Below are 200214 nucleotides of genomic sequence, written 5' to 3'. Positions count from 1 at the left end.
CGAGTACAGGGGGACGCCGATGGCCCGGTAGGCGAGCTGGGTCTGCTCGGCGGTGGGCAGACCGTTGAAGTAGAGGAAGTCACCGGGCACTTCGGTGCGCACCGCGCTCACGGTCCGCTGCATCAGGTCGAGGTCGCCGAGGCCGTCCTTGAGGCCGATGATCCCCTCGGTGCGGGCCAGTCCGACGACGGTCTCCGGGGTGAACACGGCGTTGTCGCGCTGGTAGACGATCACCGGGAGCGGGGTCGCGGCGGCCACCTCGCGGTAGTGCCGCAGCAGTCCCTCCTGCCCGGCGACCACCAGGTAGGGCGGCAGGGCGAGCAGTCCGTCGGCCCCGGCCGCCGCGGCGAGCCGGGCATACCGTACGGCGAGCGCGGTGCCGTATCCGGCGCCCGCGACGACCGGCACCCGCCCGGCCGTCTCCGCCACGGCCGCGCGGACGCAGTCCTGGAACTCCTCGGGCGTGAGCGCGTGGAACTCCCCGGTGCCGCAGCACGCGAACACGGCCGCGGCCCCGGCGTCCACGCCTTGGCGTACGTGCGCGCGGTACACACCGAGGTCGACGGATCCGTCCGGGCCGTAGGGGGTGACGGGGAAGAACAGCGGCCCGCTCGGGATGCCGAGTCGATGGGCGAGGTCGGCGGACGACGTCACAGGCTCTCCCTAGAACGACATGCAGAATACTGATCAGAGTTTATATTTCTGAACGCACACCACGCTACCCTTGACGAAGCCAAGACCCAATCCCTAGCTTGTCCACGCATGTGAATACTGTGCACCGATGAGGCCGTTCAAGGAGATCCGAGGATGCCCGCTCCCCGCACCGTCCTGCTCACCGGCGCCGCCGGCGGCCTGGGAACCCTGATGCGGGACCTCCTGCCCGCGTACGGCTACGAGCTGCGCCTGCTCGACCTGCGGCCGATCGAGGGCGAGCCGGACGCGGTGGTCGCCGATCTCGCCGACCGGGACGCGGTGCGCGAGGCCGTGCGCGGTGTCGACGCGATCCTCCATCTCGCGGGCATCTCCCTGGAAGCCCCGTTCGAGAAGATCCTCAAGGCGAACATCGAGGGCACCTACCACCTCTACGAGGCCGCGCGCGCCGAGGGCGTCCCGCGGATCGTCTTCGCCTCCTCCAACCACGCGGTGGGCTACACCCCGCGCCCCCGCGGCCAGGACCCCCTCATCCCCGTCGACACCCCGCACCGCCCGGACACCTTCTACGGCCTGTCCAAGTCCTTCGGCGAGGACCTCGCACAGTTCTACTGGGACAAGCACGGCCTGGAGACCGTGTCGGTCCGCATCGGCTCCTGCTTCCCGGAGCCGACCAGCGTGCGCATGCTCTCCCTGTGGATGAGCCCCGCCGACGGCGCCCGCCTCTTCCACGCGGCCCTGACCGCCGAGGAGGTCGGCCACACCGTGGTCTACGGCTCCTCGGCCAACACCCGCCTGTGGTGGGACCTGAGCAGCGCACGCGCCCTCGGCTACGACCCCCAGGACGACTCCGAGCCCTACGCGGAGAAGCTGATCGCCGACCAGGGCGACCTCGAGGAGGGCGTGGAGGCCCACGCATACCTGGGCGGCCACTTCGTGACGGACCCGCCGATCTGGCCGCACTGATTCAGCCGTCACGAGGGCGGGCGGGCACCGAACGGGCCCGCCCGCATCCCTATCCGGGCACGGCAGCGGCTCATCGGTCGTAGCGCGACAGCGCACGACCGGGGGCGCGGGGAACTGCGCGACCAGCCACAACGGACCCGCAGTCGCCGCACGACCGCACCCTCCACCCCAGCAGGCGCGGTCCCGCCCGAACGGGCACACACGGACAGGATCACCCCCGCAACAGACCTGGTCACCACCACCCACCCGCTGTACAACTTCCTCCAGACGGCCCGAACGGGCACCGCACGACAGGAGGGCGGGTGACCGAATGACCAGTACCGCGGAAGAACGCCAGCGGCACATCGTCCGCACCGCCCGCACCACCGGCGCCGTCGACGTCAACACCCTCGCCGCCCAACTCGGCGTCGCCAAGGAGACCGTGCGGCGAGACCTCCGCGCCCTGGAGGACCACGGCCTGGTCCGCCGTACGCACGGCGGCGCCTACCCCGTGGAGAGCGCCGGTTTCGAGACGACGCTGGCCTTCCGCGCCACCAGCCACGTGCCCGAGAAGCGCCGGGTCGCGGCCGCCGCGGCGGAGCTGGTCGGGGACGCCGAGACGGTCTTCGTCGACGAGGGCTTCACCCCGCAGCTCATCGCCGAGGCCCTGCCCCGGGACCGGCCGCTGACCGTGGTCACCGCCTCCCTGCCGGTCGCCGGCGCCCTGGCCGGGGCCGAGAACACCTCCGTCCTGCTGCTCGGCGGCCGGGTCAGGGCCGGCACCCTGGCCACCGTCGACCACTGGACGACGAAGATGCTGGCCGGGTTCGTCCTGGACCTGGCCTTCATCGGCGCCAACGGCATCTCCCGCGAACACGGCCTCACCACCCCCGACCCCGCGGTCGGCGAGGTCAAGGCGCAGGCCATCCGGGCCGCGCGCCGCACGGTGTTCGCGGGCGTGCACACCAAGTTCGGCGCGGTCAGCTTCTGCCGGTTCGCGGAGATCGGCGCGCTGGAGGCGATCGTGACCAGCCCGCTGCTGCCGTCGGCCGAGGCCCATCGCTACTCCCTGCTGGGCCCACAGGTCATCCGGGTCTGATTTCCGAACTGACTTCCTTATGGGGCCACTTACGACAATCAGTGCCCCTTATATCCCTCTATGTCCAGGAGCGATCCATGCGAACCCCGAGCCGACGACGGCCACCGCGAGCCACGCTCGCCCTGGCCGCCGCAGGGACGCTGCTCGCCCCGCTGCTCTCCGGCTGCTGGGTCGGAGCGGGCGGGACCGGGTCGGGCGGCACCTCCGTCAACGTCCTGATGGTCAACAACTCCCAGATGACGGAACTCCAGAAGCTCGCCCCGCGCTTCACCGAGGAGACCGGCATCAAGGTCAACTTCACCGTCCTGCCCGAGAACGACGTCCGCGACAAGATCAGCCAGGACTTCGCCAACCAGGCCGGCCAGTACGACGTGGCGACCCTGTCGAACTACGAGATCCCCATCTACGCCCGCAACGGCTGGCTGCACGAGATGAACTCGTACGTCGCCAAGGACCCGGCGTACGACGAACAGGACATCCTGAAGCCGATGCGCCAGTCCCTGACCGGCGACGACGGCAAGCTCTACGGCCAGCCCTTCTACGGCGAGTCCTCCTTCCTGATGTACCGCAAGGACGTCTTCGCGAAGAAGGGCCTGACCATGCCGGCCCACCCCACCTGGACCCAGGTGGCCGACCTGGCGGCGAAGGCGGACGGCGCCGAGTCCGGGATGAAGGGCATCTGCCTGCGCGGGCTGCCCGGTTGGGGCGAGGTCATGGCCCCGCTCACCACGGTCGTGAACACCTTCGGCGGCACCTGGTTCGACAAGGACTGGAAGGCCCGGCTGGACTCCCCCGCCTTCGAGAAGGCGACCAAGTTCTACGTCGACCTCGTGCGCGCGCACGGCGAGTCCGGCGCCGCCCAGTCCGGCTTCGCCGAGTGCCTCAACAACATGACCCAGGGCAAGGTCGCCATGTGGTACGACGCCACCAGCGCCGCCGGTCTGCTGGAGGCGGCCGACTCCCCGGTCAGGGGCAAGCTCGGCTACGCCCCCGCCCCCGTCGAGCGGACCGAGTCCTCCGGCTGGCTCTACACCTGGGCCTGGGGCATCCAGAAAGCGTCCCGCAATCCCGACAACGCCTGGAAGTTCGTCTCCTGGGCGTCCGGCAAGCGGTACGAGCAGCTGGTCGGCGACAAGATCGGCTGGTCCAACGTCCCGGCGGGCAAGCGCGCCTCGACGTACACGAACCCGGAGTACCGCAAGTCGGCCGCCTCCTTCCAGGAGATGACCAAGGAGGCCATCGAGCAGGCGCGGCCGAACGACCCGGGGGTGCAGCCGCGTCCCGCGCCCGGCATCCAGTTCGTCGGCATCCCCGAGTTCACCGACCTCGGCACCCGGGTCTCCCAGGAGATCAGCGCGGCCATCGCCGGACGCCAGTCCGTCGAGTCGGCCCTGAGCAAGTCCCAGCAGCTCGCCGAGAAGATCTCCGAGGAGTACGAGGGACGATGACCGCGACAACGACGGCCCCACTGGCCACCGAGAGCGTACGTACCGTGCGGCAGCCCTCGAACCGGCTGCGCGCCTGGGCCACCCGGGCCCCGCTGCTGCCCGCCCTGGTCTTCATGATCGTGGTCACCCAACTGCCGTTCGTGGCCACGGTGGTGATCTCCTTCTTCGACTGGAACTCGCTCTATCCGAAGGCCCGTCACTTCACCGGGGTCGACAACTACAAGGAGGTCCTCACCGACGCGGACCTGCGCCACTCGGTGTGGACGACGGTCCTGCTGACGGTGACGGTGGTCCTGGTCAGCCTGGCCCTCGGGCTCCTCCTGGCGCTGCTCCTGGACAGGCGGTTCCGCGGTCGCGGAGTGGTCCGGACGCTGCTGATCGCCCCGTTCCTGGTCGTACCGGTGGCGGCCGCGCTGCTCTGGAAACATGTGCTCTACAACCCCGAATACGGCTTGTTCAACGGGCTGTTGCACTACGTGGGCGGTCCACAGCCGGACTGGATCTCCAACACCCCGCTGCTCGCGGTGGAGGCCTCCCTCATCTGGCAGTGGACGCCGTTCATGATGCTCATCCTGCTGGCCGGTCTCCAGAGCCGTGACCAGCAGCAGATGGAGGCCGCGCGGGTGGACGGCGCGAGCGACTGGCAGATCTTCCGCTACCTGACGCTCCCGCACCTGCGCCGCTACCTGGAGCTGGGCGCCCTGCTCGGCTCGATCTACATCGTCCAGAACTTCGACGCGGTCTTCACGATCACGTCCGGCGGCCTGGGCACCGCCAACCTGCCGTACACCGTCTACCAGAGCTTCTACCAGGCCCATGAGAACGGCCTCGCCTCGGCGGCCGGCGTCCTGGTCGTCATCGGCTCGATCATCATCGCGACCTTCGCCCTGCGCGTCGTGTCGTCCCTGTTCCGCGAGGAGGTGTCGCGCGCATGAAGGTCCTGCGCCGCAACGGTCTCGGCCTGCTGGCCTGGCTCCTGGGGATCATGTTCTTCCTCCCGATCGCCTGGATGGCCCTGACGTCCTTCCACTCCGAGGCCGACGCGGCCACCAACCCGCCCTCCTTCGGCGCCGCCCTCACCCTCGACGGCTACCGCGACTTCTTCGGCACGGGCGGCGGCGCCAGCCCCTGGCCGGCGCTGGCCAACTCGCTGGTGGCGTCGGTGGCTTCGACCCTGTTCGTCCTGCTCCTTGCGCTCCCGGCGGCGTACGCGCTGTCGATCCGACGGGTGCGGAAGTGGACGGACGTCCTGTTCTTCTTCCTGTCCACCAAGATGCTGCCGGTGGTGGCGGGTCTGCTGCCGATCTACCTGTTCGCGAAGAACACCGGCATGCTCGACAACATCTGGCTGCTGGTCATCCTCTACACGTCGATGAACCTGCCGATCGCGGTCTGGATGATGCAGTCCTTCCTCGCCGAGGTCCCGGTCGCGGTGATCGAGGCGGCGCGGGTGGACGGCGCGAGGCTCCCGACGGTCCTCGCGCGCGTGGTGGCCCCCATCGCCCTGCCGGGCATCGCGGCGACGGCCCTGATCTGCTTCATCTTCAGCTGGAACGAACTGCTGTTCGCGAGGGTGCTCACCGGCGTGGTCGCCGAGACCGCTCCCGTGTTCCTGACCGGCTTCATCACCAGCCAGGGGCTGTTCCTGGCGAAGGTGTGCGCCGCGTCGCTCGTGATCTCCCTGCCGGTGCTCGCCGCGGGGTTCGCCGCCCAGGACAAACTGGTCCAGGGCCTGTCTCTGGGAGCCGTGAAATGAAGGCCGCCGTCATCGAGTCCGTGGGCCGTGCCGTCGTCACCGAGGTCCCGGACCCGACGCCGGGCCCGCGCGAGGTCGTCGTCGAGGTCGCCGCGTGCGGCCTGTGCGGCACCGATCTGCACATCCTCCAGGGCGAGTTCGCCCCCCAGCTGCCGATCGTGCCGGGCCACGAGTTCGCGGGCGAGGTGGTCGGGGTCGGCACCCGGGTCACCGAGCTGGCGGTCGGCGACCGGGTGGCCGTCGACCCGTCCCTGTACTGCCACGAGTGCCGCTACTGCCGTACGGGCCACAACAACCTCTGCGAACGCTGGGCCGCGATCGGCGTGACCACGGGCGGCGGCGCGGCGCAGTTCGCCGTCGCGCCGGTGGCCAACTGCGTACGGCTGCCCGAGCACGTCCGCACCCAGGACGCGGCGCTGGTGGAACCGCTCTCCTGCGCGGTCCGGGGATACGACGTCCTGCGCAGCCGCCTCGGCGCGCATGTGCTGATCTACGGCTCGGGGACGATGGGCCTGATGATGCTGGAGCTGGCCAAGCGGACCGGCGCGGCGAGCGTGGACGTGGTGGACGTGAACCCGGCCCGGCTGGAGACGGCCCGCAAGCTCGGCGTCTCGGAATCCGCGGCGAACCCCGACGAGCTGGACCGTCCGCAGGGCTGGGACCTGGTGATCGACGCGACGGGCAACGCGGCGGCGATCCAGGACGGCCTGGACCGGGTGGCCAAGGCGGGCACCTTCCTCCAGTTCGGGGTGGCCGACTACGCGACCCGGGTGACGATCGACCCGTACCGCGTCTACAACCAGGAGATCACCATCACCGGCTCGATGGCCGTCCTGCACAGCTTCGAGCGGGCGGCGGAGCTGTTCGCGACGGGGGTCCTCGACCCGGAGGTCTTCATCAGCGACCGGCTCCCCCTGGACCGCTATCCGCAGGCGCTGGAGCAGTTCGCGGCGGGGGTGGGCCGGAAGATCGTGGTGGTGCCGTAGGCGGTGAAGCGGGGGGCCGGTGGGGGTGCCGTAGGCCGGTGGGGTGTCGTGGAAGATTAAGGGAACGGTAAAGCGGCGTCGGTCGTTCACCGGGCATGACAGCTATGACCCCGGGCTCGAACATCCCCCTCCCCGTCACCCGTGTGACGGTGGACGTCTCCGCGCCGGTGCGGCTCGACGTGTCGGGCCTGCTGCTCACCGCCGACGGCAAGGTGCGCTCCGACGACGACTTCATCTTCTACAACCAGCCGTCCGGGCCGGGAGTGACCTACCGCTCGGGCGGCGGCACATCCCCCGACGCGATCACCGTCGACACGGCGGCTCTCCCGCCGGGCATCGAGAAGATCGTCGTCACCGCGAGCCCGGACGCGGCAGGGCAGACCTTCCAGGGCATCGAGCCGACGGCCACGATCCGCAACGCGGACGACACCTCCGTCCTGGCCACGTTCACGCCCCCGCAGCTCGGCACCGAGACAGCGCTGGTGGTCGTCGAGATCTACCTGCGCAACGGCGCCTGGAAGGCCAGGGCGGTCGGGCAGGGGTACGCGAACGGGCTGGCGGGCATCGCGACGGACTTCGGCGTGACCGTGGAGGAGCCGCCGCCGGCGCCGGTGGCCCCGCAGCAACCGGTGGCCCCGCCCCAACACGCGGCTCCGCCGCAGCCCGTCGCTCCCCCGCAGCCCGTCGCTCCGCCGCCCGCCCCGACCGTGCAGACCCCGGCCCCCGCCGCTCCCCCGGCCCCGCCCGCCCCCGCTCCGGGGACCGGGAAGATCAACCTCGACAAGGGGCGGGTCAGCCTCCAGAAGAACCAGACCGTGTCCCTGGTCAAGGGCGGCCGTCCGCTGCTCTCCCAGGTCAAGATGGGCCTCGGCTGGGAACCGGCGTTCCGGGGCAAGGACATCGACCTCGACGCGTCGGTCATCGCCTACGGCCCGCAGCGCAACCACATCGACAGCTGCTACTTCGGCAAGCTGTCCATCGTCGGCGGCGCGATCAAGCACTCGGGCGACAACCTCACGGGTGAGGGCAGCGGCGACGACGAGGTGATCGTCGTGGACCTCGGCCGGCTGCCCCAGGAGGTCACCGGCCTCGTCTTCACGGTCAACTCCTTCTCCGGCCAGAAGTTCACCGAGGTCGCCAAGGCGTACTGCCGCCTCATCGACGCCGCGAGCGGAGAGGAACTGGTCCGCTTCGACCTCACCGGCGCGGAGGCGCAGACGGGGGTCATGATGGCGAAGCTGATCCGCCAGTTCTCCGGCGAGTGGGAGATGACGGCGATGGGCGACTTCGTGAAGTCCCGCACGGTGAGGGGGATGGTGAAGCCGGCGGCCCAGGCACTTTGAGGTAGTCGTTCGGCTGCGGGCCGGCGGGGGCTTGTCGCGCAGTTCCCCGCGCCCCTAAAAGCGGTGGGTACAGCTAGGCATGCCTTGACTGCACCCACTCAGGGGCGCGGGGAACTGCGCGACAAGCCACGACGCACCCGCACCCGCCAGACGACGCAGCGAGGCACCCCCTCAGGCCCTACGCCCGCAACCCCTCCATCAGCAGCGTCAGATACCGCCGGATCGACCCCCCACCCCCACCACCCAACTCCGCCGCCCCCGCCACCCCATGGGCCAGCCGGAGCAACTCCACCGGCTCCACATCCCCCCGCACCGAACCCGCCCCCCGCGCCGCCGCCACCAACCGCTCCGCCGCCCCCCGCACATGCGTCCCGCACACCGTCGGCGTGACGCCGCCGTCCGTCGCCGTCATCGCAGATCCCAGCAGCGCGCCCAGCCCCCGCACCTGGATCGTCCCGACGCACAGCTCGTACAGCCACTCCGTCAGCGCCTCCCCCGGCGGCAACCGCTCCGCGAGCTCGTCGGCGCGTCGGGCGAGCCCCTCGACGCGGTCCACGTACGCCGCCTCCAGCAGGGCCCGCCGCGTCGGGAAGTGCCGGTAGAGGGTCCCCGACCCCACTCCCGCCCGCTTGGCGATGTCGTCGAGCGACGCGCCCTCCCCGTGCTCGGCGAAGGCCTCCGCGGCGGCCTTGAGCAGCCGCTCGTAGTTGCGCCGAGCGTCCGCACGCATGGCCCTGGCCTGGGTCATCCAGATACTCCTCGCGAACCGGGGACTCCCTCCGTACGGTATCGAACGGGCCCTGGCGCCGGACCGGGGTGAGCGCGGCGCACCGCCCGCCCTGCGCGCCTGTCAGCCCCCGCCGGGCCCCGGCAGTTCTCCGGAACCGCGGGCCAGGTAGCGCGTCGTCAGCACTCGGTGGCGGGCGGGTCCGGGGTCGCCGTCGACGCGGTCGAACAGCAGGGTCGCGGCCGCACGGCCGATGGCGACCGGGTCCTGGGCGATCACCGAGATGCCGGGGTCGAGCAGGTCGGCGAAGGGCAGGTCGTCGAAGCCGATCAGTGCCACGTCGTGCTGACGTCGCAGGTCCTGGAGGGTCTTGCGGACGCCGACGGTCACGAGGTTCTGGCCGGAGACGAGCGCGGTGGGCGGCCGGGGCAGGGCGAGGAGTTCCCGGGTTGCCTCCTGGGCGGCCTCCACGCCGTGGACCGCGCGCCGTACGAGCGCCGGGTGCAGGACGGAGCCCGTTTCAGCGAGCCCTTCGACGAATCCGGCGTGGCGCTCCTCGGCGGTCCAGATGGTGGGGAGGTCTCCCAGGAAGGCGATGCGCCGGTGTCCCGCCGCGTGCAGCCGCCCGACCGCCGCGCGCACGCCCGCGCGGTTGTCCACCGTCACGGTGTCCACCTCCCGCACGCTCGTGGGCCGGTCCACGCACACGACGGGGGTGCCCGCGCCCCGGGCCGCGTCGAGATCCGTGTCGGTCAGTCCGGTGGGCACCACGATGAGGCCGTCGACCCGGCGCGCGGTGAACGTGCGCACGAGACCGCGCTCCCTGACGGGGTCCTCGTCGGTGGAGCCGGCGAGCACCAGCACACCTCGCTCGGCGGCGGCGTCCTCGACCGCGCGGTGCAGGGCGGCGGAGAACGGGTTGGCGGCGTCCTCGAGGATCAGTCCGAGGGTGTGGGTGCGGCGGTCGGCCCTGCGCAGGCTGCTGGCCGTCATGTCGTGCCGGTAGCCGAGCAGTTCGGCGGCGCGCGTCACCTTCTCCGCCAGGTCCGGAGTGACTCCGGGCTTGCCGTTGACGACCCGGGAGACGGTGGCGATACCGACCCCGGCCATGGTCGCGACGTCACGCATCGTCGCCGACCGCCTGCCGGTGTCGTTCTGCGAGGTTGGCAACGTTTTCACCTCCGGATGCGCGGCTGCTGACAGCGCTGCCCCATCCTCACACGGAACCTATGTGCTGCCCAGAGTCTGGACACCGGGTGAGCCCAGCCGTACCTTGCGGCGAAACGTTTCCAGACATCGGCTGGAAGCTCTCGACGCCGCTCCCCCCGACGGGCGGGCCCGCCCACGGCCTTGGACGAGGCCTGGCGGTGCCCTGCCCCCACCCGCACCTGGCGTGGGCCGGTCCCCCACGGCCGCGCCGCACCCGCCTGCCCGTAAGGAGCACCATGTCCCGATCGCCTCGTACGCGCCGCAGACTGCTCACCGCGCTGGCCGCCCTGTCCGGGCTCGGCCTGATCGTCGCGTCCCCGGCCTCCGCCGCCCCGCTCCACCAGGAGCCCTACCGGCCCCAGTTCCACTTCACCCCGGCCCAGAACTGGATGAACGACCCCAACGGGCTCATCTACTACAAGGGCCGGTACCACCTGTTCTTCCAGTACAACCCGTCGGGCGACACCTGGGGCAACATGTCCTGGGGCCACGCGGTCAGCACCGACCTGGTGCACTGGAAGGAACTCCCGGTCGCCATCCCGCAGGACGCCGACGAGATGGTCTTCTCCGGCAGCGTGGTGCTGGACACGAACAACACCACCGGTTTCGGCACCGCCAAGAACCCCCCGCTGGTCGCCGTGTACACGAGCCTGGTGAAGTCCGACGGCATCCAGCGGCAGTCCCTCGCCTACAGCACCGACGGCGGCACCACCTGGACGAAGTACTCCGGCAATCCGGTCCTCGACCTGGGTTCGACCGAGTTCCGTGATCCGAAGGTGTTCTGGTACGCGCCCACCCGCAGCTGGCTGATGGCGGTGGCCCTCTCCGACCAGCACAGGATCTCGTTCTACAGCTCGGCCGACCTGAAGCACTGGAGCCATCTGAGCGACTTCGGTCCGGCCGGCGCGACCGGCGGGGTGTGGGAGTGCCCCGACCTGTTCCCGCTGCCCGTGGACGGTGACGCGAAGAAGACCAAGTGGGTGCTGGCGGTCAACCTCAACCCCGGTGCCATCGCGGGCGGTTCGGGCGCCCAGTACTTCGTCGGCGACTTCGACGGCACTGAGTTCACCGCCGACGACAGCGGGCCGTACACCGCCCCGGCCGGTACCGCCCTCCAGGACTTCGAGTCCGGTTCGTTCGGGGACTGGACGGCCTCCGGCAGCGCGTTCGGCACCGGGCCGGCGACGGGTGCCCTGGACGGCCAGAGCGCGGTGACCGGCTTCGGCGGCCGGGCGTTCGCCGACAGCTTCCACGGCGGGGACGCCGCCACCGGCACGCTGACCTCGCCCGCGTTCACCGTCACCGGCGACTACGTCAACTTCCGGGTCGGCGGCGGCAAGCACCCCTACCGGCCCGGCTCCGTCCTGGGCGCGCAGACCGTCCCGGCCGGCGAGACACTCGCCGACTTCGAGGGCGGCACCTACTCCAGTCCCATCGGCGACTGGACCACCACCGGCGACGCCTTCGGCACCGGACCGGCCCAGGGCACCCTGTCCGGCCAGCAGCAGGTCTCCGGCTATCTGGGCCACGGTCTCGTCAACAGTTTTCTGGGCGGGGACACCGCCACCGGCACGCTCACCTCACCGGCCTTCACGATCGACAGGAAGTACCTGGACTTCCTCGTCGGCGGCGGCTATCACGGCGTCAGCTCCGGTTCCCCCACGGCGGTCGAGCTCCTCGTCGACGGCCAGGTGGTCCGTTCCGCGACCGGCGCCGACACCGAGGCCCTGGACTGGGCCTCCTGGGACCTGTCCGACCTCCAGGGCAAGCAGGCCCGGATCAGGGTCGTGGACGCCGGCACCGGCGGCTGGGGTCACATCAACCTCGACCAGGTGGTCCTCTCCGACACCCAGGCCCAGCCGCGCTCCGCCGAGACCGGCGTCAACCTGCTCGTGGACGGCAAGGTCGTGCAGAGCGTCACCGGATCCGACTCCGAGAACCTGGACTGGGCCTCCTTCAACACCACCGCCTACAAGGGGAAGAAGGTCCAGATCCAGATCGTCGACGCCAACACGGGCGGCTGGGGACACGTCCTCGCCGACGACTTCACCGTCGCCGCGGCACCCGCCCGGTCCGTCCTCCAGCGTGCCCACTGGCTCGACTACGGCCAGGACTTCTACGCCGCCAACAGCTTCACCGACGCTCCGGACGGCCGGCGCGTCATGATCGCCTGGATGAACAACTGGAACTACGGGCAGGCCATCCCCACCAGCCCGTGGCGCAGCGCCGACACGTTCCCCCGTCAGCTCTCCCTGAAGACCATCGGCGGCAGGATCCAGTTGGTCCAGCAGCCGGTCGGCGAGCTGAAGACGCTGCGCGGGGCCGCCACCGACATCCCGGCCAGGACGGTCGGCAGCGCCGCCGAGCAACTCGGGGTGCGCGGCGGCACCGTGGAACTCGACGCCACGCTCACCCCCGGCACCGCCGAACGCTTCGGTCTCGACGTACGCACCGGCGGCGCCCAGCGCACCCGGATCGGCTACGACACCACCACCGGTGAGGTCTACCTGGACCGCACCGCCTCGGGGGCGACGGACTTCGACCCGGCCTTCGCCGGCATCGAGCGCGCCCCGCTGGCCCTCGGCGGCAGCCCCTTGAAGCTGCATGTCCTCGTCGACAACTCCTCGGTGGAGGTCTACGCCGAGAACGCCTCCGGCGAGCAGGTGGTCCTCACCGACCAGATCTTCCCGGATCCGGCCGGCACCGGCATCGGCGTCTTCGCGGACAACGGCACGGCAACGCTCAGCCGGTTGAAGGTGTGGCAGCTGGCCTCCATCTGGAAGTGACCTGTCGCGTCAGGGGTGTTGCGAGGCGGCGAGAGCACCTGGCAACACCCTTCGGCCTGCTGCATCGGCAGCAGCGCCTCACAACCCCGCGGTCACACGGCGGTCGCCGTCCGCGAACGTCAGATCCGTCGCCTCCAGCGGCGCCTGGGCGAGCAGCGCGGGGCGGGGTCGTGCGGTGGGCGGGTCGGCGCCCTGGCGTTCGCAGGTCAGGGCGGACACCAGGACCGCGTCGTCCACGGCGATCCGCAGGACGCCCGGGTCGGCCGTGGCCAGCGCCCCCGGGGTGTGCAGTCCGTGGCGGATCAGTGAGCCGAGGAGTCCCGCGGTGAACGCGTCGCCCGCGCCGACGGTGTCGACCACCGCCACCTTGCGGCCGGGACGGCTCAGGCTCTCCGCGCCGGCACGGAAGGCGTGGGCGCCGTCCGGTCCGTCGGTGACGACGACCAGCAGCGCGCCCAGGTCCAGCCAGCGCGCGGCGATCTCCTCGATCGGGGTGTCCGGGTACAGCCACTCGACGTCCTCGCGGCTGGCCTTGACGAGGTGGGCGGCGGCGACGCCGCGTTCGACGGCCTGTCTGCCGCGGTCCGGGTCACCGAGGAGAGCGGGGCGCACGTTGGGGTCGTAGCTGATCAGTGTCGTGCCCGTGGCGCGCAGGCGCCGGGCCACGGCGTGGACGTGCTCCTCGGCCGGGGGCGTCCAGGACGCGACCGAGCCGAAGTGCAGGACGGCGGTGTCCCGTGGGGCGAGGGCCGTCTCCGCCTCGGTCCACTGCCAGTCGGCGGTGCGGTCCAGGTAGAAGTCGTAACTCGCCCGCCCCTGCGGGTCCATGGAGACCACGGCGAGGGTGGTGGGCTCGGTGGCCCGCGGGGCGTAGGCCAGGTCGACGCCCTCGGCGGCGGCGTGCGTGCGCAGCAGCCGGCCGAAGGTGTTGTCGGCGAGCCGTGCCATGAGCGCGGTGCGGTGGCCGAGCCGGGCGAGGCCGATGGCGACGTTGAAGGGGCTGCCGCCGGGGCGGGCGCGGTAGTCGCCGGGGGCGTCGAGCTGGACGAGGTCGATGAGCGCCTCGCCGATCACGGTCACGGCCGGGGGCTGTGCGGGGACTTGGGCGGCGTCAGTCATGGCGGGGTCCTCCGGCCGGGATCTCGCCGGAGCCCCGCTCGATCAGCCGGGTCGGCACGGTGACGGTGCGGGTGGGCGACTCGTCGCCGTCGAGACGGTGGAAGAGCATCTCGGCGGCCCTTCTGCCCACTTCCTCGACGTCCTGGGCGATGACGGAGATGCCCGGGTTGAGGATGTCGGCCAGCGGGAAGTCGTCGAAGCCGACCTGGGCGACGGTGTCCTGGAGCCCGAGGGCGCGCAGGGCGCGCAGGGCTCCTATGGTGACCAGGTTCTGGCTGGTGAACAGTGCCGTGGGCGGATCGGGCAGCTCCAGCAGCCGTTTCGTGGCGGCCACGGCGGCCTCCTCGCCGGCCGGGACCTGCTGGACGATCGCCTCGTCGTAGGGCAGGTGCGCGACCTCCAGCGCGTGCCGGTAGCCGTCGAAGCGCTGGGCGGCGGTCGGGATGGTGGGGCGGTCACCGAGGTAGGCGATCCGGCGGTGGCCCGCCTTGATCAGGTGTTCCACGGCGGTGAGGGCGCCCTGGCGGTTGTCGGAGACGACCGCGTCCGCGTCGAGGTGGCCGGCCTCGCGGTCGACGAAGACCATCCGGGTGCCGGTGCGCTGCTCGTTGATCAGGTAGCTCTGGTCCCGGCCGGCCGGGACGATCACCAGTCCGTCGACCCGGCGGTCGACCAGCGCCTGGGCCAACTCCCGTTCCCGGGCCGGGTCCTCGTCCAGGCTGCCGACGAGGACCAGCACTCCGCGGGCCCGGGCCACGTTCTCCACGGTGCGGGTCAGGGCGGCCGAGAAGGGGTTCGCGGCGTCCTCGACGAGCATGCCGATGGTGGCCGTACGACCGTCCCCGCGGCGCAGACTGCTCGCCGTGAGGTTCGGCCGGTAGCCCAGTTGGTCGGCGGCTTCGCGGACCCTGGTGACGATCGCCGGATCGACGGTGGGGACGCCGTTGAACACCCGGGAGACGGTCTTGATGGCGACTCCGGCCAGCGCCGCGACCTCACGCATGGTGGGGCGGCTGCGGGTGGACCGGGCCGGCGCCTCGCCCTGAGTCATCGTTGTCTCCAACCGGATTCGCGTTACCTACTCGTTGCGGACGCATGTCTACCAGCCTCTTGACGCCTCCGTCCATAGAGGCCCAGTATCTCGCCCAGTCAACGTTGTCTCAGCGTCGGCCACGGGACGGCACCGAAAGGGATCACGCCATGAACCTCTCCACCAGCCAGATGTCGAGCCGCCGCAGCCGGCGCAGCCGGGCGGCAGCGATCGGCGTCACGGTGTGCCTCGGCGCCACGCTCGCGGCCTGCGGCTCCTCCGGCTCCAGCTCCTCCGCGTCCGGCTCGGGCGGGGACGGCAAGGTCGGGGTCTCGCTGATCCTGAAGACCCTCAGCAACCCGTACTTCGTGAGCATGGAGAAGGACGCCAAGGCCCAGGCCGGCAAGGACAACGTGAGCCTCACGGTGGCCGCGGGCACCAGCGACGGCGACACCCAGACCCAGATCACCGCCATCGACAACGCGATATCGCGGGGCGACAAGGGCATCCTCATCACCACCAACGGCGACGCCGTGAACGCCGCCCTCGGCCGGGCCAAGCAGGCCGGTCTCTTCGTGATCGCCCTCGACACCGCGCCCAACCCGGCGAGCACCGCGGACATCACCTACGCCACCGACAACGAGCAGGCCGGCAAGCTCATCGGCCAGTACGCGGCGGCCTCCCTGAACGGCAAGCCGGCCGTCATCGCCATGCTCGACCTGTTCAACAACCAGGTCGTCTCCGTCGACATCAACCGCGACCACGGCTTCCTCGAGGGCATGGGGATCGACCCCGGCAGCAAGACCGAGAACGGCAAGGAGGCCAAGTCCGGCACGTACACCGGCGGCAAGGGCGGCACGTACAAGGTCGCCTGTCACCAGCCCACCCAGGGCGCCATCGACGGCGGCCGCACCGCGATGGAGAACTGCCTGTCCGCCAACCCGGACATCAACGTCGTCTACGCGATCAACGAGCCCGCCGGTGAGGGCGCGTACAACGCGCTCAAGGCGGCCGGCAAGGAGAAGCAGGCCGCGATCTTCGCGATCGACGGCAGCTGCTCCGGCCTGAAGAACGTCACCAGCGGCGAGTTCGCGGCCGACGCGGTGCAGTACCCGGGCAAGATGGCCGCCCTCGGCGTCAGCTCGATCGCCAAGCTGGCCCGCGGCGGCAGCAAGCCCTCCGTGACGAACGGCAAGTCCTTCTACGACACCGGTACCGCCCTCGTCGCCGCCAAGCCCCTGGACGGGCTGACCGTGCAGTCCCCCTCCCAGGCCGCCTCCGCCTGCTGGGGCAGCTGACACCCCGCGGGTGCGGCACCGGTGACGGTGCCGCACCGCCCCCGCTCATCAGTCCGTACCAGGGAAAACACCGGAAGGACCCCCTGTGACCACCCACGTGGAGAAAGCCACTCCGGCGCCGGCGGAGGAGTTCCTCAACAGGCCCGCCACCCCCAGCCAGCGCATCCACTCGGTGCTGCACCGTCAGCCGGCCCTCAGCCCGGCGATCGTCCTCGTGCTCGCCGCCATCGTGTTCTCCCTGGTGAACGAGCGCTTCTACGCGTTGCAGAACCTCTCGCTGATCGCCCAGCAGGTGGCCGTCATCGGCTCGCTCGCCGTCGGGCAGACGGTCATCATCCTCACCGCCGGCATCGACCTGTCGATCGGCGCGGTGATGGTGCTCTCCTCGCTGCTGATGTCGAAGCTCGTCGCGGACAACCACTGGCCCGGCGTCTTCGCGCTGCTGGCCGGGGCCGTCGTCGCGATCGCCGCCCAGGCCGTCAACGGCCTGCTGGTGACCAAGGTCAAACTCCCACCGTTCATCGTCACCCTCGGCACCCTCAGCGTCTTCACCGCGATCACCCTGATCTACGCCAAGGGCCAGACGGTCGCCCTGCAACCGGGCAACATCCTGATGTGGACGGCCAACACGGTCTCGCTGGGCCAGCTCAACCTGACCAACGGCGTCCTGCTCATGATCGCCCTGTACGTCGTGATCGGGTACGCCCTGCGGTACACCGCCTGGGGACGCCACCTGTACGCGGTCGGCGACGACAGCGAGGCCGCGCGACTGGCCGGCATCTCCGTCAACCGGGTGCTGCTGAGCGCCTACATGGTCGGCGGCTTCGCGATCGCCGTGGGCGCCTGGATCCTCGTCGGCCGGGTCGGCGGCGGCGACCCCAACAGCGGCCTCAACGCCAACCTCCAGTCGATCACCGCCGTCGTGATCGGCGGCACCAGCCTCTTCGGCGGACGCGGGGTGGTCTTCGGCTCGCTGATCGGCGCGCTGATCGTCCAGGTCTTCGTCAACGGCCTCGCGCTGGCCGGGATCGACCCCAACTACCAAGTCCTCGCAGTCGGCATCCTGGTGATCGCGGCTGTCTCCGTCGACCAGTGGATCCGGAGTGTGAAGTCGTGACGACCGCCACCGCCCCCGTTCTCGAGGCCAAGGGCCTGGTCAAGGTCTTCGGCCGGGTCGTCGGCCTGAACGACGTCGACCTCACCCTGCACGCCGGCGAGGTCCTCGCCGTCATCGGCGACAACGGCGCCGGCAAGTCCACCCTGATCAAGTGCCTGTCCGGAGCGCTCGTCCCGGACCAGGGAACCCTCCTGGTCGACGGGAAGGAGGTCAGCTTCAAGCGGCCCCAGGACGCCCGCGACGCCGGTATCGAGACCGTGTACCAGACCCTCGCCGTCTCGCCCGCCCTGGACATCGCGAGCAACCTCTTCCTCGCCCGCGAGATCCGCCGCAAGGGAATCCTCGGCTCGGTGTTCCGCATGCTCGACACCGGCGAGATGAAGAAGCAGGCCGCCGACCACATCAAGCGGCTCGGCATCGGCACCCTCCAGAACATCAACCAGGCCGTGGAGACGCTCTCCGGAGGACAGCGCCAGTCGGTCGCCGTCGCCCGCACCGCGGCCTTCGGCGGCCGGGTCGTCATCCTCGACGAACCCACCGCCGCGCTCGGCGTCCGCGAGACCGGCCAGGTCCTCCGGCTCGTCCGCGACCTGCGCGACCAGGGGCTCGGCGTCATCCTCATCAGCCACAACATGCCCAACGTGTTCGAGGTCGCCGACCGCATCCACATCCAGCGCCTCGGCGGCTGCGCCGGCGTCATCACCCCGGACGCGTACTCCATGGAGGACGCGGTGGCCATCATGACGGGCGCGAAGAAGCTCGCCCCCGAGGCGAGCTGAAGGGAACGCGACGGGAATGACCGCCGAGTACCGGATCACCGAGAGCCGCCTCGGCGGCGAACCCGCCCTCACCGTCTCCGCGCCGGACGGCTCCGCCCGCGCCGTCGTCGCCCTGCACGGAGCGACACTGCTGAGCTGGCAGGTCGCGCCCGAGGCCGGCGGCGAGCCCAAGGAGCTGACCGACGGCTACCGCGACGAGAAGGAACTCCTGGCCCAGGACGGCGTACGCGCCGGCCTGCTGGCCCCCTTCCCCAACCGCGTGGCCGACGGCCGCTACCGCTACGCCGGTCACGACCACGACCTGCTCCCCGGCACCCACGGCGAACGGCTGATCTACCACGGCTTCGCCCGCGAGGCCCCCTTCGTCCTCACCGAAGCCGACACGACACCCGACGCGGCCCGGCTGCTGCTGCGCACGAGCATCCGGCCGGACAGCCACCCCGGTTATCCCCACGCCCTGGACCTCACCGTCACCTACACCGTCACCGCCCGCGAGGTGGGCATCGAGATCGGTGCGACGAACGTGGGCGGGACGACCGCGCCCTACGCGGCGGGCTGGCACCCCTACTTCACCCTGTCCCGCCCCATCGACGACCTGACCCTGCGGGTGCCCGCCGACACCCTGATCCGTACCGACGCCGCCCTCATCCCACTGCCCGGCGAGGACGCCCGGCTCCCCCTGGACGAGCGCCCCGACATGGACTTCCGCTCACCACGGCGGCTGGGCGACGCGGTCATCGACGCCTGCTACGCGGACCTCACCCCCGGTCCCGACGGCCGCATCGAGACGGTGCTGACCGACCCGGAGACCGGCGAGGAACTGCGGATCTGGCAGCACAGCGGCTATATGCACGTCTTCACCGGCGACACACTGGCCCGCGACCGCCGCGCCTCCATCGCCCTCGAACCCGTCGAGACGACGACCGACGCCTTCAACCGCCCCGAGCACGCCGCCGCCCTCGCCCTCGAACCCGGCCGAACCCGCTCCTTCGCCTTCGGCGTCCGGTACGGCGGCCGGGAGCAGGCGGTGTGAGCCACGGCTTGTGGAAGCCGCACGAGCCGGCACCCAGCAGCACCGCGCGAACCGGCGCCCGCCCAGCGCCGGGTGAGCCGGAGTTCGTCGGGGGTGCGTTCAGGCCGAGGCCCGTATCACCAGCTCCGGCACCAGCCACGCGTCCGGGCCGGTCAGCGGCTCCTCGCCGGCCCGCAGCCGGGCCACCTGCTCGACGGCCAGCCGGCCCAGCCGGCGCTTGTCGAGGTGCAGGGTAGTGAGGGCGGGCTCCACCAGTTCGCTCAGCGCGAGCCCGTCGAAGCCCAGCACGGCGAGATCCTCCGGCACCCGGCGGCCCCGGCGCCGCGCGGCCCGCATCGCGCCGACCGCGATGAGGTCGTTGAAGCCGAACACCGCGGTGACCTGCGGCCGGGCGTCGAGAAGCCGGTCCATGGCCGCCTCGCCGCCCGCCACACTGTGCTGGTCGGACATCACGATCCAGCTGTCGTCGACCGGCAGTCCGTGCCGCCGGACCTCGGCGAGGAAGGCCGCGCGGCGGGCGCCGGGGACGGGCCGGTCGCCGTCGAGCATGCCGATCCGCCGGTGCCCGGCCCGGACCAGATGCGCGATGCCCTGCCGGAGCCCCGCGTCGGCGTCGACCCCGACGGCCGCGAACCGGGTCTGGCGGGGGCCGCGTTCCAGCAAAACGAGGGGCATCCCGCCGAGGTGGCGGGCGAGCACCTCGTCGTCGTTCTTCAGGTAGCCCACCACCGCGTCCACCTGGTGCGCCAGCACCGCGAGCGCCTCGCGCTCCCGGTCCACGTCGGTGCGGGTGTCCCACACCACGACCTGCCAGCCGTGCTCCTCGGCGGCCTCCAGGACCCCGGCCGCGACCTCGGGAAAGAACGGGTTCATCAGATCCGGGATGACCAGCCCCGCGGTGACCGTGCCCTTTTGGACCAAGCCGCGCGCGAACCGGCTCGGCCGGTAGTCCAGCGTCCGCACGGCCTCCAGCACCCGTGCCTTGGTGCCGGGATCTATCTCGCCCTTGTCGTTGACGGCCCGCGAGACGGTCTGCCGGGAGACCCCCGCCAGCTCCGCGACGTCGTGGATGGTGGCCCGGCGCCGGGACCCCTCGGCCGCCCGCCGGCTCGGCTCCCGCTGCTGCTCGGTCCACATACCGTGCACTGTATCCAGCCACCCGAAGGTCGCCCGGCACGGGTCCGCCGTCCCGTCGCTGCCTTCCCGTCGCCGCCGTCAGAACAGCGCGCTGTACCCGTTGAGCGCAGGCTGTCCGCCGAGGTGGGCGTACAGCACCGTGGACTCGGCACCGATCTCCCCGCGCTCGACGAGGTCGATCATTCCGGCCATGGACTTGCCCTCGTAGACCGGGTCGGTGACCATCCCCTCGGTGCGGGCGGCGAGGCGCATCGCGCTGAGGGTGGTCTCGTCGGGGATGCCGTAGACGCCGGCGTGGTAGCGCTCGTCGAGCTCTACGTCCGCCTCCGTCAACTCCTTCTCGACGCCGATGAGTTGCCCGGTGTTGTGGGCGATCCGCGCGATCTGCTCCCGGGTGGCGACGGGCTTCGCGGAGGCGTCGATGCCGAGGACCCGGCGGGGGCGGCCCCCGGCCTGCTCCAGCGCCCGGAACCCGGCGACCATGCCGGCCTGGGTGGAGCCGGTCACCGAGCAGACCACGACCGTGTCGAAGAAGACGCCCAACTCCCTTTCCTGCTCGGCGACCTCGTACGCCCACCCGGCGAACCCGAGACCCCCGAGCGGGTGGTCGGAGGCGCCGGCGGGAATGGCGTACGGCTTCCCGCCAGACTCCTCGACGTCCCGGAGCGCCTGCTCCCAGCTCTCCTTGAACCCGATTCCGAACCCGGCCTTCACCAGCCGTACGTCGGCTCCTGCGAGCCGGCTGATCAGGATGTTGCCGACCTTGTCGTACACCGCGTCCGGCCAGTCCACCCAACTCTCCTGCACGAGCACGCACTTGAGCCCGGCCCGGGCCGCGACGGCGGCCACCTGGCGGGTGTGGTTGGACTGGACGCCGCCGATCGAGACGAGGGTGTCGCAGCCCTGGGCGAGGGCGTCGGCGACCAGGTACTCCAGCTTGCGGGTCTTGTTGCCGCCGTACGCGATCCCGGAGTTGCAGTCCTCCCGCTTGGCCCACAGCGCGGCGCCGCCGAGGTGGGCGGTGAGGCGTTCCAGGGGGTGCACGGGGGACGGTCCGAAGAGCAGGGGGTAACGGTCGTACGAGGCAAGGGACTTGTCGGGCATGTCTCCTCCGGGGTCAGTCGCTGTCGGCGAGTTCGGCCAGCCCTCGCCAGATCTCTGCCGTGACCCGGACCGCCTCGTCCACGTCACCGGCCGCGCAGGCCTCGATCAGCCGGTCGTGCAGGCCTGCCGAGCGGCAGTTGCCGCCCTCGCCGAAGCGGCGGCGCTCCAGGCGGCGGATGAGGGGGGTGTAGCGGGCGGCGGTGGCGGCGGCCGCGCGGTTGCCGCTGACTCGGACGAGGACGTCGTGCAGGTCGTCGTCGGCGTGCAGGGCCTCGTCCACGTCACCGGCGGCGACGGCGGCCGCGAAGCGTGCGTTGGCCGCGCGCATGGTCTCGATGTCGGCGGCGAACAGGCGCGGTACGGCGACCCGGGTGACCAGTTCGTGCATGGCCCCGACCACCGCGGCGGCGTCACGCACCTCGGCGGCGTCGACCCGGGTCACCCGGGTGTAGCTCTGCGGCTTGCTCTCCAGCAGCCCCTCGTCCACCAGCCGCGCGAAGGCCTCCCGCACGGGCGCACGCGAAAGCCCGAGCCGCTCGGCGAACTCCGCGTCCCGCACCACGGCCCCGGGCTCGATCTCCCCGGCCACGATGGCGTCCCGGATGGACGCGTAGGCCTGGTCCCTCAGCAGGGTGCGGGCGAGCGGTCGGATGGCCTTCATGAACTGACATGTTAGATGTCAGTGCACGGCGCGACAAGGCGTGGGCGGGGGCCAGGGCACGGGTGTGGCCCGCACCCCCGTGAAGTGCGGGCCACGCTCGGGGCTCAGGCCGCCCAGGGCCAGTCGGCGTCCTGGGCTGCCTCGAGCAGCGGAACCATCCGGAAGGCCGCGTCCGAGAGGCCTCCGAAGGTGTGGCGGTTGCCGGTGCCGGAGGGGCCGTGGCCCGCCCGGTAGCCGGCGAGGTTCCAGGTGTAGACCGGCACGTCGGCCGGGATTTGCTCGGTCGGGCCGCCGTGACGGTGGTGGGTGTACTGCTCGTCGGTGACGATCAGCACCCGGTCCTGGCCCCGGTAGTGCGCGCGGACCGCCGAGGTGGTGTCGGTGCCGCCCAGGTCGCCGAAGCGGCCGAGGATCTTCAGCACCGACTCGCCCCTGCCGATCGCGAGCCGCCGGTTCGTGCTGCCGAACTCGACGAGGTCCGCGTCCTCGGCGCGCAGCGCGAGGGCCGTGCCGAAGATCGCTGCCGCGTCGGCCCGGTTGAGCTGCGAGCGGTCGGACAGCCGCGCCCACATCGAGCCCGAGCGGTCCACCAGGACCAGGGTCCGGCCGGGCAGCGCGGGCACGTTCGCCAGCGAGTGGCCGAGCGCCTGCTCCAGCGGGTGGGACCAGCGCAGCGAAGGCGCGTGCCGGTACGCGGCGAGGTACCGGAAGGGGAACTGCCGCGACCGTACGACCTCCGCCGGGTCGCTGATCCTCGCCGCCACCTGCGCGGCGACCTCGTCCGAGACTCCCGCCTCGTCGAAGTTCCGGAGGTTCCTGACCAGTGCCATCGCGCCCATGGACGGGATAACGGCCTCCCAGGCCGCCTTGTCCATCGGGCCCTGGAGCCAGCCCGCCAGCGCCTCCCAGGTCATGCCGGCCGCGGCCAGCCGCTCGGCACCGCCCTCGGAGGTGACCACGGCCCGCCGCGCCTCGACCGGCAGCGCCATCAGCTCGCGGTGCGCGGTCAGGACCCGGCTCGACCCGGGCGGTACGGCGGTGTCCGGGTGGTGCCGGCGGTCGAGGGCGTACCGGAACAGCTCGCCCTGCCACGGCTTGTCCGGGTCCGGGACCGCGTGCACGAGGTTGAGGACGTCACCGAAGCGGTAGCCCTTGGATGCGGTGTCGTACTTCAGCAGCGACGTGCCGCCGTACAGACGGCGTACGGCGTCGGCGATGCCCCGCTTGACGGGCTGGGGGAGGTTACGGCCGTGGCGCGAGGTCCAGTACCCGAGGAACTCGCCGGGCTCGTCGGGCCGCTGGAGCACGGAGGCCACGACCTGCCGGTTCGAGGGGCCCTCGGTCATGCCCGCGTCGAGACGCGCCTTGACGTACTCGGCGGCGCCCACGACGGAGGCGGTGCGCAGGTTGCCCTCGCCGCGCAGCCAGCCGAGCAGGCCTGCCGTCCAGGTGGGGTCGGTGACGGCCAGCTCGCGCACGAGGCACGCGAAACGGTCGTCACGGTCCGCGCCGGACTCGTAAAAGGTCTGCTGGGAGACGAAATTGGAGACCGCGAGCAGAAAGAGTTCGGAGCGTGCGTCGCGCTCGTGTCCGCGGCCGCCCTCGTAGGTCCGCAGAATGCGGCCGGTCGAGGTGACCCGCGAGACGGGGTGGGCCCGTGCGGTCTTCCTGTTGAATCGCGCCATGGTGAATTCCCCCGAATTCCTTGCTGTTTCGGAGGGAGACACGGCAGAAGGAGGGTGCCCGAGATCAGGAGTCGGCTGCGGACTTTATTCCGGTGCTCTGTCCGATTGAGCTACACCGACCTGAAGTCGATGACGGGACTCGAACCCGCAACCACCGGATCCCAGGAAGTAACCGCTGCCTGCGCACCGGGCACCCACCTTGAGCCGCGCCTCCCGAGATCAATTCGACGGCGGCGTCGGTTTCTTGGAGAGAGAAGTAGCCGCCGTCTTCGCACCGGGAGGTGCGTTGTCGTGATCTCACTGTAGGAGGCGCGACTCGGGTGGAGCGAGCGAATTAAGCCCAGCCGGTTCAGCCGCGCTTCTGACGCTTCCACGGCCCCGTGATCGCCAGCATGATTCCCGGAGTCTGGATGTTGGCGTACAGCGTCTTTCCGTCGGGTGAGAAGGTCACGCCCGTGAACTCGCTGTACTCGGGCTCCTCTTCAGTGCCGATGTTCAGTTCGTTGCGGGCGATCGGGTAGGTGCGGCCGCTCTCCGTGGCGCCGAACAGGTGCTGGACGCCCTCGCCGTCCTCGGCGATGACGAGGCCGCCGTACGGGGAGACGGTGATGTTGTCGGGGCCGTCGAAGGCGCCGTCCTGGGACGGGTCCGGGTTCACGCCGAGGAGGACCTTCAGGGTCAGGGTGCGGCGCTTGGGGTCGTAGAACCAGACCTGGCCGTCGTGCTGGACGGGGCTCTCCTCACGGGCGTACGAGGAGACGACGTACGCACCGCCGTCGCCCCACCACATGCCCTCGAGCTTGCGGGCGCGAGTGACCTGACCGGTGGTGAACTGCTTGCGCACGGAGATGGTCTTCGCGTCACGGTCGGGGACGTCCACCCAGTCCACGCCGTACACCGTGCCGATCTTCGTGGCGCGGGAGAGGTCGTCGACGAACTGGCCGCCGGAGTCGAAGCACTTGAAGGCCTGCAGGACCCCCGCGTCGTCGGCAAGGGTGCGCAGCTTGCCGCGGCCGTGGTGGAAGCCCGCCGGCGGGGTCCAGCGGAAGAGCAGGCCGTTGGGGCCGGAAGCGTCCTCGGTCAGGTAGGCGTGGCCGCGCTTGGGGTCGATGACGACCGCCTCGTGGGCGTACCGGCCGAACGCCTTGACGGGCTTGGGGTCGCGGTTGGCGCGGCGGTCCTCGGGATCGACCTCGAAGATGTAGCCGTGGTCCTTGGTCATGCCGTTCTGGCCGGCCTTGTCCTCGGTCTCCTCGCCGGTGAGCCAGGTGCCCCAAGGAGTGCTGCCGCCCGCGCAGTTGGTGGAGGTACCGGCGATGCCGACCCACTCGGCGACCTGTCCGTGGCGGACCTCGACGACCGTGCAGCCACCGGAGGCGGCGGGGTCGTAGACGAGGCCCTCTGTGAGCGGCACGGGGTGCGGCCAGTTGGCACGCGGGCCCTTGAGCTCGTGGTTGTTGACCAGGAGGGTCGCCCCGCGGGGACCGCAGAAGGTGGCCGTGCCGTCGTGGTTGGAGGGGGTGAACTCACCCGACTCCAGCTTGGTCCTGCCGCTGTAGGTGATGACCTTGTACGTGAAACCGGCGGGCAGCGCGAGCAGGCCCTGCGGGTCGGCGATCAGCGGACCGTAGCCGACACCGTGGTGGTGGCCCGCGGTCTGCGCGCCCTCGCTCTCGACGTCGGTCGCGGCGAGCGCGTTGGGTGCGGTGGCGAGGGCGCCTACCGTGCCCGCCAGCGCCACACCGGCACCGGTGATCGCGGTTTTCGCGGCAAAGTCCCTGCGGGTGAGCGACATGGTGTCTCCTGAGACGGTGGGTGAACGCCGTGGAGGCTGGGGGACCTCGGTTCGGCGCAACGGTCCCGTCCATGTCTGAACACCGGTTGAACGGCGGGGAGATTCAGTGGACCCGGTTCCATGAATCAACAAAGGGCAGGGAAAGCGCCCCTTTGGGGGCGCGGGGAACTGCGCGAGCAACCCCCACCCGCCCGCACCTGGGCCACCGCCCTAACCACCCTGCTGCGACCGCGCCTTGAACGCGGCCTTGCGGGCCTCCTTCGCCACCTTCTTGTCGGGATGCAACCGCCCCATCGCCTCCAGCACGTCCGCCGTGGCCGGGTGGTCCACCCGCCACGCCGCCGCGAAGAACCCGCCGTGCTGCTGGGCCAGCCCTTCCACCAGCCCTTGCAGTTCCTCGGAGTTGCCCTCCGCGGCCAGCTGCGCGGCGATGGTGTCGACGGTCAGCCAGAACACCATGTCCTGGGAGGGCGCGGGCACGTCCTCGAAGCCGCGCTCGACCAGCCAGACCCGGGCGAGGCCGCCCAGCTCGGGGTCGTCGAGAACCTCCCTCAGCGCGGGCTCCGCGACGGTACCGACGAGGGACAGGGCCTGCTGGCACCGCAGCCGGCGCAGCGGCGCGCCCTGGTCGCCGCCCCGGGCCGCGCCCAGCAACTCCCGTGCTGCCGCGAGGGGTTCACGGCGGGCCAGCCACTGCTCGGTCTCGGCCTGGGCGGCGGACGGCGGAAAGACGGCGGTCCCGTCGAGGAGTGCGTCCGCGCCCTTGTCGGCGAGGTCACCGACGGCCGGTGCCGCGATCCCCGCCTCCAGCAGCCGTGAGCGCAGGCCGTACAGGCCGAGGGGGGTCAGCCGGACCATGCCGTAACGGGAGACGTCGGTCTCGTCGACGACCGCGGCGGGCTCCTCGTCGGCGTCCGCCATCAGCGCCTCGTCCACGGGCCGGTACGCCACCAGGCCGATCGGCTCCAGGATCCGGAACTGGTCGTCGAGCCGCATCATCGCGTCGGAGACCTGCTCCAGGACGTCGTTGGTGGGCTCGCCCATGTCGCTGGGCACGATCATCGAGGCGGCGAGGGCGGGCAGGGGTACGGTGCCGTCGCCCGGTCCGTCCTCGCTGACGGTGAGCAGGTAGAGGTTGCCGAGCACGCCGTCCAGGAACTCCTGCTCGGCCTCCGGGTCCCAGTCCAGGGAGGTGAGGTCGACCTCGCCGCCCTCGTCCAGGGCGTCGACCAGGTCGTCGAGGTCCGGCACGCTCGCGTCGGCCAGCACGGTCTCCAGCGCGGTCAGCCACACCCCGAGCACGTCCTGCGGGGAGCCGGTGAGCAGGGCCAGGTCGGCGCCCGCGGTGACCGTGCCCTCCTCCTCGTCGAGGATCTCCACCAGCCCGGTGTCGAGGGCGACCCGCCAGGCCTCGCTCGCGTATGCCGCCGCGTCGTCCCCGCTCAGTCCGAGTTCCGAGGCCGCCGCGGGCAGCTGTTCCTCGACGAGTCCGCCCCCGGCGTCGACCCTGGTGTCCTGGCCGGCCCAGCGGGCGAGCCGGGCGGCCCGGGTGAGCAGGGGCGTGGACAGGGCGTCCCGCGCCAGCTCCGCTTCGGGATGCAGCCGCACCGGCGGCAGGGGGGAGCTGTCTGACATCGGCTGTTTCTCCTAGGACGCGTCGTGCCACTCAGCCGCTCAGCGTAGACGGATATCCACCCATGCCGCCCGGTTCATGTTCCGGACAGGTTGCGTACATGGCTGAAACCTTGACAACGGGCCTGAGCAGGCAGGAGATTGACGCGCGTAGAAAACCGGCGGACACCTGTTCACTGGAATTCTGCGCGCGGTATTTTCTACGCGCGTCGCAACCGCCCCCACAGGTCGCGGCTCCCACCGCTTCATGTCCACCCTCGTCCCGGCGCCTACGTTCGTCCCCGGAGGGATCCCGTTGCCGAGCAAGAAGTCCGCGCGTCTCGCCGCGCTCACCGTCGCCGCCGCTTCCGCGGCCTCCGCCCTCGCCCTCGTCTCGCCCGCGCACGCGGCCGGCGTGAGCATCCATGACATCCAGGGCGCGACCCGGATATCCCCGTACGCCGGTCAGAAGGTCACCGATGTGGCCGGAATCGTGACCGGGGTACGCACCTACGGCTCGTCCAAGGGGTTCTGGTTCCAGGATCCGAACCCGGACGCCGACCCGGCGACCAGTGAGGGCGTGTTCGTCTTCACCAGCTCGACGCCGAAGGTCGCCGTCGGTGACGCCGTCACCGTCACCGGCACCGTCTCGGAGTACGTCCCGGGCGGCACGTCCTCCGGCAACCAGTCGGTCACCGAGATCACCAAGCCGACGGTCACCGTCGTCTCCAGCGGCAACGCGGTCCCGGCCGCCGTCGTGGTCGACGCGAAGTCGGTGCCCGCCGCTTACGCCCCGGAGGGCGATGCGGCCGCCGCGAACTCGATCAACGGTCTGACGCTTCAGCCCAAGAAGTACGCCCTGGACTACTACGAGTCCCTCGAGGGCATGAACGTCCAGGTCAAGGACGTCCGCGTGGTCGGCGCGACCGACCCGTACACCGAGCTGTGGGTGACGGTGAAGCCGCGCGAGAACGCCACGAAGCGCGGCGGCACGCTGTACGGCTCCTACACCTCCCAGAACACCGGCCGGCTCCAGATCCAGTCGCTGGGCGCGACGGCCGCCTTCCCGGTCGCGAACGTCGGTGACGTCCTCACCGGCAGCACCGCGGGCCCGCTGGACTTCAACCAGTTCGGCGGCTACACGCTGGTCGCCAACGAGATCGGCACGCTGAAGAGCGCCGGTCTCCAGCGCGAGTCGACCCAGAAGCAGAAGAAGGACGAGCTCGCGGTCGCGACGTACAACGTCGAGAACCTCGACCCGTCCGACGCCACCTTCGAGGAGCACGCCTCCGCGATCGTGAACAACCTGAAGTCGCCCGACATCGTGTCCCTGGAGGAGATCCAGGACAACAACGGAGCGACGGACGACGGCACGGTCGCGGCCGACGTCACCGTGAACAAGCTGATCGACGCGATCGTGGCGGCGGGCGGCCCGAAGTACGACTGGCGTTCGATCAGCCCGGTCAACGACCAGGACGGCGGGGAGCCGGGCGGCAACATCCGCCAGGTGTTCCTGTTCAACCCGGAGCGGGTCTCCTTCACGGACCGCGCGGGCGGCGACTCCACGACCGCCGTCGGCGTCACCAAGGTGCACGGCAAGGCGCAGCTGACGGCCTCCCCCGGCCGGATCGACCCCACGAACGACGCCTGGAAGTCCAGCCGCAAGCCGCTGGCCGGCGAGTTCGTCTTCCGGGGCCGCACGGTCTTCGTGATCGCCAACCACCTGAACTCCAAGGGCGGCGACTTCGGTCTGCCCTCGGCGACCCAGCCGGTGCCGCGCAGCTCGGAGGTCCAGCGCCACGCCCAGGCGACCCTGGTCAACGCCTTCGTCAAGAGCATCCTCGACGTGCAGAAGAACGCGGACGTCGTCGCCCTCGGCGACATGAACGACTTCGAGTTCTCCGACACCGCGAAGATCCTGGAGGGTGACGGCGAGCTCTGGTCGGCGATCAAGTCGCTGCCGAAGAGCGAGCGTTACACCTACGACTACCAGGGCAACCAGCAGGTCCTGGACCAGATCCTGGTCAGCCCGTCGATCCGGAAGTCCTGCGACTTCGCGTACGACAGCGTGCACATCAACTCGGAGTTCAACGACCAGATCAGCGACCACGACCCGCAGGTGCTGCGCTTCAGGCCGTAGCTCCCCGGTGAACTTCCGTCGCCTCAGGGCTGGTTGAACACCCCGTCCGGCTGGGCACACCTCTCAGCCGAACACCCCGTTCAGCCAGCCCTGCCACTCGCCCTCGCACTCCTTGATGTCGGAGTCGGGGGCGAAGTCGTGCAGGGAGATGCCGACCGGGTGGCCCCAGTGGTTGCGCCCGAAGATCCGGGTGAGACCGCGGTCGGTGCGCAGCCCGATGAAGTACGCGTTGCGGAAGTCGACCACGGCCTCGAAGGTGTCGGGCCCGTGGACCGTCAGCCGGGTGCCCGGGGCCACGTCCTCGCCGACCCCGAGCGCACGTCCCACGGCGGCGAGGGCGTCCGGCGCCTTGGACGCCTCGGGTCCGTCGAAGGTGGCGAAGGCGGCCGGGCGGGGCGCGAAGTGGGTCAGGTACTCGCGCAGCGTGTGCAGGTAGAAGTCGGTGTGCTTGGCGGCGCCGTCGTACTGGTTGTCCCAGTCGTCGACGAAGATCCCGCTGTGGACGTAGCGCACCCAGGCCCGGCGGCCCTCGTCCCGGGGTTCGATCGTGTAGTCGAGCTGGTTGAGGGTCTGCTGCGAGATGCCGTCCACGTCCTCGACGCGGTTGGTGTAGCGGTGCGGCGGGTCCCAGGCGATGACCTTGGACCCGAAGGGGCCGGTGCCGCCGACACGGGGCTCGGGCGGCTCCATGGGCCACAGATAGCCGTCGGTGCCGGTGGTGACCGCCGCCCAGACCTGCTCGGGGGTGGCGTCGACCTCGAACTCTCGGGCGATCTCGAACTCTTTGGACATGATCTACTCCAACTCGGTCTGCGGAGAAGGGGACTGGGGCTCTTTGAGCGTGGGATGGACGGCCACGACGATCCGGTGATCCCGGCCGCCCTCGGTGTCCGGGGCGTCGTACTTGCGGATCAGGGCGGTGACCCCGGCGGTCAACTCCTGGATGAACGCGGCCCGTTCGGCGGCGGAGGCGAAGCGCACCTCGCCGTCGAGCGCGTAGGTGGCCAGTCGCTGGCGGGCCTTGGCGGCACCCGCGATCAGCCGGCCGACGTCCCGTACCAGCCGGGCACCGAGCGCCAGCAGCCAGCGGGCGGAGAGTTGGTCGCGGAAGCGGTCCGGGTCGGGCTGCACGGCGGCCAGGGCCAGCGGTGAGATCACGTACGAGGCGGCGGTCGCGCGCATCAGCCGTTCGGTGACGTTTCCCTTGCGGCGCTCCCCCGCGAGCTCGACCAGGCCGTGCCGCTCCAGCGCCTTGAGGTGGTAGTTCACCTTCTGCCGGGGCAGGCCGACCTGTCCGGCGAGCATGGCGGCGGAGGCGGGCCCGGCCGCCAGCTCGGCGAGCAGCCGCGCCCGTATGGGGTCCAGGGAGACGGCTGCGGCCTCGGGGTCCTCGATCACGGTGACGTCCAGCATGGGTCCACCCTCCCACCGAAAACTTTTTTTGTCCAGGAGAGAGATATGTTCGGTGAGAGGTCCCCGACGAGCGGACCGACGCCGCTCGCGTGGGGTTCGACCGGCGGTTTCGGGAGACCCGCCGGTTCATGACCGAGCAGGCCGAGAACACCGCGCCGGAGAGCCCCCTGGAACTGCCCCGGCGGTCCTGGGCCGCCGTCACCAGGCGCACCTTCAAGGAACTGCTGGACGACGAACTGGCCGACCGCGCGGCCGCGTTGACCTACTACGGCGTGCTGTCCCTGTTCCCCGCCCTGCTGGTACTGGTGTCCCTGCTGGGGGTGGTGGGCCGGCGTGCGACGGACAAGCTCCTCGACACCATCGGAGGCCTCGCCCCTGGCCCGGCCCGCGACATCCTGCGGGACGCGGTGATCCGGCTCGGCGACAGCGGGGGCACCGGAGGCGTCCTGGCGATCCTCGGACTGCTCGCCGCGCTGTGGTCCGCCTCCGGCTATGTCGCCGCGTTCATCCGGGCGTCCAACGCGGTGTACGACCTCCCGGAGGGCCGCCCGGTGTGGAAGCTGACGCCACTGCGGCTGGCGCTGACCGTGACGCTGATGCTGATGCTGGCGGCGAGCGCGCTGATCGTGGTCTTCACGGGACCGCTCGCCGAACGGGCGGGCCGGGTGGTGGGCTTCGGCGACGCGGCGATCACGGCCTGGGGCATCGCCAAGTGGCCGGTGCTGCTGCTCCTGGTCGTGGGGATGATCGCCCTGCTGTACTGGGCCGCCCCCAACGTCCGCGGCCGCGGCTTCCGTTGGATCTCCCCCGGCAGCGTCCTCGCCACCCTGGCATGGCTCGCCGCGTCCGCCGGTTTCGCGCTCTACGCCGCGTACTTCGGTTCCTACAACAAGACGTACGGCACCCTCGCGGGCGCCATCGTGTTCCTCGTGTGGCTCTGGCTGACCAACCTGGCCATCCTGCTGGGCCTGGAGTTCGACGCGGAACTGGCCCGGGAGCGGGCGATCGCCTCCGGCGAGCACGAGCCGGCGGAGGAGCCCTACGTGGAGCCGCGGGACACCCGGACCTGGCCGGAGAGACTGCGGGCCTCCTGGGCGCGGGAGAAGTGACGGCGCACCCGGCGCCCCTCAGCAGCGGAGCTCCCCGTCAGCGTGTCCGGCTGACGGGGAGCCACAGAGCGACCGACTCCGGAGCAGGGTCAGGTACCGCCGCTCACTTCTTCGGGTACCGCCACGACACCACGGCGACCGCGAGCACGGCCGCGCCGACGATCAGCACCGGACGGGGATGCCTGATCGCCGCGAGGACGACGGGCCGGACCGGTGCGGGCACGCTGTGCTGCGCCCTGCGCTCCAGCTCACGGCCGGTCCGCGTGGCCCCGTCCTGCGTGACCTCACCGGCGCGCAGCGTCCGGTCCTTGGCCTTGTGACCGGCCTCCACGGCACGGTCCTGCGCCTTGTGCCCCGCCTGCACGGCACGGTCCTGCGCCTTGTGCCCCGCCTGCACGGCACGGTCCTGCGCCTTGTGCCCCGCCTGGGTGGCCTTGTCGTGCACGGTGTGCCCGGCCTGCGCGGCGCTGCTGCGCAGCTGCACGGTCAGCGCACCCGCCTTGTCCCTGAGATCCGCGGCCCGGGCCCGGGCGCGGCCTTTCACGTCCATCTTTCCTGCCAACTCCTCCACCGTGTCGCCCAGTTCACTGCGGGTCTGCTCGATCTGGCGCCGCAGCTCGTCGGGCCCCTTGGCCCCTGTCGAGGCCTGGTCGCCGGTCGTCCTGTCCGTCATCGGTGCGCCCTTTCCCTGATCTCCTCGACATCGGCCTTGACACTGTCGAGCGCCGCCTCGGGCGTGGGAGGTGCGGCGCGGCGCAGCTGGGCGCGGCCGGTCGCGGCAAGAACCGCCGCGATCACGAAGAGCACGCCCGTCACGATCAGCGCCGCGGCCCAGACCGGCAGCACCAGCGACAGTGCGGCGGCGCCCGTCCCGGCCAGGGCGAGCAGTCCCGCGTAGGCGAAGGCGCCCGCGGCGCCGAGCAGCCCGCCGCCGCGCCCGGCCCGCCGGCCCTTCGCGGCCAGCTCCTCCTTCGCAAGGGCGACCTCCTGCCGTACCAGCCGGGAGAGCTGTTCGGTGGCCTGTCCGACGAGTTCGCCCACCGAATGGTGGTCGTCGTGCGTCGGCCTGGGGGCCGTGGTTCCGGTCACGGTGCTCCGCCTCCTCTCGGTCGAAACCCCCGGGTACCCGGCCCGGCCCCCGCTACCCCTGCGGTCCGCCGTCCGGGCCGCGCTCCCCCAGCTGGGCGAGCTGGCTCTGGAACCAGTCGAGCCGCGCCTGCAACAGGGCGGCCTCGGCGGCGAGTTCGGGCACCCCGAGCCCCTCGTCGGCGGCGCCCCCGGGCACCCCGCGCCCCTCCCCGGCGACGAGGCCGGCCGCGACCGGTGCCGCCGGGCCGGCGACGACCCGCAGCCCCTCCCCGGCCAGCCGCGCGAACCCGGCGAGCGAGACGGCCGTACGACCGCGCAGACAGGCCGCGCACGAGGGGGCGAGGGCGCGCCAGCCGGGCCGCCCCCAGCCGGCGTCGGCGAGGGCCGCCGCGACCGCGCCGCAGGCGCAGGGGCCGACAGTGGCGGAGCGCACCCGCTGGCGGGCGTAGCGGTAGCCGAGCTCGAAGCGCAGGTAGCGGCCGAGGACCAGGACGTCGAGGAGGACGGCCGTGCGGTGCTCGGCCGTGCACAGCAGCGCCTCGGCGGCCGCGCGGTCGTGCACGCAGTGGAAGCCGCAGTCGCAGCGGCGGTGGGGCGCCCGGTGCCGCAGTCCGTAGACACAGGACGCGTCGGCCAGGACGCCGTACGGCAGCGCGCCGCCGAGCGACACACCGGTGAACCCGGCCCGGGTGCCGTCCTGGGACAGCACCGGGTGGGCGATCTTGTATCCGGTCGGCGGCTCCGCGGGGCGTTCCTCCGGAAGCCGCAGCCTCATCGGGCCGCCGGTACCTCTTCGGGGGCCTTCAGTTCCTCGGTCTCCTCGGGAAGGTCGAGTTCCTCGTCCCGGATCTGCGGCCGCTCCTCGGCGACTCCCGTGGCCAGTGCTTTGCCGAGCTTCATGACGCCTCCCGCACGCAGGGTCCTCTCTCGCCATGGTGACTCATGAGGCGCGAATTGGACATAGGGCCTATGACGGCGGAGTGAAGCACTGCTTACACATATCTCGCAGGAGAATTAAGTGGAGCTTCACTGTCGGCGCGCCGAGACTGTCCCCATGACGACTACGCCACCTCCCTTCGGCCGCGCCCTGTGCGCCATGGTCACCCCCTTCACCGAGGAGGGCGCGCTCGATCTCGACGGCGCCCAGCGCCTGGCCGCGCACCTGGTCTCCCACGGCTGCGACGGACTCGTCCTGTCCGGCACCACGGGCGAGTCCCCGACGACCTCGGACGCGGAGAAGGCGGCGCTGGTGACAGCGGTCCGGGAGGCGGTGGGCGCGGGGGTGCCGGTGGTGACGGGCGTGGGCACCGCCGACACCCGGCACACCGTGGAGCTGGCCCTGGCGGCCGAGGAGGCGGGCGCGGACGGGGTGCTGGTGGTCAGCCCGTACTACAGCAGGCCGCCGCAGGACGCGCTGGAGGCGCACTTCCGGGAGATCGCGGACACCTCGGGACTGCCCCTGATGCTGTACGACATCCCGGGCCGCACCGGCGTCCGCATCGAACCGGAGACCATGATCCGGCTCGCCGAGCACCCCCGGATCGTCGCGGTCAAGGACTGCTCCTACGACCTCCTCGGCACCCAGAAGGTCCTGCACCGCACGGAGCTGGCGTACTACGCGGGCTGCGACGAGCAGATCCTCGCGTTGTACGCGGTGGGCGCGGCGGGGTACGTCAGCACGGTGGCCAACGTCGTCCCGGAGCGGCTGCGGGCGATCATCGACCTGTCGGAGGCGGGCGACACCCCCGTGTCCGCCCGCCTCCAGCAGAGGGCCACCGCGCTGATCGAGGCGATGATGGCGGCGGGCCTGCCCGGCACGGTCACTGCCAAGGCCCTCCTCAACGCGCTCGGTCTGCCCGCGGGCCCGGTCCGCGCCCCGCTGCGGCCCGCCGACCTGGAGACGGCCGACGGGCTGCTTGCGGAGTACGAACGGTTCGTGGCCGCCTGACGGTCCGGTCAGGGCTGGGCGAAGAGCGGCTCCCAGCGTCCGGCGTCGCCGTCGTTGCCCTCGCGGAAGCCGCTCAGCGGGACCTCCCTGTCGCTGCCGAGGGTGACCAGCACGAGCCGCTGGTGGAACTCGTTCTTGTCGTTCTTGCCGATGTCCCAGGCGATGAGCTGCTTGTTGCCCACCCAGGCGAGCAGCTGCTGGCCGCGCACCTCGGTGTGCGCACCGGTCTTGGCGTCGAGGACGAACGAGGAGGTGTGCCACTTCTGACCCGCGAAGGCACCGGCCACGAGCCTGCCGTCCGGCGACTTGCCCGCGTCGACGTACCACTCCAGGTACTTGTCGTCGGCGGGAGTGGGGACCTTGGCGCCCTTCAGGTCCCAGAACTCCTTGCCGATGGCCCCCATGGGGTTGCCGGCCCAGACGTGCCGGCCGTCGTCGGTGAGGGCGAAGTCCTGGCGGCTGTTGAGGAAGCCGGCGCCCCTGGGATCGTCGGAGCTGCTCGCGAGCTTGACCTCGGTCCAGTCGCCCTTCCCTGAGGCCACGTCGAAGAGGTAGAACCCGGTGCGGCCGGACGGCTGGGACTGGTCCCAGCCGTCGGAGCCGTTCACCTTGACCCGCAGGTCGGGGTTGACGGAGTAGGTCGTCGCGACCAGCTTGCGGCCGTCGCGGGAGAAGGCGAGCCCACCGACCCCGTGGTCGACCTCGATCCACCGCTCGACCTTGCCGGTGGTCAGGTCGAGGAGGCCGATCCGGGAGGCGGGCAGCTCCTGCTCGAGGACGGCGGCCGTCCTGCCACCGCGGGCGACCGCCACCCAGGACCAGTCCGCGGCCTTCGCGTACCTGCCGGAGCGCGGGTTCAGCAAGTGGTAGGTGCGCTGGTAGACGGCTGTCTCCGAAGTCTTCTTCACCGTCTCCGGAATGTAGTACCCGGCCAGGGTGGTGCCCCCGGCGGAGATCTCCTCGCGGGGCGGCGACTGGTCGGGGTGGGCCTTCGTCTTCTTCTCCACCACGATCCCACCGCCGCCACCCGAGGGGCGTACGTCGTCCTTGCCGGAGTCCAGCAGCGGAACCGTCACCCCTACGGCGATCACGGCCACCGCGGCCGCGGCGCCGAGCGCGATCCTGCGGCTGCGGCGGCGGCGCCGGACGGCGAGCACCCGGTCGGCGAACCCCGCCGCAGCGGGGGGCTGTTCGGCGGCCTGCTCGCGCAGCGCGTCGCGCACGATGTCGTCGACGTTCACGGACGCACCTCCACGGGCGAGTAGTCACGGGACGCGGACCGCTCGGCGTCGGCGGGCCCGAGGGCGGCCAGTTCGGGTGCGAGCGAGCGCAGCCGGGCCAGCGAACGGTGGGCGGTGGACCGTACGGTGCCGACCGAGCAGCCGAGCAGCCGAGCAGCCGAGCAGCCGGGCCACGTCGGCCTCGGGCAGGTCCTCGAAGTAGCGCAGCACCAGCACGGTCCGCTGACGTGCGGTGAGCCGGGACAGGGCCTGGCGCATCACGAGGCGCAGTTCGGTGGTGGCGGCGGTGTCGGCCGAGGTGTCGCCGGTGGCCGCCGGTTCGGGCGGCTCGGCGACGCTGACCTCCCGGCGGGGCCACTTCAGCCGCCAGCGGCTGACCTGCTGGCGGTACAGGACCTGCCGTACGTAGGCCTCGGGTTCGTCGATCTTCTGCCAGCGTCCGGCCGCCCGGACCAGGGCGTTCTGGAGCAGGTCCTCACCGGCGTGCCGGTCCCCGCCGCACAGCAGCACGGCGGTCTTCAGCAGGGCGGACGACCTGCTGTCCACGAAGTCCCGGAAACTCTCCAGCCCTTCGGCATCCATCGTCACCTTCTCTTCCCCCGGCGGCGCCGGTGCGCGGCCCTCCGCCTCTTGTGACGCGTGCGGGGCGCCCCCGCTATGCCGCACCCATGAAAAAAGTCGCCGTAGAGGCGGAACCTCTACGGCGACCTCGGGGGGAAGTGCTCAGTTGTGGCTGTGCAGGATGTCGTTCAGGCCACCCCAGACCGCGTTGTTCGGGCGGGCCTCCACCGTGCCGGTGACCGAGTTGCGGCGGAAGAGGATGTTCGAGGCGCCGTTCAGCTCGCGCGCCTTGACGATCTGGCCGTCGGGCATGGTGACCCGGGTGCCCGCGGTGACGTAGAGACCGGCCTCGACGACGCACTCGTCGCCGAGCGCGATGCCGACACCCGCCTCGGCGCCGATCAGGCAGCGCTCACCGATGGTGATGCGGACGTTGCCGCCGCCGGAGAGCGTGCCCATGGTGGAGGCGCCGCCGCCGATGTCCGAGCCGTCGCCGACCACGACACCGGCGGAGATACGGCCCTCGACCATCGACGTGCCGAGCGTGCCGGCGTTGAAGTTGACGAAGCCCTCGTGCATCACGGTGGTGCCGGCGGCGAGGTGGGCGCCGAGCCGGACGCGGTCGGCGTCGGCGATGCGGACGCCCTTGGGGGCCACGTAGTCCGTCATGCGCGGGAACTTGTCGACGCTCGTGACGGCGAGGTGCAGGCCCTCGGCGCGGGCGTTCAGGCGCACCTTCTCGACGTCGTCGACGGCGACCGGGCCGAGGGAGGTCCAGGCGACGTTGGGAAGCAGGCCGAAGATGCCGTCCAGGCTCTGGCCGTGCGGCTGGACCAGGCGGTGCGAGAGCAGGTGCAGACGCAGGTAGGCGTCGTGCGTGTCGAGCGGCTTCTCGTCCAGGGAGGCGATGACCGTACGGACCGCGACCACCTCGACGCCACGGCGGGCGTCCGGACCGATCGCCTTGGCGGCGCCTTCGCCGAGCAGTTCCACGGCCCGCTCGGCGGACAGCCGCTCGGTGCCGGAGGGGCCCGGTTCGGCGGTGAGCTCGGGGGCGGGGAACCAGGTGTCGAGAACGGTGCCGTCGGCGGTGACGGTGGCGAGGCCTGCGGCGATGGCGCCGGTGGTACGCGGAGCAGTCGTGTCGGTCATGAGGGAAACCTAACCGCCGGGGGGCGTGCGAGGCGAACCCGCGCGCGGGCCGTCTCAGAGGCCGAGCGGTACGTGGCCAAGGGGCATACCGATGATCCGGTACATGTGCGGGTCCTCCGTCCCCACCGTGGACGACGGTGGTCCGCTCACGCTCCCCCTGGTTCGTCGGTGTGTGTGACAACCCGATCAGGGGATCACGCGCGCCAGCATCTCCCGCGCGTACCCCTCGTCGTACGGCACCCCCGTCAGCAGCACCTGGAGGCAGATCCCGTCGGTCAGCGCGACCAGGGCGCGTGCCGTGACCGGGTCCGTGCGGTGGGCGAGGCGGGCGGCGAGGTCGTCGGCCCACTCGGCGGCGACGGGACGCAGGGCGGGCCGGCGCAGCGCGGCGAGGTAGAGCTCGTACTCCAGCTCGACGCCGGTGCGGTCACCGCCGAGCCACTCGCCGAGGACGCGGGCGAGGTCGGCGGCCAGGTCGCCGCCCGGGCCGTCCCACACCCCGTGCGCGGCGACCGCCTTGGCGAAGCCCTCGCTGGCCTGGCGCAGCGCGGCCACCATGAGCTCGTCGAGGCTCTTGAAGTGGTACGTCGTCGAGCCGAGCGGCACATCGGCCTCGGCGGCGGCACTGCGGTGGCTGAGCCCGGCGAGGCCCTTCTCCCCCACGACCCGGATGGCCGCGTCGATGATCCGCTGCCGGCGCTCGGGGTCGTAACGGCGCGCCATCAGTGCGCCCCGCCCAGGTTCAGCACCACGACCCCGACGATGATCAGTGCGATCCCGGCGGCTTTGGTGACCGTCATGCCCTCCCCGAGGAAGACCATCCCGATGGCGGCGATGGTCGCGGTGCCCGCTCCGGCCCAGATCGCGTAGGCGGTGCCGACCGACACCGTCTTCAGGGTCTGCGCGAGCAGCGCGAAGGAGAGGACGTAGCCGAGCACGGTCAGCAGCGAGGGCCCCAACCGGCTGAATCCTTCGGTGTACTTCATGGCCGTGGTCGCCGCGACCTCGGCTGCGATGGCTCCGACGAGGAGCAGGTATCCCATGCGTACAAGCGTACATAACGACGAAACCGGAAATCCTGAGGTCCGCTGATGCGTGAATGTGGAAATCGGCCGCTTCAAAAGGCTGCTCACGCCCCCTGGTAACCACTAGTGTTCCCTCCGGAACCACACGTGGTTCACCATTCACCTACCGCGCCACCACAGCAGCGGCCGTCGCACACAGCGCCGCGCCGGAGGAACCGCGCATGCCCGAAGACAAGTCCCGGCCGCCTCAGGACCGCCCCTGGGAGAACGGCTGGACGCTGGACACCTCCCGCACACCCGGCACCAGGCGGCTCTATCTCGCCGGTGCGCTGGCGGTGACCACGATCGTCGCCTGTGTGGCGGCGATAGCCGCGACCGACAACGAGGACGACGTCCGGTCGAAATCCGCGCGGGACGCCGGATCCGGCCTGATCTCCTTCTCCACGCAGCCCGCGACCACCCTCCCCCCGGAGGGCGACAGCGACCTGTCGTCGGTGTCCCCGAGTCACGAGGGCCCCCGGCAGCAGGGCACCGGCCCGACCATCGCGGTCACGGCCACCCCGAAGCCGCCCAAGTCCCCGCCGTCCAAGGGGAGTCCGGCGAAGCCGAAGCCCACGGCGGTCTACGGCTCGTTCCGCTCGGTCAACTACCCCGACCGCTACTGGCATGTGGACTCCGACCATGTCGGCCTGGACCAGGTCAGCGGCGAACGGGCCCGCCAGGACGCCACCTTCAAGCAGGTCAAGGGCCTGGCGAACGCCTCGTGCTACTCGTTCGTCACACGCGACGGTGCGTACTTGCGCCACCGGAGCTTCGTGCTGCGGGCCGAACGCAACGACGGCTCGTCCCTGTTCAAGCAGGACGCGACGTTCTGCTCCCGGGACTCGTCCGCCACCCCCGGCGCGAAGATGCTGGAGTCGGTCAACTACCCCGGCTACTTCCTGCGCCACCAGAACTTCGTGGTCCGCCTGCAACGCTTCGAGTACAGCTCCCAGTTCGTGGCGGACGCGTCGTTCCAGCCGGTGGGCGGGCTGGCCTGAGCCGCGCGTGAGCACACGAAAGCGGCGGCACCCGAGGGTGCCGCCGCTTTCGTCACAGCCTGAGAACCTCAGACGTTGAACCCGAGCGCCCTCAGCTGCTCGCGTCCGTCGTCCGTGATCTTGTCCGGGCCCCACGGCGGCATCCACACCCAGTTGATGCGGAGTTCGCTGACGAGGCCGTCCGTGGCGGACTTGGCCTGGTCCTCGATGACGTCCGTCAGCGGACAGGCCGCCGAGGTCAGGGTCATGTCGAGGGTCGCGATGTTCGCGTCGTCGATGTGGATGCCGTAGATCAGGCCGAGGTTGACCACGTCGATGCCCAGCTCGGGGTCGACGACGTCGTACAGCGCCTCGCGGACCTCCTCCTCGGAGGCCGGCTTCATCTCAACTGTCTCGCTCATGCCGTCTTCCTTTCGGCGTCGGCGCCGGCGTCCAGCGCCTGGGCCGTCGCGTCCTTCCACGCCATCCAGCTGAGGAGGGCGCACTTGACCCGGGCCGGGTACTTGGAGACACCGGAGAACGCGACCGCGTCCTCCAGCACCTCCTCCATCGCGTCGTCGGGCTCGATCTTCCCCTTGGACTGCATCAGCTCCAGGAAGGTCTCCTGGATCCGCTGCGCCTCGGCGAGGTCCTTGCCGACCAGCAGATCGTTCAGGACGGAGGCCGAGGCCTGGCTGATCGAGCAGCCCTGTCCCTCGTACGAGACGTCCGCGATCCTTGTGCCGTCGTACTTCACGCGGAGGGTGATCTCGTCGCCGCACGTCGGGTTCACGTGGTGCACCTCGGCGTCGCCGTCCCTCAGACCACGCCCGTGCGGGTGCTTGTAGTGGTCCAGGATGACTTCCTGGTACATCGAGTCCAGCTTCACGGTTTCAGCACGCCCCTCAGCCGAAGAAGTTCCGTACGTGCTCCAGCCCCTCGACCAGTGCGTCGATCTCGGCGGGCGTGGAGTACAGATAGAACGACGCTCGCGTGGTCGCGGGAATTCCGTACCGCAGACAGACCGGCCGCGCGCAGTGGTGGCCGACCCGGACCGCGATGCCCTCCTCGTCGAGGACCTGGCCCACGTCATGGGGGTGGATGTCGCCGAGCGTGAAGGAGATCGCCGCGCCCCGGTCCTCGGCCGTGGTCGGGCCGATGATCCTGAGGTCGGGGACCTCCGTCAGCCGCTTGACCGCGTACTCGGTCAGCGCGTGCTCATGGGCGAGGATCTTGTCCATGCCGATCGACTGGAGGTAGTCGATCGCCGCGCCCAGACCCACCGCCTGCGCGATCGGGGGCGTGCCCGCCTCGAACTTGTGCGGGGCGGGAGCGTAGGTCGACGAGTGCATCGACACGGTCTCGATCATCTCGCCGCCGCCGAGGAACGGGGGCAGGTCCTCGAGGAGTTCCTGCCGTCCCCACAGCACGCCGATGCCGGTCGGGCCGCACATCTTGTGGCCGGTGAAGGCCACGAAGTCGGCCTGGAGCGCCTGGACGTCCAGCGGCATGTGCGGCGCGGCCTGCGAGGCGTCGATGCAGACGAGCGCACCGACCTCCTGCGCGCGGCGGACGATCGCCTCGACCGGGTTGACCGTGCCCAGGATGTTGGAGACCAACACGAAGGAGACGATCTTCGTCTTCTCGGTGATGATCTCGTCGATGTTGGACAGGTCGAGACGGCCGTCGTCGGTCAGCCCGAACCACTTCAGCTTCGCGCCCGTGCGCTGCGCCAGCAGCTGCCACGGCACGATGTTGGAGTGGTGCTCCATCTCGGTGATGACGATCTCGGTCTCGGAGTCCACGCGGTAGGGCTCGTCGGCCCAGCCCAGCATGTTCGCCACGAGGTTGAGCGACTCGGAGGCGTTCTTGGTGAAGATCACCTCGTCGCGGCTCGGCGCGTTGATGAACGCGGCGACCTTGTCGCGCGCGCCCTCGTACAGCGCCGTGGCCTCCTCGGCGAGCACATGCACACCGCGGTGGACGTTGGCGTTGTAGCGCTCGTAGTACTCGCTCAGGGCGTCCAGCACCTGGCGCGGCTTCTGCGAGGTCGCCGCGTTGTCCAGGTACACGAGCTTCCGGTCGTCGTGGACCAGGCGGTCCAGGATCGGGAAGTCCTTGCGGATCGCCTCGGTGTCGAGGAGGCCCGGCAGCTGTGTCACGCGGATACGCCACCCTTCGTGTATGCCTCGTAGCCCTCGTTCTCCAACTTGTCGGCGAGCTCGGCACCGCCGGACTCGACGATCCGGCCGCCGGAGAAGACGTGGACGAAGTCGGGCTTGATGTAGCGCAGGATGCGCGTGTAGTGCGTGATCAGCAGGGTGCCGACCTCGCCGGTCTCGCGGACACGGTTGACGCCCTCGGAGACGACGCGCAGGGCGTCGACGTCGAGGCCGGAGTCGGTCTCGTCGAGGATAGCGATCTTCGGCTTGAGGAGCTCCAGCTGGAGGATCTCGTGGCGCTTCTTCTCACCGCCGGAGAAGCCCTCGTTGACGTTGCGCTCGGCGAAGGAGGAGTCCATGTGAAGGCGCTCCATGGCCTCCTTGACCTCCTTCACCCAGGTGCGCAGCTTGGGGGCCTCGCCGCGGACGGCGGTGGCGGAGGTGCGCAGGAAGTTGGAGACCGAGACGCCGGGGACCTCGACGGGGTACTGCATCGCCAGGAACAGGCCCGCGCGGGCGCGCTCGTCGACCTCCATCTCCAGGACGTCCTCGCCGTCAAGGGTGACGGTGCCGCCGGTGATGGTGTACTTCGGGTGACCGGCGAGGGAGTAGGCGAGGGTCGACTTGCCGGAGCCGTTGGGGCCCATGATGGCGTGCGTCTCGCCCTGCTTCACGGTCAGGTCGACGCCCTTGAGGATCTCCTTCGTGGCGTTGTCGGCCTCGACGGTGACGTGCAGGTCGCGGATTTCAAGCGTTGCCATGGATTGCCTCAGGACTCCTGGTTGAGGGAGACGAGCACGTCGTCCCCTTCGATCTTTACGGGGTATACGGGGACGGGGCGCGTCGCGGGAAGGCCGGACGGCTTGCCGGTGCGGAGGTCGAACGCGGAGCCGTGCAGCCAGCACTCGATCTGGCAGTCCTCCACCTCGCCCTCGGAGAGCGAGACGTTGGCGTGGGAGCAGATGTCGTTGATCGCGAACACCTCCCCCTCGGTCTTCACGAGGGAGACCGGCGTGCCGTCGAGTTCCACCCGCTTCGGGGTGTCCTCCTCCAGCTCGCTCAGCCCGCAGGCGCGTACGAAGGCGGCCATCAGACGGTGGCCTCCAGCTCCTCGTCGATCTTCACGAGGAGGCGCTCTTCGATGTCGTCGACACCGATCTGCTGGACCAGCTCGGCGAAGAAGCCGCGGACCACCAGTCGGCGGGCCTCGTCGGCCGGGATGCCACGGGCCATCAGGTAGAAGAGCTGCTCGTCGTCGAAGCGGCCGGTCGCGCTCGCGTGGCCGGCGCCGACGATCTCGCCGGTCTCGATCTCCAGGTTGGGCACGGAGTCGACCCGGGCGCCGTCGGTGAGGACGAGGTTGCGGTTCATCTCGTAGGTGTCGGTGCCCTCGGCCTTGGCCTCGATGAGCACGTCACCGATCCACACCGCGTGCGCGTCGTCGCCCTGGAGCGCGCCCTTGTAGACGACGTTGGACTTGCAGTGCGGGGTGTTGTGGTCGACGAGGAGGCGGTGCTCCTGGTGCTGGCCCTGGTCGGTGAAGTAGATCCCGAACAGCTCGGCCTCGCCGCCGGGGCCGGCGTAGGAGACCCGCGGGTGCAGACGTACCAGGTCGCCGCCGAAGGTCACCACGACCGACTTGAAGCTCGCGTCCCGCCCGATGAGGGCGTTGTGCTGGGCCACGTGCACGGCCTTGTCGTCCCAGTCCTGGACGGAGACGACGGTGAGCTTGGCGCCGTCGCCCAGGATGTAGTCGACGTTGGCGGCGAGCACGGCGTCACCGGTGTGGTCGATGACGACGACGGCCTCGGCGAAGGCTCCGAGCTCGACGACCTGGTGGCCGAAGCGCACCCCGCCCTCGCCGTGCACGGCGATGCGGATCGGCTCGGTGAGGACCGTCTCCTTGGGGACGGTGACCACGCCGGCCTTCTCGAAGGACGAGTACGCCTGGGCGGCGACGCGGTCCACCGGGGTGCCCGCCCTGCCGATCCGGGCGTCGTCACGGCCGACGGTCTCGACGGTGACGCCCTCGGGGGCCTGCACGTCCACCGTCACGCCTTCGCCGGTGGCGACCGCGGTGCCGTCGTGCAGCCCGCGCAGGCGCTCCAGCGGGGTGAACCGCCACTCCTCCTCGCGGCCGTGCGGGACCGGGAAGTCCTGCACGTCGAAGGACGGGGGCGCGCTCATGCGCGTGGCGACGGTCGACTCGGCGGCCACCGCGATCGAGCCGGCGGTGGTGGACCCCACCGGGATGTTCTGAGCCTCAGCCATGGCTGTCGGTCTGCTCTCTTCCTACGTAAGTGACTGGATGGACGGCGGTCGCTTAGCCGACCGCGCCTTCCATCTGGAGCTCGATCAGCCGGTTGAGTTCCAGCGCGTACTCCATCGGCAGCTCCTTCGCGATGGGCTCGACGAAGCCGCGCACGATCATGGCCATCGCCTCGAACTCGGAGAGACCGCGGCTCATCAGGTAGAAGAGCTGGTCCTCGGAGACCTTGGAGACGGTCGCCTCGTGGCCCATGGACACGTCGTCCTCACGGACGTCCACGTAGGGGTACGTGTCGGAGCGGGAGATGGTGTCGACGAGCAGCGCGTCGCACAGCACGTTCGACTTGGATCCGGCGGCACCCTCGCCGATCTCGACGAGACCGCGGTAGGAGGTGCGGCCGCCACCGCGCGCGACGGACTTCGACACGATGTTGGACGACGTGTTCGGCGCCATGTGGACCATCTTGGAGCCGGCGTCCTGGTGCTGGCCCTCGCCCGCGAAGGCGATGGACAGGGTCTCGCCCTTGGCGTGCTCGCCCATCAGGTAGACGGCCGGGTACTTCATGGTGACCTTGGAGCCGATGTTGCCGTCGATCCACTCCATGGTCGCGCCCTCGTACGCCACGGCGCGCTTGGTGACCAGGTTGTAGACGTTGTTCGACCAGTTCTGGATGGTCGTGTACCGGCAGCGGGCGCCCTTCTTCACGATGATCTCGACGACCGCGGAGTGCAGGGAGTCCGACTTGTAGATCGGCGCCGTACAGCCCTCGACGTAGTGGACGTAGGCGTCCTCGTCGACGATGATCAGCGTCCGCTCGAACTGGCCCATGTTCTCGGTGTTGATCCGGAAGTAGGCCTGGAGCGGGATCTCGACGTGCACGCCCTTCGGCACGTAGATGAAGGAACCACCGGACCACACCGCGGTGTTCAGCGACGCGAACTTGTTGTCGCCGACCGGGATGACGGTGCCGAAGTACTCCTTGAAGAGCTCCGGGTGCTCCTTGAGGGCGGTGTCGGTGTCGAGGAAGATGACGCCCTGCTCCTCCAAGTCCTCGCGGATCTGGTGGTAGACGACCTCGGACTCGTACTGGGCCGCGACACCGGCGACGAGGCGCTGCTTCTCCGCCTCGGGGATGCCGAGCTTGTCGTACGTGTTCTTGATGTCCTCGGGCAGGTCCTCCCAGGACTCCGCCTGCTTCTCCGTGGAGCGCACGAAGTACTTGATGTTGTCGAAGTCGATGCCGGAGAGGTCGGAGCCCCAGTTCGGCATGGGCTTCTTGTCGAACAGGCGCAGACCCTTGAGGCGGAGCTTGGTCATCCACTCCGGCTCGCTCTTCTTCGCGGAGATGTCGCGGACGACGTCTTCGTTGATGCCGCGCTTCGCAGAGGCGCCGGCCGTGTCGGAGTCGGCCCAGCCGTATTCGTACTTACCCAGGCCCTCGAGTTCGGGGTGGGCAGTCTCCGTGGGGAGAGTCATGCGGGGTTCCTCCCGGCCGTGCTTGCAGATGCGATATCGGTGGTGTGATCAGCGTGGGAAATCTTGGGGATGAACGTCGTGCAGACGCCGTCGCCGTGCGCGATGGTCGCCAGTCGCTGGACATGGGTTCCCAGCAGCTGGGAGAAGATCTCGGTCTCCGCCTCACAGAGCTGGGGGAACTTCTCCGCGACATGGGCCACCGGGCAGTGGTGCTGGCAGAGCTGCTCGCCGACCGGTGCGCTCCGCGCCGTAGCAGCGTACCCGTCCGCGCTCAGGGCCTTGGCCAGGGCTTCGGTGCGCTCTTCGGGGGCGGCGGTCTCGACGGCCTTGCGGTACTCCTCGGCCTGCGCGGCGATCCTCGCGCGCGCGAAGGCGACGACCGCCTCGTCCCCGCCGAACCGCTCCTGGATCCAGCGCAGGGCGTCCGCGGCGAGCTTGTCGTAGGACTGGTCGAAGGCGTCCCGGCCGCAGTCGGTGAGCGCGAAGACCTTGGCGGGGCGCCCGCGCGTGCGCGCGCCGTACACCCGCTGCTCCCGGGCCTCCACGACCTCGTCGGCCACGAGCGCGTCCAGGTGACGCCGTACGGCAGCGGGGGTGAGCCCCAGCCGCCCGGCCAGCTCGGTGACGGTCGACGGGCCGTGGTCCAGGATGGATCGCGCGACGCGGTTGCGGGTGGACCGCTCACCGGTCGCGAGCTCCTCCTGAGGGGCCCCCGTGGGGGTCTCCCGAACCTCGCCGACGTTTTTCACAACGCCATTGTTGCGTAATTCCTCAGGACCGGGCAAGCCGCGTCCGGCCCGCCGGACGGTGCCCTGCGTCACTTAGGCATCCCTAACCTGACCTGCGGAAACGATCTTTGATCGATCAAACCGGTGGCGTCCGGCAGTTCTGTCAGGGACACTCCCGAACCATGCCGACACCACCTCCCACCGGCCCACTTGTCACCCGCGACACCCTCGCAGGGCAGCTGCGCGAGCTGGGTGTCAGAAGCGGCGAAACCCTCCTCCTGCACTCCTCCCTGAGCGCCCTCGGCTGGGTCTGCGGCGGCCCCGTCGCGGTGGTCCAGGGACTGCTGGACGTCCTCGGCCCGGACGGCACCCTCGTGGTCCCCACCCAGAGCGGTGACCTCTCGGACCCGGCGGTGTGGAGCAACCCGCCGGTCCCCGAGGACTGGTGGGACACCGTCCGCGCGACCATGCCCGCCTACGACCCCCTCGTGACGCCCTCGCGCGGGGTCGGCGTGATCCCGGAGACCGTGCGCACCTGGCCCGGCGCCCTCAGGAGCGCCCACCCCCAGACCTCGTTCGCGGCGATCGGCCCCCGCGCGCGTGCCGTCCTGGACGGCCACGCCCCCGACTGCCGGCTCGGCGAGCGCAGCCCGCTGGCCCGCCTGGAGGACCTCCACGCGCGCGTGCTGCTCCTCGGCGCCGGCTACGACACCTGCACGAGCTTCCACCTCGCCGAGTACCGCGTCCCGAGCCCGCTGGTGAAGGTCGGCCGCCCCGGACCGTCCGGCTGGGAGGTCGTCACCGAGGTCTCGATCACCTCGGACCGCTTCGACGAACTCGGGTACGACTTCGAGCGGGACACCGGCGTCGTCGTACGGGGAACGGTGGGCGCGGCAGAGGCCCGGCTGTTCCCGGTCACCGACGCGGTGGCCTACGCCGAACGCTGGCTGCCGTTGCACCGCTCACGCGAGGAGTTCTAGGCGGCGCGGGAGACCGGCGGGCGCCCACGAGTCCCCCGACGGTGGAGATCTCGCACCCGGCCGACCGACGCGCGGGCCGCGAACCTAGACTCGGGCCCATGCGAAGTGAGCCCGTGGTCCAGGTCCACGCCCTGGTGAAGCGGTACGGCACGAAGACCGCCGTGGACGGCCTCGATCTGGTGGCCCGGGCGGGCGTGACCGCCGTACTCGGGCCCAACGGGGCGGGCAAGACGACCACCGTCGAGACCTGCGAGGGCTACCGGAAGCCGGACTCCGGCACGGTACGCGTCCTGGGCCTCGACCCGGTGCGACAGGCGCGTGAGCTGCACCCGAGGATCGGCGTGATGCTCCAGTCCGGGGGCGTGTACTCGGGTGCCCGGGCCGACGAGATGCTGCGGCACGTGGCAGGACTGCACGCGCACCCGCTGGACGTGGACGCGCTGATCGAGCGCCTGGGTCTGGACAGCTGCGGCCGGACGACGTACCGCAGGCTGTCCGGCGGCCAGCAGCAGCGCCTCGCGCTCGCGATGGCCGTGGTGGGCCGCCCGGAACTGGTGTTCCTGGACGAGCCGACGGCGGGCCTCGACCCACAGGCCCGCAGGGCCACCTGGGACCTGGTCCGTGACCTGCGGTCGGACGGCGTCTCGGTCATCCTCACCACGCACCACATGGACGAGGCCGAGCAGCTCGCCGACGACGTGGCGATCATCGACGGCGGCCGGGTCATCGCCCAGGGCACGCCCGAGGAGCTGTGCCGCGGCGGCGCCGAGAACACCCTGCGCTTCATGGGCCGTCCCGGCCTCGACGTCGGGTCCCTCCTGAAGGCCCTCCCCGCCGACTGCACGGCGGCGGAGCTGACACCCGGCTCCTACCGGGTCATCGGCAAGGTCGACCCCCAGCTCCTGGCCACGGTCACGTCCTGGTGCGCCCAGCACGGCGTCATGCCGGAGAAGATCTCGGTGGAACGGCACACCCTGGAAGACGTCTTCCTGGAACTGACAGGCAAGGAACTGCGCGCATGACGGCCACCGGCACCTACGCCCCGAAGCCGGGCGCGGCCCCCCTGGGACGCATGATCGCGACCCAGGCGGCGCTGGAGACCAAGATGCTCCTGCGCAACGGTGAGCAACTCCTGCTGACGGTGGTGATCCCGACCCTGGTGCTGGTCCTGTTCAGCTCGGTGGACATCATCGACACGGGCCAGGCCGAGGCGGTGGACTTCCTCGCTCCCGGTGTCCTCGCCCTCGCGGTCATGTCCACGGCCTTCACCGGGCAGGCGATCGCCACGGGCTTCGAGCGCCGGTACGGCGTCCTGAAGCGCCTGGCCAGCTCCCCCCTCCCCCGCTGGGCCCTGATGACGGCGAAGACCGCGTCGGTCCTGGTGACGGAGATCCTGCAAGTGGTGCTGCTCACGGCGATCGCCCTCGCCCTGGGCTGGTCCCCGCACGGCAACCCACTGTCCGTCGCGCTCCTCCTGCTGCTCGGCACGGCGGCCTTCTCGGGCCTCGGCCTCCTGATGGCCGGCACCCTCAAGGCCGAGGCCACCCTGGCCGCCGCCAACCTGGTCTTCCTGCTCCTGCTGGTCAGCGGCGGCGTCATGGTCCCGCTCGACCGGTTCTCCCAGACCACCCAGGACATCCTGAGCCTGCTGCCGATCACAGCCCTCTCGAACGGCCTGCGGGACGTACTGCTGCACGGGGCCGGGGTCCCGTGGGGGGATCTGGGGATCCTTGCGGGGTGGGGGGTCGTGGGGCTGGCGTTGGCCGGGAAGTTCTTCCGCTGGGAGTGACTTTCGCGGGGAACGGGAAGAGTCGCCCAATGTTCGAGTCCGCGGATTCGTCGAGTGTGCGAGCTCTCCAGCCCCTGCTGCACGACGTGGTGATCTGCGTCGCGGCCCCGTCCTTCGTCGCCTCTCCACGGGACGGGCAACTGCGCGGGGTACGCGTGGACGGTTTCTACGGCCATGACCGCAGGCTCCTGCACACCGCATGCCTGCTGGTGGACGGCCGGGAGCCCGAGCCGATAGGACTCCAGCAACTGGGCCCGGACCGGGTGCGTTTCACTTCCGTCCACCGCTATCACGGGGCCCGCACGGACGCCCCGACGGTGATCATCGAGCGGGTGCGCACGGCCGGGCAGGGCGAGACGGTTCTCCTGCGGAACGTCGGCGTCACGACCCGTCGATTACGCGTGGAGCTGGCTGTCGCCACCGACCTCGCGGACATCTCTCTCGTCAAGCGCGGCGACGCGGCGACCGCCGTACGCTCCACCGTCCTGCCGGACGGGCCCGGACTGCAATGGCGGACGGCCACGGCCCGTGCCGAGGTCCGCGCCACGGGCGATGACATGGTGCCGGAGGTCACCGACGGCCCGGAGGGTGGCACGTTCGCCTGGCCCCGAGTGCTGCTCAGACCCGGCGAGACCCGGCGGATCAGGCTCGATGTCCTCGGCGGGACCGTCCCCGCACCGCCCGGTCACCCTGACGCACCCCGCTCCGCGGCGCCCTGGGCCGAACCCGTCGTACGGGGCGACCGCCGCGTGGTGGAGCTGGTGCGCCACGGCCTCGGCGACCTGCGCGCGCTGCGTCTGGCGGACCCCGACCGCATGGACCCCGAGGACCAGTTCATCGCGGCGGGATGCCCCTGGTACCTGACGCTTTTCGGTCGCGATTCCATCTGGTCGGCGCGGATGATGCTGCCCCTGGGCACCGATCTGGCCCGCGGCACGCTGTGGGCGCTGGCCCGGCGTCAGGGCACGGCGCACGACGTGTTCCGGGAGGAGGCGCCGGGCCGCATCCTTCACGAACTGCGCCCGGCCGACGCCGAACACGGCCACGGCCTGCGTCTGCCCTCCCGCTACTACGGCTCGGTCGACGCGACCCCCCTCTTCGTGTCCCTGCTGGTGGATGCCTGGCACTGGGGGCTGCCGGACGCGGAGACGGACGCTCTGCTGCCGTACGCGGAGCGCGCCATGGACTGGGTCGTGGAGACGAGCAACGACGACGAGGACGGCTTCCTGCGCTACTACCCGCGCGCCGGCGGACTCCGGCACCAGTCGTGGAAGGACAGTGAGGACGCGGTGCGGGACTCGGTCGGCCGCCGTATCGAGCCGCCGCTGGCGCTGTGCGAGGTGCAGGGATACGCCTATGAGGCGGCGACCGGGCTGGCCGGGCTGCTGGCGTCCCGCGGCCGCTTCGAGGCGTCCGAGCGGCTGCGCACCTGGGCGGAGTCGCTGCGCAAACGCTTCGCCGACGCGTTCTGGCTGCCGTCCCCGCAGGGGCCGGCCCCCCGCTATGTGGCCATCGCCGTCGGGCGGGGCCGCAAACCGGTCAGCGGCCCGGCGTCCAACATGGGTCAGTTGCTGTCCACCGGCATCCTGGACGCGCAGGGCTGTCAGGACGTGGCGGCCTGGCTGGCCGCGAGCGAGCTGAATTCCGGGTGGGGACTGCGCAGCCGCTCTGCGGAGCTGGGCGGCTACAACCCGATGAGCTACCACGGCGGTTCGGTCTGGACGCATGACACGGCGATAGCGATCCACGGGCTCTGTGCGGCGGGCTGCCACCGGGAGGCCTACGCGCTCGCCGACGGCCTCCTGGACGCGGCGACACATTTCGGCTACCGGATGCCGGAACTCTACGGCGGCGACCACCGCACCCCCGGCTCACCCGCTCCCCTGGCTTACCCGGCCGCCTGCCGCCCGCAGGGCTGGTCGGCCGCGTCCGGCGTGGCGCTCCTCGCCGCACTGCTCGGGCTGCGTCCCGACGCCTCGGAGCAGACACTGCGGATCCGTCCCATGCCGGCGGACCTCATCGGACCGCTGTCCGTGCAGGGCGTACGGCTGGCGGGGGCGGCGCTCAGGATCCGGACGGCACGCTCGGGCGAGGTGGAGGTGACGGGACTTCCCGCGGGTTGGAAGCACCCTACCGAATGACCGCACGGGTGGTGACAAACGACAGGAGGATCATGAGTTTTCCGTCACCGATGGCAGCAGCAGCCGTGATCCGCAAGTTCTCGTTCTATTCAGCGGTCCAGGTGGTCAGCGTAGTCGCGCCCGGACTTTGCACAATCACAGCAGGCCTTGTCGCTCTGATCCACGTACAACACCCACACAACCTGTGGTCCTTTGTCGTGGCTGAGACGGGATCCGTATCCACCCCGCTGGCGATCGTCCTTGGCCTGAATCTACTGGCCATCAGCTTCATCGCCGGTTACGTATTTCGGGGACTTGCTTTCTGGCTCATCGGGCTCATCGAGAAGATTCCAGACTCAGAGACGTTCATAGCACAGTTGAATCAGACGTGCGGGGAACAGGCTATCGATGACTGCCTGCAGGCACACCCTCAGCTCGCCCACTACCTACGGGCTTCAGATGCGAGCGGCCCGAACGCTGGACCAAATTATGGGGGTGGGCACAGGAATCATCACAGACTCATGGCTCTCAACTACTGCAAGGACCGACTACGCGAGAAGTCGCCGGTGCTGGCGGTGGACAACAACGAAGCAGAAATAAACATCCTCACTTCTTGCCTATTTCCGGTACTGTTAGTCTCCGCCGACATTATTTGGATAGGAGATTTCCCTCTCGCTGTGAACGTCCTCGTATCGATCGGCTGCGCAGGAACCTGGGTTGGGCTCGTGCGGTCGACACTTCGACTGCGCACCACCGAGAGCATTTCTGCCGTGATCAACTTGTCCTACACCGCGAGCGCTCAGCAACCGCCACCGCCGCCGATGCCTGTGACCAACTGACGGCGATATTCGTGCACCATCGGCCGTAAGTAGTCCTGCTCCAGGTCGAATCGGCTCATGACATGCCGACGGGCACGTGAGCCCATCTCGTGCGCGAGTTCGGGCCGTTCGAGCAGCAAGGACAGTCGGTCGGCCAACTTGTACGGATTACGCTCAGGCACTAGGAAGCCAACCCGCTCGTCCTGCCCGATCCCCTCTTGCAGGCCACCTATCCCCGAAGCCACGACTGGACGTCCTGCACACATCGCCTCCAGCGGCGCAAGCCCCATCGGCTCAGCGAACAGTGATGGGTAGAGGACGACGGACGCATCTTCATACATTTTTCGGATTTGCTTGAACTCAGCCACCGCGAATTCTACATGATCACGTAGACCGAACTCACAAATAAGCTCCTCCAAGAAGGAGCGAAAATTCGCCGCCTCGCGATGAAAGTCGACCGTGTTCCCGGGATCCGTAAGCACCAGCCGGGGGTTAATGCGCCACTTCCGTTCCGCAATAAGGTGGCGTAGTGCGAGAATGGCGACTTCGGCGCCCTTGTCGGGGATGAGCCGCGCAGGCAGCAACATACGGCCGGGCTGCTGGCGCACCCCTGACATCGGCACATCGGCGTAGGTGCTGGTGTTGACGCCCAGGTATCGGCGCTCCGCTTCAACTCCCAGCCGTACTCTGCATGCGGCAGCCAGGAAGTCGGACACGGCATAGTGACGGTCCCAGCCTCGACAGGCTTCCGCTGCCCGCACATGCTCACCCCCCATTGGCTGCCACAAGCTGTGGTAGGTGTGCAGGAGTCTCAGATTCAGCTCGTCACGGAGTTCTCGGAGCACACGCGCTGGCGCCGCGGAGAAATGGTGGAGATTATGGCCATGCACCAACCGGATGCCACCCACCCCGCGCGCCCTGTCGCCCCGTAGCCACTCCTTGAACCACTCCTTGAGCGGCGGCTCATCGGCCGCCGGGGGCATGTCTGGTGAAAGATCCAACGCCGAGTGGTAGGCGAGACGGATGGCAGGATGACAGGGATCGGAAGGTGACCGAGTGCCGGTGAGGACAGTGACATCGACCCCTCGCGAGGCCAGAAGCATCGAATAGTCCCACAAGTGCGATTCCACACCGCCGACGCATGGAGGAAAGGCCCAATGAACGAGCGCGACGCTCAGCCTTTCCTCACTGAGCTGATCCTTTTCCATCGCTTCCACCACGCTTCCACAAAGTCATGCAGCGAAGCGAAGATGATGCCATGGTGTTACCGGGCAGCGCGTCATGGTGACATGCACTTCAGACACGGACGAAACCGCCGCAACGCGCTCCTGCGCGCCGTCCCAACCACTAGGACATTTCAACAGATGTGAGTAAGTATTCGTAGGGTGGTGGAGTCACTTCGGGGGTGGACATGCGGTCGTGGACAGTCTCTTTATTAGCCGGGTCTGGAGCCTTCGTGGCCGCCTTTCTCTCCGTGGCGGTCAAGGCCGCCGACACCGGGGAGCCGCTTTTATGGGTGCTGGCCGCGGGCGCCGCAGTCGTCATCGGTCTGACGGGTGGGGTAGCGGCTCACGTGGCGGCGCGCAGAACACCGGACGACTCACCGCCCAAGGCAGTCGGCCCGGGGCAGGGCCCGCCCAACAACCTCCCGATGCTCAGCATGTACTTCACGGGCCGCGGCGCTGAGAAGGAACGCATCGTGACCGTCCTGAAGAGGCCCGCCCGGGGGTGGCGGCAGAAGGACGAACGCCCCGTGCCACGGTTGTGCCTGCTCTACGGAGCGACCGGTGCCGGCAAGTCGCAGCTCGCCGTGTCCTATGCCCACGGCGAGCTGAGCCGGCACACCCTCACGTGGTGGCTCAACGCTTCCCGGCCCGACACCCTGCGCACCGAACTCCTGGAATTCGCCCAGTACGTGGGCATCCCGGATCAGGAGAGCAAGAACGTCGTCCTGATGAACCTGTGGAGCCGGCTGCGCGAGCAGCGGGGCTGGTTGCTCGTCTACGACGGATGGCCCACATACGACGACTCGATGCGCAGTCTGTTGCCCTCCGAGGGCGACGGCGAAGTGCTCATCACCACCCAGCAGCACCAGGGCTGGACCGGCCTCCCGTCGACCCCGGTGGAGCTGAGGGCCTTCCCGGAGCAGGAGGGCGTCGAGTTCCTGCGGCGGCGGTTCGGCATCGCTGCCGAGCAGCTGACGGACGAGGACCGCGGGGCCCTGACCGAACTGGGCCACCAGCTGGGCTGGTTGCCGCTGGCCCTGGACCAGGCCGCGGCCTACATCGCGCAGGCTGAGATCACCGTGGCCGAGTACCTGCGTGACCTTCCGGGCGGGGCTTCGGTCGAGGGCACCTTCCGGCTCTCCATCGCCCGGGTCTCGGAGGCCTCGCCCGCCGCCGTGGACCTGCTGCGCCTTTGCGCTTTCCTGGCCTCCGAGGACGTTCAGAGGACGACGCTCACCCAGCACCGGTCCGTCCTGCCCGCCCGCCTGCGCGCCGTCATGGCCGATCCCGTCACCTTCACCCGGGAGGTGCTGCTGCTCGTGGACCACTCCTTGCTGACCCGCAGCGGCGACTGGCGCAAGGGTTCAGCCGCGTACGGCATGCACCCACGGGTGCAGACCCTGATCCACGACGGGCTGAGCCTGGCCGAACGCCTGGAGTGGTCCCAGGCGGCGGTCCGTCTCGTGGAGGCATGCTTCCCGGCGACCCCGGACCTGCTGGCGTCCCGGCTGATGTGCGAACGGCTGATGCCGCACGTCGAGGCGGTCATCGACAAGCTGGCCTGGGGCGACGACGCGGACGGCGGGCTCGGTGCCTCGCAGGACCCCGAGGCGCTGGCCCGTCTGCTGCACCGGGTGGGCACATATCAGGAGCACCGCTGTGACTGGGTGCGGGCCCTCAACTTCTTCGAACAGGAAGCGGAGCTCCGCGAGTTCGGGGACGACCACGAACTCGCCCGCGCGGGCGCCCGGTACGCCGTGGCCCGCCAGCACTACCTGCTGGCGGGCCTGGAGGACGCAGAGCGGGAGTGCCGCCGGGCCCTGGAGCTGTGCGAGGGACACGAGGACGAGGCGTTCCTGCGATTAAGGGCCCAGTGCCAGCGGCAGCTGGGCGGCATCATGCGCGAGTACAACCGCTTCCCGGAGGCCCTGGAAGCCGTACAGACAGCCGTGAAGATCTACGAGGGGCAGACCTGGCGGGAGGAAAGCCTCGACTGGGCCGTCGCCGAGCAAGAGATCGGTCTGGTCCATCGCAACGCGGGCCAGCTCGCCCAGGCGGTCGTCCACTACGTGCGCGCCGAGGAGCGGATCCCCAGCCGCGGGAACCAGGAGCCGCCGGAGTACACGCTCTTCCGCGCCATGCTGCAACGCGACCTCGGCATCGTCGCCCAGGATCGCGGGCAGCTCCAGTCGGCGGAGGAATCGCTGACCACGGCCCTGGAGATGTTCGGGGCACACCGGGGGCCGGAGGACTTCGAGACCGCCCAGGTGGCGAAGTTCCTGGCCGACGTGCTGCGCCGGCGCGGCGAACAGCACCGGGAGGAAGCCCGGCGCACCCTGCAACCCGTGCGTCGACTCGATCTGCTGCGCCGCGCCCGCTCGGAGCTGGCCCGCGCCGACGCGATCCTCGGCCCGGTGGTGGAACTGCACAGCAAGCGCAGTGAGGCCGAGGAGCACAAGTACGCGGCCTGTCTCAACAAGCTGGGCTCGCTCCGGCTCGCGCAGGGGAGGATCTCCGAGGCGCGCCGCACCCTCGAGCAGGCCGAGGAGATCTACCGACGCTCCTACGGCGAGCGGCACTACTACCGCGCGAAGTCGCTGACCCGACTGGGGCCGGTGCTGCGCGCCGAGGGGCGCGGCACGGATGCCGAGCGGGTACTCAGGGATGCGGGAGATATCTTCCGTACCGCGCTCGGCTGCGATCACCCTGTCCTCATGGCCGTGTACGAGCACCTGGCCGCATGCGTCGCGGACCGCGGCGCGCAGGCGGAAGCCGGCCGGCTCAGGGCCGAGGCGGACCGCATCCGCCGGTCGCTGTGATCGATGCCTCAGGAGCCACAGCCCGGAAACCCCCACCCTCGTGAAAGCGTGCACAAGCAACGCGCCTACGATGGACGGCGTGCCAAACGTGACCCGTGCCGACGCCGTGGCGGCGCTCCGCAACCCGCTCGCCTTCATCGCCGCCCGCTGGACCCCGACCCCTCGGACGGTCCAGCGAGCAGCGCTCTCCGCGCTCGTCATGGCGGTGGTCATCGTGGTCACCGGCGGCGCGGTGCGGCTGACCGGGTCGGGGCTCGGGTGTCCGACCTGGCCGAAGTGCACGGACGACTCGCTGACCACGACCAGCGCGATGGGCTTCCACGGTGCCATCGAGTTCGGCAACCGGATGCTCACCTACGTGCTGTGCGCGGCCGTCGGCTGGGCCATCATCGCCGCGCGCTCCGAGAAGCCGTACCGGCGCAGTCTGACCCGGCTGGGCTGGGCGCAGTTCTGGATCGTGATGAGCAACGCGATCCTCGGGGGCATCGTCGTGCTCGTCGGCCTGAACCCGTACACCGTCGCGGCGCACTTCGTCGCTACGACGGCCCTGATCACAGTGGCCGCCGTGATGTGGCAGCGCACCCGGGAGGGCGACACGGCACCCCGCCCGCTGGTCGGCAAGCCGGTGCAGCAGCTGGTCTGGTTCATGGTCGCCGCCGCCGCGCTCCTGATCCTGGTCGGCACGGTCGTCACCGGTGCCGGGCCGCACGCCGGCGACTCCAGCGAGGTCGAGCGGATGCCGCTGGACTGGGAGACCGTGGCCAAGGCGCACGCGGTGCTCGCCTGGATCGTGGTGTCGCTGACGTTCGCCCTGTGGTTCATCCTCAAGGCGGTCGACGCCCCCAGGAACCCCCTGCACCGCACCCGCGACCTCTTCCTGGTCCTCCTCTCCCAGGGCGTCATCGGGTACGTCCAGTACTTCACGGACCTGCCCGAGTTCCTGGTCGGCCTGCACATGCTCGGCTCGGCCCTGGTGTGGATCGCGGTGCTGCGCGTCCTGCTGGCGCTGCGGGAGCGCCCCGAGGGCGAACTGCCCGAGGTCCCGGCTCAGCCGTACGCCGCCACCAGCTCGTCGATCGCCGGGCCCAAGTAGGCCCGGGTCAGCTCGGCCCTGTTCTCGACCGCGGGCCGGGGATCGCCGTAGCGGCGCCCCCGGACGTCCTCGACGACCGGCACCGGCGCCCCGAGCCCGGGCAGCAGCTCCAGGGCCTCCCGCTTCGAGATCAGCCGGCCCTCGCGCAGGGTCACGCGCGCGCGGGCGAAGGTCACCAGGCCCAGGTCCACCCACACGTCCCGGGTCCACAGCGGGGCGTCGTCGACGGCGGGGCGCCAGAAGTCGCGCTGGTCGCGGACCACGAAGTCGGCCAGTTCCCGGTCCGTCACCGGCGGCAGCAGGTCCGCCGGCGGCTTTCCGTGCAGCACCCGCCCGAAGTCGTGCAGCTCCCGGCGGGTCACCGCCGTGACCGGCCGCTTGAACAGCTCCTCGTGCGCCCAGGTGAGATGGCGGCGGCCGGGGTCGGCCGAGGGCGTCAGATACGTGCAGTGCAGCTGCCCGGCCAGCGGCTCGGCCCGCAGCCGCGCGTGCAGCTCGGCCAGCCGCCACACCGTGCGGGGCGGGAGCGCGGGCAGTACGGCGATCAGGTCGAGGTCGCTGCGGCCCTCCTGGTAGTCGCCGCCGGCCAGCGAGCCGTGGGCCCAGACGGCGACGGGGTCGAGCGGGGCGAGGGCGGTGCGGAAGCGGTCCAGTAACGCGTCGGTCTGCAGCATGGGGCCATCCTGTACAGCCCTCGACGCCCCGTACACCCCCGCACGTCACTCCAGCGCGTACACCCTGCGCGCGTTCCCTGCCGCGATCAGTCCCGCCACCCGCTGTGCGTCCGCCAGCGACCAGGAGCCCTCCGCGACCCAGCCGCCCAGCACCCGGGCCAGCGCCTCGCGGAACAGCCGGGCGCCCACCACGTGCAGCTCGGGCAGGCTGTGGGCCCCGCTGGAGAAGACGATCTTGCCGAAGGGGGCCAGCTCCAGGATCTCCGCGAGGACCGTCGCCGCGCGGGCGCCGGTGCGTACCAGCGCGGCGCCGGAGTCGGCGAAGACATGGGGGAAGACCCCGGCGAGATGGGCGGCGTGCCGGTGGTAGGGGTAGCTGTGCAGCAGGACGAGGTCGGTGCCGAGGCCGGCGGTGGCCCGCACGAAGTCGGTGAGCAGGACCGGGTCGGTGCGGTCGATGCGCAGGCCCGGTTCACCGAGTCCGGCGTGCAGTTGGAGGGGCAGCCCGGAGGCGACCGCGATCCACAGCAGATGCCGTAGCAGCACGGGGTCGGAGAGTTCGCCGCCCACCCGGCGGCCCGCCAGCCAGCGGCCCGCGGCACCCCGCACCTCGCCGGGCCCCGGCGGCTCGGGGGCCAGCGCGAGACCGTGCCGTACGCCCGCCACCGAGGTGAAGGCGACCGCGTTCGCGGCGGCGCCGTGCACGGACTCGGCGAGGTTGGCGAGGAAGGACTCGACGGTGCCCGAGGTGTCGGCGACCTGTTCGGCGAGGAGTTCCAGGCGGACGATCTCGCGGGTGTCGGCGGCGGCGGTGGAGGCCAGCTCGATGGGTCCGGTGAGGTCGCCGGGCAGTCCGGTGTCGATCAGATACGTCGTGATGCCGCTGCCGCGCAGCAGCCTGCGGCCCGCTTCCAGGACGCCCAGTTCCCGGCGCCGGGCCAGGTATCGGGCCGGCGGGCAGTGCGGTTCCAGGCCGAGCAGCGGTGGGCACCAGCGCCGTACGGCGAAACCCGTCTGGGTGTCGAACAGCGTGGTCCCCGGTGCGGGCGGGCCCTCGGTGCGGGCCAGCTGGGCCTCGAAGGTACCGAGGCCCAGCTCCGTTCTGAGGACGCCGTGGCAGTACTGGTCCACCAGGGACGGCGTTTCGATCATCCGGACTCCCGTGAACGTGCCGTGTGCGCTGACTACACGTCCTAACGGGTGAACCGCTCACGAGGTGTTGGCCTCACACACCCCGTGCGAAACGCTCCGCGGGTTGAGCCGGTTGAGTCACGGCCGTGGGGGCTGCGTCCGTCGGGGGTTGCGTCTGATCCGCGCGGCCTCGGCGCGTCTTGAGCCGCTCGGCAGCCGCGCGGGGGGTGCTGTCCGTAGGCGACTGCGGGTCGGCTGTGGCTGATCGCGCAGTTCCCCGCGCCCCTAGGGGCGCACTCCGCTGCCGGCGGCGCTCGCCAGCGCGTCGGTGGTGGGCGGTCGCCCTCTCCGGCGCGTGGCCGGCTCGGACGGGGCGCGAAGGGGCCCCTTCGGGTCCCGGGGCCGGGGCGCTCGCGCCCCACGCCGCAGAGTACGGCCGGGGACCTGCCCGGTCGGGGCGCAGCCACAGTGCGACCGCGGGCCCGTCACAGTTGATCGCGCCCAGGCCGCTACGGCCCCGCCCCCCTCGCGGCGCGTTCCGTCAGCCGTTGCTCGCGCCGCCGACCTGGATGCCCGCCATCCGGCTCCACTCGTACGGCCCGGTCCTGACCTTGGCCGCGAACTCGCCGTCGAAGTCCTCGTGGACGGTGATGCCGGCCTTCTCGACGGCCTTCTCGGCAATCTCGTAGGAGGGGGCCACCAGGTCGCCCCAGCCGCCGTCCTCGCCGACGAGGACGATCCGGGTGCCGCGCTCGCCGATGTAGGCCAGCTGGCCCTCGGCGCCGCCGTGCTCCTTGGAGAAGGCGCTGATCTGCCGGGCGAGCCGGGCGACCCTGCGCTCGGCCTTCGCGTCAACCTGCTGCGTGGTGTCTGCCATGACCAGGATGCTACCGATCAGTAGGGAGGGGAGCGACGTGACCCTCGCCTCAGGAACGCCTAGCGCAGGAAGGGGTCCACCGCGACCGCGAGGAACAGGATCGACACATAGGTGATCGACCAGTGGAACAGCCGCATCTCCTTGAGCTTCGCGCCCGTCACCTCGGCCTTGGCGCGGTTCTGGAGACCGTGCGCCTCCCACAGCCAGAAGCCGCCCGCGAGCAGCGCGACCGCCGTGTAGAACCAGCCCGTGTAGCCGAGCGGGGTGAGCAGCAGCGAGACCGCGACCATCACCCAGCTGTAGATGACGATCTGCTTGGCGACGACCTTGTTGGAGGCGACCACCGGCAGCATCGGCACGCCCACGCGCGCGTAGTCCTCACGGACCTTCATGGACAGCGGCCAGTAGTGCGGCGGCGTCCAGAAGAACATGACCAGGAAGAGGACGACCGGCGCCCACGACATGGAGTTGGTGACCGAGGACCAGCCGATCAGCACCGGCAGACAGCCGGCGATGCCGCCCCACACGATGTTCTGGGAGGTACGCCGCTTGAGGATCATCGTGTAGACGACGACGTAGAAGAGCAGCGCTCCGAGCGACAGCCAGGCGGACAGCCAGTTGACGGTCAGACCGAACAGCAGCGTCGAGACGACCGCCAGCGTGATGCCGAAGGCCAGGCACTCGCGCGGCGACACCATGCCGGTCACCAGCGGACGCTGCGAGGTGCGGTCCATCAGCGCGTCGATGTCGCGGTCGATGTACATGTTGAGCGCGTTGGCGCCCCCCGCGGACAGATAGCCGCCGAGGCAGGTCAGCAGGACCAGCTTCAGGTCCGGCACACCCTGCTGCGCCAGGAACATCACCGGAACGGTGGTGATCAGCAGCAGTTCGATGATCCTGGGCTTGGTCAGCGCCACGAATGCCTTGACACGGGCCCCGAACGGCCGGTGGATCGAGCTCTTGCTCTCCCCCAGCACACCGGCTGGACGGGATTCGACGGCCGTCACGCACACCCCTACAGAGACATCCCAGCAAGCCTCGGCCGTGTGAAGTCGCGGTAAAGGCTCGCGCGTACCACGCCACTGTAGACGTTGCCCATACCCCGACATTCGCGGGGGTCGGCTCGTGTCCGAGGTCGCCCCCGGAAGAGCTCGACGTCACTCGGTTGAGCACTCGTACGAGCGGCTGCGTATTCACTTGCCGAACGCGGTACGGCCCGGTCGGGAGGCGGATCCCCGCAGGGCCCGGCAGTCTAAAAAACGCACGTACTTGCGGGGGTAGGCTCGACAAAGACCGGGCGTCCCGTGCACCGGCATTCGACATGCGTGACATGTGGAGAGGAGCCCTGACCCAGGGTGAGCACCAAGCCGACCACCACAGACCTCGAGTGGACCGAGTTGGACCAGCGGGCCGTCGACACCGCCCGCGTCCTGGCCGCCGACGCCGTACAGAAGGTCGGCAACGGCCATCCCGGTACGGCGATGAGCCTGGCCCCGGCCGCCTACACCCTCTTCCAGAAGGTGATGCGGCACGACCCGGCCGACCCCGACTGGGTCGGGCGCGACCGCTTCGTGCTGTCCGCCGGCCATTCGTCCCTGACGCTCTACACCCAGCTCTACCTGGCCGGTTTCGGCCTGGAGCTGGACGACCTGAAGGCCTTCCGCACCTGGGGCTCGAAGACCCCGGGCCACCCGGAGTACGGCCACACCAAGGGCGTCGAGACCACCACCGGTCCGCTCGGCCAGGGTGTCGCCAACGCGGTGGGCATGGCGATGGCCGCCCGCTACGAGCGCGGTCTGTTCGACCCGGAGGCTCCGCAGGGCGAGTCCCCGTTCGACCACTTCGTCTTCGCCATCGCCGGTGACGGCTGCCTCCAGGAGGGCATCTCCGCCGAGGCGTCCTCGATGGCCGGCCACCAGAAGCTCGGCAACCTCGTCCTGCTGTGGGACGACAACCACATCTCGATCGAGGGCGACACCGAGACGGCCGTCTCCGAGGACACCGTCAAGCGCTACGAGGCGTACGGCTGGCACACCCAGCGCGTCGAGCCGCAGGCCAACGGCGACCTGGACCCGGTCGCGATCTTCGAGGCCATCGAGAAGGCCAAGGCGGTCACCGACCGGCCGTCCTTCATCGCGATGCGCTCGATCATCGCCTGGCCCGCCCCGAACGCCCAGAACACCGAGGCCGCGCACGGCTCGGCGCTCGGCGACGACGAGGTGGCCGCCACCAAGCGCGTCCTCGGCTTCGACCCGGAGCAGAGCTTCGAGGTCGCCGACGAGGTCATCGAGCACACCCGCGGGGCGCTGGAGCGCGGCCGTCAGGCGAAGGCCGAGTGGGAGAAGTCCTTCCAGGAGTGGCGGAGCAACAACCCGGAGCGCGCGGCCGAGTTCGACCGCATCGCCGCGGGTGAGCTGCCCAAGGACTGGGAGTCCGCGATCCCGGTGTTCGAGCCCGGCAAGGGCGTCGCCACGCGTGCCGCGTCCGGCAAGGTGCTCCAGGCCCTCGGTGCCGTGGTCCCCGAGCTGTGGGGCGGCTCCGCCGACCTCGCCGGCTCGAACAACACCACGATCGACAAGAACAGTTCGTTCCTCCCGGCGGACAACCCGCTGCCGGAGGCGGACCCTTACGGCCGCACCATCCACTTCGGCATCCGCGAGCACTCCATGGCCGCGGAGATGAACGGCATCGCGCTGCACGGCAACACCCGCGTCTACGGCGGTACGTTCCTCGTCTTCTCCGACTACATGCGCAACGCCGTCCGGCTCTCGGCGCTGATGCACCTGCCGGTGACGTACGTGTGGACGCACGACTCCATCGGTCTCGGCGAGGACGGCCCGACGCACCAGCCGGTCGAGCACCTGGCCTCGCTGCGCGCGATCCCCGGTCTCAACGTGGTGCGCCCCGCGGACGCCAACGAGACGGCGATCGCCTGGCGCGAGATCCTCAGGCGGTACACCAAGGAGTTCGGCAAGGGCGCCCCGCACGGCCTCGCGCTGACCCGTCAGGGCGTGCCGACGTACGAGCCCAACGAGGACGCGGTCAAGGGCGGTTACGTCCTGTTCGAGGCCTCCAACGGCGCTCCCGAGGCCATCCTCATCGCCACCGGTTCCGAGGTGCATGTCGCGGTCGAGGCGCGCGAGCAGCTGGAGGCCTCCGGTGTGCCGACGCGGGTCGTCTCGATGCCGTCCGTCGAGTGGTTCGAGGAGCAGGACCAGGGGTACCGGGACAGCGTCCTGCCCCCGTCCGTGAGGGCCCGTGTCGCGGTCGAGGCCGGTATCGGTCTCACCTGGCACAAGTACGTCGGAGACGCCGGCCGCATCGTTTCCCTGGAGCACTTCGGTGCTTCCGCGGACGGCAAGCTCCTCTTCCAGGAGTTCGGTTTCACTGCGGAGAACGTGGCCGCGAAGGCGCGGGAATCTCTCGCAGCCGCCCAGCGCTGACGCCCGTATACGACACGTAGGAGATGTAATTCCATGACAGACGCACTCAAGCGCCTCTCCGAGGAAGGCGTGGCGATCTGGCTGGACGACCTGTCGCGCAAGCGGATCACGTCCGGCAACCTCGCCGAGCTGATCGACCAGCAGCACGTCGTGGGCGTCACCACCAACCCCTCGATCTTCCAGAAGGCGATCTCCGAGGGCGACGGCTACGACCAGCAGCTGTCCGACCTCGCCGCCCGCAAGGTCACGGTCGAAGAGGCCATCCGCATGATCACCACGGCGGACGTCCGCGACGCCGCCGACATCCTGCGCCCGGTCTTCGACGCCACCGGCGGCCAGGACGGCCGGGTGTCGATCGAGGTCGACCCGCGTCTGGCGCACAACGAGAAGGCGACCGTCGCCGAGGCCAAGCAGCTCGCCTGGCTCGTCGACCGTCCCAACACCCTCATCAAGATCCCGGCCACCCGTGCGGGCATCCCGGCGATCAGTGACGTCATCGGCCTCGGGATCAGCGTCAACGTCACGCTGATCTTCTCCCTGGAGCGCTACCGCGAGGTCATGGAGGCGTTCCTGGTCGGCCTGGAGAAGGCCAAGGAGCGGGGCCTGGACCTGTCGCAGATCCACTCCGTGGCGTCGTTCTTCGTGTCCCGTGTGGACACCGAGATCGACAAGCGCCTCGACGCGCTCGGCACCGACGAGGCCAAGGCCGCCCGCGGCAAGGCCGGTGTCGCCAACGCCCGTCTGGCCTACCAGGCGTACGAGGAGGTCTTCTCGGGCGAGCGCTGGGCGAAGCTGGAGAAGGCCGGCGCGAACAAGCAGCGTCCGCTGTGGGCCTCGACCGGCGTCAAGGACCCGGCCTACAAGGCCACCCTGTACGTTGACGAGCTGGTGGCGCCCAACACGGTGAACACCATGCCGGAGGCGACCCTGTTCGCCACCGAGGAGCAGGGCGAGATCCGCGGCAACGCCATCGCCGGCACGTACGAGCAGGCCCGTGCCGAGCTCGACGCGGTCGAGAAGCTCGGGATCTCGTACGACGAGGTCGTGCAGCTGCTGGAGGACGAGGGCGTCGAGAAGTTCGAGGCGTCCTGGAACGACCTGCTCAAGTCGACCGAGGCGGAGCTCCAGCGCCTCGCACCCTCGGAGGGCTAGATCTTGTCGAGCAGCAATCCGCTGCGTGACCCCGCCGACCGACGGCTCCCGCGTATCGCGGGGCCGTCGGGCCTGGTCATCTTCGGCGTCACGGGCGATTTGTCACGAAAGAAGCTCATGCCCGCCGTGTACGACCTCGCGAACCGGGGCCTGTTGCCGCCGGGCTTCTCGCTGGTCGGCTTCGCCCGGCGGGACTGGGAGCACGAGGACTTCGCCGAGGTCGTCCACGACGCCGTCAAGGAGCACGCCCGCACGCCGTTCCGTGAGGAGGTCTGGCAGCAGCTCATCCAGGGGATGCGCTTCGTCCAGGGCACCTTCGACGACGACGAGTCGTTCGAGCGGCTGCGCGACACCATCGAGGAACTCGACAAGGCACAGGGCACCGGCGGCAACTTCGCCTTCTACCTGTCCGTGCCGCCGTCCGCCTTCCCCGTGGTCATCCAGCAGCTGAAGAAGCACCGGCTGGCGGACCAGTCGAACGGCTCCTGGCGCCGCGCGGTCATCGAGAAGCCCTTCGGCCACGACCTCAAGTCGGCCGAGGACCTCAACACGACCGTCGAGGAGGTCTTCGCCCCGGACCAGGTCTTCCGCATCGACCACTACCTGGGCAAGGAGACCGTCCAGAACATCCTGGCGCTGCGCTTCGCCAACACGATGTTCGAGCCGATCTGGAACCGGTCCTTCGTGGACCACGTGCAGATCACGATGGCCGAGGACATCGGCATCGGCGGCCGGGCCGGCTACTACGACGGCATCGGCGCCGCCCGTGACGTCATCCAGAACCACCTGCTCCAGCTGATGGCGCTGACCGCGATGGAGGAGCCCGCCTCCTTCGACGCGGACGCGCTGGCCGCCGAGAAGACCAAGGTGCTCGGCGCGGTGAAGCTGCCGAAGGACCTGGGCCGGGACACCGTGCGCGGACAGTACGCGGAGGGCTGGCAGGGCGGCGAGAAGGCGGTCGGCTACCTCCAGGAGGAGGGCATCGACCCCCACTCCAAGACCGACACCTACGCGGCCATCAAGGTGGAGATCGACAACCGCCGCTGGGCGGGTGTGCCGTTCTACCTGCGCACCGGCAAGCGGCTCGGGCGCCGGGTCACCGAGATCGCGGTGGTCTTCCAGCGGGCCCCGCACTCCCCCTTCGACACGACGGCCACCGAGGAGCTCGGCTCCAACGCGATCGTCATCCGCGTCCAGCCCGACGAGGGCGTCACCGTCCGCTTCGGCTCCAAGGTGCCGGGCACCTCGATGGAGATCCGGGACGTGTCCATGGACTTCGCCTACGGCGAGTCGTTCACGGAGTCCTCGCCCGAGGCGTACGAGCGACTGATCCTCGACGTGCTGCTCGGCGACTCCAACCTCTTCCCGCGCACGGAGGAGGTCGAGCTGTCCTGGAAGATCCTCGACCCGATCGAGGAGTACTGGGACAAGCACGGCAGGCCCGCCCAGTACCCCTCGGGGACCTGGGGCCCGGTCGAGGCGGACGAAATGCTCGCACGAGAGGGACGGAGCTGGCGCCGGCCATGAAGACAGACCTCACGGACACCACCGCCAGCAAGATCAACAAGGCGCTGGTCAAGGGCCGCCGGGCCATCGGCACGCCGGCCGTCGGCATGGTGCTCACGCTCGTCATCGTGACGGACGAGGAGAACGCCTACGACGCCCTGAAGGCCGCCAACGACGCGTCCCGCGAGCACCCCTCGCGCACGCTCGTGGTCATCAAGCGGGTGTCGCGGAGCCCCCGCGACCGCACCCAGTCCCGCCTCGACGCCGAGGTCCGGGTCGGCGCGGACGCGGGCACCGGCGAGACGGTGGTGCTGCGCCTGTACGGCGAGGTGGCCGACCACGCCCAGTCGGTCGTCCTGCCGCTGCTGCTGCCGGACGCGCCGGTCGTCGTGTGGTGGCCGGTGGACGCACCGCTCGACCCGGCCGGGGACCCGCTGGGCGCGCTCGCCCAGCGCCGGGTCACCGACACCTACTCCTCCGAGCAGCCGGTGCGTGAGCTGACGGCCCGCGCCGGGACCTACAAGCCCGGCGACACCGACCTGTCCTGGACCCGGATCACACCGTGGCGCTCGATGCTGGCGGCGGCCCTGGACCAGGTCAGCGTCGAGGTCAAGGCGGTCGAGGTGGAGGGCGAGGAGTTCAACCCGAGCTGCGAGCTGCTCGCCATGTGGCTCGCCGACCGTCTCGAGGTGCCGGTGCGGCGTTCGCTGTCCTCCGGGCCCGGGCTGACCGCGGTCCGCATGGAGACCAGCAACGGTCCGATCACCCTGGACCGGGCCGACGGCTCCCTGGCCACGCTGTCCATCGACGGCCAGCCCGACCGTGCGGTGGCGCTCAAGCGCCGGGACACGGCCGAGCTGATCGCGGAGGAGCTGCGCAGGCTGGACCCGGACGACACGTACGCGTCCGCCCTTCGGTTCGGGGTGCACCGGCTGAACGTGCCGGACGGGCCCGCGGACACCTCGGACACCGCCGACACCGCGGAAGAGCAGGTCGCACCCGCTGCCGAGGCTTCCCCGGAGGGACCGTCGGCCAAAGGAGAACCGGCCGACGGCGAGGCTCCTGCGCAAGCTCCCGCACCGCAGGCACCGAAGCCGCCGGCGCTGAAGCCGGTCCCCTCCGGCCTCGCCGGGAACGGAAAGGCGGCGAAGTGAGCACCCCGCAACTCGTCGTGCACCACGACAAGGAGCTGATGGCCCAGGCCGCCGCGGCCCGTCTGATCACGAAGATCGTCGACGCGCAGGCCTCCCGGGACTCGGCGTCGGTGGTCCTCACGGGCGGCCGCAACGGCAACGGCCTGCTGGCCGCCCTCGCCGCGGCGCCCGCCCGGGACGCCGTCGACTGGGGCCGGCTCGACCTGTGGTGGGGCGACGAGCGCTTCCTGCCCGAGGGCGACCCGGAGCGCAACGACACGCAGGCCCGGGAGGCCCTGCTGGACGCCGTCCCGCTGGACCCGAAGCGCGTGCACACCATGCCCGCGTCGGACGGCCCGCACGGCGACGACGTCGAGGCCGCGGCCGCGTCCTACGCCGAGGAGCTGGCCCGGGCGGCCGGTCCGGAGAACCACGGCGCGGTGCCGAGCTTCGACGTCCTGATGCTGGGCGTCGGCCCGGACACGCATGTGGCGTCCCTGTTCCCGGAACTGCCCGCGGTGCGGGAGACCGAGCGCACGGTCGTCGGGGTGCACGGCGCCCCGAAGCCCCCGCCGACCCGGGTGACGCTGACCCTGCCCGCGATCCGCGCGGCCCGCGAGGTCTGGCTGCTCGCGGCCGGCGAGGACAAGGCGCAGGCCGCGGCGATCGCCCTGTCCGGCGCGGGCGAGATCCAGGCCCCGGCGGCAGGAGCACGCGGCCGGGCCCGCACGCTGTGGCTGCTGGACTCGGCGGCGGCATCCCAGCTGCCGAGGTCGCTGTACCCACCGGCCACGCCGTAACTCCCGCCCTTCGCCGCCGGGTCTCTCTCAGGAGAGGCTCGGCGGCGTCTGCACTTCGGGGAACTCGTACCCCTCCCACTCCTCCGGCGACCTGCGGATCAGCTGGAGCAGGTTCGAGAACGCCGTGGCGTCGTAGAGCACGCCGCTGTAGTCGGCCGGGATCCGTACCCTGTTGATCACTGCGGTCGGGGTGCCCGGGCCCTTGTGCGGGGTGTCACCAGCGCTCTCGTAGGCCTTCTCGGACGCCTTCACGAAGGCCTCGTACTTCATGTCCCGTACCGCTGTCTCGAAGGTCCGGCCCCCCAGCCCTTCGACCTGCACGGCGAGTTCGAGCAGCCGGTCGTCGGTGAAGCCGTCCTCGGACTCCTCGGGCTGGTTGGCGTACAGCACTTCGTGGTACTCCGCGAACCTGCCCTCCGCGAGAGCCGCCCGCAGGGCGTTGACCGCCTTCTTGGAGCCGCTGCCGCCGAGCTTGCCGTCCAGGAAGGACGCCAGGGTGTACTCGGCCTTCACCTGGCCCCCCATGATCGCGTCCCGCAACTCCGGACCGCCGCCGGTGGTCTCGAACTCCTCGCAGTACGGGCACCGCGGATCCTCGTAGAGGTGCACGGTCACCGGCGCGTGTGCGTTCCCGACGGTGATCGTCGTACCGTCGGCGCCGAGCTTCTCCGGAACCGTCGCAAGACTGCTGTATGTCTCCGTGGGAGCGGCGACCCGCGGACTGCATCCCGCGAGCACCAGCCCCAGTAGGGCCGCCGTGAATGCCACGGCGGCCCGCCCCCCATGCCTCATCCGTACCTCTCGTCTCCCCAGGTTCAGCGTGACCCTAGAGCACGGGCACAGAAAACGCACAACAGTTCTGGTCGGACCGGCTCACTGCCGTCCGCGCAGCTCCCGGTACGCAGCCACCAGCGCCCTGGTCGACGCGTCCAGGTCCGGCACGTCGGCGCCCTCGGTGAGTGCCGGTTCCACCCGCTTGGCCAGGACCTTGCCGAGTTCGACGCCCCACTGGTCGAAGGAGTCGATGTTCCACACCGCGCCCTGGACGAACACCTTGTGCTCGTACAGGGCGATGAGCTGGCCGAGGACCGACGGAGTCAGCTCGCGGGCCAGGATCGTCGTGGTCGGGTGGTTGCCCCGGAACGTCTTGTGCGGCACCACTTCCTCGGGCACGCCCTCCGCCCGCACCTCGTCCGGCGTCCTGCCGAAGGCCAGCGCCTGGGTCTGGGCGAAGAAGTTCGCCATCAACAGGTCGTGCTGCGCCGCGAGTTCGCCGCTGAGCTCATCCACCGGGCGGGCGAAGCCGATGAAGTCCGCCGGGATCAACTTGGTTCCCTGGTGGATGAGCTGGTAGTACGCGTGCTGCCCGTTGGTGCCGGGTGTGCCCCACACCACAGGCCCGGTCTGCCACTCGACGGGCTGCCCGTCCCGGCCCACGTACTTGCCGTTGGACTCCATGTCGAGCTGCTGCAAGTACGCCGTGAACTTGGAGAGATAGTGGCTGTACGGCAGCACCGCGTGCGACTGGGCGTCGTGGAAGTTGCCGTACCAGATGCCCAGCAGCCCAAGGAGCAGCGGGACGTTGGACTCGGCGGGGGCGGTCCTGAAGTGCTCGTCGACGATCCGGAAGCCGTCGAGCATCTCCCGGAAGCGGTCCGGGCCGATGGCGATCATCAGGGAGAGACCGATCGCCGAGTCGTAGGAGTAGCGGCCGCCGACCCAGTCCCAGAACTCGAACATGTTGGCCGTGTCGATGCCGAAGTCCGACACCTTCCCGGCGTTGGTCGACAGCGCCACGAAGTGCTGTGCGACGGCTTCCTGGCCGGCCTTCAGCTCGCCGAGCAGCCAGGAGCGGGCCGAGGTGGCGTTGGTGATCGTCTCGATGGTGGTGAAGGTCTTGGAGGCGATGACGAACAGCGTCTCGGCCGCGTCCAGGTCGCGGGTCGCCTCGTGCAGGTCGGCGCCGTCGACGTTGGACACGAAGCGGACGGTGAGGTCGCGGTCGGTGAAGGCGCGCAGGGCCTCGTAGGCCATGGCGGGGCCGAGGTCGGAGCCGCCGATGCCGATGTTGACGACGTTCCTGATCCGCTTGCCGGTGTGGCCGGTCCACTCCCCGGAGCGGACCCGGTGCGCGAAGTGGCCCATCTTGTCGAGCACGGCGTGCACACGGGGCACGACGTTCTCGCCGTCGACCTCGATCACCGCGTCGCGCGGGGCGCGCAGTGCGGTGTGCAGGACGGCCCGGTCCTCGGTGGTGTTGATCCGCTCGCCGCGGAACATGGCGTCCCGCAGGCCGAACACGTCGGTGGCCGAAGCGAGCTCGCGCAGCAGCCGCAGGGTCTCGTCGGTGACCAGGTGCTTGGAGCAGTCGACGTACAGGTCTCCGACCCGCAGGGTGTACCCGGTGCCGCGCCCGGGATCGGCGGCGAACAGCTCCCTGAGCTGCACCTCGCCGAGCGCCTCGCGGTGCTCGGTCAGCGCGGTCCACTCGGGCGTCCGGTTGAGCCTGGTACGGCCGTCTGCGTTCATGTCCGACTTCAGCCTTCTTTCGTGCCTGTCCCAGCTGTTCCCACCTGGTTGGTCGACGCGGGACGCGAGCCGTGACGGCTGCGGCGCCGACCGCACCCACAGATACGTGCGTACGGAGCGCGGGTATCAGCGAGGCGGCGAAAGCAACGGACAGGCCGGGCTGTGGAACAGCTCAGGCCGTGAAACACCTCCGGCCAGACACCCCTCGGTGTCCGGCCGGCCCTCGACTCCTAGATCTCGCCCCGCAGCTTGGCGAGCGCCTCGGCGAGGATCGCCTCGCCGTCCGCGTCGCTGCGCCGCTCCCGTACGTACGCGAGGTGCGTCTTGTACGGCTCGGTGCGCGGCGGGTCCGGCGGGTTGTCCCGGTCCTGTCCGGCGGGGAAGCCGCAGCGCGGGCAGTCCCAGGTTTCGGGGACCTGCGCGTCGCTGGCGAAGCTGGGCTGCGTCTCATGCCCGTTGGAGCACCAGAAGGAGATGCGCAGCCGGGGCGCGGACTCGCCCCGCTCGGCCTCGCCCATCGGCCCCGCCCCGACCCGGCTACCTCGGATCGCGTTGCCACTTGCCACGGTCGTAACTCCCTGCGTGATGGTGCCGCGAAGCGAGTCGGCGTTGTCGCTTCGTTGCGAGCGCCTCAGTCTACGTAAGGCCCAACGCGCGTCCAGTGGTTGGAGTTACAGCCCCCACACCTAGACGCAAGCCCCATGATAGGCCGCGCTCAGGTGCGCGTACCGAACATGGGGCCTTACGTGCGGAATGTACGTGCTGTGTGTGGCCTGGCCGCTCAGCTGTTCGTCTTCATGAGCAGACCGAGCACGATGATGCAGGCGAACCACAGCAGACCGATCACCACGGTGATGCGGTCGAGGTTGCGCTCGGCGACCGAGGAGCCACCGACGGACGACTGCATGCCGCCACCGAACATGTCGGAGAGGCCGCCGCCCTTCCCCTTGTGCATCAGCACCAGCAGCATCAGCAGCCCGCTGAAGACGATCAGGGCGATCGAGAACCCCAAAACCACGGCTGGACCAACTCTCTCGGATTCGGATGAACGACGGGGGCACGGCCTTCAGGGCCATGCCCCCGCAAGAGTACGACGGATCGCCGCTACGGCCTACTCACTGGTCCCGGAAGCGCACGATCTTGACGAACTCATCGGCGTCCAGGGAGGCACCGCCGACCAGGGCGCCGTCGATGTCGGCCTGCGCCATGATCTCGGCGACGTTGCCGGCCTTGACGGAGCCGCCGTACTGGATGCGGACCTGGTCGGCCAGCTCCTGGGTGTACAGCTCGGCGATCTTGCCGCGGATGGCGGCGCAGACCTCCTGGGCGTCCTCGGCGCCGCAGACCTTGCCGGTGCCGATGGCCCAGACGGGCTCGTAGGCGATGACGACGGACTCGGCCTGCTCGGCCGGGATGTCCTTCAGACCGCCCTCGACCTGGGCGAGGGTGTGGGAGACGTGGTTGCCCGCCTCGCGGACCTCAAGCTCCTCGCCGACGCACAGGATCGGGGTCAGGCCGTGCTTGTAGGCGGCCTTGACCTTGGCGTTGACGATCTCGTCGGTCTCGGCGTGGTACTGACGGCGCTCGGAGTGGCCGATCGCCACGTACGTGCACTTCAGCTTGGCCAGCATCGAGCCCGAGATCTCGCCGGTGTAGGCGCCGGAGTCGTGCGCCGAGAGGTCCTGGGCGCCGTACTTGATCTTGAGCTTGTCGCCGTCCACCAGGGTCTGCACGGAGCGCAGGTCGGTGAAGGGCGGCAGGACGGCGACCTCGACGGCCTCGTAGTCCTTGTCCGCGAGGGCGAAGGCGAGCTTCTGGACGTGCGCGATGGCCTCGAGGTGGTTGAGGTTCATCTTCCAGTTACCCGCCATGATCGGCGTGCGAGTGGTCATGCGGGGTCAGTCCTCCAGTGCGGCGAGGCCGGGGAGCGTCTTGCCCTCGAGGTATTCGAGGGAGGCGCCGCCACCGGTCGAGATGTGTCCGAACGCGTTCTCGTCGAAGCCCAGGATCCGGACGGCCGCGGCGGAGTCGCCACCGCCGACGACCGTGAAGGCCTGGGAGTCGAGGAGGGCCTGGGCGACCGCCTTGGTGCCCTCGGCGAACTCGGGGTGTTCGAAGACGCCCATCGGGCCGTTCCAGAAGACGGTGGCGGCGTCGGTGATCTTCGAGGCGTACAGCTTGCCGGAGGCCGGACCGATGTCCAGGCCCATCCGGTCGGCCGGGATGGCGTCCGCGGCGACGGTGGTGGCGTCGGCCGGGGCCTTGGTCTTCAGGTCCGGGAAGGCGGGGGCGACCACCGCGTCGACCGGCAGGACCAGCTCGACGCCGGTCTTCTCGGCGCGCTCGATGTACTCCAGGACCGCCGGGATCTGGTCCTCCTGGAGGAGGGAGGCGCCGACCTCGTGGCCCTTGGCCTTGAGGAAGGTGAAGGCCATGCCGCCGCCGATGAGGATGCGGTCGGCCTTGCCGAGCAGCTCGTCGATGACGGCGAGCTTGTCGGAGACCTTGGCGCCGCCGAGCACGACCACGTAGGGCCGCTTGACGTCGTCGGTGAGCTTCTTCAGGACGCCGACCTCGGTGGCGATCAGGTAGCCGGCGTAGTGCGGCAGCCGGGCCGGCAGGTCGAAGACCGAGGCGTGCTTGCGGTGCACCGCGCCGAAGCCGTCACCGACGTAGACGTCCGCGAGGGCGGCCAGCTGGTCCGCGAACTCGCCGCGCTCGGTGTCGTCCTTGGAGGTCTCGCCCGCGTTGAAGCGCAGGTTCTCGATCACGGCGACCTGGCCGGGCTCGAGGCCGTTCACGGCGTCGTGGGCCGCGGGGCCGACGGTGTCCTGGGCGAAGGCCACGGGGGCGCCCAGGAGTTCGCCGAGCCGCTCGGCGGCGGGCAGCAGGGAGAAGGCCGGGTCCGGCGCGCCCTTGGGGCGGCCGAGGTGCGAGGCCACGACCACCTTGGCGCCCGCGTCCACGAGGGCCTTGACGGTGGGCAGGACGGCACGGATGCGGCCGTCGTCGGTGATGCGGCCGTCGGCGAGCGGCACGTTGAGGTCGGCGCGGACGAAGACCCGCTTGTTGTCCACGCCTTCGGCGATGAGTTCGTCGATCGTCTTCATGAAGGAACTCCTGGTGAGGGTGCTCTGATCGTACGAGGGCGGTTCTGCACGTGAGTCAGGGCCCGGGCGGCGCGTCCCTGCGCGGCCCGGGCCCTGCTCTCACATCGAAGTGCCTGCTCTGTGGATCAGAGCTGGTTGCCGACGAAGACCGTGAGGTCGACGAGGCGGTTGGAGTAACCCCACTCGTTGTCGTACCAGCCGAGGATCTTCACGGACTTGCCCTCCTGGACCATGGTCAGGGAGGAGTCGAAGGTGCAGGACGACGGGTCGCTGACGATGTCGGAGGACACGATCGGGTCCTCCGTGTACGACAGGTAGCCCTGGAGCTCGCCCTCGGAGGCCTTCTTGAACGCGGCGTTGACCTCGTCCTTGGTGACCTCGCGCTCCAGCTCCACGACCAGGTCGGTGGCGGAACCGGTGGGGACCGGGACGCGCATCGCGATGCCGTCGAGCTTGCCCGCCAGCTGCGGGAGGACCAGCGCGGTGGCCTTGGCGGCACCCGTGGTGGTCGGGATGATGTTCTCCGCGGCGGCGCGGGCGCGGCGCAGGTCGGAGTGCGGGAAGTCCAGGATGCGCTGGTCGTTCGTGTACGCGTGGACCGTCGTCATCAGACCCTTGACGATGCCGAAGTTCTCGTCGAGGACCTTGGCCATCGGCGCCACGCAGTTGGTGGTGCAGGAGGCGTTGGAGATGACGTGGTGGTTGGCCGCGTCGTACTTGTTCTCGTTGACGCCCATCACGATGGTGATGTCCTCGTCCTTGGCCGGAGCCGAGATGAGGACCTTCTTGGCGCCGCCGGCGATGTGCTTCTCGGCGTCGGCCTTCTTCGTGAAGATGCCGGTGGACTCGACGACGATGTCGACGCCCAGCTCGCCCCACGGAATGTCGGCCGGGTTGCGCTCGGACAGCACCTTGATGGTGTGACCGTCGACGGTGATCGTGTCGGCGGTGTGCGACACCTCGGCCTTGAGCCGGCCCAGGATGGTGTCGTACTTCAGCAGGTGCGCGGTGGTCGCGGTGTCACCCAGGTCGTTGACAGCCACGATCTCGATGTCAGCACCCTGCTCCAGCAGCGCGCGGAAGTAGTTACGACCGATGCGGCCAAAGCCGTTGATGCCTACGCGGATCGTCACGAACCGATCTCCTCGTTGGTACGCCGGTTGTGAGACCGGCGAGCTGTATGGGATGTCCCCGACCACCCCCGACCCTACCTCCCTGAGGCTTTCGGGGTGACATCGAGATGCCGCATAAAAGGGCAGGCGGTCCGTACCCGCCAGTAGGGGTACGGACCGCCCCGGATCGAAAGCTCCGATCACCCGAAAGAACTACACCGGGTCACCGTGGGTTCACCCGCCTACCGCCGCGAGGGCCTTGCGGATCAGGGCCGTGCGGTCGGCCGCCGCGGTGACGTGCTCCAGGCCGAAGCCCAGCAGCACGGTGTCGTCCGTGGTGACCGCGCCGTACGTCTTGAACAGCTCTCCGGTCCGGCCCCAGTCCTTGACGACCGCGGGGCTGCCCGCGGGCGGTCCGGGCACGCTCCAGGCGCCGAGCGAGGTCTCGAAGCCCTCGGTCTCGACGGCCTGCCCGCCGACGACCACGGAGGTGTTGTCGAGCAGCACACCGCGACCGCCGGAGCCGGGGTCGGTGATGTAGCTGAAGGACACCTCGACCTTCTTGCCCGCGTAGGCGGAGAGGTCGAAGGAGACCTCCTGCCAGCCGGCCGAGGCCCCGGTGAAGCTGTTCCACTGGCCGCTGGTGCCGCTGGGCGTGCAGCCGGCGGCGGTCTGCGTCAGGTACCGCTTGAGCGCGGGGTGGGCCGCGATGAAGAACCCGGCCTCGCACTCGGCGGGCACCGCGTTGCTGGTGGCGCCGCTCTTCTCGGGGAGGGTGGTCCAGTCGTCGGCCCCGGCGGTGTGCGCCTCCAGGACGGCGTGGTCGTAGCCCTCCTCGGTGTCCCACAGCATCCGGGTGCGCAGCGTGGGCGCCTGCGCGGCGGTCACCTGGGTGAGGTCGACGGTGCGGGTCAGACGGTTCCAGGCGTAGTCGCTGTGCGTGACGGCCGCCATGGAGGAGCCCTCGTACGGTCCGTACGGGTTGGGCGTCCCGGGGTAGCTGCCCGCTCCCGCGCTCGCGAACTGCGGGAAGGTCGCCGCCGGCAGGTTGTCCGAGGTGACGCTGAAGGAGCCGGCCGCGTCCAGCGGGTTGCCGGGCGCGGCGCCGAGGGTCCCGGAGGATCCGGCGAGCTTGCCGGCGCCCTGGAAGGCGGTGGCGTTCGGCAGGGTCGTACGGGTGTAGGCGCCCAGGTAGTACTGGCTGAAGTCGTTGGACAGCGTGCCGCCGCCCAGGTCGACGCTGCCGCCGGCCCGCTCGCCCGCCTCGATCAGCTTGCCGCCCTCGTTGAGGAAGGCGCGCAGCTGGAGCTGGGTGGCGTTGCCCGGGACGGTCGCGCCCGTGTAGTGCACGACCGACTTGAAGTGGTCCAGCACGCCGAGCGCGTCGGGCGCGCCCTGGGTGCCGACGTTCCAGACGATCGCCTGACGGCCGGCCGCCTTGAGCGCGTCGACGTACGTCTGCGCCTGTGTGGCGGTCGCGCCCTCCTCGGCGACCACGAGCACGTCCGCGCGGGGCCGCTGCGCGACCGTGTAGGTGAAGTGCGTACTGGAGGTGGACTTCCCGCGCTTGTCCCGGCCGGTGAACCAGACCTCGACCTTGTCGCCCGGCCTGGCGTCCTCGACCTTGGCCCGGTACTCGTCGAAGTAGAGGTTGTCCTCGCCGCCGTAGGTCTCACCGCCCTTCCAGGCCCTGAGGTCCCGGTCGTGGGTACGGCCGCCGTTGACGCGGTACTTGAGCTCCTTGTCGCGCACGGACCTGCGAACGGTGACGGAGACCTCCTGGTCGGCGCCGCGTGCGTAGGACGTGGTGAACGGCTTCGGGGTGAAGTCGGCGGCCTTGAGGCCGAGCGAGGACTTCGGCTGGTCCGGCTTGGCGGCGGACTCGGCGACGGAGAGCGCGAAGGGGATGTTCTTCTGGAACTCCTGCTGGATCAGCTTCTCGTCGTCCGGGAAGTTGAACACCGACTGGCAGTCGGCCGCATTCCACTGGTCGTTCGGGTCGAGGTCCGAGGCGGTCTGGCAGGTCGACATCTCGGGGGTGAACATGGCCAGGCCGTTGACGTTCGACGCATGGCCGTCCGCCTCGCCGTTGGTGGTGTACAGCTCCGAGGAGACCTGCGGACGGTAGCCCGGGATCGCCGAGTTGTCCGGGGTGCCGGCGAGTGCCTTGTACATGATGTCGTCGGGCGTGTCGGTGGCCACCTGCCAGCCGACCCCGTAGAGGAGGAGTTCGGCGGCGGAGTGGTAGTTGATGCCGTAGGTGAAGCCGATGCGCTTCTCGAAGGTGTCCAGCGCCTTGGTCTCGGGCTCGGAGCCCGGGGCCGTGCCGCGGTAGGTCTCACTGGTGGGGTTGGGTGACGAACCCTCGTTGTCGTAGCCCCACTTGTAGGAGAAGTTGCGGTTCAGGTCGACGCCGTCACCGACGCCGATGACGCCGTCGCCGTTGTTGTCGTGCAGGTTCTTGCGCCACAGCCGGTTGTCGGCACTCTGGAACGTGTAGTCGTAGCCGTCGGGGTTGGCCGACAGGACGAACCACAGCTCGGTGGAGTCGACGATCTTCTTCAGCCGCTTGTCGGTCTTGTAGCCGTCCACGTAGTAGTGGAGCAGCCGCCGGGTCATCTCCGGCGTGATCCACTCGCGCGCGTGCTGGTTGGACATGTAGAGGACGGAGGGCTTGGCGCCGTCCTTGGACTTCTTCGCGTCCTTGGTCAGCTTGAGCGCGAGGATGTCCTGGCCGTTCACGGTCCTGCCGATGGAGACGACCTTGGTGAGCGAGGGGTTGGCCCGGGCCGTGGCGAGGAGTTCCTCCTTGAGCCCGCCGCTGCCGCTGTACGGCCGGAACACGCCCTCGGCGGCCTTCTCGACCCGTGCCTCGGCCTTGGCGGTCAGGGTGTGCTCGGTGAGCTCGACGCCCTTCTTCTCGAGCTTCTCCGCCTCCTGGTCGGTGAGGTAGACCTCGACGGTCGCGGTGCCCTTCGCGGGCACCTGCTCGCTCAGTTCGTGGCCGTCCTGGCCGGCCGCCAGCAGCAAGGGTACCTGCGCGCTGGTCACCTCGGCCCGGAAGACCTTGACTTCGTTCGGATCAGGAGAAGCGGCGCTCTCCGCGGCCTGGGCGACGGGCACGAGGCCCGCGCCGCCGAGGAGGAGTGCGCCAACAGCGAGGATCGGTCTCGCTCTACGTCTCATGAGCCCCCCTTGCGGTGGTCCGCCACAGCGGCGAACAGATGCCAGGCTCATGACACTTCATGATCCAGTCAAGGGCGCCTCACGAATGCGCAAACGCCGGTGCCTTCACTCAAGTGGGTGATGGCACCGGCGTGCTGAAGGTCTGTCAGCCGACGAGGTTGTCGGCCATCTCCTCGGTGATGCTGGACTCCGTGCCCGGGATGCCCAGGTCGGAGGCGCGCTTGTCGGCCATCGCGAGGAGCCGTCGGATACGGCCGGCCACGGCGTCCTTGGTCAGCGGCGGGTCGGCGAGCGCGCCGAGCTCCTCCAGGGAGGCCTGCTTGTGGTCCATCCGTAGCCGCCCCGCGGCGGCGAGGTGCTCGGGCACGTCGTCGGCGAGGATCTCCAGGGCCCGCTGGACCCGCGCCCCCGCGGCGACGGCCGCGCGCGCCGAGCGGCGCAGGTTGGCGTCGTCGAAGTTGGCGAGCCGGTTGGCCGTGGCCCGCACCTCGCGCCGCATCCGGCGCTCCTCCCAGGCGAGCACCGACTCGTGGGCGCCGAGGCGGGTGAGCAGCGCACCGATCGCGTCGCCGTCGCGGACGACGACCCGGTCGACCCCGCGGACCTCACGGGCCTTGGCGGCGATCGAGAGCCGGCGGGCGGCGCCGACCAGCGCGAGCGCGGCCTCCGGACCCGGGCAGGTCACCTCCAGGGAGGAGGAGCGGCCGGGCTCGGTGAGCGAGCCGTGCGCCAGGAAGGCCCCTCGCCAGGCGGCCTCGGCGTCACAGGTGGCGCCGGAGACGACCTGCGGGGGCAGCCCCCGGATCGGCCGGCCGCGGCCGTCGACCAGGCCGGTCTGCCGGGCCAGTTGGTCACCGCCGGCGACCACCCGCACGACGTACCGCGAGCCGCGGCGCAGTCCGCCCGGGGCCATCACGATCAGCTCCGAGCTGTGGCCGAAGATCTCCAGGATGTCCCGCTTGAGCCGCCGGGCCGCCATCGCGGTGTCCAGCTCGGCCTCGATCACAATGCGCCCGCTCACCAGGTGGAGGCCGCCGGCGAACCGCAGGATGGCGGAGACCTCCGCCTTTCTGCAGCAGGTACGGGTGACGGGGAGCCGGGAGATCTCGTCCTTCACCGCTGCCGTCATCGCCATGGGCCGATCCTTCCATGCATCCGAAAAATACGGTCGTACGCGGCGGCCAACAGCTCCGGGTCATGCCTCGGGGTTCCGTCGGGCCGGGCCACCGGGGCCAGCTCGACCGCGGCGCCGAACCGCTCGGCGGCATCGGTCAGGGAGTCGCGGTCGGGCACGGCGGCCTGGTCGGCCAGCACCACGTCCAGGGCGAGTTTAGGGGCGTGTCGTCCCAAAACCTCCAAATGACGCTGCGGGGAGAAGCCATCGGTTTCTCCCGGCTGCGGTGCGAGGTTCAGGGAGAGTACCCGGCGCGCCTTCGTCTGGGTGAGCGCGTCCAGCAGTTCGGGCACGAGCAGGTGCGGGATGACCGAGGAGAACCACGAGCCGGGGCCGAGGACCACCCAGTCCGCGTCCCGGACCGCCTCCACCGCCTCGGGCACCGCCGGCGGGTCGTGCGGCACGACGTGCACCGACTGCACCTCGCCCGGGGTCAGGGCCACCGTCGCCTGCCCCCGTACGGTCTCCACGTCCTCGGGCCGCTCCGGATCGTGTCCCTTGACCAGGGCCTGGAGCTCCAGGGGCACCGCGGACATGGGCAGCACCCGGCCATGGGCGCCCAGCAGCCTGCCGACCAGGTCGAGCGCCTGGACATGGTCGCCGAGCTGCTCCCACAGGGCGACGATCAGCAGGTTGCCGACCGCGTGTTCGTGCAGGTCGCCCTTGGACTGGAAGCGGTGCTGGATGACCCGGGCCCAGGTCTGGCCCCAGTCGTCGTCGCCGCACAGCGCGGCCAGCGCCTTGCGCAGGTCGCCGGGGGGCAGCACGCCCAGCTCGTCGCGCAGCCGTCCGCTGGAGCCGCCGTCGTCGGCCACGGTGACGACGGCGGTGAGGTCGCCGGTGATCCGGCGCAGGGCGGCGAGCGAGGCGGACAGGCCCATGCCCCCACCGAGCGCCACCACCTTGGGCTGGGTACCGCGCCGCCGGGGCCGCGCGCCGCGGGTCTCGACGGGCCGGGACGCCCGGCCTTCGGGGACCGCCCGTCGCAGCCTGCTCAGCCGCGGAGTGCGTGCGGTCATTCCCGTCCCATGTCCCGGTGCACGACCACCGTCTCCACGCCTTCGGCCGCGAGACGCGCGGCGAGCTTCTCCGAGGTGGCGACCGAACGGTGCTTGCCGCCGGTGCAGCCGATGGCGATCGTCACGTACCGCTTGCCCTCACGGCGGTAGCCGGCCGCGATCAGGCGCAGCAGCTCGGCGTAGCGGTCGAGGAACTCCTTGGCGCCGGGCTGGTTGAAGACGTACGCCGACACCTCCTCGTTCAGGCCGGTGAAGGGCCGCAGCTCCGGGACCCAGTGCGGGTTGGGCAGGAACCGCATGTCCGCGACCAGGTCGGCGTCGACCGGGAGGCCGTACTTGAAGCCGAACGACATGACGGTGGCCCGCAGCTCGGGCTCCTCCTCGCCGGCGAACTGGGCGTCCATCTTGGCGCGCAGCTCGTGGACGTTCAGGCTGGAGGTGTCGATGACCAGGTCGGCGTCGCCGCGCAGCTCGCGCAGGAGCTCGCGCTCGGCGTCGATGCCGTCGACGATGCGGCCGTCGCCCTGGAGGGGGTGCGGGCGGCGCACGGACTCGAAGCGGCGCACCAGGGCCTCGTCGGAGGACTCCAGGAAGACGATCCGGCGGGTGACGTGCTTGGACTCCAGGTCGGCGAGGGACTCGCGGAGATTGTCGAAGAAGCGCCGGCCGCGGACGTCGACGACCACCGCGATCCGGGCGACGTTGCCCTGGGAGCGGGCGCCGAGCTCCACCATGGTGGGGATCAGCGCGGGCGGGAGGTTGTCGACGACGAACCAGCCGAGGTCCTCCAGACACTTCGCGGCGGTGGAGCGGCCGGCGCCGGACATGCCGGAGATGATCACCAGCTCGGGGATGGCGGCCTCCGGGACTCCGGAAGTGTCGTGGGGTGCGCCCGTGCTCACCTGGGTGTCGTCTCCGCTCTGGTGCTGTGGTTCTTCGTGCTCGTTCACATTCATGTCTCCTGCCCCCGTCGTTCGTCCGGGGCGCCCGCCGACACGGGATCCCCACCGGAACCCGTGGTACCGGGTTCCTCCTCTTCCATGATCTCTCCAGTCGCCGTGTTGACGGCGGGCGCGGCCGGGGCCGCCTGGGCGAGGGCCACGGCGATCGTCTCGGCCGTCTTGCGGCCTATGCCGGGGACCTCGCAGATCTGGTCGATGGTGGCGGATCGTAGTTTCTTCAAGGACCCGAAATGTTTCAGCAGGGCCTGCTTGCGTGTGTCCCCGAGGCCGGGGACGTCGTCGAGCGGGCTCGACCGGAAGCGCTGGGCCCGCTTGGTGCGCTGGTAGGTGATGGCGAAGCGGTGGGCCTCGTCACGCACCCGCTGGAGAAGGTACAGGCCTTCACTGGTGCGGGGCAGCACGATCGGGTCCTCCTCGTCGGGCAGCCACACCTCCTCCAGACGCTTGGCGAGGCCGCAGACGGCGATGTCGTCGATACCGAGCTCGTCCAGAGCCCGCTTCGCCGCGGCGACCTGGGGCCGGCCGCCGTCGACCACGACGAGCTGGGGCGGGTAGGCGAACTTCTTGGGGCGGCCTTCCTCGTCCTTGAGGTCGGCCACTCCGTTCGCGCCGTCCTCCGAGGTGTCGTCCACCCACTCGCCGGTCTTCTCCTTCTCGGCGAGGTAGCGGCGGAACCGGCGGGAGATCACCTCGTGCATGGACCGCACGTCGTCCTGGCCCGCGAATCCCTTGATCTGGAAGCGGCGGTACTCGCTCTTGCGCTGGAGACCGTCCTCGAAGACGACCATGGACGCAACCACGTCGTCGCCCTGGAGGTGGGAGATGTCGTAGCACTCGATCCGCAGCGGGGCGCTGTCCAGGTCGAGGGCTTCGGCGATCTCCTCCAGGGCACGCGAGCGCGTGGTGAGGTCGGAGGCGCGCTTGGTCTTGTGGAGGACGAGCGCCTGCTGGGCGTTGCGCTGCACGGTCTCCATCAGGGCCTTCTTGTCGCCGCGCTGCGGGATGCGCAGCGAGACGCCCGACCCGCGGCGCTCGGCGAGCCACTCCTGGACCGGCTCCACCGGCTCGGGCAGGGCGGGGACCAGGACCTCCTTGGGGACCGCGTCGCCCTTCTCCTCGCCGTAGAGCTGCTGGAGGGCGTGTTCGACGAGGGCGCCGGTGGTGATCTCCTCGACCTTGTCGGTGACCCAGCCGCGCTGTCCGCGTACGCGTCCGCCGCGGACGTGGAAGATCTGGACGGCCGCTTCCAGCTCGTCCTCGGCGACCGCGATCAGGTCGGCGTCGGTGGCGTCGGCGAGGACGACCGCGCTCTTCTCCATGGCCTTCTTCAGGGCCCCGATGTCGTCGCGCAGGCGGGCCGCCCGCTCGTACTCCATCTCCTCGGCCGCGTCCGCCATCTGCTGCTCCAGGCGGCGGATGTAGGTGCCGGTGCGGCCGGCCATGAAGTCGCAGAAGTCCTCGGCGAGGTCGCGGTGTTCCTCGGCCGAGACGCGGCCCACGCAGGGCGCCGAGCACTTGCCGATGTAGCCGAGGAGACAGGGGCGTCCGGTACGGGCGGCGTTCTTGAAGACGCCGGCCGAGCAGGTACGGACGGGGAAGACACGCAGCAGGAGGTCGACGGTGTCGCGGATCGCCCACGCGTGCCCGTACGGGCCGAAGTACCTGACACCCTTGCGTTTCTGGCCGCGCATCACCTGCACGCGCGGGTACTCCTCGTTCATCGTCACCGCGAGGTACGGGTAGCTCTTGTCGTCGCGGTACTTGACGTTGAACCGGGGGTCGAACTCCTTGATCCAGGAGTACTCCAGCTGAAGCGCCTCGACCTCCGTGGACACCACCGTCCACTCCACGGACGCGGCGGTGGTCACCATGGTGCGGGTGCGGGGGTGCAGGCTCGCCAGGTCCTGGAAGTAGTTCGCCAGGCGCTGGCGCAGGCTCTTCGCCTTTCCGACGTAGATCACCCGGCGGTGCTCGTCGCGGAACCTGTACACCCCGGGGGTGTCCGGGATCTCCCCTGGTTTGGGGCGGTAGCTGGAGGGGTCGGCCATGTCTCACACCCTACTGGCGAGGGCCGACAGTCCGACGAGCCTGTGGACAACGACGAGCCTGCGGACAACCCCGGCCTTCCGCTCAGCGCTGGACGCTCCAGGGACGTCCTCGTCGAGGTGGGTGGCATGGCCATGCTCCGTGGTGGTCATGAGCGCAAGCGCACGTCCTCCGGAGCTGTCCAGCCAGGTCTCCGCGATGCGGCCGGCCCTCTCATGCCTACCTCTCACCCCTGGCCCCGGACGGTGACGGCGAGGCCCCTGGTGACTGGGCGGAGGGCCCGCCGGCCGGCCGGACACGGGCCGTCGGCCACCCGGAACCGGCCGTCAACCGGCCGGGAGTGCACGGTCGTTGGGCGGCGGGTGTTGTCGGGACCAAGCCAACACGCTTCAATGCGGGGGAACTCGGGACCGGGAAGAGCGGCGTACGGATGTGAAGCCTCCCCCGGCACAGCCCCCGACGGCCCCGGCAACACACCCTCTCGAACGGCCTGACCAGCCGCCCGGACCTGTACAGAAAGGCCCCTGCATGCCGCACGCCACACAGCACGCGGACGTCGCGACCGTCGTCGACGCGGAACTGGACACGGCCCTGCGAGGCGGCCCCTTCCATGTCGCACTGCGCGCCGCGATCGCCGCCCGGGGGCTTCCGCTCCAGCGCGTCCAGCACCATCTGTCGCGCCACGGGGTCAAGGTCGGTGTGACCAGCCTGAGTTACTGGCAGCAGGGCGCCCGGCGCCCACAGCGCCCCGAGTCGCTACGGGCCGTCCGCGCACTGGAGGAGATCCTCCAGCTGCCGGAGGAGTCGCTGATCCGGCTGCTCGCCGAGTACGACGACCGGCCGGCCGCCGAGCGTTCCGCGACCCGTTCCTACCGCTCCCTCCTCGCAGCCTCGGACGTGCTCGGACAGCTGCTGGACGAGCTGGACTCGCCGCACGACGGCGGGCTGCACACCCTCGGCCATCACGAGCGGATCGACATAGGGCCCCGTCGCGAGCTGCGCGGCCTCGAGTCGCACCACATCGTGCGGGCCCACCGCGAGGGCGTCGACCGCTTCATGGCCGTCCACCACGGCGACCCGGGATGCGCGCCGGAGCGCATGACCGTGCACGCTCTGGAGAACTGCCGTACCGGGCGGGTGCGCCGGCACCACGAGACCGGGGTGCTGGTGGCCGAGCTGCTCCTGGACGCCCGGCTGCGGGCGGGTGACACCTTCCTGTTCCGCTACCGCGTCGAGGACGGCACGGGCGGGGTCTCGCGCGAGTACGTCCGCGGCTTCGGCTCGCCCGGCGGCCAGTACGCGCTCCAGGTCCGGTTCGACGAGAACGCGCTGCCGGTGCGCTGCCACCGCTTCGCCCAGCACTCCCCCGCGGCGCCCCGCAGCGGCCGCCAGGAACTGGCGCTCACCGGCCGGCACCACTCGGTCCACCTCGTCGAGCCGCGGGTGCGGGCGGGGGTCGTGGGGATCGGCTGGGACTGGGAGTAGGAGCCCCGTCGAACTCCGCCGAGCTCCGTCCTTGGGCCGGTTACCTGACGTAAACGCTTGCGCAAGCGTTTACGTGCGCCGCTGGATGGGATACCTTCCCGGCCGTGGGGCCCCGTCCGGGAGGCCCCGATCCGGGAAGCCGCCTGTCCGGGAGGGGCTCGATGCCGACCATGGCCGACGTGGCACGCACTGCGGGCGTGTCGGTGGCGACCGTCTCGCACGTCCTCAACGGCACCCGGCCGGTCCTCCCCCACACCCGGCAGGCCGTGCTCGACGCGGTGGACGAGCTCGGGTACACCCCCAACACCCTGGCCCGCTCCCTGGTGACCGCCCGCACCCGCTCCATCGGGCTCGCGGTCTCGGCGATCAGCAACCCGTACTTCACGGAGATCCTCCAGGGCGTCGAGGCGGGCGCCCTCGAACACGGCTACAGCCTGCTCATCGCCGATCCCCACGACGATCCCGAGCACGAGCGCAAGGTCGTCCAGCTGCTCCACGAACGGCGCGTGGACGGCATGATCGTCGCGCCCTCCGCGGACCCTCGCGAACTCGTCGCCTACCTCACACGGCACGAGGTCCCGACGGTGTTCCTGGACCGGGTGGTGGAGGGACCGGGCGGGGTCGACGGGCCGAGGGATGCCGGCGCCGGCACTGAAAGGCGGGAGACTCCCTCGGGCGGCCCTCGGCGCTTCGACCAGGTGTGCGCCGAGAGCGCCCGGCCGATGGCCGAACTGGTCACCCATCTCGCCGGACTCGGCCACCGCCGCATCGGACTGGTGGCCGGCCTGGAGGGGCTCAGCACCACCGCCGAACGGATCGCCGGGTACCGGCAGGGCCTCACCGCCTCCGGCCTGCCCTACGACCCCCACCTGATCGTCCACGGCGACTCCGAGTCGGCCGGAGCGGAAGTGGCCACCGCCGCCCTGCTCGCCCTCGCGACGCCGCCCACCGCCCTGGTCACCGCCAACAACACGATGACCATCGGCACCCTGCGCACCCTGCGCGAACGCGGCCTCGCGATACCGGACGACCTCGCCCTGTGCTGTTTCGACGACTTCGCCTGGGCGGACCTGTTCGCCCCCCGCCTCACCGCGATCGCCCAGCCCAGCAGGGAGATCGGCGCCGAAGCGGTCCGCCTGCTCCTGGACCGGCTCGCCGCCCCGGACCGCCCCACCCGTACCCTGCGTCTGCCCTGCGCCTTCGTGCACCGCACGTCGTGCGGCTGCGCGGAGACCGGGGAGTACGGCCGCCCTGCGCCACGCTCTCAGTCCTCGCAGTCGAAAGGAACCGTCTCGTGATCGTCGTCGCCGGTGAGGCCCTGATCGATCTGGTACCGCAGGGCAGGGGCGCCCTCGCGAGTCTCAAGCCGGCGCTCGGCGGCGGCCCCTACAACACCGCCGTGGCCCTCGGCCGGCTCGGCTCCCCCACGGCGTTCTGCTCCCGCGTCTCGCTCGACGCGTTCGGCGAGGCCCTGCTCGACGGGCTGCGGGAGGCGGGGGTGGACGTGTCCGCCGTCCAGCGCGGGACCGAACCCACCACACTCGCCGTCGCCTCGATAGACGACGGCGGCTCGGCCGCCTACTCCTTCTACGTCGACGGCACCGCCGACCGCCTGTTCACGGCCCCCGCCGCACTCCCCTCCGGCACCCGCGCGGTGTCCTTCGGCACCTGCTCGCTCGTCCTGGAACCGGGAGCGAGCGCCTACGAGGAGCTGCTGCGGGCCGCCGCCGCGCAGGGCGTGTTCACCGCGCTCGACCCGAACATCCGGGCCGGGCTGATCCCCGACGCGGACGCCTACCGGGCCCGGTTCAAGAGCTGGCTGCCGTCGGTGTCCCTGCTCAAGCTCTCCGAGGAGGACGCGCTGTGGCTCGGCGGCACCCCCCAGGAATGGCTGGCCGCGGGCCCCTCGGCGGTGGTGATCACCCACGGTGGTGACGGACTGAGCGTGTTCACCCGGGACGGGTCGGCGCTTCCGGTGCCGGGCGAGAAGGTCGACGTCGTGGACACGATCGGCGCCGGCGACACCGTGAACGCGGCCCTGCTGCACGGCCTGGCAGCCCTCGACGCCCTCTCTCCGACGGCGCTCGCCGCACTGCGCGTCGAGGACTGGACCCGGCTGCTGCGCTTCGCGGCCCGCGCGGCCGCGGTCACCTGCTCACGAGCGGGCGCGGAGCCGCCGTACGCCTCCGAGGTGGGCGCGCTGTAGACGGCAAGGGCGGCGCCCCGCGGGGAGTTCCCGCGGGGCGCCGCCCTTTGTGTGTCTGCCCCGGCCGGGCCGGGTCGGGCCCCGGCCGTGCCGCCTGCGGCTGTCCGGCGACTCAGGCCTTGCGGGCCCGGGTCGCCTTCTTCGCGGGGGCGGCCTTCTTCGCCGGGGCGTCCTTCTTGGCGGCTGCCTCGCCGGCCGTCGCCGTCTTCTTCGCCGCCGCCTTCTTGGCCGCTGTCGTGCTGGCCGTCGCCGTCCTCTTGGCCGTGGACGCGGTGGCGACCGTCTTCTTCGCCGCGGTCGCCTTCCTGGCCGGTGCCTTGCGCGGGGCCTTCACCGCGGCCCCGTCGCTGATCCGGTCGGCGCCCAGGATCTCCCTCAGGAACTTGCCGGTGTGGCTGGCCGGTACGCCGGCGACCTCCTCCGGGGTGCCCTCGGCGACGACCAGACCGCCGCCCGCGCCGCCCTCGGGGCCCATGTCGACGATCCAGTCGGCCGTCTTGATCACGTCGAGGTTGTGCTCGATGACGATGACGGTGTTGCCCTTGTCGACCAGGCCGGACAGGACCTTCAGCAGCTTGCTGATGTCCTCGAAGTGCAGACCGGTGGTCGGCTCGTCCAGGACGTAGACCGTACGGCCGGTGGAGCGCTTCTGGAGCTCGCTGGCGAGCTTCACGCGCTGCGCCTCGCCGCCGGACAGGGTGGTCGCGGCCTGGCCGAGGCGGACGTAGCCGAGACCGACGTCCTTGAGGGTGTTGAGGTGGCGGGCGATCGCCGGGACGGCGTCGAAGAAGTCCGTGGCCTCCTCGATCGGCATGTTCAGGACGTCGGCGATGGACTTGCCCTTGTAGTGGACCTCCAGGGTCTCCCGGTTGTACCGGGCGCCGTGGCAGACCTCGCACGGGACGTAGACGTCCGGGAGGAAGTTCATCTCGATCTTGATGGTGCCGTCGCCCGCGCAGTTCTCGCAGCGGCCGCCCTTGACGTTGAAGGAGAAGCGGCCGGGCATGTAGCCGCGGACCTTCGCCTCGGTGGTCTCGGCGAACAGCTTGCGGACGTGGTCGAAGACGCCGGTGTACGTCGCCGGGTTGGACCGCGGGGTGCGGCCGATGGGCGACTGGTCGACGTGCACGACCTTGTCGACGAGGTCGTCGCCGTCCACGCGCGTGTGCCGGCCCGGGACGCTCCTGGCGCCGTTGAGCTCGCGCGCCAGGTGGGTGTACAGGATGTCGTTGACCAGGGTCGACTTGCCGGAGCCCGAGACACCGGTGACCGCGGTGAACACGCCCAGCGGGAAGGACACGTCGATGTCCTGGAGGTTGTTCTCGCGGGCCCCGTGCACGGTGAGCTGCCGGGACGGGTCGAGGGGCCGGCGGATGTCGGGCAGCGGGATGGCCTTCCTGCCCGACAGGTACTGGCCGGTCTCCGACTCGGTGTTGGCCAGGAGCTCCTTCAGGGAGCCACTGTGCACGACCTTGCCGCCGTGCTCGCCGGCGCCGGGGCCGATGTCGACGATCCAGTCGGCGACCTTGATCGTGTCCTCGTCGTGCTCCACGACGATGAGCGTGTTGCCCATGTCCCGCAGCCGGACCAGGGTCTCGATCAGCCGGTGGTTGTCGCGCTGGTGCAGACCGATGGACGGCTCGTCCAGGACGTACAGGACGCCGACGAGCCCGGAGCCGATCTGGGTGGCCAGGCGGATGCGCTGGGCCTCGCCGCCGGACAGGGTGCCGGCCGCGCGGTTGAGCGAGAGGTAGTCCAGGCCGACGTCGACCAGGAACTTCAGCCGTTCGTTGACCTCCTTGAGAACCCGCTCGGCGATCTTCTTGTCGCGCGCGCTGAGCTTCAGCTCGCCCAGGAAGTCCGCGCAGTCGCTGATGGACATGCCGGAGACCTCGGCGATCGACTTGCCCATGACGGTGACCGCGAGGACGAGCGGCTTGAGGCGGGTGCCCTCACAGGTGGGGCAGGGCACCTCGCGCATGTAGCCCTCGAAGCGCTCGCGGCTGGCGTCGCTCTCGGACTCGCTGTGCCGGCGCTTGACGAAGGGGACGGCCCCCTCGAAGGGGGTCGTGTAGACCCGCTCGCGGCCGTACCGGTTGCGGTAGCGGACCTCGATCTGCGTCTTGTGGCCGTGGAGCAGGGCCTTCTTGGCGCGCTGGGGCAGGCCCGCGAAGGGGATGTCGGTCCGGAATCCGAGGGCGTCCGCGAGGGCGCCGATGAGCCGGCCGAAGTAGTCCTTGGTGTGGCCGTGCGACCAGGGGTGGATCGCGCCCTCGTCGAGGGACTTGTCCTCGTCGGGGACGATCAGCTCCGGGTCGACCTCCATGCGGGTGCCGATGCCCGTGCACTCCGGGCAGGCGCCGAAGGGCGAGTTGAAGGAGAAGGAGCGGGGCTCCAGTTCCTCGAAGGACAGGTCGTCGTACGGGCAGTACAGGTGCTCCGAGAACATGCGCTCGCGCTCGGGGTCGTCCTCGGGGAGGTCGACGAAGTCGAGCACGACCATGCCGCCGGACAGACCGAGGGCGGTCTCCACGGAGTCGGTGAGGCGGCGCTTGGCGGAGTCCTTCACCGTGAGACGGTCGACGACCACCTCGATGGTGTGCTTCTCCTGCTTCTTCAGCGTGGGCGGGTTGGAGAGCTGGACGGTCTCGCCGTCCACCCGCGCCCGGCTGTAACCCTTGGTCTGGAGGTCGGCGAAGAGGTCGACGAACTCGCCCTTGCGCTCCCGCACCAGCGGCGAGAGCACCTGGAAGCGGCTGCCCTCGGGCAGCTCCAGGACCCGGTCGACGATGGCCTGCGGCGACTGGCGCGAGATGGGGCGGCCGCACTCGGGGCAGTGCGGCTTGCCGATGCGCGCGAAGAGCAGACGCAGGTAGTCGTAGACCTCGGTGATGGTGCCGACCGTCGAGCGCGGGTTGCGCGAGGTCGACTTCTGGTCGATGGAGACCGCGGGCGACAGGCCCTCGATGAAGTCGACGTCGGGCTTGTCCATCTGCCCGAGGAACTGGCGGGCGTACGAGGAGAGCGACTCCACGTAGCGCCGCTGCCCCTCGGCGAAGATGGTGTCGAAGGCCAGCGAGGACTTGCCCGACCCCGACAGGCCCGTGAAGACGATGAGCGAGTCGCGGGGCAGGTCGAGCGAGACGTTCTTCAGGTTGTGCTCGCGCGCGCCACGGACGATGAGACGGTCGGCCACGCCGGTCCGCACCTTTCTTGGCTTGAGAGGAGTGACAGGGGCGGGGCCCCCGTGCTTTCTCAGACTAGGGGGAGCCACTGACAACGCCGGTCGGATTCCCGGATGGGGAACAACAATCCCCGGCCTTCCAGCATGCCCGACGCCGCTTCCGACCATATAGCACGTGCATTCGATTTACGGCACAGCTTCACCACCTTCACCCAAAGGTGTGGTGAGACTAGGGTCAGCACCATGACTGATCACGCTCATGACCTGGAGTCTGTACGTGGTGCGACCGAGCGGCTGCTGACCGCAGCCGCCAAGATGGACAACGCGGCCGTGACGCAGTCGTCACGGCTTCCGGGCTGGAGCCGCGGCCATGTCCTCGCCCACCTCTCCCGCAACGCCGACGCCCTCGTGAACGTGCTGCGCGGACAGCCCATGTACTCCTCGGCCGAGGCGCGCGACGCCGACATCGAGCGCGACGCCCCCCGGCCCCTCGACACCCAGCTCGCCGACCTGCGCGACAGCGCCGCCCGCTTCCAGGAGGCGGGGGCGGAGCCCGCGGACTGGTCGCGCACGGTCGAGCTGCGCAACGGGGTCACCGACGCGGCGGCCCGGGTGCCGTTCCGGAGGTGGGCCGAGGTAGAGCTGCACCACGTGGACCTGGGGATCGGGTACGAGCTGGAGGACCTGCCCGAGGAGTTCACGGAACGGGAGATCGTGTTCCTCACCGAGCGCTTCTCCGGCCACCCCGACGTGCCGGCCACAAGCCTGGTGGACGGCACGCACGCGTGGAGCACCGGTCGCGCCGACGACGCACCGGGGGTCAGCGTCGAGGGCGCCGCCGCCGACCTCCTGGGCTGGCTCGCCGGCCGCCGCGACGGCTCCGCGCTGACGGTTCACGGCGGCCCCCTCCCGCTGCTGCCCCCGCTATAGGCTGGCCGCCATGACGTACAGCGGACAGGTGACGGTCGGCGGGCCCGCCGACGTGCACGAGCTCAAGGACCTGATGATCACCAAGATCGCGGTCGGCCCGATGAACAACAACGCCTATCTGCTGCGCTGCCGGGCCACCGACGAGCAGCTCCTGATCGACGCCGCCAACGAGGCGGACACCCTGCTCGGCACCATCGGCGCCGACGGCATCGCGTCCGTCGTCACCACCCACCAGCACGGCGACCACTGGCAGGCGCTCGCGGAGGTCGTCGCGGCCACGCACGCGCGTACGTACGCCGGGCGGGCCGACGCCGAGGGCATCCCCGTCCCCACCGACGTCCCGGTGGACGACGGGGACGTCATCCGGGTGGGGCGCGTGGAACTCACCGCGCGCCACCTGGTCGGGCACACACCGGGCTCGATCGCCCTCGTCTACGACGACCCGCACGGGCACCCGCACGTGTTCACCGGGGACTGCCTCTTCCCCGGTGGTGTGGGCAACACCCGCAAGGACCCCGATGCGTTCGCCCGTCTGATCCACGACGTCGAGACGAAGATCTTCGACGTGCTGCCGGACGAGACCTGGGTGTACCCGGGCCACGGCCACGACACGACACTGGGCGCGGAGCGGCCGCAGCTGCCGGAGTGGCACGCGCGGGGGTGGTGAAACCCGCCTGGTGGCACGCACGGGGTGGTGAACGCCGGGGCGCGCAAAGGAGGTTGCGCGCGCCCCGTGTGAACTCTTCGCACACGCCGATGCCACACACGCGCTCCCGGCACAGGTGGTTGCGCAGTCAACTGGGGGCAGCCCCGCACAGGATGACGGCTCCTGCGCGGTAAGGGCCGCCGGTCTTTCGATCCCCGCCCTCGGCCGGCGGCCCAGGCAAGCCGTCCGAAAACTGTTCACAAGAACGCAACACCCGTTCCCAATATGCGGACAATTGCCGGTGTGACCTCGACAAACGGGACAGTGGACTGTCACTCTCCCGCCATGCACCCTGCCCCTCGCGCCCTGCGCCGCGCCGTCGCCGCGGCATCCATAGCCCTGCTCGCCACCGCCGTCGGCTGCGCCCCGCAGCCCGAGGACGACGCGAGCGCCAAGGCCTCGGCGCCGACCGGCAACGCCTGCGCCAAGGGCAAGCTGGCCACGAAGACCTCCGGCAAGCTGACGGTCGCGACCGACGAGCCCGCGTACGAGCCGTGGTTCAAGGACGACAAGCCCGCGAACGGCAAGGGCTTCGAGTCGGCCGTCGCCTACGCCGTGGCGAAGCAGCTCGGTTACGACAAGAGCGCCGTCGTCTGGCAGAGCGTTCCCTTCAACAAGGCCTTCGCGCCCGGGGAGAAGACCTTCGACTTCGACATCAACCAGGTGTCGATCAGCGCCGAGCGCAAGAAGGCCGTGGACTTCTCGTCCGGCTACTACGACGTGCGCCAGGCGGTCATCGCGCTCAAGGGGTCCAAGGCCGCCAAGGCGAAGAGCATCGCGGACCTGAAGGGCCTCAAGCTGGGCGCCCAGGTCGGCACGACGAGCCTGAACTACATCCAGGACGTGGTGAAGCCGACGCAGGAGGCCGCCGCGTACGCCAAGAACGACCAGGCGAAGTCCGCGCTGGAGAACAAGCAGGTGGACGCCATCGTCGTCGACCTGCCCACCGCCTTCTACATCACCGCGGCCGAGGTGACGGACGGCACCATCGTCGGGCAGTTCGAGAACCAGGGCGGCACGCCCGAGCAGTTCGGGCTCGTGCTCGACAAGGGCAGCTCCCTCACCTCCTGCGTGACGGCCGCCGTGGACGCGCTCCGCAAGGACGGCACGCTCGCCGAGCTGGAGCAGCAGTGGCTGTCGGACGCCGTCGACGCCCCGGTCCTCAAGTGACGCTCACGAAGGACGAGACCGGCGAGGAAAGCGGGGGCGACTCCTACACGCCGTCGCAGCGGCGGATCGAGCGGGATGCGTTCAAGCGTGCCCGCTCCCGCCGTGCGACGGCGATCGCCGCGGTCTCGACCCTGGTCACCGCCGTCGTCCTCTACCTGGTTGTCGTCAACGCGCCGGGCTGGCCGCGCACCAAGGAGACGTTCTTCAACGGGCAGTACGCGCGCGAGGCGTTCCCGAAGGTCCTCGAAGGGCTGTGGCTGAACGTCCGGCTGCTGTTCATCTGCGGCGCGGCCGTCCTGGTCCTCGGCATGCTCATCGCCATCGCCCGCACCCTGCGGGGCCCGGTGTTCTTCCCGCTGCGCTTCCTGGCCGCCGCCTACACGGACTTCTTCCGCGGACTCCCGCTCATCATCAACCTGATGATCGTCGTCCTGGGCGTCCCGGCGCTGCGGCTCCAGGGCGTGACGGTCGACCCGGTGTGGCTGGGCGGTACGGCACTCACGCTGACCTACTCGGCGTACGTGGCCGAGGTGTTCCGCGCGGGCATCGAGTCCGTGCACCCCTCGCAGCGCGCCGCGGCCCGCTCGCTCGGCCTGTCCAACCGGCAGGCGCTGCGGTACGTGGTGCTGCCGCAGGCGGTGCGCCGCCAGGTGCCGCCGCTGCTGAACGACCTGGTGTCCCTCCAGAAGGACACCGGCCTGGTGTCGATCGGCGGCGCCATCGACGCCGTACGGGCCGCCGACATCATCGTCGGACGCAGCCTCAACTACACGCCGTACATCGTCGCGGGCCTGGTGTTCGTGGCGCTGACCATCCCGATGACCCGCTTCACGGACTGGGTGACGGCACGGATGGACCGACGGCGGGCACAGGGAGGGATCGCATGAGCGCCACGGACGCGCCGGTGCTGCGGATGGAGTCCGTCCGCAAGGCCTTCGGCGACTCGGTCGTGCTGCGGGACGTCGACCTGGAGGTCGCACCGCACACGGTGACCGCCCTGATCGGCGCCTCCGGTTCGGGCAAGTCGACCCTGCTGCGCTGCGCCAACCTCCTGGAGGAGATCGACGACGGCGCGATCTGGCTGGACGGTGAGGAGATCACCGACCCGCGGGCCGACCAGGACGCGGTACGGCGCCGTATCGGCGTGGTGTTCCAGGCGTACAACCTCTTCCCGCACATGACCGTGCTGGAGAACATCACCCTGGCCCCGCGGCGGGTGCACGGCGTGGCCCGCGCGGAGGCCGAGGGGCACGCCAGGGAGCTGCTGGAGCGGCTCGGGCTCGGCGGGAAAGCGGACGAGTACCCGGACCGGCTCAGCGGCGGTCAGCAGCAGCGGGTGGCGATCGTGCGGGCGTTGGCGGTACGGCCCCGACTGCTGCTCCTCGACGAGATCACCGCGGCGCTCGACCCCGAGCTGGTCGGCGAGGTCCTGAACGTGGTCCGCGACCTCAAGGGCGAGGGCATGACCATGGTGCTGGCCACCCACGAGATGGGCTTCGCGCGAGAGGTCGCCGACCAGGTTTGTTTTCTGGACTCGGGGGTCGTCCACGAGCGCGGCACCGCCGAACAGATCTTCGGCGAACCTCAGCAGGAGCGCACACAGCGCTTCCTGCGGCGGATCGTGGAGGCGGGGCGGCTGTAGGCGTGTGTAATAGGCGCCCGCAATGGCAGGCGCCTATTACAGCTCTACGCCTCGGCCCGGGTCTGCCCCGCCAGCGCGGCGACCCGCTCCACGCCGAAGACATACCCCTGCACGCCGCACCCCGCGATGACCCCGTCCGCGCGCAGCGAGACGTAGGAGTGGTGCCGGAAAGCCTCGCGCCGGTGGATGTTGGAGATGTGCACCTCCAGCACCGGCATCCCGTCACAGGTGTTGAGCGCGTCCAGGATCGCGACCGAGGTGTGCGAGTAGGCGCCGGGGTTGATGACGATCCCGCAGTGGTTCAGGCGTGCCTCGTGGATCCAGTCGACCAGTTCGCCCTCGTGGTTGGACTGCCGGAAGTCGACCGTGCCGCCGTGCGCGGCCGCCGCCTTGACGCACAGGGCCTCGACGTCGGCCAGCGTCTCCTTGCCGTAGATCTCCGGCTGCCGCTGCCCCAGCAGGTTCAGGTTGGGGCCGTTGAGGATCATGATCGGGGCGTTGGCCAGGGTGCGGGGCACGGTTCCTCCGGTGCGGGTGGGCTGCTCGTCCCCGGTTTATCACGGTGCGCCGCGCGCGGTGCCGCCCGTACCCTCCCGGCATGACCACGCCCTCGTACCCCTCCAAGCCCGTACCCGGCGACCGCATCGCCGTCGTCTCCCCCGGCGCCGGCCTCCCCGGGCTCTTCCCGCGCCCCTTCGAACTCGGGCTGGAGCGACTGCGCAAGGAGTACGGGCTGGAGCCGGTGGAGTATCCGACGACCCGCAGGATGGGCTCCACGCCGCAGGAGCGCGCCGCCGACCTGCACGCTGCCTTCGCCGACCCGGACGTCAAGGCGGTCATGGCGTCCATCGGCGGTGACGACCAGATCACCGTACTGCCGTTCCTGGACCAGGAGTTGATCCGGGCGAACCCGAAGCCGTTCTTCGGGATGAGCGACAACACGAACCTGCTCGCGTACCTGTACGGCACCGGCATCGTCGGCTATCACGGCGCGACCGTGATGACCGCGCTCGGCCGTCCGGTGGCCATGGACCCGCTGACCGCCGGCTCCCTGCGGGCGGCCCTGTTCACCTCCGGCCCGTACGAACTCACCGCCGCGGCACGCTGGAACGACGTCAACCGCGACTGGGCCGACCCCGCCACCTTCGACGCGGAACCCGAGACCCGCCCCGGCAACGGCTGGGCCTGGGTGAACGCCGACCGTGCGGTGGAGGGCCGTGCCTGGGGCGGCTGCCTGGAGATCATCGGCTGGCTGCTGATGGCCGACCGCGAGATCGCGCACGATCTCGAGGAGTACGACGGCGGCGTGCTGCTCCTGGAGACCTCCGAGGAGATGCCGAGCGACCTCGAGGTCTTCCGCACGTTGCGCAACATGGGCGAACGCGGGCTGCTGCAACGCTTCTCGGCCCTGCTGATGGGCCGCCCCAAGACCTGGTCCTTCGAGCGCCCCAACAGCCCCGAGGAGGCGGATCGTTACGCCGCCGACCAGCGGGAGGCCGTCCTGCGAGCCATGCGCACATATGCCCCCAACACCACCATCGTCTTCGACGTGGACTTCGGCCACACCGATCCCCAGCTGGTCATCCCCTACGGCGGCCTCGTCCGCGTCGACGGTCCCGCCCGGCGCATCACGGTCACCTACTGATGACGCTCGACGGGTTGACGCGGGCTCAGGGTCCTACGGGTTGATCGCCAGCTCCAGATAGGCCGCGAACAGCACCAGGTGGACGCCGCCCTGGAGCGGGGTGGCCCGGCCCGGGACCACGGTCAGGGAGCTCACCACCACGGTCAGGGCCAGCAGCACCATGTGGGTGGCGCCGAGGCCGAGGACGAGCGGCCCGGAGAGCCAGACGGACGCCAGGGCGACCGCGGGGATGGTCAGGCCGATGCTGGCCATGGCGGAGCCGAGGGCGAGGTTGAGGCTGGTCTGCACCCGGTCCCGGCGGGCGGAGCGCAGGGCCGCGATGGTCTCGGGGAGCAGCACCAGCAGGGCGATGATCACACCGACGACGGCGTGCGGGAGGCCCGCCTTGGCGACTCCGGACTCGATGGTCGGCGAGACGCCCTTGGCCAGGCCCACCACGCCGATCAGGGCCAGCCCCAGCAGACCCAGGCTGATCAGCGCGGTACGGGCGGTGGGGACCTCGGCGTGGTCGTCGCCCGTGATCAGCTCGCCCTGGCGGGTGATCGGGAGGAAGTAGTCACGGTGCCGTACGGTCTGGGTCGCCACGAACAGGCCGTACAGCACCAGCGAGGACAGCGCGGCGAAGGTCAGCTGCGTGGTGGAGAACTCCGGGCCCGGCTTGCTGGTCGTGAAGGTCGGCAGGACCAGGCTGAGGGTGGCCAGGGTGGCGACCGTGGCGAGGGCGGCGCCGGTGCCCTCGGGGTTGAAGACCGCGGTGCCGTGGCGCAGTGAGGCCACCAGGAGGCTGATGCCGACGATGCCGTTGCAGGTGATCATCACGGCCGCGAACACGGTGTCCCTGGCCAGGGTGGAACTCTTGTCGCCGCCGTCGGCCATCAGGGTGACGATCAGGGCGACCTCGATGATGGTGACGGCGACGGCGAGAACCAGCGAGCCGAAGGGTTCACCGACCCGGTGGGCCACCACCTCGGCGTGGTGCACGGCGGCCAGCACGGCTCCCGCGAGCACCAGGGTCACGAGCGCCACGACCACACCGGGCAGATCGCGACCCCAGGTGAACACCAGCAGGACGCCGGCGAGCACCGGCACGACGGACGTCCAGCTCGTGATGAGCGGCCTGAACCGAGCGATCATGAAGAGATCGTCCCAGAGGCGAACCGGGCATGCACTACTTGAGGTTGAACTATCGGTGTTGAACCGTCTTGGTGTTGAACCGGTTGAGCCCGCACTACTTGAGGTCGCCCGATTCCAGGACGTCGCAGTTGGTGTACACGCGCTCGCCGAAGCTCAGCGCGCCCAGCTGCTCCGCCAGTTTGCTCGTCTCGGGGTCGTCGCTGTTGCGCATGGCCTCGTCGTACGACTCGAACTCGATGACCGCCAGGTAGTGGTTGGGCTTGTCGCGGTCCTTCAGGAGCATGCGGTGGGTGGGGCCGCCCGTCCGGCCCTCGTTGCGCTGCCCCGCCTCCTCCATCAGCTGCTGCATCTCTTCCAGGCGCTCGGTCGCGAAGCCGATGATCTGCACGAACTTCATGGGGTCTCCAGCCGGCCACGGCGTCCCCGGGCCGGGGTACGCGCTCCTGAACCAAACAAGCACCGGGAGCGGTGACCGGCAATTCGCCGTGCACCGCTCCCGGTGGTGGTTCTTCCTACGCCGACCGCGGTCAGGCCTCGATGCTGTCCTTCGGAGCGCCTTCGCCCTCCGCCTGCGCCGCCTCGGCCGCCGCCTGCTTCTTGGAGGCACGGAGGCTGGTGAGCGTGGTCACGATCAGGACCGAGCAGATCACGCCGAGGGAGACCGGAATGCTGATCTCGGGGACGTGGACCCCGGACTCGTGCAGGGCGTGCAGCACCAGCTTGACGCCGATGAAGCCGAGGATGATCGACAGGCCGTAGCTGAGGTGGACCAGCTTCTTCAGCAGGCCGCCGATGAGGAAGTACAGCTGGCGCAGACCCATCAGGGCGAACGCGTTCGCCGTGAAGACGATGTACGGGTCCTGGGTCAGGCCGAAGATCGCGGGGATCGAGTCGAGCGCGAAGAGGACGTCGGTGGTGCCGATGGCGAGCATCACGACCAGCATCGGGGTCATGACCCGCTTGCCGTTCTCCTCGATCCACAGCTTGGTGCCGTGGTAGCGGTCGGCGACACCGAACCGGCGCTCAGCGGCCTTGAGCAGCTTGTTCTCCTCGAACTCCTCGTCCTCCTCGTCGGCGCGGGCCTCCTCGATGAGCTTCCAGGCGGTCCAGATGAGGAAGGCGCCGAAGATGTAGAACACCCAGGCGAAGCTGGCGAGGATCGCGGCGCCCGCGGCGATGAAGATCGCGCGCAGCACCAGGGCTATGAGGACACCGACGAGCAGGACCCGCTGCTGGTACTGCGAGGGCACCGCGAACTTCGCCATGATCAGGACGAAGACGAAGAGGTTGTCCACGCTCAGGGACTTCTCGGTGATGAAGCCCGCGAAGAACTCTCCGCCGGCCTGGCCACCGCCGAAGACCAGCAGTCCGAGGCCGAAGAGTCCGGCCAGGGCGATCCAGACGACGGTCCAGATGCCCGCTTCCTTGATGGACACGTCGTGCGGCTTGCGGCCGATGAAGAAGTCGACCGCGATGAGGGCGGCGAGGCCCACAACGGTCAGGACCCACAGGGTCACGGAAACGTCCACAGTTCCTCCGGCAATACGTAACGGCAAGTAACCAGCGTCGTCGCGCTGCCGGAGGTCTCTTCCACCCACGGTGGGCCGACGCCCCGGGATCAGGCCTGATCCGTATTGACGGGTACGCCGCAGTCGACAGGGAGTACTCCCCTCCGTGCCGTCTACCGTACCCCAATCACCAAAGAAAGGTAAAGCGATTGGCAAAATAAAAGTCAAGTAAGCAGGTCACGATGGCTTTACGAGTACTTGGTGCGGGCGGCTGCGACCTGGGTCAGGACCTGCTCGAGCACCTGGCTGCCGGGCGGGACCAGGGTGGGCTCGTAGGTCCAGGCGTGCCCGACCCAGGGGTCGGCGAGATGGTCGTCGGGCACCGGGGTCAGGCGCATCAGCGAGCGCCACAGGGGGTCCAGGAGGGGGCCGTAGGCGGAGGCCTCCTCACGGTCCGCGACCATCATCAGGTGGACGCCGACGGACGGGCCCTCGTCCGCGAGGTAGCGCAGCTGGGTCACCGCCCGGTCGTCGAAGCCGTGCGGGAAGTCGTTGACGATCAGGAGCTGCTCGGAGGCGTCCACTCCGGGCGGGAGGGAGTCGGCCGCACCACCGCGGATCGCCATCTGGACCAGGTCGACGCGCTGGGTCAGCCGCGCGAGGAGCTCGGCGACGCCCGCGGCGCCGACGGCGGGCGGAGCGGCGAGCACCCCGGCCCGCGCCAGCGGCGCGAGCGCCTGGGCACCGGAGCCGGCCGGATCGATGACGTGCAGGGTGAAGTCACCGGCGGGGTGCACGGCGATCAGCCGGGCCGCGAGCGCCACGGCCGTGTCCATGGCCAGGCGGTGCAGCTCGTGGGCATCGAGGAACGAGCCGTCCAGCGATCCGGCGGCCCCGCTGTCGATCCACAGACCGCGCTCCAGCGGCAGCCGGACCAGCATCGGGATGCGCAGCTCGGCGCACTCGGGCAGATGCAGATCGCCCAGCCGCACGGCCATGGGGACCTCGAAGGGCACCCGGTAGCCGTGCCAGACCGGGTTGTCCCAGCGGGCGTACGCGGGCGGCAGGGCGGGCTCGACCACCTCGGACTCGGCCATGAGCTGGTCCAGATCGCGGTCGTACACCGCGCGGGCCTGTTCGACGAGCTGGGCCTGCTTGGCGCGGGCCGCCTCCCGTGCGGCATCGCCCTGTCCGCCGATCCGGCTGCGGGGGTCGGCGAGGGCGGCGTCGAGTTCCTTCTCCATCCGCGAGTCGGCGAAGTCCACGGCGCTGCGGTAGGCCGCCGTGGAGCGGGCCAGGTCCTCGAACATGCCCCACACCTGGTTGTAGAGCCGCTCGTCCATGGACCACCCGGTCGCGTCCCCGGCGACGGGTGGCGCGGGCTGCCCCGGCTGGGCGGGGGGCGCGGTGGGCGGGGGCGGCGGTGGGGCGGCGTTCTGGCGCCGCGGGTGGCTGTAGTCGATCGGGCCGCCGACGGTGGGCGCGGACGGCTGGGCAGCGGAGGCGTCCACGGTGGGCGCGGGTGGCTGGGCGGCGGAGGCGTCCGAGGCTCCCTGGCCGCCGTATCCGGACTGCGGCCCGCCGACCGCGGGGGCCTGGTCGTAGGGGGAGCCGGGCTGGGGCGTTCCGGGGGCCGGGCTGCCGTGCGGCGGCAGCGGCTGGGACCCGCCGGAGGCCGGACCGCCGTGGGGCGGTACGGGTTGCGTTGGGGTGCCGGGGGGCTGGGTGCCGTACGGCGACAGCGGCGGCTGCGGCGATACGGCGCCGGGGGCGCCCTGGGCCGCGGTCGAGCCCTGTTCCGGGCCCGGGGCCGGTGTGGCCGTCTGCCGGGGACGGCCGGCATCGGCCGTGAGGGGCGGGGGCATCGGCACCGCGCGGGCCAGGCTCCGAGCCACCGCCTCATGGATGCCGCTCGCGATCTGATGTGCCTGGGGAAGGCCCTGGTCGCCGAGGAGTTCGGCAAGTCCGCCCGCGTAGCCCTGGCCCACCGCGCGCACCTTCCAGGCGCCCTGTCGGCGGTAGAGCTCCAGCGCGACGACCGCCGACTCGGCGTCCAGGCCGACGATGGTGTAGCTGACGAGCTCGATACCGTCCAGGCCGGTGACCGCGACGAACGGGGCGGCTGCGGCACCGAAGTTCGCGGGGCCGCCCGCCGCGGGCAGGGCGAGCAGCACATGGACCCGGTGGACGGCCTCCGGCACGGCACCCAGGTCGACCGCAAGCCGGTGGTCGGCGGCCGCCTGCCGGGAGACCTCCAGACCCGGCAGGGTGGGTGCGCCGGGATGGACCACCCCTTCGGCGCCGGGCACCCTGCCCTGCTCGTCGCCGAGCGTGGCCGCGGCCACCACCGGCGTGCCGGCCGCGATCCGGATCTCGAGACGGGCCTGAGAAAGCGGGTGGTTCTGCCCCCGCACCAGCTCGGCCGTCATCGCCCTGCCCCCCTGTGTTCGTGGTGTCGGTCGGGTGCCGCTCGGCGGCCGTCTACAGGTGCGGCAGGATCGCCGGCATCAGGTCCTGGAAGGTGCGGCCGTTGGCGGGGGTGCCGAGGGCCGTCATCGTCCAGGCCGGGCCCGTCCGGTGCACCTTCGCCATGATCTGGGCGGTGTAGGAGCCGCCGCCGGCGAGGGTGTAGCGGGCCAGTTCCTGGCCGTTGGTCTCGTCGACCAGACGGCAGAACGCGTTCTGCACCTCCTGGAAGGTCTGCCCCGTGAAGGAGTTCACGGTGAAGACGATCTGGTCGATGTGCACCGGGACGCGGGCCAGGTCGACGAGGATCGACTCGTCGTCCCCGCCCTGGCCGGCGCCGCCGACGAGGTTGTCACCGGTGTGCTTGACCGAGCCGTCGTCGCTCACCAGGTGGCGGAAGAAGACGACGTCGACGGGCTGCTTGTCCGCAAACAGGACGGCGGAGGCGTCGAGGTCGACCTCCCGGGTGCGCGAGCCGAACAGGCCGCGGCGGGGAGCCGCCTGCCAGCCGAGGCCCATGCGCACCGCGGTCAGGCTGCCTCCGTCGTTCTTCTGCAGGCTGATGGCCTGACCCTTGGTCATGTTGACGGTCACGCGCCGAACCCCTCTCACTGTCCCCTGTTGCCGCGGCGCCCGCGGTTGCCCAGCACCCTACGCAGGGCCCCGGCCGGTGACGCACCCCGGAGCGCACTTTGTGTCGGTCTTGCAACACTGTGCGATGAGGTCAGGCCAGGCCCGCCTCCTTCATCTGCCGAAGCTCCTTCTTCATCTCGGAGACCTCGTCCCGCAGCCGGGCGGCGATCTCGAACTGGAGGTCGGCGGCGGCCGCACGCATACGGGCCGTCATCTCCTCGATCTGCTCGGTGAGTTCGGCCGCCGGACGGTCGGTCGGGACGGTCTCCTTGGCGGCCTTGCCCTTGCCGGCCTTGGCGCCCTTGGTGCCCGCCGCCTTGCCGCCGAGGGCCGGCACCGGTGCCTTGGCTCCCTTGCCGTCCTTGCCCTGGCGGTAACCGGAGCCGAGCAGCTGCTCGGTGTCCACGTCCTCGCGGGCGATCTGGGCGACGATGTCGTTGATCTTCTTGCGGAGCGGCTGGGGGTCGATGCCCCGCTCCTGGTTGTACGCGACCTGCTTCTCCCGGCGGCGGTTGGTCTCGTCGATGGCCTTCTCCATCGCCGGGGTGATCTTGTCGGCGTACATGTGGACCTGGCCGGAGACATTGCGCGCCGCGCGGCCGATGGTCTGGATCAGGGAGGTGCCGGAGCGCAGGAAGCCCTCCTTGTCGGCGTCGAGGATCGCGACCAGGGAGACCTCCGGCAGGTCGAGCCCCTCCCGGAGGAGGTTGATGCCGACCAGGACGTCGAACTCGCCGGAGCGCAGCTCGCGCAGCAGCTCCACCCGGCGCAGGGTGTCGACGTCGCTGTGCAGATAGCGGACCTGGATGCCGAGTTCGAGGAAGTAGTCGGTGAGGTCCTCGGCCATCTTCTTGGTGAGTGTGGTGACCAGGACCCGCTCGTCCTTCTCGGTGCGGGTGCGGATCTCGTGCACCAGGTCGTCGATCTGGCCCTCGGTGGGCTTGACGACGACCTCCGGGTCGACGAGGCCGGTCGGGCGGATGATCTGCTCGACGACGCCGTCCCCGCGCGAGAGCTCGTACTTGCCGGGGGTCGCCGAGAGGTAGACGGTCTGGCCGATGCGCTCGGTGAACTCCTCCCACTTCAGGGGACGGTTGTCCAGGGCCGAGGGGAGACGGAAGCCGTGGTCGACGAGGGTGCGCTTGCGGGAGGCGTCGCCCTCGTACATGGCGCCGATCTGGGGCACGGTCACATGCGACTCGTCGATGACGAGAAGGAAGTCGTCCGGGAAGTAGTCGAGCAGGGTGTTCGGCGGGGAGCCGGGCAGGCGGCCGTCGAAGTGCATCGAGTAGTTCTCCACGCCGGAGCAGGAGCCGATCTGGCGGAGCATCTCCAGGTCGTAGGTGGTGCGCATCCGCAGGCGCTGGGCCTCCAGGAGCTTGCCCTGCTTCTCCAGCTCGGCGAGGCGCTCCCCGAGCTCCTTCTCGATGTCGTTGACGGCCCGCTCCATGCGCTCGGGGCCGGCGACGTAGTGGGAGGCCGGGAAGACGTACAGCTGCTCGTCGTCGCTGATGATCTCGCCGGTGAGCGGGTGGAGGGTGGACAGGGCCTCGATCTCGTCGCCGAACATCTCGATGCGGACGGCGAGCTCCTCGTAGACCGGGAAGATCTCGATGGTGTCGCCGCGGACGCGGAAGGTGCCGCGGGTGAAGGCGAGGTCGTTGCGCGTGTACTGGATGTCGACGAAGCGGCGCAGCAGCTGGTCGCGGTCGACTTCGTCGCCGACCCGGAGGGGGACCATGCGGTCCACGTACTCCTGGGGGGTGCCGAGGCCGTAGATGCAGGAGACGGAGGCGACCACGACGACGTCCCTGCGGGTGAGCAGTGAGTTGGTCGCGGAGTGGCGCAGGCGCTCGACCTCCTCGTTGATCGAGGAGTCCTTCTCGATGTAGGTGTCCGACTGCGGGACGTAGGCCTCGGGCTGGTAGTAGTCGTAGTACGAGACGAAGTACTCGACCGCGTTGTTCGGCAGCAGCTCCCGGAACTCGTTGGCCAGCTGGGCGGCCAGGGTCTTGTTCGGGGCCATCACGAGGGTGGGGCGCTGGAGCTTCTCGATCATCCACGCCGTGGTGGCGGACTTTCCGGTACCGGTCGCGCCGAGCAGGACGACGTCCTTCTCACCTGCCTCGATGCGCCGGGCCAGGTCGGCGATGGCCGCCGGCTGGTCGCCGCTGGGCTGGTAGGGGCTGACGACCTCGAAAGGCGCCACCGTACGTTCGATGTGGGAAACGGGCCGCATGAAGTCAACCGTACGACTCCCCACTGACAACGCGGCCGGATCAGGGGTTTCGGTGGGTGGGGGACGGTTCCGGGGCAGCGGGTCGGGGTGGTGGCTGAGGTGGGCTACGGGTCCGGGTGGCGCTGAGGCGGGGCCGGGCGGCTGGGAGATTCGGGCCGGCTTCGAATGGCGGCTGGAGCTGCCGGAAGTGGTGGCGCGGCGGTAGCGGACGTGGTGGGCGGCATTCGCGGGGGGGGGCGCGGTAGCTGGAGCGGTGGGGGCACACCCCTGGGTGGCCCGGAGCTGCGGGCCAGGCCCGGTAGGGGCTGGAAACTGCGGGCAGTGCTGCCGACGGCAGCCGGCGCGGTGGGGCGGCACTCGCGGATGGGGCTGGAGCTGTGGCTCAGCGGTTCAGGGAGCGGGATTCGCGGCGCGGCACCCTCGGCGGGGCGGAGTGACGGGCGGGGGGGAACCAGCCGGCGGGCCGGGACGCCGAACAGCGCTCATCCGGTACGACAACGCCGTCGGCTTCGCCTGCCCGGCGCGAGCGACCCCACCGGAGCGGTGCCCCCCCGGTTCGAGGCGGCGGCCGGAGCTGCGGGGTAGCGGTCGTGCGTGGCTCTCAGCTGGTGTCAGCGGTTCTGGGGCGTTCGGGATTCGTGGTGCGGTGTCTCTCGGCGGGGGTGGAGCGGGGAGCGGCGGGCGGGTGGGTGGTGGACCAGCTCTCGGGCCGGTACGCCGGGCTTGTTCTCGGCGGGCGACCACACGGGCTTGCCCATGACCATCAGCGGATCGAACATCACGACGACGCCCGCGAGCAGCAGGAAGGCGAGCGGGCCGATCATCATGGGCGCCAGCAGGGAGGCCGGGGAGTCACCCGCGACCGGGGCATCGGTGTGGTGCACATGCACGCTGAGAGCGGCCATGCCGGTGTAGTGCATGCCCGTGACCGCGAGGCCCATGACGAGGCTCGCGCCCACGCTCCACAGGAAGCCCCTCACCTGACCGGCGGCCCACAGGGCGGCCGTCGCGGCGACGACGGCTATGACCACCGAGACGGCCACCGTGGCCGTGTTGTACTCCAGCTGCCCGTTCAGCCGCATGCCCGCCATGCCCAGGTAGTGCATGGACGCGATGCCGAGGCCGGTGATGGCGCCGCCGGTCATCAGAGCCGTTCCCCTCGCCCCCCGGTAGCCGACGATGAAGACGCCGACACCCACCATCACGATGGCCACGCCGAGGCTGGCGAAGGTGATCGCCCGGTCGTAGTGGATCGGCGCCTCCCGGACCTGGAAGCCCATCATCGCCACGAAGTGCATGGTCCAGATGCCGGAGCCGATCGCCGCCGAGCCGAGGGCCAGCCAGCCGGGGCGCCAGGACCGTCTGACGAGCATGGATCTGGTGGTGCAACGCAGGCCGAGGGCCCCGCCGAGGCAGGCCATGAGGTAAGCCACCAGCGGTGTGACGAGTCCATAGCTGAATCCGTCGACCGTGCCTTGCATGCGCGGCAACCCTCCCGCCCTCTTACGTCCTGGAATTTCCTGAAATGCACCCCTTCCCAATACCGTCCGGGCGGTCGGGGTCGTGGCAGAGAGTATGACCCCCACCGGAATGGTCGAACGACTTTCCGGCAAAGAAACACGCCCTTGCCCCAGTTGTGCGGCACCGGTGAGCGGAGTCGGGAGGGTCCTGTCGGGGATGTGTCCATTCTGTACCCCGTTGCCGCTGACGCGGTGCTGTCACAGTTGTGCTGTACGTGATGCTCGACGCGAGGAGTACGTATGCACGCGCGCGCAGCGACCACCTTGAGCACCGCGCTCCTGGGGACCGCCGCCCTCCTGCTTCCCGCAACCGACGTGCGTGCCGTCGAGGACGGCACACCGCCCGAGGTCATCGCCCACCGGGGCGCCTCCGCCCACGCCCCCGAGAACACCCTGGCCGCCGTGGACAGGGCTGCCGCGCTCGGCGCCGTCTGGGTCGAGAACGACGTCCAGCGCACCAGGGACGGCGCACTCGTCGTCCTCCACGACGACAGCCTGCGGCGCACCACCGATGTCGAGGAGGTCTTCCCCGACCGGGCCCCCTGGAAGGTGAAGGACTTCACCGCCGCCGAGATCCGCCGACTGGACGCGGGCAGCTGGTTCGGCGCCTCCTACGCGGGCGCGCGCGTGCCGACGCTCGGGCAGTACCTGCACCGAGTCGATCTTCACCATCAGAAGCTGCTTCTCGAACTCAAGAACCCGGAGCTGTACCCGGGCATCGAACAGCAGACGCTCAAGCTCCTGAGCAACGAGGGGTGGTTCGACCGGTGGCACGAGAACCGGCTGGTGGTGCAGAGCTTCAGCGTGGCCGCCCTGCGGACCGTCCACGACCTCAAGCCCGGGGTGAAGACCGGCTATCTCGGGAAGCCCGCGGTCGCGGACCTGCCCGCTTACGCGGACTTCACCGACCAGATCAACCCGTCGTCCACCGCCCTCTCCACGGCCTACGTCGCCGCGGTGCACGCCTTCACGGGTCCGCACGGCAGGCCGCTGGAGGTCTCCACCTGGACGGTGAACACGGCGGAAGCGGCCCGGCGGGTCGCCGGGTACGGCGTCGACGGCATCATCACCAACAAACCCGGCGTGGTGCGGGACGCACTGGCCGGCTAGGAGACCGTTCTCGCTGGTCACGGGGCATTGTCAGTGGCGGCCCGTACGGTGGGGCGCATGAACAGCCATGCGCAGGACGAGCAGCGAGTCGTGTGGACCGTCGTCGGTACCGGCATCGGCCCACTGCTCCTGGCCGCCACCGACGAGGGTCTGGTCAACGTGGTCTTCCACGCCACCGACGCGGTGCGCGACAGGGCGCTGGAGCGGCTGGCGTCCCGGCTGGGCACCGAGCCCGTCGAGGCACCCGGCTCCCCGCTGCTGGCCGAGGCGATACGCCAGGTCGAGGCGTACTTCGCGGGCGAGCGGCAGGCCTTCGAGCTGCCCCTGGACTGGTCGCTGATCTCGGGCTTCAACCGCCAGGTGCTGCGCGAACTGGCCTCCGGTGTGGCCTACGGCCAGGTCGTCGGGTACGGCGATCTGGCCGGGCGGGTCGGTCAGCCCGGTGCCGCGCAGGCCGTCGGGGTGGCCATGGGCTCCAATCCGCTGCCGGTCGTCGTGCCCTGCCACCGTGTGGTCGAGAGCGACGGCGGCATCGGCGGGTTCGGCGGCGGACTGGAGACGAAGCGGAAGCTGCTCGCACTGGAGGGCGTACTGCCGGAGCCGCTTTTCTGACGCCGTCTCGCGTCCGGCCTGAGGGCTTGCCGTCAGTCGTAGTGGCGTGCTTCGAAGACGTTCCCGTCCGGGTCGCGGAAGTAGAAGCTGCGCCTGGCCGGTCCGCGGGCGCCGAAGGAGTCGTGGGAGAACCCCGAGACGGGCACGGACCGTTCCTCCAGACGGGCGCGGAGTGTCTCGAAATCGTCGGCGGGCAGGGCCAGGCACACATGATTGACGGGGTGTCCGGCGCTCTCCGCGGCCCCCGGGACCATGTTCATGCGCTCCGCCGCGGCCAGCGGCATGAGGTCGAAGACGGTCTCGTCGTTGAGCCGTACGGAGGGGAAGGGTGCCGCCCCCGCGGCGTAGTCGGTGATCCTCACGGGTTCCATGCCCAGCGTCTTCTCGTAGAAGCGGGCCGACGCCACCGGGTCGCGCACCCAGAGGACGACATGGTCGAGACGTGCCGAGTTGTCCGTCATGCACCCAGGCTGGTGTCGTCCGCCACGGCCCGCAAGGGTTTGACCGGACGTGCCGCTCGCCAGAGATGAGGGAAGACCGACCGACAGGAGGCAGGCCGTGGTGCTGGTGTTGTCCGAAGAGGTGCGCGAGGCGATCGACGCGCGTCGACCCGTGGTGGCCCTGGAGTCCACGATCATCGCGCACGGGCTGCCGCGTCCGCGCAATCTCCAGGTGGCGCTGGAGCTGGAGGATGTCGTACGGCAGGAGGGAGCCGTACCGGCGACGATCGCGGTACTGGACGGGCGGCCTCATGTCGGCCTGGACAAGGAGCAGTTGGAGCGGGTTGCCAACGAGGACGGGATCCGCAAGCTGGGCCACCGCGATCTGCCGCTCGCGCTGGCCACCGGGGCGAGCGGTGCGACCACGGTGTCCGCGACGGCACAGCTGGCGGCGCTGGCCGGGGTGCGGGTGTTCGCGACGGGCGGCCTCGGCGGGGTGCACCGGCAGTGGACCGTCACCCAGGACGAGTCGGCCGACCTCGGACTGCTGGCGCGCACGCGGATCACCGTGGTGTGCGCGGGGGTGAAGTCGATCCTGGACGTGCCGGCGACCCTCCAGCGGCTGGAGACCCTGGGCGTCGCGGTGGCCGGCTACGGCACGGACCGCTTCCCGGGCTTCTACCTGTCCGACTCCGGACACCCCGTGGAGTGGACGCTGGACACCCCGGACCAGGTGGCGGAGGTGATGCGGGCCCAGGACGCGCTCGACGGGCCCGACTCCTCGCTGATCGTCGCCAATCCCGTGCCGGAGGCGCAGCAGCTGGATCCCTCGCTGCACGCGCGTGTGCTCGCGGAGGCGCTGCACGCGTGCGAGCAGGCCGGCGTCACGGGCCAGGGCGTCACCCCGTTCCTGCTGGACTACCTGGTGCGCCACACCGACGGCGCCTCCCTGAGCGCCAACCTGGCGGCGGTGCGCGGCAATGTGCGGCTGGCGGGGCGGATCGCGGCGGCCTGGGCCGGGGCGTGACGACGGACGGGCCCGGGTCCGCCACGGCCGGCCCGGGCGGCGCCCTTCTGGTCGTCGGTGACGTCATCACGGATGTCGTGGCCCGGCACCGGGGGCCGCTCGCCGCCGGTACGGACACGGCCGCCGCGATCCGTACGGTGCCGGGCGGGGCAGGGGCCAACGTGGCCTGCTGGGCCGCCTACCGGGGCGGTGCGGAGGTGCGGCTGCTCGGGCGGGTGGGCGCGGAGGCGGTCGCGTGGCACGAGCGGGAGCTGACCGCGTGCGGAGTGCGTCCGCGGCTCGTCGTCGACCCCGAGGCGCCCACCGGAACCGTGATCTGCCTGGTGGACGCGGGTGAGGGCGCCGAGCGCACGCTCCTGACGGATAGCGGGGCGTCGCTGCGGCTGGGGCCGGACGACTGGTCGGAGGCCCTGCTCGACGGTGTGGGGCGGCTGCACCTGTCGGGCTATCTGCTGTTCTCGGAGTCGAGCCGCGCCCTGGTGGCGGTGGCCCTGGAGTCGGCACGCGCGCGTGGTGTGCCGGTGAGCCTGGATCCGGCGTCGGCGGGCTTCCTGAAGGGGCTGGGCGTGGACCGCTTCCTCTCCCTGATCGAGGGGGTGGACGTCCTGCTGCCGAGCCGGGACGAGGCGTGTCTGCTCACCGGGCTGCCCGACGCGGCGGACGCGGCGGCCGAGCTGAGCCGCCAGGTGCCGCTGGTGGTCGCCAAGCAGGGGGCCGAGGGCGCGCTGATCGCCCGGTCCGGCGCCGTGTACGCCCACGTGCCCGCGGTGTCCGCGACCCCGCGGGACACCACAGGGGCGGGGGACGCGTTCACGGGAACGTTCCTCGCGGCTCTGCTGACCGGTGCCGGGCCCGAGGAAGCGGCGGCGCAGGGGTGCCGGGCGGGGGCGCTGGCGGTGGAGCGCGTCGGCGGGCGACCACCGGGGACGGGCTGACGCCGGCGGTCACGGGACCGCCTTCGGCGGGCCGGCACCGGGGAGCTCATTTCCGACCACCGCCCCCTGCGGCCGTCACCCCCTATGCCTTGCGTCCCCACGCCGAGATCAGCGGGGCCGTGGCCAGATCCATCGTCCCGGTGGCCACGTTCGCGAGGTGCTGGTCGATGTCCTCGTCCGTGGCCAGTCCCGCCGTGACGAGTTGGCCGCGGATCTGGCGGATCGTGGCGGACTCCAGGGCCGCGCAGGCCGGTGAGGCGAGCGGGAAGTACGCGTCGGCGGTCACCTGACGCAGACCGGCCTCGCGGAGCAGCCGCGGGAGGGTGCGGCCGTAGGAGAGATCGGCGCCGCGGTCGGCGAGCAACGAGCGGAAGCCCTGCCGCAGCCGGTTCGCCAACTGCTGCTCGGGGCCGTACTCGTCGGGGCAGGTCAGGGGCTGGAGAGCGGGGTCGGCGTCCTCCAGCAGGAGCCGCCCGCCGGGGCGCAGGGCCTTGATCATGGACTGCAACGCCCGTGCGCGGTCGGGTACATGGACGAGGACGAGCCGGGCGTGCACCAGGTCGAAGCCGTCCCCCGGGGGTTCCTCGGCGCTCACGTCGTGGACGCGGACGTCGACGGGCGGGCGGGCCGCCGGGGCGAGCCGGGTGGTGTCGATGTCCGTCGCGACGACCTTGCCGGTCGGGCCGACCTTCTTCGCCAGCCAGGACACCACGGAGGTGCCGCCGGCGCCGACCTCCCAGCAGCGCCAGCCGGGCCCGATGCCGAATCCTTCGAGGTGCCGGAAGGTCGTGGGGTCGAAGAGGGTCGCGAAGGCGTCGAAGCGCTCCGCCGCCTCCGCCTGCCGGTTGTCGAGGAGATACCCGTCGGTTCGTGTCATGCGGAGATGATCCCAGTTGCCGGGCTTGTCCGGAACGGACGACGCGTTCGCCACGACGAGATGACGACGCCGGTTCGGTTGTCCACAGGCGGGAACCAACCGGAATGTGCCCTTTCCACAGGCTCACCCGCGGCTTACGTGGGACTGGCACACTGGCTCGCCAGGACGCAGCAACGCGTCGAACGGGGAGATCCACGCAAGGAGATCCAGATGTCCATGGCAGGGAATCTGCGCAAGGTCACGGGCCTCGGCAGGGTCGGCGGTCTGCGGAAGGTGGCCCGGCTGGCCCGGCGGCGCCCGCGCGTCGACCTGAGCCACCACGCCCGTTCCCCGCTGGGCACCTCGGTCGTCAACTGCGTGACGTACAAGGAGGGGGCGCGGATCCCCGTCGACGGTGATCTGGTGGACACCGTGGAGCGGGTGCGCGACAGCCGTGACGGCTTCGTCTGGCTCGGTCTGCACGAGCCGTCGGACCACGAGTTCGAGGGCATCGCCGACCTCTTCGACCTGCACCCGCTGGCCGTCGAGGACGCGGTCGAGGCCCATCAGCGGCCGAAGGTGGAGCGCTACGGCGAGACACTGTTCGCGGTGTTCAAGACGGTCTGCTACGTGGAGCACGAGGAGCTCACGGCGACGAGCGAGGTGGTCAACACCGGCGAGATCATGGTGTTCGTCGGCGAGGACTTCGTGATCACGGTGCGGCACGGCAGCCATGGATCGCTGGGTCCGCTGCGCGAGGAGCTGGAGGCCGACCCCGCGCAACTCGCCAAGGGACCGGCCGCGGTGCTGCACGCCATCGCGGACCATGTGGTCGACGACTACCTGAGCGTCACCGACGCCGTGCAGTCGGACATCGACCTGGTCGAGACGGCGGTGTTCTCGGAGAGCGGCGCCCGGGTCGACCCGGGCCGCATCTACCAGCTCAAGCGTGAACTGCTGGAGCTGAAGCGGGCGGTGGCGCCGCTCGGCCGTCCCCTCGAGGAGTTGTCGACCCGGCCGATCCAGGTCATCGCCCCGGAGATACAGGCGTACTTCCGCGATGTCTCCGACCATCTGCTGCGGGCCAAGGAGCAGATCGCCGCCTTCGACGAGCTGCTCAACTCGATCCTCCAGGCGCACCTGGCGCAGGTGACGGTCGCACAGAACGAGGACATGCGGAAGATCACCGCGTGGGCCGCGGTGATCGCCGTTCCGACGATGGTCTGCGGGGTGTACGGGATGAACTTCGAGCACATGCCGGAGCTGCACTGGAAGTTCGGTTATCCGCTCGTCATGGGCGTGATAGCCGCCGCCTGCGGGGTGCTCTACCGCGGCTTCCGGCGCAACGGCTGGCTGTGAGGGGGACCGTCCTCGCGGCCGGTCAGTGGGTGGTGGCGGAGGGGGCGTAGACGCTTCCGGCCCAGTCGGCGATCTGCTCGTCCGTCAGGTGCCGGGCCAGGTCGGCCTCGCTGATCATGCCGACCAGGCGCTTGTTCTCGATCACGGGGAGCCTGCGGATCCGGTGCTCGCGCATCTCGTGGAGGACGTCGCCGACATCGGCGCTCGCGTCGATCCAGCGCGGGGTGCCCTGGGCCATCTCGCCCGCGGTGACGCGGGCCGGGTCGTGGCCGACGGCCACACAGCCGATGACGATGTCGCGGTCGGTGAGGATGCCGCACAGCCGCTCGTTCTCGTCGCTGATGGGCAGGGCTCCGACGCCGAGTTCACGCATCAGCTGGGCGGCGCGGTCGAGGGTCTCGTGGGCCGGGATCCACTGTGCACCCCGGTGCATGATGTCTCCGGCGGTGGTCATGGGTACCTCCCGGTGCCGGACGGCCGACGCGGCGCGGACGGCACCGCAAGTCCCGGCGCCCTACATTCTCCCGGCGCCACCGGGGGCTCGCACCCGGAACCCGGTGGCAAGGGAGCCTCGGAGGAGGATCAGCCGCTCCACGCCGGGTGGCGGGGGTCGTCGGCACGGACGAGGACGTCCGCGGTGCCGGCCGGGTCGGTCTCCTCGGCGTAGCGCTCGTAGGCGGGCAGGGTCCAGTGGTTGGACTCGGGGGTACGGCGGCGGAGGGCGCCCGTGGAGAGGAGGACGTGGACGGACAGGTCGAAGGGGAACCAGTGGCGCAGCAGGAGGGGGCCGTGGAACAACAGGACTCCGCCGGGCGGGAGTTGGACGTAGGGGCTACGGGTGGCTCGGTCGGTGACGGGGTCCCAGAGGTCGGGCAGGACGCGTCCGTCTCCGCCGGGTTCGAGGGGGCCGAAGACCTCGCGCCAGAGGGCCGCGGTGTCGAACCAGCCGTTGTAGTAGGCCTCCAGATCGTGGTGGCCGTATTCCAGACGGAGCGAGGCGGGGCGCAGAAAGCCATGCATGCCGACGACGAGCGAGGGGCGACCGCGTATGCGCAGGGCCTCGCCGATCCGTTCGGCGAGCTCTCCCGGTCGGGCCGCGGGGGCGCCGTCGAGCGCGACGCGGGGCCAGGGGCTGCCGTCGGCCGGCTTCAGGTCGAGGAGCCGGTCGGCCAGTTGGTCGCCGAGCCGTTCCCAGGTGATCGCTTCGAGTCGCACCTGGCCATGATGCGTCAACCGGCGGTGTCGGTCCTGGCGGTGGAAGGGGAATGAACTCGTCATGGCAAGCCCCTCAAGCCCCGCAAGCCCCGCTCCTCCCCCGGCCCGTGGTGGTCCTCTGGTCGTCCAGCCGCTGCGGAGACGGCACTGCGCGGAGTGCCGGAGAGGGCCGCTGGCGCTGCTCGTCATGGAGAGTGGGGCGCCCCGCTGCCTCGACTGCGCCGACCTCGGGCATCTGGTCTTCCTGCCGCGCGGGGACACGGCGCTCACGCGGCGGTCGCGGGAGGAGAGTGCGCTGTGGGCGGTGGTGGTGCGCTTCAACCGGCGAAAGGGGCGGTACGAGCGACAGGGGGTTCTCGTCGAGGAGGCCGGGCTGGCGCGGGCCGAGGAGCGGTGTCTCGCGGACGCGGAGGCACGGCGGCGGCGTCGGGCGCGGGACTCACGGCGGCGGGCGGTGGAGGACGTGCGGTTCACGGAGGCGTTCGCCGCGGAGATTCGGCGGCTGTTTCCCGGGTGCCCGGACGAGCGGGCCGCGGCCATCGCCTCGCACGCGTCGGCGCGGGGCAGCGGGCGGGTGGGGAGGAGTGCGGCGGGGCGGGCGTTGTCGGAGGGTGCGGTGGTGTCGGCGGTGGTGGCCTCCGTACGGCATGTGGATACGCCGTACGACGCGTTGTTGATGAGCGGGGTGGCGCGGCACGAGGCCCGGCGGCGGATCGCAGGGGGTGTGGAGGCGGTACTGAGGGGATGGCGGGCAGAGGTGCGGGAAGCGGCGGGCTGAAGCCGGACCTTGAGGGAACCGGCCGACCACGGCAAGCGGACACCGATCACGTGACGGCCGCCATGCGACGACAGGCCATGGTTGGTGAGGTGGGCGCGGGATTGACTGGTGGGGACGAGTGGTGCCGGGTGCGGGGCCCGGCCCGAGGTGGGAGCTGGTGTGGTGATGATCGATGGGCCTTACTTCTGGCTGGTGGTGCTGGGCGTGCTCGGGACCGGACTGGTGGCCGGGGTGTTCTGCGCGTTCTCGACCTTCGTGATGCGGGCTCTCGCCGCGTTGCCGCCCGCGCAGGGCGTCGCCGCGATGAACTCGATCAACGTGAACGCGGTGCGGCCGCCGTTCATGGCCGTGTTCGCGGGCTCCGCGGTGCTGTGCGCGGTGATCGCGGTGGTGACGTTCGTGCTGTGGCCGGACGAGGGGACCGCGGAGCTGCTGGTGGGCAGCGCGCTCTATCTGTTCGGCTCCTTCGGGCTGACGATCGTGGCGAACGTGCCCCGCAACGACGCCCTGCTGAAGCTGGACCCCGGCACCACGGAGGCGTCGACGTACTGGCCGACATACCTAAGGGAGTGGACGATGTGGAACCACGTCCGCGCGATCGCCTCGGGCGCGGCGGCGGTGGCGTACGTACTGGCCCTCACCTGAGGGGCGCGGGGAGGTCGGGAAAAGCACTGTCCCGGCACCCCGGCGGCACTCTGCGCAGGGGGCCGAGGAGTCGTATCGTGGCCGGAAGGAGTTCCGCAAGCGTGCCGCCCGATGACGCACGGCCGCGTCGGACGCGTCGGCGTCACCAGCGCGAGCAAGGAAGACGGCCATGGCCGATCCCAAGGGATTCATGAGCACGCCTCGCCGGGACTGGCCTCGCAGGCCGGTGGAGGAGCGGGTTCGGGACTGGGACGAGGTGTACGTCCCCGGGGCACTGCTGCCCATCATCAGCAAGCAGGCGGACCGCTGCATGGACTGCGGGATCCCGTTCTGCCACGACGCCTGTCCGCTGGGCAATCTCATCCCGGAGTGGAACGACCTCGTCTCCCGGGAGGACTGGCGGCAGGCCGCGGACCGGCTGCACGCGACGAACAACTTCCCCGAGTTCACCGGGCGGTTGTGCTCGGCGCCGTGCGAGGCGGGGTGTGTGCTCGCCATCAACCAGCCGGCGGTCACCATCAAGAACGTCGAGGTGGCCGTGGCGGACCGGGCCTGGGAGTCCGGGTTCGCGCCGCCGCGGCCGCCGGACCGGCTGTCCGGGCGGACCGTCGCGGTGATCGGGTCGGGCCCGACCGGACTCGCGGCGGCCCAGCAGTTGACCCGGGCGGGGCACACGGTCGCCGTCTACGAGAAGGACGACCGGCTGGGCGGCCTGATGCGGTACGGCATCCCGGAGTTCAAGATGGAGAAGCACCATCTGGAGCGGCGGATCGAGCAGATGCGGGCCGAGGGGACGAAGTTCCGTACGTCCACGGCGGTCGGGCGGGATGTGGGGGCCGCGGAACTCAGGGCGCGGTACGACGCGTTGGTGATCGCGACGGGGGCCACGGCATGGCGTGAACTGGACGTGCCGGGGCGGGAGTTGGCCGGGGTGTGGCAGGCCATGGAGTATCTGCCGGCGGCGAACCGGGTGTGCGAGGGGGATCTGGAGGTCTCCCCGCTGTCGGCGGCCGGGAAGCATGTCGTCATCGTGGGCGGGGGTGACACGGGGGCGGACTGTCTGGGCACGGCGGTGCGTGAAGGGGCCGCTTCCGTGACCCAGTTGGACATCTACGGGCAGCCGGAGGGTGTGCGGGACGAGGATGCCGAACCCTGGCCCACGTACCCGAGGATCTACCGGCTGTCGGCCGCGCACGAGGAGGCCGGGGAGTTGGGGACCGCGCCCGCGGCCGACGCGGACGCGCGGTTGTTCGCCGCGTCGACGCTGCGTTTCGAGGGGGACGCCGAGGGGCGGGTGCGGTCGCTGCATCTCGTCGGAGTGGATGCGGCCCGCAGGCCCGTGGAGGGGACGGGGCGGACGCTTCCGGCCGACCTCGTGCTCCTCGCGCTCGGGTTCTCCGGACCGGACCGGGGCGACGGGCTGGTGGAGCAGCTGGGGTTGGAGCTGGAGCCGCGGGGGACGATCGCACGCGACGGGGAGTTCCGTACGAACGCGGCGGGGGTGTTCGCCGCGGGGGACGCGGCCCGGGGACAGTCGTTGATCGTGTGGGCGATCGCGGAGGGGCGGGCAGTCGCGGCGGCGGTCGACCGGTACCTGACGGGGAGCTCACGGCTCCCGGCGCCGATCGGGCCGTACGACCGCCCCATGACCGTCTAGGGACGGGGACATCAGGTCCAAGGACAGGGACATCCGGTCGCCAGGGGGGGACATCCGGGGACAGGGCGCTCAGACCCGCTCGTCGGTCCCCGCGACCTTCGCTGTCGACAGCGCCACCCGGTTCCACGTGTTGATCGCGAAGATCAGGGACAGGACGCGGGCCAGTTCCTGGTCGTCGAAGTGGGCCGCCGCGCGGGCGTAGACCTCGTCGGGGACTCCTGCGTCGGCCACCAGCGTGACCGCCTCGGTGAGGGCCAGGGCCGCCTGTTCCCGCTCGGTGAAGAAGTGCCGGGCTTCCCGCCAGACCGGGACCATGTGGAGGCGGTCCTCGGTCTCGCCGGCCTTGCGGGCGTCGTTGGTGTGCATGTGCAGGCAGTACGCGCAGCGGTTGAGGTGGGAGGCGCGGATCTGGATCAGTTCGACGAGGGCGGGGTCGAGTCCCTCGCGGGCGGCCGCGTCGAAGCCGATCAGCGCGCGGAACACCTTGGGTGCCGCCTTCGCGAAGTTCAGTCGGACCGTACCGGTCACGTGCGTGTTCGTCGTCGTCATGTGACCAACCTATGGGCCGGAAAGACCGGCTGTAGGGTGCATTTCCATGGCGAAATCATGGGTCAATTCCGAGGAGCGGACCGGCGGCTCCGACCTGCATCTGGAGCTCTCCGGTCCGGGGAGCAAGCGGGCCGCGCTGGCCCGTGCGCTGCGGGACGCCGTACGCAGCGGCCGCCTCGCCCCCGGCACCCGGCTGCCGCCCTACCGCTCGCTCGCCGCCGACCTGGGCGTCGCCCGCAACACGGTCGCCGACGCCTACGCCGAACTCGTCGCCGAGGGCTGGCTCACCGCCCGCCAGGGCTCCGGGACCCGCGTGGCCGAACAGACCCGGCCGCCCCACACCGCCGTACGCCCGAAGAGGCCCACGCCGAACGCGACCCGAGCCCCGGACCGACAGCCGCCTGCACGTCCCCACCCAAGCCCAAGCCCAAGCCCACACCCGCCCCCACGCCCAGCCGCGCGCGTCCACGACCTCCGCCAAGGCACCCCCGATGTCTCCGCCTTCCCCCGGGCCGCCTGGCTCGCCTCCTACCGCCGGGCTCTCCAGCAGGCGCCCAACGAGGTCTTCGGGCCCGGTGACCCGGCCGGGCGCCCCGAGCTGAGGGTGGCCCTCGCCGAATACCTCGCACGCGCGCGTGGCGTACGGACCGAGCCGGACCGGATCGTCGTCTGCTCCGGCTTCGCACACGCCCTGCGGCTACTGTTCGGGGGAGGCGCAGGCCCCGAGAAGGGCAGAGCCTCAGGCACTGGCAGACAGGTCCTGCGCGGCCCCCTCGCCGTGGAGGCGTACGGACTGCCCTTCCACCGCGAGCTGCTGGCCGCCGAGGGCGTACGCACCGTGCCGCTCCCCATCGACGAACACGGCGCCCGGGTCGACCGGCTCAGGCGCGAGCGCGCGGTCCTGCTCACGCCCGCGCACCAGTTCCCCACCGGCGGCCCGCTGCACCCCGAGCGGCGGGCGGCGGTGGTCGACTGGGCACGCGCGCGGGGCGGGGTGGTGCTGGAGGACGACTACGACGGGGAGTTCCGCTACGACCGCAAACCCGTCGGCGCCCTCCAGAGCCTCGACCCCGAGCGGGTGATCCTCATCGGTTCGGTCAGCAAGAGCCTGTCGCCCGCGGTGCGGCTGGGATGGATGGTGCTGCCCGAGCGGTACGTCGGTGCCGTGCTCGCGGCCAAGGGCGAACGGGAGGCCTGGGCGAGCGTCCTCGACCAGCTGGCCCTCGCCGACCTCATCGTCTCCGGGTCCTACGACCGTCATGTGCGGCGGATGCGGCAGCGGTACCGTGCCCGCCGGGACCGGCTCGTCGCCGCCCTGGCCGAACAGGCGCCGCACATCGGGGTCAGCGGGGTCGCGGCGGGCCTGCACGCGGTGCTCCGGCTGCCGCCCGGCACCGAGCGGTCCGCCGTGAAGGCCGCGACCTGGCAGGGCGTGGCGCTGGACGGACTCGCGGAGTTCCGCCACCCCGATGCGACGGACGGACCGGACGCGACGGACGGACCGGCCGGGCCCGGCGGACCGGACCCGGACATGCCGGCCCGTGACGGCCTGGTCGTGGGATACGCGACCCCGTCCGAGCACGCGTACGCGGCGGCCCTGGAGGCTCTGTGCGGAGCACTTCCGCCGGCAGACGCCCGCCCGGTGCCGCCACAGCACCCCAACCCGTCAGTGATTACCGAGCAATTGAACAAGAGAGCATGAGCAAAGGAACATGCAGCAATGGAGCAACGGAACAAGTGAACAACGACGTCAGGAGAGCAGGAAGTCGGCCACCCCCGCCTTGGCCCCCTCGATGAAGGCGGTCATCTCGTCGGTGGTGTAGATCAGCGCGGGTCCGTCCGGGTCGGTGGACTGGCGGACGGCGATACGGCCGTCGGCGAGCTTCATCGCCTCCAGGCAGTTGCCGCCGTTGCCGCCGCTCCACGGCTTGTGCCAGCCCTCGCTCCCCAGCTCCCTCGCGGGCATGCCGTTGTAGACGGAGTGACGCGGCGTGATGCGGTTCATTCACAACTCCTTGCGGAGGTCCCGGAGGAACTCCTTCGTGCGATGTGCTGTAGCGGCCTGCGCCGCCATGCGGTCCATGACCTCGAGGTGGGTCGCCACCTCCACGCGCGCGTCCAGATAGACCGCGCCGGTCAGGTACTCGCTGTAGACCATGTCCGGAAGTTCGGGCACGGCGAATCGGAAGAGCACGAAGGGCCCGTACGTCCCGGGGTGCGGCCCGTTGGCGAACGGGGCGACCTGGAGCGTCACGTTGGGCAGCTTCGTTGCCTCGAGCAGTTTGTCGATCTGGGCACGCATCACCTCCGGGCCGCCGACAGGGCGGCGCAGCACGGTCTCGTCCATGACGACCCACAGCCGGGGCGCGTCGGGACGGGTGAGCAGTCCTTGGCGTTCCATGCGCAGGGCGACATGGCGCTCGATGTCCTCGGGGCTGGTCTGGCCGATGGCACCGGAGCGCAGCACGCCACGCGCGTAGTCCTCGGTCTGGAGCAGGCCGGGCACGAAGTGCGGTTCGTACTCGCGGATGAGCGCGGCCGCGCCCTCCAGGCTGACGTGCATGGAGAACCAGCCGGGCAGCACGTCGTGGAAGCGCTGCCACCAGCCGGGGCGGTTGGCGTCCTCGGCGAGCTGGACGAAGTCCTCGGCCTCCTGGTCGGAGACGCCGTAGGCCTTCAGCAGCAGCTGGAGGTAGGGGATCTTGAGGCCGACCTCGGCCATCTCCATCCGGCGGACGGTGGCGGGGGCGACGCGGAGGATGCGGGCGGCCTCCTCGCGCTTGAGCCCGGCGCGTTCCCGCAGGTCCAGCAGGCGCCGGCCGAGGACGACCTGGCCGACCGTCGGCGCGGACCGCGGTTCGCTCACGCTCCACCTCCACGAAGTCCCGTATTGAAGTCAACTGAAGTCGAGCCATCTGCATGCTGACAGCCCAGCGGCGCCATTCGAAGACCTAATCGAAAATCTGTACGGATACAACCATCGGTACGAATACCGGTACGTACGGATCTCCGGTGATCCCAACTGGCGCCGCTCAAGATGCTGTTGCGAGCAGTGTGCCATGGCCTCCCACCACGTCACACAGCACTCTGCATTTTTCAGAGTGACACTTGCCAAGTGTTCACGACGGGGCGATAGTGGCAAGCGTGATTCCGTCCCCGCCCTTAGGAACAGACGCTGCCGAAGGCCGCCCCCAGGGTCTCGGAGCCGCCGGGAGAGCGGGGCCCGACAGGGCTGCCGCCCGGCGCCGGTTCCGTTTCGAGCTGGCCGCGCACCCGGGGTCCCCCGCGCAGGCCAGACGCCTGACGAGGGCCAGGCTGAACCACTGGTCGGTCTGCGAGGACACCTGCGACTCGGCGGCCCTGGTGGTCTCCGAACTCGTCACCAACGCGATCGTGCACACCGCGAGCAGCCGTGTGGTCTGCGAGCTGCACGACAACGACGACCTGGTGCGGATAGCCGTACGCGACGAGGGCTGTGCGCCGGGTGAACCCCGCCCGTCGCCGCAGCGCGGCGACGAGGAGCACGGGAGGGGACTGCTCCTGGTCGACTCCCTCTGCCACGCGTGGGGCGCCCATGAACACGGCCCCGGGCTGCTGGTCTGGGCGGAGCTGCCGCGCAAGGCGGACCAGCCCCGCGCGGACACCGGCCCGCGCAACGACCTGGGCTGGGGTGCCCGGCCCAAGCCGGTCCCCTCCGGGGGCTCCGGCCAGGGGGACGAGGCCGAGGAGCATCACCGGGCCGAGCCCGAGGGACACGCGCGCGATCACGGCACAGGGGGCCCGGGCGCATGGGCGTGAGCAGCGGGTCCGGCGGCCCGGTGCTGACCCTGGACTCGCTGGTCCGCCTTCGCCGCGGGCTGCGGGCGCCCGGCACCCCCTTCCGGCTCGCCGTGCCGCAGGGCATGACGGTGCCGCTGGGCTGCGACGCGGTGGGGATGCCGGCCCTGCTGGGGCAGCAGCTGGTGCCCCGGCTTCCGCGCGTCGGGTGCGTGTACGCCGATGACACGCACTGGTGGTGGCTCGTGCCCGCCGACTCCGACTACGCCCTCGAATGGCCCGCGCCCGCCCAGTACGCCACCGGGGCGGTTGTTCCGGACGCCCCGGTGGTGCCGTCTCTCGTGCATCGGCCCGAGGGGACGCTGCCCTACACGCCGCCCATACCGTTGTACCTGGCGTTGTGCCGCCTGACCGGGACGACGCCGAGCTGGTCCCGGCCGGTCAGCTCCGCGGGTTGACTCCGTCGGCTGAGCAGGATTTCGGGTGCGGCCAAGTGGGGGCTGGTCGCGCCCACGCGGCGGAGCCGCAGATTGACACCGCCCCGCGCCCCTGGGTGGGATGTCCTGCCCGGCGCCACAAGGCGTGCGCCCGCTTACTCGTCTCGCTTTCCTCTGCGCCCTGCCCCGATACCGTCCGTCCCGCCATAGTGACCCCCGTCCAGCGATCGGGGGAGGTCTGTGGTGGGAAAACGGCGTGGCTCCGGGCAACCCGGTGTCTCCGAGTCCGAGCGGCTGCTGTTCGGCGGGCCGCTGCGGTACGACATGGGGTGGAACTCGCACTCCGACGCGTTCCTGGAGCTGGGGTTCCGGTCCATGGTCGTCCGGTTGCCGGTGCTGTTGTCGGCGAGTCTCCGGCTGGCCTGGCAGGCGGACCGGCAGGCCGCGCGGACCGTGCTGGCCGCCGAGGTGGGCCGCGGTCTGACACAGGCCGTGAGTCTGCTGGCCGTCAACAGTGTGCTGGGCCGGCTGATCGGCGGGGGTTCGCTGGAGGACCGGCTGCGGGGGGCCGCGCCCGCCCTGGTCACCATGGGTGCCGTGATGCTGGTCGGGGCACTGCTGCGGGCCGCGTCGACGTACGCCACCGGACGGCTCGAACCCAAGGTCGAACGGGTGGCGACCGAGCGGTATCTGGAGCGGGCGGCGGCCGTGGAACTGGCCGCGATCGAGGACCACGCCTTCCACAAGCTGCTGGACACCGCGCAGTACGGCGCTAGCTCGGCCCGCCGGATGATCCCGTGCGCCACCCGGGTGGTCAACGCGGTGATCTCGATGATCGCGGCGGCGGGCGTCCTGACCGTGCTGCATCCGGCGCTGCTGCCGCTGCTGGTCACGATGACGATCCCGAGCGCGTGGAGCGCGCTGACCATCGCGCGCAGGCGGTACGAGTGGTACCACGCCTGGGTGCAGCACGTCCGGGCGAGCCGGCTGCTCGGCGCCCTGCTCATCGAGCCCGAGGCGGCGCCGGAGATCCGGGTGCACGGGGTGGGCCCGTTCCTGCTGCGGCACTTCCGGTCGATGGCGGAGACGGCGGAGGCGGAGCAGGCCCGGCTGGCCCGGCTCGCCGCCCGCACCGGACTGATCGCGGCGTCCTGGACGGGCCTCGCCACCGCGGCGACGTACGCGACGCTGGGCGGGCTGCTGCTGGCGGGCGCCATGGCCCTGTCCGTGGCGGGTACGGCGGTGATCGCGATCCGCACCGGCTCGCAGAGCCTGGAGACGCTGGTCATGGAGGTGAACTCACTGCACGAGGACGCGCTGTTCGTCGGCGATCTCCAGCGGCTGTACCGGGAGGCGGCCGAGCGGGCGATCCCGGTGGGCGGGATCGCGCTGCCGGACGACCCGCGCGAGATCCGCTTCGAGAACGTCTCCTTCACCTACCCGGGTGACGCGACCCGCCCCGCCCTCGACGACGTGACGCTCACCCTGCCGCTCGGCAAGATCGTCGCGCTGGTCGGCGAGAACGGCTCGGGCAAGACCACGCTGGTGAAACTGCTGGCCGGCCTGTACGCCCCCGACCGGGGCCGGATCCTGTGGGACGACGTGGACGCGGCGCGGGCGGACCGGCGGCTGCTCGCCGAGCGGGTCGCGATGGTCGCCCAGGACTTCAAGCGGTGGCCGTTCACCGCCCGCGTCAATGTGGCCGTCGGCCGTTCCTCGGTGCCGCTCACGGACGAGCGGGTGGCCGGCGCGGTCGCGGAGGCCGGGGCCGGGGACGTGCTGGAGGATCTGCCGCGCGGCCTGGACACCCTGCTGGCCCGCAACTTCAGCGGCGGGCACGAGCTGTCCGGCGGACAGTGGCAGCGGCTCGGGATCGCCCGGGCCGCCTACCGCAGCGGCCACATCCTGATCGTGGACGAGCCGACGGCCGCTCTGGACGCACGCGCCGAGCTGGAGGTCTTCGAGAAGATCCGCGCCCTCGCCGGCACCGGTCAGACGGTCGTCCTGATCACCCACCGGCTGGCGTCCGTACGACACGCGGACCTGGTGCACGTACTGGAGCAGGGCCGGCTGGTGGAGTCGGGCACGCCCGACGAGCTTCTGGCCTCCGGTGGTGTCTACGCGGAGCTGTACTCGCTCCAGGCCGAGCAGTTCACGGCAAAGGTGCCCGCCGAGGAGGCGGGCTGACCTCATGCGACGGCGTCGGCCGCCCCTCCACTGCGGACGATCACCAGGAACATGTCGGACGCGAGGTCCATGACGACCTCCGCCGGCTGTCCCTCGAGACGCCTCGCCTGCGCGAACTCCTCCGCGGGCCACGATCCTCGCGGCCCACCGGCGGGAAAGCGTTCGAGCACTGTTCGCCCGTTCACCATCCTGCACCTCCAGAAAGCGTGGCGCTCACCCGTGGAGCGCTTGTAGGAGTTAACGCCTTCCGGAGCCGGATCGCCTCGCTGCGTTGCCGTACTGAGACGTAGCTGACACGCGTCCAGCGCGAAGTGTGAGAGTCCGGTTACTCAACGGTCACTTTCGCTACCTTCCGTGTCAGAAGTCGTACTCGTCGTGATACCTGATGCGCACAGCGCCGGCGGGCGCACCGAGAGCGGAAGCCCGGCCCACGGGCTCCTCCCATTCCTCCTGCCGTCCGAGCACGGTGAGGTCGAGGAGGCTGGTGGTCGAACCGAGCCCGTCGAGACCGCGCTCATAGGTCGAGTAGGTGTGGAAGACCCGGCCCCCGTCCCTGAGGAAGCAGCTGATCCCGGACCGCTCGGTCTGCTCCCCGTCGGCCTCCAGGGTGACCTCGAAGTCGTGGTTGAAGCGGTCGCCGTACGACGAGTACCAGGGCACGGTCCAGCCCATCCGCGCCTTGAACGGCAGGATCTTCGGGTACGGCGCTCTCGACACGGCGGCGAACGTCGTTCCCCGTGCCTTCAGATGGGCCGGATGCCCGATCTGGTCCAGGAAGGCGGAGCAGCCGCGGCACCCGGCGTCCCATTCGGGCGCGAACATGAAGTGGTGGACGACCAGCTGGTCGCGCCCCTCGAAGAGGTCGAGCAGGGTGGCCTTGCCGTCGCCGCCCTCGAAGACGTACTCCTCCTCGATCTCGACCATGGGCAGCCGGCGCCGCTCGGCGTTGAGCGCGTCCCTCGCGCGCGTGGCCGCCTTCTCCCTGACCAGCAACTCCGCGCGGGCAGCGCGCCATTCCTCTCGCGAGGCGATCTCCGGAAGCGCCATGGGGTCCCTCCTGTGCGACGGTCCGTCGGGAGGGGTGACCGAGGGGACGGGCGGAACTCATCGCTGCCACGCGAAATCCCTCGCGGGAAATCCCCTCGGCACGACAGGTACGACCATCGCGGCGTCCTCCTCGAACCCGGTCCGCTCTTGATCGTCGTGCACGAGGACGGTGCGTCCGGTGATGATGAGATCAGCGGGTGCACCGGCGGTCGGGCCGACGGCGGAAGGGTCGGGAGAGCCGGCGCGAGAGCCGGTCATCACGCCGACGTACGGCGTGATGGGCGCGGTGCGTGAGCCGAACCGCGCATCCCGTCAGGGCTCTGTCGCGGCCCGTGCGGACGGGGCACGCTGGCGTCAGGCAGGGCCTGGCCGCACACCTGACGCCATTTCACGGCAGGGACCGACCGGACGGCCCGTCGACCACACCTCTTCATGCGGACCGGCTTCTGAAGGGAGCCCGGCATGCTTCTCGGCACCTGGAACCTGGAGAACCTGTACCGACCCGGCGGCCCCTTCGGTCCCCGGGACAAGGCGGCCTACGACGCGAAGCTCGCCGCCCTCGCCGCCACCATCACCGGCCTCGACCCGACGCTGCTGGCCGTCCAGGAGGTCGGCGAGCCGGAGGCCCTGCAAGACCTGGTCGATCTGCTCGGCAGCGGCTGGACCGTCGCGACCTCACAGCACCCGGACGGCCGGGGCATCCGGGTCGGCGTGATCTCCCGCAACGCCTTCGAGGTGCTGGCCGACACCACCGTGTTCCCGCCGAAGCTGCGGCCGGTCCAGGCCGACGACGAGGGCGCGACGGTGGCGGGGTCGGGCCGCGGTTTCCTGGCGGTGGAGATGGAGACGGACCGCGGGCCGCTGCGGGTGGCGGTGCACACCTCAAGTCGAAGCTGCTGTCGTACCCGGGTGGCCGCTTCCAGCCGCGCGACGAGGGCGAGCGGGCCCGCTTCGGGGCATACGCCCTGTACCGCCGTGCGGCGGAGGCGACGGCCCTGAGGGCGCTGGCCGACGAACTGCTGGACGGCGACGGACGCGAGCGGAACGTGATGGTGCTCGGCGACCTGAACGACGAGGTGCAGGCCGCGACCACCCAGATCCTGCTCGGCCCGCCCGGCTCCGAGATCGGCACCTCCGGCTACAAGATGCCCGACAAGGGCGACGCGGGCCGCCTGTGGGACACCGCCCCGCTGATCCCCGCCGAGGAACGCTTCTCCCGTGTCAACGCCGGCCGCCGCGAGCTGATCGACCACATCCTGTGCGACCACCACCTGATACACCGGGTCCGGCAGGCGGGCACGGGTCTGCCGCACGAGGGTGCGATGCGGCTGCCGTCGGTCGGCGCGGATCCGGCGGCGCGGCGGGACGCGACGGCGTCGGACCACGCACCGGTGTGGGTGCGCCTGTGACGCGGTACGGTCGCGACGAAGCGCCGTGGGATGCGTGAACTCCTAACCGGCTAGGGGGAGTTCGGAGCATCGCAGACCCACCAGCCCGTGTCCCCCGTCAAGTCGCCCGAGTTCGTCGAGGAGTTCGGTGAGCCGGTCCAGGTCCCCGGCGGTGAGCCGTCCGGAGTCGTCGAGGTGGACGGCGCACGCGGTGGTCGTGTCGACGAGCCGCTCGAGCACGGCGGCGATCTCCTCGGCGCCCTCCGAGTGCCGGGCGAGCGCGGGGAGTTCGGCGGCGGCGAGGGCGATGGCGGTACGGGCCTCGGCGAGCGCGCGATAGGCCTCACGGCGGAGGGTCCAGCGCAGGGGTCGGGGGTCGTCGGCGGCGGTGCCTTCGATGCGGGCGTCCCGTACGGCGGGCAGGGAGTTCCGGAGCACGGGCCGCTGGGTCCGCCGTAGCACTCGACGCTCGCCCCGCGGCAGGACGGGGCGTTCGGCGCCCCGCACGACAGTCCCCTCTGCTTCCCGCAGGACAGTCCCGTCTGCCTCCCGGAGGACAGTCCCCTCGGCCTCCCGCAGGACATGCGCGAGATAGGCCTCGGCCGCCCCGCCCGCCGCCGCCAGCCGGGCCCGCACTCCCCCGCCGCGCTGCCCCGGCATCGGCAGGTGCCCCACGATCAGCACGATCGCGCAGGCGAGCAGGGTCTCGGTGATCCGGCCGAGGGATGCCTGCGGTTCGCCGCCGACCATCACGAGCGCCAGGACGAGCACCGTGACGACGGCGGTCTGCGCGGCGAAGTGCCGGGTGGCCACCGGGATGAGCGCCCCGCTGACGGCGACGAGCGCGACGAGCCCCTCGGGCCGCGGCAGCACGAGCGCGAACCCGGCGAAGAGCAGCGCCCCGAGGACGGTTCCGGCGGCCCGGCACAGCACCCGGGAGGCGAGCGGTCCGAGGTCGGGCTTGACGAGGAAGACGGTGGTGGCGGGCAGCCAGTACCAGTGCGCGTGCTCCCCGTACCAACGGGAGTGGTGCAGGGCCTGGGCGACGGCGACGCTCGCCCCGAAGCAGAGGGCGACCCGCAGCCCGTACTCCCGCCCGCCGGCCCCGAGGACGGACCGCAGCACGCCCCGGGCGGTGCGCCTGCGGGTGTGCAGATCGCCGCCGCGCCCCCGGTCGAAGGCCTCGGCGGCCCGCAGCAGCGCGTCGTCGAGCGCCCGCAGCGCGGGGGCCGACCGGGTGGGCGCGGGCAGCGGTCCGGTGTGCGTGTTCTCCCGTACGGCGACGGCGAGCCGCCGGGGCCCGGCGCAGGCCCGCTCTGGCACCGCCTCCCCGGCCCAGGCGAGCGCGGTGGCGGCTTCGGCGAGGGGCAGCGCGGCGGCGTACTGGGCGTGCAGCCGCCGCTCGGCGGAGGAGCTGGCGTACCGCCGCAGCCGGGGACCGGTGAGGGCGTCCTGGGCGTGATCGAGGGCGGCGGTGAGGGCGACGCGTCGGTCACTGGCCCGCTCGGTGCCGACGGCGTCGAGGAGTCCGGCGACGGCGTCGTAGACGGCGGCCACGGCCTCCCGTTCCCCGTCGAACCGGAAGTCCCCGGCGAGCGCGCCGGGAGTGGGCAGCGCGAGCCGCAGCCCGAGCAGCCAGCAGGCCCCGCCGAGATAGGCGAGGGCCCGCAGCCACCCTTCCTCCGGCAACGGCATGCCCGCCCCGATCGCCGATGTGACGAGCAGCTGGGTCCCGGCCCCGGAGGCCACGGGCCCGACGGCACTGACACCGCCGGCGACCAGTCCGACGAGGGTGAGCAGAGCGGTGAGGGCGGCGGCTCCCAGGTGGTCCCCCGCATACGTCCCGAGGGTCATTCCGGCCGCCCCCGCAAGAGCCGGCGTCCCGATCCGCTGCACGGACGCCCGCCGGCTCCCGGGCCGGTCGTTGATCCCGGCCAGCATGGCGGCGATGGCGGCGACGACACCGAGCGAGGTGCGGTCGGCGAGCACCCCGGCGCACAACAGCGGTCCCGCGGACAGGGCCCCCCGCACCACGGCGCTCCAGGGGATCGGTCCCCGCTGGGCGCGGAGAGCGTGGGCGAGCCAGGGCGGTAGGTGCATCCGTACGGCGGGGCGTGACACGGGGCTCCTGTCGTCGAGGGAGGCGGGGGTGTGCCTTCGGGCGACGGTGGCCGGGCGCTGAGCGGTGTCCTCCACGGTAAGGCGCGTTCTTGGAGGGTTCGGGCCGCTTGTGTTACCCGCGTGTGACGATGCATGCACAAGCCACGTTCTTTATGAACACAACGCGGTTCCGCGAGCCGGCAGCGGCTCTACGACCGCTCAGCCCACCCGGTCGAACAGCGCCCGTGCCTCCGTGACCGCGCGGACGGCCGACCCGGGTGCCGACGACAGGGACTCGACGATTCCGTCCGTCTCCCGCAACCCGGCCCGCTCCAGCAGCCGCTTCTCGTTCGTCACCCACTCCCCCCGGGCCGCGAGTACGGAGTGCCCCATCTGGGCGGCGGCCGTGGCGAGGGCACCCGCGGTCTCGGCGAGGCGGCCCGCCGGGGCGTGGTTGGCCTCGGCGTAGGCGAGGGTGAGGTGGGCGGTGTCGCGCCAGCGGGCGGCGGCCGAGGCGCGGAGCTTCTCCGGATAGGCCGCCGGGCGGGGGAGGTCTCCCCGCAGGACCTGGTTGACGGCGAGTTCGGCCACGATCAGGTGGGTGGGGATCCCCGCGAGGTGGAAGAGCAACGGCTCCACCCGGAAGCGGCCCTCCTCGGCCTGCGCCAACTCCCTTTCCACCACGTCGAGATCGCGGTAGTGGACGTCGACCCGACGCCCGTCGACCGTCAGCCAGGCACCCCCGTTGAACACGCCGCCGCCCCACCCGCCGACCTCGGACACCTCGCCCTGCCAGCCGACCGCGCGCAGATCCGCGGGGTCGAAGGCGCCCCGGTAGTAGATCGCGAGGTCCCAGTCGCTGTCCGGCCGCGCGGTGCCCTGGGCCCGCGAGCCCCCGAGGGCCACGGGAGGTCAGCACGGTCGGAGCTACAGGGGCCGAGGGTGGCGTTCCACGGGATTTCAGGCTGCCGTGGGGGCCGTTGTCAGCGGGGCGCGTTATGAATGAAGTCGTCACTCAGTGTCACGACGACGGGGGGAACCAGCGATGCCGACGGACGAGCGGGATCGGGACCAGCGGAACCAGAACGAGTGGGACCAGGACGAGTGGGATCAGGACCAGCGGGCGCGGCGCACGCATCTGTCCGCCGCGGGTCTGCGGGCCCGGGGCTGGACGGCGGGGATGATCCGCCGGCTGCTCGGCGAGCCCGATCTGCGGCGGGCCAACCCGTACTTCCGTACGGCCCCTCCGACCCGCCTCTACAGCGTCGAGCGGGTCGAGGCGGTGGAGCGGAGCGAGGAGTTCAGGGCTGTCTCGGCGGTGGCCGTGCGGCGGTCCGGCGCGGTACGGGAAGCGGCGCTGCGGAGGCGTCGGGCGGTGGACCGGCTCCGGTCGGGCCCGGAAATTCAGGTGCGGTCCCCTCCCCCCGGCCCCGATGATCGAAAGGTTGCCCGCCGTTCGTCACAGGAGCCCCCGTGATCCAGCGCGTCACCGCCCCGGCCCTCTTCCCGCCGCCCACGTACTCGCACGCCTCCGTCGTCGAGGCCGGCACGAAGCTCGCGTTTCTCGCCGGGTCCGTTCCGCTGGACGGCCGGGGGAATCTCGTCGGCGAGGGGGATCCCGCGCGGCAGGCCGAGCAGGTGATCGCGAATCTCGGGGAGCAACTGCGCTCCGTCGGCAGTGGCTTGGAGCATGTGCTGGCCACCGACGTGTACGTGGTGAGCAGCGAGCCCGCGGTGCTGTCCACCGTGTGGGAGGTCGTCGAGGCGTCCGGGCTGAGCAGCGGTCCGCACTCGTCGACGCTGATCGGGGTCGCCTGCCTCGGGTACACCGGACAGCTGGTGGAGATCACGGCCACGGCGGTCGTCCCGGACCCGGAGGGGACGGCGCGGTGAGCGGGGTCGTCATCCGCCGGGCCACCGCCGCCGACGCCTCGGCCACGGCCGACGTGTATCTGCGTTCCTTCACCGCCGCGTTGCCGACGGTCGTCCGGCCCAGGTCCGACGACGAGGTGCGCGCGTACATACGGGACGTGGTGGTTCCCGGGCGCGAGACGTGGGTGGCCGACGCGGAGGGACGGGTCGTGGGGCTCATGGTCCTCGCCGAGGGCCTGCTGTCCCAGCTGTATCTCGACCCGGACTGGCGGGGACGCGGCATCGGTGACCGGTTCGTCGCGCTCGCCAAGGAGCGGTCGCCGCAGGGCCTGAGCCTGTGGACGTTCCAGGTCAACAAGCCCGCCCACCGCTTCTACGAACGCCACGGCTTCGTCGAGGCCGAACGCACCGACGGCAGCGGCAACGAGGAACGGGAGCCGGATGTGCGGTACGTCTGGCAGCCCTGACGCTCACCGACCGACCGACGACCGCGGGTGTCACCCCGTGCTGCCGCCGCCCGGCAACCGAAGAGGCGGCCGCGGGTGTCATCCCGCGCTCGGCGGTCCCCAGGCCCGCTTCTTGGGCACGGGCCGCGCGTAGCCTCCCACCCGGCTGGTGGTGAGCCCCAGTCCCACCAGCGACTCCGCCAGCTTCACCGCCGCCCCCACCCCGTCGACGACGGGAAGCCCGAGCTTCTCCCCCACGGCCCGCTGCAACCCGGTCATCCCGGCGCATCCCAGCACCAGGACGTCCGCGCCCGCCTCCCGTACCCGCTCGGCGGCCGCGAGGAAGGCGGCCTCGGTGCGTTCCGCGTCCCCCAGGTCGAGCACCCCCAGGCCGGTCCCGACGACGGCGGCGCAGTTGCGCCCCACTCCCGCCAGCTCCAGGCTGTCCTCGATCTGTCCGCAGGAGCGCTCCAGCGTGGTCACCACGCCGTAGCGGCGGCCGAGCAGACAGGCCAGATGGGCGGCGGCCTCGGTGATGTCGACGACCGGCACGTCCACCAACTCCCGGACGCCCTCGCGTCCGTGCTCACCGAACCCGGCCATGACGACGGCGTCGTAGGAAGGACCCTCGTAGGTGCGCAGCAGGTCGATGACCGCAGCCGCGGAGAGATAGCTGTCGAGCCAGCCCTCCGCGGACTCGGGCCCCCACCGCGGGGTGAGCCCGAGCACGGTGGTGCCCGGGCCTGCGGCGGCCCGGGCACCTCGTACGATCTCCTCGGTCATCTCCTGCGTGGTGTTGCAGTTGGTGACGACGATCCGCACGTTTATCAGACCTCCACGGCCTCGGGGACCGCAGGAGCGGCTCGCTCGGTGCGGCACAGCAGCGCGTACAGGCCGGCCGCGAGGGCCGTACCGATGAACCAGGAGTACGGGGCCACGTCGCTGAAGGTCTTCACCAGGGCGAGGACCCCGGCGACGGCGGCCGCCGGCAGGAACGCCCACAGAGCCTTGGGGTTGACGCCCTTGCGGTAGTAGTAGCGGGAGCCGGGCTCGGCCTTGAACAGCTCGTCGACGTCGACGCGGCCCTTCTTGACCCAGTAGTAGTCGATCATGATCACGCCGAACAGCGGGCCGAGGAAGGCGCCGAGGCCGCCGAGGAAGTAGTTGACGACGGTCGGGTTGGAGAAGAGGTTCCACGGGGTCACGACGAGGGCGGCCACCGTGCTGATCATGCCGCCGACCTTGAAGGTGATCTTCTGCGGCCAGACGTTGGCGAGGTCGTACGCCGGTGAGACGAAGTTGGCGACGATGTTGACGCCCATGGTGGCGACGGCGAAGGTGAGCGCACCCAGCACCATCACCCAGGTGTTGCCGACCTTGGCGACCAGTTCGGCCGGGTCGGTGATGGCCTGGCCCCAGACCTCCAGCGAGCCCGCGGTGACGATCACGGAGACGACCACGAAGGCCGTGGAATTGATGGGCAGGCCCCAGAAGTTGCCGCGGCGGACGGTCTTGTAGTCCGGCGCGAAGCGGGAGAAGTCGCAGAAGTTGAGCATCAGGGTGCCGTAGGTGGCGAGGATCAGGCCGATCGCGCCGAACCACTGCCGCCACTGCTCGCCGACCGACACCGGGTGCGGGGTGGTGGTGAGCGAGATGCTCCAGCCGGCCTTGGCCAGGACCCAGATCGCGAGGGCGATCATGACCAGCCAGATCGCCGGGCCGCAGAAGTCCTGGAACTTGCGGACCGACTCCATGCCCTGGCTGATGATCACCGCCTGGATGAGCCAGAGGGAGACGAAGGAGACCCAGCCGAGCGCGTCGAGGCCGAGGAAGGAGCTGTGGGTCCAGGACTCCAGTCCCGGCCAGGCGGCCAGCAGCATCACGTTGACCGCGACGGAGGCGAGGTAGGTCTGGATGCCGTACCACATGATGGCGATCACGGCCCGGATCAGGGCTGGGATGTTGGCGCCCCAGACACCGAAGCTGATGCGGCTGACCACGGGGAACGGCACGCCGTGGCGCTGGCCGATCTTCCCCATCCAGTTCATGCCGACGTAGATGAGCACGAAGCCGACGAGCAGGGACGTGAAGACCTGCCAGACGTTCATGCCGAGGACCAGCAGACCGGCGGCGAAGGTGTAGTTGCCCAGGTTGTGGACATCGGACATCCACATGGCGAAGAGGTCGAAGACCTTCCAGTTGCGCTTGCCCGCGGGCGCGAGGTCTTCGTTGGTGAGCCGGGGATCGGGGACGAACGCTGGTGCGCCGGTGGCTTCGGCGCTGTCGGCGAGGGACACGGGGCCTCCAAGGACGGGGGACAGGAGGATGGCGGCCGCCTGGCATCCAGTTTTGGTATACCAAACTGCCGACATGGTCCCTCCGTCAAGAGTTCCGACCGATGTCGCGTTCGTTAAGGCTCCGTAAAACAGGACAGGCCCCTAACACGGCTCCGGCGGTCAACGACGGCACCGGCGTCGGCGAAGATGGCTCCATGAGCTCCACGACGAACACCGAGCCCCTCGGCGCCGTCCGCGAACGTGTCCTGGCCACCCTGCGACAGGAGATCATCGCGGGCGGACTGCGCCCGGGCGACCGACTGGTGGAGCGGGAGCTCGCCGACCGCTTCGGCGTCTCCCGGGTGCCGGTCCGGGAGGCGATCCGCGCCCTGGTCGCCGAGGGCTTCGTCCACTTCGAGACCCCGCGCCGCACGGTCGTACGGCGACTGACCCCGAACGACGTCAGGGAACTCTTCGAGCTGCGCGAGGCACTGGAGGTCTGCGCCGCCGGTCTGGCCGCGGCCCGGGCGACCCCCGAGGACCTCGCCGAGGTCGAGCGGCTCCTGGACCTGGCCGCGACCGCGACCGCGGCGGGGGACGCCGAGGCCATCACCGACATCAACAGCCGCCTGCACGACAGCATCGTGGCCATGGCCCGCAACAGCCTGCTGGTGGAGGCGCTGGAACCGGTCGCCGGGCGGCTGCGCTGGATGACCCGCAGAAACGAGGAGTGGCCCCAACTCCTCGTCGAACACCGCGAGTTGTACGAGGCCATCGCCTCGGGCGACCCCGACCGGGCCCGCGCGCACGCCCTCGCGCACGTACGCACCAACTACGAGTCGACGGTACGGCAGTTGTTCGGGGACGCGGGCGAGCCGGTCCAGCGGCCTCAGCCGCGCGCGTAGGTGTCCGTCGCCCGCACCAGCGCCTCGACCGCTCCGGGGGCCCCGGGGCTGTGCCCCGCCTCGTCGATCACCGTCAACTCGCTGCCGGGCCAGGCGTGATGGAGCCGCCAGACAGTGCCGAGGAGGTTGCCGAAGTCGAGGCTGCCCTGGACGAGGGTGCCGGGGATGTCCTTCAACCGGGGCGCGTCACGCAGGACGACGCCGTCCTCACCGAGGAAGTGGCCGTTGCCCCAGTAGTGGGTGACGGTACGGGCGAACCCCGCGCGGAACACCGGGTCCTCGAACCGCTCGACCGACCCTGGCGGGGCGGGAATGGTCGCCGTCTCCCAGTCCGTCCAGGCCCGCGCCGCCCGCGCGCGGACCTCCGCGTCGGGCGACTCCAGCAACCGGTTGTACGCGGCGGCCAGGTTCCCGTCCCGTTCGGCGACGGGCAACTCGCCGACGAACCGTTCGAAGGCCTCGGGGAAGATCTTCCCCACTCCCCTGGTGAGCAGGGCGACTTCGGCGTCGGACCCGGTCGCGATCCCCGTCAGCACGATCTCCGTCACGGCCTCCGGGTGCGTCTGCGCGTACCGCAGCCCCAGCACCGAACCGAACGACAGCCCCCACACCAGCCACCGCTCGATCCCCAGGTGCCGCCGCAGCCGCTCCAGGTCCGCGACGAGATGCGGGATCGTGTTGACACTCATGTCGGTGTCGTACGCGCTCGCGTGCGGCCGCGACCGCCCGGCGCCCCGCTGGTCGAGCAGCACGATCCGGTAGGCGGCGGGGTCGAACAGCCGCCGCGCCCACGGCGTGCACCCGGACCCCGGCCCGCCGTGCAGCACCACGGCCGGCCTGCCGTCCGGGTTCCCACAGGTCTCCCAGTACACGTGGTTGCCGTCGCCGACGTCGAGCATGCCGTGGTCGTACGGTTCGATCTCCGGGTAGAGAGGCATCCGGCGACCCTAACCGTCGTACGGCGGCCTCGTCGCCTCGATTTCGGCGGTACGGCCCCGCAGTCCCGCCGCCGCGGCCGCCGTGCGCAGGACGTCCCGCAGCATCTCGGGTGTGAGCTTGCCGGTGAAGGTGTTGCGCTGGCTGACGTGGAAGCAGCCGAAGAGTTCGAGGCCGTCGAGCGGGACGCGTGCCCCGTGGCCGAAGGCAGGCCGTGGGCGGGGCACGCTCCAGCCGGCCGCCGTGAACGCGGGCAGCGCCGCCTGCCAGCCGAAGGCCCCGAGCACGACGACGGACCGCAGCGTCGGCCGCAACAGGTTCAGCTCCTGGACCAGCCAGGGCCGGCAGATGTCGCGCTCCCCGGGGGTCGGCTTGTTGGCGGGCGGGGCGCAATGCACCGGCGAGGTGACCCGCACACCGTGCAGCTCCAGACCGTCGTCGGCGGTCACTGCCGTCGGCTGCGAGGCCAGCCCGATGTCGTACAGCGCCTGGTACAGCACGTCCCCGGAGCGGTCACCGGTGAACATCCGTCCCGTGCGGTTCCCGCCGTGCGCGGCCGGAGCGAGCCCGACGATCAGCATCCGCGCGTCCGCGGGACCGAACCCGGGCACCGGCCGCCCCCAGTACGTCCAGTCGGCGAACGCGGCCCGCTTGGTCCGGGCCACCTCCTCCCGCCACTCGACCAGCCGGGGACAGGCCCGGCAGTCCGCGATCCGGCGGTCGAGCTCGGCAAGGGCGTCCACCACTCCACCGTACGGGCAGGAAAAGCCCGCCGGGGTACCCGGCCCCGGGTACTAAGGTCGGAGCCATGGCTGTGGAACGTACGGACGACGACGAGACCGGGGCCGTGGCTCCGAAGGCCGTGACCCCCGAGGCCGAGGCCTCCGAGGCACCGGACCCGAAGGTCGCCGCCGCCGTCGCCGCCGCGGAGGCGGCCGGGCCCCAGCACGGCGAGACCGTGCGCACCGACAGCTGGATCTGGTCCGTACGGCTGGTCAAGACCCGTTCCGCGGGAGCCACCGCCTGCCGGGGCGGGCATGTGCATGTGAACGGTGAGCGCGTGAAGCCCGCCCACTCGCTGCGCGTCGGCGACGAGGTGCGGGTCCGGCAGGAGGGCCGGGAACGGATCGTGGTCGTCAAGCGGCTCATCCGCAAGCGGGTGGGCGCCCCCGTGGCCGTCCAGTGCTACGTCGACAACTCTCCCCCGCCGCCGCCCCGCGAGGCCTTCGCCCCGGCCGGCCTGCGCGACCGCGGCGCGGGCCGCCCCACCAAGCGCGACCGCCGGGAACTGGAACGGCTGCGCGGTCTCGCGGAGGGCGACCGCCGGCGCCGCTTCGCCGGACCGGGCGGCCGGAGCGGGACCGACACCCCGAGCGGCTCCGACGATCCGGCCGACGTCGGCGACCCGGCCGGCTTCGACGATCCGGCCGGCTTCGACGACCGGGGCGGGACGGAGCGGGGCGGCAGGCCTGACCGAGCCGGCAGGTCCGACAGGTCGGTCAGGGCACGTCGTTCGGACAAGGGCGGTGGCTCCAACAGGTCAGGGCGCCCGGACTGACCCGGACGCCCTGACCCACTGACCGGCCCGCGGCGGCCACAGCGACCGCTGCGACCGCTGCGAGGCCTGCCGCTCCTCACACCGCCCTTCGTCGCAGCAGCCGCAGCAGCCGCAGCAGGTCCGCGGTGTGCCGGCGGCGGGCCCAGGCGATCAGGGCGAGCGGGATCATGAGGATGAGCGGGGTCGCCGCGTTCTCCCCGTCGAAGCAGGTGAGCTGGACGACGAACGCGCCGACCATCAGCCCGCTCAGCGCCACGGCCGCCACCGACTGGAGGACCGGGATCAACAGGGCGATCCCACCGGCCAGTTCGAGCGCGCCGATGGTGTACATGCCCGCGCTGCCCCAACCCATCCGGTCGAAGCTCTCGACGGCCGCGGGGAGCGCGATCAGCTTGGGCAGCGCGCTCGCGACGACGTAGAACAGGGCGAGTACGACCTGGAGGACGCGCAGGGCGATTCGGGCCCGGCGGCCGCGGGCGGTCGGGGACTCGGCGATGACACGGGGGCCGGCGACGGAGGACGAGGCGGCGGTGACGGGGGCGGTGGTCTCGGACATCGGGGTCTCCTGGCGGAAGCGGTGAAGCGGGGAAGCGGTCCGTGGTGCTGTCGGGGAGGTAGACCAGCACCCGCAGGGAAATTCATCGCCCTTCCGCAGCCGGCTTTCCGCTACAGGGGAAACCAGCCGTGTCCGATGTACCAGTGCTCTCCGGACCGCAGATGATCACCGATCGCCCGCTCCAGGACCGTCCGCCGGGGCAGGCTCTCCACCGCCAGCTCCGGGTCCCCGAAGACGAACTGCACCGGCTCGGTGTCCTCCGGTTCCGCGTCCTCGGGGGCCAGCCGGAACCGTTCCTGGAACCGGACGATGTTGGAGTCGGCGGGCAGGTACCGCTTCAACTGCGGGTCGAGCAGCCAGGAATGGCACAGCGCGGCCCGGTGCGGCTCGTCCGGGAAGTGCCGACCGAAGAACTCCCCGGCGAGTGCGAGCGACCGGTCGCAGGACCGGGGTGACAGGGGACCGAGGAACTCCGGGATGTGCAGGCTCAGACAGGGCGTTCCGGCGGGGATGTCCAGTCCGGCCTCCCCGAGCGTCCGCCGGTTCCACGGCCCGTACTCGGTCCGCTCGAACTGGAGCCGCCCCAGCTGGTACAGCTCGCCGCGGAAGTGCCGGGTCAGCCAGCGAGGCGACTGCACGCCCGGCCTGCCGTACCGCCTGCGGTGCACGGCCATGTTCCGCCCGAGGTCGGCGAGGGTGCGCCGGGAGACGTCGGCCGGGACGCCGCGCGAGCGGTGGTAGGCCCGCGTGTGGGGCAACGCCGCGACGAACACGTAGACGGGGAAGCAGCGTTGGAGGGCGCCGGCCGGCCAGTCGAGCTCGGGCAGGGTGACCGGTTCGCCGAGCTCGCCCATGTCCCGGACGAGTTCGTCGACGGAGTGTTCCAGGAACCGCCGCAGCTCGGGGTCGTCCATGACCCGTCGGCCGATCCGCACCAGCTCGCCCACGTCCTCATGGGCCACGGCGAGTTCCACCAGCACCTCGGCCAGTTCGTCGGCATCCGGAAGCACGCGGCGACCTCCTGCTCGGCCCTTTGCTCTACGTCCGTTCCGAAGAGTACGTTGCAAAGGAGGAGCGATGATCCCGATGCGTACGGGCAGTGAGCCGACGACAGCACGCAGTGCGCTGCGGGCGAGGTTCTGGCTGACCGTGTGGGGGCTGGTCTGGACGATCGCCGGCACGGTCGCGTTCGCGCTGGCGGGACGTCCCGGGTGGGCCGTCGCCTGCGGTGCCCTGTGGCTGGTGATCACCGTCGATCTCACCCTGATCCTCCGGCACATCCGCCAGGGCCCGCACTACCAGCCGGGCCCCGACATCCCGCCGTACCGGCCGCCGGAGAACCGGCGCAGGTAGGCCCTGCCAGAGAGTCGCAGGAGAGCCGACCCAGGCAGGCCCTGCCAGGGACCCGGCCCGGGCGGGCCCCTAGGACTCGAAGCGCGCCGCCTTCAGGAACTCCGGGTTCGGATCGAGCGCGGCGGCCAGCCGGAAGTGCCGCCTGGCCTGGTCCGGCCGCCCCTGCCGCTCGTAGGTGCGCGCGAGCGCGAAGTGGGCGAAGGCGTTGTCCGGCTCGCGCTCCAGGACGATGGTGAACTCCAGTTCGGCGGGACGCAGTTGCGCGGCGGCGAAGAAGGCTCGCGCACGCAGCAGCCGGGCCGCTGTGTTCTCCGGGTGGGCGGCGATGACGGAGTCGAGCAGCTTCACCGCGCCGCGCGGGTCCCGCGCGGAGAGCAACTGCTCAGCAGCACGGAAGTCGATGACATGCGTCTCCGGAGTACGTCCGGTCGAACCGCTGGTCTCGGGCACGGCACAGTCCTTCCCTCACTGGGAGGGTTCAACGCCCGGACAGGGCCACGCTATTCCTGGGACCCCTGTGACGCGCGCGCCCGCCGCACGAGATCACCCCATACGTCCTGGACGCGTCGCCGCAGGTCGTCGAGGGGGACGTCGTTGTCGATGACGATGTCCGCGATCTCCAGGCGCTGCTCGCGCGTCGCCTGGGCGGCCATCCGCGCGCGGGCGTCCTGCTCGGTCATGCCGCGCAGTCTCACGAGCCGGTCGAGCTGGGTCTCGGGGCTCGCGTCGACGACGACCACGAGGTCGTAGAGCGGGGCGAGGGAGTTCTCCGCGAGGAGGGGCACGTCGTGGACGACGACGGCGTCCTCGGCGGCGGCCGACTCCAGTTCTCGGGACCGGGTGCCGACGAGGGGGTGCACGATCGAGTTCAGCACGGCGAGCCGGTCGGGGTCGGCGAAGACGATGGAGCCGAGCTTCGGCCGGTCCAGGCTGCCGTCCTCGGCGAGCACCTCCTCGCCGAAGGCCTCCACGACGGCCGCGAGGCCGGGGGTGCCCGGCGCCACGACCTCGCGTGCGATGCGGTCCGCGTCGATCAGGACGGCGCCGTGCTCCACGAGCAGCCTTGACACCTCGCTCTTGCCGGCGCCGATACCGCCGGTCAGGCCCACCTTCAGCATGACCGGAAGCCTAGACGCTCGCCGCCGCGCGTCAGCTGTCGCCTTCCCGTTCCGCCAGGAAGCGCTCGAACTCCAGCCCGATCTCGTCGGCGGAGGGGATGTCGACCGGTTCGGCGAGCATGTTGCCCCGGGTCTCCGCGCCGGCCGCCGCGTCGTACTGGTGCTCAAGTCCGTGGACCAGGGCCACGAGGTCCTCGTCGCCCTCCTGGATCTGGCGGTCGATCTCGGTCTGGGTGCGGTGGGCGTCGGTGCGCAGGGCGTGGGCGATGCCGGGCAGGACCATGCCGGTGGCGGCCGTGATGGCCTCAAGGACGGTCAGGGCGGCGTCCGGGTACGGCGAGCGCGCGATGTAGTGCGGCACGTGGGCGGCGACGCCCAGGACGTCATGGCCGGCCTCCATGAGCCGGTACTCGACGAGGGCCTCGGCGCTGCCGGGCACCTGCGCCTCCTCGAAGGGGCTGCGGTGGCCGGGGACGAGGTCGTGCCGGTTGCCGTGCGGGGTGAGGCCGACGGGCCGGGTGTGCGGGACGCCCATGGGGATGCCGTGGAAGTTCACGGACAGCCGTACGCCGAGCCGCTCCACGATCTGCTGGACGGCGGCGGCGAAACGCTCCCACTCGACGTCCGGCTCCGGGCCGGACAACAGTAGGAAGGGCGCCCCGGTGGCGTCCTGGACGAGCCGCACGTCGATCGTGGGCTCCTCGTAGGCCGTCCAGCGGTCCCGCTTGAAGGTGAGCAGCGGGCGGCGGGCGCGGTAGTCCACGAGCCGGTCGTGGTCGAACCGGGCCACCACCTGGTTCGGCAGCGTGTCGAGCAGCCGGTCGACGATCTGGTCGCCGGTCTCACCCGCGTCGATGTATCCGTCGAAGTGGTAGAGCATGACCAGGCCGGCCGACTCCTGGGCGAGCGCCATGTCGACGACTGCCAGGCCCTTGGGCTCCCATGCGTACAAACCCTGCGGATCAAGCACAGTGACCGCTCCTCCTCGTGTTCGTACACATCAACACGCCCTGGAACAGCGGCATTCCCACCCAGGTGTTCAAATACGCGCCCCTTCAGGGGCGCGGGGCTGTATCGATTTGCGGCTCCGCCGCGCGGGCGCGACCAGCCCCCACCGGCCGTCGGACAAAAAAACTGAGGGACCGCACCCCGAAAGGTACGGCCCCTCAGTCAAGAGCTACTGCTCAGTGGGCGTCAGCTCTGCCCACCCGCCAGCTTCTCCCGCAGCGCGGCAAGCGCCTCGTCGGAAGCCAGCGCACCGGAGGTGTCCGCACCCTCGGAGGAGTACGAGCCACCACCCGCGGCCGGAGCCGCACCCGCGGCGTCGCCACCCTCGGCAGCGGCGGCAGCGTCGGCCTCGCGGCTCTTGATGACCTGCTGCTGGTGCTGCTCGAAGCGGGACTGCGCCTCGGCGTACTGGTTCTCCCACACCTCGCGCTGGGATTCGAAGCCCTCGAGCCAGTCGTTGGTCTCGGGGTCGAAGCCCTCGGGGTAGATGTAGTTGCCCTGGTCGTCGTAGGACGCGGCCATGCCGTACAGGGTCGGGTCGAACTCGACCGAGGCCGGGTCGGCACCGAAGGACTCGTTGGCCTGCTTCAGCGAGAGGCTGATGCGGCGGCGCTCGAGGTCGATGTCGATGACCTTGACGAAGATCTCGTCGTTGACCTGGACGACCTGCTCCGGGATCTCCACGTGGCGCTCGGCCAGCTCGGAGATGTGGACCAGACCCTCGATGCCCTCGTCCACGCGGACGAACGCACCGAACGGAACCAGCTTCGTGACCTTGCCGGGCACGACCTGACCGATCTGGTGCGTGCGGGCGAACTGCTGCCACGGGTCTTCCTGGGTCGCCTTCAGCGACAGGGAGACACGCTCGCGGTCCATGTCGACGTCGAGGACCTCGACGGTGACTTCCTGGCCGACCTCGACAACCTCGGAGGGGTGGTCGATGTGCTTCCAGGAGAGCTCGGAGACGTGGACCAGACCGTCGACGCCACCCAGGTCCACGAAGGCACCGAAGTTGACGATCGAGGAGACCACACCGGAGCGGACCTGACCCTTCTGGAGGGTCGTGAGGAACGTCTGGCGGACCTCGGACTGGGTCTGCTCCAGCCAGGCACGGCGGGACAGGACCACGTTGTTGCGGTTCTTGTCCAGCTCGATGATCTTGGCCTCGAGCTCCTTGCCCACGTAGGGCTGGAGGTCACGGACGCGGCGCATCTCGACCAGGGAGGCCGGGAGGAAGCCACGGAGGCCGATGTCGAGGATGAGACCACCCTTGACGACCTCGATGACGGTACCGGTGACGATGCCGTCCTCTTCCTTGATCTTCTCGATGGTGCCCCAGGCGCGCTCGTACTGGGCGCGCTTCTTCGAGAGGATCAGGCGGCCTTCCTTGTCCTCCTTCTGGAGAACAAGGGCTTCGATCTCGTCACCGACGGCGACGACCTCGTTGGGGTCGACGTCGTGCTTGATCGAGAGCTCGCGGCTCGGGATGACACCTTCGGTCTTGTAACCGATGTCGAGGAGAACCTCGTCCCGGTCAACCTTGACGATGACGCCGTCGACGATGTCGCCATCGTTGAAGTACTTGATCGTCTCGTCGATAGCGGCGAGGAAGGCTTCCTCGTTACCGATGTCGTTGACCGCAACCTGCGGGGTGGTGGCGGTGGTCTCGGTGCTGCTCGTCATGTGGGAAAGGGCTCCGGTACGGACATTGAAGTCGTAGGTACTGCTACGCCGGGAGCCCGTGTCGCTCTGAAGAAGCCGGACAGCCAAGGAAGCGCCCCACCGGAATCCGGTGATGGCGCCTCGACAACCGAGGGGACATACGACAGATGCGAGCGCAGCCTGCTACGTCTGAGGTGCGCAGGCCCGCAGCGCAACTTGTAGCATACGGGGGCAGCCGGACAGGGTCAATGCGCGAAGGCGCACACCCGGGGCGGATCGCCGCATACCCGGCACAAAACCTGTCTCACGAGGCCACGCGCGCGTGACGGCGCCCCATTGATGACGGCCGCCGGCCGACAGGTTGGACGGAAGAGTACGACGAGGGAGCCGATCATCCAAGGGCCCGCATCACATCAGCAGGACACCGCGCCGGACGCCGGGGCGGACACCGAACCCGAGGCCACCCGCCGCGACGCCGACGTCACCGAGAGCGCCCGCGCGAACCGCGGCTGGTGGGACCGCAACGCGGACGAGTACCAGGTGGAGCACGGCACCTTCCTCGGCGACGACCGGTTCGTCTGGGGTCCCGAGGGACTGGACGAGGTGGAGGCCGAGCTGCTGGGCCCGGCCGAGGACCTGAAGGGGAAGGACGTCCTGGAGATCGGCGCGGGCGCCGCCCAGTGCGCGCGCTGGCTGGCCGCGCAGGGCGCCCGCCCGGTCGCCCTGGACATCTCCCACCGCCAGCTCCAGCACGCCCTGCGCATCGGTGCGGCCTTCCCCCTGGTGTGCGCCGACGCGGGCGCCCTGCCCTTCGCGGACGGCTCCTTCGACCTGGCGTGCTCGGCGTACGGCGCGCTGCCGTTCGTCGCCGACCCGGTGCTGGTCCTGAAGGAGGTGCGCCGGGTCCTGCGTCCGGGCGGCCGCTTCGTCTTCTCGGTGACCCACCCGATCCGCTGGGCCTTCCCGGACGAGCCGGGCCCCGAGGGCCTGTCGGTCTCCGCCTCCTACTTCGACCGCACGCCCTACGTCGAGCAGGACGAGAACGGCGACGCGGTGTACGTCGAGCACCACCGCACCATCGGCGACCGGGTCCGTGACGTGGTCGCCGGCGGTTTCCGCCTGGTCGACCTCGTCGAGCCGGAGTGGCCGGCCTGGAACACCTCGGAGTGGGGCGGCTGGTCCCCGCTGCGCGGCAACCTGATCCCGGGCTCGGCGATCTTCGTGTGCGAACGGGACTGACGCGCGGGCAGGGCGCCGGGGCGGTCGTACGACACTAGGGGCGTGATCCGTTACGACGCCCTGGACGCCCTTCCCGTACGCGGTGCCCTGCCCGCGCTGGGCGACGCCCTGGAGGAACACGGCACGGCGGTCCTGGTGGCGCCGCCGGGCACCGGCAAGACGACCCTCGTCCCGCTGGCCCTGGCAGGTCTGCCGGCCGCCGGCGCGCCCGCCCGGAGGGTCGTGGTGGCCGAACCGCGCCGGATCGCGGCCCGGGCGGCAGCCCGGCGGATGGCGTGGCTGCTGGGCGAGGAGGTCGGCGCGAGCGTGGGTTTCACGGTGCGCGGCGAGCGGGCGGTCGGGCGGCACACGCGCGTGGAGGTCGTCACCACGGGCGTGCTGCTCCAGCGGCTCCAGCGCGACCAGGAGCTGGCGGGCGTCGACGTGGTGGTCCTCGACGAGTGCCACGAACGGCACCTGGACGCGGACACCGCGGCGGCCTTCCTGTGGGACGTACGGCAGACCCTGCGCCCGGAGCTGCGGCTGCTGGCCGCGTCCGCGACGACCGACGCGCAGGGCTGGGCCCGGCTGCTGGGCGACGCTCCCGTGGTCGAGGCGGCGGGTGTCTCACATCCGGTGGAGGTCGTCTGGGCGCCCCCGGCCCGTCCGGTGCGGCCGCCGCACGGCATGCGGGTCGATCCCGCGCTGCTCACCCATGTGGCGTCGGTGGTGCGGCGGGCCCTGGCCGAGCGGGACGGGGACGTGCTGTGCTTCCTGCCCGGCGTGGGCGAGATCGCGCGCGTGGCGGGGCAGTTGGGCGGACTCGGTGACGTGGAGGTGCTCCAGGTGCACGGCCGGGCACCGGCCGCCGTGCAGGACGCGGTGCTGGCGGGCGGGGAGCGGCGCCGGGTGGTCCTCGCGACCTCGGTGGCCGAGTCGTCCCTGACGGTGCCCGGGGTGCGGGTGGTCGTGGACGCGGGGCTCGCGCGGGAGCCGCGGGTCGACCACGCGCGCGGGCTGAGCGCGCTGGCGACCGTGCGGGCCTCGCAGGCCGCCGGGCGACAGCGGGCGGGCCGGGCCGGGCGGGAGGCGCCGGGTGCGGTGTACCGGTGCTGGGCGGAGGCCGAGGACGCCCGGTTGCCGCGTTTCCCGGCTCCGGAGATCAAGGTGGCCGACCTGACGGCGTTCGCGCTCCAGGCGGCCTGCTGGGGCGATCCCGACGCGTGCGGGCTCGCACTGCTGGATCCGCCCCCGGTCGGGGCGATGGCGGCGGCCAGGGAGGTGCTGACGGCCGTGGGCGCGGTGGACTCCGGGGGCCGGGCGACCGACCGGGGCGCGCGGCTGGCCCGGCTGGGCCTGCATCCGCGGCTGGGCCGGGCGCTGCTGGACACCTCGGGGGCCGGCGCCGAGGTGGTCGCGCTGCTGTCGGAGGAGCCGCCGCGGGAGTACGGGGACGACCTCGCCGACGCCCTGCGGACCGCCCGGCGTGGCGGGGACGCGTACGCGGGACGGTGGCGGACGGAGGTGCGGCGGCTGCGGGCCGCGGTGCCGGAGTCCGACGGTGGGCGGGCCGGGCAGACCGGTCTCGTGGCCGCCCTGGCGTTCCCGGAGCGGGTCGCACGGGCTGACGGCGGCTCCTATCTGATGGCGTCCGGCACCCGCGCCGAGCTCTCCGAGGCATCTCCCCTGCGGGGCGCCCCGTGGATCGCCGTCGCCGTGGCGGACCGACCCGTCGGCAGGGGGCACGCGCGCGTACAGCTCGCCGCCGTGATCGACGAGGACACGGCCCGGTCGGCGGCAGCCTCCCTGCACTCCGAGCGGCAGGAGGTGCACTGGGCGGACGGGGACGTCGTGGCGCGGCGGGTGGAGCGGCTCGGGGCGATCGAGCTCGCGGCACGGCCCCTCAGGAACGCCGACCCCGTCCTCGTACGCGAGGCGCTTCTCGAAGGGCTGCGCGAGGACGGTCTGCGACTGCTGCGCTGGACGTCCGATGCCGACGTGCTGCGGCAGCGGCTCGCGTTCCTCCACCACCACCTCGGGGAGCCGTGGCCCGACGTCCGTGACGAGGCCCTGCACGCGCGCGTGGACGAGTGGCTGGAGCCGGAGCTGAGCCGCGCCCGACGACGGGCCGACCTGGCGCGCCTCGATGCCGGCGCGGCGCTCCAGAGGCTCCTGCCGTGGGCCTCCGGCGAGGCCGGGCGGCTCGACGAGCTGGCGCCCGAGCGGATCGCCGTACCGAGCGGGTCCAGGATCCGGATCGACTACGCCAACCCCGAACAGCCGGTCCTCGCCGTGAAGTTGCAGGAGATGTTCGGGCTCCAGGCCTCACCGGAGGTCGCCGGGGTGCCACTCCTCGTCCATCTCCTCTCCCCCGCCGGGCGGCCCGCCGCCGTCACGGCCGACCTCGCCTCCTTCTGGAAGGACGGCTACAAGGGCGTACGGGCGGAGCTGCGCGGCCGTTATCCGAAGCATCCGTGGCCCGAGGACCCCGCGGCCGCGGAGCCGACGCGGTACACGAACGCGCGGCTCAGGCGGTGACCGGTTCCGGTTCCCGGACCTTCGCCGGGTGCGGGCGGCGGCTGCGGGCCTCCAGCCACAGGGCGAGGAGCAGGAGGAGCACGCCCAGGGTCGCGAAGCCCCAGGGGAGGTAGGAGGTCATCAGGAGGACGAGCAGGCGGTTGGACTTGACCAGGTCGACGGTGTGCTCGATGTAGTCCTCGCGCATCTTCACGTGCCCGGCGAAGGCGGTGACCTTCTCACGGCCGCCGAGGAGGGTGCCGCCGCGCAGCTCCTCCTTGTGGATCTCCTCGCCGTAGACGGGGGCGCCGGTGAGCGGTTCGACCCAGAACCTGCGGACCGTGGTGTACCAGCGGGTGGTTCCGGTCTTGGCGACGGTCTCGGGGGTGATGCCCTTGACCGGCATGGTCTTGGGGAAGGGCACCTGGGTCCACGGGACGGTCTGCTCGAAGTAGTAGACGGGCACGCCGCGGAAGGTCCGGGTGCCCTCGTAGTGGATGGGGTTGGTGGTGCGGGTCTGCGCGTCGAAGTACTCGTAGTCCCGCTTCTCCGTCAGGAAGGGCCACTTGAACTCGATGCCGGTGCGCTTGACGGGGTCGCCGTCGACCATCTCGCCGGGGGCGTGGACGGGGGCCTGGCTGTGGGCGTCGAAGATGTAGCGCTCGGGGATCTCGGAGACCATCCTGCCGTCGGGGCCCTGGACGTAGGACAGCCCGTCCCAGACGACGACGTCCCTGCCTGCCGTCTTCTCGATCTTCTCGGAGGCCGCCACATCGCCCTTGAGGGTCTGCACGATGGTGACCTTCGGGACCTTCTTCGCGGTCATCGTGCCGTAGTCGAGGAGGGTGGCGTCCTTGGCCTCGAGGACCATGTCCTGGTACTGGTTCGCGGGGATCTTGGCCAGGCGCGGGAAGGCGTACCAGCGCAGCAGCGGGGACAGCGCCGCGAAGAACACGGCGAGGGCGAGCAGGACCAGGCTGGTCTTGCGGCGCATCTCGGCCTCCCGGGCAGGCGGTTACGGGTGGGCGGGCACGGTCGTCAGCAGGGGCTTGGGGGAGGTCGGGCCCGTCTGCTGCCCCATCGCGGTGATCGCGAGGACCAGCGCGAACGCTAGGACGAGGCCGGTCGTGGCGGCGATCAGGGCGCGCATGTCGGCCTCCCCGCGGACGGAAACTGATACATCGTCAGGTCCGGCACCGTAGCAACGCCCGGGCGAGATGAGAACAGGTCGTACACGGCCGGAGGGCGCCCTGTCCGCCGTAGCGGAAAGGACGCCCTCCGGGGGTGGGTCGGGTGCCGGTTACGAACTCGCGCTCGGGCTCGGGCTCGGCGCGGGGCTCGTGGAGGCGTCCGTGCTGGGCGCCGCCACGGTCAGGGTCACGTCGAGGGTGGCGCCGCCCGCGGTGGTGACGCGGAGCAGGAAGGTGCCGGTGGTGTCGTCGGAGTAGAGCTGCGGCAGCTTCAGCAGGCCGTCCGCGTCCGTCGTCAGACCCGTCAGGGTGCGGACGGTCTTGCCGTCGGCGTCCTTGAAGTAGGGGCCCTTGTCGTTCTCGGTGGCGTCGTCGGCCGTCTTGATCAGGGTGGCGGTGACGGCGACCTTGTCGGCGACGGCCTTCTTGTAGGTGGCCTTGAGCTGGACCGCGTCGGCGAACTCACCGTTCGGGGCGCAGGTCAGGGCGGTGGTCGTGGTGCGGACCAGGGTGTCGGCGACGCGCTGGGTGACGGTGGCCGTGTAGTCGGGGGCGGTGACCGTACGGCCGATGAGGGTCGTGCGGACCGTGAAGGTCCCGGTGGTGTCGCCCGCCTGGAGCGCGGGCGCGGTGGCCACGCCGGAGGAACCGGTGAGCGCGGTGGCGACCTTCTCGCCGCCCGCGAAGGTGGCGTCGGTGTCGCCGACGATCGTGAAGCGGATCCGCACCTTGGGAACGCCCATGCCGGCGGCGTTCTCGGCCCTGGTGCTGATCTTGTCGGCGAACGCGTCGCCGGCCATGGCGGTGAGCTTGGCGGTGCCCGAGTCCTCCAGGTGGTCCACCGACTCGGTGGGCGTGACGGGAGTCGTCGGCGGCGGCGTGCTGGGGCCGCCCGAGGGGGGCGGGGTGGTCGAGGGCGGGGCCGGGGGTGTGGGCTTCGGCTTCGTCGAGCCGTTGCCGGGCCGGCTCGGCTCGCTGGTGCCGGGAGCGGAGGTCGAGGGCGCCGAGGGGGTGGAGCCGCCGGTGCTGCCGTCGCTGCGGCTGCCCGGGACGGTGCCGGTGCCGTCGGGGATCTCGTGGGTGCCCTTGCGGTAGTACTCCAGCCACGACAGGACCGTGTTCAGGTAGTGCCGCGAGGGGTTGTAGCTGAGGATCGCGTCTTCCAGGCCGGCGCCGGTCGCCAGGTCCCAGTTGTTGCGGCACAGGTAGTGGCCCGCGGCGAGGGCGGCGTCGTAGATGTTGTTCGGGTCCTTCACCCCGTCGGCGTTGCCGTCGCGGCCGGCCCACGCCCAGGTGGACGGGATGAACTGCATGGGGCCGACGGCCGAGTCGTAGGCGCTGTTGCCGTCGTAGACCCCGTGGTCGGTGTCCTTGATGAGCGCGAAGCCGTTGCCGTCGAGCTGCGGGCCGAGGATCTTGGAGGTCGTGGTGCCTTCGGCGTCGACGCGGCCGCCGCGCGCCTGACCCGACTCGACCTGGCCGATGGCGGCGAGCAGCTGCCAGGGCAGGTTGCAGCCGGGCTTGGACGCCCGGAGTTCCGCCTCGGCCTTCTTGTAGGCGTCGAGGAGGGTCGCGGGTATGCCGGCCTCGCTCTCGACCGGGGAGAGGGAGGGAGTGCTGCCGTCGGTCGGCGCGGGGCTCGGGGTGTTCAGCGGCGGCAGGTCCGTGTAGTACGGCGAGTTGCCGGTCGCGCCGCTCCCGGCGACCGGGTCGGGAGAGACCTCGGCGGCACCGGCGGTGGTCGTTCTGCCGTTGTCGTCGGCCGTGACCCCGGGGGCCTGGGAGGCGGACAGTGCCGCGACCGCGAGTGCTGCCACGGCGGTGGTCGTCGCCCCTTTGGCCAGCCTCCTGCCGAATTGCGCCGCCATAAAGTGAACCCCTCCCGTGGACGCCGAACGTCCGTCTCCGTCTTTCGCTCTCGTCCCGTTCTGACGGTCGAACCACCCTGGAGGTTGCCCCTGTGACGCGCGGCAATTCCCGAGGCGCACCTCCGACCGAGCTTCCCAGCGCGGCAACCCGTGCGACCCTACGACAACTTCCTTTCCACGAACACCGGTTCGTGCCCGATATTCACCGGTTGGCCATGTTCGATCGCCGCGGGACCGCGTCGCCCATACTGGACGGCGACGATCACCCGACCCGCCGTCCGGTCAACGCCCTTCGCGAGGAGCCCTGTTGCCGTTCACCCTGAGCCACGCGGCGGCGGCGCTGCCCGCGCTGCGCCCCGACGGCACCGGCCGGGCCGGACTGGTTCCGGCCGTTCTGGTGGCCGGAACCTTCTCGCCCGACATGACCTACTTCGCGGCAAGTGCCCTTTCCGCCGCGATGGAGTTCGGCACCGTGACGCACTCCCTCCCGGGCGTCCTCACCGTCGATGTCCTCATCGCCTGGGCCCTGGTGGGCCTCTGGCTGCTCCTGCGCGAGCCCCTGGTGGCCCTGCTGCCCCGCGGCCGCCAGTCCGCGCCGGCGGCCCTGCTGCGCTGCGGAACCCCCCGCGCACGGCTGAGCCCGGCCCTGGCCGCCCGCTGGTACGCCTCCGCCGCGCTGGGCGCCCTCACCCACGTCGTGTGGGACGCGTTCACCCACCACGACCGCTGGGGCCTGCGACTCCTCCCGGTCCTGGACCGGACCGTGGCCGGATCCCCCCTGTACTGGTACCTCCAGTACGGCAGTTCGGCGGTGGCGGCACTCGTCGTCACCGTGTTCTGCGTACGGGCCCTGCGCCGCGCACCCGTTCTTGCCGACCCCGCGGGTGTCCCGGCCCTCTCCTCCCGGGACCGGTGGTGGGCGTTGGCCGTGATCGGGGGCTGCGTGACGGCGGGCGCGCTCCAGCGGGCCGTGCGGTGGTGGGCGTACTGGGGCGCCGTCGCGAAACCCTGGGATCTGATCCCCACCCTGTGCTTCGGAATCGGCGCCGGGCTGGTGCCGGGGGTCCTGCTCTATGCCCTGGCCGTCAGGCTGTGGCGCCCGGCTCCGGCACCGGGTGCTCCGCGGGCGGCCGACGTCCCGGTCCCCCGCTGACGGCCCCTTCCGACGCGACGAACACCGTCATGGTGGGCATCGGGCGGGACCTGGGGAACAGGGTGAGCACGAGCGCCAGATAACTGAGCACCAGCTCCCCCCGCCGAAGCGCTGCGCAGGCCCCGCGCAGACGTGCGGTGAGCCCCTGGGGAATCCGAGCGGTACTCGCACCGACCGAGTGAGCCGGCACCGGGCCCCGCAGGGAGAACACCCTCTGCTCGGCGCACACCTGCGCGGGGGCCGTCCGGCGGTGGAGCATGCGTATACCCATGAGCGCATTTTGGTTGGGGGCCGGGTTCGGGGGCGCGGGTTCTACGTCCAGCCGAGTGACGCCCACTAGGGCGCCGGGTTCGGTTGTCTGGCGGGTGCGGGTGCGTTGTGGCTGGTCGCGCAGTTCCCCGCGCCCCCGCTGCGCTGGGCTTGAGCCGGGCGCCTATGGGGGTGCCGGGTTCGGTTATCGGGCGGGTGCGGGTGCGTTGTGGCTGGTCGCGCAGTTCCCCGCGCCCCTGGGTGGGTGCAGTGGACGCACGACACGACGGACTGTTCGCCGCGTACGGCGTGAAGGGGACGGGGTGGGGGGTGTCCGCCCGCAGCAGCCGGCGTCCGTTACAGGGCTCCTTTTAAGCGACCGAGCCGCCGGACCGAGGACGGATACCCCCCACCCCGGCACCGACCCACCCACCACACCGAACGCGCTACACAAGCCCCCACCGGACAGCAAAGGGCCGCCGCAGGCATTCAGGGGCGCGGGGAACTGCGCAAAAACGCCTGCCCCCACCCACCCCGCAGACAAAATCGGCCAACCGCCGGAGGCTAGTGCGCTGCGGACTCCCAGTCCGCCCCATCCCCCACCGAAACCCCCAACGGCACCCGCAACCGCACCGCGTCCCCCATCTCCCGCCGCACGATCGCCTCCGCGGCCTCCCGCTCTCCCGGAGCCACCTCCAGGACGATTTCGTCGTGGACCTGGAGCAGCATCCGGGAGCCGAGCCCCGCTTCCCGCAGCGCCTCGTCCACCTTGAGCATCGCGATCTTCACGATGTCCGCCGCCGTGCCCTGGATCGGCGCGTTCAGGGCCATCCGCTCGGCCGCCTCACGCCGCTGGCGGTTGTCGCTGTTGAGGTCGGGGAGGTACCGCCGCCGCCCGAACAGCGTCGCTGTGTACCCCGTGGCCCGCGCCTCGTCGACCGCCCGCCGCAGGTAGTCCCGCACCCCGCCGAACCGCTCGAAGTACGCGTCCATCAGCGCCCGCGCCTCACCCGCCTCGATGTTCAGCTGCTGCGAGAGCCCGAACGCCGACAGCCCGTACGCCAGCCCGTACGACATCGCCTTGATCTTGCGCCGCATCTCCGCGTCGACCGCGCCCGGCTCGACGCCGAACACCTGCGACGCGGCCGTGGTGTGCAGGTCCTCGCCCGACGTGAACGCCTCGATGAGCCCCTCGTCCTCGGAGAGGTGCGCCATCACGCGCAGCTCGATCTGGCTGTAGTCCGCGGTCATGAGGGACTCGAAGCCCTCCCCCACCACGAACCCGCGCCGGATCGCCCGCCCCTCGTCCGTGCGGACCGGGATGTTCTGGAGGTTCGGGTCCGTGGACGACAGCCGGCCCGTCGCCGCGACGGTCTGGTTGAACGTCGTGTGGATCCGGCCGTCCGCCGCGATCGTCTTGATCAGGCCCTCCACGGTCACCCGCAGCTTGGCCTGCTCCCGGTGCCGGAGCATGATCACCGGGAGTTCGTTGTCCGTCTGGGTCGCCAGCCATGCCAGCGCGTCGGCGTCCGTAGTGTAGCCGGTCTTGGTCTTCTTCGTCTTCGGGAGGCCCAGCTCCCCGAAGAGCACTTCCTGGAGCTGCTTGGGCGAGCCGAGGTTGAACTCGTGTCCCGCCGCCGCGTGCGCCTCCTTCACGGCCTGCTGGACCGCCCCGGCGAACATCTGCTCCATGGCTTCCAGGTGGGCCCGGTCGGCGGCGATGCCGTGCCGCTCCATGCGGGCCAGCAGCGCGGAGGTGGGCAGCTCCATGTCCCGCAGCAGGTCCGCCGCGCCGACCTCCTCCAGGCGGCCCTCGAAGGCGGCACCCAGGTCGAGCACGGCCCGCGCCTGGACCATCAGCGCCTCGGCCTCGGCCCCGTCGTCCGCGCCGAAGGCCAGCTGTCCGTCGGCCGTCGCGGCGGGCGCCAGCTCGCGCCCCAGGTACTCCAGGGACAGCGCGTCCAGGTCGAAGGACCGGCGTCCGGGCTTGACGAGGTAGGCGGCCAGCGCGGTGTCCATGCCGACCCCGGCGACGGACCAGCCGTGCTCGGCGAAGACCCGCATGGCGCCCTTGGCGTTGTGCAGGACCTTGGGCCGGTCGGCGTCGGCGAGCCAGGCGGTCCAGGCCCGCTCGTCGGCCTCGTCCAGCTCGGCGGGGTCGAACCAGGCGGCGGCCCCGCCGACCGCGGCGAGCGCGACCTCGGCGACGGAACCGGTGCCGAGGGCCCAGGTGTCGACGGTGGCGAGCCCCAGGGCCTGCTGTGCGCCGTGCTCGGCGAGCCAGCCGGCCAGCTCGCCGGTGCCGAGCACGGTGCCGTCCACCTCGACGCCCGGCGCGGCGGCAGGTGCGCCCTCGGCCTCCTCCGCGCCCGGGTCGACGGCCAGCAGGCGCTCGCGCAGGGACGGGTTCCTGATCTCCAGGGTGTCCAGGATCATCGCGAGGGTCTTGCGGTCGTACGGCAGGCGCTCCAGGTCGGTGACGGCCTTCGGCAGCTCGACGGTGCGCACCATCTCGGTGAGGCGGCGGTTGAGCTTGACGGCCTCCAGGTGGTCGCGGAGGTTCTGTCCGGCCTTGCCCTTGACCTCCTCGACCCGCTCGACGAGCTCCGCGAACGAACCGAACTGGTTGATCCACTTGGCCGCGGTCTTCTCGCCGACGCCGGGGATGCCGGGGAGGTTGTCGGACGGGTCGCCGCGCAGGGCCGCGAAGTCGGGGTACTGGGCGGGCGTCAACCCGTACTTCTCGAAGACCTTCTCCGGAGTGAACCGGGTCAGCTCGGAGACGCCCTTCGTCGGGTAGAGGACGGTGGTGTGCTCGGAGACCAGCTGGAAGGAGTCGCGGTCGCCGGTGACGATCAGCACCTCGAAGCCCTCGGCCTCGGCCTGGGTCGCGAGGGTGGCGATGACGTCGTCCGCCTCGAAGCCGTCGACCGCGAACCGCGAGACGTGCATGGCGTCGAGCAGCTCGCCGATCAGCTCGACCTGGCCCTTGAACTCGTCCGGGGTCTTGGAGCGGTTGGCCTTGTACTCCGTGAACTCCTCGGAGCGCCAGGTCTTCCTGGACACGTCGAAGGCCACCGCGAAGTGGGTGGGCGCCTCGTCACGCAGGGTGTTGGCCAGCATCGACGCGAAACCGTAGATCGCGTTCGTCGGCTGGCCGGTCGCGGTGGTGAAGTTCTCCGCGGGCAGCGCGAAGAACGCGCGATAGGCCAGCGAGTGCCCGTCCATGAGCATCAGACGCGGGCGGCTGCCGCCGGGGCTGTTGTCGGTCTTCTTCGCTGCTGTCTCTGCCACGCCCCCGATCCTGCCACGCGCCACTGACAGTCGGCTGCCACGGTGAGCCCGGCACCGCCGGGACCGCCCTGCGAGGGCCGGTCGGCGTCCGCGGCCGAGGGGAGGGGACCGGCGGACACGGATACGGCCGCCGAGGGAAACGCCGTCCTCTCCCACCGGTGGAGACAGACGCGTCCGGGGCCGCCGGACAGCACAGGCCCCGCCCACGTTCCGCCCCCGGCCCAGGGGTGATCGTTGTCACCGCCCCGTGGGAGGATCAGGAACGTACTCGCACGTGTAGGCGAAGGAGAGTGCGCGATGGCATCGAAGCCGCCGAAGGCCGACCCCGTTCAGGACGCTCCGCACGTCGCGGAGCCGAAGCACGCGGCCGCCGGGCTTCCCGCCATCGGTCACACCCTGCGGATCGCCCAGCAGCAGATGGGCGTCAAGCGGACCGCGCTGACGCTGCTGCGGGTCAACCAGAAGGACGGCTTCGACTGCCCGGGCTGCGCCTGGCCGGAGCCCGACCACCGGCACGCGGCGGAGTTCTGCGAGAACGGCGCGAAGGCGGTCGCCGAGGAAGCCACCCTGCGCCGGGTCACCCCCGAGTTCTTCGCCGCGCACCCCGTCGCCGACCTGGCGAACCGCAGCGGCTACTGGCTCGGCCAGCAGGGCCGGCTCACCCGCCCCATGTACGTCCCCGAGGGCGGCACGCACTACGAACCGGTCTCCTGGGAGCGCGCGTTCGACATCGTCGCCGAGGAGATCGCCGCCCTCGGCTCCCCCGACGAGGCGGTCTTCTACACCTCGGGCCGCACCAGCAACGAGGCCGCGTTCCTCTACCAGCTCTTCGCGCGCGAGCTCGGCACCAACAACCTGCCGGACTGCTCCAACATGTGCCACGAGTCGTCCGGTTCGGCGCTCAGCGAGACCATCGGCATCGGCAAGGGCAGCGTCCTGCTGGAGGACCTCTACCAGGCCGACCTGATCGTCGTGGCCGGCCAGAACCCGGGCACCAACCACCCCCGCATGCTCTCCGCCCTGGAGAAGGCCAAGGCGAACGGCGCGAGGATCATCAGCGTCAATCCGCTGCCCGAGGCCGGCCTGGAGCGCTTCAAGAACCCGCAGACCCCGCAGGGCATGCTCAAGGGCGCCTCGCTCACCGACCTCTTCCTCCAGATCCGCATCGGCGGCGACCAGGCCCTGTTCCGCCTCCTCAACAAGCTGATCCTGGAGACCGAGGGTGCCGTGGACGAGGCGTTCGTCCGCGAACACACCCACGGCTACGAGGAGTTCGCCGAGGCCGCCCGTGCCGCCGACTGGGACGAGACGCTCACCGCGACCGGCCTCACGCGCGCGGAGATCGAGGAAGCCCTCGCCATGGTCCTCGCCTCCGAGCGGACCATCGTGTGCTGGGCCATGGGCCTCACCCAGCACAAGCACTCCGTGCCGACCATCCGCGAGGTCGTCAACTTCCTTCTCCTGCGCGGCAACATCGGCCGCCCCGGCGCCGGCGTCTGCCCGGTCCGCGGCCACTCCAACGTCCAGGGCGACCGCACCATGGGCATCTTCGAGCGGCCCGCGCCCGCCTTCCTGGACGCCCTGGAGAAGGAGTTCGGCTTCGCCCCGCCGCGCGAGCACGGCTTCGACGTGGTCCGCGCCATCCGCGCCCTGCGCGACGGCGAGGCCAAGGTGTTCTTCGCGATGGGCGGCAACTTCGTCTCCGCCTCCCCCGACACCGAGGTCACCGAGGCCGCCATGCGGCGCGCCCGGCTGACCGTGCACGTGTCGACCAAGCTCAACCGCTCGCACGTGGTCACGGGCGCGCGTGCCCTGATCCTGCCCACCCTGGGTCGCACGGAGCGCGACGTCCAGGGCAGCGGCGAGCAGTTCGTGACCGTCGAGGACTCCATGGGCATGGTGCACGCCTCCCGGGGCCGCCTGGAGCCGGCCGGCGGACAGCTGCTGTCCGAGCCCGCCATCGTGGCCCGGCTGGCCCGCCGGGTTCTCGGCGAGAACAGCGCCACGCCCTGGGAGGAGTTCGAGAAGGACTACGCCACCATCCGCGACCGCATCGCCCGCGTGATCCCCGGCTTCGAGGACTTCAACGCGCGCGTGGCCCGCCCCGGCGGCTTCACCCTGCCGCACGCCCCGCGCGACGAGCGGCGCTTCCCCACCGCCACCGGCAAGGCCAACTTCACCGCCGCGCCCGTGGAGCACCCCGAGCTGCCCGAGGGGCGGCTGCTGCTCCAGACACTGCGCTCGCACGACCAGTACAACACCACGATCTACGGCCTCGACGACCGCTACCGGGGCATCAGGAACGGCCGCCGGGTGGTCCTGGTCAACCCCGAGGACGCGCGCGGGCTCGGGCTCACCGACGGGTCGTACGTCGATCTCGTCAGCGAGTGGAAGGACGGGGTGGAGCGGCGGGCCCCCGGATTCCGGGTCGTGCACTATCCGACGGCCCGGGGCTGCGCGGCCGCGTACTACCCCGAGACCAACGTCCTGGTGCCGCTGGACGCGACCGCCGACACCAGCAACACCCCGGCCAGCAAGTCCGTCGTCGTACGTCTGGAACAATCGACGACCGACTGAGCGTTTGCTCAGCCGTAGGCAGCCGTACCGCACACGATGAACGGAGCCCGGGCCCATGGGTGAGCAGCAGCACGTCACGTTCCCGCAGGAGGTCATCGACGAGTACGCCGCCCTCGGCGTGGACCTCGTCGCGATGTTCTCCGCCGGGCACCTGGGCACCCGCATGGGCGTCGAGATCATCGAGGCCTCCGCCGACCGGGTCGTCGGCACCATGCCCGTCGAGGGCAACACCCAGCCGTACGGACTCCTGCACGGCGGCGCCTCCGCGGTCCTCGCCGAGACCCTCGGATCGGTCGGCTCCATGCTGCACGCCGGCAGCTCCAAGATCGCGGTCGGCGTGGACCTGAACTGCACCCACCACCGCGGGGCCCGCTCCGGCCTGGTCACCGGCGTGGCCACGCCGCTGCACCGGGGGCGCTCCACCGCCACGTACGAGATCGTGATCAGCGACGAGGAAGGCCGGCGCGTCTGCAGCGCCCGCCTGACCTGCATGCTGCGCGACGCCCCCACCCGCTAGCGCCGGCCCGGCGGATCAGGCCGACACCGGGTGACGGCGCCTTACCCGCGCACGCCACACGCCGGCCACGCGGCTCGATCCGCCGAGGGGCCCCCGGCCGCGGGCACACCGGGATCGGGCAGAGTCCGGGTGACGGTGCCTCGCCCACGCACGGTCCGCCGCACGGGCCCCCGGCCGCGCACACCGGGATCAGCCCGACTCCCGGAGACACCGGCTCGCCCCCGCACACCACACCCTGGGCCACGCGCCTCGGTCTGCCGACGGGCCCCGACCACGCGCCCCGGCCCGCCGCACAAGGCCCGGCACCCGCGGCTCCCCCGCCACGCCGCCGCACAGGCCCCGGCCGCGCACACCAGGCTCAAGCCGACTCCCGATGACGCCGACTCACCGCCCGCACACCCCACCCCGACCACGCCCCGCCCCGGCCCGGCCCGGCCCGCCGTACAAGGCACCGCACCGCAGCTTCTCCGCCGTACAGGCCCCCCGCCCCGCGCACGCCGTCTGGGCACCACCCCCCGGTTCCCCTACCGTTTCCCCATGAGGTCGGCCCCGTGACCGGTATCGGCCCCGTCGAGCCGGTCGACTCGCCGGACGCGGGGGAGAGCCAGGACGTCATCGGTGCCGACGGGCCCCGGGCGGTGGATCGCTGGAGCGCGTGGTGGGGCGGGCTGACGCCACGCGCCCGCAGGGTCCTCGCCGTCACCGCGGCCGCCCTGCTCGCGGCCGGCGTCCTCCTCCCCCGCACCCTCAGCGAGGCCTCTCCTCCCGAGCCGCCCGCCACCCCCATGCCCTGGCCCGCCAACGTCACCGCCTGGCGCTACCTCGGACCCGCCGGACTCCCCGAGACCGACGCCACCCGGCCCACCAGCGGACGCTTCCGCTTCGCCGTCGACGTGACCGCCGGCCCGCCCGTCACCCTCCAGGTCACCGGCGCCGCCTTCCCCGGCCTCACCGCCCACGCCCTGCCCCACGCCTTCACCGTGCCCGCCGGCACGACACGCCGGGTCACCGTGGAGATAGCGGTTTCCGACTGTTCCGGCCTGCCCCGTAATGCCGACCTACCATTTCTTGACGTAACGCTCCGTAACGCGCGCGCAATACAACACCACAGCTTCATCTTCGGCCGGGCCTACTCCGAGGACCTTTTCGAGCTCCTCCGCGGCGCCTGCATCCCGACATCGCCGCCCCGAGCCCCACGGCCAAGCGGAAGTGCAGGTTCTCAAAATGCGGACTGAGGGGAAATTCCGCCAAACCGGCTGAGAGGCCCCCTCGCGGAAGCCCACCATCCACCACGTCATAACAAGAAAGTCACAAGCCAGTGCACAGCGATGCCGCTGCCTGCAAACCGGGCTTAGAGTCACGGCCAGTCACCGCTCCATCGGGAGTTCGGTAAAGCGCGGGTACCAGCCGCACCCACGAGGGCGCGGGTGCCTGCGGAAAGGAATGATTGTGCGACGTTCCATGGTGATCCTGACCTCCGTCATGGCGACGGGGGCTCTCACACTCACCGCCTGCGGCTCCCGAGACGACAAGGGCGGCAACAGTGACAGCGGGGGTGGCACCACCCTCACCATCGGCGTGGACGCCCCGCTCTCCGGCGAGAACTCCACCACCGGTCTCGGTATCCAGTACGGCGCCCAGATCGCCGTCGACGACGCCAACAAGAACAAGCTCGTCCCCGGCGTCACCTTCAAGCTGAAGGCCTTCGACGACAAGGCGCAGCCGGCCACCGGCCAGTCCAACGCCACCGCCATCACCGGCGACAAGACGGCCGTCGGCGCCGTCGGCCCGCTGAACTCCGGTGTCGCCCAGTCGATGCAGCAGGTGTTCGCCTCGGCCAACATGGTCGAGATCTCCCCGTCGAACACCAACCCCGCCCTGACCCAGGGCAAGGACTGGCAGACGGCGAAGAAGCGTCCCTACAAGACGTACTTCCGCACCGCCACCACCGACGAGCTCCAGGGCAGCTTCGCCGCCGACTACGCGTACAACGGCCTCAAGAAGAAGAAGGTCTTCGTCGTCGACGACAAGCAGACCTACGGCGCCGGCCTCGCCAAGATCTTCAACGAGAAGTTCAAGGGGCTCGGCGGCACCGTGGTCGGCACCGACCACGTCAACACCGGCGACAAGGACTTCGGCTCCCTCGTCACCAAGGTCAAGAGCTCCGGCGCCGACCTGCTCTACTACGGCGGCCAGTACGACGAGTCCTCGCTGATCACCAAGCAGCTCAAGGACGGCGGAGTCAAGATCCCGCTCTTCGGCGGCGACGGCATGTTCGCCTCCACCTACATCGAGACCGCGGGCGCCGCCTCCGAGGGCGACCTCGCCACCGCCGTCGGCGTCCCCGCCGACACCCTGCCCGCCGCCAAGTCGTTCATCGAGACGTACAAGTCCAAGGGCTACAAGGGTGACTACGGCGCCTACGGCGCGTACTCCTACGACGCCACCACCGCCATCATCAAGGCCGTGAAGGCCGCCGTCGACGCCAACGACGGCAAGGTCCCCACCGACATCAACGCCCTGCGCTCCTCCGTCGTCGACAACGTCCAGAAGTCCGACTTCGAAGGCATCTCCGGCAAGGTCTCCTTCGACCAGTACGGTGACACCACCAACAAGCAGCTCACCGTCTACCAGGTCACCAAGGGTGCGTGGAAGGCCGTGAAGACCGGCACCGCCAGCTAGTCCCGGCCTCTCAAAGGCAACAGCACCACCTCACCACGGGCCGCGCGGAAGGGGACCCCGACCGCGCGGCCCTTGCCACACCCCACCCCCTGCACACCACCAGTGCACACGACCACCAGCGACAATGGAGGCCACGCGGTGAACACCCTGCCGCAGCAGCTGGCCAACGGGCTGCTTCTAGGCTCGATGTACGGGCTCATCGCCATCGGCTACACGATGGTGTACGGCATCGTCCAGCTCATCAACTTCGCGCACGGCGAGATCTTCATGACCGGGGCCTTCGGCGCCTTCACGGTCTACTTCTACATCCTCCCCGACGGCGTCTCGATGGCCGTCGCCGTCCCCCTGATGCTGATCGGCGGCGGCATCGTCGCCGTCCTCATCGCGGTCGGAGCGGAACGGTTCGCCTACCGGCCCCTGCGCGGAGCACCACGGCTCGCACCGCTCATCACCGCGATCGGCCTCTCCCTGGCCCTCCAGGAAGTCGTCCGCAACTTCTACCCCGGCGCCGACCGCGCCATCGCCTTCCCCGGCCTCGACGCCACCCACGAGATCGGCTCCGTCACCATCAAGGACGCCGACATCTTCCTCATCGTCGCCGCCATCATCTGCATGTCCTCGCTCGCCTTCTTCGTCCGCAAGTCCCGCACCGGCCGCGCCATGCAGGCCACCGCGCAGGACCCGGACACCGCACAGCTCATGGGCATCGACACCAACCGCATCATCGTGATCGCCTTCGCCATCGGCGGCTTCTTCGCCGCCGTCGCCGCCCTCGCCTACGGTCTCAAGTACGGCAACATCGACTACCGCATGGGCTTCCTGATGGGCCTCAAGGCCTTCACCGCGGCCGTCCTCGGCGGCATCGGCAACATCTACGGCGCCATGCTCGGCGGACTCGTCCTCGGCGTCGCCGAGACCCTCGCCTCCGCCTACATCGACGGCATCCCCGGCATGGACAAGCTCGGCGGCCAGAGCTGGGCCAACGTCTGGGCCTTCGCCCTCCTCATCATCGTCCTCCTCGTCAGGCCACAAGGCCTGCTCGGCGAACGCGTCGCGGACAGGGCGTGACCACCATGACCGACACCACCACCCGCGCCCTGATCCCGCTGCCCCTCGCGGCAGCCCGCGCGCTCATCCTCGGCGGCGGCATCGCCACCATCGTCTCCGCCTTCCTCGCCTGGACCTGGACCAGCGAGTTCCCCGGCGACCTCACCATCAGCGGCTACCCGGGCGGCCTCCAGTGGCTGACCCTCATCGCCGGCGCCCTCACCACCGTCTTCGCGCTCTCCGCGTACGGCGTCCCGGGCCTGGGCTGGCTCATCCCCGCCCGCAACAACGCCCCCCTCGTGCTCACCGCCATCGGCGGCTTCGGCGTCACCTGGTACACGATCATCTCGATCGCCGCCGAACTCGGCGGACTCGCCAACCTCGAGCCGGGCGGCTGGGTCGCGGCCATCGCCTCCCTCCTCCCCGTCATCGGCGCGTTCGCCCTCCCCGAGCCGCACACCGAGAGCACCAAGGACAACCTCAAGGCCTACATCGCCAAGCCCGACCACATCCCCGCCCCCGCTCCCCTCAGCCCCTGGCTGGAGCGCGCGGTGATCACGGTTGGCACGATCATCGGCCTGGCCGTCTTCACCTACGGCATCGACACCGAGTACGGCGAGCTCTTCGTCGGCTTCCTCATCGTCGTCGTCTTCGCCGTCTGGGCCCTGCACGCCGCAGGCCTCATGGACCGCTTCTCCCGGATCGTCGCCCACAACCGCAGCTTCACGCTCGCCATGGGCTTCGCCGCCGCGATCGCGTTCCCCTTCACCCAGACCGACGACCACTACGCCAACATCGGCGTCAACATCCTGATCTTCGGCACCGTCGCCCTCGGCCTCAACATCGTCGTCGGCCTCGCCGGACTCCTCGACCTCGGATACGTCGCCTTCCTCGGCGTCGGCGCCTACACCGCCGCCCTCGTCTCCGGCTCCGAGTTCTCCCGCTTCTCCGGCGTCCACTTCCCCTTCTGGGCCGCCGCACTCGCGGGTGCCGCCGCATCGCTGATCTTCGGCGTCCTCATCGGCGCCCCCACCCTGCGCCTGCGCGGCGACTACCTCGCCATCGTCACCCTCGGCTTCGGAGAGATCTTCCGCATCGCCGTCAACAACATGGACGGCGAATCGGGCCCCGACATCACCAACGGCCCGAACGGCATCCCGTCCATCCCGGACCTCAACTTCTTCGGGTTCAACCTCGGCGAAGCCCACGACATCGCCGGCTTCACCATCGGCCGCTTCGCCAACTACTACCTGCTGATGGTGCTGATCATGGCCCTCGTGGTCCTGGTCTACACCCGCGCCGCCGACTCCCGCATCGGCCGCTCCTGGATCGCCATCCGCGAGGACGAGACCGCCGCCACCGCCATGGGCATCAACGGCTTCCGCGTCAAGCTCATCGCCTTCGCCCTCGGCGCCGCCCTCGCCGGCCTCGCCGGCACCGTCAGCGCCCACGTCACCTACAGCGTCGTCCCGACGCCGTACCAGTTCGCGGGCTCGACACCCCCCAACTCGGCCTTCCTCCTGGCCGCCGTCGTCCTCGGCGGCATGGGCACGGTCGCAGGCCCCATCCTCGGCGCGGCACTGCTCTACCTGCTCCCCGAGAAGCTCGTCTTCCTCCAGGACAAGTCGCTGCTGGCCTTCGGCATCGCCCTCATCCTGCTGATGCGCTTCCGCCCCGAAGGCATCATCGCCAACCGCCGCCGCCAGCTCGAATTCCACGAGACCGGCCAACTCGACGTACCAGACACCACCACACTCTCCGGCGAACCGGCCGCCGTCACCAAGGCGGGGGCGTGAGCACCATGACCACCGAGACCACACCCGTACTCGAAGCACGCAACGTCACCATGCGCTTCGGCGGCCTCACCGCCGTCCGCTCGGTCGACTTCACCGTCAACGCAGGCGAGATCGTCGGACTCATCGGCCCCAACGGCGCCGGCAAGACCACCTTCTTCAACTGCCTCACCGGCCTCTACGTCCCCACGGAAGGCACGGTCTCCTACCAGGGCACCGTCCTCCCGCCCAAGCCCCACCTGGTGACCAAGGCCGGCATCGCCCGCACCTTCCAGAACATCCGCCTCTTCGCCAACATGACGGTCCTCGAGAACGTCCTCGTCGGCCGCCACACCCGCACCAAGGAAGGCCTCTGGTCCGCCCTCCTGCGCGGCCCCGGCTTCAAGAAGGCGGAGAAGGCCAGCGAAGAACGCGCCATGGAACTCCTGGAGTTCATCGGCCTCGAGGCCAAGCGCGACCACCTCGCCCGCAACCTCCCCTACGGCGAACAGCGCAAGCTCGAGATCGCCCGCGCCCTGGCCTCCGAGCCCGGCCTGCTGCTGCTCGACGAGCCCACCGCCGGCATGAACCCCCAGGAGACGCGGGCGACCGAAGAGCTGGTCTTCGCCATCCGCGACAAGGGCATCGCCGTCCTCCTCATCGAGCACGACATGCGCTTCGTCTTCAACCTCTCCGACCGCGTCGCCGTCCTCGTCCAGGGCGAGAAGCTCGTCGAAGGCACCTCCGAGGTCGTCCAGGCCGACGAGCGCGTCATCGCCGCCTACCTCGGCGAACCCTTCGAGGGCGACCCCGGCGCAGCCGAAGCGGCCGAAGCCGACGCCGCAGAGGACGTCTCCGACGCGCCGAGCACCACCAGCACCAAGGGAGAAGCCCAGTGACCGCACTCCTCGAAGTCGAGGACCTCCGGGTCTCCTACGGCAAGATCGAAGCCGTCAAAGGCATCTCCTTCAGCGTCGAAGCCGGCCAGGTCGTCACCCTCATCGGCACCAACGGCGCCGGCAAGACGACGACACTGCGGACCCTCTCGGGCCTCCTGAAGCCGACCTCCGGAAAGATCACGTTCGACGGAAAGCCCCTCAGCGGCATCCCGGCCCACAAGATCGTCTCCTTCGGCCTCGCCCACTCCCCCGAAGGCCGGCACATCTTCCCCCGCCTCACCATCTTCGAGAACCTCCAGCTCGGAGCGTTCCTGAGGAAGGACAAGGAAGGGATCGAGAAGGACATACAGCGCGCCTACGACCTCTTCCCGATCCTGGGAGAGCGCCGCAACCAGGCCGCAGGCACCCTCTCCGGCGGCGAGCAGCAGATGCTGGCCATGGGCCGCGCGCTCATGTCCCAGCCCAAGCTGCTGATGCTCGACGAGCCCTCCATGGGTCTCTCGCCGATCATGATGCAGAAGATCATGGCGACGATCGTCGAACTCAAGTCCCAGGGCACGACCATCCTGCTGGTCGAGCAGAACGCCCAGGCCGCCCTCTCCCTGGCCGACCAGGGACACGTCATGGAGGTCGGCAACATCGTCCTCTCCGGCACCGGCCAGGACCTCCTGCACGACGAGTCGGTCCGCAAGGCGTACCTCGGCGAGGACTGACCCTTCCTTCGTTGTACGACTGAGGCCCGCGCCCCCTGCTGGGGACGCGGGCCTCGGTCTTGTGGCGTACGGGGCTCAGCCCTTGTTGGCCTTCTTCTCATCGGCGTCCAGAATGACCGCCTCCGCGACCTGCTGCATCGACATCCGCCGGTCCATCGACGTCTTCTGGATCCACCGGAACGCGGCGGGCTCCGTCAGGCCGTACGACGTCTGAAGAATCGACTTCGCCCGGTCCACGAGCTTGCGCGTCTCCAGACGCTGGGTGAGGTCCGCGACCTCGTTCTCCAGCTCCTTCAGCTCCGTGAACCGGGAGACCGCCATCTCGATCGCCGGCACGACATCGCTCTTGCTGAAGGGCTTCACCAGGTACGCCATGGCACCGGCGTCCCGCGCCCGCTCCACGAGGTCGCGCTGCGAGAAGGCGGTGAGCATCAGGACGGGGGCGATACGCTCCTCGGCGATCTTCTCGGCGGCGGAGATGCCGTCGAGCTTCGGCATCTTCACGTCGAGGATGACGAGGTCCGGCTTGTGCTCACGGGCGAGCTCGACGGCCTGCTCACCGTCACCGGCCTCGCCGACGACGCTGTAGCCCTCTTCCTCCAGCATCTCTTTGAGGTCAAGGCGGATCAGGGCCTCGTCCTCGGCGATGACGACACGGGTCGTCAGCGGAGGCACGTGCGACTTGTCGTCGTCGGGCGCGTCTACGGGCTGGGGCGACTCGGGGGCGGTCACGGGGGCTCCTTGTTACGGGCCGGGCAGGTACTGCTGCTTGTGCAGCCTACCTAGAGGCGGGGAGCTGCGGTGACCCGGTATGCTTCCGGACAGCGCCCCAACCCGCCCGGTTGGAGGAACTGGTCAGACTCGCGGCACTCAAAATGCCGTGCCCTTTGGGCATGTGGGTTCGAATCCCACACCGGGCACTTTTCCCAGAAAGCGGATGCTCACGTTCTCGTGAACATCCGCTTTTTGCTGGGTGCAGTCGCGCTTCGTTACCCAGAGTGGTCACATGATCCAGCACGGCACTGATGTACGACACCGAGCCATCGCTTTACTTCGCTCAGGCGTGCGCAACGCAGATGTGGCCCGACAACTCAACGTCCCAGTGGGAACGATCGGCAAATGGCTACACCTGGATCGGGCGCGGCGCGGCGAATGCCCGGGAAGGCAGCCTCCCAAGTGCCCGCGGTGCGACGGTCGTCCTCTCGACACGGCCGCATACGCCTACCTGCTCGGCCTCTATCTTGGTGACGGCTGCATCAGCGGCCTTCGGCGAGGGGTGCACTGCCTTCGGATCGCGTGCGCCGATGCCTGGCCCGGCTTGATCGACGCCTGCGAAGAGGCCATGCGCATAGTGAACCCCGGCAACACGGTGTTCTGCGTCCAACGCCAGGGCTGCCAATACGTCACCTGCTACAGCAAGCACTGGCCGTGCATGTTCCCCCAGCACGGCGCCGGCAAGAAGCACGAGCGCGTCATCGTTCTCGAACCCTGGCAGCAGGCCATCGTCGACGCGCACCCCTGGGAGTTCGTCCGCGGCCTCATCCACTCCGACGGATGCCGCGTCACCAACTGGGCCACCCGGGTCGTAGCCGGTGAGCGGAAGCGCTACGAATATCCCCGGTACTTCTTCACCAACCTGTCCGGCGACATCATCCGGCTCTTCACCGACACCCTCGACAAGGTGGGCGTCGACTGGAAGCAGGCGAACAGCCGCAACATCCCCATCGCCCGCAAAGCCTCCGTAGCCCTCCTGGACACCCACGTAGGCCCCAAGCACTGACCAACCCCCTACTTGGGACTGTCGTCCTCCCCGATGTGGTGCACCCGGACCAGGTTCGTCGACCCGGACACCCCGGGCGGGGAGCCGGCCGTGATCACGACCACGTCGCCCTTTTCGCAGCGCCCGTACCGCAGCAACAGCTCGTCCACCTGGTCGACCATCGCGTCCGTGGAGTCGACCTGCGGGCCCAGGTACGTCTCCACACCCCACGTCAGGCTGAGTTGCGACCGAGTCGCAGGCTCCGGGGTGAAGGCCAGCAGAGGGATCGGGGACCGGTACCGGGACAGCCGACGGACCGTGTCGCCGGACTGGGTGAAGGCCACCAGGAACTTCGCGCCGAGGAAGTCGCCCATCTCCGCCGCCGCCCGGGCGACAGCCCCTCCCTGGGTGCGGGGCTTGTTCCGTTCCGTCAGCGGCGGGAGGCCCTTCTCGAGGATGTCCTCCTCCGCGGCCTCGACGATCTTGGCCATCGTCCGGACGGTCTCGATCGCGTGCTTGCCCACGCTCGTCTCACCGGACAGCATCACCGCGTCCGTGCCGTCGATGACCGCGTTGGCGACATCGGACGCCTCCGCGCGCGTCGGACGAGAGTTCTCGATCATCGAGTCGAGCATCTGCGTCGCGACGATCACCGGCTTGGCGTTGCGCTTGGCCAGTTTGATCGCGCGCTTCTGGACGATCGGCACCTGCTCCAGCGGCATCTCCACGCCGAGGTCGCCGCGCGCCACCATGATCCCGTCGAAGGCGGCGACGATGTCCTCGATGGCGTCCACAGCGTGCGGCTTCTCGACCTTGGCGATCACCGGGACCCGACGCCCAGCCGCGTCCATGATCCGGTGGACGTCCTCGACGTCGCGGCCGGAGCGGACGAAGGACAGGGCGATCACGTCGAAGCCCATGCGCAGCGCCCAGCGCAGGTCTTCCTCGTCCTTCTCCGACAGCGCCGGGACCGAGACCGCGACGCCCGGAAGGTTCAGTCCCTTGTGGTCGGAGATCATGCCGCCCTCGATCACCCGGGTGTGGACGCGGGGGCCCTCCACCGAGGTGACTTCCAGGCAGACCTTGCCGTCGTCGACGAGGATGCGCTCGCCCACGGAGACATCCGAGGCGAGTCCGGCGTACGTCGTCCCGCAGGACCGCTGGTCGCCTTCCGCGCCCTCTTCCACCGTGATGGTGAAGGTGTCCCCGCGTTCAAGGAGTACGGGTCCTTCGGTGAAGTGGCCGAGGCGGATCTTCGGGCCCTGAAGGTCGGCGAGGAGGCCGACGCTGCGGCCGGTCTCGTCGGAGGCCTTGCGGACGCGGTGGTACCGCTCCTCGTGCTCGGCGTAACTGCCGTGGCTGAGGTTGAAGCGGGCTACGTCCATTCCGGCGTCTACCAGGTCTTTGATCTGGTCGTAGGAGTCGGTGGCGGGGCCCAGGGTGCAGACGATTTTTGCTCGGCGCATGTTTCGACATTAGGCCTTACCGGCGGGTAGGGAGTTGGCCGCACATGACGACTCAACAACCTCCGGGTGAAGCCCTCTTGACAAGTGTTGAAGTGTGCGGGGCCCCGCTCCGATGAGCATCGCAGGAGCAAATGCGGCGACTTTTTACAGCGTCGGCGGCGCCATCGTGAACCGGGCGTTGACGTGTGCGTAGACGTGCTGGCGCTGGGGTTCGAGGTCGAGCGGGGCGGCCGCGGTGTCGGCCGCGGACTCGTAGGCCATGGAGCGGGCGCGGCTCGCCTTGCCCACGAAGCGGGGTTCGGGGTCCTCGGCGCCGATGTCGGCGAGTTCGAGGAGGGAGGCCAGGGACGTGTCCAGCGCCTCGGCGTACTCCTTGGCACGCTGGACGGCTTCCCGGACTGCCTGTTGCCGTGCCTGCCGGTAGACGGGTGAGTCGCGGCGCAGGGCCCACCATGGTCCGTCGACCCTCGTCAACTCCTGGTCGGCCAACCGGGTCGTCAGTTCACCGAGGGCCGTGAAGTCGGTGAGTTCCGCGGTGATGGTGACGCGGCCGTGGTAGGCGTGGACGCGTTCACCGCGGCCGTGTTCCTTGAGTTCGGGGGTGACGGAGAAGGAGCCGGTCTCGAGGTGTTCGACGGCGTCGCCGTAGGACTTGAGGAGGTCCAGGACGGTGGTGTTGCGGCGGGTGAGGTCGTCGAGGGCGGTGCGGCGGTCCTTGCCGCGGGAGGCGACGGTGACGCCGATGCGGGCGATCTCGGGGTCGACTTCGAGGTGGGCTTCGCCGCGGACGGCGATGCGGGGTGCGTCGGGTGTGCCGTAGGGAACGGTCATAACGACTCACTGTGTCAGTTTTCGTGCGGCGAGTCACCAGATCGAAACCTGTGGGGTCTGTTGCAGTTCAGCATGAGCGGGTCAGAATCTACGCGCGTTGTTGACCTTTCCCCGAGGAGATCAAGAGATGGCCTTGAACCGCAGGAAGTTCCTGGAGAAGTCCGCCGTGACGGGAGCGGGGGTCGCGCTGGCGGGTGGCGTGGGAGCTCCTGCCGCGCAGGCCGCGGACAGCGGGAGGAAGCCGGTGAAGCGGTACTCGCTCACGGTCATGGGCACCACCGACCTGCATGGTCATGTCTTCAACTGGGACTACTTCAAGGACGCGGAGTACAAGGACGCGGCGGGCAACGCGCAGGGTCTGTCGCGGATCTCGACGCTGGTGAACCAGGTCCGCAAGGAGAAGGGCCGCTGCAACACGCTGCTTCTGGACGCGGGCGACACGATCCAGGGCACGCCGCTGACGTACTACTACGCGAAGGTCGACCCGATCACCGCGAAGGGTGGTCCGGTCCATCCGATGGCCGCGGCGATGAACGCCATCGGGTACGACGCGGTGGCGCTGGGCAACCACGAGTTCAACTACGGCATCGAGACGCTGCGGAAGTTCGAGGAGCAGTGCGACTTCCCGCTGCTCGGCGCCAACGCGCTGGACGCGAAGACGCTGAAGCCCGCTTTCCCGCCGTACTTCATCAAGACGTTCCACGTGAAGGGTGCGCCGCCGGTGAAGGTGGCGGTGCTGGGGCTGACGAACCCGGGTATCGCGATCTGGGACAAGGCGTACGTGCAGGGGAAGTTGGTGTTCCCGGGGCTTGAGGAGCAGGCGGCGAAGTGGGTGCCGAAGCTGCGGTCGATGGGCGCGGACGTGGTGGTGGTGTCGGCGCACTCGGGTTCGTCGGGGACGTCGTCCTACGGTGACCAGCTGCCGTACGTGGAGAACTCGGCGGCGCTGGTGGCGCAGCAGGTGCCGGGGATCGACGCGATCCTGGTGGGGCACGCGCACGTGGAGATCCCGGAGCTGAAGGTCGTCAACGCGAAGACCGGGAAGACGGTGGTGCTGTCGGAGCCGCTCGCGTACGCGGAGCGGCTGTCGCTGTTCGACTTCGAGCTGGTCTTTGAGAAGGGCCGCTGGTCGGTCGAGTCGGTGTCGTCGAAGGTGCTCAACTCGAACTCGGTGGCGGACGATCCGAAGATCACCAAGCTGCTGAAGGACGACCACGACGTGGTCGTGAAGTACGTCAACCAGGTGGTGGGGACGGCGACGGCCACGCTGACGACGGTCGAGGCGCGGTACAAGGACGCCCCGATCATCGACCTGATCACGAAGGTGCAGGAGGACGTGGTCAGGGCGGCGCTGGCGTCGACGGAGTACGCGTCGCTGCCGGTGATCGCGCAGGCTTCGCCGTTCTCCCGCACGTCGGAGATCCCGGCGGGCGCCGTGACGATCCGGGACCTGTCGAGCCTGTACGTGTACGACAACACGCTGGTCGCGAAGCTGCTGACGGGTGCGCAGATCCGGGCGTACCTGGAGTACTCGGCGGAGTACTTCGTGCGGACGGCGGCGGGTGCGCCGGTGGACGTGGAGAAGCTGACGAACGCGAACAACCGTCCGGACTACAACTACGACTACGTGTCGGGGCTGTCGTACGACATCGACATCGCGCAGGCGGCGGGTTCGCGGATCAAGAACCTGACCTGGAACGGTGCCACTCTGGACGACGCGCAGAAGTTCGTGTTCGCGGTGAACAACTACCGGGCCAACGGCGGCGGGGCGTTCCCGCACGTGGCCTCCGCCACCGAGCTGTGGTCGGAGTCGACGGAGATCCGTACCCGGATCGCGGAGTGGGTGACCGCGAAGGGTGTGCTGGACCCGAAGGACTTCGCGTCGGTGGACTGGAAGCTCACGCGGGACGGTACGCCGGTGTTCTAGGGGTGCGTGCCGGCGATGTGCTGCGTATGCCGTCGCCGGCGTTCACCGTCCTTCGACCAGGGGTGTCAGTGCGGGGGCCTGGCGGGCCGGTGGGATCAGGGGCCGCTGTTCGAGGCCGAAGGTGGTGAAGGCGGTGCGGGCGGGCAGGGGGTAGGGGTTCTTGCCGGTGACGGTGTTGAGGATGGTGGCGCTGCGCCAGGCGGCGAGGCCGAGGTCGGGGGCGCCGACGCCGTGGGTGTGGCGTTCGGCGTTCTGGACGTGGACGTGGCAGTCGGCGCCGGTGACGGAGGGGTCGAGGACGAGTCTGAACTGTTCGTCGACGCGGGGGCGTTCGCGGCTGTCGCGGCGCAGGTAGGGGTCGAGTCCGGCGAGGATGCGGTCGAGGGGGCGTTCGCGGTAGCCGGTGGCGAGGACGACGGCGTCGGTGGTGAGCCGGGAGCGGCTGCCCTGCTGGATGTGTTCGAGGTGGAGTTCGATCTTCGTGGTGGCGATGCGTCCGGCGGTGCGGACGCGGACGCCGGGGGTGAGGACGGCGTCGGGCCAGCCGCCGTGCAGGGTGCGGTGGTAGAGCTCGTCGTGGATGGCGGCGATGGTGTCGGCGCCGATGCCGCGGTGGAGCTGCCACTGGGTGGTGCCGAGGCGGTCGCGGACGCTCTCGGACAGGGCGTGGAAGTAGCGGGTGTGGTCGGGGGTGAAGTGTTCGAGGCCGAGCTTGGAGTACTCCATGGGCGCGAACGCTTCGGTACGGCCGAGCCAGTGCAGTCGTTCGCGGCCGGTGGGGCGGTTGCGGAGCAGGTCGAGGAAGACCTCGGCGCCGGACTGTCCTGAGCCGACGACGGTGACGTGGTCGGCGGCGAGGAGGCTCTGGCGGTGGTCGAGGTAGTCGGCGGCGTGGATGACGGGTACGCCGGGGATCTCGACGAGGGGCTTGAGCGGTTCCGGCACGTAGGGCTCGGTGCCGATGCCGACGACGATGTTCTTGGTGTACGTGCGGCCGAGGGCCTCGGCTTCGCCGTCGCTGTCGAGCTGGGTGAAGTCGACTTCGAAGACGTCGCGTTCGGGGTTGAAGCGGACGGCGTCGACCTGGTGGCGGAAGTGCAGGCCGGGGAGGTTCTCGGCGACCCAGCGGCAGTAGGCGTCGTACTCGGCGCGCTGGATGTGGAAGCGCTCGGCGAAGTAGAAGGGGAACAGGCGCTCGCGGGCCTTGAGGTAGTTGAGGAAGGTCCAGTCGCTGGCGGGGTCGACGAGGGTCACCAGGTCGGCGAGGAAGGGGACCTGGACGGTGGCGCCGTCGATCAGGAGTCCGGGGTGCCAGTGGAAGGCGGGGCGCTGTTCGTAGAAGACGGCGTCGAGGGTGGTGAGGGGCTGGGCGAGGGCGGCGAGGGAGAGGTTGCAGGGGCCGATGCCGATGCCGACGAGGTCGCGGGGTGCGTCGGGCTCGTGGTGTGGGGGGTGGGGGTTCATCGGGGGGTGGTTCCTTCCACGAGGTGCAGGAGTGCGGCGAGATGGGCCGGCTGGGTGGTGGGGTTGAGGAGGGTGGCCTTGAGCCAGAGCCGGTTCGCCGCGCGGGCGCGGCCGAGGACGGCGCGGCCGTCGGTGAGGAGTTGTCGGCGTACGGCCGCTACGGCGTCGTCGGTGGCGTCTGCGGGTCGGAACAGGACCGTGCTGATGGTGGGCGGTTCGTGGAGTTCGAACCCGGGGTGCCGGTCGACGAGTGCCGCGAACTCCTGTGCTGTGGAGCAGACTTGGTCGACGAGTGCGCCGAGTCCTTCGCGGCCGAGGGTCTTCAGGGTGACGGCGATCTTGAGGATGTCGGGGCGGCGGGTGGTGCGCAGGGACCGGCCGAGGAGGTCGGGGAGGCCGGCTTCGGTGTCGTCGTCGGCGTTGAGGTAGTCGGCGCGGTGGTTGAGGGCGGCGAGGTCGCTGCCGCTGCGGACGGCGAGGAGTCCGGCGGCGACCGGCTGCCAGCCGAGTTTGTGCAGGTCGAGGGTGACGGTGTCCGCGGCGCTGAGGCCGGTGAGCTTGGCTCGGTGGTGGGGGCTGAAGAGGAGGCCGCCGCCGTAGGCCGCGTCTACGTGCAGGCGGGCGCCGTGTTGTGCGCACAGGTGCGCGATCTCGGGTAGCGGATCGATGTGGCCGGTGTCCGTCGTGCCTGCGGTGGCCGCGACAACGAGCGGGCCCTGGAGAGTGGTGAGGGCGGTTTCCAGGGCTGTGGGATCGAGGGTGGGGAGAGTGACGGGTTGGGGCATCCCCAGCAGCCAGGCCGCGCGGGGGAGGGAGTGGTGGGCGCTTTCGGCGCAGACCAGTCGGACGCCCGAGCCATGTGTCTCTCTGGCCAGGAGGAGGGCGAGTTGGTTGGATTCCGTGCCACCGGTTGTGATCACAGCGTCGGGCCGGTGGGGGCTGGTCGCGCCCCGCGGCGGAGCCGCAGATCGATACAGCCCCGCGCCCCTGGGTGTCTCGGCGTAGACCTCGTTTGCCAGTGCACGTGTCACCAGGGCCTCGAGCTCCGATGCCGCCGGAGCCTGGTCCCAGGAGTCCATGGACGGATTGAGCACGGAGGCGGCCAGATCTGCCGCTGCGGCGACCGCGAGAGGCGGGCAGTGGAGGTGGGCCGTGCAGAAAGGGTCCGCCGGGTCTGCGGAACCCTCCGCCAGGGCTCGCACCAGGAGCGGTAGGGCATCCTGCTCGCCCTCGTCCGGCAGTACGTCACCCACCGCGTCCCGCACCCGGGCCGAAACCGCCTCAGGCCCCCCGGCCGGCAGTGGCCCACCCCTCAGACGTAGCCCCTCCCCCAGCGCGTCCAGAACCGTGTCGAGCTGTGGGCGCAGCACATCGGCGCTCTCGGGGCCCGAGGCCAGTGGCGGGGTGCTCATCGTCGACCTCCGGGAGCGCTGGGGGCTTCCAGCTTGGACGGCGCCGGCTGGGCGCGCCCGGAGAGTTCAACGATCCTGACCCGAAAGGGGGTACTGCCGTACGGGGAAAGTCCGCTCTAGGCCTGCCTCACCCGCAACGCGCGTCCCAGGTCGTCGAGTTGGTCGGTGAGCTTGCGGCGCAGGGCGGGGATGGGGTCGGCGTCGCGCAGACAGGTCTCGCCGAGGCGGAGGGTGTCCTCGTCGATGGCGTAGTCGGGGAAGGCCCAGCGGCCCACGGCGTCGGCGATGGCGGGGCCGCGGCGGGCGGCGAGGGCGACGGCGTCGTCGTAGTAGCGGGGCACGTACTGCCGTACGAGATCGGCCTGTTCGGGTTGCCAGAAGCCCTGGGCGGTGGCGGTGAAGAGGTAGTTGGAGAGGTCGTCGCGGGTGAACATGGCGTCCCAGGCGGCTGCCTTGGCCTCCTCGGAGGGGAGGGCGGCGCGGCAGCGGGCGGCGCCTTCCTGGCCGGTGGCGGAGGGGTCGCGGGCGAGCTCGGCGGCGATGGCGGCCTCGTCGGTGGCGCCGAGGACGGCGAGGCGGGCGAGGACGCGCCAGCGCAGTTCGGGGTCGAGTTCGGGTCCGCCGGGGACGGTGCCGTCGGCGAGCCAGGCGGCGATGGTGTCGGGGTGGGCGGCGACGTTGATGCAGTGGCGTACGGCGATCAGGCGCAGGCCGGGGTTGTCGCCGTCCTCGGTGCGGCGGATGAGGTCGCGACACAGGGCGGTGAGGAGGGACAGGGCGGCGGGGCGTTCCTCGGGGGTGATGTAGCGGTCGGCGACGTAGGTGGCGGCGAAGGCGAGGACGCCCTGGACGAGGGCGAGGTCGGTTTCGTGCGGGAGGTGGGCGCGGGCGGCCTCCAGGTAGGCGGAGGGCGGGAGTTCACCGTCGCGGACGGCGTCGCGCAGGGCGTTCCAGACGACGGCGCGGGTCAGCGGTGAGGGGAGTCCGGAGAGGCACTCGGTGACCGTGGTGAAGGACTGGGGGTCGAAGCGGATCTTGGCGTAGGTCAGGTCGCCGTCGTTGAGGAGCAGGAGGGCGGGGCGCTTGCCGATGGGGAGGGGTTCGCTCTGCGGGACGTCGAGGTCGAGGCGGTCGCGCAGGACGAGGTGGCGGCCCTCGTCGGTGACGTCCTGGTCGTAGAGGCCGACCGCGATGCGGTGCGGGCGGCTGCCCTTGTGCTCGACCTGGAGGGTGTACGTGGCTTCCTCGCCGCGGGTGACGACGGGCCTGAGGGTGTCGACGCCGGTGGTGCGCAGCCAGGCGTCGGCCCAGGCGTGGACGTCGCGTTCGGTGGCGGAGGCGAGGGAGTCGATGAAGTCGGCGAGGGTGGCGTTGCCGAACTTGTGCCGGGCGAAGTGGGTGTTGATGCCGGCGAGGAAGTCCTTCTCGCCGAGCCAGTGCACGAGCTGGCGCAGGGCGGAGGCGCCCTTGGCGTAGGAGATGCCGTCGAAGTTGAGCATGGCCGAGGCGGTGTCCTCGACGGCTTCGGGGGCGACGGGGTGAGTGGAGGGGCGCTGGTCGGCGTCGTAGCCCCAGCCCTTGCGCATGACGCCGAAGTCGACCCAGGTGTCGGTGAAGCGGGTGGCTTCGGTGAGGGTCTGGTAGCCCATGTACTCGGCGAAGGACTCGTTGAGCCAGATGTCGTCCCACCAGCGCAGGGTGACGAGGTCGCCGAACCACATGTGGGCCATCTCGTGGGCGATGACCATGGCGCGGGTCTGGCGCTCGGTGTCGGTGACGGCGGAGCGGTAGACGAACTCGTCGCGGAAGGTGACGAGTCCGGGGTTCTCCATGGCGCCGGCGTTGAACTCGGGGACGAACGCCTGGTCGTAGGAGTCGAAGGGGTAGGGCTCCTCGAACTTCTCGTGGTAGCGGTCGTAGCACTGCCGGGTGATCTCGAAGATCTCGTCGGCGTCCGGGTCGAGGTAGGGGGCGAGGGAGCGGCGGCAGTGGATGCCGAAGGGCAGGCCGCGGTGTTCGGTGCGTACGGAGTGCCAGGGGCCGGCGGCGACGGCGACGAGGTAGGTGGAGATCAGGGGGGTGGGGGCGGCGTGCCAGCGGCCTTCGCCGAGGTGTTCGGTGATGCCGTTGGCGAGGACGCTCCAGCTTTCGGGGGCGGTGACCGTGAGGTCGAAGACGGCCTTGAGGTCGGGCTGGTCGAAGGCGGCGAAGACGCGCTGGACGTCCTCCATGAACAGCTGGGTGTAGACGTACGACTCGCCGTCGCTGGGGTCCGTGAAGCGGTGCATGCCCTCGCCGGTGCGGGAGTAGCGCATGACGGCGTCGATCCGCAGTTCGTGCTCGCCGGCGGTCAGGCCCGTGAGGGGCAGCCGGTTGCCGTCGAGGGTCTCCGGATCGAGGGGGCGGCCGTCGAGGGTCGCCTCTCGCAGTTCGGCCGGCTTGAGCTCGACGAAGGTGTCCGCCTCCGCGCGCGCGGTGAACCTGACGACGGTCCGGGACGTGAAGGTCTCGTCGCCGGTGGTGAGGTCGAGCGCGATGGTGTAGCGGTGAACGTCGAGGAGCTTGGCACGGGTCTGCGCTTCGTCGCGCGTCAGTACGGACATGCAGGACATGCTGCCTGATGGCAGGGCCAACTCACAGAGGCGGATCGGTACACGCCTTATGTCCGGTCCTGTTCGAGCTCCTCGGTGTGCGCCCCCTGTCCGCGCTGGATGGGGACGCGGGCGTCGGGGTGGGGCAGGGCGGGGCGGGGCGTGGTGGGCGCGGCCTGGTTCTCGCCGTGGCCCTCGCCGTGCTCCTCGCCGTGGCCTTTGACGAGGGCGCGCAGTTCGCGGACCTCGTGTTCGAGGGCGAGGTGGCGGCGGTGGGCGTCGAAGAGGTAGCGGACCTTGGTGCGCAGGGCCCAGGGGTCGATGGGCTTCATCACGAGGTCGGCGACACCGAGGGCGAAGGCGGCGGAGGTGAGTTCGTGGTCGGGGCCGAAGCCGGTGAGCAGGATGACCGGTATGTGCTGGGTCTGTTCCAGGCGGCGCATGTAGCGGACCACGTCGAGGCCGCTGACGCCGGGCATCCGCACGTCGAGGAGCAGGAGGCCGACCTGGCCCCGGAGCACCTGCTTGAGGGCCTCGTCACCGCTGGTGGCGCGGCCGAGCCGGTAGCCCAGCGGGGCCAGGGCGCTCTCCAGGGCGTAGAGCGTGTCCTCGTGGTCGTCGACGATGAGGATCCTGGCATCCGACGGCATGGCCCGACGTCCCTCCCTCGCGGACGATCCAGCCTACGCCCGAGTGCTGACGGGGAGTGCTCGCAGGCTGACAAGGAGTGCACGGGGCAGCATGCCGTGTGTGTCCCGCGGGGTCAATCGGCCGTGGTGGTGGTGCCGTTGACGGCGTCCTCGGCGATGCGCTCGTGGTGCCGGATGACCTCGGCGATGATGAAGTTGAGGAACTTCTCCGCGAAGGCCGGGTCGAGTTTGGCGTTCTCGGCGAGGGTGCGGAGGCGTTCGATCTGGCGTGCCTCGCGGGCCGGGTCGGCGGGGGGCAGCTGGTGGCGGGCCTTGAGGTGGCCGACCTGCTGGGTCGCCTTGAACCGCTCGGCGAGCATGTGCACTACGGCCGCGTCGATGTTGTCGATGCTGTCCCGCAGCCGCGCGAGCTCCTCACGGACGGCGGGGTCGACGGCACCGTTTCCGGTGTTGCTGGTGGTCATGGTCGACAACCCTACGGGGAGGGGGTCGGGGCAATGATCGCCGGACCGGCAACTGGGCCGGGACTCGGCAGACGGCCGCGGCTACCGGCTCTGGCGTCAGGCGGCCCGCCTGGCCGAAGCGCAGCGCGCCCTCCGGAGTCCGCTCTGAACCGGCCCCGTGGACTCAGCCCCTCCGGAACCGCACCGGCCGGGAACACCAGGTCAGCTCTTGGTGAGGGCTCGCCCCTCAGGGGCCCAGCCCCCGAAGGAGCACCCCGGCCCGCGGGCCCATACCCATGCCCATGCCCATGCCCCTCCTGGAGACCGCCCCGTCAGAGCTCCCGCCCCCCTCAGACCCGAGGCAGATCCCCCGGATCCGGGACCTGGTTGCTCCAGCCTCCGGGGACCGTTCGGGCCTCCTGGGCCCGGAAGCGGACGGGGGGCATGCCCACGCGGCGGGTGAAGAGGCGGGAGAAGTAGGCGGGGTCGTCGTAGCCGACGCGGCGGGCGACGGCGGCGACGGGGAGTTCCGTCGCGGCGAGGAGTTCCTTGGCGCGGTCGAGGCGGATGCCGAGGAGGTAGTCCTTGGGGCTGCACCCCGCGCCCCGGCGCACCGCGGTGCGCAGTTCGGCCAGGGTCATGCCGTGCCGGCCCGCGTGGTCGGCGACGGACATCGGCTTGAAGGCGTCGCGGGCGAGGGCCTTGAGGACGGGGTCGCCGTCGGGGGCGAGGTCGGCGCGGGCGCGGCGCAGCGCGACCAGCAGTTCGTGGACCGCGGCGCCCGTCTCCACCTCCAGGAGCGGGTTGTCGCGACGGGCGGCGCGCACGATCCGGGCGATCACCGCGCGGGGACCGGCGGCGTCGGACAGCTCCACCACGGGACGGTCCGGTTCGATGTACCCGAGGTCGGTGTACGTCGTCGTGGCGGGCCCGGTGAAGCCGACGAACCCCTCGTCCCAGCCGGTCCCGGGGTCCGGCGCGTAGTGGTGCGGGACGCCCGGCGTGAGCCACAGGAGCGCGGGCGCGGTGACCGCCCGGCGCCGCCCGTCGGGGGTCTCGTACCACCCGGTGCCGCTGCTGATGACGACGGCGACATGGCTGTCGAGGGTGCGGGGGCCGACGGTGGGCAGCGGGCCGTGCTGGAGGCCGACGCCGAGGCAGACGAGGCCGAGCCGGTGGTGGACGGGGCTGGGGGTGAGGAACCGCATCCAGGTGTGGTACATCGCCGCGCCTCCCACGCATCCCTTCGGCTGGACGACCGCCGCCCCGGTTCGAGGACCGCCGCTCCGGTTCGACGACCGCCGCTCCGGTTCGACGACCGCCGCTTCGGTCCAAGCAGCGCCGATCTTTGTCCATGGACGTGGTCGCCGCCACTCATGAAGGTGGAGCCTATGAGCGAGTTCTCGACAGGTGAAACCGATTTCCTGCTGGACGGACGGCCGGTGCGGCTGCTGTCCGGCGCGCTGCACTACTTCCGGGTCCACGAGGCACAGTGGGGGCACCGGCTGGCGATGCTGCGGGCGATGGGCCTCAACTGCGTGGAGACGTACGTGCCGTGGAACCTCCACGAGCCGCGTCCCGGCGACTTCCGGGACGTGGCGGCGCTGGGCCGGTTCCTGGACGCGGCCCGGGAGGCCGGGCTGTGGGCGATCGTCCGTCCCGGCCCCTACATCTGCGCGGAGTGGGAGAACGGCGGCCTGCCGCACTGGCTGCAAGGCCGTGCGCGCACGAGCGACGGGGTGTACCTGGGGCAGGTGGAGCGCTGGTTCCGGCGGCTGCTGCCGCAGGTCGTGGAGCGGCAGGTCGACCGGGGCGGCCCGGTGCTGATGGTGCAGGTGGAGAACGAGTACGGCAGCTACGGCTCGGACACCGGCTACCTGCGCCGGCTGGCGGAGCTGCTGCGCGCGGTGGGCGTGACCGTCCCCCTGTTCACCTCGGACGGCCCCGAGGACCACATGCTCACCGGCGGTTCGCTCCCCGGTGTCCTCGCCACGGTCAACTTCGGCTCCGGCGCCCGCGCGGCCTTCGAGACGCTGCGCCGGTACCGCCCGGACGGCCCGCTGATGTGCATGGAGTTCTGGTGCGGCTGGTTCGACCACTGGGGCGGCGAGCACGTGGTCCGGGATGCCGGGGAGGCAGCCGCGGCGCTGCGGGAGATCCTGGAGTGCGGTGCCTCGGTGAACCTGTACATGGCGCACGGCGGCACGAACTTCGCCGGCTGGTCGGGCGCCAACCGGGGCGGGGGCGCGCTGCACGAGGGCCCGCTGGAGCCGGACGTGACGTCGTACGACTACGACGCGCCGATCGACGAGTACGGCCGCCCCACGGAGAAGTTCCGGCGGTTCAGGGAGGTCCTCGCCGAGTACGGCCCGGTGGCCGAACTCCCGCCCGCACCGACCGTGCTGGGGCGGCCCGACGAGGTGCTCCTGTCCGGCTGGGCCGCCCTGTCCGCCGTACTGGAGGCGCGTGGCGGGCCGCCCGTCGAGGGTCCCGTGCCGCCGGCCTTCGAGGAGCTGGACGTGGACCGGGGGCTGGTGCGGTACGAGGTGGACGTGCCGGGGCCGCGGCAGCCGTACCCGCTGATCGCACGCGGCCTCAGGGACCTCGCGGTGGTGTACGTCGACGGGGAGCGGGCCGGGGTGCTCACCGAGGACGACGTGCAGCTCAAGGAGCCGGTCGCCGGGCCCGCGCGGGTGGAGCTGTGGGTGGAGTCGCTGGGCCGGGTCAACTACGGGCCGAGGAGCGGGGAGGCCAAGGGGATCACGGGAGGTCTGCTGCACGAGCGGCAGTTCCTGCACGGGGTGCGGGCGACGGGGCTGCGGCTGGACGCACTGGACTCGGTGGCGGGGCTCTCCTTCGGAGAGGTCCCCGGCAACGGCTCTCCCGGCCTGTACCGGGGTGTGCTGAGCGTGCGCGGCGCCGGGGACGCGGTGCTGGAGCTGCCGGGCTGGACCCGGGGCTTCGTCTGGGTGAACGGCTTCGATCTGGGCCGGTACTGGTCGGTGGGCCCGCAGCGGTCGCTGTACGTGCCCGGTCCGGTGCTGCGGGAGGGCGGCAACGACGTGTGGGTGCTCGAGCTGGAGGCAGCCCCGGCCGACGGGCCCGTACTGCGTCTGCGTGCCCCGGATCCGGTCCCCCTGGATCCGCGCCCGACCTCGTAGAGTGGAATCGGGTTCAGGCGTCTTGGGGGTACGGGCGTGGCGAACGACGGACCGGTCCAGCACGGCTACCCGCACCTGGAGACGGTGCGGGCGGCGATCACCGCGCTCTACAAGCGGCTCTCCTACGACACCGTGCAGACGTTCGCGACGAGCGTGGCGCCGGTGGACGTGGCGTTCTGCGACACCGACGACCTCTATCTGGGCGCCCAGCGGGTGGCGCGGGAGCTGGTGCGGCACTACCGGCTCCCGGACGCGCGGTTCGTCGTGAGCTTCCGGGAGATGACCCACGCGGCGAACGTCGAACTCACCGCGGGGCCCGAGTACTTCGTCGAACTCAACGACCGGTTCCGCACCCACCGGCGGGACATCGGGGCGGCGCTGGCCCACGAGGTCATGCACGTGTACCTGCACCGGCTGGACCTGTCCTTCCCCGGGGTGCGCGAGAACGAGATCCTCACGGACACGGCGACGACGTATCTGGGGGCGGGGTGGCTGCTGCTGGACGCGTACCGGGAGGACGCGGCCTCGTCCCAGAAGCTGGGCTATCTGACGCCGGAGGAGTTCGGGTACGTCCTGGCGAAGCGGTCCCTGGTGTTCGGTGAGGACCCGTCGGTGTGGTTCACCAGTCCGCAGGCGTACACGGCGTACGGGAAGGGCCTGGCGCTGGCCCGCGAGGACGAGCAGCAGCCCCCGCTGACGGCGGCGGGCTGGGCGGGCCGTCGCCGGTACGCCCGCGACCGCCGGCACGGCGGCCCCGGACCGGGCACAGGCCCAGGCACCCGTTACGCCTTCACTCCGGACGGGGCGGGCAGCCTGCGTGTGTCGTTCCCCTGCCCCACCTGCCACCAGCGGATCCGGGTGCCGGTACGGGGGCGGGTACGGGCCCGGTGCGCGCTGTGCCGGACGGTGCTGGAGTGCGACACGTAAACCCCCACGGGCTCCGGCCTACCTCCGTACGATCCCCGCCGCTCGCGCCGCCTCCAGCCACTGCGGGAACTCGCCCACGAGTCGGTCGTACAACTCGCCGTCGGGGACCGTGCGAGGGTTCTCGCCCGCGGGGAAGAAGCCGGCGTTGTCCACCGCCCGCCGGTCCGGCACGGGAAGCTCGTCGAGCCTGCGGAGGAAGTCGAACTGCTTGCTGTCCGGGTCGCCGAAGCCGACGAACTGCCAGAACAGGGGCAGCTTCGCCGCCTTGCACAGGTACCGTTCCGCGGCGAGTTTGTTGATCGGGCCGCCGTCGGTCTGGAAGACGACGAGGGCGGGGTCGGTGCTGCCGCTGTCGAGGTAGTGGTCGATGACGGCGTCCATGGCCAGGTGGTAGCTGGTCCTGCCCATGTGCCCGAGGCCGGCCACGATCTGGTCGATGCGCCCCTGGTGACCGGCGAGTTCGATGTCCGTCTCGGCGTCGATGTCGGTGGAGAAGAACACCACGGGCACCCGGCCGTCGTCGTCGAGGTGCGCGGACAGCCCGAGGACCCGGTCGGCGAGCGCCTGCACACTGCCGTCCTGGTAGTACGGCCGCATGGAGCCCGAGTAGTCGACCACGAGGTAGACCGCGGCCCGCAGTCCGCCCAGTCCGTGCTTCACCAGGGACACCCCGGCGCTCTTGTACAGGTCGACCAGCGCGGGCGCCGTCTCCTCCACCTTGCTGAGACTGATCGCGACCATGACCCCTCCGCTCTCCGCAGCCACCGGCGTTCGATATTTTGTTCGCCGCCGTCCCCACCGGCTCAATGATCACCCCTGTCACTCCGAGGAGCCGGACGTGGAACCCGAATCCACCCTCACCACCTGCTATCGCCACCCGAAGGTGGAGTCCCACGTCCGCTGCACCCGCTGCGACCGGTTCATCTGCCCGGACTGCATGCGGGAGGCGGCCGTCGGCCACCAGTGCCCGGAGTGCGTGCGGGAGGGAGCCCGGTCGGTACGCCAGGCGCGCACCGCGTTCGGCGGGCGGATCACGGCCGTACCGCTGGTGACGTACGTCCTGATCGCACTCAACGTGCTCGCCTATGTCGGCGAGTTGGTGCGCCCGGCGATCGTGGACCGGTTCGAGATGCTCGGGGCCGGCCTCGCGGGCCCGGACGGCGGCCACTACCTGTGGCAGGCCTCCTACCCCGCCGAACTCCACGTCGAGGGTGTCGTCGACGGCGAGTGGTACCGGCTGCTGACCGGCGCGTTCCTGCATCTGCCGCCCACCGGGGGCACGTTCGGGATCCTGCACATCGTGATGAACATGGTCTCGCTGTGGAACATCGGCCGCGTGGTCGAGGCCCAGCTGGGCCGCGTCCGCTACCTCGCCCTGTATCTGCTCTCGGCGCTCGGCGGCTCGGTCCTCGTCCTGCTGATCGCGCCCTACGACCCCACGCTGGGCGCGTCCGGCGCGATCTTCGGGCTGGGTGCCGCGTACTGGGTGATGGCCCGCCGGCTCGGCGCCGACATGGCCCAGGTCAACCGGTTCATGGCGGGGCTGCTGCTGTGGCTGGTGATCTCGGCGGCCATGACGTCCTGGGAGGGCCACCTGGGCGGTCTGCTCACCGGTGGCGCCGTCACCCTCGCCTACGCGTACGCTCCCCGGGACGGCCGTCGCGCCCTCGTGCAGGCGGGAGCCTGCGCCGTGCTGCTGGTGCTGCTCGTGGTGTGCGCCTGGGCGAAGGTCGCCGAGCTGACGGGAGCCCGGTGAGACCGGCCAGGATGCTGCTGTTCGCCGCCGTCCCCCTGCTCGCCACGGCGTCGGTGTACGTCCTCGCGCCCGGGGACACCGACGCGAGCGGAGCGGGGCCCGACCTCTCGGCCGCCTACCGGGCGCAGGCGGCCGAGGAGACCGAGGACGCGCAGGGCGCCAAGGAGTGGGCGGAGCAGGCGGGGAGTTCGGCGGGCTACCGGGTCCTCGGCTCCGTCCCGCCGGGCCTCGCGGCGCCGGCCCGGAAGGACCTCGCCCAGCAGTTGGTGGCCAGCGCCGAGAACTCCACCCTCGACTGGCGCAGCGCCTACGCCTACATCGAGGACATCGGCGACGGACAGGGCTACACGGCCGGCATCATCGGCTTCTGCACCGGCACCGAGGACCTGCTCGCCCTGGTCGAGGGCTACACGAAGGCCCACCCGGACAACGGGCTCGCCCGGTACCTGCCCGCCCTGCGTGCGGTCGACGGCACGGACTCCCACGAGGGTCTGGACCCGGGCTTCCCGGCAGCCTGGAAGGCGGAGGCCGAGGTGCCCGCGTTCCGCGCGGCGCAGGACGCGGCCCGCGACCGGGTGTACTTCGACCCGGCCGTCCGCCTCGCCAAGCTCGACGGGCTCGGCGCGCTGGGCCAGTTCGTCTACTACGACGCCATGGTCTTCCACGGCCCCGGCACCGACCCCACCAGCTTCTACGGCCTGCGCGAAGCGGCCCTCGAAAAGGCCGCGAGCCCGACCGGGGGCGGCTCCGAGAAGACGTACCTGGACGTCTTCCTGGACCTCCGCGAGGACGCCATGCGCACCAGGCACCCGGGCATCGACACCACCCGCGTCGACACCGCGCAACGGCGCTTCCTGCACGACGGGAACCTGGGGCTGCGGACACCTCTGGAGTGGCAGGTGTACGGGGAGACGTTCAAGGTGCCGTAGCAGGACGTACGACCGGGACATGCGACAGCGCCCGCCTCGGTCCGGTCGGGGACGTGAGGCGGGCGCCATCAGTGTTCCGTACGCCTTTGTACGGGACGTCTATGCGGGTGTGATCACACCATCAGCGAGCGGTCCGTCGGCCGGATCGGCGCCGGCAGCTCGCTCGCGCCGGTCAGGAACCGGTCGCAGCCGCGGGCGGCCGAGCGGCCCTCCGCGATCGCCCACACGATGAGGGACTGGCCGCGGCCGGCGTCACCGGCGACGAACACACCCGGCACGTTGGTCGCGAAGTCGGCGTCGCGGGCGATGTTGCCGCGCTCGTCGAGCTCCAGGCCGAACTGCTCGACCAGGCCGTTCTCCCGGTCGGTGCCGGTGAAGCCCATCGCGAGGGTGACCAGCTGGGCCGGGATCTTGCGCTCGGTGCCCGGCTTGGAGGTCAGCTTGCCGTCGACGAACTCGACCTCGCTGAGGTGCAGCCACTGGACGTTGCCGTCCTCGTCGCCCTCGAAGTGGGTGGTGGAGACGGAGTAGACCCGCTCGCCGCCCTCCTCGTGCGCGGAGGTGACCTTGTACAGCATGGGGAAGGTCGGCCAGGGCTGGTTCGGGTTCCGCTCCTCGCCCGGCCGGGGCATGATCTCCAGCTGCGTCACCGAGGCCGCGCCCTGGCGGTGGGCGGTGCCCACGCAGTCGGCGCCGGTGTCGCCGCCGCCGATCACGACGACGTGCTTGCCCTCGGCGGAGATCGGGGAGGTGACGTAGTCGCCCTCCTGGACCTTGTTCGCCAGCGGCAGGTACTCCATGGCCTGGTAGACGCCCTTGAGCTCGCGGCCCGGCACCGGCAGGTCGCGCGCGGTGGTGGCACCGGCGGCGATCACGACGGCGTCGTACCGCTTCTTCAGGTCGGTCGCCTTGAGGTCGCGGCCGATCTCGATGCCGGTGCGGAAGCGGGTGCCCTCCGCGCGCATCTGCTCGATACGGCGGTTGATGTGCCGCTTCTCCATCTTGAACTCCGGGATGCCGTACCGGAGGAGGCCTCCGACGCGGTCCGCGCGCTCGTAGACGGCGACGGTGTGCCCGGCCCGCGTGAGCTGCTGGGCGGCGGCGAGACCCGCCGGGCCCGACCCGATCACGGCGACGGTCTTGCCGGACAGGCGCTCGGGGGCCTGCGGCTTGACGTCACCGGTGTCCCACGCCTTGTCGATGATCGAGACCTCGACGTTCTTGATGGTGACCGGCGGCTGGTTGATGCCGAGCACACACGCCGCCTCGCAGGGAGCCGGGCACAACCGCCCGGTGAACTCCGGGAAGTTGTTCGTCGCGTGCAGGCGCTCGGACGCCTCGGTCCAGTCCTCGCGGTAGGCGTAGTCGTTCCACTCGGGGATGAGGTTCCCGAGCGGACAGCCGTTGTGGCAGAACGGGATGCCGCAGTCCATGCAGCGGGACGCCTGCTTCGAGATGATCGGGAGCAGCGAGCCCGGGACGTAGACCTCGTTCCAGTCCTTCAGGCGGACGTCGACGGGGCGGGACTTGGCGACCTCGCGCCCGTGGTTCAGGAAGCCCTTCGGGTCAGCCATTGATCGCCGCCTCCATCATCTTCTCGGTGATCTCGGACTCGGAGAGTCCCGCCTGCTCGGCGGCGTCCTTGGCGGCGAGCACTGCCTTGTACGTGCTGGGGATGATCTTGCTGAAGCGGTCCACTGCGGTGTCCCACTCGGCCAGGATCTTCTCGGCGACCGTGGAGCCGGTCTCCTCCTGGTGGCGGCGCACCACGTCGTGCAGCCACTGCTTGTCGGTGTCGTCCAGGGCCTCGACCGCGTCGACGTTGCCCACGTTGACGTTGTCGCGGTCCAGGTCGATGACGTAGGCGATGCCGCCGGACATGCCGGCCGCGAAGTTGCGTCCCGTCGGGCCGAGGACTACCGCGTGACCGCCGGTCATGTACTCGCAGCCGTGGTCGCCCACGCCCTCCGAGACCACCAGGGCGCCGGAGTTGCGGACGCAGAAGCGCTCACCGGTACGGCCGCGCAGGAACAGCTCGCCGCCGGTCGCGCCGTAGGCGATGGTGTTGCCCGCGATCGTCGAGTACTCGGCGAGGTGGTCGGCGCCCCGGTCGGGACGGACGATCACGCGGCCACCGGAGAGGCCCTTGCCGACGTAGTCGTTGGCGTCGCCCTCCAGGCGCAGCGTGACACCGCGCGGCAGGAAGGCACCGAAGGACTGACCGGCCGAGCCGGTGAAGGTGATGTCGACGGTGTCGTCGGGCAGGCCCGCGCCGCCGAACTTCTTCGTCACCTCGTGGCCGAGCATGGTGCCGACCGTGCGGTTGATGTTGCGGATCGCGACCTGGGCGCGCACCGGCTGGGCGTCGGTGGCCGAGTCGGCGGCGAGCGCGTCGGCGGCGAGCTTGATGAGCTCGTTGTCGAGCGCCTTCTCCAGGCCGTGGTCCTGCTCGATGACCTGGTGCAGTGCGGCACCCTCGGGCAGTTCGGGCACGTAGAAGAGCGGGGCCAGGTCCAGGCCCTGCGCCTTCCAGTGGTTGACGGCCCGCTCGACGTCGAGCGTCTCGGCGTGGCCGACGGCCTCCTCGATGGAGCGGAAGCCCAGCTCGGCGAGGATCTCGCGGACCTCCTCGGCGATGAACTTGAAGAAGTTCACGACGTACTCGGCCTTGCCGGAGAACCGGTCGCGCAGCACCGGGTTCTGGGTGGCGATGCCGACCGGGCAGGTGTCCAGGTGGCAGACGCGCATCATGACGCAGCCGGAGACGACGAGCGGCGCGGTCGCGAAACCGAACTCCTCGGCGCCGAGCAGCGCGGCGATGACGACGTCACGGCCGGTCTTGAGCTGGCCGTCGGTCTGGACGACGATCCGGTCCCGCAGGCCGTTGAGCAGCAGGGTCTGCTGGGTCTCGGCGAGACCGAGCTCCCAGGGACCGCCCGCGTGCTTCAGCGAGGTCAGCGGGGAGGCACCCGTGCCACCGTCGTGACCCGAGATGAGCACGACGTCCGCGTGCGCCTTCGACACACCGGCCGCGACCGTGCCGACACCGACCTCCGAGACCAGCTTCACGTGAATCCGCGCCTGCGGGTTCGCGTTCTTCAGGTCGTGGATCAGCTGGGCGAGGTCCTCGATGGAGTAGATGTCGTGGTGCGGCGGCGGGGAGATCAGACCGACACCCGGGGTGGAGTGCCGGGTCTTGGCGACCCACGGGTAGACCTTGTGGCCGGGCAGCTGGCCGCCCTCGCCGGGCTTGGCGCCCTGGGCCATCTTGATCTGGATGTCGTCCGCGTTGACCAGGTACTCGGAGGTCACACCGAAGCGGCCGGAGGCGACCTGCTTGATGGCGGACCGGCGGGCCGGGTCGTAGAGACGGTCCGGGTCCTCGCCGCCCTCACCGGTGTTGGACTTGCCGCCCAGCTGGTTCATGGCGATGGCGAGGGTCTCGTGCGCCTCCTTGGAGATGGAGCCGTACGACATGGCGCCGGTGGAGAAGCGCTTGACGATCTCGGAGACGGGCTCGACCTCGTCGACGGGGATCGACGGGCGGTCCGACTTGAAGCCGAACAGGCCGCGCAGCGTCATGAGCCGCTCGGACTGCTCGTTCACGCGGTCCGTGTACTTCTTGAAGATGTCGTAGCGGTTCGCACGCGTCGAGTGCTGGAGGCGGAAGACCGTCTCCGGGTCGAACAGGTGCGGCTCGCCCTCGCGGCGCCACTGGTACTCGCCGCCTATCTCCAGCGCGCGGTGCGCGGGAGCGATGCCCGAGGCGGGGTACGCCTTGGCGTGCCGGGCGGCGACCTCCTTGGCGATGACGTCGATGCCGACGCCGCCGATCTTGGAGGCGGTCCCGCTGAAGTACTTGGCGACGAAGCCCTCTTCGAGACCGACGGCCTCGAAGACCTGGGCGCCGCGGTAGGAGGCGACGGTGGAGATGCCCATCTTCGACATGACCTTGAGGACACCCTTGCCGAGGGCGTAGATCAGGTTCCGGATGGCCTTCTCGGCCTCGATGTCGGAGAGGAAGGTGCCGGCGCGGACCAGGTCCTCGACCGACTCCATCGCCAGGTACGGGTTCACGGCCGCGGCGCCGAAGCCGATCAGCAGCGCGACGTGGTGGACCTCGCGGACGTCACCGGCCTCGACCAGCAGGCCCACTTCGGTGCGCTGCTTGGTGCGGATGAGGTGGTGGTGGACGGCCGCGGTGAGCAGCAGCGACGGGATCGGCGCGTGCTCGGCGTCGGAGTGGCGGTCCGAGAGGACGATCAGGCGGGCGCCGTTCTCGATGGCCGCGTCGGCCTCGGCGCAGATCTCCTCGATGCGGGCGGCGAGGGCGTCGCCGCCGCCGGAGACCCGGTACAGGCCGGACAGGGTCGCGGCCTTGAAGCCGGGCATGTCGCCGTCGGCGTTGATGTGGATGAGCTTGGCCAGCTCGTCGTTGTCGATCACCGGGAAGGGCAGGGTGACCGTACGGCAGGACGCGGCGCTCGGCTCAAGCAGGTTGCCCTGCGGGCCCAGCGAGGAGCGCAGGGAGGTGACCAGCTCTTCGCGGATCGCGTCCAGCGGCGGGTTGGTGACCTGTGCGAACAGCTGGGTGAAGTAGTCGAAGAGCAGCCGCGGGCGCGAGGACAGCGCGGCGATGGGCGAGTCGGTGCCCATGGAGCCGATCGGCTCGGCACCGGCCTTGGCCATCGGCGCGAGGATGACGCGCAGCTCCTCCTCGGTGTAGCCGAAGGTCTGCTGGCGGCGGGTGACCGAGGCGTGGGTGTGCACGATGTGCTCGCGCTCGGGCAGGTCGGAGAGCTCGATCTCCCCGGCCTCCAGCCACTCGGCGTACGGCTGCTCGGCGGCGAGGCCGGCCTTGATCTCGTCGTCCTCGATGATGCGGTGCTCGACGGTGTCGACGAGGAACATGCGGCCCGGCTGGAGACGGCCCTTGCGGACCACCTTGGCGGGGTCGATGTCGAGGACGCCGACCTCGGAGCCGAGGACGACGAGGCCGTCGTCGGTGACCCAGTAGCGGCCGGGGCGAAGGCCGTTGCGGTCGAGGACCGCGCCGACCTGCTTGCCGTCGGTGAAGGTGACACAGGCCGGGCCGTCCCAGGGCTCCATCATCGTGGAGTGGAACTCGTAGAACGCGCGGCGGGCGGGCTCCATGGAGTCGTGGTTCTCCCACGCCTCCGGGATCATCATCAGCACGGAGTGCGGCAGCGAACGGCCGCCCAGGTGCAGCAGTTCGAGGACCTCGTCGAAGGACGCCGAGTCGGAGGCGTCCGGCGTACAGATCGGGAAGACGCGCTCGAGGGCGTTCTGGTCCCCGAAGAGGTCCGAGACGAGCTGGGACTCGCGGGCCGCCATCCAGTTGCGGTTGCCCTTGACGGTGTTGATCTCACCGTTGTGCGCGACGAACCGGTACGGGTGCGCGAGGGGCCACGACGGGAAGGTGTTCGTGGAGAACCGGGAGTGCACGAGCGCGATCGCGGAGGCGAAGCGGCGGTCGGACAGGTCCGGGAAGAAGGGCTCCAGCTGGCCGGTGGTCAGCATGCCCTTGTAGACGATGGTCCGCGCGGACAGCGACGGGAAGTACACGTCGACCTCGCGCTCGGCGCGCTTGCGCAGCACGAAGGCCTTGCGGTCGAGGTCGATGCCCACGGCGGAACCGTCGGTCACGAAGACCTGGCGGAAGACGGGCATCGTCGAGCGGGCGGTGGCGCCGAGCAGCTCGGGGGCGACGGGAACCTCACGCCACCCCAGGACGGTCAGGCCCTCTTCCCCGGCGATCGTCTCGATCTTCGAGACGGCCTCCTGGGTGCCCTCCTCGGGCAGGAAGGCGATACCGACGGCGTACGAGCCGGCGGCGGGCAGTTCGAAGCCGGCGACCTCGCGGAGGAAGGCGTCCGGAACCTGGGACAGGATGCCCGCGCCGTCACCCGAGTCGGGCTCGGAGCCGGTGGCACCGCGGTGCTCCAGGTTGCGCAGAACCGTGAGCGCCTGCTCGACCAGCGCATGGCTCGCCTCGCCGGTGAGGGTGGCCACGAAACCGACGCCACAGGCGTCCTTCTCGTTGCGGGGGTCGTACATACCCTGCGCAGCAGGGCGAGCATCCATGAACGACCACTTCTGGCCATTCGTGGAGTGCTGGGACGGCTGGCGCGGCGTACGCATCGGCTCTCCCGTCGTCGTCAACTGGCATATGCAGATTGCCGAGGGACGACGTTGGCCCTCTGCGTGAGTGCAAAATTTCGTGCAGGTTACATGATGGAGCGATTCTCGGGAACTGGATATGTCGTTCCAACATGCGGACGCCACGTGAGGGCGAGGGGGTGTCGCACACGTGGCTTGAAGTAGGTGGTTCCGGGCCGGACTGATCGGTCAGATCCATGTCCATCGGTCCGGGGGCGGAGGGGGCGTCGTCGCCCACCCCGCGAGTGCGCCGCAAGCGTCATTGCCCGCAGCGCTTACGGCTCATGCCCAGTGGTTAAGCATTCGAAACCAGCGAGTAACGGCTACTTATGCGGTCCCACGCATAAATAGCGGCCCGCCTATCCTACGGCCGTTCCGATCAGGATGCCCAGGGCGTACGTCACACCGGCCGCCGCGCCTCCCAGGGCGAGCTGCCGCAGTCCGCTGTACCACCAGCTCCGCGCGGTCACCCTGGCCACCACGGCACCGCACGCGAAGAGCCCGAACAGGGCGAGCAGCACGGCGGGCCAGAGCGCGGTCGCGCCGAGCAGATACGGCAGCACGGGGAGCAGGGCGCCCAGCGCGAAGGAGCCGAAGGAGGAGACCGCGGCCACCGTCGGCGAGGGCAGGTCCCCGGGGTCGATGCCGAGCTCCTCGCGGGCGTGGATCTCCAGGGCCTGCTCGGGGTCCTTGGACAGCTGCCGGGCGACCTCGCGCGCCAGCTCCGGCTCGACACCCCGCCCCTCGTACAGGGCGGCGAGCTCGGCCTCCTCGTCCTGCGGGTGCTTGCGCAGTTCGCGCCGCTCCACGTCCAGTTCGGCCTCGACCAGCTCACGCTGGGAGGCGACGGAGGTGTACTCGCCGGCCGCCATCGAGAAGGCACCGGCAGCGAGCCCCGCAAGTCCGGTCAGCACGATGGTGTGCCGGCCGACGGCCCCACCGGCGACACCGGTCATCAGGGCGAGGTTGGAGACCAGTCCGTCCATGGCCCCGAACACGGCGGGCCGGAGCCAGCCGCCGTTGACGTCCCGGTGCGTGTGGTTGTCGCGGTGCGCCTCGTGCAGCGGCGCCTCGATGTCGATGATGGCCATTCGGTCCCCCCAGGGAAGCTAAGCCAAAGCTAAGTTTGGACAGGTTCTAATTCTCAACAACACTCACAGTACGTCGGGGCATTCCCGTCCGCCAGCAAGGAAAGGCTGGGCTAACCTGCGGTTTTACCGTCGAGCGCTCATTCGATAGCAGGCCTGCACAGATGTCGACCGGGTGACGTTGGGGCCGAGGAGGCTCCGGTCAACCGCCGATGGTGGGACACATCCGCAAAAGGTGTCTCTGTGGAAAGGCCCGCGTATGACATCGATCGCCTCGCGTATGACATCGGTTGCCTGCGCCCCCTCGGCCCCGGTGCCGCAGAACACCGCCGAACTCCGCGAGCGGGCCCGCGGCGCCCTGCTCGGCCTGGCGGTCGGGGACGCCCTCGGGGCCCCCGCCGAGAACCTGAAGCCGTCGGAGATCCGAGCCCGCTGGGGCCGTATCGAGGGCTTCGTGGCCGAGACCCCCTGCGGCACGGACGACACCGAGTACACGATCTTCTCGGGCCTGCTGCTGGCCCGCCACGGCTCCGCTCTGACCCCCGCCCATGTGGAGGCGGCCTGGCACGAGTGGATCGCGGACCGCGACGAGGGCCCGTTCCGGGGCGCCGGTTTCAGCGAGCGGGGCACCCTGGAGAACCTCCGCCGGGGCCTCGCGGCCCCCATCTCGGCCCAGCACCGGCACGCCTGGAGCGACGGCCTCGCCATGCGCGCGGCCCCCTTCGGCGTCTTCGCGGCGGGCCGCCCCGCGGAGGCGGCCCGGCTGGTGGCGATCGACGGCTCGGTGAGCCACGACGGCGAGGGCATCTACGGCGGCCAGGCGGTCGCGGCGGGAGTGGCCGCGGCGATGGCAGGCGCCCCGACGATCGCCGTGGTCGCCTCCGCGCTGGCGGTGATCCCGGACGACAGCTGGACGGCGAGGTCGCTGAGGCGGGCGGTGGCGGTGGCCCACCGGGGCGAGAAGGCGGTCCGCTCCGCGGTGGTGATCGGCGGCTACCCCTGGACCGACCTGGCCCCGGAGGCGGTCGCCCTCGCCTTCGGCGCGTACGCGGCGGCCGACGGCGACTTCCGCGAGGCGGTCCTGACGGCGGTGAACATGGGAAGGGACGCGGACACGACGGCGGCGGTCGCGGGAGCGCTGGCCGGCGCGACGCGAGGGATCTCGGCGATCCCACCCCTGTGGGCCACGGCGATCGGCCCGGCGCGAGGCAGCTGCCTGCCGTCGATGGCGGGCCGGCATGTGCTGGACGTGGCGGAGTCGCTGGTGGCAGGCACGGGGGCGGAGGCGCTGACATGACCCCACCGGCCCCCTGGGACGAGCCGACAACACTGACAGCGCCCCTGAACACCCCGGCGGAAGCACCCATGACCGCACCCGCGGCCGCCGACGGCGGGACCGCCCCACAGGGGCCACCCGCACCCGACCACGAAAGCGAAACGGGTGGTGCGAGTGGGAGCACACAGGCCGAAGGCGAAGCCGAGGCCGCTCAAAGGGTCACCGGCCTCCTCCTGGGCCTCGCCGCAGGCGACGCCGCCGGCTGGCCCTCCGCCCGCCACCGAGCCACCCGCCTCCCCGACTGGACCCGCCGCCTCACCCGCGAACTCGACACCTTCGCCGAACAGAACGCCACCACCACCCTCCCGGTCCCCATTGCCCTCAACCAACCCCCCGAGCCGCTCCGCCTCGGCCCCTCCGACGACGCCGAATGGGCGGCCCTCACCGCGGAGGCCCTCCTCAGGGCGGCCGATGACACCGCCCTCGGCGACCTGCCCCGCGACCGCCGTACCAGAACCGCGATCGACCTGACCTGGAACGCCCTCGCCGACGAGGTGGCCGCCGCGACCAACAGGGCGCAGGAGATCGAGTCCGCCGAGATCCCCCTGCGCGCCCGCATCTCCGTACGCGCGGGCCTCGGCAACCTCGCCACCGGGCTGCGCCCACCCGCCACCGGCCACGACAACCCGCACTACTTCGACGACGCGGCCTGTGTGAGGGCCTGCGTCCTCGCCGTCGCCCACCCCGGCGCCCCCCGACTCGCCGCCGACCTGGCCGAGTTCGACGCCCGCTACACCCAGGACGGCGACGGAGTCCACGGCGCCCGCGCGATGGCCGCCGCCCTGTCGCTCGCCCTGACCGGCGCCCCAGTCGACACCTGCGTACGAGCCGCGCTCGCCGAACTCCCCGAGGGCACCGAGATCGCCCGCAACGCCCACCACGCCCTGGACCTGGCCCGCTCCGTCGACAGCGCCTTCGCCCTGATCCCCGCCCTGGAACACGACATCGTCGACCACGTCTACAGCTACGGCATCGCCGCCGCCGAGACGGTCCCCGTGGCCCTCGCCCTGGCCACCGCCGCCCGGGGCCGGATCGCCGAGGCGGTTCCCGCGGCGGCCTGTCTGTCCCGGGTGGCGGACTCCGCCCCGGCCCTGGTCGGCGCCCTGACCGGCGCCCTGGGCGGCAGCGGGTCGATCCCCGCCGGCTGGCAGGCCGCCTGCCGCAGGCTCTCCGGCTGCACCCTCCCCGGTCTCACCGGCACGGACCTCGTGGAACTCGCCGGACTCCTGGAAGCCGCACAACCGCCCCTCCCAGGAGGATGATTCCGGGCATGACGCCCAAAAACCAAGAAAGCAGTCTTGAGGAACGGATCGCCGGAGCCCTCGTGGGCGCGGCGGTGGGCGACGCCCTCGGCGGCCCCGTCGAGGGCTACTCCCCCGACCAGATCCTCGAGCGCCACGCCGGCCGCGTCCACGGCATCGTCGGCCCCTGGAACGGCGACGACTGGCGCACCGCCCGCCCCATCGCGCCGTACCACAAGGGCGACGGCCACGTCACCGACGACACCTTGATGACCCACGCCCTGATCAGGGTCTACGAGCGGGTCGGCGACCACCTGGACGCGTACGCGATCGCCGGTCACCTGGTCCCCGACCTGATGACGACCCCGCGCTGGATCCCCGAACTGGAGGCGGAGGCCCTCCCCCTGCACCGCCTCTTCCTCGCAGAGAAGTGGCTGGTCACCCGCCTCCACTACGGCCATGTCGACCCCCGCGAGGCGGGCGTGGGCAACATCGTCAACTGCGGTGCGGCGATGTACATGGCCCCGGTGGGCCTGGTCAACGCGGCGAACCCGGCCGCCGCCTACGCCGAGGCCCTGGATGTCGCGGGCGCCCACCAGTCGTCGTACGGCCGCGAGGCGGCGGGGGTGTTCGCGGCGGCGGTGGCGGCGGCGAGCACACCCGGCGCGACCCCGGACTCGGTCGTCGCGGCCTGTCTGTCCCTCGCCAAGGACGGCACCCGCACCGCCGTCGAGAAGGTCTGCGAAGTGGCCTCCCGGTACACGGACTTCGAGTCGGTGCTACGGCCGCTGCGCGCGGCGGTGTCCCCCTATGACACCGTCGGCGACGACTACCGCGCCCCCTCCCTCGGCGCCCGCCGCCCCTCCCGCCTGCACGCGATCGAGGAACTGCCCGTCGCCCTGGGCATGGTGCTGGTGGCCGGCGGCGACTTCCGGCACGCGGTCCTCGGCGCGGTGAACTACGGCCGGGACTGCGACTCGATCGCCACGATGGCGGGCGCGGTGGCCGGAGCGCTGGGCAGCCCGGTCCCCGAGGAGTGGTCCAAGCAGGTCGCGGAGGCGAGCCGTCTGGACCTCTGGGAGCCGGCGCGGACCCTGACGACCGTCACCCGGCAGATCTTCGAACAGGACATGCGCCGCCGCAGGGCCCACGAGTCGGCCTTCACCGCGCTCGGAGGTCCGAGATGCTCCGACTGACCTGGGTCCAGCCGGAGGACCTGCTCGGCCACGAACTCCGGCAGGCCCGCCAGGACGGCCGGGAGCCGTCGGCGATCGCGGCCCGGTGGCGGGCGGCCGGCGGTGCCGAGGCGCCGGACCGGGCGGGCGCCTCGGCCGAACCCGCCTCCCGGTATCTGCGGCAGCTCGCGGAGGACCTCCTGGACGAACTGGCGGACCTGCCGAGCCGGTTGGCGGACGACGAACCCACCGACCTCGCGGGGATCAGGGCCCGCTGCCCGGCGTGGCCGTCGCCCGCCCCGGCCGCCCTCACCCGGTCCGCGCTGGAAGCGGCCTGGCTGGGCCGGGCCGTCGGCTGCCTCCTCGGCAAACCGGTGGAGAAGCTTCCCCTGCACGCCATCCGCGACCTCGCCCGCTCCACCGGCAACTGGCCCCTGAACACCTACTTCACCGCGAAGGGGGTCCCCGCGGAGCTGCTCGCCGCGCACCCCTGGAACCGCCGCTCGGCCCCCACCTCCCTCGCCGAGAACATCGACGGCATGCCCGAGGACGACGACCTCAACTACCCGCTGCTGAACCTGCTGTTGCTGCAACGCCACGGCCGCCGCTTCACCACCTCGGACGTGGCGCGGCTCTGGCTCGACGAACTTCCCGCGGGCCGCACCTTCACCGCGGAACGCCTCGCCTACCGCAACCTCCTCCAGGGCCTGGAACCCCCGCGGACGGCCCGGCACCGCAACCCCTTCCGCGAGTGGATCGGCGCCCTGATCCGCGCCGACGTCCACGGCTGGACCAACCCCGGCGACCCGGGCGCGGCCGCCGAACAGGCCCACCGGGACGCCACCCTCACCCACACCGCCAACGGCGTCTACGCGGCGATGTTCACGGCGGCGGTCATCGCGCAGGCCGCGGCGACCCCCGACATCCACGCCTGTCTGAGCACCGGTCTCACCGTGATCCCGCCGGCCTCCCGGCTGGCCGGGGCGATCACCCACGCGATCCGGCTGGCCCGGCGGCACGACGACTTCGACACGGTCGTCGACGAACTCCACGCCACCCACAGTGCACACCACTGGGTCCACGCGATCCCCAACACCGCTCTCATCGCCGCCGCCCTCACCCACGCGGACGGCGACTTCACCGGCTCCGTGGCCCGGGCGGTGGGCGGCGGCTGGGACACCGACTCCAACGGGGCCACGACCGGCGGCATCGCGGCCCTGCTGACCGGCGCCCCCGAGCGCCTGCCCGACCACTGGACCGCCCCGCTCAAGAACCGACTCGCCACCTCCGTCGCCGACTTCAACGGCGTCGGCTTCGACACCCTGGCCCACCTCACCCACCGGGAGGCTGCCCGCCCATGACCGACATCGTCCACCCGGAAGCCGCCCGCCCATGACCCACATCGCCGTGCTCGGCAGCACGAACATGGACCTGGTCGCCTACGTCGACAAGGCGCCCCGGCGCGGAGAGACCGTCACCGGCAGGGACTTCCGCACGATCCCCGGCGGCAAGGGCGCCAACCAGGCGATCGCCGCGGCCCGCGCCGGAGCCACCGTCTCGATGATCGGCGCGGTCGGCAACGACCCCTTCGGCCCCCGGCTGCGCTCCACCCTGGAGCACTCCGGCGTCACCACCGACCACCTGCGCACCGTCGACGGCCCCACCGGCACCGCGCACATCGTCGTGGACGACGAGGGCGGCAACGCGATCGTCGTCGTGCCCGGCGCCAACGGCACCGTCGACCACCTCGTCCCCGGCGACGAGGGTCTGATCGCCTCCGCCGACGCCCTGCTCCTCCAGCTGGAGATCCCCCTGGAAGCGGTCCTGGCCGGCGCCGAGACCGCCCGCGCCCACGGCGTCCGGACCATCCTGACACCCGCCCCGGCCCGGCCGCTGCCGCCCGAACTCCTCGACGCCACCGACCTGTTGGTCCCCAACGAGCACGAGGCCGCCACCCTGACCGGCATCGCCGACCCGTTCGCCGCGGGCGCCGCCCTCCTGGACCGGGTCCCCCGGGTGGTGATCACCCTCGGCGCGGCCGGCAGCCTCTACCTGACCCGGGACGCCGAACCCCTCGCGGTCCCCGCGCCCCGGGTCACCGCGGTGGACTCCACGGGCGCGGGCGACACCTTCGTCGGCACCCTCGCGGTCGCCCTCGGCGAGGAACGGCCGATCCGGGAGGCGATGGCCTGGGCCGCCACCGCGGCGGCCCTCTCCGTCCAGCGGGAGGGCGCGTCGGCGTCGATGCCCTACCGCTCCGAGATCGAGGCCGGGTACACGTCATGACCGAGACCCCCCTCACGGGCCTGCGCGTGCTCGACGCGGCCACCCTCTTCGCGGGCCCCCTCGCCGCCACCATGCTCGGCGACTTCGGCGCGGAGGTCGTCAAGATCGAGCACCCGACGAGGCCCGACCCCTCCCGCGGCCACGGCCCTTCCAAGGACGGCATCGGCCTGTGGTGGAAGCTGCTGGGCCGCAACAAACGCACCCTCACCCTCGACCTGTCCAGGCCGGGCGGCCGCACCACCTTCCTCAGGCTGGCCGCGACGGCGGACGTCGTCATCGAGAACTTCCGGCCCGGCACCCTGGAGAAGTGGGACCTCGGCTGGCCGGAGCTGTCCGCCGTCAACCCCCGTCTGGTCCTGGCCCGCGTCACCGCGTTCGGGCAGTTCGGCCCCTACTCCCGCCGCCCCGGCTTCGGCACCCTCGCCGAGGCGATGAGCGGCTTCGCGGCGATCACCGGCGAACCGGACGCGCCCCCGGTCCTGCCGCCCTTCGGCCTCGCCGACTCGATCGCGGGTCTGGCCACGGCGTACGCGGTGATGACGGCCCTCGCGGCCCGCGACCGCACCGGCGAGGGCCAGGTCGTCGACATGGCGATCATCGAGCCGATCCTGGCGGCCCTGGGACCCCAGCCGACCTGGTACGACCAGCTCGGTCACGTCCAGGAGCGCACCGGCAACCGTTCCGCCAACAACGCCCCGCGCAACACGTACCGCACCGCCGACGGCACCTGGGTCGCCGTCTCCACCTCGGCCCAGTCGATCGCGGAACGGGTGATGCACCTGGTCGGCCGCCCGGAGCTGATCGACGAGCCGTGGTTCGCGACGGGCGCGCAGCGGGCCGAACACGCCGACGTCCTCGACGCGGCGGTCGGCTCCTGGATCGCCGCACGCACCCGCACCGAGGTCCTCGCGGCCTTCGAGAAGGCGGAGGCGGCCATCGCCCCCGTCCAGGACATCCGGGACGTGATGGCCGACCCGCAGTACCAGGCCCTCGACACCGTCACCACCGTCGACGACCCCGAACTCGGCCCGCTGCGCATGCAGAACGTGCTGTTCCGGCTCTCCTCGACCCCCGGCGCGATCCGCTGGGCGGGTCGTCCGCACGGCGCGGACACCGACGAGATCCTCACCGAACTGGGCCTGACCGAGGCCGAGCTGACGGCCCTGCGCACGGAGGGCGCCCTGTGAGCCGGCACCCCCTGACCTGGCTCTACGTCCCCGGCGACCGCCCCCACGTCGTGGACAAGGCCCTGAACTGCGGCGCCGACGTCGTGGTGATCGACCTGGAGGACGCGGTCGGCCCCGACCGCAAGGCGTACGCCCGCGAGGCGACCGCGGAACGCCTCACCGACCCCCAGCCGACGCCCGTCCACGTCCGCGTGAACGCCGTCGACACCCCCCTCGCGGCAGCGGACCTGGCAGCCCTCGCCCACCTGCCGGGCCTGTCCGCCCTGCGCCTGCCCAAGGTCACCTCCCCGGCCCAGATCACCCGCGTCGCCGAGACGGCCCCCGCCGACAGGGGCGCCCCACCCCTCTACGCCCTCCTGGAATCGGCCCTGGGCGTCGAGCGGGCCTACGACATCGCCCTCGCCCACCCGGCCCTGCGGGGCCTCGCGCTCGGCGAGGCGGATCTCCGGGCCGATCTGGGCGTACAGCACGACGCGGGCCTGGACTGGTCCCGCTCCCGGGTGATCGTGGCGGCGAGGGCGGCAGCCCTGCCTCCGCCGTCCCAGTCGGTGCACCCCGACATCCGGGACCTGGAGGGCCTGGAGGCATCCTGCGCGCACGGCCGCGCCCTGGGCTTCCTGGGCCGGGCGGCCATCCACCCCCGCCAGCTCCCGGTCATCGAGCGGGCCTACCTGCCCACCCAGGAGGAGATCGAGCAGGCGGAGTCCGTCCTCGAGGCGGCACAGGTCCACCCGGGCGCGCAGGCCCTTGCGAACGGCACGTTCATCGACACGGCGGTGGCGGCCCAGGCCCATCGGACCCTGTCCCTGACCCGACGCCCCTGACCCGGCACCCTGCTCCCGACACACGAGAGGGCGCCCCGGGAATCCCGGGGCGCCCTCGTCGACGTACAGCCGGCCGTCAGGTCTTCTTCGCCGACTCGGCCTCGTCCTTGGTCTCGTCCTTGGCGTCGGCATCCTCGGAGTCGGCCTCGGCCTTCTCCGCATCCGCGGCCGTCCCGTCGGCGTCGGCCTTCCCGCTCTCCTCGGCCTCCTCCTCGGCGGCACCGGGCTCGACGACCTCCTCGCGCCCCGGCCGCTTCCGCGCCGACAGCACCATGTAGGTGACCGCGAGCAGGAACACGATGATCGCGGTCCAGACGTTGAGCCGCAGACCGAGGATGTGGTGCGCGTCGTCGATGCGCATGTACTCGATCCAGCCCCGCCCGGTGCAGTACGCGGCGACGTACAGCGCGAACGCCCGCCCATGGCCGAGCGTGAAGCGGCGGTCGGCCCAGATGACGAGCAGGGCGACACCGATGCACCACAGCGACTCGTAGAGGAACGTCGGGTGGTAGTAGCCCGGAACCCGGCCGTCCGTCGAGGACGTGATGTGCAGGGCCCACGGCAGGTCGGTCGGCTTGCCGTACAGCTCCTGGTTGAACCAGTTGCCCCAGCGGCCGATGGCCTGCGCGAGGGCGATACCGGGCGCGATGGCGTCGGCGTAGGCGGGCAGCGGGATGCCACGGCGGCGGCAGCCGATCCAGGCGCCGACCGCTCCGAGCGCGATCGCGCCCCAGATGCCGAGTCCGCCCTCCCAGACCTTGAAGGCGTCCACCCAGTCACGGCCCTCGCTGAAGTACAGCTCGTAGTCCGTGATCACGTGGTAGAGACGGCCGCCGAGGAGTCCGAACGGCACGGCCCAGACCGCGATGTCGGCCACCGTGCCGGCTCGCCCGCCCCGGGCGACCCAGCGCTTGTTGCCGAGCCATACGGCTACGAAGACGCCGATGATGATGCAGAACGCGTAGCCACGCAGCGGGATGGGACCGAGGTGGATCACCCCGCGCGACGGGCTGGGAATGTAGGCAAGTTCCATGGCAGGGTCGACGCTACCCTGCCGGGCCGGGCCCACGGCAGGCGGCCCGGCAACGGGTCCATAACAGGCCGACTTGAATTCCTTACCCCTTGGCGGCTTCCAGCACCTGCTGCTTCAGCTTCGCCGGCGTCATCGTCTGGTCCTGGTAGATGTTCTTGCCGTTCAGCAGCACGGTCGGCGTGCCGCTGAAGCCGCCGTTGCGGAACGCCGCCGCCGACTTCTCGACCCAGCTGTCGTGGGTGCCCTTCTCGACGCAGGTGCGGAACGCGGGGGTGTCCAGGCCGTCGACCTTCTGCGCCAGTTCGAGCAGTTTCGCGTTCTCGGCGTAGTCGTCGCTGGTCTCCTCCGGCTGGTTCTCGTAGAGCACGTCGTGGTAGCCGGGGAACTTCCCCACGTCCTGGGCGCAGGCCGCGGCGTTGGCCGCGGTGCGGGAGCCGGTGCCGCCCATGTTGCCGTCGATGATGGTCGCCAGGTGGTATTCGACCTTGAGCTTGCCGGACCCGGTGAGCTCGTGGATGGTCGGCCGGTACGCCGCCTCGAAGGCCTTGCAGGCCGGGCAGCGGAAGTCCTCCCAGACGACGAGCGTCGACTTGGCGCCCTCCTCGCCGACCGGGATGGCGAGGCTGTCCTGGCCGTTGGCCCCCGAGGGCGCCACGACCGGGCCCGAGGCGTCCTTGTCGTCCTTGCCGGAGTTCGCCGCGACCACGCCGATCACCGCCGCCAGGCCCAGGACGCACACCACGCTCGCGCCCACGATCAGCACCCGGCGCCGCTTCTCCGCGGACTTCTGCTTCGCGCGCTCCTCCGCCAGCCGCTCCCGGGCGGTGCGCTTTCCCTCACGGTTCTTCTCACTCACACCCGCAGAACGAACCGGGGAGGCGCACCGCGCCTCCCCGGCCCCAGGTCCACCCGTTCGAGTGACCGAACCGTGCCGTTCCGCCCGCTACGCCTGTCGGCGCACGCCCTTCGCCAGCTCGGCGGCGAGTTCGCGGACGCCCTCGATGCCGGCCTTGTCGTCGGGCGCGTCCAGCATCCGCTTCACGAAGGCCGAGCCGACGATCACCCCGTCGGCGAAGCCGGCCACCTCGGCGGCCTGCTTGGCGTCGGAGACGCCGAGCCCGACGCAGACGGGCAGGTCGCCGCCGGCCGCCCGGGTGCGCTCGACGAGGTCCTGGGCCTGAGCGCCCACCGACTCGCGGGTGCCGGTGACGCCCATCAGCGAGGC

General features: G+C 70.9%; 175 protein-coding genes, 1 tRNA gene and 2 pseudogenes (1 of these 178 only partly in view). 81 read left to right on the top strand and 97 right to left on the bottom strand.

The window, feature by feature from the left end; translation table 11 throughout:
- The coding region (locus H295_RS0122825) for a 5-dehydro-4-deoxyglucarate dehydratase (RefSeq protein ID WP_020137676.1) at positions 1 to 654 on the bottom strand (654 nt) is incomplete at its 3' end.
- A 153-nt stretch (positions 655 to 807) separates the two neighbouring features.
- Between H295_RS0122825 and H295_RS0122820 the strand changes: the two genes are divergently transcribed.
- The 7 genes from H295_RS0122820 to H295_RS0122790 all read left to right on the top strand — a co-directional run bounded on the left by H295_RS0122820 (position 808) and on the right by H295_RS0122790 (position 8228).
- The gene (locus H295_RS0122820; RefSeq protein WP_020137675.1) at positions 808 to 1617 is read left to right on the top strand and encodes an NAD-dependent epimerase/dehydratase family protein; all 810 of its coding nucleotides are present in this window, start codon (positions 808 to 810) and stop codon (positions 1615 to 1617) included.
- A gap of 310 nt (positions 1618 to 1927) precedes the next feature.
- Entirely contained in the window at positions 1928 to 2695 is a 768-nt protein-coding gene (locus H295_RS0122815) for a DeoR/GlpR family DNA-binding transcription regulator (RefSeq protein WP_020137674.1), read from the top strand.
- Between the two features lie 77 nt (positions 2696 to 2772).
- Positions 2773 to 4143, top strand: a complete 1371-nt coding sequence (locus H295_RS0122810) for an ABC transporter substrate-binding protein (RefSeq protein WP_020137673.1) — start codon at positions 2773 to 2775, stop codon at positions 4141 to 4143.
- The gene (locus H295_RS0122805) at positions 4140 to 5078 is read left to right on the top strand and encodes a carbohydrate ABC transporter permease (protein WP_020137672.1); all 939 of its coding nucleotides are present in this window, start codon (positions 4140 to 4142) and stop codon (positions 5076 to 5078) included. Before H295_RS0122810 ends, H295_RS0122805 begins: the two co-directional genes overlap by 4 nt.
- Positions 5075 to 5899, top strand: coding sequence for a carbohydrate ABC transporter permease (locus tag H295_RS0122800; RefSeq protein WP_020137671.1), 825 nt, complete (start codon positions 5075 to 5077; stop codon positions 5897 to 5899). The genes H295_RS0122805 and H295_RS0122800 overlap by 4 nt, the downstream gene beginning before the upstream one ends.
- Positions 5896 to 6885, top strand: a complete 990-nt coding sequence (locus tag H295_RS0122795) for a zinc-dependent alcohol dehydrogenase family protein (protein ID WP_020137670.1) — start codon at positions 5896 to 5898, stop codon at positions 6883 to 6885. The genes H295_RS0122800 and H295_RS0122795 overlap by 4 nt, the downstream gene beginning before the upstream one ends.
- A gap of 104 nt (positions 6886 to 6989) precedes the next feature.
- Complete coding sequence (locus H295_RS0122790; RefSeq protein ID WP_020137669.1) at positions 6990 to 8228, top strand: TerD family protein; 1239 nt, start codon at positions 6990 to 6992, stop codon at positions 8226 to 8228.
- 178 nt (positions 8229 to 8406) lie between these two features.
- Here the strand turns inward: H295_RS0122790 and H295_RS0122785 are convergent, their stop codons facing one another.
- Positions 8407 to 8976, bottom strand: a complete 570-nt coding sequence (locus tag H295_RS0122785; RefSeq protein ID WP_020137668.1) for a TetR/AcrR family transcriptional regulator — start codon at positions 8974 to 8976, stop codon at positions 8407 to 8409.
- A gap of 102 nt (positions 8977 to 9078) precedes the next feature.
- Complete coding sequence (locus tag H295_RS0122780; protein WP_028809647.1) at positions 9079 to 10125, bottom strand: LacI family DNA-binding transcriptional regulator; 1047 nt, start codon at positions 10123 to 10125, stop codon at positions 9079 to 9081.
- 275 nt (positions 10126 to 10400) lie between these two features.
- Here H295_RS0122780 and H295_RS0122775 point away from each other — a divergent pair, with 275 nt between their 5' ends.
- Positions 10401 to 12950: a glycoside hydrolase family 32 protein gene (locus H295_RS0122775; RefSeq protein ID WP_020137666.1), complete on the top strand. Its 2550-nt coding sequence runs from the start codon at positions 10401 to 10403 to the stop codon at positions 12948 to 12950.
- Between the two features lie 78 nt (positions 12951 to 13028).
- Here the strand turns inward: H295_RS0122775 and H295_RS43475 are convergent, their stop codons facing one another.
- Together H295_RS43475 and H295_RS0122765 are read right to left on the bottom strand one after the other, a co-directional pair.
- A complete protein-coding gene (locus H295_RS43475) occupies positions 13029 to 14069 on the bottom strand; it encodes a carbohydrate kinase family protein (protein WP_051135593.1) in 1041 nt (346 codons plus the stop codon).
- Entirely contained in the window at positions 14062 to 15120 is a 1059-nt protein-coding gene (locus H295_RS0122765) for a LacI family DNA-binding transcriptional regulator (protein WP_020137664.1), read from the bottom strand. The genes H295_RS43475 and H295_RS0122765 overlap by 8 nt, the downstream gene beginning before the upstream one ends.
- 149 nt (positions 15121 to 15269) lie before the next feature.
- Between H295_RS0122765 and H295_RS0122760 the strand changes: the two genes are divergently transcribed.
- The 4 genes from H295_RS0122760 (at position 15270) to H295_RS0122745 (ending at position 19326) form a co-directional block, all read left to right on the top strand.
- Positions 15270 to 16397: a substrate-binding domain-containing protein gene (locus tag H295_RS0122760; RefSeq protein ID WP_020137663.1), complete on the top strand. Its 1128-nt coding sequence runs from the start codon at positions 15270 to 15272 to the stop codon at positions 16395 to 16397.
- An 85-nt stretch (positions 16398 to 16482) separates the two neighbouring features.
- Positions 16483 to 17514, top strand: a complete 1032-nt coding sequence (locus H295_RS0122755; protein ID WP_020137662.1) for an ABC transporter permease — start codon at positions 16483 to 16485, stop codon at positions 17512 to 17514.
- Entirely contained in the window at positions 17511 to 18293 is a 783-nt protein-coding gene (locus H295_RS0122750; protein WP_020137661.1) for an ATP-binding cassette domain-containing protein, read from the top strand. The genes H295_RS0122755 and H295_RS0122750 overlap by 4 nt, the downstream gene beginning before the upstream one ends.
- A 16-nt stretch (positions 18294 to 18309) precedes the next feature.
- Entirely contained in the window at positions 18310 to 19326 is a 1017-nt protein-coding gene (locus H295_RS0122745) for an aldose 1-epimerase (protein ID WP_020137660.1), read from the top strand.
- A gap of 99 nt (positions 19327 to 19425) precedes the next feature.
- On the opposite strand, the gene H295_RS0122740 is transcribed toward H295_RS0122745, so the two are convergent.
- From H295_RS0122740 to H295_RS0122715, 6 genes are all read right to left on the bottom strand, one after another.
- Positions 19426 to 20463: a LacI family DNA-binding transcriptional regulator gene (locus tag H295_RS0122740; RefSeq protein WP_020137659.1), complete on the bottom strand. Its 1038-nt coding sequence runs from the start codon at positions 20461 to 20463 to the stop codon at positions 19426 to 19428.
- A gap of 78 nt (positions 20464 to 20541) precedes the next feature.
- The gene (locus H295_RS0122735; RefSeq protein ID WP_020137658.1) at positions 20542 to 21567 is read right to left on the bottom strand and encodes a 1-aminocyclopropane-1-carboxylate deaminase; all 1026 of its coding nucleotides are present in this window, start codon (positions 21565 to 21567) and stop codon (positions 20542 to 20544) included.
- Between the two features lie 13 nt (positions 21568 to 21580).
- Complete coding sequence (locus H295_RS0122730; RefSeq protein WP_020137657.1) at positions 21581 to 22228, bottom strand: GntR family transcriptional regulator; 648 nt, start codon at positions 22226 to 22228, stop codon at positions 21581 to 21583.
- Between the two features lie 104 nt (positions 22229 to 22332).
- Positions 22333 to 23913 carry a TROVE domain-containing protein gene (locus H295_RS0122725; RefSeq protein ID WP_020137656.1) on the bottom strand — a complete coding sequence of 527 codons (1581 nt, stop codon included), beginning with the start codon at positions 23911 to 23913 and terminating at the stop codon, positions 22333 to 22335.
- Between the two features lie 349 nt (positions 23914 to 24262).
- Positions 24263 to 25708 carry an alkaline phosphatase PhoX gene (locus H295_RS0122720; protein WP_020137655.1) on the bottom strand — a complete coding sequence of 482 codons (1446 nt, stop codon included), beginning with the start codon at positions 25706 to 25708 and terminating at the stop codon, positions 24263 to 24265.
- Positions 25709 to 25918: 210 nt separating this feature from the next.
- Positions 25919 to 27343 carry a hypothetical protein gene (locus tag H295_RS0122715; protein WP_020137654.1) on the bottom strand — a complete coding sequence of 475 codons (1425 nt, stop codon included), beginning with the start codon at positions 27341 to 27343 and terminating at the stop codon, positions 25919 to 25921.
- A 292-nt stretch (positions 27344 to 27635) separates the two neighbouring features.
- Between H295_RS0122715 and H295_RS0122710 the strand changes: the two genes are divergently transcribed.
- On the top strand, positions 27636 to 29459 hold the full coding sequence (locus tag H295_RS0122710; RefSeq protein WP_020137653.1) for an endonuclease/exonuclease/phosphatase family protein: 1824 nt from the start codon (positions 27636 to 27638) through the stop codon (positions 29457 to 29459).
- Positions 29460 to 29522: 63 nt separating this feature from the next.
- On the opposite strand, the gene H295_RS0122705 is transcribed toward H295_RS0122710, so the two are convergent.
- Positions 29523 to 30251 carry an SRPBCC family protein gene (locus tag H295_RS0122705; protein WP_020137652.1) on the bottom strand — a complete coding sequence of 243 codons (729 nt, stop codon included), beginning with the start codon at positions 30249 to 30251 and terminating at the stop codon, positions 29523 to 29525.
- A gap of 3 nt (positions 30252 to 30254) precedes the next feature.
- Positions 30255 to 30872: an ArsR/SmtB family transcription factor gene (locus H295_RS0122700; RefSeq protein ID WP_020137651.1), complete on the bottom strand. Its 618-nt coding sequence runs from the start codon at positions 30870 to 30872 to the stop codon at positions 30255 to 30257.
- A gap of 128 nt (positions 30873 to 31000) precedes the next feature.
- Here H295_RS0122700 and H295_RS0122695 point away from each other — a divergent pair, with 128 nt between their 5' ends.
- Positions 31001 to 31981: a YihY/virulence factor BrkB family protein gene (locus H295_RS0122695; protein WP_020137650.1), complete on the top strand. Its 981-nt coding sequence runs from the start codon at positions 31001 to 31003 to the stop codon at positions 31979 to 31981.
- A gap of 103 nt (positions 31982 to 32084) precedes the next feature.
- Here the strand turns inward: H295_RS0122695 and H295_RS0122690 are convergent, their stop codons facing one another.
- From H295_RS0122690 to H295_RS48405, 4 genes are read right to left on the bottom strand one after another with little or no spacing between them, the layout of a single operon-like run.
- Positions 32085 to 32654 (bottom strand): DUF3618 domain-containing protein, encoded by a 570-nt coding sequence (locus H295_RS0122690; RefSeq protein ID WP_020137649.1) that lies wholly within the window; start codon positions 32652 to 32654, stop codon positions 32085 to 32087.
- The gene (locus H295_RS0122685) at positions 32651 to 33070 is read right to left on the bottom strand and encodes a phage holin family protein (protein WP_020137648.1); all 420 of its coding nucleotides are present in this window, start codon (positions 33068 to 33070) and stop codon (positions 32651 to 32653) included. Before H295_RS0122685 ends, H295_RS0122690 begins: the two co-directional genes overlap by 4 nt.
- A gap of 52 nt (positions 33071 to 33122) precedes the next feature.
- Positions 33123 to 33845, bottom strand: a complete 723-nt coding sequence (locus H295_RS0122680; protein ID WP_020137647.1) for a hypothetical protein — start codon at positions 33843 to 33845, stop codon at positions 33123 to 33125.
- Positions 33842 to 33970, bottom strand: a complete 129-nt coding sequence (locus tag H295_RS48405) for a hypothetical protein (RefSeq protein ID WP_020137646.1) — start codon at positions 33968 to 33970, stop codon at positions 33842 to 33844. The genes H295_RS0122680 and H295_RS48405 overlap by 4 nt, the downstream gene beginning before the upstream one ends.
- A 154-nt stretch (positions 33971 to 34124) precedes the next feature.
- On the opposite strand from H295_RS48405, the gene dapA reads away from it, so the two are divergent.
- Entirely contained in the window at positions 34125 to 35018 is an 894-nt protein-coding gene (dapA, locus tag H295_RS0122670) for a 4-hydroxy-tetrahydrodipicolinate synthase (RefSeq protein WP_028809646.1), read from the top strand.
- Positions 35019 to 35026: 8 nt separating this feature from the next.
- On the opposite strand, the gene H295_RS0122665 is transcribed toward dapA, so the two are convergent.
- The 5 genes and pseudogenes from H295_RS0122665 to H295_RS0122645 all read right to left on the bottom strand — a co-directional run bounded on the left by H295_RS0122665 (position 35027) and on the right by H295_RS0122645 (position 39015).
- Positions 35027 to 36259, bottom strand: coding sequence for a hypothetical protein (locus H295_RS0122665; RefSeq protein ID WP_020137644.1), 1233 nt, complete (start codon positions 36257 to 36259; stop codon positions 35027 to 35029).
- Positions 36256 to 36841: pseudogene (locus tag H295_RS43470) on the bottom strand (SigE family RNA polymerase sigma factor). Before H295_RS43470 ends, H295_RS0122665 begins: the two are co-directional and overlap by 4 nt.
- A 141-nt stretch (positions 36842 to 36982) precedes the next feature.
- On the bottom strand, positions 36983 to 37972 hold the full coding sequence (gene dapD / locus H295_RS0122655; RefSeq protein ID WP_020137643.1) for a 2,3,4,5-tetrahydropyridine-2,6-dicarboxylate N-succinyltransferase: 990 nt from the start codon (positions 37970 to 37972) through the stop codon (positions 36983 to 36985).
- A gap of 186 nt (positions 37973 to 38158) precedes the next feature.
- Positions 38159 to 38695: a TetR/AcrR family transcriptional regulator gene (locus H295_RS0122650; protein ID WP_020137642.1), complete on the bottom strand. Its 537-nt coding sequence runs from the start codon at positions 38693 to 38695 to the stop codon at positions 38159 to 38161.
- Complete coding sequence (locus H295_RS0122645; protein ID WP_020137641.1) at positions 38695 to 39015, bottom strand: DMT family transporter; 321 nt, start codon at positions 39013 to 39015, stop codon at positions 38695 to 38697. Before H295_RS0122645 ends, H295_RS0122650 begins: the two co-directional genes overlap by 1 nt.
- A gap of 203 nt (positions 39016 to 39218) precedes the next feature.
- Between H295_RS0122645 and H295_RS0122640 the strand changes: the two genes are divergently transcribed.
- Entirely contained in the window at positions 39219 to 40037 is an 819-nt protein-coding gene (locus tag H295_RS0122640; RefSeq protein WP_020137640.1) for an AbfB domain-containing protein, read from the top strand.
- 68 nt (positions 40038 to 40105) lie between these two features.
- Here the strand turns inward: H295_RS0122640 and H295_RS0122635 are convergent, their stop codons facing one another.
- The 8 genes from H295_RS0122635 to H295_RS0122600 are packed head-to-tail and all read right to left on the bottom strand — an operon-like array spanning position 40106 to position 46672.
- Positions 40106 to 40438 (bottom strand): metal-sulfur cluster assembly factor, encoded by a 333-nt coding sequence (locus tag H295_RS0122635; RefSeq protein WP_028809645.1) that lies wholly within the window; start codon positions 40436 to 40438, stop codon positions 40106 to 40108.
- Positions 40435 to 40905, bottom strand: coding sequence for a Fe-S cluster assembly sulfur transfer protein SufU (sufU, locus tag H295_RS0122630; protein WP_020137638.1), 471 nt, complete (start codon positions 40903 to 40905; stop codon positions 40435 to 40437). The genes H295_RS0122635 and sufU overlap by 4 nt, the downstream gene beginning before the upstream one ends.
- A 16-nt stretch (positions 40906 to 40921) precedes the next feature.
- The gene (locus H295_RS0122625; RefSeq protein WP_020137637.1) at positions 40922 to 42178 is read right to left on the bottom strand and encodes a cysteine desulfurase; all 1257 of its coding nucleotides are present in this window, start codon (positions 42176 to 42178) and stop codon (positions 40922 to 40924) included.
- Complete coding sequence (gene sufC, locus H295_RS0122620; RefSeq protein WP_020137636.1) at positions 42175 to 42939, bottom strand: Fe-S cluster assembly ATPase SufC; 765 nt, start codon at positions 42937 to 42939, stop codon at positions 42175 to 42177. Before sufC ends, H295_RS0122625 begins: the two co-directional genes overlap by 4 nt.
- Positions 42940 to 42947: 8 nt before the next feature.
- Positions 42948 to 43268 (bottom strand): non-heme iron oxygenase ferredoxin subunit, encoded by a 321-nt coding sequence (locus H295_RS0122615; RefSeq protein ID WP_020137635.1) that lies wholly within the window; start codon positions 43266 to 43268, stop codon positions 42948 to 42950.
- Complete coding sequence (gene sufD / locus H295_RS0122610) at positions 43268 to 44449, bottom strand: Fe-S cluster assembly protein SufD (protein ID WP_020137634.1); 1182 nt, start codon at positions 44447 to 44449, stop codon at positions 43268 to 43270. The genes H295_RS0122615 and sufD overlap by 1 nt, the downstream gene beginning before the upstream one ends.
- A 52-nt stretch (positions 44450 to 44501) precedes the next feature.
- Positions 44502 to 45923, bottom strand: a complete 1422-nt coding sequence (sufB, locus tag H295_RS0122605) for a Fe-S cluster assembly protein SufB (RefSeq protein WP_020137633.1) — start codon at positions 45921 to 45923, stop codon at positions 44502 to 44504.
- The gene (locus H295_RS0122600; RefSeq protein ID WP_020137632.1) at positions 45920 to 46672 is read right to left on the bottom strand and encodes a helix-turn-helix transcriptional regulator; all 753 of its coding nucleotides are present in this window, start codon (positions 46670 to 46672) and stop codon (positions 45920 to 45922) included. The genes sufB and H295_RS0122600 overlap by 4 nt, the downstream gene beginning before the upstream one ends.
- Positions 46673 to 46833: 161 nt before the next feature.
- Between H295_RS0122600 and H295_RS0122595 the strand changes: the two genes are divergently transcribed.
- The 5 genes from H295_RS0122595 (at position 46834) to H295_RS47230 (ending at position 52379) form a co-directional block, all read left to right on the top strand.
- Positions 46834 to 47631, top strand: coding sequence for an aminoglycoside N(3)-acetyltransferase (locus H295_RS0122595; protein ID WP_020137631.1), 798 nt, complete (start codon positions 46834 to 46836; stop codon positions 47629 to 47631).
- A 98-nt stretch (positions 47632 to 47729) separates the two neighbouring features.
- On the top strand, positions 47730 to 48653 hold the full coding sequence (locus H295_RS0122590) for an ABC transporter ATP-binding protein (RefSeq protein WP_078616725.1): 924 nt from the start codon (positions 47730 to 47732) through the stop codon (positions 48651 to 48653).
- Positions 48650 to 49420 (top strand): ABC transporter permease, encoded by a 771-nt coding sequence (locus H295_RS0122585; protein ID WP_020137629.1) that lies wholly within the window; start codon positions 48650 to 48652, stop codon positions 49418 to 49420. Before H295_RS0122590 ends, H295_RS0122585 begins: the two co-directional genes overlap by 4 nt.
- 29 nt (positions 49421 to 49449) lie before the next feature.
- Complete coding sequence (locus H295_RS43465; protein WP_020137628.1) at positions 49450 to 51561, top strand: glycogen debranching N-terminal domain-containing protein; 2112 nt, start codon at positions 49450 to 49452, stop codon at positions 51559 to 51561.
- 32 nt (positions 51562 to 51593) lie between these two features.
- Positions 51594 to 52379: a hypothetical protein gene (locus H295_RS47230; protein ID WP_158691061.1), complete on the top strand. Its 786-nt coding sequence runs from the start codon at positions 51594 to 51596 to the stop codon at positions 52377 to 52379.
- Here H295_RS47230 and H295_RS45000 read toward each other — a convergent pair.
- Complete coding sequence (locus H295_RS45000; RefSeq protein WP_063741194.1) at positions 52340 to 53566, bottom strand: glycosyltransferase family 4 protein; 1227 nt, start codon at positions 53564 to 53566, stop codon at positions 52340 to 52342. The genes H295_RS47230 and H295_RS45000 overlap by 40 nt on opposite strands.
- Positions 53567 to 53814: 248 nt before the next feature.
- Here H295_RS45000 and H295_RS0122570 point away from each other — a divergent pair, with 248 nt between their 5' ends.
- On the top strand, positions 53815 to 56403 hold the full coding sequence (locus tag H295_RS0122570) for a tetratricopeptide repeat protein (RefSeq protein WP_020137625.1): 2589 nt from the start codon (positions 53815 to 53817) through the stop codon (positions 56401 to 56403).
- Positions 56404 to 56473: 70 nt separating this feature from the next.
- Complete coding sequence (locus tag H295_RS0122565) at positions 56474 to 57496, top strand: COX15/CtaA family protein (RefSeq protein WP_078616723.1); 1023 nt, start codon at positions 56474 to 56476, stop codon at positions 57494 to 57496.
- On the opposite strand, the gene H295_RS0122560 is transcribed toward H295_RS0122565, so the two are convergent.
- The 4 genes from H295_RS0122560 to H295_RS0122545 form a co-directional block, all read right to left on the bottom strand.
- Positions 57451 to 58170: a nucleotidyltransferase domain-containing protein gene (locus H295_RS0122560; protein WP_020137623.1), complete on the bottom strand. Its 720-nt coding sequence runs from the start codon at positions 58168 to 58170 to the stop codon at positions 57451 to 57453. The genes H295_RS0122565 and H295_RS0122560 overlap by 46 nt on opposite strands.
- Positions 58171 to 58215: 45 nt before the next feature.
- Positions 58216 to 59322: an amidohydrolase family protein gene (locus H295_RS0122555; protein WP_020137622.1), complete on the bottom strand. Its 1107-nt coding sequence runs from the start codon at positions 59320 to 59322 to the stop codon at positions 58216 to 58218.
- 520 nt (positions 59323 to 59842) lie between these two features.
- On the bottom strand, positions 59843 to 60178 hold the full coding sequence (locus H295_RS0122550) for a hypothetical protein (protein ID WP_020137621.1): 336 nt from the start codon (positions 60176 to 60178) through the stop codon (positions 59843 to 59845).
- Between the two features lie 59 nt (positions 60179 to 60237).
- Entirely contained in the window at positions 60238 to 61191 is a 954-nt protein-coding gene (locus H295_RS0122545) for a heme o synthase (RefSeq protein WP_028809643.1), read from the bottom strand.
- Between the two features lie 342 nt (positions 61192 to 61533).
- Here H295_RS0122545 and tkt point away from each other — a divergent pair, with 342 nt between their 5' ends.
- The 5 genes from tkt to pgl are packed head-to-tail and all read left to right on the top strand — an operon-like array spanning position 61534 to position 68212.
- Entirely contained in the window at positions 61534 to 63621 is a 2088-nt protein-coding gene (gene tkt / locus H295_RS0122540) for a transketolase (protein WP_020137619.1), read from the top strand.
- Between the two features lie 33 nt (positions 63622 to 63654).
- Entirely contained in the window at positions 63655 to 64773 is a 1119-nt protein-coding gene (gene tal / locus H295_RS0122535; RefSeq protein ID WP_020137618.1) for a transaldolase, read from the top strand.
- Positions 64774 to 64776: 3 nt separating this feature from the next.
- Entirely contained in the window at positions 64777 to 66300 is a 1524-nt protein-coding gene (zwf, locus tag H295_RS0122530) for a glucose-6-phosphate dehydrogenase (RefSeq protein ID WP_028809642.1), read from the top strand.
- Entirely contained in the window at positions 66297 to 67433 is a 1137-nt protein-coding gene (gene opcA / locus H295_RS0122525; RefSeq protein WP_020137616.1) for a glucose-6-phosphate dehydrogenase assembly protein OpcA, read from the top strand. The genes zwf and opcA overlap by 4 nt, the downstream gene beginning before the upstream one ends.
- On the top strand, positions 67430 to 68212 hold the full coding sequence (gene pgl / locus H295_RS0122520) for a 6-phosphogluconolactonase (protein ID WP_020137615.1): 783 nt from the start codon (positions 67430 to 67432) through the stop codon (positions 68210 to 68212). Before opcA ends, pgl begins: the two co-directional genes overlap by 4 nt.
- A 27-nt stretch (positions 68213 to 68239) precedes the next feature.
- Here the strand turns inward: pgl and H295_RS0122515 are convergent, their stop codons facing one another.
- From H295_RS0122515 to uvrC, 12 genes are all read right to left on the bottom strand, one after another.
- A complete protein-coding gene (locus H295_RS0122515; RefSeq protein ID WP_020137614.1) occupies positions 68240 to 68980 on the bottom strand; it encodes a DsbA family protein in 741 nt (246 codons plus the stop codon).
- Positions 68981 to 69085: 105 nt separating this feature from the next.
- Entirely contained in the window at positions 69086 to 70741 is a 1656-nt protein-coding gene (gene pgi, locus H295_RS0122510) for a glucose-6-phosphate isomerase (RefSeq protein WP_020137613.1), read from the bottom strand.
- A gap of 230 nt (positions 70742 to 70971) precedes the next feature.
- Positions 70972 to 71307 (bottom strand): RNA polymerase-binding protein RbpA, encoded by a 336-nt coding sequence (locus tag H295_RS0122505; RefSeq protein WP_003976875.1) that lies wholly within the window; start codon positions 71305 to 71307, stop codon positions 70972 to 70974.
- Between the two features lie 215 nt (positions 71308 to 71522).
- The gene (gene secG, locus H295_RS0122500; protein ID WP_020137612.1) at positions 71523 to 71753 is read right to left on the bottom strand and encodes a preprotein translocase subunit SecG; all 231 of its coding nucleotides are present in this window, start codon (positions 71751 to 71753) and stop codon (positions 71523 to 71525) included.
- 103 nt (positions 71754 to 71856) lie between these two features.
- A complete protein-coding gene (tpiA, locus tag H295_RS0122495; protein ID WP_020137611.1) occupies positions 71857 to 72633 on the bottom strand; it encodes a triose-phosphate isomerase in 777 nt (258 codons plus the stop codon).
- Positions 72634 to 72639: 6 nt separating this feature from the next.
- On the bottom strand, positions 72640 to 73851 hold the full coding sequence (locus tag H295_RS0122490) for a phosphoglycerate kinase (RefSeq protein WP_020137610.1): 1212 nt from the start codon (positions 73849 to 73851) through the stop codon (positions 72640 to 72642).
- Between the two features lie 125 nt (positions 73852 to 73976).
- Entirely contained in the window at positions 73977 to 74984 is a 1008-nt protein-coding gene (gap, locus tag H295_RS0122485; protein WP_020137609.1) for a type I glyceraldehyde-3-phosphate dehydrogenase, read from the bottom strand.
- Between the two features lie 213 nt (positions 74985 to 75197).
- Complete coding sequence (locus H295_RS0122480) at positions 75198 to 78149, bottom strand: M14 family metallopeptidase (protein ID WP_028809640.1); 2952 nt, start codon at positions 78147 to 78149, stop codon at positions 75198 to 75200.
- Positions 78150 to 78294: 145 nt separating this feature from the next.
- Positions 78295 to 79284 carry a DNA-binding protein WhiA gene (gene whiA, locus H295_RS0122475; protein WP_020120074.1) on the bottom strand — a complete coding sequence of 330 codons (990 nt, stop codon included), beginning with the start codon at positions 79282 to 79284 and terminating at the stop codon, positions 78295 to 78297.
- On the bottom strand, positions 79275 to 80342 hold the full coding sequence (locus tag H295_RS0122470) for a gluconeogenesis factor YvcK family protein (RefSeq protein WP_020137607.1): 1068 nt from the start codon (positions 80340 to 80342) through the stop codon (positions 79275 to 79277). Before H295_RS0122470 ends, whiA begins: the two co-directional genes overlap by 10 nt.
- Positions 80339 to 81298, bottom strand: coding sequence for an RNase adapter RapZ (gene rapZ, locus H295_RS0122465; protein WP_028809639.1), 960 nt, complete (start codon positions 81296 to 81298; stop codon positions 80339 to 80341). The genes H295_RS0122470 and rapZ overlap by 4 nt, the downstream gene beginning before the upstream one ends.
- Complete coding sequence (gene uvrC / locus H295_RS0122460; RefSeq protein ID WP_020137605.1) at positions 81295 to 83352, bottom strand: excinuclease ABC subunit UvrC; 2058 nt, start codon at positions 83350 to 83352, stop codon at positions 81295 to 81297. Before uvrC ends, rapZ begins: the two co-directional genes overlap by 4 nt.
- A gap of 526 nt (positions 83353 to 83878) precedes the next feature.
- On the opposite strand from uvrC, the gene H295_RS0122450 reads away from it, so the two are divergent.
- From H295_RS0122450 to H295_RS0122440, 3 genes are all read left to right on the top strand, one after another.
- Positions 83879 to 84835, top strand: coding sequence for a hypothetical protein (locus H295_RS0122450; RefSeq protein WP_020137603.1), 957 nt, complete (start codon positions 83879 to 83881; stop codon positions 84833 to 84835).
- A 161-nt stretch (positions 84836 to 84996) separates the two neighbouring features.
- Positions 84997 to 86133: a LacI family DNA-binding transcriptional regulator gene (locus tag H295_RS0122445; RefSeq protein ID WP_020137602.1), complete on the top strand. Its 1137-nt coding sequence runs from the start codon at positions 84997 to 84999 to the stop codon at positions 86131 to 86133.
- Positions 86130 to 87041: a carbohydrate kinase family protein gene (locus H295_RS0122440; protein WP_020137601.1), complete on the top strand. Its 912-nt coding sequence runs from the start codon at positions 86130 to 86132 to the stop codon at positions 87039 to 87041. Before H295_RS0122445 ends, H295_RS0122440 begins: the two co-directional genes overlap by 4 nt.
- 112 nt (positions 87042 to 87153) lie before the next feature.
- Here the strand turns inward: H295_RS0122440 and uvrA are convergent, their stop codons facing one another.
- The gene (uvrA, locus tag H295_RS0122435; RefSeq protein ID WP_020137600.1) at positions 87154 to 90237 is read right to left on the bottom strand and encodes an excinuclease ABC subunit UvrA; all 3084 of its coding nucleotides are present in this window, start codon (positions 90235 to 90237) and stop codon (positions 87154 to 87156) included.
- A 231-nt stretch (positions 90238 to 90468) separates the two neighbouring features.
- Between uvrA and H295_RS0122430 the strand changes: the two genes are divergently transcribed.
- The 5 genes from H295_RS0122430 (at position 90469) to H295_RS0122410 (ending at position 94673) form a co-directional block, all read left to right on the top strand.
- On the top strand, positions 90469 to 91155 hold the full coding sequence (locus H295_RS0122430) for a maleylpyruvate isomerase family mycothiol-dependent enzyme (protein WP_020137599.1): 687 nt from the start codon (positions 90469 to 90471) through the stop codon (positions 91153 to 91155).
- A gap of 10 nt (positions 91156 to 91165) precedes the next feature.
- Positions 91166 to 91822: an MBL fold metallo-hydrolase gene (locus H295_RS0122425; protein ID WP_028809638.1), complete on the top strand. Its 657-nt coding sequence runs from the start codon at positions 91166 to 91168 to the stop codon at positions 91820 to 91822.
- A 324-nt stretch (positions 91823 to 92146) separates the two neighbouring features.
- On the top strand, positions 92147 to 93031 hold the full coding sequence (locus H295_RS0122420) for an ABC transporter substrate-binding protein (RefSeq protein ID WP_020137597.1): 885 nt from the start codon (positions 92147 to 92149) through the stop codon (positions 93029 to 93031).
- On the top strand, positions 93028 to 93918 hold the full coding sequence (locus tag H295_RS0122415) for an amino acid ABC transporter permease (RefSeq protein WP_020137596.1): 891 nt from the start codon (positions 93028 to 93030) through the stop codon (positions 93916 to 93918). Before H295_RS0122420 ends, H295_RS0122415 begins: the two co-directional genes overlap by 4 nt.
- Positions 93915 to 94673 (top strand): amino acid ABC transporter ATP-binding protein, encoded by a 759-nt coding sequence (locus H295_RS0122410; protein ID WP_020137595.1) that lies wholly within the window; start codon positions 93915 to 93917, stop codon positions 94671 to 94673. Before H295_RS0122415 ends, H295_RS0122410 begins: the two co-directional genes overlap by 4 nt.
- A gap of 44 nt (positions 94674 to 94717) precedes the next feature.
- Here H295_RS0122410 and aroQ read toward each other — a convergent pair whose 3' ends face one another.
- A complete protein-coding gene (gene aroQ, locus H295_RS0122405; protein WP_020137594.1) occupies positions 94718 to 95191 on the bottom strand; it encodes a type II 3-dehydroquinate dehydratase in 474 nt (157 codons plus the stop codon).
- Positions 95192 to 95271: 80 nt separating this feature from the next.
- Here aroQ and H295_RS0122400 point away from each other — a divergent pair, with 80 nt between their 5' ends.
- Complete coding sequence (locus H295_RS0122400) at positions 95272 to 96318, top strand: S66 family peptidase (protein WP_020137593.1); 1047 nt, start codon at positions 95272 to 95274, stop codon at positions 96316 to 96318.
- A gap of 33 nt (positions 96319 to 96351) precedes the next feature.
- Here H295_RS0122400 and H295_RS0122395 read toward each other — a convergent pair whose 3' ends face one another.
- From H295_RS0122395 to H295_RS0122365, 7 genes are all read right to left on the bottom strand, one after another.
- Positions 96352 to 97452 carry a calcium:proton antiporter gene (locus tag H295_RS0122395; RefSeq protein ID WP_020137592.1) on the bottom strand — a complete coding sequence of 367 codons (1101 nt, stop codon included), beginning with the start codon at positions 97450 to 97452 and terminating at the stop codon, positions 96352 to 96354.
- A 94-nt stretch (positions 97453 to 97546) separates the two neighbouring features.
- A complete protein-coding gene (locus H295_RS0122390; protein ID WP_020137591.1) occupies positions 97547 to 97849 on the bottom strand; it encodes a hypothetical protein in 303 nt (100 codons plus the stop codon).
- 130 nt (positions 97850 to 97979) lie between these two features.
- Entirely contained in the window at positions 97980 to 98981 is a 1002-nt protein-coding gene (locus tag H295_RS0122385; protein ID WP_028809637.1) for a TerC/Alx family metal homeostasis membrane protein, read from the bottom strand.
- Between the two features lie 227 nt (positions 98982 to 99208).
- On the bottom strand, positions 99209 to 101389 hold the full coding sequence (locus tag H295_RS0122380; protein ID WP_020137589.1) for a TerD family protein: 2181 nt from the start codon (positions 101387 to 101389) through the stop codon (positions 99209 to 99211).
- Positions 101390 to 101441: 52 nt separating this feature from the next.
- A complete protein-coding gene (locus H295_RS0122375) occupies positions 101442 to 102020 on the bottom strand; it encodes a TerD family protein (protein WP_020137588.1) in 579 nt (192 codons plus the stop codon).
- A 130-nt stretch (positions 102021 to 102150) separates the two neighbouring features.
- Positions 102151 to 104298, bottom strand: coding sequence for an excinuclease ABC subunit UvrB (gene uvrB, locus H295_RS0122370; protein WP_020137587.1), 2148 nt, complete (start codon positions 104296 to 104298; stop codon positions 102151 to 102153).
- 611 nt (positions 104299 to 104909) lie between these two features.
- On the bottom strand, positions 104910 to 105779 hold the full coding sequence (locus H295_RS0122365) for an MHYT domain-containing protein (protein ID WP_020137586.1): 870 nt from the start codon (positions 105777 to 105779) through the stop codon (positions 104910 to 104912).
- Positions 105780 to 106058: 279 nt separating this feature from the next.
- Here H295_RS0122365 and H295_RS0122360 point away from each other — a divergent pair, with 279 nt between their 5' ends.
- Positions 106059 to 106928: a glycerophosphodiester phosphodiesterase gene (locus H295_RS0122360; protein WP_020137585.1), complete on the top strand. Its 870-nt coding sequence runs from the start codon at positions 106059 to 106061 to the stop codon at positions 106926 to 106928.
- A gap of 57 nt (positions 106929 to 106985) precedes the next feature.
- Positions 106986 to 107540: a methylated-DNA--[protein]-cysteine S-methyltransferase gene (locus tag H295_RS0122355; protein ID WP_020137584.1), complete on the top strand. Its 555-nt coding sequence runs from the start codon at positions 106986 to 106988 to the stop codon at positions 107538 to 107540.
- Positions 107541 to 107572: 32 nt separating this feature from the next.
- Here H295_RS0122355 and H295_RS0122350 read toward each other — a convergent pair whose 3' ends face one another.
- Positions 107573 to 108001, bottom strand: coding sequence for a VOC family protein (locus H295_RS0122350; RefSeq protein WP_020137583.1), 429 nt, complete (start codon positions 107999 to 108001; stop codon positions 107573 to 107575).
- Between the two features lie 97 nt (positions 108002 to 108098).
- Between H295_RS0122350 and H295_RS0122345 the strand changes: the two genes are divergently transcribed.
- Together H295_RS0122345 and H295_RS0122340 are read left to right on the top strand one after the other, a co-directional pair.
- The gene (locus H295_RS0122345; protein WP_020137582.1) at positions 108099 to 109007 is read left to right on the top strand and encodes a pseudouridine-5'-phosphate glycosidase; all 909 of its coding nucleotides are present in this window, start codon (positions 108099 to 108101) and stop codon (positions 109005 to 109007) included.
- Positions 109004 to 109942, top strand: a complete 939-nt coding sequence (locus tag H295_RS0122340; protein WP_020137581.1) for a carbohydrate kinase family protein — start codon at positions 109004 to 109006, stop codon at positions 109940 to 109942. Before H295_RS0122345 ends, H295_RS0122340 begins: the two co-directional genes overlap by 4 nt.
- Positions 109943 to 110024: 82 nt before the next feature.
- Here the strand turns inward: H295_RS0122340 and H295_RS0122335 are convergent, their stop codons facing one another.
- Positions 110025 to 110819 (bottom strand): class I SAM-dependent methyltransferase, encoded by a 795-nt coding sequence (locus H295_RS0122335; protein WP_028809636.1) that lies wholly within the window; start codon positions 110817 to 110819, stop codon positions 110025 to 110027.
- A 210-nt stretch (positions 110820 to 111029) separates the two neighbouring features.
- On the opposite strand from H295_RS0122335, the gene H295_RS0122330 reads away from it, so the two are divergent.
- Positions 111030 to 112157, top strand: coding sequence for a magnesium and cobalt transport protein CorA (locus tag H295_RS0122330; protein WP_020137579.1), 1128 nt, complete (start codon positions 111030 to 111032; stop codon positions 112155 to 112157).
- A 22-nt stretch (positions 112158 to 112179) separates the two neighbouring features.
- Here the strand turns inward: H295_RS0122330 and H295_RS0122325 are convergent, their stop codons facing one another.
- The gene (locus H295_RS0122325; protein WP_020137578.1) at positions 112180 to 112611 is read right to left on the bottom strand and encodes a CBS domain-containing protein; all 432 of its coding nucleotides are present in this window, start codon (positions 112609 to 112611) and stop codon (positions 112180 to 112182) included.
- A gap of 128 nt (positions 112612 to 112739) precedes the next feature.
- Positions 112740 to 113372, bottom strand: a complete 633-nt coding sequence (locus H295_RS0122320) for a uridine kinase (protein WP_020137577.1) — start codon at positions 113370 to 113372, stop codon at positions 112740 to 112742.
- A 61-nt stretch (positions 113373 to 113433) separates the two neighbouring features.
- Here H295_RS0122320 and H295_RS0122315 point away from each other — a divergent pair, with 61 nt between their 5' ends.
- From H295_RS0122315 to H295_RS0122305, 3 genes are all read left to right on the top strand, one after another.
- A complete protein-coding gene (locus H295_RS0122315; RefSeq protein ID WP_078616721.1) occupies positions 113434 to 114150 on the top strand; it encodes a DUF2293 domain-containing protein in 717 nt (238 codons plus the stop codon).
- 165 nt (positions 114151 to 114315) lie between these two features.
- Entirely contained in the window at positions 114316 to 114795 is a 480-nt protein-coding gene (locus tag H295_RS0122310) for a DUF1772 domain-containing protein (RefSeq protein WP_028809634.1), read from the top strand.
- Positions 114796 to 114964: 169 nt separating this feature from the next.
- Positions 114965 to 116452, top strand: coding sequence for a glutamate synthase subunit beta (locus H295_RS0122305; protein ID WP_020137574.1), 1488 nt, complete (start codon positions 114965 to 114967; stop codon positions 116450 to 116452).
- A 69-nt stretch (positions 116453 to 116521) separates the two neighbouring features.
- On the opposite strand, the gene H295_RS0122300 is transcribed toward H295_RS0122305, so the two are convergent.
- On the bottom strand, positions 116522 to 117001 hold the full coding sequence (locus H295_RS0122300; RefSeq protein ID WP_020137573.1) for a carboxymuconolactone decarboxylase family protein: 480 nt from the start codon (positions 116999 to 117001) through the stop codon (positions 116522 to 116524).
- Positions 117002 to 117047: 46 nt separating this feature from the next.
- Between H295_RS0122300 and H295_RS0122295 the strand changes: the two genes are divergently transcribed.
- Positions 117048 to 118703 carry a PLP-dependent aminotransferase family protein gene (locus H295_RS0122295; protein WP_020137572.1) on the top strand — a complete coding sequence of 552 codons (1656 nt, stop codon included), beginning with the start codon at positions 117048 to 117050 and terminating at the stop codon, positions 118701 to 118703.
- 48 nt (positions 118704 to 118751) lie between these two features.
- On the opposite strand, the gene H295_RS0122290 is transcribed toward H295_RS0122295, so the two are convergent.
- On the bottom strand, positions 118752 to 119006 hold the full coding sequence (locus H295_RS0122290) for a DUF397 domain-containing protein (protein ID WP_020137571.1): 255 nt from the start codon (positions 119004 to 119006) through the stop codon (positions 118752 to 118754).
- Entirely contained in the window at positions 119007 to 119867 is an 861-nt protein-coding gene (locus H295_RS0122285) for a helix-turn-helix domain-containing protein (protein ID WP_020137570.1), read from the bottom strand.
- Between the two features lie 269 nt (positions 119868 to 120136).
- On the opposite strand from H295_RS0122285, the gene H295_RS0122280 reads away from it, so the two are divergent.
- The 3 genes from H295_RS0122280 to H295_RS0122270 all read left to right on the top strand — a co-directional run bounded on the left by H295_RS0122280 (position 120137) and on the right by H295_RS0122270 (position 123402).
- Positions 120137 to 120799, top strand: coding sequence for an ATP-binding protein (locus tag H295_RS0122280; protein WP_234021662.1), 663 nt, complete (start codon positions 120137 to 120139; stop codon positions 120797 to 120799).
- Positions 120790 to 121236 (top strand): hypothetical protein, encoded by a 447-nt coding sequence (locus H295_RS0122275; protein WP_020137568.1) that lies wholly within the window; start codon positions 120790 to 120792, stop codon positions 121234 to 121236. The genes H295_RS0122280 and H295_RS0122275 overlap by 10 nt, the downstream gene beginning before the upstream one ends.
- Positions 121237 to 121539: 303 nt before the next feature.
- On the top strand, positions 121540 to 123402 hold the full coding sequence (locus H295_RS0122270) for an ABC transporter ATP-binding protein (RefSeq protein ID WP_420706242.1): 1863 nt from the start codon (positions 121540 to 121542) through the stop codon (positions 123400 to 123402).
- Between the two features lie 2 nt (positions 123403 to 123404).
- Here the strand turns inward: H295_RS0122270 and H295_RS0122265 are convergent, their stop codons facing one another.
- Positions 123405 to 123590, bottom strand: a complete 186-nt coding sequence (locus tag H295_RS0122265) for a hypothetical protein (RefSeq protein WP_020137566.1) — start codon at positions 123588 to 123590, stop codon at positions 123405 to 123407.
- Between the two features lie 169 nt (positions 123591 to 123759).
- The gene (locus H295_RS0122260; protein WP_020137565.1) at positions 123760 to 124449 is read right to left on the bottom strand and encodes a DUF899 domain-containing protein; all 690 of its coding nucleotides are present in this window, start codon (positions 124447 to 124449) and stop codon (positions 123760 to 123762) included.
- A gap of 462 nt (positions 124450 to 124911) precedes the next feature.
- On the opposite strand from H295_RS0122260, the pseudogene H295_RS43455 reads away from it, so the two are divergent.
- Positions 124912 to 125858: pseudogene (locus tag H295_RS43455) on the top strand (endonuclease/exonuclease/phosphatase family protein).
- Between the two features lie 42 nt (positions 125859 to 125900).
- Here H295_RS43455 and H295_RS0122250 read toward each other — a convergent pair.
- Together H295_RS0122250 and H295_RS43450 are read right to left on the bottom strand one after the other, a co-directional pair.
- Complete coding sequence (locus H295_RS0122250; protein WP_020137564.1) at positions 125901 to 127937, bottom strand: FUSC family protein; 2037 nt, start codon at positions 127935 to 127937, stop codon at positions 125901 to 125903.
- Between the two features lie 219 nt (positions 127938 to 128156).
- The gene (locus H295_RS43450) at positions 128157 to 128843 is read right to left on the bottom strand and encodes a nucleotidyltransferase domain-containing protein (RefSeq protein WP_020137563.1); all 687 of its coding nucleotides are present in this window, start codon (positions 128841 to 128843) and stop codon (positions 128157 to 128159) included.
- A gap of 139 nt (positions 128844 to 128982) precedes the next feature.
- On the opposite strand from H295_RS43450, the gene H295_RS44775 reads away from it, so the two are divergent.
- The 3 genes from H295_RS44775 to H295_RS0122230 are packed head-to-tail and all read left to right on the top strand — an operon-like array spanning position 128983 to position 130276.
- A complete protein-coding gene (locus H295_RS44775; RefSeq protein ID WP_020137562.1) occupies positions 128983 to 129414 on the top strand; it encodes a hypothetical protein in 432 nt (143 codons plus the stop codon).
- Entirely contained in the window at positions 129411 to 129830 is a 420-nt protein-coding gene (locus H295_RS0122235; RefSeq protein WP_020137561.1) for a RidA family protein, read from the top strand. Before H295_RS44775 ends, H295_RS0122235 begins: the two co-directional genes overlap by 4 nt.
- On the top strand, positions 129827 to 130276 hold the full coding sequence (locus H295_RS0122230) for a GNAT family N-acetyltransferase (RefSeq protein ID WP_020137560.1): 450 nt from the start codon (positions 129827 to 129829) through the stop codon (positions 130274 to 130276). Before H295_RS0122235 ends, H295_RS0122230 begins: the two co-directional genes overlap by 4 nt.
- Positions 130277 to 130354: 78 nt before the next feature.
- Here the strand turns inward: H295_RS0122230 and H295_RS0122225 are convergent, their stop codons facing one another.
- Together H295_RS0122225 and H295_RS0122220 are read right to left on the bottom strand one after the other, a co-directional pair.
- The gene (locus H295_RS0122225; protein WP_020137559.1) at positions 130355 to 131077 is read right to left on the bottom strand and encodes an aspartate/glutamate racemase family protein; all 723 of its coding nucleotides are present in this window, start codon (positions 131075 to 131077) and stop codon (positions 130355 to 130357) included.
- Between the two features lie 5 nt (positions 131078 to 131082).
- Positions 131083 to 132552, bottom strand: coding sequence for an NCS1 family nucleobase:cation symporter-1 (locus H295_RS0122220; RefSeq protein WP_020137558.1), 1470 nt, complete (start codon positions 132550 to 132552; stop codon positions 131083 to 131085).
- Between the two features lie 194 nt (positions 132553 to 132746).
- Between H295_RS0122220 and H295_RS0122215 the strand changes: the two genes are divergently transcribed.
- Positions 132747 to 133436 carry a GntR family transcriptional regulator gene (locus H295_RS0122215; RefSeq protein WP_020137557.1) on the top strand — a complete coding sequence of 230 codons (690 nt, stop codon included), beginning with the start codon at positions 132747 to 132749 and terminating at the stop codon, positions 133434 to 133436.
- Here the strand turns inward: H295_RS0122215 and pip are convergent.
- Both pip and H295_RS43440 read right to left on the bottom strand, forming a co-directional pair.
- A complete protein-coding gene (gene pip / locus H295_RS0122210; protein WP_020137556.1) occupies positions 133421 to 134374 on the bottom strand; it encodes a prolyl aminopeptidase in 954 nt (317 codons plus the stop codon). The two genes, H295_RS0122215 and pip, sit on opposite strands and share 16 nt — an antisense overlap.
- A gap of 9 nt (positions 134375 to 134383) precedes the next feature.
- Positions 134384 to 135115, bottom strand: a complete 732-nt coding sequence (locus tag H295_RS43440; protein WP_020137555.1) for a uracil-DNA glycosylase — start codon at positions 135113 to 135115, stop codon at positions 134384 to 134386.
- Positions 135116 to 135180: 65 nt separating this feature from the next.
- Between H295_RS43440 and H295_RS0122200 the strand changes: the two genes are divergently transcribed.
- Complete coding sequence (locus H295_RS0122200) at positions 135181 to 135930, top strand: RNA-binding S4 domain-containing protein (protein WP_020137554.1); 750 nt, start codon at positions 135181 to 135183, stop codon at positions 135928 to 135930.
- A 76-nt stretch (positions 135931 to 136006) separates the two neighbouring features.
- Here the strand turns inward: H295_RS0122200 and H295_RS0122195 are convergent, their stop codons facing one another.
- A complete protein-coding gene (locus H295_RS0122195) occupies positions 136007 to 136486 on the bottom strand; it encodes a DoxX family protein (protein WP_020137553.1) in 480 nt (159 codons plus the stop codon).
- A gap of 110 nt (positions 136487 to 136596) precedes the next feature.
- A complete protein-coding gene (locus H295_RS0122190; RefSeq protein WP_020137552.1) occupies positions 136597 to 137496 on the bottom strand; it encodes an acyltransferase domain-containing protein in 900 nt (299 codons plus the stop codon).
- 67 nt (positions 137497 to 137563) lie between these two features.
- Between H295_RS0122190 and H295_RS0122185 the strand changes: the two genes are divergently transcribed.
- Positions 137564 to 137839 (top strand): DUF6343 family protein, encoded by a 276-nt coding sequence (locus H295_RS0122185; protein WP_020137551.1) that lies wholly within the window; start codon positions 137564 to 137566, stop codon positions 137837 to 137839.
- Between the two features lie 69 nt (positions 137840 to 137908).
- Here the strand turns inward: H295_RS0122185 and H295_RS0122180 are convergent, their stop codons facing one another.
- From H295_RS0122180 to rpsA, 4 genes are all read right to left on the bottom strand, one after another.
- Complete coding sequence (locus H295_RS0122180) at positions 137909 to 138289, bottom strand: tetratricopeptide repeat protein (protein WP_020137550.1); 381 nt, start codon at positions 138287 to 138289, stop codon at positions 137909 to 137911.
- 50 nt (positions 138290 to 138339) lie between these two features.
- Positions 138340 to 138957, bottom strand: a complete 618-nt coding sequence (gene coaE / locus H295_RS0122175; RefSeq protein WP_020137549.1) for a dephospho-CoA kinase — start codon at positions 138955 to 138957, stop codon at positions 138340 to 138342.
- Positions 138958 to 138988: 31 nt separating this feature from the next.
- A complete protein-coding gene (locus H295_RS0122170; protein ID WP_028809630.1) occupies positions 138989 to 139927 on the bottom strand; it encodes a PAC2 family protein in 939 nt (312 codons plus the stop codon).
- A 224-nt stretch (positions 139928 to 140151) separates the two neighbouring features.
- Positions 140152 to 141648, bottom strand: a complete 1497-nt coding sequence (gene rpsA, locus H295_RS0122165; RefSeq protein ID WP_020137547.1) for a 30S ribosomal protein S1 — start codon at positions 141646 to 141648, stop codon at positions 140152 to 140154.
- A gap of 318 nt (positions 141649 to 141966) precedes the next feature.
- On the opposite strand from rpsA, the gene H295_RS0122160 reads away from it, so the two are divergent.
- Positions 141967 to 142866: a class I SAM-dependent methyltransferase gene (locus H295_RS0122160; protein ID WP_020137546.1), complete on the top strand. Its 900-nt coding sequence runs from the start codon at positions 141967 to 141969 to the stop codon at positions 142864 to 142866.
- Positions 142867 to 142908: 42 nt separating this feature from the next.
- Positions 142909 to 145383: an ATP-dependent helicase HrpB gene (gene hrpB / locus H295_RS0122155; RefSeq protein ID WP_020137545.1), complete on the top strand. Its 2475-nt coding sequence runs from the start codon at positions 142909 to 142911 to the stop codon at positions 145381 to 145383.
- Here the strand turns inward: hrpB and H295_RS0122150 are convergent.
- The 3 genes from H295_RS0122150 to H295_RS0122140 all read right to left on the bottom strand — a co-directional run bounded on the left by H295_RS0122150 (position 145373) and on the right by H295_RS0122140 (position 148420).
- Positions 145373 to 146356, bottom strand: a complete 984-nt coding sequence (locus H295_RS0122150) for a DUF3068 domain-containing protein (protein ID WP_020137544.1) — start codon at positions 146354 to 146356, stop codon at positions 145373 to 145375. The two genes, hrpB and H295_RS0122150, sit on opposite strands and share 11 nt — an antisense overlap.
- Before the next feature lie 21 nt (positions 146357 to 146377).
- The gene (locus H295_RS46790) at positions 146378 to 146512 is read right to left on the bottom strand and encodes an SPW_0924 family protein (protein WP_020137543.1); all 135 of its coding nucleotides are present in this window, start codon (positions 146510 to 146512) and stop codon (positions 146378 to 146380) included.
- 150 nt (positions 146513 to 146662) lie between these two features.
- Entirely contained in the window at positions 146663 to 148420 is a 1758-nt protein-coding gene (locus H295_RS0122140; RefSeq protein WP_028809629.1) for a lytic transglycosylase domain-containing protein, read from the bottom strand.
- 307 nt (positions 148421 to 148727) lie between these two features.
- Here H295_RS0122140 and H295_RS0122135 point away from each other — a divergent pair, with 307 nt between their 5' ends.
- Positions 148728 to 149573, top strand: a complete 846-nt coding sequence (locus H295_RS0122135) for a DUF4184 family protein (RefSeq protein WP_020137541.1) — start codon at positions 148728 to 148730, stop codon at positions 149571 to 149573.
- A gap of 813 nt (positions 149574 to 150386) precedes the next feature.
- Here H295_RS0122135 and polA read toward each other — a convergent pair.
- Positions 150387 to 153116: a DNA polymerase I gene (gene polA / locus H295_RS0122125; RefSeq protein ID WP_020137540.1), complete on the bottom strand. Its 2730-nt coding sequence runs from the start codon at positions 153114 to 153116 to the stop codon at positions 150387 to 150389.
- 297 nt (positions 153117 to 153413) lie between these two features.
- Here polA and H295_RS0122120 point away from each other — a divergent pair, with 297 nt between their 5' ends.
- The 8 genes from H295_RS0122120 to H295_RS0122085 all read left to right on the top strand — a co-directional run bounded on the left by H295_RS0122120 (position 153414) and on the right by H295_RS0122085 (position 163323).
- Complete coding sequence (locus H295_RS0122120; protein WP_020137539.1) at positions 153414 to 155693, top strand: FdhF/YdeP family oxidoreductase; 2280 nt, start codon at positions 153414 to 153416, stop codon at positions 155691 to 155693.
- Positions 155694 to 155748: 55 nt separating this feature from the next.
- Positions 155749 to 156210 (top strand): PaaI family thioesterase, encoded by a 462-nt coding sequence (locus H295_RS0122115; protein ID WP_020137538.1) that lies wholly within the window; start codon positions 155749 to 155751, stop codon positions 156208 to 156210.
- Positions 156211 to 156761: 551 nt separating this feature from the next.
- Positions 156762 to 157445, top strand: coding sequence for a hypothetical protein (locus tag H295_RS0122110; protein ID WP_020137537.1), 684 nt, complete (start codon positions 156762 to 156764; stop codon positions 157443 to 157445).
- Between the two features lie 226 nt (positions 157446 to 157671).
- Positions 157672 to 158892: a branched-chain amino acid ABC transporter substrate-binding protein gene (locus H295_RS0122105; RefSeq protein ID WP_020137536.1), complete on the top strand. Its 1221-nt coding sequence runs from the start codon at positions 157672 to 157674 to the stop codon at positions 158890 to 158892.
- Between the two features lie 138 nt (positions 158893 to 159030).
- Positions 159031 to 159960 carry a branched-chain amino acid ABC transporter permease gene (locus H295_RS0122100; RefSeq protein WP_020137535.1) on the top strand — a complete coding sequence of 310 codons (930 nt, stop codon included), beginning with the start codon at positions 159031 to 159033 and terminating at the stop codon, positions 159958 to 159960.
- Positions 159961 to 159965: 5 nt separating this feature from the next.
- On the top strand, positions 159966 to 161735 hold the full coding sequence (locus tag H295_RS0122095) for a branched-chain amino acid ABC transporter permease (RefSeq protein ID WP_051135595.1): 1770 nt from the start codon (positions 159966 to 159968) through the stop codon (positions 161733 to 161735).
- A 5-nt stretch (positions 161736 to 161740) separates the two neighbouring features.
- Positions 161741 to 162610 (top strand): ABC transporter ATP-binding protein, encoded by an 870-nt coding sequence (locus tag H295_RS0122090; protein ID WP_028809627.1) that lies wholly within the window; start codon positions 161741 to 161743, stop codon positions 162608 to 162610.
- Positions 162607 to 163323, top strand: coding sequence for an ABC transporter ATP-binding protein (locus H295_RS0122085; protein ID WP_020137532.1), 717 nt, complete (start codon positions 162607 to 162609; stop codon positions 163321 to 163323). Before H295_RS0122090 ends, H295_RS0122085 begins: the two co-directional genes overlap by 4 nt.
- Positions 163324 to 163398: 75 nt before the next feature.
- Here H295_RS0122085 and H295_RS0122080 read toward each other — a convergent pair whose 3' ends face one another.
- Positions 163399 to 164055 carry an ANTAR domain-containing response regulator gene (locus H295_RS0122080; RefSeq protein ID WP_020137531.1) on the bottom strand — a complete coding sequence of 219 codons (657 nt, stop codon included), beginning with the start codon at positions 164053 to 164055 and terminating at the stop codon, positions 163399 to 163401.
- Between the two features lie 104 nt (positions 164056 to 164159).
- On the opposite strand from H295_RS0122080, the gene H295_RS0122075 reads away from it, so the two are divergent.
- Together H295_RS0122075 and H295_RS0122070 are read left to right on the top strand one after the other, a co-directional pair.
- A tRNA-Leu gene (locus H295_RS0122075) sits at positions 164160 to 164243 on the top strand.
- An 86-nt stretch (positions 164244 to 164329) separates the two neighbouring features.
- Entirely contained in the window at positions 164330 to 165103 is a 774-nt protein-coding gene (locus H295_RS0122070) for a hypothetical protein (RefSeq protein ID WP_028809626.1), read from the top strand.
- An 8-nt stretch (positions 165104 to 165111) separates the two neighbouring features.
- Here H295_RS0122070 and pyk read toward each other — a convergent pair whose 3' ends face one another.
- Positions 165112 to 166548 carry a pyruvate kinase gene (pyk, locus tag H295_RS0122065; protein ID WP_028809625.1) on the bottom strand — a complete coding sequence of 479 codons (1437 nt, stop codon included), beginning with the start codon at positions 166546 to 166548 and terminating at the stop codon, positions 165112 to 165114.
- A gap of 144 nt (positions 166549 to 166692) precedes the next feature.
- Positions 166693 to 167379, bottom strand: a complete 687-nt coding sequence (locus H295_RS0122060) for an SIMPL domain-containing protein (protein WP_020137528.1) — start codon at positions 167377 to 167379, stop codon at positions 166693 to 166695.
- A 127-nt stretch (positions 167380 to 167506) separates the two neighbouring features.
- Here H295_RS0122060 and H295_RS0122055 point away from each other — a divergent pair, with 127 nt between their 5' ends.
- Positions 167507 to 169306 (top strand): bifunctional metallophosphatase/5'-nucleotidase, encoded by a 1800-nt coding sequence (locus tag H295_RS0122055; RefSeq protein WP_020137527.1) that lies wholly within the window; start codon positions 167507 to 167509, stop codon positions 169304 to 169306.
- Positions 169307 to 169348: 42 nt separating this feature from the next.
- Here the strand turns inward: H295_RS0122055 and H295_RS0122050 are convergent, their stop codons facing one another.
- The 6 genes from H295_RS0122050 to H295_RS0122025 form a co-directional block, all read right to left on the bottom strand.
- Positions 169349 to 170770 carry a lysine N(6)-hydroxylase/L-ornithine N(5)-oxygenase family protein gene (locus tag H295_RS0122050; RefSeq protein ID WP_020137526.1) on the bottom strand — a complete coding sequence of 474 codons (1422 nt, stop codon included), beginning with the start codon at positions 170768 to 170770 and terminating at the stop codon, positions 169349 to 169351.
- The gene (locus H295_RS0122045) at positions 170767 to 172182 is read right to left on the bottom strand and encodes a pyridoxal phosphate-dependent decarboxylase family protein (RefSeq protein ID WP_028809624.1); all 1416 of its coding nucleotides are present in this window, start codon (positions 172180 to 172182) and stop codon (positions 170767 to 170769) included. Before H295_RS0122045 ends, H295_RS0122050 begins: the two co-directional genes overlap by 4 nt.
- Before the next feature lie 116 nt (positions 172183 to 172298).
- Positions 172299 to 174785, bottom strand: a complete 2487-nt coding sequence (gene pepN / locus H295_RS0122040) for an aminopeptidase N (RefSeq protein WP_020137524.1) — start codon at positions 174783 to 174785, stop codon at positions 172299 to 172301.
- A gap of 56 nt (positions 174786 to 174841) precedes the next feature.
- The gene (locus tag H295_RS0122035) at positions 174842 to 175423 is read right to left on the bottom strand and encodes a response regulator (RefSeq protein ID WP_020137523.1); all 582 of its coding nucleotides are present in this window, start codon (positions 175421 to 175423) and stop codon (positions 174842 to 174844) included.
- Between the two features lie 113 nt (positions 175424 to 175536).
- Positions 175537 to 175887 carry a chorismate mutase gene (locus H295_RS0122030; RefSeq protein WP_020137522.1) on the bottom strand — a complete coding sequence of 117 codons (351 nt, stop codon included), beginning with the start codon at positions 175885 to 175887 and terminating at the stop codon, positions 175537 to 175539.
- A 329-nt stretch (positions 175888 to 176216) separates the two neighbouring features.
- Positions 176217 to 177089 carry a helix-turn-helix domain-containing protein gene (locus tag H295_RS0122025; RefSeq protein WP_020137521.1) on the bottom strand — a complete coding sequence of 291 codons (873 nt, stop codon included), beginning with the start codon at positions 177087 to 177089 and terminating at the stop codon, positions 176217 to 176219.
- Between the two features lie 168 nt (positions 177090 to 177257).
- Between H295_RS0122025 and H295_RS0122020 the strand changes: the two genes are divergently transcribed.
- Complete coding sequence (locus H295_RS0122020; protein WP_020137520.1) at positions 177258 to 179027, top strand: glycoside hydrolase family 35 protein; 1770 nt, start codon at positions 177258 to 177260, stop codon at positions 179025 to 179027.
- A gap of 36 nt (positions 179028 to 179063) precedes the next feature.
- Positions 179064 to 179954 carry a hypothetical protein gene (locus tag H295_RS0122015; RefSeq protein WP_020137519.1) on the top strand — a complete coding sequence of 297 codons (891 nt, stop codon included), beginning with the start codon at positions 179064 to 179066 and terminating at the stop codon, positions 179952 to 179954.
- An 18-nt stretch (positions 179955 to 179972) separates the two neighbouring features.
- Here H295_RS0122015 and H295_RS0122010 read toward each other — a convergent pair whose 3' ends face one another.
- Positions 179973 to 180695: a vWA domain-containing protein gene (locus H295_RS0122010; protein ID WP_020137518.1), complete on the bottom strand. Its 723-nt coding sequence runs from the start codon at positions 180693 to 180695 to the stop codon at positions 179973 to 179975.
- A gap of 97 nt (positions 180696 to 180792) precedes the next feature.
- On the opposite strand from H295_RS0122010, the gene H295_RS0122005 reads away from it, so the two are divergent.
- Both H295_RS0122005 and H295_RS0122000 read left to right on the top strand, forming a co-directional pair.
- Positions 180793 to 181710, top strand: coding sequence for a rhomboid family intramembrane serine protease (locus H295_RS0122005; RefSeq protein ID WP_020137517.1), 918 nt, complete (start codon positions 180793 to 180795; stop codon positions 181708 to 181710).
- A complete protein-coding gene (locus H295_RS0122000; RefSeq protein WP_028809623.1) occupies positions 181707 to 182639 on the top strand; it encodes a chitosanase in 933 nt (310 codons plus the stop codon). Before H295_RS0122005 ends, H295_RS0122000 begins: the two co-directional genes overlap by 4 nt.
- Before the next feature lie 113 nt (positions 182640 to 182752).
- Here the strand turns inward: H295_RS0122000 and H295_RS0121995 are convergent, their stop codons facing one another.
- The 3 genes from H295_RS0121995 to H295_RS0121985 all read right to left on the bottom strand — a co-directional run bounded on the left by H295_RS0121995 (position 182753) and on the right by H295_RS0121985 (position 189910).
- Positions 182753 to 184213, bottom strand: a complete 1461-nt coding sequence (locus H295_RS0121995) for a glutamate synthase subunit beta (RefSeq protein WP_020137515.1) — start codon at positions 184211 to 184213, stop codon at positions 182753 to 182755.
- Positions 184206 to 188801, bottom strand: coding sequence for a glutamate synthase large subunit (gltB, locus tag H295_RS0121990; protein ID WP_028809622.1), 4596 nt, complete (start codon positions 188799 to 188801; stop codon positions 184206 to 184208). The genes H295_RS0121995 and gltB overlap by 8 nt, the downstream gene beginning before the upstream one ends.
- 377 nt (positions 188802 to 189178) lie before the next feature.
- A complete protein-coding gene (locus H295_RS0121985; RefSeq protein WP_020137513.1) occupies positions 189179 to 189910 on the bottom strand; it encodes a VIT1/CCC1 transporter family protein in 732 nt (243 codons plus the stop codon).
- 277 nt (positions 189911 to 190187) lie between these two features.
- Here H295_RS0121985 and H295_RS0121980 point away from each other — a divergent pair, with 277 nt between their 5' ends.
- The 7 genes from H295_RS0121980 to H295_RS0121950 are packed head-to-tail and all read left to right on the top strand — an operon-like array spanning position 190188 to position 197956.
- On the top strand, positions 190188 to 191204 hold the full coding sequence (locus H295_RS0121980; RefSeq protein WP_043217735.1) for an ADP-ribosylglycohydrolase family protein: 1017 nt from the start codon (positions 190188 to 190190) through the stop codon (positions 191202 to 191204).
- Positions 191201 to 192505, top strand: coding sequence for an ADP-ribosylglycohydrolase family protein (locus H295_RS0121975; protein WP_078616719.1), 1305 nt, complete (start codon positions 191201 to 191203; stop codon positions 192503 to 192505). The genes H295_RS0121980 and H295_RS0121975 overlap by 4 nt, the downstream gene beginning before the upstream one ends.
- 8 nt (positions 192506 to 192513) lie before the next feature.
- Positions 192514 to 193680 carry an ADP-ribosylglycohydrolase family protein gene (locus H295_RS0121970; RefSeq protein ID WP_028809621.1) on the top strand — a complete coding sequence of 389 codons (1167 nt, stop codon included), beginning with the start codon at positions 192514 to 192516 and terminating at the stop codon, positions 193678 to 193680.
- Positions 193668 to 195020: an ADP-ribosylglycohydrolase family protein gene (locus H295_RS0121965; protein ID WP_020137509.1), complete on the top strand. Its 1353-nt coding sequence runs from the start codon at positions 193668 to 193670 to the stop codon at positions 195018 to 195020. Before H295_RS0121970 ends, H295_RS0121965 begins: the two co-directional genes overlap by 13 nt.
- Positions 195021 to 195051: 31 nt before the next feature.
- Positions 195052 to 195945 carry a ribokinase gene (gene rbsK / locus H295_RS0121960; RefSeq protein ID WP_020137508.1) on the top strand — a complete coding sequence of 298 codons (894 nt, stop codon included), beginning with the start codon at positions 195052 to 195054 and terminating at the stop codon, positions 195943 to 195945.
- Complete coding sequence (locus H295_RS0121955) at positions 195942 to 197132, top strand: CaiB/BaiF CoA transferase family protein (protein ID WP_020137507.1); 1191 nt, start codon at positions 195942 to 195944, stop codon at positions 197130 to 197132. Before rbsK ends, H295_RS0121955 begins: the two co-directional genes overlap by 4 nt.
- Positions 197129 to 197956 (top strand): HpcH/HpaI aldolase/citrate lyase family protein, encoded by an 828-nt coding sequence (locus H295_RS0121950; protein WP_020137506.1) that lies wholly within the window; start codon positions 197129 to 197131, stop codon positions 197954 to 197956. The genes H295_RS0121955 and H295_RS0121950 overlap by 4 nt, the downstream gene beginning before the upstream one ends.
- Positions 197957 to 198032: 76 nt before the next feature.
- Here the strand turns inward: H295_RS0121950 and lgt are convergent, their stop codons facing one another.
- From lgt to trpA, 3 genes are all read right to left on the bottom strand, one after another.
- Positions 198033 to 198989, bottom strand: coding sequence for a prolipoprotein diacylglyceryl transferase (gene lgt / locus H295_RS0121945; protein WP_043217733.1), 957 nt, complete (start codon positions 198987 to 198989; stop codon positions 198033 to 198035).
- A gap of 82 nt (positions 198990 to 199071) precedes the next feature.
- A complete protein-coding gene (locus tag H295_RS0121940) occupies positions 199072 to 199845 on the bottom strand; it encodes a DsbA family protein (RefSeq protein WP_020137504.1) in 774 nt (257 codons plus the stop codon).
- Positions 199846 to 199932: 87 nt separating this feature from the next.
- Positions 199933 to 200214, bottom strand: the final stretch of a protein-coding gene (gene trpA / locus H295_RS0121935) for a tryptophan synthase subunit alpha (protein ID WP_020137503.1). Its footprint extends 537 nt past the window's final position; only the last 282 of its 819 coding nucleotides appear in the window; its start codon lies beyond the right edge, outside the window; it ends in the stop codon at positions 199933 to 199935.

The organism is Streptomyces sp. 351MFTsu5.1 (assembly GCF_000383655.1).
Lineage (GTDB): Bacteria > Actinomycetota > Actinomycetes > Streptomycetales > Streptomycetaceae > Streptomyces > Streptomyces griseorubiginosus.
Note: the sequence above shows the minus strand (reverse complement) of the source record. Positions and strands in the feature narration are given on the sequence as shown.

Coding starts and splice junctions, on each gene's coding strand:
- H295_RS0122250 (WP_020137564.1), bottom strand. CDS start 127,937: ATGCACCTACCGCCCTGGCTCGCCCACGCTCTCCGCGCCCAGCGGGGA.
- H295_RS0122425 (WP_028809638.1), top strand. CDS start 91,166: ATGACGTACAGCGGACAGGTGACGGTCGGCGGGCCCGCCGACGTGCAC.
- H295_RS0122200 (WP_020137554.1), top strand. CDS start 135,181: ATGGCTGTGGAACGTACGGACGACGACGAGACCGGGGCCGTGGCTCCG.
- H295_RS0122635 (WP_028809645.1), bottom strand. CDS start 40,438: ATGAGCGAGACAGTTGAGATGAAGCCGGCCTCCGAGGAGGAGGTCCGC.
- H295_RS0122055 (WP_020137527.1), top strand. CDS start 167,507: ATGGCCTTGAACCGCAGGAAGTTCCTGGAGAAGTCCGCCGTGACGGGA.
- H295_RS0122360 (WP_020137585.1), top strand. CDS start 106,059: ATGCACGCGCGCGCAGCGACCACCTTGAGCACCGCGCTCCTGGGGACC.
- sufB (WP_020137633.1), bottom strand. CDS start 45,923: ATGACTCTCCCCACGGAGACTGCCCACCCCGAACTCGAGGGCCTGGGT.
- H295_RS0122060 (WP_020137528.1), bottom strand. CDS start 167,379: ATGACCGTTCCCTACGGCACACCCGACGCACCCCGCATCGCCGTCCGC.
- H295_RS0122410 (WP_020137595.1), top strand. CDS start 93,915: ATGAGCGCCACGGACGCGCCGGTGCTGCGGATGGAGTCCGTCCGCAAG.
- H295_RS0122550 (WP_020137621.1), bottom strand. CDS start 60,178: ATGGCAGACACCACGCAGCAGGTTGACGCGAAGGCCGAGCGCAGGGTC.
- H295_RS0122805 (WP_020137672.1), top strand. CDS start 4,140: ATGACCGCGACAACGACGGCCCCACTGGCCACCGAGAGCGTACGTACC.
- H295_RS0122355 (WP_020137584.1), top strand. CDS start 106,986: ATGAACAGCCATGCGCAGGACGAGCAGCGAGTCGTGTGGACCGTCGTC.
- H295_RS0122690 (WP_020137649.1), bottom strand. CDS start 32,654: ATGACGGACAGGACGACCGGCGACCAGGCCTCGACAGGGGCCAAGGGG.
- H295_RS0122820 (WP_020137675.1), top strand. CDS start 808: ATGCCCGCTCCCCGCACCGTCCTGCTCACCGGCGCCGCCGGCGGCCTG.
- H295_RS0122795 (WP_020137670.1), top strand. CDS start 5,896: ATGAAGGCCGCCGTCATCGAGTCCGTGGGCCGTGCCGTCGTCACCGAG.
- H295_RS0122090 (WP_028809627.1), top strand. CDS start 161,741: ATGACCACCGAGACCACACCCGTACTCGAAGCACGCAACGTCACCATG.
- H295_RS0121965 (WP_020137509.1), top strand. CDS start 193,668: ATGCTCCGACTGACCTGGGTCCAGCCGGAGGACCTGCTCGGCCACGAA.
- rpsA (WP_020137547.1), bottom strand. CDS start 141,648: ATGACGAGCAGCACCGAGACCACCGCCACCACCCCGCAGGTTGCGGTC.
- H295_RS0122785 (WP_020137668.1), bottom strand. CDS start 8,976: ATGACCCAGGCCAGGGCCATGCGTGCGGACGCTCGGCGCAACTACGAG.
- H295_RS0122265 (WP_020137566.1), bottom strand. CDS start 123,590: ATGGTGAACGGGCGAACAGTGCTCGAACGCTTTCCCGCCGGTGGGCCG.
- H295_RS0122705 (WP_020137652.1), bottom strand. CDS start 30,251: ATGTCCAAAGAGTTCGAGATCGCCCGAGAGTTCGAGGTCGACGCCACC.
- H295_RS0122390 (WP_020137591.1), bottom strand. CDS start 97,849: ATGAAGTTCGTGCAGATCATCGGCTTCGCGACCGAGCGCCTGGAAGAG.
- uvrB (WP_020137587.1), bottom strand. CDS start 104,298: ATGCGGCCCGTTTCCCACATCGAACGTACGGTGGCGCCTTTCGAGGTC.
- H295_RS0122045 (WP_028809624.1), bottom strand. CDS start 172,182: ATGAGCACCCCGCCACTGGCCTCGGGCCCCGAGAGCGCCGATGTGCTG.
- H295_RS48405 (WP_020137646.1), bottom strand. CDS start 33,970: ATGAAGCTCGGCAAAGCACTGGCCACGGGAGTCGCCGAGGAGCGGCCG.
- H295_RS0122445 (WP_020137602.1), top strand. CDS start 84,997: ATGCCGACCATGGCCGACGTGGCACGCACTGCGGGCGTGTCGGTGGCG.
- dapD (WP_020137643.1), bottom strand. CDS start 37,972: ATGACCGACACGACTGCTCCGCGTACCACCGGCGCCATCGCCGCAGGC.
- H295_RS0122105 (WP_020137536.1), top strand. CDS start 157,672: ATGGTGATCCTGACCTCCGTCATGGCGACGGGGGCTCTCACACTCACC.
- H295_RS0122745 (WP_020137660.1), top strand. CDS start 18,310: ATGACCGCCGAGTACCGGATCACCGAGAGCCGCCTCGGCGGCGAACCC.
- tpiA (WP_020137611.1), bottom strand. CDS start 72,633: ATGACCACTCGCACGCCGATCATGGCGGGTAACTGGAAGATGAACCTC.
- H295_RS0122400 (WP_020137593.1), top strand. CDS start 95,272: ATGACCACGCCCTCGTACCCCTCCAAGCCCGTACCCGGCGACCGCATC.
- H295_RS0122555 (WP_020137622.1), bottom strand. CDS start 59,322: ATGATCGAAACGCCGTCCCTGGTGGACCAGTACTGCCACGGCGTCCTC.
- H295_RS0122070 (WP_028809626.1), top strand. CDS start 164,330: ATGATCCAGCACGGCACTGATGTACGACACCGAGCCATCGCTTTACTT.
- lgt (WP_043217733.1), bottom strand. CDS start 198,989: ATGGAACTTGCCTACATTCCCAGCCCGTCGCGCGGGGTGATCCACCTC.
- H295_RS0122815 (WP_020137674.1), top strand. CDS start 1,928: ATGACCAGTACCGCGGAAGAACGCCAGCGGCACATCGTCCGCACCGCC.
- opcA (WP_020137616.1), top strand. CDS start 66,297: ATGAAGACAGACCTCACGGACACCACCGCCAGCAAGATCAACAAGGCG.
- H295_RS44775 (WP_020137562.1), top strand. CDS start 128,983: ATGCCGACGGACGAGCGGGATCGGGACCAGCGGAACCAGAACGAGTGG.
- H295_RS0122740 (WP_020137659.1), bottom strand. CDS start 20,463: ATGTGGACCGAGCAGCAGCGGGAGCCGAGCCGGCGGGCGGCCGAGGGG.
- H295_RS0122430 (WP_020137599.1), top strand. CDS start 90,469: ATGACTGATCACGCTCATGACCTGGAGTCTGTACGTGGTGCGACCGAG.
- sufD (WP_020137634.1), bottom strand. CDS start 44,449: ATGGCTGAGGCTCAGAACATCCCGGTGGGGTCCACCACCGCCGGCTCG.
- H295_RS0122380 (WP_020137589.1), bottom strand. CDS start 101,389: ATGACGGCCGAGCTGGTGCGGGGGCAGAACCACCCGCTTTCTCAGGCC.
- H295_RS0122615 (WP_020137635.1), bottom strand. CDS start 43,268: ATGGCCGCCTTCGTACGCGCCTGCGGGCTGAGCGAGCTGGAGGAGGAC.
- H295_RS0122270 (WP_420706242.1), top strand. CDS start 121,540: ATGGGGTGGAACTCGCACTCCGACGCGTTCCTGGAGCTGGGGTTCCGG.
- H295_RS0121995 (WP_020137515.1), bottom strand. CDS start 184,213: ATGGCTGACCCGAAGGGCTTCCTGAACCACGGGCGCGAGGTCGCCAAG.
- H295_RS0122715 (WP_020137654.1), bottom strand. CDS start 27,343: ATGTCAGACAGCTCCCCCCTGCCGCCGGTGCGGCTGCATCCCGAAGCG.
- H295_RS0122365 (WP_020137586.1), bottom strand. CDS start 105,779: ATGCAAGGCACGGTCGACGGATTCAGCTATGGACTCGTCACACCGCTG.
- H295_RS0122215 (WP_020137557.1), top strand. CDS start 132,747: ATGAGCTCCACGACGAACACCGAGCCCCTCGGCGCCGTCCGCGAACGT.
- H295_RS0122700 (WP_020137651.1), bottom strand. CDS start 30,872: ATGCTGGACGTCACCGTGATCGAGGACCCCGAGGCCGCAGCCGTCTCC.
- H295_RS0122800 (WP_020137671.1), top strand. CDS start 5,075: ATGAAGGTCCTGCGCCGCAACGGTCTCGGCCTGCTGGCCTGGCTCCTG.
- H295_RS0122650 (WP_020137642.1), bottom strand. CDS start 38,695: ATGGCGCGCCGTTACGACCCCGAGCGCCGGCAGCGGATCATCGACGCG.
- pip (WP_020137556.1), bottom strand. CDS start 134,374: ATGCCTCTCTACCCGGAGATCGAACCGTACGACCACGGCATGCTCGAC.
- uvrC (WP_020137605.1), bottom strand. CDS start 83,352: ATGGCCGACCCCTCCAGCTACCGCCCCAAACCAGGGGAGATCCCGGAC.
- H295_RS0121955 (WP_020137507.1), top strand. CDS start 195,942: ATGACCGAGACCCCCCTCACGGGCCTGCGCGTGCTCGACGCGGCCACC.
- pepN (WP_020137524.1), bottom strand. CDS start 174,785: ATGTCCGTACTGACGCGCGACGAAGCGCAGACCCGTGCCAAGCTCCTC.
- H295_RS0122290 (WP_020137571.1), bottom strand. CDS start 119,006: ATGAACCGCATCACGCCGCGTCACTCCGTCTACAACGGCATGCCCGCG.
- rapZ (WP_028809639.1), bottom strand. CDS start 81,298: ATGAATGTGAACGAGCACGAAGAACCACAGCACCAGAGCGGAGACGAC.
- H295_RS0122720 (WP_020137655.1), bottom strand. CDS start 25,708: ATGTCGCTCACCCGCAGGGACTTTGCCGCGAAAACCGCGATCACCGGT.
- H295_RS0122640 (WP_020137640.1), top strand. CDS start 39,219: ATGCCCGAAGACAAGTCCCGGCCGCCTCAGGACCGCCCCTGGGAGAAC.
- H295_RS0122260 (WP_020137565.1), bottom strand. CDS start 124,449: ATGGCGCTTCCGGAGATCGCCTCGCGAGAGGAATGGCGCGCTGCCCGC.
- H295_RS0122335 (WP_028809636.1), bottom strand. CDS start 110,819: ATGACACGAACCGACGGGTATCTCCTCGACAACCGGCAGGCGGAGGCG.
- H295_RS0121975 (WP_078616719.1), top strand. CDS start 191,201: ATGACCCCACCGGCCCCCTGGGACGAGCCGACAACACTGACAGCGCCC.
- H295_RS0122115 (WP_020137538.1), top strand. CDS start 155,749: ATGGGTGAGCAGCAGCACGTCACGTTCCCGCAGGAGGTCATCGACGAG.
- H295_RS0122295 (WP_020137572.1), top strand. CDS start 117,048: ATGGCGAAATCATGGGTCAATTCCGAGGAGCGGACCGGCGGCTCCGAC.
- H295_RS0122010 (WP_020137518.1), bottom strand. CDS start 180,695: ATGGTCGCGATCAGTCTCAGCAAGGTGGAGGAGACGGCGCCCGCGCTG.
- rbsK (WP_020137508.1), top strand. CDS start 195,052: ATGACCCACATCGCCGTGCTCGGCAGCACGAACATGGACCTGGTCGCC.
- H295_RS0122300 (WP_020137573.1), bottom strand. CDS start 117,001: ATGACGACGACGAACACGCACGTGACCGGTACGGTCCGACTGAACTTC.
- sufC (WP_020137636.1), bottom strand. CDS start 42,939: ATGGCAACGCTTGAAATCCGCGACCTGCACGTCACCGTCGAGGCCGAC.
- H295_RS0122585 (WP_020137629.1), top strand. CDS start 48,650: ATGACGGCCACCGGCACCTACGCCCCGAAGCCGGGCGCGGCCCCCCTG.
- H295_RS0122275 (WP_020137568.1), top strand. CDS start 120,790: ATGGGCGTGAGCAGCGGGTCCGGCGGCCCGGTGCTGACCCTGGACTCG.
- H295_RS0122350 (WP_020137583.1), bottom strand. CDS start 108,001: ATGACGGACAACTCGGCACGTCTCGACCATGTCGTCCTCTGGGTGCGC.
- pgi (WP_020137613.1), bottom strand. CDS start 70,741: ATGAACGCAGACGGCCGTACCAGGCTCAACCGGACGCCCGAGTGGACC.
- H295_RS46790 (WP_020137543.1), bottom strand. CDS start 146,512: ATGCGCGCCCTGATCGCCGCCACGACCGGCCTCGTCCTAGCGTTCGCG.
- H295_RS0122305 (WP_020137574.1), top strand. CDS start 114,965: ATGGCCGATCCCAAGGGATTCATGAGCACGCCTCGCCGGGACTGGCCT.
- H295_RS0122590 (WP_078616725.1), top strand. CDS start 47,730: ATGCGAAGTGAGCCCGTGGTCCAGGTCCACGCCCTGGTGAAGCGGTAC.
- H295_RS0122160 (WP_020137546.1), top strand. CDS start 141,967: ATGACGGCCGCCGGCCGACAGGTTGGACGGAAGAGTACGACGAGGGAG.
- H295_RS0122185 (WP_020137551.1), top strand. CDS start 137,564: ATGATCCCGATGCGTACGGGCAGTGAGCCGACGACAGCACGCAGTGCG.
- H295_RS0122565 (WP_078616723.1), top strand. CDS start 56,474: ATGGACGGCGTGCCAAACGTGACCCGTGCCGACGCCGTGGCGGCGCTC.
- H295_RS0122765 (WP_020137664.1), bottom strand. CDS start 15,120: ATGACTCAGGGCGAGGCGCCGGCCCGGTCCACCCGCAGCCGCCCCACC.
- H295_RS0122645 (WP_020137641.1), bottom strand. CDS start 39,015: ATGGGATACCTGCTCCTCGTCGGAGCCATCGCAGCCGAGGTCGCGGCG.
- H295_RS0121985 (WP_020137513.1), bottom strand. CDS start 189,910: ATGGCCATCATCGACATCGAGGCGCCGCTGCACGAGGCGCACCGCGAC.
- H295_RS0122595 (WP_020137631.1), top strand. CDS start 46,834: ATGCCGACACCACCTCCCACCGGCCCACTTGTCACCCGCGACACCCTC.
- H295_RS0121970 (WP_028809621.1), top strand. CDS start 192,514: ATGACGCCCAAAAACCAAGAAAGCAGTCTTGAGGAACGGATCGCCGGA.
- whiA (WP_020120074.1), bottom strand. CDS start 79,284: ATGGCGATGACGGCAGCGGTGAAGGACGAGATCTCCCGGCTCCCCGTC.
- H295_RS0122315 (WP_078616721.1), top strand. CDS start 113,434: ATGGCAAGCCCCTCAAGCCCCGCAAGCCCCGCTCCTCCCCCGGCCCGT.
- gltB (WP_028809622.1), bottom strand. CDS start 188,801: ATGCGTACGCCGCGCCAGCCGTCCCAGCACTCCACGAATGGCCAGAAG.
- H295_RS0122325 (WP_020137578.1), bottom strand. CDS start 112,611: ATGACCACCGCCGGAGACATCATGCACCGGGGTGCACAGTGGATCCCG.
- dapA (WP_028809646.1), top strand. CDS start 34,125: ATGACGACTACGCCACCTCCCTTCGGCCGCGCCCTGTGCGCCATGGTC.
- H295_RS0122020 (WP_020137520.1), top strand. CDS start 177,258: ATGAGCGAGTTCTCGACAGGTGAAACCGATTTCCTGCTGGACGGACGG.
- tal (WP_020137618.1), top strand. CDS start 63,655: ATGACAGACGCACTCAAGCGCCTCTCCGAGGAAGGCGTGGCGATCTGG.
- H295_RS0122775 (WP_020137666.1), top strand. CDS start 10,401: ATGTCCCGATCGCCTCGTACGCGCCGCAGACTGCTCACCGCGCTGGCC.
- H295_RS0122490 (WP_020137610.1), bottom strand. CDS start 73,851: ATGAAGACGATCGACGAACTCATCGCCGAAGGCGTGGACAACAAGCGG.
- H295_RS0122140 (WP_028809629.1), bottom strand. CDS start 148,420: ATGGCGGCGCAATTCGGCAGGAGGCTGGCCAAAGGGGCGACGACCACC.
- H295_RS43465 (WP_020137628.1), top strand. CDS start 49,450: ATGTTCGAGTCCGCGGATTCGTCGAGTGTGCGAGCTCTCCAGCCCCTG.
- H295_RS0122195 (WP_020137553.1), bottom strand. CDS start 136,486: ATGTCCGAGACCACCGCCCCCGTCACCGCCGCCTCGTCCTCCGTCGCC.
- H295_RS0122680 (WP_020137647.1), bottom strand. CDS start 33,845: ATGAGGCTGCGGCTTCCGGAGGAACGCCCCGCGGAGCCGCCGACCGGA.
- H295_RS43475 (WP_051135593.1), bottom strand. CDS start 14,069: ATGACTGACGCCGCCCAAGTCCCCGCACAGCCCCCGGCCGTGACCGTG.
- H295_RS0122735 (WP_020137658.1), bottom strand. CDS start 21,567: ATGCCCGACAAGTCCCTTGCCTCGTACGACCGTTACCCCCTGCTCTTC.
- H295_RS0122450 (WP_020137603.1), top strand. CDS start 83,879: ATGCCGCACGCCACACAGCACGCGGACGTCGCGACCGTCGTCGACGCG.
- H295_RS0122480 (WP_028809640.1), bottom strand. CDS start 78,149: ATGAGACGTAGAGCGAGACCGATCCTCGCTGTTGGCGCACTCCTCCTC.
- H295_RS0122695 (WP_020137650.1), top strand. CDS start 31,001: ATGACCGAGCAGGCCGAGAACACCGCGCCGGAGAGCCCCCTGGAACTG.
- pyk (WP_028809625.1), bottom strand. CDS start 166,548: ATGCGCCGAGCAAAAATCGTCTGCACCCTGGGCCCCGCCACCGACTCC.
- H295_RS0122050 (WP_020137526.1), bottom strand. CDS start 170,770: ATGAACCCCCACCCCCCACACCACGAGCCCGACGCACCCCGCGACCTC.
- H295_RS0122395 (WP_020137592.1), bottom strand. CDS start 97,452: ATGATCGCTCGGTTCAGGCCGCTCATCACGAGCTGGACGTCCGTCGTG.
- H295_RS0122030 (WP_020137522.1), bottom strand. CDS start 175,887: ATGACCACCAGCAACACCGGAAACGGTGCCGTCGACCCCGCCGTCCGT.
- H295_RS47230 (WP_158691061.1), top strand. CDS start 51,594: ATGAGTTTTCCGTCACCGATGGCAGCAGCAGCCGTGATCCGCAAGTTC.
- H295_RS0122420 (WP_020137597.1), top strand. CDS start 92,147: ATGCACCCTGCCCCTCGCGCCCTGCGCCGCGCCGTCGCCGCGGCATCC.
- H295_RS0122470 (WP_020137607.1), bottom strand. CDS start 80,342: ATGACCGCACGCACTCCGCGGCTGAGCAGGCTGCGACGGGCGGTCCCC.
- H295_RS0122760 (WP_020137663.1), top strand. CDS start 15,270: ATGAACCTCTCCACCAGCCAGATGTCGAGCCGCCGCAGCCGGCGCAGC.
- H295_RS0122310 (WP_028809634.1), top strand. CDS start 114,316: ATGATCGATGGGCCTTACTTCTGGCTGGTGGTGCTGGGCGTGCTCGGG.
- H295_RS0121980 (WP_043217735.1), top strand. CDS start 190,188: ATGACATCGGTTGCCTGCGCCCCCTCGGCCCCGGTGCCGCAGAACACC.
- H295_RS0122810 (WP_020137673.1), top strand. CDS start 2,773: ATGCGAACCCCGAGCCGACGACGGCCACCGCGAGCCACGCTCGCCCTG.
- coaE (WP_020137549.1), bottom strand. CDS start 138,957: ATGCTGAAGGTGGGCCTGACCGGCGGTATCGGCGCCGGCAAGAGCGAG.
- H295_RS0122035 (WP_020137523.1), bottom strand. CDS start 175,423: ATGCCGTCGGATGCCAGGATCCTCATCGTCGACGACCACGAGGACACG.
- H295_RS0122025 (WP_020137521.1), bottom strand. CDS start 177,089: ATGTACCACACCTGGATGCGGTTCCTCACCCCCAGCCCCGTCCACCAC.
- H295_RS0122120 (WP_020137539.1), top strand. CDS start 153,414: ATGGCATCGAAGCCGCCGAAGGCCGACCCCGTTCAGGACGCTCCGCAC.
- H295_RS0122730 (WP_020137657.1), bottom strand. CDS start 22,228: ATGAAGGCCATCCGACCGCTCGCCCGCACCCTGCTGAGGGACCAGGCC.
- H295_RS0122790 (WP_020137669.1), top strand. CDS start 6,990: ATGACCCCGGGCTCGAACATCCCCCTCCCCGTCACCCGTGTGACGGTG.
- H295_RS0122560 (WP_020137623.1), bottom strand. CDS start 58,170: ATGCTGCAGACCGACGCGTTACTGGACCGCTTCCGCACCGCCCTCGCC.
- H295_RS0122725 (WP_020137656.1), bottom strand. CDS start 23,913: ATGGCGCGATTCAACAGGAAGACCGCACGGGCCCACCCCGTCTCGCGG.
- H295_RS0122330 (WP_020137579.1), top strand. CDS start 111,030: ATGTCCATGGCAGGGAATCTGCGCAAGGTCACGGGCCTCGGCAGGGTC.
- H295_RS0122095 (WP_051135595.1), top strand. CDS start 159,966: ATGACCGACACCACCACCCGCGCCCTGATCCCGCTGCCCCTCGCGGCA.
- H295_RS0122150 (WP_020137544.1), bottom strand. CDS start 146,356: ATGCGCCGCAAGACCAGCCTGGTCCTGCTCGCCCTCGCCGTGTTCTTC.
- H295_RS45000 (WP_063741194.1), bottom strand. CDS start 53,566: ATGGAAAAGGATCAGCTCAGTGAGGAAAGGCTGAGCGTCGCGCTCGTT.